Below are 230,686 nucleotides of genomic sequence, written 5' to 3'. Positions count from 1 at the left end.
GACAGGGGCGATTATGAATGGTTCCTTGACGAAATATTGAAAGATGCCATTCAGCAAAATCACAACTTAAGCATCAGCGGAGGAAAGGATAAATCTACCTACATGATCTCGGCTGGCTACATGGATCAGCAAAGCAATTTTGTTGGACCCAAAAAAGGATTGAGACGTTACAACTTTCGTATGAATCTTTCCAACGAAGTCGGCAAGTTGAAATTCACAACTATCCTTGCTTACACGCATACGGACATCAATGATCATTCATTCAACACGGGAACGTTGATTGTAGATGCAGAGAGAACACCAAAATATTATCAGCAAAAAGATAGCCTGGGTCGCTATCTGACCAACGATGTGTTGACAGAATTCAACCCGCTTGGCATTTTGGAAAAAGGTGGCTATCGCCAGTATGATAACGATAATATTTTCGGAAGCATCAATGCCGATCTCGAAATTTTTAAAGGCCTTCACCTGAAAGGAATATTTGGAGCAAATCTCACAATGAACCACCAGTATTACAAAACTGACTATGTGCCTTTCTATCCTAAAGGACAGTATGGTAACATCGCAGGTTCATCTACCGGAGATGCGAACGATAAAAATCTATACACGAACCCGCAATTGTTACTTGAGTATAGCAAATCACTTGGTCAGCATCGAATTACTGCGATGGCAGGTGTTACAAATGAATCCTATACCGGAAAGTCAAATAAAGTTGGTTATAAATATGCGTCGCCAGACCTGGGTTTGCAGATAGATACTACAAAAGCATCTCTTGATATGAACTCGTTGGCAACTACGCCGCAAACCACGACAGAGAATAGTTTGAACTCATTCATCGGAAGATTGTCTTATTCATTTGCTGACAAGTATTTTGCCGAATTCAACTTTAGAGAAGATGGTTCATCGAAGTTTGCAAAAGATCATCGTTGGGGATTTTTCCCATCGATCTCCGGAGCATGGCGCCTGGGAATGGAAGATTTTTATGCAGCGAGCGATATAAAGAACTACATCAACGATGTTAAAATCAGAGCTTCATACGGATCACTCGGAAACCAGAACGTTAGCAACTATCAGTGGCAAACAACCTACTTCACGTTTGCAAACGCTTATGGTTTCAACAACAACGTTGTTACCGGTGCTGGCTTTAATACTGCGAATCCTGATTTAAGATGGGAAGTGGCGCAAACTTTCAACATCGGTGCCGACCTTACTTTCTTCAAAGGAAAACTGACAGGTTCATTTGATTATTTCCACAAGCTTACAAAAGACATTTTGATGAGACCTCCACTGCCAGGCACTTTTGGTGGCGGACAAGTGGACTTCAACGTGGCTTCTGTGAAAAATCGTGGATGGGAAGTGTCGCTGAACTATAATACAAGCGGCAGGATTTTTCGCCACAGCATCAACTTTAACATCGGCGATACGCACAATGAAATCGTAAAAATGGCCGATGGCAAACCACAGATCAACGGGCTTGAAGAGTTGCAGGTGATTTATGCAGAAGGCTTGCCAATTGCATCTTACGTGGGTTATAAAAGAGATGGTTATTTCCAGAATCTTAATGATATAAAAAACAAACCAAAATTTTCGGGTCTTGATGTGGTGCCCGGAGATATCAGCTACAAAGACAAAAACGGTGATGGCGTAATTGATGATCAGGATCGTTTTGTTCTCGGAAACCCTTTCCCACGCTATACTTTTGGCTTTAACTATACACTTGGCTGGAAGGGATTTGACCTCGGTATTTTTATTCAAGGTGTCGGCAAACGTGACTTCGCCATTCGCGGAGAGTTGGTGGAACCCTTCCACGTGAACTACTCTTACGTAATGTTTGAGCACCAGTTAGACTACTGGAGACCAGACAATATCAACGCGAAATACCCACGGCTGGCGGTAGGTGGAAGTGCCTCAAACACCAACAACTACAGAAAAGGATCTGACCTGTATATTTTCGATGGTGCTTATGCACGCTTGAAAAATGTACAGTTGGGCTACAGTTTGCCATCCAATGTTGCACGTAAAATAGGCATGCAGAAATGCCGCGCATATCTCACCGGACAAAACCTACTTACTGTTACAAAGAATTCTTTCATAGATCCAGAATCAACAGAATTTGACAACAAACTAAATGCGGGGAATGGCGCCAATAGTGGCCGTTTGTATCCGACTTCAGTCTATTATGGTTTTGGTCTTGACTTAATTTTTTAAACGATCTCATTATGAAAAAAACATTGAAAATATGTATGGTGGCGCTGCTTGCTCTTTCTGCCTGCAAGAAGCTGGACCTCGCGCCCACCAACAACTATACAGATCTTAACTACTGGACATCTGCGGACAAAGCCAACCTGGTTTTGAATACGGACTACAATCAAATGACAGATGTAACCAACGTCTTCTACAACGAAGCGCTTTCCGATAACGCATACAATGGCCGCGGAGACGCACAAGGCGTTAACTCTATTTCGGCAGGCATTTATGACCCGGCTCTTGGGAGGTTAAAGAGTGAGTGGGGATATCACTATCAAGGCATCAAAACAACGAATGTATTGTTGGAAAATATTGATCTCGTGCCAAACATGGATGCAGCCCTGAAAGCAAGAATGATCGCTGAAGCACGCTTTCTTCGCGCCTTTCATTACTTTCAGCTGGCAACATGGTTTGGAGACGTTCCTTATTTCACGAAGAATATATCAATTGAAGAATCACGCACCATTGCCCGTACGCCGCGTGCAGAGGTGATTGCCAATGTATTGAAAGAGTTAGATGAAATTGAAACTGTGTTGCCGGTAAATAAGCAATACACATCAAAAGATGTTGGCCGTATTTCAAAAGGAGCGGTGATCGCGCTGAAGGCAAGAATACAATTGTATGAAAGCAATTGGGCTGCAGTGGTTACAGAGTGTGAGAAGTTGATCAGCAAAACAGATAACGGAACTTACGGTCTGTTCCCGTCTTATGAAGGATTATTTCTTCCGCAAAACAAGAACAGCGTTGAAACCATACTCGGTCGTGGCTTTGTGCCTTTAGACGTTACACACGGAGAGTTCATTGACTTTGTTCCATTGTCGATTGGTGGTCGCGTAAACGCAATGGCACCTACACAGGAACTGGTTGATGACTATTTGATGGCAAATGGCAAAACGATTCGCGAAGCCGGTTCAGGTTACGATGAAAGCAATCCCTACGTAAATCGTGATCCGCGTTTGGGTTTAACCATTGTGTATGATAACTACGCATGGAAGAAACCAGATGGTACCACCGCTACGATCAAAATCAAACCCGGTTCCAATACTTTGGATGAATACAAATCAGGAACATCATCTTCACCAACCGGTTATTACATCCGCAAATATTATGACCCAACAAGCGGAAGCACTTTCGCATCTGGTAATGACGTAATGCTTATCCGTTACGCTGATGTACTGTTGATGTATGCAGAAGCAAAAAACGAACTGGGCCAGATGACAGGTTCCATATGGGGCACCACAGTGGGAGCTGTTCGTCAAAGAGCGGGCTTCACGGGAGCTGCGCTGAACTTTAACGCTGCATGGTCGAAAACAGATATGCAAAACATCATCCGCCGCGAACGCCGCGCTGAGTTTGCCATGGAAGGTTTGCGCATATTTGATATTCGTCGCTGGAAGATTGCACAAACTGTTTTAAATGGTACGGTGCATGGCGCAAAATTCGGCGATTCCGGTGTTGACAACGGCTATATCATTGCAGGCAAAAGAAGCTTTGATCCTACAAAGCATTACCTGTGGCCGGTTCCAAGAGATGAAAGAGGTTTGAATCCAAATCTTTCACAAAATCCCGGCTGGAACTAATACGGTATAATTTGAAAAAACAAAAAAGTAAAACAATGAAATCTTTATTCAATACAACCATATTCTTAAGCACACTCATTATGTTGTTTGGCCTGCAGGCTTGCGACAAAAAAGATAATTTCAACACCAATGTAACTGCGGTAAAAATGTTCTTCTCTCCCGAAGATAATGCCACGGTTGATCTTACAAAGACCTCCTCTGCATTGTTTGAGTGGGGCCAGGCAAGCGCAGAAGATGGCGGCCCAGTACTCTATACCATTTCATTTGTAAAAGAAGGCGGTGATTTTGCGAAGCCTTTGTACACGATGACTTCAGATGGTAACGGTTTATACAACCGCGCAACGCTTAACAAAGAGACATTGAACAAAGTAGCAAAGTTGGCTGGCCTGCAACCATTGGAATCGGGAAAATTCTTGTGGACAATCTATTCCACAAAAGGAATAAACGCAGTGAAAGCAGCGGAAACAAGAACGGTAACAATTAAACGTCCTTTGGGTATCGACAATCCGCCTGCTGAAGTTTACATCACGGGTAGCGCAACTGAAGGTGGCACCGATGTTTCGAAAGCTATCAAATTAAAATTAACGGGTTCAGGCACGTACGAGATTTATACATCACTTAAACCAGGCACTTATCATTTTGTCGACAACATCACCAGTTCAGCTCCTAACAAATATTATATCGATGGCAACACGATCAGGGAAGGTGAAGGCGAAACAACGGTTTCTGGCGCCGATACAAAAGTGTATCGCATGAATCTTGACTTCAGTACCATAGCAGCAAAGTTCATGCAGATCAAAGGACTAGGATTATGGTTTGCACCAAACAACACCATTCAGTTTGATTTGCCTTACGATAAAAATGGTACATGGTCAGCGAAGAATAAACTGATCACTTTCAAACAGGAAAGCTGGGGTGGTGACGAACGGTACAAATTCAGAATGCAGGTGAATGATGGGACTGCAGACAGTTACGAATGGTGGGGCAGTAAAAATGCGGATAACAGCAGACCAAGTTCATCCACCGATCCATCCTTCTGGTATTTGTTTCCTGTAAATAGTTCACAATGGGATAACTGTTTCAAATTCACCGGTGCAGCTGATACTAAGAATTGTGATATCAACATGTATTTCTCACCGGATAAAGCGAATTATACGCACGAAGTAATTGTGAAATAGTTGTTGGTTATTAGTTGTTAGTTGTTAGACTTGAAATTCAGGTATCCTTAATTAAGGGCAGTATAGTTGAATGTAAAGTCTAACAACTGGCAACCAACGACTAACAACCTAAACTTAAGTCATGAAAAAAACACTCCTCATAGCAACAGCAGCATCACTCGGTTTTATCGGATGTACAAAAACGTACGACTACGATTTTACTGCAAATGACGGTATTGCGCGATACGATATAAACTGGAACGCCGCGGCAGATAGCAGCGACGCGTTCTTGATAAAAAATTACTGGAACGGCTCGGGATATTTTAATAAAGACAATGCCAATGATGTTACATTCAACTACTGGCCACAGGCACATGCATTGGATGTAATGGTAGATGCATACACACGCACGAACGACAGCAAGTATTCGGAATACTTTGCAAAATGGTACGATGGTGTAAAGCAAAAGAATGGCAATACCTTTCTGAATAATTACTACGATGATATGGAATGGAATGCCCTTGCCATGTTCCGTGCCTACAATGCAACCAATGACACGAAGTTCAAAGATGCGGTGACTCAATTGTGGACCGATATAAAAGGAGGCTGGAACGATGTGCAGGGTGGAGGCATTGCGTGGAAAAAAGATCAAACCTATTACAAGAACACACCGGCAAATGCGCCAGCCTGTATTCTGGCTGCACGTTTGTATCAGAAGAATAGCAATGCAGATGATCTTGCATGGGCCAAGAAAATATACAATTGGCTAAAAGCAAACCTTCGTGATCCCGCAACAGGTTTTGTAAATGATGGCATCAACAGGAATCACGATGGAGGTGTTGATAACTGGGCATTTACCTACAACCAGGGAACATTCATTGGTGCGGCACTTGAGTTATACAACATTACGAAAGATGCCTCTTATCTCAACGATGCGATGCGTACTGCAGACTACACATTGAACAACTCTTCCCTTACAACAGCTGATCGTTTGTTGCATGACGAGGGCCAGGGCGATGGTGGTTTATTCAAAGGGATTTTCGTGCGATATTTTTCTCAGCTGATCACCAACCCTGATCTGCCAAAGGATACAAGAGATCGTTACTTGAACTATCTGAAGTATAATGCGGAAACAATGTGGTTCGCAGGCACCAATAAAACGATCGGTATTTTTGGAACATACTGGAAAACTGCACCTGCATCAAACGCCGATTTAACAACAGAACTGAGCGGTTGCATGCTTGCAGAACAAGCGGCGTATCTGAAGAAGCAGGGAACGTTTTAGTGGAGAGTGGAGAATGGAGAGTTGAGAGTTAATTGAAAATTGAAAGTTGAAAATTGAAAATGCGTAGGGGCGAATCGCATTCGCCCTGCTGCACCTGAACGGGGCACGCGTTTTAAAAAAATGTAGCATAACAACGACAACCGGTCATGAACAAATGGTATAAAAAAATTGGGAGCATTGCGTTCACAAGTTTAATCGCGATAACTTCCAACTTGCACGCTCAAACAACTTACACAAAATACGTGAACACATTTGTCGGAACGGCACCAATGACCGATCCTAAAATTCTGGGGTATGCACTTCCGCAGGGATGGCGATCATGGGCAGGGCTTACATTTCCCGGTAGTTCAGTTCCTAATGCAATGGTGCAGTTGAGTCCCATCACAGCCTATGGTTCCGGAGCCGGATATCAATACGAGGATTCTGTTATCTATGGATTCACGCATACCAACAAAGGCCACTGGAACCTCTGTAACATTCCGCTGCTGCCGGTGTCAGGTGCGCATGAAAAGTTTGGTTCCCGGTTTACACATAAGCAGGAAAGTGCGTCGCCGGGTTTTTACCAGGTATATCTGCAAGATTACAATGTAAATGTAAGTTTGACGTCAACCCCAAGATGCGGCTTTCACAAATACGAATACAAAAGCAACGTTGACCGGCAAATACTGTTTGATCTTGCGAAGGCTAATAACCATGTTTCAAACTGGCACATTGAACAGGATGGAAAGTATGCTGTTAAAGGGTTTCAGCAACCGGGCGAAAAGATTTATTTCTATGCGGTGATCAACACGCCAATTGAAAAAATTGATACTGTTGCAGAAGGTAAACGCAATGGCTATGCACTCGTTCATTTGGCAGACGACACAAAAGGGCCGGTTGAAGTAAGAATTGGTTTGTCGTTTGTAAGCGCTGAAAACGCAAAACAAAATCTCGAAAAGGAGATAGCTAACAGGTCATTTGCTGTTGTAAGAAAAGAGGCGAATGATACCTGGGAAAAACTGTTGTCAACCATACAAATAACGGGAGGAACGGAAAAGCAAAGAGGAATGTTTTACTCATGCCTGTACAGATCGTTCCTGTGGCCCGCTTTGCGCAGTGATGTGAACGGCGAATATACTGACGCCAAACACAATGTTGTGAAAAGTGGTTTTGACTACTACACTGAACCTTCTTTGTGGGACACTTATAGAAACAAAGATGTGTTGCTCGGACTCATTTCTCCAAACGTAACACTGAACGTAATCAAATCATTGAAAGACGTTGGCGATAAAACGGGCTTTATTCCTACATTCTTTCACGGCGATCACGCGGCATCTTCTATTGCCGGCGCCTATTTGAGAGGTATCGATGATTTTGATATCAGAGGCACCTATCAATTGCTTTTAAGAAATGCAAATGTGGAAGGCGGGACTCGTTCTTACATAAGTGAGTACATTCACAAGGGCTATATTTCTGAACCCGACATCGCCAATCCGGTAGTGGAAACAAAAGCGAAAGCAGGTGTTTCCAAAACGCTTGAATATTCTTACGATGATTATTCTGTTGCACAACTTGCAAAAGCTTTGGGTGACACCGCGAATTACAGGATATTGATGGCCCGTTCAAAAAATTATAAAAACGTTTTTGATCCTTCTACGAGATTCATGCGTGGACGGTTGGAGAACGGCGACTGGGTTCAACATTTCAATCCGCAATATCCTTACTACGAATACATGTATCGCGAAGCAAATGCGTGGCAGGTTTCGTTCTTTGCACCGCACGATATGACCGGCCTCATTGAGTTATACGGCGGCCCCAAAGGTTTTGAATCAAAGCTGGATTCGCTTTTTTCATTGCCATGGAATCCGAATTATATAGCACGAAACGTGGAAACAATGGTCGGACAATACTGCCAGGGAAACCAGCCGGATCATGAAGCGCCATACTCTTACATCTTCATCAACAAGCCGGAGAAGTCGCAAAAAATAATCGACTACATTTTAAACAACCTTTACGGTATTGGCAAAGAAGGCATCGAACTAAGCGGAATGGATGATGCAGGTGAAATGTCAGCCTGGTATGTGCTTAGCTCACTTGGTTTGTACACATTCTCCGCCACCGACCCGAAATACATTGTTACTGTTTCGCTTTTTGATGAAGTGAAGTGGAAAACAAGCAGCGGTAAAATGGTAACCGTTATCAAAAAAGGAAAAAGCCGGAATTTGTCTTCCATCAATGTAAACGGCAAGAAACTGGAGGGATATTTCGTATCGCATGATATCTTCAAAAACGGCGGTACCGTTGAGGTGGTGACCAAATAACAGCTGATCATCATTTTGTTTAACGGGCTTCGACAAGCTCAGCCCCGCCGGAACCAGCGGGACTGGGCTTGTCGAAGCCCGTCCGATCCGGTTCATCCGGGCGGGCCTTTCTGTTAAAAGGACTGCAGTGAAGTAGAAGCACTCTCAGGAAAAGTTTCAGGGTCGCCAATATTCTTCCGTACTTTTGGGGCATGCAATCTACAAAATACGATCTCCCTCAAATATTGACGAACCTTAACATTGAAGCATTAAACGAAATGCAGCAGGCTTCAATTACGGGTAATGAGCAGCATAAGGATGTGATCCTGCTGTCTGCTACGGGCTCGGGAAAAACACTTGCATTTATATTGCCTGTGTTGGAAGTTCTAAAGCCCAAAACAAAAGGCACACAAGCATTGGTGATCGTGCCATCTCGGGAACTTGCCATGCAAATAGAAAAAGTGTTCAAGCAGTTAGGCACAGGCTACAAGATCACTTGTTGCTATGGTGGACACAAAAGAGAAATTGAAGAAAACAACCTGATAGAAGCGCCAACGGTAATTGTAGGCACCCCGGGACGCCTTGCAGATCACATTCGTCGTGAAAATATAAAGACTGATCACATCCACGCTTTAGTGCTGGATGAGTTTGATAAATCACTGGAACTGGGCTTCCAGGAAGAAATGTCAGAGATCATAAAACAACTCCCTGGATTGCACAAACGCATTCTTACGTCCGCAACAACTTCTGTCGAGATCCCGGATTTTGTTGGATTGAAAGATGCTGCTACACTCAATTTTCTTTCGGATCAGGATGGCGCTGACAAGGCACTTGAAGTTAAACAGGTGCTATCCCCTGTCAATGATAAGCTAGAAACGCTTTTTAATCTTATTTGCTTTCTCGGAAACCGTTCTACCATCGTTTTTTGCAATCACCGTGAAGCAGTTGAAAGAGTAAGTGAATACCTTTCTGATAAAGGTATCGTGAGTGTTTTTTATCATGGAGCACTTGACCAGCGTGAAAGAGACAGCGCTTTGGTGAAATTCAGAAATGGCACATCGAATGTGTTGGTTACAACGGACCTGGCTGCACGCGGTCTGGACATTCCAAATATCCGCTACATCATACATTATCATTTGTCGCTGACAGAAGATACTTACACACACCGCAATGGTCGTACGGCGAGAATGGATGCCAGTGGTACCGCTATATTGCTAATTGGTGCCGATGAAAAAATGCCAGCATATGTAACGGAACCTGTTGAAGAAATAAAGCTTGACGGCGAATATGAAGTGCCTGAAAAACCCAAATGGAGCACGCTTTATTTACCGCACGGCAAAAAAGATAAAGTAAACAAAATCGACATTGTCGGATTTCTTACACAAAAGGGAGAATTGAAAAAAGATGATATCGGATTGATTGAAGTAAAAGATTTCTTCTCCTTTGTAGCAGTGCGCAAATCAAAAGTTAGTCACACTTTGCAGCTTATAAAAGAACAGAAGATCAAGGGCAAGAAGTCGAAATTTGAAGTGGCGAAATAATTCTATACTCATTGTCCTGAAAATTGTTGAAACACGCAATCAGTGTAATGAGGCTTCGACAAGCTCAGCCTGACAGCATCCGTAGGGTGTCAGGCTGAGCTTGTCGAAGCCTTTTCGATTGTGACGAAACGCCGCTCTCCTCTAATGCATCAGGCTTTGGCTTGCATCACAGCTTCTTTAGCAGTAACTTTAAAAAAGATTTTTTGTTGCCATTTGCACAAAAACTGAAAACGATGAAAATCAGTGTAGCGCAGGCGAAACCAGAATCAGGCAATATCGAGAAGAATATTGTCAAACATTTGCAGCTGATCGGGCTTGCAAAAGGAGCTGATCTCATCGTATTCCCAGAGCTTTCACTTACCGGTTATGAACCTGCGCTTGCAGGTAATCTTGCAACAGACATCGATGATAAAAGGCTGGAAGCTTTTCAAACAATAAGCGACAAACAAAGGATAACTATCTGCGTTGGCCTGCCAATTAAACAAGAAGAAGGAGTAAGTATCTCCATGGTCATTATTCAGCCGCATGAGATGCCTCAATTGTATTCCAAAACATATTTGCATACAGATGAAGAGCCTTTCTTTGTAAGCCATCAAAATGATATAAACCTCACTTTAAGTTCACGCATCACATTTGCCATCTGCTACGAATTGTCAGTATCTGAACACACCGCCAATGCTTTTAAAAACGGCGAGAATATTTACATCGCCAGTGTTTCAAAAACAAAAAAGGGCATTGACAAAACGCTGCCAACTCTTGCAGGTATTGCCAGCACCCACAAAGCGACGGTTTTGTTATCCAACGCAATTGGCACAGAAGACGGTGGGCAAAGTGCGGGTCATTCATCTGCCTGGGATAACAAAGGTGTTTTGCTTGGGCAAATGAATGAAGTAGATGAAGGTGTGATTGTTATCGACACAGATACACATGAAACAGTGATTAGAAAGCTATGGCAATAGTGGCACACGGGGTGACACTGATTTGACCGATTTGCACTGATGTTTGCTGTATGCTATTTCTCAAATACCACCGTCTCTGTAGGTGCGCCTAATTCATTCAATGTATCAATAATGTCTTTTACCATCGCATCCGGTCCACAGATGTAAAAATGCTTTTTGAAGTCATCAACATGTTTTTGGAGAAAGTCTTTGTTGATATAATCCTTCAGATAGCCCGGTTTGTTTTCCTTCGTTAAAATAAACACAGCATTTTCGCCAAGCATATCACGAAATTCAGATTCGTAAATGATGTCGACCTGTTCGTTATTTGAAAAGAAAAGCGTATTGCCTTTTATCTTGTTGTCTTTGTGCAGTCTTCTTAAGATAGCGATAAACGGTGTAATGCCCGCGCCACCTGCTATAAAATAGCCAGGTCCGTTGTATTGGATCGTTCCCCAAACATCGCGCAGAATGACTTCATCGCCTACCTTTAACTGGTGTATTTGATCAGTAACGCCACGATGATCAGGATAACGTTTAATGGTAAATTCAAGATAGGGTTGCTCCTCCAGAGCAGTAAAAGTAAAAGGACGTTTTTCTTCTTTCCAGTCCTCTTTGTTAATGGAGAGTTCTGTCGCCTGGCCGGGAACAAAGTCGTAATCCTTTGGCTTTTCCAGGCGAAAGCTTTTCACGTTGCGGGCCACTTCAATAATGTCTATTATTTTGGTAACGATTTCCATGGTTGCATTTTGTAGAAATGATAAAATTGGCGTGCCAGTGTTGGGCACTTCAGGAAACTAATCTACAGATTATTTTCTTTGTTGTATAACCCTTTTAAAAGATGAAAGTTTAAAAGGGTATGAAGAAGCCTGCATCGTCATTGCGAGGCAAGCGGAGCAAGTTATCAGTTGTTGAGAATGCACAGTTCACTAGCGGGAATTGCCGAAGCAATCTCCGCCACACATGAGATTGCTTCGCCCGATGCGTTTGATGCAAGCATCTCGATTAAATGTAGGACTTATTATCCGCAGGGCTCGCAATGACGTACCGCCTCGCATCGTCATTGCGAGCCCTGCGGAGCATGTTGTCAGTTGTTGAGAATGCACAGTTCACTAGCGGGAATTGCCGAAGCAATCTCCGCCACACATGAGATTGCTTCGCCCGATGCGTTTGATGCAAGCATCTCGATTAAATGTAGGACTTATTATCCGCAGGGCTCGCAATGACGTACCGCCTCGCATCGTCATTGCGAGGCAAGCGGAGCATGTTATCAGTTGTTGAGAATGCATAATTCACTAGCGGGAATTGTCGAAGCAATCTCATCGGCGGGTTGCAGGGCGATTGCCTCGAACGCAGCCCGTTTGCTGGTCTTTTTCGTGGTAACGCTAATGTCTATCCTCCGCAGGTCTTGCAATGACGGTTCGACTTGTTGATTGGATATATTATCGCCAGGATTGTACTCAGTTTGATAATACTTTCAATTCAACTCTTATTTTCAACGATTTAAAGAAAGATTGATATTTTTATTCGATAATAACCTGATGACCTCATGAACAAAACTTCTCTTCTCATTTTATTTTTCACACTGGCCTTCGGCAAACTGCATGCTCAAAACAACAGCCCTAAAAGATTTCATGTGATTGCATTGTATGAAAACGGAGGGCACCATATTGCTTATTCTAAAGCTGCAAGAATTTGGCTCGACAAACTTGCTACTGACAGCAACTTTGCAATAGACTACATCAATAAGACAGATTCCATTGATGATGAATTCCTAAGTCGTTATCAACTCTTCATACAACTGGATTACCCACCTTACGCATGGACAAAAAATGCAGAGCAGGCTTTTATAAAATACATTGAGCAGGGAAAAGGCGGCTGGATAGGTTTTCATCATGCAACTTTGTTAGGTGAGTTTGATGGATATCCGATGTGGCAATGGTTTTCAGATTTTATGGGAGGTACTAAGTTTAAGAATTACATACCTGATTTTGCCGATGGAAAAGTAAAAGTGGAAGACGCCAGACATCCATGCATGAAAGGATTACCTAAGGAATTTGTGATCAATAAAGAGGAATGGTACACCTACGATAAAAGTCCTCGCAGTAACGTGAAAGTGCTGGCAAGTGTAGATGAATCGACATACACGCCTGAAACGGATACTAAAATGGGCGATCATCCTGTTGTTTGGACGAACCCGAAATATGCGGCGAAAAATATTTACATTTTTATGGGACATGCGCCGGAGTTATTTGATAATCCGGCTTACACAACGTTGTTTCGAAACGCGATCTTTTGGGCAAGTACGCATACACGTTGAGACGCTGAGTTTTGTTTTTACCGCAAAGGCGCAAAGAAGTTACAGCAAAATATATCGCAAGTTGCAAGAGCGCAAAGGAAACAAAGGATTTTAAAACACTCCTTCGTTTCCTTTGCGCTTTCTTTCCTCTGTGTACTTTGCGGTAAAAAAACTCTCAGTGCAGCTCAGTGCCCTTAGTGTCTTAGTGGTGAACTAGTTGCTGCTCTTTTTCGCAATTTTTTCACGATCCAAGGCAGCGTCAAACCTTGCCCAATCAAAGTAAACAACACTACTAAAACAGAAATGAATATAATAGCGCTCCGCTGTGGAAATGGTTCTCCGTTTTGCAGCGTTGTGGGCAAGCCAATAGCAATGGCCAGTGACACAATACCCCTCATGCCGGCCCAGCTGATAATAATGCTCGTTGGCACATCCAGCAATGCATCCTCAGAAATTCTTGCCCGCGGATTTCGAAAGGCGCGCTGCAGATTTACACGTTGCAGGTAAACCCTCGTCATGCGAATGCCAAGCGTAACAATGGTTATCACGATGGCATAGCATACATAAGGAAAGATCAGATGACGCTCGATGCCTCGCACAACATACGGAAACTCGAGGCCGATAAGAATGAAGATCAGTCCATTCAAAAGAAAGATGATAATGTCCCAGATGTTTTTAGATTGCTGCTTCAATTGATCGGGGAAAATTTTATTGCTGAATCTTGCAATGCTCAATCCCAAAATAACAACTGCCATAACGCCCGACACATGCAGCGTTTCAGCCAAAAGGTAGGTCACAAAGGGCATCAGCAACATGAAGGCGATTGTAACAAGCGCATCGTCTTTTACCCGTTGCAAAATAAAGGCCAGTAATTTGCCCATTGCAAATCCAATCAAAATACCGCCGCCCATCAGGATAACAAACTGTAATGATGCTTTCCATATTACAAACGCAGTTCCTGTGACCGCTGCCACCGCAAGTTGATAGGCCACCAATGCAGAAGCATCATTCACCAGGCTTTCGCCTTCCAGTATCGTAACCGTTTTGTGAGAGAGCCCCAAACCCTTGGTAATACTAATTGCGGCCACTGCATCTGTTGCAGAAAGGATGGCGCCAAGCACAAACGACAATGGCCAGCTCATCCCAGGAATCAGATAGTGCGTGATCACAGCAATACCTGTGGCTGTGATAAATACCAACCCTGTTGCAAGAGACCCAATGGTATTGATATGCGTTCTGAATTCTTTAAACGAAATATTAAATGCGGCATCGTATAAAAGCGGCGGAAGGAAAATCAAAAAAACAACTTCGGGATTGAGTTCAATATTGGGCAAGTCGGGAATAAAGCCAATTGCAATGCCGGCGCTGATCAAAAGAATAGGATAGGGCAGCTTGATCTTATCTGCAAAAGCAGAGAGTCCGATCATGATCGCCATTATAAAGATTACAATTGTATAATTCTCCATGGTGTTGAGCTAAGTAAAAAAACAAAAATAAAAAGTAAAAAGAGATGCTTGATTGTTTTACTTTTTGTAATGCAAGTATAGGTCTATTTTGAAAAAGGAACGAAGATTCTTATAAGTTAAGCCCGCTCATTTACCACTAAGATACTAAGGCCACTAAGTTGCACTAAGGGCTCTCTTAGTGAGGCTTAGTGGCCTTAGTGTCTTAGTGGTAAGTATTAGAGAGCATACACCACAGCAACTGCCCAAAAAACAAAATATTCAAACCGAGTGGACTGGTTTTTGTTATTTTTAGTCTATGCGAATTTTATGGAAATATCTTCAGCCACACCGAACGCTCATTTTTGTTTCATTGATATTGGCTGCAGTAGCGCAATTACTTAGCTTGATTGATCCGGTGATCTTTGGTAAGATCATCGACAATTACGCCAACAACAAAACTCAAAAGCCGGAAAATGAATTGGTACGAGGCGTGTTGTTCTGGCTGGTGCTCGCGGTTGCCATTGCCTTACTGGCAAGATTGGCAAAGGCTTTCCAGGAATACACTACGAGGCTAGCGGTGGCACGATTTGGCATGCAAATATTTAATGATGGCCTTCGGCAAACCTTACGATTATCTTTCCAGGAGTTCGAAGAAAGCAGAAGTGGTGAAACATTATCTGTTTTGCAGAAGGTAAAAACGGACACCGAGCGATTTGTTACTTCCTTTATCAATATATTGTTTTCTTCCATCGTAGGAATTGGATTTCTTATCTGGTACAGCGTTACCAAAAACTGGATGCTAATTCCTGTATTTGTTATCGGCATATTGGTGCTTGGCTCGCTAACGGGATTGCTTTCTAAAAAGATAAAAACCGTTCAACGTTCGATCAATCGTGAGACGAACAGCATGGCAGGAGTAATCACGGAAAGTCTGCGCAACATAGAACTGGTAAAAAGCCTTGGTCTTACTTTTCCTGAAATAAGAAGGTTACGTGTGCAGACACAAAAAATATTTGACCTCGAAATGGTGAAGGTGAAAAAAGTTCGTTCGCTTTCATTCATGCAGGGAACTACGCTTAATCTCTTGCGCCAATCTATATTGTTCATTTTGCTCTGGCTCATTTTTAGAAAAGTGCTAAGCACGGGTGAATTGATCGCGATGCAATTCATCTCTACCACTATATTCGGACCGTTGCAGGATTTGGGAAACATTATTCTCCAGTATCGTGAAGTAGAAGCTTCTATTAACAGCTTTGACTTGTTGATGCATAAAACAGTAGAACAACGTCCGGAGAATCCCGTGGAGATAGGAGACTTGCAGGATCTGCGATTTGAAGAAGTAGTGTTTCGTCACAAAACTGCAAACTACAACGCGATAGATGATATTTCATTCGATGTGCGAACAGGGCAAACTATTGCGTTTGTTGGGCCGTCGGGTTCGGGAAAGTCAACATTGGTGAAATTGCTCGTTGGGTTATACAGACCAATCAGCGGCAATATCTACTTCAACAACGAGTCGTCCAATGAAATCCGGTACAATGCTTTGCGCAGGCAGATCGGCTTTGTAACACAGGACACACAACTGTTTGCAGGTAGCATAAAAGACAATTTGAAAATGGTAAATCCAGATGCAACGGATGATGATATCCTGGAAGCTTTACATAAAGCATCGGCCACACAATTGCTCAAGCGATCTTCGCATGGCATAGATACGATTCTGGGTGAAGGCGGCATGAAACTGTCTGGCGGTGAAAAACAAAGAATTTCCATTGCGCGTGCATTGTTGCGCAATCCGCGGTTGCTGATCTTTGATGAAGCCACTTCTGCTCTTGATTCTTTAACGGAAGAAGATATTTCGAACACCATCCGGGAAATTTCCGCTACACGCGAGCAGATCACCATTTTGATTGCGCATCGTCTTTCCACCATCATGCATGCAGACGTTATTTATGTGCTTGAAAAAGGCAAAGTGGTGGAAGTGGGCACGCATGACGAATTGCTGTTGCAGAAAGGATTGTATTATGCAATGTGGAGGCAGCAGGTGGGAGAACGCAGGATAATTAGGAATTAGGAATTAGAAATTAGGAATTAGAAATTAGGAATTAGAAAATCGGCCGCCCCGTAGAGACGCCGGCACTCCCGCGTCTCCTGCAGCACCCGCGTGCCGCCAAATTAGATCAGCATTTCAGCTTATAGTTGCCAAAGGCAACAGAATGGTGCTGCGAGGCTGCAAGCCTCACAGAGCTTGCGTTAGGAATTAGAAAATCAGCCATCCCGTAGAGACGCATTGTATGCGTCTCTGTAACACCCGAAATATACTACAACAAATGTCGGGTCCTCGCATTTGTGCTACTGTGTTTTAGGCGCGCGAGATACGCGGTCAACGCGTCTCTACTGATGGCTGCATTGCTCAATATAGATATACTGTACAAGTGTGCGACGCAACGATGTCTGATTCTTATTCCCCTGCTCGGCTCCAAAGTTTGACAGGAACTACCGTAGTAATTCTATTCAACAATTGTTTTAAGTTTGACCTTCGAAACAGAACTCATTAGTAACAGATAAAACGATACACGATGGAACTGGGCCTTTGCACATTTGTAGAAAACACACCGGATCTGGCGACAGGAAAAGTGAGAGAACCATATCAGCGAATGAAGGACCTGATGGAAGAAGTAGAATTGACTGAGCAAGTGGGACTCGATGTATTCGCAATAGGAGAACATCATCGCCCGGATTTTTTGGTATCATCACCCGCAACTGTTTTAGCGGCCGCCGCCGCAAGAACAGAAAGGATAAAGCTTTCCAGCGCTGTGACAGTCCTCAGTTCAGACGATCCCGTTCGCGTGTTCCAGGAATTTGCGACGGTTGATCTGTTGTCAAAAGGCAGGGCCGAGATCATGGCCGGGCGCGGTTCGTTTATCGAATCGTTTCCTCTCTTCGGTTACGATCTTGAAGATTATGATGAATTGTTTACGGAAAAACTTGAATTGCTTTTGGCAATAAACAAAAGTGAAAAAGTATCATGGAAGGGCAAGCATCGCGCGGCGATCAATAATCTTGGAGTGTACCCCAGACCTTATCATGAGCAACTTCCCGTTTGGATAGCAGTGGGTGGAACACCTGCATCTGTGGTGCGGGCAGCTACGCTTGGATTGCCTTTGGCGGTTGCAATCATTGGCGGCGCACCACATCATTTTGGTCCGCTTGTTGACTTGTACAGAAAGACCGGTGCGAAAGCAAACCAGGATGCGGCGAAGCTGAAAGTTTGCATCAATCAGCATGGTTATGTTGCTGAAACCTCCCAGCAGGCAGCCGATGAATTTTATCCTTCCTACGCTTATTTGATGTCGAAGATTGGCCGTGAACGTGGCTGGCAGGGAATGACAAGGGAGCAATATGACTATATGCGTTCGCCGGAAGGAGCGCTGGTGTTGGGAAGCCCGCAACAAGTGATTGATAAAATTTTGTATGAACATGAAATTTTCAAAATGGATCGCTTCCTCATACAAATGACCGTTGGCACTATGCCACATGCCCAGGTAATGAAGTCGATCGAGTTGTTTGGAACGGTGGTTGCGCCGGCAGTAAAGAAGGCACTCGGAGAAAGTTAACCGCAAAGGGCGCAAAGGTTGCGCAAAGTAAACGAAGGAACTGTATAAATAGAAGAATAGAAGGCAGGATAACTAAAACAAGTTTTCTTCAGTAACTTTAAAGTGATGATTTTAAAACTCATTTTCTTTGCGCAACCTTTGTGCCCTTTGCGGTTTAAACGGTTGCCGAACAGAAACGGGTTTTGTTTGTAATATCATTAGCACAGTCCCTGGATGAAAAAGAATACTATAGAAGATTCAATTGAAAAAAGGTGTGAGAAGATCAACAGGCTGCAAGGTAAACTTGCGGACAAGTTTGACATGGAAGATATTCATGAGTTGAGATTGCAGGTAAAAAAGATAAGGGCTACATTCAGGCTGCTTAATGAAAATGATCACCAGGAAAAAATAAGATTGCCCCGCCGCCTGAAGGATCTTTACAATAGCGTGGGTATGATCCGCAATATTCAATTGTTGCGCGATAAAATATCTAAAGAAGCTTCCAACCCCAACGATGCCATTGTACTCGCTACGCTGACGCAATTAAATTTTGATGAGGATGGCTGGAAGGAGAAAGCGAACAAGTATGCGCAGGGCAGGAAGGTTATAAAAAGGAAGAAGATCCTGAAACATATCACCACAGCTGTTGACGAAAAAACGGTGAAGAAATTTGCCCGCAAAAAATTATCAGAAATGCAATCGCAGGGAAGCATCGACTTTTCTGACAATGCATTGCACAGTGTAAGAAAAATTTTGAAAGACTTTACCTATACATGGCCCCATATTGAGAAGAATGCCACCTCCGCCATGCCCATTGCACTGCGCACGCAGGACAAAATAAAATCACTCACAGAAATGCTTGGCGACTTCCAGGATACCAGGGTGTTCCTGGATATACTGCATGTAGGTACCCGCATAGAACAGCCAATACAGAATGGCTCTGCTGCAATGGAGAATTTCAAATACAATCTTTTTCAACAAAAACGGAAATTGAAGAAACAGATCCAGAATAGGTTGAATCATATTAATCTGCAAGCCGCCACGCAGAAGTAATTAAGAATTAGGAATTAAGAATTGTTTTGGTGAAGCAGTAGATTAGGTCTTGCAAACAGAAAAAAGTGTGCGATCTGAAAACCCGTTACACGCAAAGAATTCTTAATTCCTAATTCCTAATTCTTAATTGGGAACACCACGACTTTACAATTACTTAACATTGAACCCTTTTCTTTGCCGCTGCAACGGAAAACTGTATGAAGAGGGTTTATACCAAACGTTATTCAATTTTACTGCATTGTTGTTTCCTTATGCTGATGATCTTCAGCGTGGGCAGCGTGTTTGCGCAACTTGAGTATGACGGTGAATTAAACAAGGCTTACATACATGAAAGCGGCCGCCCGGATACAATGTTCCTTTTTCTTCGCAACTCTTATAACCAGGCGATGGAAAAGAAAGACAGAACAGCCGCGGCTATTGCACTACAGAGGATGGGGCAGATATGCTACCATCTCGGTCATTACTCGCAATCACTTGATCTTCACTTACAGGCAGCCGAGCTTTTCAAGAATGAAGGTGACAAAAAGCTATACGCTTCCAATCTAAATGATATAGGCACACTATATTATTATAACAAGCAAATGGATGATGCCCGCAAGCAATTTGATCTTGCTTTGGAAATACTGAAAAAATATCCTTCAGATCCGGGACTCGCCATTACATACGGCAACATTGGTCATCTCTATGAGAAGCGCCAGATGTATGACAGTGCTTTCTATTTCCAGCGTCTTGCACTGAATCACTACACCAATGCAATGGACAAAACGGGCATTGCCGGTATTTACGAAAACATGGGCAGCATCTTCGAAGATCTTGAGCAGTACGATTCTTCAGGTTACTATTACGCTAATGCATTGGAGCTTTATCAAAAGGTAAATGACCAGGTTAGCTCTATTGAAATATTCAACAACCTTGGAGATATTTTGCGCAAGACCGGAAGATACCAGGCTTCGCTTGTGCAAACGAGAAAGGCCATCGAGTATTCCGTTCGCCTGAAGGAAGGTTATCAGTTAAGTGCAGCGTATCGCGATATGGCGAAGGCTTGGCATTTGTTGGGCCGCGATGATAGTGCTTATATTTATCACGAGCTTAGTCGCAAGTCGTTGCTCGATATCTACTCAAAAGAAAACAACAAGCAGGTCGCGTTTCTGCAGGTGCTGAATGAGGTTGGTAAAAAAAATGCGGAAATAGAAAAGTTGCGTATTGAACACCGCAACACCATTATATTAACGATTTGTGCTGTTGTTGTAGTGGTGCTGCTTGTGTTGATGAGCATCCTGATCATCAGCCGGCAGCGATTGAAGATAAAGAATGAGATCTTGTTGCGTCACCAGCACCAGGAAATGTTCAAGACCCGCAGTGAACTAATGGAGATCGACCTGCAAAACAAGCAACTGCAGGGAGATGTGCTTCGACAAAGCCTTGAGATGAAAGCGAAAGAGTTGACTGCTCACACTTTGCATATTATTCAGAAAAATCAGTTGCTGGAAGAGTTACATGATTCACTGGAAAAAATGGTGAAAGATGATAAGCGCGACCAGAAAAAGCAGTTGCAGCAATTGATACAAAGAATTGATATGAGTTTTAACCAGGATCAGCACTGGGATGAATTCAGAAATATTTTCGAACAAGTACATGAAAGTTTCTTCGAAAGAGTAAGGCGCATTTGCCATGATCTTACTGCAAACGATTTGCGTCTGCTCGCTCTGCTTAAAATGAACATTGATTCTTCAGACATTGCCACACTTCTAGGCATTTCCTCCGACAGCTTACGGGTGACTCGCTATCGCCTCCGCAAAAAACTTAATTTGGAGAAGGGGGAGAATTTGAGTGCGTATATACAGGGACTTTAGTCAGGAATTAGGGGTTAGGAGTTAGGAATTAGAATTGGGAATTAGGAATTAGGAATTAGGTTTCGCGGAGGCCCGACAGTTTCTTTACCACTAAGGAACTCAGGGCACTGAGTTGCACTAAGCTTTTTTTTACCACAGAGATCACGAGGTTTTTTTCACAGAGGAAAGGAGGGCTTGATAGACAACACTTCAAGAATGTCGGTACAACAAAAAGCCTTCTTTGTTCCTTTGCGCCTTTGTGACCTGCCAATAAGTTTTGCTGTCAACATCTTTGCGCCTTTGCCGTTAAATTGACGTCAGCCTTCCTTAGTGCAGCTTAGTTTTTCTTAGTTCCTTAGTGGTAATTCTTTGTCTTTCTATATCTGGGAGTCTGCCGCTTAGTTTGCTGCCTACTATGCTTTAGCTAGCAACTTGCAACAATAGAAAACTTGTAGTAAATCCCTAACCTTTTACGGTTATAAAAATCAGTTCTGTAACGCTTCAAGTCGAGTTAATAATTACTTAATGGAGTTTTTGTTACGAGTAAAACAAGTGATTTTCAACTGATTAATATCCGGGTGTTCACATTTGTTGCCCGTCTGTTCACGCTGTTGTATACGTTGTTCACTATTTGTTAATGGCTATTTTTTCATTTCAGAAGGCGCTTTGTCCACTTTTGTGCAGCAAACAAAAAGCACTATGCGCAGAATTTTTTTCTTACTATTTCTAACTGCCTTTTCACTAACCTCTTTCGCCGGAGTCATCAAAGGTCGGATCGTTTCTCACGAAACCGGAGAAGTTTTAACCGGAGCAGTGATCCAAATTGAAGCGACTCACTATACCGCAGTAACAGGTTTAGATGGAAGTTTCACGATAAAAAATATACCTGCAGGAAATTATAACATAAAGTTCTCAATGGTAGGATACCTTGCTGCTTCGCAAAAAATGGAAGTGGCAAACGATGGCGTTCAATCCCTTAATATAGAACTAAGCACTTCACGCACCACATTGAGCAGTGTAATTGTAACCGCTGCAAAAGATAAAAACGGCGAAACTGGCGCAAGAAGCCTCGAGCGCAACGCAAACCAGGTAATGAACATCATGTCTGCCAGGGCGATTGAAGTTTCTCCTGACATGACCGTTGCAAATGTGGTACAACGTATTTCCGGTGTATCTATCGAAAGAAACAGCAATGGCGACGGGCAATATGCGATCCTTCGCGGAATGGACAAACGCTACAACTATACACTGGTAAACGGAATAAAAATCCCAAGCCCTGATGATAAGTACCGCTATGTGCCGCTCGATATTTTCCCTTCTGATTTATTGGACAGACTGGAAGTTTATAAATCATTAACTCCTTCAATGGAGGGAGATGCAGTAGGTGGCGTTGTAAACATGGTAATGAAAGATGCACCTGCGCATCGATTGTTTACTGTTAACCTTGCAGGCAGCTACAGCGAACTCTTTATGGATCGCGACTTTATGAGTTATGATGCAAAAGGCATTACCAGCAAATCTCCGTACGAATTACATGGCGAAGGCTACAATGCAACACCACAGGATTTTACAAAAGCTTCGAGCACTTACTCTTGGAAGAAGCCAATGCCGGGAATTATTGGCGGCCTTACTTATGGCGATCGTTTCATGAATAACAAGTTGGGAGTAATTGTATCGGGAAGTTTGCAAAACACATACAGAGGCAGCAATAGTTTGTTTTATGATGGAGAGATGAGAGACACGGTGAGCGGGCTGATGCTTACAAAAATGGAGGAGAGACAATATTCAGAACAACAACTAAGATATGGCGTTCACGCAAAAGTTGATTACCGTTTAAACGACCGTAACAGCCTGAGTTTGTATAGCGGATTTATGAACCTTACCAATACACAAACGCGTGACCAGGTTGAGAAAGAGCTGACCATCGGTGGGTATGATCCGGTAGCGGGAAATGCTACACTTTCTTATTCTACCCGAACAAGAAGAACCATACAACATATTTGGAGCAACACACTACACGGCGACCACAAACTGTCCGACAAATGGCAGGTTGACTGGACAGCCAATTATGCGAAAGCAAGTAGTACGCGCCCGGATAACACTACTATCTCCTTACACGGCGTAGAGGAAAACTTTGTGGATACACGTACTTATGTTGACAAGTCATCGCGCCGCTGGGAGCATAACAATGATCAGGATATTTCCGGCTACCTGAATTTTACTTTCCTCCAAAACATCGGAAACACTAGGGTTGACTGGAAGTTTGGAGGTTTATACAGAGACAAGGAAAGAGATAATTTTTACGACAATTATCAATTGTCTCCTGTAAATCAGTACGCATTATATGGAAAAGATTTTACCGACTATAATCAAATAGATTGGAAAGTAACAACGCCGCAAGGTGCGGTTGCATCAGGTCAGACATATACGGCAAGTGAAAAAATTGCAGCAGGTTATTTACAATTCAAAGCTTATTTAAAGAAGCTTGAAATATTAGGTGGTGTGCGTGTAGAAAATACCGATCAGGGTTATGTAATGAAATATCCAATTGGTGAAGATAATCCGGTGGGGAATCAAAAATACACCGATTTTTTGCCAAGCATTAACATCAAATACATGCCATGGGACAAAACGAATATCCGTTTATCATATTTTAAATCAGTGAACAGGCCCGGTTTTTCAGAGATCAATCCTGCACCGATCGTTCAGGAGGAATACACTGAAAAGGGCGACCCCAACCTTAAGCACGCCGTGGCAGACAATATAGATCTGCGCTACGAGTATTTCCCAAAGCCTGCTGAACAATTTATGGCAGGCATCTTTTACAAACGAATCCAGAACCCTATTGAATACACTTTGGAAGCAGAAATGCACGGTACCTACTATGTGCCTGGTAATTTTGGTAACGCAACAAATTATGGCGCAGAGCTTGACTGGATAAAGTATTTCAACAAATGGGGCGTTAAAGCAAATTACACATACACGCATTCATCCATTACAACTCCAAAATTGAAAAGAGTGCGTGATGATTCTCACAACCAGGATATCTATCCCATCAACGTTGATGTAACGCGTCCACTGTATGGACAATCAGAGCATATTGCCAATCTCTCATTATTATACAAAGATGTACATCATGGATGGGACGCGCAGTTGGCAGGAAGCTACACCGGGCCAAGAATTGTAACGGTTGGTCAGTTTGTAGGTACGGACCAATGGCAAAAAGGATTTGTACAAATGGATTTGTCTGCGGAAAAGTCATTTAAGCACCTCGTAGTTTTTGCCAAAGCAAATAACCTTCTTAATACTCCCACAGTAGTATTCATTAAAGGAACAAATGTATATAACGAAGGCGTTCCCAATCAAGATCTCAGCAGCGGTGAAACGCTTATACGTCGCGACTATTATCAACGCTCATATGTGTTGGGCATGCGATATAAATTTTAAAAAATAAATCAAAATTCTTTTACTTAAAAAAGCAAATCATGAAATCGAACAAGAGTACAATCTCTATTCAAAAAGATTTTTCAAAAATGTGGAAACCCGTTTCTGCAGCAGTTTTGGCAGGTGCAATGTTTTTCACAAGTTGCAGCAAGGATGACAATGGTGGTGGTACCAACAATCCTCCAAAAAAAGATAGTACTTCAGTTTCCGGAACCGTATCCGGTACATGGAAAAAGAACAGCGTGGTGATTGTAAAAGGACATCTTGAAATTCCAAGTGGCTCATCATTGACTATTGAAGAAGGCGTACAAGTGTTGATGAGCGACTCAACTATTAAACCAGAGTTTATCATCAAGGGTAATTTGTATAGCATTGGTACTGCTACCAATCCTGTTAAAATCTCTGTTCCTGATGCATGGAAAACTACTGCAAACGCATGGGGCGCATTGTGGGGTGGATTAACAGCGGGAGCTAGCTGTGCTGAAATCGTTTTGAACTATACTGATCTTTCTTACGGTGGTGCGGTTACTACAGAATCTTCTCCATCAGTAAAAGGGGGTTTGTATAAAGCAGCCGCAGGTGAGCACGTGCCGGCTTTGTATTTTCCAAATATTAACGGCAAGCTTGTTGTAACAAATTCAACTATTCACAACTTCAACGAAGATGCATTGTACATTGAAGGTGGTAGCGTGATCATAGACAACAACAAATTTTACACAACAGGTATTGAAAACGGCGAAGCTGTGAACTTGAAATCAGGTGTAATCGCAGACGTAGCTTATAACCTTATTTACAGCCCTAATACAAATGGCATGAAATTGTCAAACAGCGGCGACCGTACACCTCAATTGTACATAGTTGGTTATAACAATACTATAGTAAATGCAGGCTGGAGAAGACCAACAACAAAAGGTGGCTCGATATGGGTAGAGAAATCTGCACATGTAGATATTTACAATAACCTTTTGGTAAACGATCGCTATGGAGTAAAAAGAGACAAAGGAAATCCTGAAGACAGCCGTTCTAAATTCTTCAACACTTACTACTACAGCTATACACAAACCGGAGCTGATCAGTTTCAGCCAACAGCTGAAATCATCGCAGGTACAGGTGATGTTATCAGCGCAAAAGCAGGCGACAACGATCCTAAATTCGTGAACTATCCTTTAAGCAACGACAACGCAAATGGCATATTTGATACTAATTGGGATTTTCATCTTCAGTCGGGTTCAAATGCACTTGGAAAAGGTAAACAGATTTTACAAGAAATTTTGCAAATGGTATTACTGCCGGCGGCGTTACTTACAAATCAACAGATCCGGCAACATACGTAGGCGCAATGGGAACTAAATAAACTGATTGATCGAGATGAGTAAAATGAAGAGCATTATCACTGTAACCGCGCTGATAGCGGTTACAGGTTGCCAGGCACAACCTAAAGCGCCGGCACAAAAAACGGAAACGGAAGCGCAGGCAAAGCCACTGTTTGTAACCGAAGCAGTAACATATGATACAGATGATCCTGCAGTTTGGATCAATCCCACAGATCCTGCAAAGAGCCTGATCATTGGCACTGATAAAGACAAAGATGGCGCCTTGTATGTTTTCGATCTGCAGGGAAAAATTCAGCACGACAAAGTGGTGAAAAATTTGCAACGTCCAAACAATGTGGATGTTGAGTACGGATTAATATTAAATGGAAAGCCAGTTGATATAGCTGTTACAACAGAAAGAATGACACATAAGCTTCGCGTGTTTTCTTTGCCCGACATGAAACCTGTTGATAACGGCGGCCTCGAGATGTTTGTCGGCGATACCGAAGCTGAATACCGCGACCTCATGGGTATAGGAATGTATCGCGACAAGCAGGGGAAAATATATGCCTTTGTTGGCCGCAAGAACGGGCCGGTAGAAGGTTATATCGGCCAGTATTTATTGGAAGATGATGGAAAGGGAAATGTAAAATCAACACTTGTTCGCAAGTTTGGCAGCTTCAGTAAGAAAAAGGAAATTGAATCCATCATGGTAGATGATGCATTAGGTTATGTTTATTATTCCGATGAAGGTGTTGGTGTAAAGCAATATTATGCTGATGCAGAAAAAGGAAACAAACAACTTTCCATTTTCGGAACAGAAGGCTTCAAAGAAGATCATGAAGGTATTTCAATTTACCAGCTTACTGATTCAACTGGTTACATCTTAGTATCTGACCAAGGCGCAAACCGTTTCCAGATCTTTAGCAGGGAAGGAGACGCCAGCAATCCTTTCAATCACAAACTATTGAAAATTGTAAACGTCGCCGCTACACAAAGCGATGGATCAGAAACAATTTCCATTCCTCTTGGTCCCAACTTTCCAAAAGGTCTCTTCGTTGTAATGAGCAATGACAGAACGTTTCATTTGTACAAGTGGGAAGAGATTGCAGGTAACGACTTGAAGTCAATTAAGAATTAGGAATTAAGAATTAAGAATTCCTTCAGTGATACTACGGAACATTTGAAGTAAATGCTTTGTGTGTAAAGGGCTTCGACAAGCTCTCAGTCTGACAACTTCCACTAAGTGTCGGGCTGAGAGCTTGTCGAAGCCTTTTCGCAACCAGGAGAGGTTTACAGCCAATCAACCTGCTACACACAAAGCATTCTTAATTCTTAATTCCTAATTCTTAATTGAACACTTGAACGCTATCACCAATCCCCATAATCACCCTCGTAGCAAGGCCAATAAAAAGTCCATGCGCCACCAATCCTTCAATTTGATTAAGTTTTTCCGCTAGTGCAGGAGGGTTGTCTATTAAACCGAAATCTGCATCTACAATATAGTTTTGCTGATCGGTGAGGAAAGGTTTGCCGTCGAGCTGGCGCAATTTTCCTTTGCCTTGCAATGCTGTAAGCTGAAGCTGCACATAATTCAATGCAAAAGGAATCACTTCAATAGGCAAGGTGAATTTGCCGAGCTTGTCTACTTTTTTGCTGGCATCGGCAATAATGATTTCTTCCCTGCTTAGCGATGCGACGATCTTTTCTCTCAGCAATGCACCGCCACCACCTTTGATCAACATTTTCTCTTTTGTAAATTCATCGGCACCATCAATGGTTACATCAATGTGATCTACCATGTTTATATCAACCAATGGAATATTATACGACGTGGCAAGTTCAGCAGTTTTGTTCGATGTCGGGATGCATTGAATTTTCAAACCATCCTTTACCATTTTCCCCAATTCAATAATCACATACTTTGCCGTAGAGCCCGTGCCTAAGCCTACAATTTGATTTTGCTTAACGGCTTTCACTGCTTCTTTTGCAGCAAGCTCTTTTTCTAATTCTTTCTGATCCATAGTGAGAGATTGAAAAGGAAAGTTAGTTTATTTACTCGAGACGATTGCTTGAAGGGTTAATATGTTAGGGACCTGAACAGTTACCACTAAGACACTTAGGACACTAAGCAGCACTAAGGGTTTGTAAAAATTTGAACATTTCTTAATGAAACTAAGTGTTCTTAGTGTCTTAGTGGTAAAGATTCGAAAGTTCCATTTCAAGAAGTTCGTAATCCTTACACAGTCATCATTTCAGCGCATCATTCATCACCGGAAACAGCAGATCCGCCCACTTGCCGTATAGTGTTCCCGAAGGATGCAATCCATCATTGGCAATTAAAGAAGGATCGTTTAACGCAAGTCTTGTAGAAGGTGTAATGTCGATATAGTTCACATTGTTTGCAATTGCGATCTCCTTATTGATGCCATTAAATTGATCGATCTGCTTGCGTATGCGTGCAGTGTCACTTGTGTGCAATGCAAAAGGCGTTACGCTGTAATCAGGAATGGAGAGCACAAAAACATGTCGCGCATCACCGGTGAGTGAAATACTTTTTGACAATAGCTGTGCAAACCTGTTGCGATAACCATCGGCATCCAAACCCTGGTATTGATCATTCACGCCTATCAATAATGTGACCACAGAATATTTCGAAGCTAATTGTGCCCTGTCGATCGCAGCGGCTAAATCGATGGTTGTCCAGCCTGTGGTGGCGATGTATTGAATGGCATCAAAACGTTTGCCCGTTTGCTCAATTTGTTTCACCGTTTGAGCGGGGAATCTTTCCTGTTCGGTTACAGATTGTCCAATGGTATAAGAATCTCCCAGGGCCAGAAAACTATATCGGGAATGATTTGTTGTATCAATCGTGTTGTTTGGCGGATTGTAGGGCGGAACATGTACTCCATTGCTTTTCGTACAGGCAAACAATACCGGCACGAGCAACAAGGTTGCTAGTAATTTGATCGTCAATAGAAAATGAAGTTTTTTCATACAGCGATTTACGAAAATTACGCCCTGGCAGATTCCGCTGGCATCTTACAATTGTAATAATTAGATTTGTAATTATGAAATTATACCCCGCTTTGATCAGCCGGTTGGAGAATCAGCATGAAGCAATTGCTTCTATTATTGCTTCTGCAGATGAGGCAAGGCTTAAAAAAGAGATAAGGCCGGGCAAATGGTCCATTCACGAGAATATTGTGCACCTAGTAAAATATCAGCCTGTTTTCATAGATCGTCTTCACATCATACTTACACATCCGGAACCAATATTTGAAGCGTACGTGGCCGACAACGACCCTGAATTTGAGGAATGGAAAAAGTGGGATAACGAAAGACTGATGAATGCCTTGCAGAAAGACAGGCAGGCGATTCTCCATCTCGTTACAACGTTGCCTGAAGAGAAGCTTGCACGCATAGGCATTCACAAAAAATACGGCAGATTAAGCATTGTGCAGTGGACGGAGTTTTTCCTGTTACATGAGGCTCATCACATGTTCACGATTTTTCAGTTAGCCAATACGATCATCAACTAGGATCTCAGCAAAGAGCTTCATGCATGTTGATTTCAAACTCGGCAAACCGTCCGTTTTGTTCAAACTCAACTTTGGTATAAAAGAGATTCGAACGAACGTCCGTTGGGTACCATTTTCGATTGTTGCCCACCACAATCAACAATCCCTCATCATTGCCAAGCGGTGCAAAATCGTGCTGTGGCGTTTGCTTTGCAAAATACTCAAGACCAAAATCTTCGATAAGGACTTCGCAAAAAGCTTCTACATTTTCCACTACCAATCCAATTTCACTCACAGATAAAATGCTGCGACCACTAAACGGTTTGTCGCTTTTTGCCGGCAAATCATACCGCGCTATGAACTCTACAATGTTTTGATTGTTATCAAGAAAATAGAAGGCCCTGGCGTTCCAGCCGGTAAAATTTGCAACATTGGTTTGCGGAGTAATATTGAAAAGTGTAAATTTAGAAGACGCCCAAAGAAATGCCTCTTCGAATTTGTTGCCGGGAATGTTAAAGGCAAAATGATAAACCGGTTTATCCTCAGATGATTTGCGAAAAACGAGTTTGGTGCTTCCGGCCGCAAACACAACCTTTTCTTCATCACGATAGAGAACAGGAAGTCCGATAGTGTTTTTATAAAAATCCAATGTTGACGCAATGCTTTCGCAATGCAGTTCAAGTGCTGTTATTTTCATACCAAATAATATTACAGTACAAAGGTAAACAGGTTGTGAATGGATAGCTATCTCATTTGGCTTCAATTGCGGATTTTGGCTGATGGAATGATTCTTTATTTAAAAAAAGATAGATACTGTATGATTATCAGGCAATTTGATAAACACGATTTTGCTGCCGTAAAAGAAATTTATCAGCAAGGCATAGATACCCGGGAAGCAACATTTGAAACGATTGCTCCAAACTGGGAAAACTGGGATGTGAAGTTTTTAAAGGACTGCCGCATTGTAGCGTTGGATGATAATGCAATAGTTGGTTGGGCCGCCCTTTCCGCAGCATCTTCACGTGCTGTATATGTAGGCGTTTGTGAAGTGAGTGTATATGTGCGGCATGACAAATGGGGCAAAGGAGTTGGCAAAAAGCTATTGCAGGAACTGGTTAGTTTGAGCGAAGAAAATAATGTATGGACCTTGCAGGCCAGCATCTTTCCTGAAAATCTTGCCAGTCGCAAACTACATGCCTACGCAGGTTTCAGAGAAGTAGGGTACAGGGAAAAAATTGGCAAGATGGATGATCTGTGGAGGAATACGATTTTGGTGGAAAGGAGAAGCAGGATGATTATGTAGGGAGAAATTAGAAATTAGGAGTTAGGAGTTAGGAATGCTTTACACCTATAAAAACATAGCTCAATGAACGAAGAACTTAAAATGAGAAAACTGTATGAACAATTGATCGCGTTTTGGAATATGCGGTCCGGTGATAAAATATCTTCATTGTTTGCAGATGACGGTAGCATTGTTGGCTTTGATGGTACCCAGGAAAATGGCAGAGAAAATATTAATGCCCGGCTAAACGAAATATTCAAAAACTATAAGAGCAACCCGTTTGTGTATCTGATACGCGAGGTGAGATTTTTATCGGATAGTACAGCGCTGCTTCGAGCGGTTGCCGGTATCATGCCTGAATACGGCGCTGAGATGAATCCTGACCTAAACACTATTCAATCCATTGTTACGGTTAAAAAGGGTGATGAATGGAAAATAGCACTGCTACAAATCACGCCTGCTTCCTGGCTCGGCCGCCCCGAAGAAGTGAAGGCCCTTACGAAGGAATTGGAAGATGCTTTTAAGAGTGCGCACGGGCTTTAGAGGAATTAGGAATTAGGAATCAATGTCGTTTCCTTAAGCTCAAAATTTTACCATATTAATGTCCTACGGACAAAGGGTACTTATTGTAAATGTTCTATTGATATTAATGCCCTACGGGCAATGGTACTTTTCCCGTAGGGAAATAATATCAATAGAAGTTAGCTGAAATGAGATATTGCCCGTAGGGCATTGACACCTAAAGGAAACGACATTGAATTAGGAAATAGGAATGCTTACCTCACAACTCATAACTCCGCAATTAGTCTATAGAAAAAATGGACGAATTTAATGATAGTCGGTTTGTAAGTGATACTGAGCGGAACCGTCGTTAATGTACAAATCCCCAAATTCGCATAGAGAAAATCACCGGTTATGAAGAGTTATTTTTTTGTACGCCACAATTCAATGATGCATAAAGTAAACTTCAGTGAGATCGTATTTATTGAAGGTTGCAGAAACTATGTGAAGATCCACACACAGGTAAACATGTTCATGTCGCTTGCGAATATGAAGGACCTGGAAGATGTCTTGCCCGGTGACCAATTTATTCGCATCCACAAGTCTTTTATTGTGAACGTTGATAAAATTAACCTGCTCAGTAAAAACGAAGTTTGTATCAATAAGCAGCAATGTTTTCCCGTGGGAGAAACGTTCCGCGACAAAGTGGATTCTTTTATCAGCAGCAATTTGATTTAAAAAGTGAAATTTAGAAGTCAAAATTCAAAAGGATTGTCCCTCGTGCGGCAACCCTTTTGAATTTTGACTTTTTGTTTTTGACTTAATATTTAATGATTTCTTCTCATGGGCTTAATATTTCCGTCTCACAGACTCTATAAGTTTGTATTGCCTTAAAATTATGAAGCCCAGCGGAGAACAGGCAAATTCAGCTTGTTCTTTCGCCTGGCACAATTAGAATCTGTCTCACACTGCTCTTCTGCTCCTAGAAATCAATAGAAAATTGGTGTTGGTTGTTAACGTAATGGTAGCTTAAAGTGAACCCATTCAATTCAGTGATCTGCTTTGCAATACATAGCCCGAGGCCGTTATCACTTGTTGCCGAAGTTTTGTAAAATCTGGTGAAGAGCTGCTTTTCGTCAAGCGCAGGAGAGTCGCTGGTGTTGGCAATTACCAGTTGCTTAGCTGTTAAGGTAATAGAAATTTTCCCGTTAGGAATGTTGTGTTTTGTAGCATTGCTCAGCAAATTATTCAACATTATTTCTGCCAGCAAAGGATTGATCTTTATCTCGCAATCGCGAAGATTTTTTTTGATAGAAAGATGCTTGCTTTGCCACAACTCAAAAAAATCAACCAGCTTTGTTTCAATTTTTTCTTTCAGGTTTATGATGACAACATCTTCAAATTGCTTATTCTCTATTTTTGCCAGGAGCAACAATGACTGATTGAGCTTTGACATTTTTTGTATAGCGTCATAGGCGCTTTGTGCAGCGCGGCTCTGGGTTTCAGAAAGGTTTTCGTCCTGAATTAGAATATCCATTTTTGATCTTACAATTGCCAGCGGAGTTTGCAATTCGTGTGAAGCATTCGCCGTAAACTCCTTTAGTAACAAGTAGTCGCTCTCTGCTTTATTGAGCGATTGATCGAGTGTTTTATTCATCAGGTCAAATTCGTCAATGTTCGTTTGAGAAAGCTGTATTTTGCTTTTATTGCCCAATTGGAAGCTATTGATAGATGTCAACGTATCATAAAATGGTTTCCACAATCGCTTTAATACTACACGGTTGATAAGGGCTGTCGTCATTAGTATTAACAGTATAGTGGCTATGGTGATCACCAGAATAAGACGGATCATATCATCCATGTCTTCCATTGAAATAGCCACTTTCGCTTCGTACCATTGTCCTCCAGCCTGCACAGTAAATGTTATTTGCCTGAAAAGTTCCATGCTTTGCTCATCCTCTACGAAAAGTCTGACAGAACTGAATTTGTGCTTCGGTATTGGGCCGGTAACGGGGGTATAGCTAATCTCTTGTTCCTTAACGTGCATTATTTCAGGAAGCCTGTTGTATTTACTTACGTAGGTTTCAACTTCCCGTTGTTCGATTTTAAGATTGTCATTTACAAATTCGATCATTACATATCGCAGCAAAAACGCGTATGCAATACTTGCCAGCAGAAAAATAGCCACTGTTATCAGCAGATTGATGCGAGTGTATTTTGTAAACAGCTTCATGTTTTTTCCTATTTGGCAATGCCGAATTTATAACCCATTCCATAAACCGATTGAATGTAATCGGGACAATCGGCCTGCAGTAATTTTTTGCGCAGGTTTTTAATATGAGCATAGATGAAATCATAGTTGTCCGCAAGATCCATGTTGTCGCCCCACAAGTGCTCTGCAATAGCGCCCTTGCTGATTACTTTGTTTTTGTTGGCTATGAAATACATCAGCAGATCATATTCTTTGCGGGTAAGATCGATGTTTTTATTTTTTACAGAAACCTGTTTGGCATCCAGGTCCACAGCAATTTCGTCAAACTCGATGATACTTTGTCCTGAGAAGGATTTGCGGCGGATGATGGCCTCCACACGCGCTGCCAGTTCCGGTAAATGAAATGGCTTACTGAGGTAGTCATCTGCGCCCGTTTTTAAACCTTGTACTTTGTCATCAAGGGCGTTTTTTGCTGAAATGATCAGCACGCCATCACTCTTGTTTTGTTTTTTCAGGTGCTTAAGAATTTCAAGCCCATTACCATCAGGAAGAGTGATGTCGAGTATAATGCATGCATAATCATACAAAGACGTTTTTTCCAACGCTATATCAAACGTAGGGGCGAGTTCGCACACATAATTGTCATTGCTTAAATAGGTGGCAATGCTGTTTGCCAAAGCCTTTTCGTCTTCTATGATTAGAATCTTCATGCGACTAAGATGATTGGGAATTCTGTTGAAAATTTGAAAATTTGGGAATTTGAAAATTTGAAAATGCTGAAAGTCGATGAATCGTCATTTATGGCTGTTCGTCTATAGTACTCTCAATGAAAAATTGACAATGATGCGCTAAAAGCATTTTCAAATTCCCATATTTTCAAATTTTCAAATTAAAAAAGCCTACGGCTTTTTTCCCATCGCATAGTTAATGCCGCCGAGCAAGTGGTTCAGGAACAGCGGATCGACATAGGATTCATCTGTGTGGCCAAGCTCTGTGTAGAAGGCTCTGCCACCATCAAAATCATGGTACCACGCCATTGGGTGGAAAGTGCCATTTTCGCCTCCTGTGTAGCTGCTCTCGTCAATTGTGATCAACACGTGATAAGTGCTGTCTAGCTTAATATTTTTGAAATTGTACCACTCGTCCCATCTTTTCCATACGCTGGGTAAATGTTTGGTAGCGATAAAAGTGGTGTCTACCACATGTAAGACAGCCTCCTGTTGCTTTGGATGACTTTTAAACTGAACACCAACCAGTTTATTGTACCATGGCCAATCGTATTCCGTATCGCTCGCCGCATGTACACCAACATAGCCTCCACCGGATTGAATATATTTTTCAAAGGCAGCCTGACCATTATTGTCCAGCACATTCATTGTTGTGCTAAGGAAAATAACGGTGTTGTATTTTTTCAGATTTTGGGGTGTAAAGTAAGTGCTGTCTGTAGTGCTGTCAACTGCAAAATTGTTTTCTGCGCCCAGCTTTTGTATCGCCTTTATACCCGCAGCAATTGATGCGTGGTGATAACCTGCTGTTTTAGAATATATGAGTACCCGGTATTTCTTTTTCGCGGCAGCATGAGGTGCTGCACAACTTAGCGTGACTGCCAGAATGCAAATGGCAAACAAAACGTTTCTGATCATTATTGGTTGTTTTTGAGATAATAGAAAGAATGAATTTACAGAAATAATAAAATCAATCACTGCCGCTCGAAAAAAAGTGTTTTAGATGAAGTGATAAAGACGTAGCAGAGAGGTTATGAGTGTTAATTGAAAATTGAAAATGAAGGCCCGCGCCGCATTTTAATTTTTGTTCTTATTGGTAAGGAATGCCCAATCGCCCTAAGCCAACGTGAGCCCAAAGCATTTTCAATTTTCAACTTTCAATTTTCAATTCTTATATTTACCTATAAAGTCAAATAATTTTACCACAACCATTGATTCTAAAATTGCCAATATGAAAAGACGGACTTTTCTACACTCATCCTCGCTTTATTTAGCAGGTGCGGGGCTTGCAGCCGCTTTACCCTTAGACCTTCTTGCAAGAAAAAAAGCTATTTCTCCCAACGCGAAAATTAATGTAGGTGCCATCGGCATCAATGGAATGGGTTGGGCAGATCTTACGGCGCTGTTGAAAATTCCCGAAGTACAATGTGTTGCATTGTGTGATGTAGATAAAAGTGTGTTGGACAAACGTGCCGCTGAACTCGCACAAAAAGGCATGAAAGTAGCAACCTACAGTGATTATCGGAAATTGCTTGATAACAAAGATGTTGACGTGGTGGTGATAGGCACGCCTGATCACTGGCACTGCCTGATCATGCATGATGCATGTGCTGCAGGAAAAGACGTGTATTGTGAAAAACCGGCCGGCAATTCAATTATAGAATGCAGCACGATGGTGGCTGCTCAGCAAAAATACAATCGCGTGGTACAGGTAGGGCAGTGGCAGAGAAGCAACAAGCATTACCAGGATGCAATGAGTTTTGTACACTCCGGAAAGCTTGGCCAGGTGCGGCTTGTAAAGGCATGGGCCTACCAGGGATGGATGAAATCGATACCTGTGCAGCCTGACGGCCCTGTGCCCGCAGGCGTGGATTATGACATGTGGCTCGGGCCAGCAACAAAACGACCTTTCAATCCCAATCGTTTTCATTTTAACTTCCGCTGGTACTGGGATTATGCTGGAGGTTTGATGACAGACTGGGGCGTACACATGATCGATTACGCTTTGCTGGGCATGAAAGCAAATACACCAAAGAGCGTTGTTGCGAGCGGTGGTAAATTCGCTTATCCAGATGATGCGGAAGAAACGCCGGATACGTTAACAACTGTGTATGAATTTAATGGCTTCAACATGCTGTGGGAACACGCAACGGGTATAAACGATGGGCCTTATAGCCGCGATCACGGCGTGGCTTTTATTGGAAATAATGGCACGCTTGTGGTAGATAGAGGTGGATGGGAAGTGATTCCGGAAAAAATAAACGGTAAAGAAAAAATGGATGCGGTAGCAAGGCAAAAAAAAGAAGACGACGGGTTGACGTTGCATGCACAAAACTTTATCGACGTGGTGAAAAGCAGAAAAATGGAAGACCTGCATTGCCCGATACAAGACGGTGCACATGTCGCCACTGTTTGCCAGATGGGAAATATATCGTTTCGCACCGGAAAGAAAATTTACTGGAATGATGTGAGGCGCGATTTCAATGATGATAAAGCGGCGAATAAGTTGTTGTCGGCTGAATATCACAATGGATACAAGCTGCCTAAAGTTTAATTAATAATTAATAATTAATAATTAAGAATTAACAGGAAGGCATTTAATTAAGAATTAGGAATTAAGAATTAAGAATTAAGAATTAAGAATTAAGAATGCATTCTGTGTAGCATACAAGACTGATGGATATTAGTTTTTCTGTTCAACAAAAGATCAGTGAAAATCAGTTTAATCAGCGTCATCTGTGTGCTCTCTCTTTAAAATCACAAATTTCAAATCATACAATGAAAGCTTATCTTTTAACCGCAGGCCTATTCATAACTACAATGGCTATGGCACAAGAAAAACAAAAAACTGATGCTGAAAGAGCGGCGGAAACCGAGGTTTGGCAACCGGAACCAAAAGTAGTTACGCCAGGTAAAGCCTTTGCTGACGCGCCTTCTGACGCTATCGTTTTATTTGATGGGAAAAATCTTGACAGCTGGCAAAGTGTGAAAGATGGCAGCGCGGCACAATGGACGGTGGGTAATGGCGCTGTTACCGTAAAAAAAGGAACGGGCAACATACAAACAAAGCAAACTTTTACAGACTATCAATTACACATTGAATGGCGCATACCTGAAAATATCACCGGTAGCAACCAGGCTCGCGGTAATAGCGGTGTATTCCTTGCTTCAACGGGTAAGGGAGATGCAGGATATGAGTTACAAGTGCTGGATTGTTACATTAACAAAACGTATGTGAACGGACAAACAGGAAGCATTTACAAACAGGCAATTCCACTGGCAAATGCGTGTAAGAAACCGGGAGAGTGGCAAACCTATGATGTTATCTGGACCGCACCACGCTTTAATGATGACGGCTCTTTGAAGAGCGCTGCACGCGTTACCGTTTTCCAAAATGGCGTGTTGCTGCAAAATAATTTCGAATTAAAAGGTGAAACCGCGTGGATAGGACAACCGGCTTATCACAAGCATGGTCCGTGTCCTATCAAGCTACAGGATCACGGCGATCCAAGCGAACCGATCAGTTATAGAAATATTTGGGTGAGACCTTTATAAGTAAAAAGTAAAAATTAAAAAGTCAAAAGTAAGAAGGCATGATGCGCTCTCTGCTTTTGACTTTTTAATTTTTACTTTAGAATTGAAATTATAGTTTCCGAATTTTTATGTTCCTATACCACACATCATCACCGTGATCTTGCAGTGAGATTTTTCCTTTTTTGTAAGTGCCCCAGCCCGGCCATGTTTTAAACTTGCTATTGTCAATGAGTTGCTTCCAGTTATCGTCCCACATAGTGGTAGACACAACATTTACACCGTTGAGATAGAGGTCTAGTTTGCCATTCAAAGATTTAATTTCAACTGCGTTCCATTCTCCTACAGGCTTTTGCGCTTCTTTTGAAGATGCAATAAGATCGTAGAGATCACCGGCTTTGTGTTTCATGATATGTCCGTCCGGATGGCCTTCGTTATCTACTACCTGCATTTCTGCTCCTGTTGAATATGTTTGGTGGTAGTGAGCAGTGTCTTCGTGAATGAAGAAGATAATGCCGCTATTTCCTTTGGGAGAAATTTTCCACTCCAGTTTCAAATCAAAATTGTCGAATTCGTCATTTGTTACAAGGTCACCGCCTTCACCTTCTTTCTTGCTTTTTGCATCCAAATGAATGGCACCGTTTTCTATTTTCCATGCACCCGCAACATTCGATTTGCCGTAGCTGTGCCATTTGTTCAAATCTTTTCCGTTGAACAATGTGATCCAGCCATCATTAGAAGGGTTCTTTGAATATCTTTCGATGTTGTTTTTTGTTGCTGTTTTCCACGCAAAAAAGCCGGGAAGCAAAATTGCGGCAAGCCAGAGTTTTTTCATATTCTATGTTTTAAAATGGTTTGTTGTGTTTTGTTATTTCTTAAACGGCCGGTCTCGAATCTTTACCACTGAGTCACTAAGGGCACTAAGTTTCACTAAGCGTCGCTACACTTTAGAGAGTCCTTAGTGAGGCTTAGTGTCCTTAGTGTCTTAGTGGTTTATTTAGGTCTTTAAAAAAATGATAAGTTTGAAAATATACGCCTCATTGCACATTGCATTGTTTCACAGAAAGCATTCTCAAATTCCCAATATCGCCCTGTTCGTCTTTTCGTCAGCACCTGTTCCAGCAAAATCATCAAACGCTTTTTCTGTAACACGAATGATGTGATCTTTAATAAATACAGCACCTTCTTTCGCGCCATCTTCAGGGTGTTTAAGGCAGCATTCCCATTCCATTACCGCCCAGCCTTTAAAATCGTATTGCGCCATTTTGCTGAACACAGATTTGAAATCAACCTGGCCATCTCCCAAAGAACGGAAGCGTCCCGCGCGATCTATCCAGCTTTGGTAACCGCCATATACACCTTGTCTGCCGGTTGGATTGAACTCAGCATCCTTTACGTGAAACATCTTTATACGCTCATGATAAATGTCGATGTAAGAAAGATAATCGAGGCACTGCAACACAAAATGCGATGGATCATACAACAGACAAGCTCTTGCGTGATTGTTCACTTTTTCGAGGAACATTTCATAACTCACACCATCGTGTAAATCTTCACCCGGGTGAATTTCGTAGCAAACATCCACACCGTGTTCATCAAAAACGTTCAATATTGGCAGCCATCTTTTCGCTAATTCGATAAAGCCCGTTTCAACAAGGCCCGCCGGGCGCTGCGGCCACGGATACACCGTGTGCCATAGCAATGCACCACTAAATGTTGCATGAGCATTCAAGCCTAAATTTTGTGAAGCCTTGGCTGCATATTTTAATTGTTGCACCGCCCATTCTGTTCTTGCTTTAGGATTGCCATGCAGTTCAGCAGGAGCGAAGCCATCAAACATTGTATCATAAGCCGGATGTACTGCAACGAGTTGTCCTTGCAAATGCGTAGAAAGTTCTGTGATCTCCAGTCCGCATTCATTCACTATGCCTTTGATCTCATCAGCATATGTTTTGCTTTTCGCTGCTTTTTGCAAGTCGATGCAACGTGGGTCCCATGTAGGTATTTGCACGCCTTTAAAGCCAAGTGATTCGGCCCACAGGCAAATAGATTTCAGATTATTAAAAGGAGGCTGATCGCCCATGAATTGTGCGAGGAATATGCCGGGTCCTTTGAGAGTAGTCATGAGGAAAATGTTATTAAGTAAAAAGTAAAAAGTAAAAAGTAAAAAGTAAAAAGTAAAAAAGTCTCAATAATCGGCGATCATTTTTGAATTTTTACTTTTGAATTTTGATTTTAGATATCGAACGTCGTCCATTTCTGCTCGCTCTTGCCGCTCTTCACCACGTTCTCAATAAACGCCATTCCGCGCAGGCCGTCTTCGATGCCTGGGAAGTCGAGCCATTCAGGCTTTGGTGTTTCGCCGTTTTCTTTTGCACGAACGGTTAAAGCAAAGTTGCGATAAAGATTGGCAAATGCTTCCAGATATCCTTCCGGGTGTCCCGCAGGTGTGCGGCTGTTATGCGATGCATATGAACTTACATAACCGGTACCCGTGCGATAGATCTCAGCAGGCTTGTCCAGCCATTTTACCATTAAAGTATTTGCATCTTGCTGTTGCCATTCCACACCACCTTTTTCTCCGTATACTCTTACTTTCACATTGTTCTCTTCACCGGCCGCTATTTGGGAGGCAAATAAAACGCCTGTTGCGCCGTTGTCAAATTTCAGTAACACAGCGCCATCATCATCTAATTGTCTTCCTTCTACCACTATGTTTAGGTCGGCACAAATTTTTGTTGTTTTCAAGCCGCTCACATACTCTGCCATATTAAAAGCGTGCGTACCAATGTCACCCATACAACCTGCAATGCCGCTGCGTTTTGGGTCGGTGCGCCATGATGCCTGCTTAGAATCGCTGCCTTCTAAAAAAGTACTCAACCAACCCTGCGGGTATTCCACGTATATTTTTCTGATCTTACCGAGCACACCACTTTTCACCATTTGCTTCGCCTGCTTTACCATCGGGTAGCCCGTGTAAGTATGTGTAAGGCAAAATACTTTCCCTGTTTTTTCAACCACCTGTTGCAAAGCCTTTGCTTCATCAAGGGTGAAGGTCATTGGCTTATCCAAGATGACGTGAAAACCATTTTCCAGCGCCATTTTCGAAGGTTCGAAATGCACGTGGTTGGGTGTTACAATGCTCACGATCTGCATTCTCACATCTTCCGGAAGTTGCTTTTCTTTCTCGATCATTTCTTTGTAAGAACCATACACTCTTTCCGGCGCGAGAAACAATTCTTCACCCGCTTGTTTTGATTTTGCAGCATCACTGCTAAACACTCCGCAAACCAGTTCAATCTGTCCGTCCATATTTGCCGCAATGCGGTGAACCGCGCCAATAAAGGCTCCTGGTCCTCCGCCGATCATGCCCATTCTTAGTTTTTTCATATCTGTGTAGTTGTTAGTTGACAGTTGTTCGTTGTTAGGAGAACGCAGATTTTCATGATTTTCATGATTTGTTATGATTATTCTCCTTTGACTGATGCCAAAGGCAATGAATTAGGGGTAATGTGTTTAGTAAACTCTTTGCTGCTCTTGAATTTCGTGTTTGCTAAAGCAAATCACACTAAAGGAATTCTTAATTCTTAATTAAGAGAAACTCACACATTCCTTCAATTCCTTTTCACTATAAGCCAACCCATATTGCTTCAACACATCGTCTGGTACACCATTCCATTGATTGGGTTTGTTGCCCATATAGCCGATGTCTTTCACGCCTATTTCGGAGGTGAAAAAGCCGGTAGCAACAAGGTCGCGAAATTTATTGAAGAAGGCTACTCCCTGTTTCATTGTTGGTTTTGCTGTTTCCGGATAGGCGATTTGATCCACCATTTCAATACGTTGTTTTTCGTCGCAGTCTTTAAAGCCTTTGCCAAACTGTTTCATACACTGCACGTCGAGCCAGCGCAAGCCGCCACGAATTGGTATTTGATGTTCGGGCATGTCCTTTACAATAAACTCAATGAACTCAGGCACTTTCGCATCGGAAGCACTGCCACTGACCTCATCACGCGGAATGATGATATCACCAAGTATGGTGATCGTCGCCATTTCATCCGGTGTAAAAAAAGTTTGCGCAGCAATGGCGTTAAGCTTTTCCATCTCTTCCGGCTGCCTGTCGTAACCACCATCTGCTTTTTTATCTTCAGCTTTTACTTCAGTTGTTTTTTTGTCAGACAACTTGCATGCTTCCGCGAATACGCTTGCCGAAAGCGTTCCTAGAGCCATAGCCTTAATTGATTTCCGTCTATCCATAGAGAAAAGTTGAGAGTTGAGAGTTGAGAATGGAGAGAGGAGCGCATTATAACTCTCAACTCTCCATTCTCAATTCTCAACTAATTAAATGTTTTGTTTCTTCAATTGATCAACAATGTATTCCGACGTACGCATTGACAATGCTAAAATCGTCCATGTAATGTTTTTGTCTGCCTGCGAAACAAATTGTCCGCCGTCCACACAGAATACATTTTTGGAATCGTGCGCCTGGCTCCATTTGTTCAGTGCTGAGCGCTTAGGATCATTGCCCATGCGAACGGTCCCTGCCTCATGAATAATTTTTCCAGGCGTTTCCAATCCGTAATTATTATGCGCACCAAAGTCATCGCCATATGTAACAACGGCGCCCATTTGATGCAGAATTTCCTGGAAGGTTTCCTTCATATGCTTCGCCTGTTTTATTTCATGCTCGCTCCATTTTACATTAAAGCGCAATACAGGAATGCCCCATTTGTCCACCACACCCGGATCTATTTCACAATAATTACTTTCAAATGAAATGGCTTCTCCGCGGCCTGCCATATGTACCTGTGCGCCATAGAAATAACGGTAATCTTCCTTCAAAGATTTGCCATAACCACCCGCTTGTTTTTTCTGGCCATTCACGGCAAATTTTCCGTTAACGAACTGAATGCCATTGGTAAAACCATACCCCGGCATGTGCATGCCACCACCATATTCAATATGATAACCACGAGGGAAATCAAGCTTTTTGTTATCGAGCCACCAAGGCGAATAAATGTGCGCACCGCCCACACCATCTTCGTTGTATCGTTTGCGCCCGAGTAGCTGCGGAACCACGCCACCCATGGATGCGCCCGTAGAATCGTGCAAATATTTTCCAACCACATTGCTGGAATTGGCAAGACCATTTTCATGTCTCGCAGATTTTGAGTTGAGTAGCAATCTTGCAGATTCACACGCGCTCGCGGCAAGTATCACCACTTTTCCCTTTACCTCGTATTCCTGCAGGTCATCTTTGTTTACATAAGAAACACCTGTTGCGAGGCCTTCTTTATTAGTCAACACTTCACGGGCCATTGCGTTGGTAAGTACATCAACATTGCCCGTTGCCATGGCAGGTTTTATTAATACTGAAGACGAAGAGAAATCGCCATACACCTGGCAACCTCTTCCGCATTGGCTGCAGAAGAAACAAGAGCCGCGTTCGTCGTTTATTTTTTTTGTAAGAATAGAGAGGCGCGAAGGAATTACCGGAACACCTGCATTGGCTGCACCTTTCTTTAGCATCAGCTCATGCAATCTTGGTTTGGGCGGTGGAAGAAAAACACCATCGGGATGATTTTCGAGCCCTTCATTTGAACCAAAAATGCCGATTAATTTATCAACGCGATCGTAGTATGGTTTGATATCATCGTAGGAGATGGGCCAATCTTCACCAAGGCCGTCAATGCTTCTGCGCTTAAAATCTTTAGGACCAAAGCGTAATGAAATTCTTCCCCAGTGATTGGTACGACCGCCGATCATTCTCGCGCGGAACCAATCCCATTCAGTGTCCTTTGTAGTGGTGTAAGGTTCACCATCAATCTCCCATCCGTGATAGCATGCATCAAAATCGCCGAAGGGGCGAAACTTTGTGCCTGCGCCTCGTCTTGGCGACTCCCACGAATTTTTTAATTGAGTAACATTCTTTGCAGGATCGTACATCGGGCCCGCTTCAATCAGGCAAACTTTCAGGCCGGCTTTTGAAAGCATATAGGCCGCCATGCCGCCACCGGCCCCTGATCCGACAATTACCGCATCATAAAGTTTAGGATTCGTTTTGATCTGTAGATTTCCCATATAACAAGCAAAATATTGGAAAAGATAAAGGTTAAATTTATTACATCTCTCTTATTTCACTATTAAAATTTTTTTATTTGGTTGGATGGGTATAATCATAACAAAAACTGATTTTTATTAAAGTATTTTATAAAAAGTGTTCGTTCAACCAAATAAATCTCTAAATTTATTCGCGTTAATTTAACCCAACACAACAAACGATATGCAGGCCATAAACAGGAATAAACTGTTCATAGCAAGTTGTCTTGCTCTATTAGTAACATCGCTTTCTTTCGGTATCCGTGCTGGATTATTAAGCACGTGGAGCCATCAGTTTTCTTTAACACAAGAACAAATTGGTATAATTACAAGTACCGCATTCTGGGGGTTCCCATTAGCCATCGTTATAGGAGGTATGATAGTGGACATCATCGGCATGAAAAAGTTATTGATTGCCGCAGCGGTGTTTCATTTATTGGGCATTGTGTTAACGATTACAGCAACAGGTTTCTGGTCCCTGTTTATTTCAACATTATTAATTGGCATGGGAAATGGTACAGTGGAAGCCGCATGTAATCCATTGGTGGCCAGTTTATATACAGAAAAGAAAACCGCCAAGCTCAATCACTTTCACCTTTGGTTCCCTGGTGGTATTGTGATAGGCACATTGATCGTGCGATTCTTTGGCGTAAATATTCCTGACACAAGTTATTTAAGCAATTGGCAGTTGCTCGTTGGCATCATGTTGATACCAACGTTGATCTACGGATATCTTTTCAGCAAGCTTGAATTTCCGCCAACAGAAAGAGTTTCAAGTGGCGTCTCTACTTCAGAGATGTACAGGTCATTGCTTAATCCATTATTTATTGTAATGATCGTGTTAATGCTGGGAACAGCCATCACCGAATTGTTTACGGGACAATGGATCGATGTATTATTAAAGAACGTAACCGAGAATGCCATTTTATTATTAACCCTTGAAACGGGCGTAATGGTGCTGGGCCGTGCATTTGCGGAACCGGTGGTGCATAAATTTTCTTCAGCAGGAGTGTTGTTGATTTCAGCAATCTTTGCTGCATTGGGTTTATACATTCTTGGTCATACAACAGGAAACATGTTGTTTGCAGGAGCAATAATCTTCGGTATCGGTGTATGTTATTTCTGGCCAACCATGCTCGGATTTGTCTCTGAAAATTTACCTAAGACAGGCGCAGTAGGATTGAACTTTATGGGCGGAGCGGGCATGTTTGCCGTGTCTCTATACATGATCTTCATGGGTGGTTATTATGATAGATTAGTTGCCGGCCAACTACCTGCCAATGCTGATGTAAAAGCATATTCAGACGCTGCCGCAGGAACAGAAATGGCAAATGCATTTGCCGAAGCAAAAAAAGCTGCAGGTCCTCAAATCATTAATGTTACATTGATTATTCCAATCATTCTTATAGTGGCATTTACTGTACTCTATTTTTATATGAAAGGAAGAAAGAAACCGTCGTTGCAAACAACATTGGCGCATTAGAGATAAGTCAAAAGTCAAAAGTAAAAATTCAAAACCCGATGGTGCAGTTTTGCTAAATGATTTGAAAAAGAAAGAGGTGCATTCCCTGATCAAACTTGCCTTACAGCGTTTTTACTTTTGATTTTTTACTTTTTACTTTTTAGGTTTTGCTTGTTTATAATTTAAAAAAAGAAACGTTATCGTATGTCCACTCACAACAGGAGAAGTGCTATCAAAAATATGGTCGCCGGGTCGGCAGCTGTAGTAGTGGGAGGCAGTGTGCTTTCCTCTTTTACACAGCCTGGCGAAAACGAAACACCTATGATGAAATTCAAAGGAAATATTAATCACTCTGTATGTCGCTGGTGCTTCAATGACATCAGCGTTGAAGATCTCTGCAAAGCAGTAAAGAAAATCGGCTTCAGCGCAATTGATCTTGTGGGTCCTGCTGACTGGCACACTTTGCAACAGTATGGTGTGTACAGTTCGATGTGTTACACATCTGGTCAAAACAGTTTGACCAAAGGCTGGAACGACAAATCGCAACATGAAAGATTGATCAAAGATCATACTGACATTATTCCGCTAATGGTACAGGCTGGATATAAAGATGTGATTTGCTTTAGCGGCAACAGAAACGGAATGGATGATGAAACAGGTTTAAAAAACTGCGTGGAAGGCCTGAAACAGGTATTGCCTTTGGCAGAAAAAAACGGCATTACCATTCACATGGAATTGCTTAACAGTAAGGTTGACCACAAGGATTATATGTGTGACAAAACTGCTTGGGGCGTTGAGTTGTGTAAACGATTGAATTCTAACAATTTTAAATTGCTGTACGATATTTATCACATGCAGATCGATGAAGGCGATGTGATAAGAACCATTAAAGATTATAACCAATACATCGGCCACTATCATACAGCCGGTGTGCCTGGCAGACATGAAATTGATGAAACGCAGGAACTTTATTATCCTGCCATCATGAATGCTATCAAAGAAGTGAATTTTAAAGGATATGTGGCACAGGAGTTCATTCCAAAAGCAAAAGATAAACTGGCATCGCTGAAGAAGGCGGTGGAGATTTGCGATGTGTAACAAGAGGTTAAGCTCTCCAAAGCTTTTAGCTTCTGAGTACTATTCTATGGCCTCTGGCGATAAAGTTGCCTGAAGCAACAAAATAGAACTGCGAGGCTACAAGGCCCGCAGAGCAGAACAGAACAAATTTCGTACATCTTACACCGTACATTTTTAATTGTAAAAGACTTACCTAAAAAGAAAGAAAAAATATTATGGCAGATCAAACTTATGATGCGATTGTTGTAGGTTCCGGAATCAGTGGTGGCTGGGCAGCGAAGGAGCTTACAGAAAAAGGGCTGAAGGTTCTGATGCTGGAACGCGGCCGTAACATTGAACACGTAAAAGATTATGTAAGCGCAAATAAAGAGGCGTGGGATTTTCCACATAGGGGAAAGGCAACGCAACAAATGAAAGAGGACTATCCGGTGCTGAAACGTGACTATCCTTTAAATGAGATCAATCTTGATTATTGGGCGAGCGATAAAGAATCTCCTTACACCGAAGTAAAAAGATTCGATTGGTTCCGTGGTTACCATGTGGGCGGCCGCTCATTAATGTGGGGCAGACAAAGCTACCGCTGGAGCGATCTTGACTTTGAAGCCAACGCAAAAGATGGTCACGGTGTTGATTGGCCCGTACGCTACAATGAAATTGCACCATGGTATGATTACGTAGAAAAATTTGCTGGCATTAGTGGTAACAGGGACGGCATTCCACAATTGCCGGATGGCCAGTTTTTACCACCAATGGAAATGACGTGCGTGGAGAAAGATGTCTCTAAAAGAATAAAAGACTATTACAAAGGTCAGCGTCAAATGATCATTGGACGTGTGGCAAATCTTACTGTTCCTCATGAAGGCAGAACGAACTGCCAGTTTAGAAATAAGTGTTGGCTGGGATGCCCGTTTGGAGGCTATTTTAGCACGCAATCTTCTACGCTGCCTGCTGCCATGAAAACAGGCAATCTCACTTTAAGGCCGTGGAGCATTGTAACAAAAGTATTGTACGATAAAGATAAAAAACGTGCGACCGGTGTGGAAGTGCTGGACGCAGAAACAAACAAGACTTACGTGTACAACGCGAAAATAGTTTTCCTTAATGCTTCTACTTTAAACTCCACATGGCTGTTGATGAACTCAGCAACAGACATTTGGCCCGATGGTTTGGGAAGTAGCAGCGGCGCGTTGGGACATAACCTGATGGATCACCACTTAGGCGTAGGTGCCGGCGGTTGGGTAGAAGGCTACGAGGACAAATATTATTTCGGGCGCCGTGCAAATGGCGTGTATGTTCCGCGCTACAGAAACTACAATGGTGATGCGAGAGACTACGTTCGTGGTTTCGGTTACCAGGGTGGTGGAAGCCGCGAAGGATGGGGAAGAGGCGTTGCCGAAATGAACATCGGTGCAGATTTCAAAGAAGCGCTTTCAGAACCAGGTCGCTGGACAATGGGAATGGGTGGCTTCGGAGAAATTCTTCCTTACCACGAAAACAAAGTGACGCTTGATAAAAGCAAAAAAGATAAGTGGGGATTGAATGTGCTCGCGATCGATTGCGAGTTGAAGGATAACGAATTGAAGATGCGCAAAGACATGCAGCAAGATGCCATTGAAATGCTTACTGCTGCAGGCGTTAAAGACGTAAAAGGTTATGACGGTGATGGTACTCCCGGTCGTGGTATTCACGAAATGGGTACTGCAAGAATGGGTAAGGATGCCAAAACATCTGTGTTGAACAAATACAACCAGGTGTGGGACGCTCCAAACGTTTTTGTAACCGATGGTTCATTCATGACATCTGCATCTTGCGTAAACCCATCATTAACCTACATGGCATTTACTGCAAGAGCAGTGGACCATGCGGTTAGTGAACTTAAAAAAGGAAACCTTTAATTTAATTGAAAATTGAAAGTTGAAAGTTGAAAATGATAGGTTTTCAGCTCTGACTCTCAAATTTCAAGTCTTAATTTTCAATTTTCAACTTTCAATTTTCAATTAAAACAAAATGCCCGGCGATACTCTACATATCAACAACAAAGCGCAGGCTCAGAACACTTATGATGCCATTGTAATTGGCTCCGGAATAAGTGGTGGATGGGCGGCAAAGGAACTTTCAGAGAAAGGTCTTAAAGTTCTGATGCTGGAAAGAGGTCGCAACTACGAGCATATAAAAGATTATAACACCGCCAACAAAGATCCGTGGGAGTTTGAACATCGTGGAAGTGTTACGCAGGAGCAACGAAAAGAAAGACCCGTGATATCCCGCAACTGGGGCGCTAATGAGGCGGTGATGGAAAAATGGACGAATGAAAAAGATTGTCCTTATGTAGAAAAGAAACCTTTCAACTGGTGGCGTACTTATCAGTTGGGCGGACGATCAACATTGTGGGGCAGGCAAAGTTATCGCTGGAGCGATTTCGATTTTGAGGCCAACAAAAAAGATGGTTGGGCGATTGATTGGCCGATACGTTACAAGGACATGGCGCCATGGTACGATCACGTAGAAAAATTTGCAGGTATCAGTGGTTCCCTGGAAGGCTTGCAACATTTGCCTGACGGACAATTTATGCCACCCATGGAAATGAACTGCGTGGAAAAAGATGTTGCGGCAAGATTGAAAGATTATTACAAGGGCAATCGCCATATGATCATCGGACGCGTGGCGCATATCACTGCACCGCATCCGGGACGCACACAGTGCCAGTTTAGAAACAGGTGCTGGGAAGGTTGTCCGTTTGGTGGCTATTTCAGCACGCAATCTTCTACATTGCCCGCTGCGTTGGCAACAGGCAATTTAACAGTAAGACCATGGTCCATTGTTACAAAAATCATTTACGATAAAGACACGAAGAAAGCGAAAGGCGTAGAAGTAGTAGATGGTGAAACAAATAAGACCTATGAGTTCTATTCAAAAATAGTTTTCGTCAATGCTTCTGCGCTGAACAGTGCATGGGTATTGATGAACAGTGCTACGGATATTTGGCCCGAAGGTTTGGGAAGCAGCAGCGGAGAACTTGGTCATAACATTATGGATCATCATTACAACCTTGGTGCATCCGGAAGAATGGAAGGCTATGAAGACAAATATTATTATGGCCGTCGTGCCAATGGAATTTACTTAGTACGCTTCGCAAACCTGTTTGGCGATAAAAGAGATTTTTTAAGAGGCTTCGGTTACCAGGGCGGCGCGAGCCGTGAAGGCTGGAGCAGGAATGTTGCGGAGCTTAGTGTTGGCGCTAATTTCAAAGAAGCCCTTACTGAACCTGGTCAATGGACAATGGGCGTGGGTGGCTTTGGTGAAGTATTGCCATACCACGAAAATAGAATAACGCTGAGCAAAGACGTAAAAGATAAATGGGGATTGCCGGTGCTCGAGATGGATGCAGAGATCAAAGACAACGAAAAGAAAATGCGCAAGGCAATTGTTGAAGAAGCCGTTGCCATGCTGGAAGCAACAGGGGTAAAGGATGTTCATCATTGGGACAATGGCCACAACCTGGGCGATGGCATTCACGAAATGGGAACGGCACGCATGGGGCTTGATCCTAAAACATCTGTGTTGAACAAATACAACCAGGTGTGGGATGCGCAAAACGTTTTCGTAACAGACGGTGCGGCAATGACATCTTCGTCTTGCGTCAATCCATCATTGACTTACATGGCGTTGACAGCAAGAGCTGCGGATTACGCAGTGAGTGAATTGAAAAAAGGAAACATTTAATTAGTGGAGAGTTGAGAGTGGAGAGTTGAGAGTTATGCTGAATTTTCACTCTCCACTCTCAATTCTCCACTCTCAATTTAAAATTTAAAATATCATCATGATGACAAGAAGAGATGCTCTATCCCGTGTGGCGCTTATTTTGGGCGGCACGATCATTGGAGCAGATGTTTTTTTGAGCGGATGTACAAACGCCGACAAAAAAGTTTCAGGAGTGCTGGATTTTTCTCCGGACAACATCGCATTTCTTGATGAAGTAGGAGAAACGATCTTGCCTGCAACTGCCTCTTCGCCTGGAGCGAAAGAAGCTAAGATCGGTGAGTTTATGAAAACGATCGTAACAGATTGTTACACCGAAGCAGATCAGAAGATATTCATGGAAGGCTTCAATAAACTAAACGATGCAAGTAAAAAGAAATTCAACGATCCTTTCATGAAGCTGACTGCCGAGCAAAAAACACAATTGCTCACAGAGCTTGATAAGGAAGCAAAAGAATACAATAAGACAAAACAGAAGTCTGACCCTAACCACTACTTTGCGATGTTCAAACAGCTCACCGTGTGGGGCTATTTCTCATCTAAAGATGGTGCAACAAAAGCATTGCGCTACGTGGCAGTGCCAGGAAAATATGAAGGTTGCATAGACTATAAGAAAGGCGATAAGGCGTGGGCCACTTAGTTAATTAGAAATTAGGAAATAGGAGTTAGGAGTTAGAATATTGAATCACTCTAATTCCTAACTTCTAATTCCTGTTTCCTGCTGGCTTCCAGAGCCACCAGGTATTCGGCTATTAGTTTTTGTGTATGTTAACCTAAAGTAATAACGATTTACCCCATAACAACCCGGACGCGGGTTGTTACTTTTTTTATTGAAGGTAACGTGCTTGAAATTTTAAATTTTCAACTTTCAATTTTCAATTCAAATGTCATATAACAGAAGATCTTTTTTACAAACAACAGGACTGCTTGCAGCAGGAAGTTTTTTATCTATGGATAAATTAATGGCAGCGAAAGGCAACATAAAAAATATAGGCTTGCAGTTGTACTCACTTCGTGATGATATGCCCAAAGATCCCAAAGGAGTATTGAAACAAGTGGCTTCATTTGGTTACAACCAACTGGAAAGCTATGAAGGCAGTATGGGAATGTTTTGGGGAATGACACCGGCAGATTTTAAAAAATATGTAGGTGACCTCGGAATGAAGATCGTTTCATCACACTGCGACATTGATAAAGATTTTGAAAAGAAAGCCGCTGATGCTGCGTCAATCGGTATGAAGTATTTGATCTGTCCGTATAAAGGGGCGCAAAAATCAATTGATGATTTCAAGCGCATCGCAGATGAGTTCAATAACAGAGGCGAGATATGCAGAAAGCATGGTATTCGCTTCGCGTACCACAACCACGGTTATTCTTTCAAAGAAATTGACGGACAAATGCCGCAGGATGTAATGATGGCGAATACAAACCCAGCCACTGTCGATTTTGAGATGGATATGTATTGGGTGGTGACGGGCGGCGCGGATATTGAAAAATATTTGACGAAGTATAAAAACAGATTCCGTCTGTGTCACATTAAAGACAGAAAAAAGAATGCCGCTCCTTCAGATGAAGACGCATCATGCATTGTAGGCAACGGTTCTATCGATTATAAAAGCATTTTGAAACTCGCAAAGAAAACCGGTGTTGAATATTTTATCGTAGAACAAGAACGTTATGATGAGGCTTCACCGCTTGAATGCGCGAAGAAAGACGCGGCGTATTTGAAGACGCTAAGTATTTAAAGAGTTTAATTTACCACTAAGGCACTAAGTCCACTAAGTTCCACTAAGGGTTGTTTTAAATTTCGACCTCTCTTAGTGAAACTTAGTGGACTTAGTGCCTTAGTGGTAAGTATTCCGCAGACTAGTGCAAAAATAAATACGGTGTACAAAACTGAATTTCGTACACCGTACATTAACATCGCACAACTCTCCACTCTCAATTCTCCACTCTCCACTCTAGTAATGCCATCTCACGAAAGCCTCCATGCCCGCGTAATACGTAAGACCAAGCTTAGCGTATAGTTCAGCAGTCTGGCGGTTTCTTTCCTCGGCTCTTTGCCAGAACTCGCGGCTATCGCTACCTTGGAATGGAACCATGTCTTTTTGTGACTGATGTATAAATATGCCAAAACGTTTTTTCATTACCTGGTCTGGGCTCATTGGTACAGCCATTTCAATTTCTTCTGTGTACCATTCCTGCCATGCACCTTTGTACAACCAAACCCAGCAGTCTTTCACCCACTCATCGCCCGCAGCTTTAATTCTGCGCAAGCTTTCAAATACGATATCCAGACATACTTTGTGTGTACCATGCGGGTCAGCAAGGTCCCCCGCGCAATACACCTGCTGAGGTTTTATTTCACGAAGCAGTTTCATTGTTAGTGCCACATCTTCTTCACCCATTGGCTTTTTTTCAATGCGGCCCGTTTCGTAGAAAGGCAGGTTTTGGAAGTGAATATTTTCAGTTTTAATACCTACGTAATGACAAGTTGCTTTCGCTTCACCTCTTCTTATCAATCCTTTAATAGCGCGGATTTGAGCTGTATCCATATCGCTTTGTTTTTTTGCGGAAAGGAATCTTTTCGCATCGCTCAGGATATTTTTTGAAACAGTATTGTCAACGCCTGCGATCTCTTCAAAGCCTACTGCAAAATCAACAAAGCGTGTAACAAATTCGTCTGTCACTGCAATGTTTCCACTCGTTTGATAAGCTACGTGCACATCATGTCCCTGGTCGTGCAGGCGCATGAATGTACCACCCATGCTAATGATGTCATCATCCGGGTGTGGGGAGAAGATGAGGCAGGTTTTAGGATAAGGCGTAGAACGCTCAGGGTGCGCCGGAATTACAGCATTTGGTTTGCCACCAGGCCAGCCTGTGATGCTGTCACGCAGCATATAAAACACTTGCAGATTGATTTCGTATGCGTCGCCTTTTTCTACCAAAAGATCAGCAAGGCCGTTGTCTGTGTAGTCGCTGTTTGTAAGACTCAAAACCGGTTTCTCCAGTTTCAGCGCAAGGTTTACAACGGCTTTTTTCACCATTTTGGCTGTCCATTCAATTTCGCCACTCAACCATGGAGATCTGAAGCGGGTAAGATCTGTTGCTGCAGTTTCATCCAGCACAAAAGTTACATCGTTGTGCTCCTGCAAAAGAGAAGCAGGAATTTGCTCTGTAACATTTCCTTCCACTGCTTTTTGAATAACCGGTGCTTTAATTTGTCCCCATGCCATCAGGAACACTTTATGGGCCTTGAAAATGGTGTCTATACCCATTGTAATGGCAAGGCGCGGCACTTTGGAAATATTTTGAAACTCACCTGAGTTGGCTATACGGGTTGAATTTTCAAGGGGGATCAGGCGCGTTTTCGAAAAGCGGCTGCTACCAGGCTCGTTGAAGCCGATGTGACCGTTGTTACCAATACCCAGTATTTGAATATCGATACCGCCGGCAGCGTCAATTTTAGCTTCGTAATCGGCGCAATATTTTTTTATTTCTTCTTTGGAAACCTCACCATTTGGAACGTGTGTGTTAGCCGGATCAATGTCTACGTGGTCAAACAACTGCTCCTTCATATAACGGTTATAGCTTTGAAGGGCATCGTTATCCAGCGGGTAGTATTCGTCAAGATTGAACGTGATGACGTTTTTAAAACTCAGATTTTCTTCTTTGTGGAGGCGAACAAGTTCAGCATAAAGCGTTTTTGGTGAAGAGCCTGTTGCCAGCCCCAGTACACATTTTTCTCCTTTTGCCTGTTTGCTCTTAATTGTTGCGGCGATTTCTGCAGCAATGAATTTTGATCCATCTTTTAATGAACTAAAGATCTTTACCGGAATTTTCTCCAGTGAATCTACCATACTCATAATTGACGATAATTTACATTGTGAATAACGAAAAACAATCTAGGTGCGATTGAATAGTGTGCGTGAAGATAACGATGTAATCAAAAAGATTTACCTAAAAACTGACTAAGTTAACCTGAAGGAAGAAGTTTTGAAATCACTACATATTGATTATAAGTCGATTATACGTTTGCACAAACGGTTGCGGAAAATTTTTAAAAAAGCTTGTTAAATGGTTGATAGTGAGCGCTTGCAGAGCAAATGTCAAATGAAATTGGTATGTGCAGCAGACAACTTATAAGGCATTTGAAGCGAATGTTATCTCTTTAAAATGAAAAAGAAGTGTTTTAAAAGATCAATTGATTACAGTGGTTAGTTAAAATAATTGAATGTTCACAAGGAAGAACAACTGCCCTTATTTTTTATTTTATCAATTCGTATTTTGTACGTTATTTTGTACAAAATATATAACATGTTATTGGCTACAATTTCAGATTTCAGAAAAGATATGGCACGCTTTATCAGCGACGTCATTGACAACCATGAAACTTTGATAATTCATAAAGAAAAAGGGACTGGTGTAGTGGTAATGTCGCTAGAAGAGTATAATTCCCTGGAGGCAACGCTTCATGAAATGAATAATCCAGTAAATCGAAAAAGATTGAATGATTCAATTGAGAGCCTTAAGAAGGGAAAACTGGTAAAAAAGGAGCTGTTGTAAAATGAAATATACATTTACTGAAGAGGGTTGGGAGGATTATCAGTATTGGTTTGCCACAGACAAGAAAACATTTATTAAGATCAACGATCTTATAAAAGAAATTAAAAGAGATCCATTTAAAGGAATCGGAAAGCCAGAACCATTGAAATACGAATACAGAGGTTTTTGGTCTCGTAGAATTACAGAAGAACATCGGTTGATATATACCGTTGATAATAATGACATCATCATTGTTAAATGTCGTCATCATTATTAAACACGCCATACGGGAGTTAAACTCAAAAGTAAAAATTCAAAATCCTCGGAGGACTGTTATGACGTTTGAAAATCAGAGCATGCTGTAGTAATCCTGCGTCTACAGCCATTTTACTTTTTCTTTTTTACTTATCCCTGCCATCTCACAAGCCAAAGCACTATAAGCGCCGTCAAAATCTTCTTTAACGCCTTCACAGATTGGTAGAGAAGATTTCTCGCCACCTGGTAGTTAATGTTCATGATTTCGCTGACTTCTTCGTAGCTGAGGTTCTGGTAGAACTTGAGGTAGATGATTTCTTTTTGGCGATTGGAAAGCTGCTGGAAAGCATTCAGAACGATCTTTTTTCTTTCTTCAGTTTCCTGCTGCTCTACTAAAAAGGTTTCGTGGCTCAGTTCGAATAGCATGTCATCCTGCAGGTCACCGGTTGCATTTCCATTCTTTTTTTTCAGCCCCCGCATGAGCTTATACTTGAGCGACTTCAGAAGATAGGCCTTAACGGAGAGGACTTCAGTTTGCTTCTTGTTTTGCCAGAGTTCGATAAAAAGTTCCTGGATAGTGTCCTCCAATAATATGGAGTCGCTGGTAATTTTCATACCAAACTGGAACAGAGACGTATAGTGTCTCTGAAACAATTGTCCAAAAGCTTGCTGATCGCCGCTTTTATAGCGTTCCCATAAAGTTGTATCAGTTAGTGGATCACTCAAGTTAATCTAGGCGAATAAGTGTTTCTTAATCTTTGCAATAACGTTAGACAGCAAAAAAAGATTAAAAATGGTTTAAAGCAAAAATATTTTCAGAAAAATAGTTACAAAAAATTACAAACGAGTACTATAAGTGTAAGAACATGTTTTTTTCATAGGAATATTCACTTTAAAGATGGTTAACGTTAACGACATTTTACAGAACCAGCAATTTTTAGACTGGTATTTTAAGACTAGCCCTGAAACAGTCAGCGATTGGGAACAAATTCTCAATAATCACCCTGACTGGAAGCCTGCAGTAGAAGATGCGATTGAATGGTTGCAAAATCTGCAATTGAAAGAAAAATCGATTGCACAGGCGCAAGTAGAAGCTTCTTACAGCAGGTTGCAACAAAGCCTCGAGGGTCTTACGGAAAGCAAAGTGGTAAACATGAGATCGAGGGCCATTCGTTGGTGGATGGCTTCTGCAGCGGCCATAATATTGGCAGTTGCCGCCATCTGGATGTTTACAGGCACGAAATCAAATTCCATCCAAACCCAGTACGGCGAAGTAAGCGCGAAAGTACTACCGGATGGATCTGAAGTAACGCTGAACGCACACACCAGCATCTCTTACGGAAAGGGTTGGCAGGAAGGAAACGAGCGTGAGGTTTGGTTAAAAGGAGAGGCCTATTTCCACGTTAAAAAAACTCCTCAAAAAAGCAGATTCATTGTACATACTGACAGATTTGACATCATAGTAACCGGTACGCAATTCAACGTTATCAACCGCGACGGTAAAACAAGCGTGTTGCTTAATGAGGGAAGTGTGACCATTAAAGGAAAAGATGGCAAAGAAATAAAAATGGTGCCGGGTGATTATGTGGAGATGAAAGATAACGCACCGGAAAAAACACCACTGCCAAACGCCAATTCAGTAACAGCATGGAAAGACAAGAAAATGTTGTTTGAAAACACAAGTATCGAGAATGTTGCAAAAATGATTGAGGAAACTTACGGTATGAAAGTGCAGGTTGAACCAAGCGCTTCTACTAAAACACCAGACGGCGTAAGTGGTGTAATGTCAAACGAGAACCTTGATGTATTGTTACAAGCTTTACAACTACTATATGTTGATCTGTCTATAGAGAAGAAAGAAGACACCATTATTATAAAATAATAACTCAGCCGAAAGGTTGAGGAATTAAGAACTATGAATTAAGAATTATGAATTGTGCCTAACGCAATTTCGATTGTTATAACCATGACATTCAGATTTAGATTTAGAGTACATCACGCAAAGAACTCTTAACTCTTAATTCCTAATTCTTAATTGAAAACGCGGGGGACGCCCTGCTGCGCCATAGGAAAAAAGTAAACATACACAAAAACTAATAACTGCCTAAAACTTGCAAAAATGAGAAAGAAGTATTCTCTGCCCCATCTGTTTGGGTGTTTGCTCGCGACCCAAATGTTAGCTGTAACAGCAACAAATGCTCAGAACAGCTACTCGTACGTTCGCAGCAATACAGATGCATACAAGAAATCACATGGACTTACCATCCAGGACACTAATGTTGAAAAAGCAAAGCTCTTCACTGTTCTTAAAGAATTAAACAAACAAAAAGGTGTTTATTTTCTTTTCTCAGAACAATCTCTCGCAAACCAAATGGTAAACCCATTGGGCGACACAAAAGAAGCTACTGAAAAAATTCTTGATGAAGTATTGTCAAATACCGGCATCAAGTACAAGAAACTAAATGATAAGACCTATGTGATCTTATCTGACAAAGACAAAAAAAGAACCTCCCTCAATTATGTTCCGCTGGATGGCATGGACCTGGCCATACAAACTTCAAATGTTTCTATGGTGGTGGCCGATCCTATCACAGGTAAGGTAACAGGACCAGACGGAACGCCTGTAGCCAACGCAACTGTAACCATTAAAGGAACTACCAAAGGCACAACTACAGACGCCAATGGTGTATACAACATTCAGGCGAAGAAAGGCGACGTGCTGGTGATCTCTTACGTTGGTTATTCAGCAAAGGAAGTAACAGTAGGAAGCAACGGTACAATTGATGTTGCTCTTGTTGTAGGCAATCAGCAAATGACTGAAGTTGTAGTAACAGCTTTGGGTATTCAAAAGAAAGCCAAATCTTTAACATACGCTACCCAACAAGTACAAGGCGAGGAACTTACAAGAGCCAAGGATCCAAACATGATGAACGCCCTGGCAGGTAAAGCTGCAGGTGTCACCATTAATAAAAGTGCTTCTGGCCTGGGTGGATCTGTAAAAGTGTTGATCCGCGGTAGCCGCTCTATTACCGGTAATAACCAACCATTGTACGTTATAGACGGTATGCCTATTTCAAACTCCAACTCAGAGCAACCTTCTACAACAATTGGTGGTACAAATGATGCTGCAGGTCGCGATGCGGGTGACGGTATTTCTAACCTGAACCCAGACGATATAGAAAGCATGAACATGTTGAAAGGACCTGCTGCTGCTGCATTGTATGGTACCCAGGCTGCAAACGGCGTGGTAGTGATCACTACAAAACGAGGCAGAGCTGGCAGGGCTTCTATAACTGTTAACTCAAATACCACATTTGAAAAACCGGCCACATTGCCTAAGTTTCAAAGCAGCTATGGAGGTGTAGGGCAAGACGGTACTTTAGCTGCAACAAGCTGGGGTAAAGCGATTAGTGGAAGTGATGATTTTACAAAAGATTTTTTTCAAACAGGAATTACCGGCATTAACTCTATTGCATTGAGTTCTGGTAATGATAAAAATCAAACCTATGTTTCCTATGCCAACACTTCTGCAAAAGGCATTATCGACGGAAATAAGTATGGTAAAAACAACCTGACCTTCCACCAGACTTCATTGTTCTTTAATGACAAATTGAAAGTGGATGGTAATGTGAATTTGATTCAACAAAGTATAAAGAACAGACCTACTCCGGGCGGTTTCTATAACAATCCATTGGTTGGTTTGTATCACTTCACTCGTGGTCAAAACATTCAACCGTACAAAGATCACTACGAAGTATTTGATTCTACAAGAAACATGATGCTTCAAAACTGGTACGTTGGCTATAGCGATATGGACCAGAATCCATGGTGGCTAACAAACAAACTGCCAAGCGAAGACAACCGCGCACGTGCGATCACCAATCTTATCTTGAGTTACAAGTTGAATAACAACTTCACTTTGCAGGCAAGAGGTAACTACGACTTTATTTCTGACGACTACAATCAGAAAATGTACGCTGGCACACACCCTTCTTTAACCAGCCCTGCAAACAGAGGCCGTTATATCACCTTCACTAATCGCGAGAATAACCTGTACGGCGATTTGATCTTGTCTTACAATCAAAAATATAACAACAACCTTTCTTTAAGCGCTGTAGTTGGTACAAGTATTACAGACAGCAAAGCAAAACAACTTCGTCTTGACTCAAGACCTGGAGACATGTATGTTGCCAACATTTTCACTGTTGCTAACATGAACCTCAGCAATGGTTACATTGTAGAAGGTAATGTTCACACGCAAATGCAATCAGTTTTTGCAACTGCACAACTAGGATTTAAAGATTATTTGTTCCTCGATGTAACAGGAAGAAATGACTGGTCCTCCACACTGGCATTTACAAACAGTGAGAAAAAAGGTTTCTTCTATCCTTCAATCGGGTTATCTGCAGTGTTGACTGATATGATGCAAATGCCATCATGGATCAGCTTCGCCAAGGTAAGAGGGGCGTGGTCGGAAGTGGGTAATGCACTTGATCCTTACGTAAGTAATTATAACGCAAAAAAAATCACGGCAAGCGGTGTTCAACAGGATTTCTCAACAGCGCCTTTCGGAGAGTTAAAACCAGAACAAACCAAATCAATTGAGTTGGGTACTGAGTGGAGATTCTTCAATAATCGTTTTGGCATTGACGTTACTTACTACAAAACCAACACCCGCAATCAGTTGTTTAAAGTGGCTTCTGCGCCAACAGCTAAATTTCCTTTCTACTACGTAAATGGTGGAGATATTCAAAACCAGGGTGTGGAAGTAATATTGAGCGCAACACCTGTAGCCTCCAAAGATTTCCAGTGGAAGACAAACGTAAATTTCGCTACCAACAAGAACAAGGTTGTTGAAATGCCTGATGGACTGCCAGTGTTCTTCTTCGGAGAAAAGGGATCCAACAACTATCAAATGCGCCTGGAACAAGGTGGCTCAATTGGAGACATCTACGGCCAAACATTTGCGAGAGATTCACACGGTAACATTACATATGATGCAGGTGGCCTGCCACAAAAAAGCGATGGCGACTGGATGAAAATTGCGAACTCTGCTCCTAAGTTCAATTTAGGATGGGCAAACACGCTAACGTACAAACAGTTCTCTTTATACTTATTGTTTGACGGTCGTTTCGGAGGAAACGTACTTTCTTTAACACAAGCTGACCTGGACCTTCAGGGTGTGTCTAAAGTAACAGGCGATGCAAGGGCCGCAGGTTCTGTTACGCTGGAAGGCAAAAAAATAACAGATGTACAAGGATTCTACAGCAGAGTGGGTGGTCGCTCAGGTATTACTGAATATTATGTTTATGATGCAACAGTAGCTCGTTTGAGAGAATTATCATTGAGCTATTCAATTCCATCAAGAGTATTTGCAAATAAAGTTGTAAAAGGATTAGATTTCTCATTAACCGGAAGAAACTTGTTCTATCTGACTAAAAAAGCTCCATACGACACAGATGCATCTTTGTCAACAACAAACGATCTGCAAGGTGTGGATGTGTTCGGAATGCCAGCTACAAGAACATTCGGTTTCAATGTTAAATTACTTCTTTAATCTATTTTAAATCATAACTACTATGAATCGCAATAAATGGAGAATAGGTTGTATGTCGGCAGTGGCATCTATGATGTTATTCGGCACCTCCTGTACCAAAAATTTTGAAAAATATAATACTGATCCTGTTAGTGCCTATCCCGATCAGTTAGCGGCAGACTTCAACGATGTTGGAGGTTACTATCCGCAAATACAACAAGGCATTTTCTTTAACTACAACTTCGGTGCGGGTAAGGACTGGACCTACCAGCTTACGCAAAACCTGAATGCCGATATCTTTTCGGGCTACATGGCAACGCGCCACAACTTTGCGGGTGGTATCAACAACACCACTTTCTTCTTAATGGATGGTTGGAACTTTGCGGCATGGGATTATACTTACTCCTATACCATGCTTCCGATCAGGCATGCTGAAGAAAAAACAAAAGATGTGTATCCTGACTTCTACGCCATTGCAAAGATTCTTAAAGTAGAAGTAATGCACCGCATCACAGACCAGTATGGTCCTATTGTGTACACCCATTATGGCGAAGGCGAAACAGGCGGTACATACGATTCACAAGAGCAAGCTTACAACCAGTTCTTCCTTGATTTGAAAGAAGGTGTAAGCACACTGGAAGCGTTTGTTCAGGCGCATCCTACATTGAACAGGTTCTCCAACTTCGACCTTGCTTACGGTGGTGATTTAAAACAATGGATCAAGTTTGGCAACTCTTTGAGATTGCGTTTGGCAATTCGTATTTCAAAAGCAAATCCGGACAAAGCCAAAGCAGAAGCGGAAGCAGCGATAGCAGATCCAGGTGGCATGCTTGCCACAAACGCTGATAACTTTACCATTAGCGGCCAGGGTTATACAAACCCACTGGGTGCGATCAGCCCAAGCTGGCAAGACATTCAAATGAGTGCAAATATGGAATCTATCCTTGGTGGTTACAAAGATCCAAGAGAACCGAAATATTTTGTGGCCGCTACAGATCCTCTTGCAAAAGGCGCATTCAAAGGCATCCGATCAGGAATTCCTTATCCTGATGAGAAAACTTACATCAACCACTCTATTTTGAATATTACAACAGAAACACCGGCTGTTTTGATGACCGCTGCAGAGGTTTCGTTCCTTAAAGCAGAAGGTAAATTGAAAGGTTGGAACATGGGTGGTAATACAACTGTTAAACAGTTTTACGAAGATGGTGTAACCAAATCATTTGCACAGTGGGGCGCAGGCGGCATAGACGATTATCTTAAATCAACAGCTGTTCCTGCTAACTATGTGGACCTTTATCAACCGACAATTTTAAATACAAACGCGGCGTCTACAATTTCTCCAATGTGGGATGATAATGCATCTGACGCGACCAAACTGGAAAGGATCATTACACAAAAATGGATCGCAGGATTTCCTGAAGGTTGCGAAGCATGGGCAGAGCAACGCCGTACCGGTTATCCTAAAATTTTCAAAGTACAGAAAAATGATAGCCAGGGTGTAATAGACACCAACAAAGGCGTACGTCGTCTTGAATTTTCTTCTACTGAGAAGGCAACAAACCCAACAGGTTATGCGCAAGCGGTACAACTGCTTGGAGGTTCAGACAATGGTGCCACTGCTCTTTGGTGGGACAAAAACTAATGTAAACTTGGTAGTCAATAATCAATGGGGTTCATTCGGGCAGACAAAACGTCTGCCCTTTTTTTATTGAGATTGCATGTCTATATTGTGTCTGGAGCCATTATGCAAAATAATGACCGGTGTTGGAGTATTTTGGTTTAATTGAAAAACGAATGATTATAAATAAGCTAAAGAAACTATTAAACAATGCTTTAATCTCTTCAAGAGAAGAACGTATTTTAATTATAAAGGAATTTCAACATGCAGTGTGGGAGGATGATTCCATAGAAGATGAAAATATCAATGATATATTAACAGACGCGGCCTATATATTTGATTTTTATGAACCCAATGAAGAATGGAGAAAGGAAGATCCCTCATACTATGGCGATGAAAGATTGATTAAGGAAATAACACAAGCGCTTCAGAAATTAGAATGAACTAAGTTTGTTTTCCGCAACCTGTAGCTATTCAAACGAGAGAATATTAATGTTAACCCATTTGCAACCATGAACCTTCGAATTTTTTTAGCGGCAATGTTAACGCTGCTGCTTTTTACGCGTTGTAAAGTGAGCGAAAAAAGGCTTTATGGTCAATGGTGCAATGTGTTCGATACACTATCGCTGAAAAAAGATCACACCTTTTCTCTCGTTCGGCAACACTACGTTGATGGTAAACTGAAAGGGATAACCTATCCTGGGACATGGCGCTATTCAAAAGGGTTCATACTGGTTGCCTTTGACAGCCTCCCAAATCCCAACATATTTGGTGGATGCACATCAATACAAGCTTTCAATAGAAACAGACTGGCAAGAAGTTATTCCTGCACAAATAAGACTCCGGCAAAACCGATTTTTTACACCAGAGTAAAATAAATTGTTATTACAAACCACTAATGGCAAACGAACCTATCTTCCAAAAACTTACATCCAAATGGCTCGGCGCCGCTTTCTATTGGCTGTTGAAAGGATTTGCGGGCAAGTATTCTGAGCAGCTCAAACCTGAGTACAAGCATAGAAATATCTGGACCGGCTACATCATAAACCTCTTAGTCTTTGGCGCGCTTGTTTACTTCTGTGTGATAGAAAAATAATTTTTCATATGCCCGATGTTAACTTCCAAACGGTTATATTAACCTTCACTTTTTTGTTGATTGAAGGATAGTAATTTCAACTGGTTTCCTTTATTTTTGAGCGAACCCCTAATTAATAAACCGAAATACCGTAACTATGAATCAGTTTAAAGAGAAGCTGCGGCTCATCTATTTACCCTTTCTGCTTATTGCCACTAGCTTTATTCTCCTTTACACATTTCTCAACTGGGCAATTATCATCAAAGGAAATTTTGGCTCGTTAAAACAGATGGTCATAAACTTATGGCTCCCGTTTGCGCTGCCATGGATTCCTGTATTAATATGGTTAAGGCCAAGGATAAATTTGCTCAGACTTAAAAAAGAAAACGCTGCATTTGGTTTCCAATTTATTGCCGTTTTGGCCATAGCAGCTCCTACCATTATATCACAGGAATATCTCGAAAAAGCAACCGGCAAGCTCACCGCATTAAAAAGTATTGATCAGTACAATGACTCTACTGCAACAAAATATTATTCGTTGCAGAACCGCTACATCGATAAAGCACATGTAAGTGTATATCCCGTATCTAATGTGTCGGGAAAAAGTAATGGTACATTAACTTTCTCCATTTTTGTTGCAATGCCTTTGTATGAGAAAGTAGCCGACACTGCAAACAAGAAGTGTGAATGCTGGCTTGTCAAAAAATATTCCGAGAGCATTAACAACCATATAAGTGATGAACAGAAAGATGCCAAATACCATGCCTTTGCAGAAGAAACGCAGGTTACATTTGACAGCACAGATTTTACAAAGTTTGTGTATCTCGAAAGGTTAGGAAATACAGAAGAGCATGACGGCTTCAATGCCGCTATTGCTAAAAACACTTTTTTGACCAGTGAAAAACCGGTCGTGTTTGTTGCGTACAACGAGCCTTTTGAAAACCGTAATGGAGAAACGTTTCCATGGATATTTAAAGCGTTCGGCATTGGGGCAATGATCTTTCTTGTCTTTGTCGCAATACCACATTTTGATGACGACAAATTGAACCGGTTCCTGAAAGGAGTTGAAGAAAAAGAAGAGTCGACTTCTTTAAAGGATACGCTTGAGATGTTTATTCCCAGACACGGCTATTATGCGACTCCAATATTAATTGACCTGAATGTTCTTGTTTTTTTCATTATGGTTTTTGCAGGATTGGGCATTATATCATTTAAAGCTACAGACTTATTACACTGGGGCGCAAACTTCAGGCCTTTTGTTGCAGACGGGCAATGGTGGCGCTTACTGACCAGCACATTTTTACATGGCGGCCTTATGCACATTGTTGCCAATATGATTGGATTGGTGTTTGTAGGCTTATTTCTTGAACCTGCTATTGGCACACGAAGATTTGCGATCTTCTACATAGTAACAGGAATTTTTGCGAGCATAGCCAGTATTTGGTGGCATGCAGCGACGGTAAGTGTTGGTGCCTCAGGAGCCATATTCGGTATGTACGGCGTGTTCCTGGCACTACTGCTCAAAAAGGTCTTTCCCGCCGCGCTCAACAAAGCTTTTCTTACCAGTACGCTAATATTTGTTGGCTTCAACCTGGCGATGGGTTTCGCTGGTGGAATTGACAATGCTGCCCACATTGGCGGCCTTGTAAGTGGCTTTGTAATTGGACTGATAATCGCACCAACCATCAAAAGTGAAATAGAACAAAAATCGCAGGAAGAAGAACCAGAAGATATAGAAGCAGAAATGTATTCATAAAATAAAAAAGGCGAAGCGATCTAAACAGATCGCTTCGCCTTTTTTATAGCCAATGTCAAATTTTTAATCAAAAAATCTTAACTAATCATGACAATCATGAAAATCTGCGTTCCTTATTTTCAATCTTCAAATTTTAAAATTATCTCATTAACATAACGGTTCCCTTCTTGAAAAAATGTTTTTTGGAATCCCTGTCATCGTAAGAAAGCACCCAGACATACATTCCCGGTTGTTGCAGCTGTCCGCTGAAAGTGCCGTCCCATCCACGTTTCCAGTCGGATGTTGAGTAGAGTAATTGTCCCCAGCGATTGTAGACTTTAAAGTCAAGATTAGTGGCTTTCACTGCATTGAGCGGATAAAGCATGTCATTGTTGCCATCCCCATTAGGCGTAAATGCATTGGGCACATCTATAATGCAACTTGCATAAATGTTGATCGGTTTTTCAATCGTGCTTGTACAGCCATACTGATCGGTAACAGTATAGCGCACTGTGAAAATGGTCGTGCGCAGCACACGGCTGTACACATGGACCGGGCTGCTGTCGGCATCATCTGTATTGTCGCCAAACGCCCAGTTGCGGGTAATGTTTTTTCCCACCGCTTTGTCTGTAAATTGAATTGGTTCAAGTGGACAGTTATCAAGCGGTACTTCGAAATCTGCTTTCAGATAGTTATCCAGCAAAACAGTTTGAGTAGAAGTATCACTACAGAAGCCATTGTTTACAATGCACTGAATATTTTTTGAACTAAACACACTATACAAACCGCGTGGATTTTGAATAGTGCTCGATTGATTCTCATCCAGGTTCCATTTCCATTGATTAATGCCGTTTGCGCCGGCCTGGAAAAACTGAATAGAATCGCGCTGGCAGCCCCAGCCGACAACATACGTAAAAGCAGCATTCACTGTATCTTTCACTGAAAACGGCAGGGAAGAAGGTGGTACAACCTGACCGCACTCGTCAATGATTGTGTTGCCGTTAAGATCATTGTTCAACACGATTGTAAAATTTCCTGTTGTTTGTAAAGGCTGCGACAATGTAACGTCAATCTGCGGAGCGACGCCATTTGCATCGCAGTTAATAGCTTTCGCAGATAACACTGTAACTGGATACGTACCGGTGACTGTAAAGTCACTGCCATCGGCTTTAACGGTGTTGCAAATTATTTTGTGATCAAAGAAAACAGAAATGGTTTGCGGCGCGCAACTCAGTGTTCCAAGAGAATCCATTTGCGTAGGCAATTTCGGATATACAGTAAAGCTCAGATTGTCGCCCTCGGGAATGGGCGTTTCACAAATGTCCAGCAATGTATTGGCATCGGTGCCTTTTTGCATACTGATGGTATAATTGCCCGGTGGCAGTTCGTTGTCGAATGAAACAGTCAGCGAATCCATATCAAAGCCGCCATTGCAATTGGCACCTGTGGCGCCTTTTACTGCCGCCACTGATGAATTCAAAATAAAGTCGCTGCCATTTGCTGCAAGCGATGCGCAACTCATTCGCTTATTTAGCTTGATATTGACCTGGGTATGTGAGCAATCAATGTAAGCGGCTTTTAATCGGGGAGGAGTAGTGTCTGTGATAACAGCAGTACCACCGTAAAATGATAAACCATAACCACTTTGTGTATCCAAAAAATGACTTACCAGTAAAAGGTACGTATGCCCTACAATTAGCGTAGGCATTTTGGAAAAAGTGGGCACATTGTTTACGGGGTCAGAGGCGCATTGATAATTGCCAACACCATTAATAGACGCGCCGGTTTTCCCATATGTTCCGGCCCAATTGCTTGAAACCGTTATGGCTTTGGCAGTTGTAGCATCTGTTGTAAAAACATCATCCGGATTGCGCCCGGTTATATCAAATAATTGCCAGTCGTAGTCATCATTATCTGCATTGGGAGTGATGGTGAAAGCCAGCGTACCGGCCTCGAAGCAGGTGAATTTGTACCAGTATGGATTTTTGCCACTGTAGGAAGCACCCGTGCCCTCGCAACCCGGAACATAGATTGGTTTGGTATCACATAGTGGAACAGTATTCTGTTGGAAAACCGAGTTGCCACACACAGGAAATGCGGTTGCTGGAGTCTGCCCCGGATTGGTACAGTATTGAGCAAACACATTTGACAGCAAAAGACAACAAATTAGTAGTAAGAATACTCGTCTCATAAACACTAGGTACATAAAGATACCATTCACGACCAATCGGGTGATATAAAAAAGGCTTTTTTTGCAGCGATTAACCAAATAAAAAAGAAGTATCCGGAAAATACTTCTTTCATGCAACGATGCATTCGGAGCGGTTGTCAACGGCCGATTCAATTGGAATTATAAATTAGGAATTAAGAATTAAGAATTCTTGACCTGCAATCATGTCTTACTAATCTTGAGCATAAAAACTGTTCGAAAAAATGAGATACGCTGCGCACAAAGCATTCTTAATTCCTAATTCTTAATTCTTAATTAAACAGATACTTTAATCACCACTTTTTTAACAGCAGCAGCGCCATCAATTTTTATACACGGCATATGAAGGTCCCACGGAAAATAAATGGCAAACATGCCGGCCTGCATCACCGAAAAATAAGAAGGGAAATTGCCTACAAGTAAAAAGTCTTTTTCCGTATCATATTCCTGGAATAGCGGCTGGTTCTTCAAAATATCATGACCCACTTTTTCGGCACCGCTCACCCAGTATTGAATATCGATGTACTTTTTATGAGCCTCCATTTTTTCATTATCAGTATCGATCGTGTTATACTCACTGATAATGGCAAAAATTTTATCACCCTCTATTTCGTACTTGCCTGCAGCCAGGGAAGTGAAATCTGTTTTTTGCAAATAACTCAAACCTTTGGCTAGTCTATCTCCAAGGATTTTGTAGTTGTCCGCATTTTGTAAATCGTCGATTATCATATTTTTTAGTTGAGAATTGAGAGTGGAGAGTTGAGAATGTAGAGTCTACAGTTCTTGTGAACTCTCAACTCTGCATTCTCAACTCTCAATTACCTAAATTGTATCGCCTTCACCGGTTGTATCCTTTTCACAATGAACGTTGGAATGATGAGCACCAGAAAACAAACCAGCAGCGTTCCTGCATTTACCAGTACCACATGCCACCACTCAATATCAATTACCGCTTTGGAAATATAATAGGTTTCTTCCGGAAGTGAAATGAAGCCGTACTTATTTTGCAGCCAGCAAAACAAAAGCACGATCACATTGCCGATAAGAATCCCGCCGATTGTAATGAGCGTTGCGTTGTATAAGAAAATGTTTTGTATCATGCTGTCCGGCGCGCCGATCGCTTTCAAAACGCCTACCATTCTAGTTCTTTCCAACACGAGAATCAGAAGACATGTTATCAGGTTAAGCACCGCTACGATGATCATAATGATGATAACAATCTCAATTGTTTTATCCTGCAGATTGAGCCAGTCAAAGATATTCGGATAGATATCCCGCATCGTGCGGCTGTTCCACATTTGAGGCAGTTGATAAAAGATATCATTGTTCACCGAATCCATTTTTTTATAATCTTTCAAAAAGATTTCATAGCCACCTATTTCATCATTCTTCCAATCGTTAAGACGTTGAATAAGGCGCAGGTCGCCAATGGCAATTTTATTGTCATAATCCTCGATGCCGGTTTTATAAATGCCACAGACTTTTAGTTTCCGCGCACGTGGCTGCGAACCGTCTGACTGGATAAAAAATACAAGAATGGGATCGTTCAGTTTTAGATTTAGTTGCTTGGCTGTGTAGGTAGAAAGCACAATATCATTACTGTAACTGCTATCGGGAAATGAGGGCCATCTTCCTTCTACCAAAAACGACTGAACATTTTTGAATGCATAATCTTTTTCTATACCCTTAAATAAAACGCCTTCCATGCCTTCGCTGGTTTTGAGAATGGCGTTCTTCGTTGCAAAAGCCTGAACAGTTTCAACGTCAGGGTTTTTCTTTAAAGTAGAATAGACAGTATCGTTTTTCTGGATGGGAAGCTCCTCCGCAATAGAAACTTTGCTGGGCTCAAAATGCTGCACCCGGATATGTCCCCAGAAATCGAAGATTTTTTGGCTGATCGCATGTTGAAAGCCATTTGTAAAACCAATCGTCACAATCATTGCCGCTACGCTGATGGCAGTCGCCGCAATCGCCAGTCGTATAATAAATCGGGAAAACGACCGCTGCTTGTTAAACGCAATCCGCCCCGCTATGAAAGATGAAATGTTCAATTTGTTGGTTTTGTGATTTTCAAAAATAGGCAAATGGGAATTGAAAATTGAAAATTGAAAGTTGAAAATGGGGGGTAATTGAAAATTGAAAGTTGAAAATTGAAAATGGGACGCAGATTGTTATGATTTTGATGATTTATTATGATATTGTTCATGTCAAAACAAATGATAGAGATCTTTAGAATCTGCGTTCCTCCTCATTTTCAACTTTCAATTTTCCATTTTCAACTATTCTTTATCTTGCGTTTATGAAAAAACTCATCCTATTGTTTGCCATTGTTTGTGGTATTGTTGACTGTGGGCTTGCCCAACCCGAATACACTTATGTGGACAATATCAAAAACATAAAACTGTACCCATATGGAAATCAAATAGGCTATCCGATCCTGGGCCTGAACAGCGGGGATAAAATGGAGCTTCATTTCGATGACCTGGATGGGGGAGTGGCTGATTATTCCTACACTTATCAGCTTTGTAACGCAGACTGGACGCCGGCTATACTTGGTCAGCTCGACTATATAAGAGGGTTTGTATCAAACCGGTTGCTGACCTATCGCAATTCGTCAGTTTCACTAACAAAATACACCCATTACCAGGCCGTTCTTCCGGAGAATAACAGTTCCCTATCCCGTTCGGGAAATTACATACTGAAAGTATATGCAAACGGCGATACATCACAGCTGCTGTTTACGAGAAGATTTTTGGTAGTGGACCCAAAGGCAGCCGCGATAGCACAGATACAACAACCTTTCAACGGGCAGTATTTCACTACGCATCAAAAGATTCAAATGACGGTAAATACCAAAACGCTCGATCTTGTAAATCCGATGCAACAGATAAAAGTGTGCATTCTCCAAAACTACCGTTGGGACAATGCGATTTGCAACATCAAACCAACCTTTATCCGTAAAAATGAACTTGCTTACAATACAGAAGAAGACTGCATATTTCCCGGCGGCCGCGAGTGGCGTTGGCTCGACCTGCGCAGCTTCCGTCTTCAGAGCGATCGCGTTACCCACGCTGATTACCGCAAGGATGGAACCGACATTTATGTGAAAACAGACCTCGACAGGGAGAAGCAGCCATTCCTCTACTACCAGGATAACAACGGAAGATATTATAACGACGTAACCGAAAGCGTGAATTACTTATGGCAGGCAGACTACGCTAAGGTGAATTTTAGTTTCCGCACACCTGACGGGCATCCGTTTGACGGAAGGGATCTCTATCTTTTTGGAGAATTGACCAACTATGGATTGGATCCCGAAGCCAAAATGATTTACAATGCAGATAAGGGCTTGTATGAAACGTCACTGTTTTTAAAACAAGCCTATTACGACTACTCATACATAACAGTAGACAAAGCAAAACCCAGATCTGATTTCAGCCACACCGAAGGCAATTATTGGGAAACAGAAAATAGCTACACTATTTTGGTATACTATCGCTCGTTAAGCGACCGGGCAGACGAGCTGGTGGACGTAACGCAAGTGAACTCAATTACGGGAAGGCAGGGGTACAGCAATTAATAATTAATAATTAAGAATTAATAGGTGTAGCATCGACACCAATGGCTTGATTATTCTATGCTCAATCGTGTAATAGTGCTGCATTTAGCAACGAATTTGACCTCATTATTTATTAATTATTAATTATTAATTCAAAGTCTTCCCACGCATATCAGAAAAAAATATTTCAAAAACTTCACTAAAAAATAATTTCCATTCCCCTATCTTTGCGCCGGCAGGTCTTACACGACCAGCTCCTACTGAACTCCCCCAGGGCCGGAAGGCAGCAAGGGTAGGTGGTTGTAGCGGTGCGATGTGAGTAGCCTGCCATTTTTTATTTTACTCTGTGTTGACTTAACTGCTAATAATATTTTTCCATTTTTGCTTATCTTCATACCCCAATTTATTAGCACGTTGTATTAAGCTCTTGATTAAACAAACTATATACTACCATGAAATTTTTTATTGATACCGCTAACCTCGCGCAAATCAAAGAAGCTCACGATCTTGGTATCCTTGACGGTGTTACTACCAATCCATCTTTAATGGCAAAAGAAGGCATTAAAGGTGAAGAAGCAATTATGAACCACTACAAAACCATCTGCGAGATCGTAGACGGTGATATCAGTGCTGAAGTGCTTTCTACTGAATTCAATGCAATTATTGCAGAAGGACAAAAATTAGCCGCTATTCACCCAAATATCGTGGTGAAAGTGCCAATGATAAGAGACGGCGTTAAAGCAATCAAATGGTTCACTGACAACGGTATCCGTACAAACTGTACGCTGGTATTCTCTGCTGGTCAGGCTATTTTGGCTGCAAAAGCTGGTGCTGCGATGGTTTCTCCATTCATCGGCCGTATCGACGACAGCAACTGGGACGGGGTTGAGTTAATTGCTCAAATCGCAAACATCTTCTCTATCCAGGGCTTCAAAACTGAAATTTTGGCCGCATCTATCCGCAGCTCTTTGCACATCGTAAAATGTGCTGAAGCCGGTGCTGACATTTGCACTTGCCCGCTTGATCCAATCTTAGGCATGTTGAAACATCCTTTGACTGACATAGGTCTTGCAAAATTCCTAGAAGACGCAAAGAAAATGTAATCATAATATACATCTCAATTTCTGGAAAGGCGCTGCAACTGCAGCGTCTTTTTTATTTCCCCAGGTTTCACGCAGCGAACGCAACGGAGCGGCGACGCAGCGGATTTAAGAATGTTGGAATGATCATTTGAGCCTTGGGCATCATTACTTGCGACGCTCCGTTCGACAGGAGTAATGCTATTCATCAGCACGAAACGTTGCACCCAACCGTTCCGCTGCGTCGTTGCTCCGCTGCGTTCGCCGCGTGAAACCCTTTGCGGCCTTTGTTTTCCCTTTGCGCCTTTGCGTGAAATCCCCTGCGTGCAAAAAAAAGTTTTGAAATCCTTGCATAACTAGAAATATAGTTATACTATTGTATCACTATAAAAATAGTTATACATGAAATCGCTTACCAAGGCTGAAGAACAAATAATGCTGATCCTTTGGCAATTGGGGAAAGGTTTTTTAAAGGACATTTTGCAGAACCATCCCGAACCGCAACCGCATTCCAATACCGTGGCAACAGTGCTCAAGGTTTTGGGTGAAAAAGGATTCGTGACTACAGAAGTGCATGGAAGAAACAACTTATACATTCCCGCAGTAAGCAAAGAAGCGTATGGTAAGAAAACTGTAAACCAGGTAGTTAAAGGATACTTTGAAAACTCGCCTTCCAAATTGCTTTCTCACTTTGTAAATGAGAAAAAAATCAGTACCGAAGAGTTAGAGCAGTTGCTAAACCAAATTAAATCATCTAAAAAGAATTCAAAATGACAGCACTTCTGTTTTTAGTCAAGATGGTTATTTGCTCCGGCTTGTTGTTCGCATACTATCATTTCTTTCTCAAAAACCAAAGCCATCATAGGTTCAACAGGTTTTATCTGTTGTTTGCAGTTGTAATTTCTATGGTAATCCCGTTTGTAAAAATTCCTTTGACCTTTTCTTTTCAGGAGGCACAGCCTGTTTTATACAAAACTTTGCAAGTGGTGACGACAAACTATGGAGAAAGCGATGGCGTAATGATTGAAAGCAAAGCAGCGCATGGTTTGGTAAACCTTGAAACTGCAATGTATTTGCTGTATTGCCTGGTTTGTGTGGTGTTATTGTACCGGTTGGTAAAAGCAGTCATGCACGTTATAGTATTGTCAAAAAAGTACGATTACACGATAAAAGACGGGGTTCGATTGTACAGCACAAATGAAGAGGATGCTCCGTTCTCCTTTTTCAATGCTATTTACTGGAATGCGAAAATTGATCAAACAACTTCAAATGGAGCCCAGATTCTCAAACATGAAATGTGTCATGTAAAACAGCGCCACACATTGGACAATATTTTTCTTGAGGTGGCCTGTAGTCTGTGCTGGATCAACCCTTTCTTCTTTTTGATCAATAAAGAATTGAAGGCCATTCACGAATTTTTAGCGGATGACTATGCGATCGGGCAAAACGAAGCGATTCCCTACATGGAACTTATCGTGGAAATTGCTATTGAAAATAATCAAAGAACCATCAACCATTATTTTTTTCAATCACATTTAAAAAGGAGGATTAACATGCTTACCAAATTTTCAAAGAAGCCACTTAGCTATTGGAGTCGTACACTATCGCTGCCATTTGCGTTAATGCTCATTGCATTGATTTCAATAAACGCACGTCCGCTTCCGGTGTACAAATTGCGTGTAAATAAACCAATAAACGTTGTAATTGATGCCGGTCATGGAGGTGTCGACCCAGGTTCTTCGGGCGGCGGTTATCACGAGAAAGACATAGTGCTTGAGCTGGCCAAAAAAGTTAAAGAGATAGCGCCACAGTACAACATTAACGTGATTTTGACGCGTGACAAGGACGAACTTCCCGGCAATACGACAAAGATTAATGAAGGGCTAGTAAAAAGAACACAAATTGCTGAGGAGTCAAAAGCCGATGTGTTCGTTTCTCTTCACACGGATGTAAAGTCAGACAATTCTGGTTCTACAGATAGTAGTGGGTTTAAGATTTATGTTTCCAGAAAAAATGAAAGCAATGCCCAATCAAAAATATTAGGTAATTACATGGTGGCCTCCCTCAGGAATGTGGTTAGCATTAAGGAACAATTGCAGCAAAGAAGCCAAAGGGGCATATGGGTATTGGACGCAGTAAAATGCCCAACGATTCTTATTGAGTGCGGATATCTTTCCAACACAAACGATAGGAATTTCATAACCCAAACTCCAAATCAGGAAACAGTAGCAAAAGCCATTTTAAACGGCGTGATAGAATATGAAAATGCACGTTTGTCTTCCACGGATTTAGAAATAAATACACAACCATCTGAGCCGAAGTAATGGTATTCAACAGCACGAACCCTTTCACCAAAATCATCCGCCGCATCGCCGCTCCGTTGCGTTCGCTGCGTGAAATCCGTTGCGGCCTTTGTTTTCCCTTTGCGCCTTTGCGTGAAAATCTCTGTGTGAAATCTGTATGAAATTCAAAAAAAACTTTGGTTCTTTAAATGAATCAATTACATTTGCGTCACAATTATGAAAATAAACATACATATCCATCATCATCATTTTATCTCCAACGGGTAAGCCGATGATGTTGTTATGTATCTAAACGAATAAAACAAACAGAGAAGGGCTTACAAATGTGAGCCCTTTTTTTATTTTAAGCCTCTTTCAAAAAGTCATTATGAGCCAGACAAAACTTAGGATTGCCATTCAGAAATCGGGAAGATTGTATGAGGATTCGGTAAAACTTCTCGCCGAGTGTGGAATCGATCTTCGCAATGTAAAGGATCGCCTGAAAACAGAATCGGATAATTTTCCACTCGAGGTTTTCTTTTTACGCGACGATGATATTCCTCAATATGTAGAAGATGGCGTAGCAGATGTTGGCATTGTAGGTGAAAATGTACTGTATGAAAAAAACAAACAAACCACCATTGTAGAACAACTTGGTTTTGGTAAATGCCGCCTGGCAATTGCCGTTCCCCGCGGCCAGGAATATGAAAGCGTAAAAGCTTTGGAAGGCAAGCGCATCGCAACAAGCTATCCTTTCCTCACAAAACAATTTTTAAGCGACAATAATGTAAATGCAGAGATCCACGAAATCAGCGGATCTGTAGAAATCGCTCCCGGCATAGGTTTGGCCGATGTTGTTTGCGACCTCGTAAGCAGCGGCTCTACACTGTTCATGAATGGTTTGAAAGAAGTAGAAACCATTTTGCAATCACAATCAGTTTTAATCAAGAACAATAAACTCAACGAAGCGCAACAGCAATTATTGAAAAAACTGGTGTTTCGCATTCAGGCGGTTAAAAAAGCAAAGCGCACCAAATATGTGTTGCTGAATGCTCCGAATGACAGACTGAAAGAGATCATCGCATTGCTTCCCGGTATGAAAAGCCCAACTGTATTGCCTTTGGCACAAGAAGGCTGGAGCTCTGTACACAGCGTGCTGAGTGAAGACACATTCTGGGATATCATCGAACAACTGAAAGACAAAGGCGCACAAGGCATATTGGTGGTGCCAATTGAAAAAATGATCATTTAATTAATGGAGAATGGAGAGTTGAGAGTTGAGAGTTCGTCGGAACCCAACTCTCAACTCTCAATTCTCAACTCTCAACTAAAATGAAAAACATTCTTTTCCCCAATCGCGCCGAATGGCCCAGTCTCTTACAACGCCCTGTGCTGGATAATACAGCATTGGAAACTACGGTGAAGAAGGTGTTGGATGAAGTGAAACAGCGTGGAGATGAAGCGGTACAACAATACACAAAACAGTTTGATGGCGTTGAATTAAAGGCCATCAAAGCAGAAGCGGATGAATTTGCGGACGCGACAAATTTGTTGACGGCAGAATTGAAAGAAGCCATCCAACTTGCAGCAAAGAACATCGAAGCATTTCACAGCAAACAACTATCAGCGGTTGAAATAATTGAAACAATGCCCGGTGTACAATGCTGGCGCAAAAGTGTAGGAATTGAAAAAGTGGGACTTTACATTCCCGGCGGCACAGCGCCTTTGTTTTCAACTATCTTAATGCTTGGTATTCCCGCGAAGCTGGCCGGTTGCAGAGAAATTGTTTTATGCTCACCACCAAACAAAAAAGGGAAACTTCATCCGGCAATATTATATGCGGCACAATTGGCTGGCATTACCAATGTTTTTAAAGTTGGTGGTGTACAGGCTATTGGCGCCATGGCCTATGGAACTGCAACGATATCAAAAGTCTTTAAGATTTTTGGTCCCGGCAATCAATACGTAACCTGCGCAAAGCAACTGATACAAAAAGACGGTGTAGCCATCGACATGCCGGCTGGTCCCAGCGAAGTTTGTGTGTTGGCCGATGCTTCCGCAAATGCAGCGTTCGTAGCCGCCGATTTGCTTTCTCAAGCGGAACACGGTGTGGACAGCCAGGTGTTGCTCGTAACAACGGACAATTCATTTGTTGAAAAAGTACAACAGGAACTGGATAAACAGCTATCAGTATTGCCAAGAAAAGAGCTTGCCACAAAAGCGCTTGAAAACAGCAAAGCAATTGTTGTAAAAGACATTCAGGAAGCCATTGATCTCGTAAATGAATATGCGGCGGAACACCTGATCATTGCCTGCGAAAATGACGAAGCAATTGCTGCAAAAATTATCAATGCAGGTTCTATATTTCTTGGAAATTATTCTCCTGAAAGTGTGGGTGACTATGCCAGCGGAACCAACCACACGCTGCCTACAAACGGTTATGCACGTGCATATAGCGGAGTGAGTGTAGATAGTTTCGTTAAAAAAATTACGTATCAAAAATTAAGCAGAGACGGACTGCATCGAATCGGCAAAGCAGTAGAATTAATGGCAGCAGCAGAAGGGCTGGATGCGCACAGAAATGCAGTAAGCATTAGGCTAATTGAAAATTGAAAGTTGAAAATTGAAAATGCCTAAAGATGATCAGGCTTGTTTCACTTGAAGCATTTTCAATTTTCAACTTTCAATTTTGAGTCACTAACCAACAACAACTAAAATCATGTTTAATTTCAATAGTCTCCTTAGAGAAAACATAAAAAAATTAGTGCCTTATTCGTCTGCAAGAGATGAATTCAAAGGCGAAGCAAAAATATTTTTAGACGCCAACGAAAACAGTTACGGTTCTCCATTGATCAAATGGTACAACCGTTATCCGGATCCTTTGCAAATAAAGGTGAAAGAAAAACTTCAACAGATTAAAGGGCTTCCGGTTGAAAATATGTTCATCGGAAATGGCAGCGACGAGTGTATCGACATTTTATACAGGGCGCTATGCAATCCGGGAAAAGACAATGTGATCATTTGCCCACCAACGTATGGCATGTATGAAGTAAGCGCCAACATCAATGATGTGGAAGTGCGTAAGGCACGCTTGCTGGACAATTTCCAGCTGGACCTCGTTCACCTTGAAACGCTGGTTGATGCCAACACAAAAATCATCTGGCTTTGTTCTCCTAACAATCCTACCGGAAATTCTTTGGATAGGGAAGATGTGGAAATTGTACTTAACAACTTCCCCGGCCTTGTGGTAATAGACGAAGCTTACATCAATTTCTCCCGCTACCGTTCATTTACGCAGGAATTGAGTGAGTATCCAAATCTGCTGGTAATGCAGACGCTGAGCAAAGCTTGGGGACTCGCGGCGTTAAGAGTCGGTATGGCTTTTGCATCACAGGAAATAATTGAGGTGATGAATAAGATCAAGCCTCCCTACAACATTAACCAGGCTTCTCAGGAATTGGTTTTGAAGGCTTTGGATGAAGTGGAGCAGGTAAACGAAATGATCAGGACCATAGTGCAACAGCGCGAAGGGTTAGTTGCACAGCTTGGACAACTACCTATCGTTCAAAAAATTTATCCGAGTGATGCCAATTTCATTTTGGTAAAAGTGAATGACGCAAAAGGAACGTATAACTTCTTGCTTGAAAAAGGAATCGTAGTTCGCGACAGAAGCAAAGTTGAATTGTGTGAAGGATGCTTGCGTATAACGATTGGAACCGAGGAGGAGAATGCGGCGTTGTTGGAGAGACTGGGAGAAATTAGGAATTAGGAATTAGGAATTAGGAATTAAGAATTAAGAATTGTTGCGGATGCGAGTTGCTTTGTGAATTTAATCTTTCGTTCGTATCCCTCCGTAGCAAATCAATAGCAAAAGTCAGCCTTAAAGAATTCTTAATTCTTAATTCCTAATTCTTAATTGTTCTCCGCCGCTTATATAAACAATGTTTCACAATCAATATTTTACTTTTACCTTACCAAAAATTAACACCATGTCTATTTTTCGACAATCATTTTATTGTTTAATGGCGTGCCTGCTTACTTTGAGCGCTTGCGCCGGCGATACAACAAAGGTAGCAACAAATGGTCCTGTGCCTGATCCGGACAATGGCGGCATCAAATTGCCAGCCGGTTTTGGTGGTCAGATAGTAGCCGACAAAGTTGGTAGAGTTCGTCACATATTTGTGAACAGTAACGGTGACTTGTATGCTAAATTAGAAAAATTGAAAGATGGTAAAGGCATTGTGAGATTGCGCGATAAAAATGGTGATGGTAAATTCGACGAAACAGTTGGATTCGGCAACTTCATCGGAACTGGCATGGCGATTAAGAATGGTTATTTGTATGCTTCTTCCAACACAGAAGTTTTTCGATATAAACTAAATGAAAAAAATGAAGTGCCAGATGGCGCACAACCGGAGAAAATCATCACCGGTTTGTGGGATCATCACCAACATGAAGCAAAACCTTTTACATTAGATAACGATGGCAACATTTATGTAACAATTGGTGCTCCGTCAAACTGCTGCCAGGTGCAGGACAGAGTGAAAGGATCTCCCGGACAATCGCCTTGTCCTATACTGGATTCAGCAGGAGGCGTTTGGCAGTTCAAAGTTGACAAACCAAATCAAAGCTATGCGGAAGGTGTTCGTTATGCAACTGGCTTGCGCAACGTAATGGGACTTGATTGGAACACAGCCGTTAACAGCCTATATGTTACACAACATGGCCGCGATCAACTGTTTCAATTCTATCCTGAAATGTATAGTCAAAAAGAAGGTGCTGAAAATCCTTCAGAAGAGATGTTCAAAGTGAAATTGGGCTCAGACTGCGGATGGCCTTATTGCTACTATGATTATACAAAAAAACAAAAAGTGCTGAACCCTGAATATGGCGGCGATCGCACAAAAGCAGGCGACTGTGGAAGCAAAGAACAATCCATCGTTCAGTTCCCTGGTCACCTTGCTCCAAACGATCTGTTGTTTTACACTGGCGACATGTTCCCTGAAAAATACAAGAATGGTGCGTTTATCGCCTTCCACGGATCATGGAACCGCGCTCCGGAGCCTCAGGCTGGTTACTTTGTAGTGTTTGTTCCTTTTGGTAAGGATGGCATGCCAAGCGGCAACTGGGAAGTGTTTGCAGATGGTTTCGCCGGTGCGGATATAAACAAAGCAACATATCGTCCTTGCGGATTGGCGCAAGGCACTGACGGATCATTGTACATTTCAGATGACAACCAGGGAAGAATTTGGAGAATAACTTATAAAAAATAACCCGTAGGGGCGAATCGCATTCGCCCTGATGCAAATTAAATTTCCCAGCTATTATCCCGATTGGTAAAATAATTTCAAAAATAATTTGACAGGGCGAATGCGATTCGCCCCTACCGCAATCAACATGAAAATAATTTCAGCAATCATTTTTCCATTATTGTGTCTTTTTATTTGCGCGTTCACCTTGCCTCAACAGTCAGGTTTAAAAGCATCAAAAGATCGTGGCAAAATTGTGTATGACACATATTGCCTTGCATGTCACATGCAGGACGGAGGTGGGGCGCCGCGTATGAACCCACCTTTGATCAAAACGAAATTTGTATTGGGCGACAAGAAAAAACTCATTGGCATAGTAATGAATGGGCTTTCCGGCGTTGAAGTGGAAGGCGAAGACTACAGCAATGTAATGGCGCCACACAACTTTTTAACAGATCAGCAAATCGCTGACGTGCTCACCTACGTGCGAAATAGCTTTGGCAACAAAGCTTCTGCGGTAACGGTGGCTGAGGTTAAAGCCGCAAGACCGAAGAAATAATTGAATAACTGAATAACTGATTAACTGAGTAACTGAGTGGTTGAAGCTCTACGTGGCTAATCGAATGTAAACTTCAGTTATTCAATTATTCAGTCACTAAGCATTATCATAAACCTATTTTTTACTTTTTATTTTTAACTTTTTACTTCTCTCCATGAAGCCTATTCTCTTTATCGATCGTGATGGAACGCTTATAAACGAGGCACCGCCTACTTATCAGCTTGATTCGTTTGACAAACTCACTTTTTATCCGAAGATGTTTGAATTCATGGGACGCATTGCCCGTGAGTTGGACTACGAACTGGTAATGGTAACCAACCAGGATGGTTTGGGAACCCCGGCATTTCCCGAAGATACCTTCTGGCCGCTGCATAATTTAGTAATGAAAAGTTTAGAAGGAGAAGGCATTCATTTCTCGAAAGTGCACATCGACAAGACATTTCCTGCTGACAATGCGCCAACGCGCAAACCGGGCACAGGAATGCTGACAGAATATTTGAACAATCCTGCTTACGACATTGCCAATTCATTTGTAATAGGTGATAGAATAACTGATGTGCAACTGGCTAAAAACCTTGGCTGCAAAGCGATCTGGCTGAATGAAGATGCAACCTTGGGTGGAGCTGAAATAAATGATAAAGTGGAAGACCTTCGCAAAACAACTGTTGCGTTGGAATCTACCGACTGGAGCAAGATCTATGAGTTTTTAAAACTTGGTCAGCGTGTTGTTACACACGATCGCAATACCAGTGAGACAAAGATTCACGTGGAAGTAAACCTTGACGGAAGCGGTAAAGCAAATATTTCTACAGGTCTTGGTTTCTTTGATCACATGCTTGATCAAATCGCGAGACACGGGAAAATGGATCTCACTATTGCTACAAAAGGTGATCTGCATATTGATGAGCACCACACAATAGAAGATACCGGCATAGCGCTTGGAGAAGCATTTGCTCAAGCACTTACCGACAAACGTGGCATGGAAAGATATGGCTTTGCGTTACCAATGGATGAAGCTGAAGCCAAGGTTCTGATTGATTTTGGCGGAAGAAACTGGCTCGTTTGGAATGCAGAATTCAAGAGGGAAAAAATAGGTGAGATGCCAACGGAAATGTTCTTTCATTTCTTCAAATCATTCAGCGATGCTGCCAAATGCAACCTGAATATCGAATGCAAAGGAGATAACGAACACCATAAAATAGAAGCCATCTTTAAAGCCTTCGCAAAAGCAATAAAAATGGCCGTTAAACGCGATCCGCTGAGCAATTATTTGCCAAGCACGAAAGGAGTGCTTTAGGAGTTGAAAATTGAAAGTTGAAAATTGAAAATGCCAAAGGTTAATCAACCTGTTTGATTCCATCATTTTCAATTTTCAACTTTCAATTTTCAATTAATGCCCTACCAAATTTTCAGCCTCGCAGAATCTGCCACATACATTTTGTCTTCTGGTTGCACATTGAAAGCATCATAAAAATGTGTAGAGTTCATTAGTGGTCCGTTTACGCGCCACATGGGTGCTGAATGCGGGTTGTTGTTGATCCATAAACGGAGAAATTCATCTTTCATCTTCACCCGCCAGATGCGAGCAACAGACAGGAAAAATCGCTGGTCAGGAGTAAAGCCACCTATCCTTGCAGTATCTTGCCCTTCCTTCGTTAATTTAAATGCGTCGTATGCAATGGCTACACCGCCCACATCCGCAGTGTTTTCTCCAACCGTTAAAGCACCTTTTATATGCAGAGAGTCCAGTACGGTAAATGAACTGTAAAGGTCAATTACCTGCTGTGTTTTAGCCTTGAACTTTGTGTAGTCATCTTTCGTCCACCAGTTTGCTACGTTGCCGTTCTTATCGAATTGTGCACCCTGATCGTCAAAGGCATGCGTCATTTCATGACCAATTACCATACCAATGCCTCCATAATTGAGTGCATCATCCGCAGCCTCGTCAAAGTAAGGAGTTTGCAAAATGCCCGCGGGAAACACGATCTCGTTTGCGAACGGATTGTAGTAAGCTGTAACCGTTGGCGGAGTGGTGAACCATTCAGTTTTGTCAACAGGCTTATTCAATTTGGCCAATTCGTATTGATAATTGTGAGCGGCAGCTGAAACAACGTTTTCAAAATATTTATCGCGAACAATTTTTACGTCGCTGTAGTCTTTCCATTTGTCCGGGTAGCCAATTTTCTTTGTTATAGCATATAATTTTTCTCTCGCTTTTTGCTTTGTACTGTCACTCATCCAGTCAAGTTTACTTATCCTGGCTTCGAATGCTTTTTGAAGATTATTCACCAATTCAAGCATGTGTTTCTTTGCATTCTCCGTAAAATATTTTTTTACATACAACTGAGCCAGTGCTTCTCCAAGTGATTGATCTACTGCGCTGGCTATTATTTCACCACGTGATTTTTGCACAGCCTGCCCCGATAGCACTTTATTAAACTCAAAAGCAGCATCAACAAACGGTTTGCTTAATACGCCGGCAGAGCTGTTGATAGAATATGCTTTCAGGTAAACTTTCCAATCGTTAATCGAGATGGATTTTAGTAATGTATTGAGTTTGTTGTAGTACGGAGGTTGCGCCAGATCTAGCGAATCTGTTTTGGCTCCAACGTTGCTCAATAGACTAACCCAGCCAATATTAGGATGTTTTTTTGCCAGATCTGCAACGGACATTTTATTATAGTTGGCATTTATATCCCTAAGCTCAATATTCGTTCTGTGTGATGATGCTAATTGTTTTTCTATACCGTAGGCAAGCCCTGCATTTTTAGTAGCAGTTGCAGTATCGCTTCCGGTAAGTTCAAACAAAGTAGCCAGGTATTTTTTGTATGCTGCCTGTATGCCTGCACTTGATGCATCTGTTTTGAAATAATAGTCACGCTCAGGCAAGCCAATGCCAGCCTGCGAAACATGCGCAATATTCATACTGCTGTTTTTATTATCGGGCGCTACACTAAACGCGACAATAGAAACATTGTTAACTTGTATTTCGTCAGCAATAAACTTCATTAAAGCAGGTACATTGCTGATGCTGTCTATACGTGCGAGCACTGGCTTGATAGGATCAAAACCTCTTTTATTGATGGTGATTGTATCCATACCCGACGCATAAAAATCACCCACTTTTTGTTCAATACTTCCGGGTGTGTTTTTAGCTTTTGAGGCATCGTCCAATATTGCCTGCAGGCGTAATCGCTGTGGGTAATTCATAAACATGTACGCACCTACACCGGTTTGTGAACCTGGTATTTGTGCTGTGTCATACCACCTGCCATTTACATACCTGAAAAAATTGTCGCCGGGTTTTACTGTTGAATCGATTCCTTGTATATCAGTAAACGCTTTATTAGCGCCCTTTTCGGGAGCGTTGTTACATGCGCCCAGCAGAATCGCTGTTGCAAAGAATAGTGCCGATTTTTTCATTAATAGAGTTGTGTTATTTGGGTAAGAGGGTTAGTAAACGTTCTTCCTGAATTTTCAATTTTCAATTAAAAAGAATCGTTGATCAGTTTAGCCAATCTCAATCCCCCCTTTAATAGCTGGTCATCGAGATCTTTCTGGAAGATGTAATTGTATTTGTAGCTGAGTTTAGATTCTGCAGGAGATTGTGCATATACTTTGTCAGACAATATATGCGATTCGAAGAACCAGTCATCTAAAGAAGTGCTGGTATAAGCATTGATCGAATCTTTCGCCGTCACATCAAGTGCAGATGCATATTCGGTATAGCTGTATTGAGAAAAATCTACCAGTTTGGTATCCCAAACAGAATGCAGGTTTGTTTTTTCATTGAACCAGAAAACCGAGATCTTATTTCCACCCTGGTCCTCATCTCTTCCCACGTGCAAAGGCTGGTGAAGATCTCCAACCAAATGGACCAACATAATAAGCGCCATTCTTCTTTTTTCGATCGGCAAACCTTTGTCGCTTAATTCGTGTTGCATCGCCTGAATTTGTGTGTACAGGTTTTCTCCCGGCATGCGGTGAATAGTATTAACAAAAGAGTCTTTTTCGATATTTCCCGGCAAGTCTACATAGTGCCATTTGGAAATTTGATCATAGGCGTGCGTAGTGTCGGATTTTATAAAGTCCGCCCAGTTTGCCCAATAAGCAAGGCTTTGGTTGCCAATCAACTTCTTTATTTCATTTTTCGCTTTTTTGGATAAATGGCGCTGGGCAATTTCTGCCACCACTCGGTGACCTGTTACGCCCCAGGCAAAAGTGTATTGAAAGGCAAAAATTGCCACCATCAGCAAGCAGATTTTCAAACCGGGAAAGGAGAATTTCTTCATGTTGTATATTTTAAATAATAAGTGGCAAATTTCATGTAAAGAAATTAACTATAAAAGAAGTTTTTGTTAACTGGCGTTTGTGAACAAATTGGCTAGTTAAACCGTATTATTTTAGTGGAGAGTGGAGAAGGGAGAGTTGAGAGTTAATTTAAAAAATTTGATACGTCTTTGGGGAAGAAATATTCCTTAGAAGGCTCATCTCCAGAAGAAACGATAACTCTCAACTCTCCATTCTCAACTCTCAACTAGAATGTCATGAACCAACAGATAATCATTATTGGAGCAGGGGCTTCCGGTTTAATGGCCGCGTATGAGCTTGCAAAGGCCGGGCAAAAGGTAATTGTGCTGGAGGCATCTGAACGCATAGGAGGAAGGATGTATACGGCGGTTTGTGACGGCTTTGAGCAACCGCTTGAACTGGGGGCGGAGTTTGTACATGGAGAACTGCCTCTTACACTGTCGCTCTTAAAAGAAGCTGGCATCGCGTACAAGCCGGTGAAAGGGAAAATGCTTAATAACCGTAAAGGAAAATGGAACACCCAGGGTGAAATGATCCCTGACTGGGATGGCATTATACAGAAGATGGGTAGTCTAAAAGAGGATATGACGCTGGCTGCATTTCTTCAGGAACACTATAGCGACGACCAACACATGGAGTTGCGATTTATCATACAGGATTTTGCCGAAGGGTTTGATTTGGCAGACATAACCCAGGCCAGTGTTTTCGCCCTGAAAGAAGAGTGGGAAAATGAGCATGGCCAGCAATACAGAATAGTAGGGGGCTACCGAAAACTTGCAGAACATTTGCATCATTTAATTGAAAAATACAGAGGGGAAATACATCATAACGCAGCAGTAAATGAAGTGAAATGGATAGAGGATAAGGTAACTGTTTTTACGGCTGACGGGCAACAATTTGTGGGAAACAAACTTGTTGTTACGGTGTCACCTCGTGTGTTGCAAGATGTAAAAATAAAGTTCGACCCGGCATTGGACGGGTATTTGAGCGATTTGTCGAAAATTGGTTTTGGGTCAGTGATCAAAGTTTTCTTACAGTTTGAAGAGCCATTCTGGCATGAGCACGAAAAGAACACGGGCTTTGTGGTGAGCGATCAAAATATACCAACGTGGTGGACGCAGTCTGACAAAGAAAATTACCTGCTAACCGGCTGGCTCGGTGGTCCGGAAGTAATGCCACTTATTACAGTTTCGGAGGAAGAGATCATAGATATGGGACTTCAATCACTGTCTAACATTTATGGCATCGACAAGGAAAAATTGCGAACCATACTTGTTGCGTCAACAGCAATACACTGGGCAAAAGAAGAGTGGATTATGGGGGGCTACAGCTATGGCACATTGCAAAGCAAGACCGCGAGAAAATTATTAAAAATGCCTGTTGACAACACGATCTTTTTTGCAGGTGAAGCGTTATATGAAGGCAGCGCTCCCGGCACCGTAGAAGCGGCGTTGGCAAATGGTCAGGAAACCGCCCGGAAAATACTTCAATCGTAGTTATTAAAGGAAATTAAAATTCAAAAGTAAGAATTCAAAAAGGGGATACTCCGATGGGAGGACTTTTTGAATTTTGACTTTTCAACCAGCCCCAATAGTTAACCCAAATTTATTGGTGCTGAAATATTTAAATAACGTACCACAAATACTTTCAGTGCTTCAATTCCCCAGGGAACATTAATTGATGTAATACTGAAAGTATGTCTATAAAATTTCCGATACTATTTATTGCGATCTCATTTTTCGCTGTCAAAACCAATGCGCAGGAAGATGGCGGATTCATGACCGGAAAATACGTGAATACCGCATTAAGAGAGGTCTCGGGAATGGCCGCATCAAGAGTTCATTCAAATACGTTTTATGTTCACAATGACAGTGGCGACACAAGCCGCTTTTTTGCGGTGAATGAAAAAGGGGAATTGAAGGGGACCTATTATTTCAAGGGTGATGAAATTTCGTTTTCCGGTGTGAATGATTGCGAAGACATTTCGATTGGTTCGGGGCCAGATAAAGGCAAAGAATATATTTACCTCGCAGATATTGGCGACAATGCTGCAAGAAGATCAGAGGTCCGCATTTTCAGAATGGAAGAGCCAGATGCAGATTTGGGAGTTGAGAAAACAGTCGGTTCGCAAATGTTTACACTCACTTATCCAGATGGAGCACAGGATGCAGAGACCATTATGATTGATCCCACAGAAAGGTTGTTGTATATCGTTTCCAAGAGACAGGATTCAGTTATTGTGTACACTGCACCACTTAATCTAAACGATAAAAAAACATACATGCTGCGCGAAGTTTGCAAATTGTATTTTGATGGAAAGAAAAAAGAAAAATGGATCGTTTCCGGAAGCATTTCAAGAGATGGCAAACAAGTAATGCTTAAAAGCATGAAAAAGGTTTATTATTGGCAGAGGCAAGGCGAAGAATCCATTTACAAAACAATGCAACGCACACCGCTTGAATTATCATATACACAACACGGACAAGAAGAGGCTATTTGTTTTTCGCCTGATGGTAAAAGTTATTTTATAACAGGTGAAGGCGAACATGCAGGCATTTATCAATACGATATTTCCACACAAGAACTTGCTAAAAGAATAGCTTTATTGCAAAGAAAATAGTTGTTACACGAAACGTTAATTTAGATTCTCGTTTGTACATCATATCGGCCGTTCCCATATTTTTATTCCGGTTTTACAATGCCGATGAATTAAACAGGTAGAACAATGAGACGAAGTTGAAATTGATCTATATTGTTTGAGCCATCGGTAAATTCCTAACCTAAATTACGTTTATGCAAAAACCGTCTATGGCGTTTGTAGCAGCCTCATGGGTTGCTTTGTTTATTGGTGTGCTGGGTTTTAATATTGGCTTATGGAACTCCGGCATGCAGTTAAATGAAAAAGGCTATTACTTCACTGTTCTAATGTATGCATTGTTCTCCGCGGTGTCTGTCCAAAAATGTGTACGCGATAAATTAGAAAATATTCCTGTTACAGAAATTTATTACGGGTTAAGCTGGTTCTCGATTCTACTGACGATGGTCCTGTTGATCGTTGGTTTGTGGAATGCGACACTACTTCCAAGCGAGAAAGGTTTTTATGCGTTTGCATTCTTGCTTAGTGTATTTGGCGCCATTGCGGTGCAAAAGAATACAAGGGATGCAAAAGCAGCGGTGAAAGCGATGGTGAGTGAGGATGATAGGAAGAATTTTTAGAAGCTGCAACCCAGCGATCCTGTAATCAAGTCTATTAGGTGCTCTGCAAGGCTTTTAGCCTTGCAGCTTTATTTTGTCGCCTTTGGCGGCAAAATATTTTAACACCTTATACCTTATAAAAACATGTTTACGGAAGGATTTAGAATTCGGGATCAATTCGCAACTCACTTTCTCACATTTACAGTTGAAGGCTGGATAGATATTTTTTCGCGACAACGCTATCGTGATATTATTCTGGAAAGTTTTAAATTTTGCATCGCCAAAAAGGGGCTACGGCTACACGCTTACGTGATCATGTCAAATCATGTTCATGTCATTTGGACGGCTACAGAAAAATCGCTTAGCGATGTTATGCGTGATTTCAAAACATTTACCAGCAAAGAAATTTTGAGGTCAATCGCAGATAAAGGAGAGGTCGAAAGCAGGCGTGAGTGGTTGTTATACATGTTTGAGTTCTTTGGAAAAAGAACCAACGCGAACGATAAGTATAAATTGTGGTCGGGCAACAACCATCCTGAAATAATACACAGTGTCGATTTTATGAAGACCAAACTTAACTACATTCATAATAATCCGATAAGGGCTGGTATTGTGCAGAATGCTTCTGATTACTTGTATAGTAGTGCCTCCAACTATGAGGGAAAAGGAGGGTTAATAGAAGTGGATTTGCTGAATTGAAGTTGCCAAAGGCAACAGAATAAAGCTGCGAGGCTACTAGCCTCGCAGAGCGTTCGTTTTTAACATCGTTGATGATTTTTGTTTTTAGATCAAAAAATCTTGGCAAATCATGACAATCATGAAAATCTGCGTTCCATTTTTAACTCAGTCTTTCCAGCACAATGCGCATCGGGCTTAAATAGCTTATGCGCACTTTTATTTTGTCACCTTCGCTTGGCGTTTGGCTTTCATCGCCTTCAGCGACAGGCAGTTTGCCCTGGATATTTTCTCCAACGATATTTACATAAACACCATGTTGCGTTACCTTAAACACAGGTGCTTCAATAACCGCCTTGTTCTTGTAAAGTTGCTGAGCTATTTTAAACTCGGGAATGTAATGTGGTTTAAACAAGCGCGCAGTAACTTTTTCAGGATTGTCGATATTGTCCAAAGAAAATAATATGTGCTCGTTTACGAATTGCGAAGATGGTTCACGTTCCCATGGAGAAAGAACAAGCGGAAAGAAAAAATGGGTGCTCGTTTCTTTTATAAAGAGTTTGCCGTCTACTTCTTTCAAATACCCCACTAATTTATTGTCGAGTGATGCTTTGTAAAGGATATTGGCCAACTCGTTATTGGTGATGTACTGAATTTTTGTCGCGACCATTTTGTCGCCGCGCGGAGATTTATCAATTACAAAATTCACTTCGTCGCCCACATGAAAGTGATGGATTTTTTTAATAAGCTTTAGTTCTTTCAACTTTTTTTGCTCAAACTCCGATACAATGCCATTAATGGATTTCTTCTTTCCATTCACCATATATTCGATCGTAGCATATTGTTTGTCGTGCTGAATAAAACTGATTTTACCTCTTGTTGCTGTACTCATGATAACATTTGATAGCGTCAAAGATAGATTAATAAATTTAGTGGCGCTGCTTCCTTTTGGCACACAGATGACGCTGATTAGACTCATTTACGCTGATTTGTCTTATGGCAATATGCCGGCAATTAGTCGGACCCAATTATTCAATTATTCAGTTACTAAAAAGATCAATGCAAATCCGTCTAATCAGTGTCATCCGTGTGCTATAATAAAAAAGCCGCTCCAAAAAATGAAGCGGCTCATATTCATCAAAAAACAAAGCTCTCTTAGTAACGGTAGTGCTCTGGTTTGAACGGACCTTCTTTAGGAATACCCAGGTAAGAAGCCTGTGCATCAGAAAGCTCATCCAATTCAACCGCGATTTTTGGAAGGTGCAAACGAGCAACTTTCTCATCAAGGTGTTTCGGTAACACATATACTTTGTTCTCGTAGTTAGAGCTGTTTGTCCACAGTTCGATTTGAGCCAAAGTTTGGTTAGTGAATGAGTTACTCATTACAAATGATGGGTGACCTGTAGCGCAACCAAGGTTAACAAGGCGGCCTTCAGCCAAAAGAATGATGTCTTTACCATCAACGTTGTAAATATCAACCTGAGGTTTAACTGTATCTTTTGTATGACCGTAGTTTGTATTCAACCATGCAACGTCGATTTCGATATCGAAGTGACCGATGTTACAAACGATAGTTTTATCTTTCATCAGTTTGAAATGCTCGCCAGTGATGATGTCGCGGCAACCAGTGGTAGTAACAACGATATCAGCTTCTTTAATAGCAGTAGTCATTTTCTTAACTGCGAAACCGTCCATAGCAGCTTGTAAAGCACAGATAGGATCGATTTCAGTAACGATAACGCGGCAACCTGCACCCGCAAGTGAAGCAGCAGAACCTTTACCTACATCACCGTAACCTGCAACCACAGCCACTTTACCAGCCAACATAACGTCAGTAGCACGACGGATAGCGTCAACCAAAGATTCTTTACAACCGTATTTGTTGTCGAATTTAGATTTAGTTACAGAGTCGTTTACGTTGATAGCAGGAATAGGCAAAGTACCTTTCGCCATTCTCTCATACAAACGGTGAACACCAGTTGTAGTTTCTTCACTCAGACCTTTAATGTTCTGGATCAGTTCAGGGTATTTATCAAACACGATGTTTGTCAAATCACCACCATCATCAAGGATCATATTTAAAGGACGGTCAGCAGCGCCAAAGAACAAAGTTTGCTCAATGCACCAGTCAGCTTCTTCTAAAGACTGGCCTTTCCATGCAAATACGCCGATACCTGCAGCAGCGATAGCAGCAGCAGCGTGGTCCTGCGTAGAGAAAATGTTGCAAGAGCTCCATTTAACTTCTGCACCAAGAGCGATCAAAGTTTCGATTAACACAGCAGTTTGGATTGTCATGTGCAGACAACCTGCAATACGTGCACCTTTCAAAGGCTGAGAAGCACCGTATTCTGCTCTTAAAGACATCAAACCTGGCATTTCTGCTTCGGCAAGTCTGATTTCTTTGCGGCCCCATTCTGCAAGGCTCATGTCAGCAACCTTATTTTTAAGGCTGAAGTCGATGGTAGATGAAATTGTAGACATATCTTTTTTATTTGTTAGTGTTTTTTTAGAAAACGAACAACGTGCAAAGCTATACTTTACAGGATAAAATAATGTCTGATCTATCAAAAACAGAAAAAATACACTGAATTTGTTATTTTTGAAGGACAAATACGCAGTTTGACATGGAAGAAAAGAAAGAAAAAGAAGATTTAACTACCCCGAATCTTGTCCTTGATGAAAAGGACATGTCGATCCTCCGTTTGCTGCAGGAAAATGCAAAGATAACAGTGCGCGAAATATCCAATCTGATCCACTTAAGCCCAACGCCTGTCCATGACAGGATAAAGCGAATGGAGGATGCCGGAGTGATCAAACAATATGTAACATTGGTAGACCAGGCAAAGGTGAAAAGGGGGCTGATGGTTATCTGCTACGTATCACTAAAACAACACAGTAAAAAGGCCGGAACTATTTTTATCAGAGCTATACAGGAGCTCCATGAAGTGATAGAATGCTACAACATCTCCGGCGAGTTTGATTTCATGCTAAAAGTGGCTGTTGAAAACATGGATGCGTACTACAATTTCCATGTAAACAAATTAAGCAATATTGACAACGTAGGCCAAACGCAGAGTGTGTTTGTGATGGGAGTGATTAAGCAAACGCATAAGTTGGTGTATTAGCGCTCAACGCCCAGCGCTTAATGCTCAACGCAGCCGAGTTAGGCATTTAGCGTTAAGCACAGTTATTCAGTCATTAGCCTCGCAACATTTTCCCCCACCACTGGCGCCAGTGCAACACCCATGCCGCTTAATCGAACCGCACAAAAGATATTCGGCTTTATTTTTTTCACGATCGGCATTTTATCTTTTCCCATGCCCATGATGCCACTCCAGCGATAGTCAATCGAGAATTTTTTTCCGGGGATAATATTCTCCTTGATAAAGTTTTCCAGTATCTCCTGGATCGATTCTGTGGTATTGAACTCGTTAGTTGCCTCTGCAGCAAAATCGCTGTTGCGGGCTCCTCCGAGAAGAATTCTGTCGCCGATATTGCGGAAATAATAATAGCCCTCGTCGTAATGGAAAGTGCCGGTGAAATTTAGTTTTTTGATAGGAGAGGTAACAAGTACCTGTCCGCGAACGGGCTCCACATTAAGTTCTGGTAATAGTTCCTTCGCAAACGCATTTGTGCAGATCAGCAATTGATCAGAGGTTAAAGTAACCGGTAAATTGCTGTGCAGGAAAACTTTGCCGTTGCTTTTTTCATAACCATTTATTTCTATGTTCGGTAGAACCGAAACGCCAAGCGATTGCACTTTTTGCAATAATTGCTGCAACAATTTTCCGGAGTGTAATTGACCCTCCAATCTGTTTTCAACCAAATGGCTTACGTTGGCAAAACCGAAATTGGCAATTTTCTTATCCGCTATTTTGAAGACTTTTTCCTCCTTCAGCGATTTTCTTAACAAAATGTTCATCCAGCCAACGTCATTTTTCAGCTGTTTTTCTTTTTCATATTGTTTCGGCGTGATCAACTCATAGCCGCCAAGTTTTTCAAACTCAATGTCTTTTTTGTTGAAAGTTTTGCGAATGCGCTTCAGCCCCTCGTATCTCATTTCTACCAAATGCAACATTTTTTCCTCACCCATTTTTCGAGCATCGTTGAGTAGTTCTGTGATGCTGCCAAAACATGCAAAACCCGCGTTGCGACTGCTGGCGCCGTAAGGTACAATGCCTCTGTCCACGATAAGGATCTTCAGTTTAGGGTGGTATTTTTTCAAGTAAAATGCGCTCCACAATCCTGTAAAGCCACTGCCAACTATGATAACATCCTGGTGCGCAAAAAAGCTTTCTTTTTCCCAAATGGAAGCTTGTTGCATTTGATTGTTTTTGAATTGATAAAGAAATTTAAAACAAAGAATTCATTCGTTCAAATGCAAAAGGGTCGTTTATTAAAAACGACCCTTTACAAAAGTGATAAGGTTTGTAACTAAATATTCCGACATGCTTTCTATAGCTTAAAGGAAAGTCCTGCATTCATAATGTATTTGCCATATCCTCCCTCAATAAAAAGACCCGTGTGCTCGCTCAGATTAAACTTACAGCCAAAGCTGAATTGATAGGCAAAATCAGGTGGGTGTTGGACGTAGTTGACCTTTACGCCGGCATCATAATCCACATAGTCCTGGTTCCAGATGTTTACGCCCATGGCTACACGCAAATACGGTGTAACATGCGGCCCTGCTGGAATATAATTCATCATATTGGCCATAATGGTCCAGCTTTCCAACGTTCCCTTCATGGCCTGGCCATAGGTGTTGTAATCATAATACGGCATATTCACCTTACCATACATCCCCATAACACCAAGACTCATATAGCGGCTAAACTGGTAATCAAGCGAAGCGTTAATGGGCCCCACCTGGCTGGGATTTCCCTTGTACGCCCCGTAAAAGTCTGCCATGTAGTATTGGTCAAGATTAGGAAAGCCGTAGCCTAAATTCAAGTGTAAAGCAGGCTCAAAAGGAGGCAACTTAGGTTGTTGTGGCTTTCGCTGTCTGTAACGTGGTGGCGCCGGATGTACATAAACACCGCCACCCATGCCGGGGCCATAGTAATAATAACCGGGAGGTGGTGGGGGCGGAGGTGCCGGGTAATAACCATGCTGAGCTTCGGAGGCAAATGTGCAAAGTAGTGCGGTAAATATTAAAAGGAAACTGCGTTGTGGTTTCATAGTCACCAATAATTTTCTCTTGGATATATGATAACGCCCGAGGTTTAATGGATGTTGGAGGAATTTAAGCCATTAACAATTGGGAAATGTATGTAAATGCCATTAGCATAAAGAAGACACAGATTAGACTGATGTGCACTGAAGGTGATGGCACACGGATGACACGGATTGGACGGATTTACATCGATTCTACTTGAGGTTATTTGCCCTTTCTGTCTGGTAACTTTGCTGTTTTAAGATGCTCGTTTGCTTTTGCCAGTTTTTTAGGAAAAAGGGTTTCATTCCTATACTTTTCAAGAGAAGGATCAATTTGAACTATTGGTACTTTGCTATTTTTTAGTGGCTCTACACTTTTCATGATAATGCAATTTAATTAAATTTTCTTTGAGCTAGAAATCCTATATAGTCTTTGTTAAGTTCAAATTCTTGAAAGCCGTCATCGGTTCGCCCATATAGATAAAAATCTGCAACCATTTCACCATAATATTTGGTTATTCCCATTCGATAAAGTCTGGTTCTTGACTTAGTACTGCCCGTTGCGTAGACAAATGAATCAGGATGTTTTTCAAAGAAAGCGTAGACTGCAGAAACTACGGTGGCAAGCACTTTTTCGCCATCATTGTTGTTTGAAATAGCCAAATCGTCGATATCTCCTGTGTCCAAATTCTTATCGCCAAAAGCAAGATTAAAGACCCTTGGTTGATTGGTTTTTTGAAAATGAATCACTTTATGAATATTGCCTTTTGGGCCTTCGCTAATAAACTCAAATATAATAAAACTGCATTCCGACTTAAGCAGATACTTGTCTATTTTCATAAGGGTAAGGGGTGGACAAGTATTGGAAATAGGACTTTGGGTGTCAAAAATAGTATATAGGACTGAACAGCAACAATTTAAGTAAAGGTATTAATGTTTTTGTATTCAAAAAAAAGGACCGCCATTTCTGACAGTCCTTTGAGTATTTTGCTTTTTTCAAAACTACAAGTGAATTGCTTCACCATAAGCTACCTCGATCGCATCTTTAATGCTTTCGCTGATAGTTGGGTGCGGGTGAATGCTGTTCAGTACTTCGTGATAAGTAGTTTCCAGTTTGCGGGCAACTACAGTCTCAGCGATCAGTTCAGTTACGTTGTAACCGATCATGTGCGTACCCAACCATTCGCCGTATTTAGCATCGAAGATTACTTTTACAAAACCTTCAGTAGCACCGGCAGCAGAAGCTTTACCGCTTGCGCTCAATGGGAATTTACCTACTTTAATTTCGTAACCTGCTTCTTTAGCAGCTTTTTCAGTTAAACCAACAGAAGCGATTTCTGGTGTGCAATAAGTACAACCCGGTACATTGCCATAATCCAGAGCTTCTGGCTGGTGGTTGTATTTTTTCTCGTTGTAACCAATGTTTTCTACGCAAATGATACCTTCTTTGCTCGCAACGTGTGCCAATGCCTGACCAGGAACGCAGTCTCCGATCGCATAAACACCAGGAATATTTGTTTGGTAGAACTTATCAACAACGATTTTACCTTTATCAGTTTTAACACCTACCTGCTCAAGACCGATGCCTTCAATGTTTGAAGAAACACCTACAGCGCTCAATACGATGTCAGCTTCCAGCGTTACATTTCCGTCAGCTTTTTTCACGTTCGCTTTCACGCCGTTTCCGCTAACATCAACGCTTTCAACAGAAGCATTTACCAATATGTCGATACCGTTTTTCTTGTATTGTTTTTCCAGTTCTTTTGAGATGTCTTCATCTTCAACCGGCACTACACGAGGAAGGAACTCAACAATGGTAACCTTTGTTCCCATTGCATTGTAGAAATAAGCAAATTCAACACCTATCGCGCCAGAACCTACAACGATCATAGATTTTGGAAGCTCAGGCAAAACCATTGCTTCACGATAACCAATTACTTTTTTGCCATCTTGTTTCAGATTAGGCAACTCGCGGCTGCGGCCACCTGTTGCAAGAATGATATGTTTCGCTTCTACAACTTCTTTAGCACCATCAGCTTTGGTAACTTCTACCTGGCCTTTAGCTTTCAATACACCAAAGCCCATGATCACATCGATCTTGTTCTTTTTCATCAAAAACTGAACGCCTTTGCTCATTTTGTCAGCTACTCCGCGGCTGCGTTTGATAACAGCAGCAAAATCCGCTTCACCGCTAGCTTTCAGGCCGTAAGTTTCTGCATGTTTTATAGATTCAAGTACCGAAGCACTTTTCAATAACGCTTTTGTAGGAATACAACCCCAGTTCAAACAGATACCGCCAAGACTCTCCTTTTCTACAATTGCTGTCTTAAAGCCTAGTTGTGAGGCACGGATCGCAGCTACATAACCGCCGGGTCCACTACCTATCACCAGAACATCGTATGCCATATGTTTTGATTTTAAATCCCTTGCAATAAAATTAATACAAGGTTATTGGATGATTAATTTTTGAGATGTGCGAAGCTACTTTACAATGAGGAAATAGCCAAATGTGAGAAAAGGTAGCCGGAGGCCAGTTTCCAGTAACCGGTTAGCTGTTACTTTTCATAAAGACATTTCGAAATGCAGCCAACTGGCTGCTGGCAACCGGCGACTGGCCGCCATTTACAGCGCCGCGATCTTCCCTAAAATGCCCGTGGTGCTATATCCCCCCACAATTGGGTTTATCACAACCCTGCCACCATGGGCCATAACTTCTTTGGCGCCAACAATTTGCTCAAGGGTGTAATCGCCGCCCTTTACAATAACGTCCGGCATTACTTTCTTTATAAGTTCAAGAGGAGTGTCTTCGTCAAAAAGAATAACAGCATCCACCATCAGAAGCGATGCTAAAACAGTAGCCCTTGCTCGTTCATTATTAACCGGCCTGCCTTCGCCTTTCAATCTTTTGGTAGAAGCGTCTGAGTTCAGGCCCACAACAAGCACATCTGCTTCTTTAGCTGCCTGGCTGAGCGAGGCAATATGTCCTTTGTGAAGTATATCAAAACAGCCATTTGTAAAAGCTATTTTTTGTCCGAGAAATTTCCAACGGTAAACTTGTTCTTCCAGTGCTATTGGTTCATAAATTTTCTTTTCGATCACGTCTGAGTTACGCATGTTGTAAACTTTTTTTTCTGTTAACTATTGGTAATAATCCTATGCTTAAAAATCCAAATACAATAACCAGGAAAAATTGAACCAGCCACAAGAGCCAGCCAAAAGCCCTACCGATATTTTCTGTTATCCCATATAGCATCATCGTTTCCTGTACCAGCAATGGATAAGCACCGATTCCACCCTGTGTCACGATCATTCCTATACTACCCAAAGAGAGTACGGATAATGATGCTTTAATTCCTAGTCCGCTGGTGGCTTGCATTGCATAAAATCCCATTTGTATGCTTAGCAAATAACCCACCCAAATCATAATGGTATGAAAGAAAAACCAGCCTTTGTTTTTTACATATCGCACACTGATCAGGCCCTGCCAGATCCCTCTCATAAATTCTTTTATTTTTCCAATAACATGAATGTGCGCAAACCTGTGCATGATAAATCTTGCCAACACTAAAACAACAACCAGTCCACCTAAAACCACGGCGATCTTCATCCAGTCTATGCCACCTGTTTTGGAGCTGATTATCTTTTTGATCATATCCGTTGCAAACTTTCCAATAATGTCAATCTGGGAAAATATGGTAACGGCAAAAACGATCAGCAAACATATAAGGTCAAAAGCTCTTTCTGCTACGATGGTTCCTACGAGTTTATTTGCGGGCACTTTTTCATAACGGGCAAGAATAGTACATTTCAATACTTCTCCCAGCCTTGGTACAGCGAGATTTGCGAGGTATCCAATAAGTACGGAAAAATAGGTATTGAGAGTAGAAGGGGAGTATCCCAGGGGCTGCATTAAAATTTTCCATCTTAACGCACGGCTGTAGTGACTAGCCAATAAAATTAATACAACGGGCACAAGTAACCAATAGTCTGTAGTCCGAAGAGCTCCTTTCATCTCTTCCCAATCATGTCCTTTAATCTTACTGACCGACCACCAAACTAAAAATATTGCCAAAGCTAAAAAAAACGCATACTGAAGCCACTGAAAAACCTTTTTCTTCATACAGGTTGGTTTGGCCTTAAAGGTAATTGAATTTAGTTGAGAGAGGAGAGTTGAGAATTGAGAGTTGAAAAACAATTAACATAAACTCTCAATTCTCAATTCTCCATTCTCAACTAACTAAAGTCTATTTCCGTCTTTGGGGAAAACAATCCAGGGTTTGAATTGTTTAGCTTCGTCGAATGACATACGTGCGTAAGAAATTACGATTACGATATCGCCCGCAGCACCTTGTCTGGCAGCAGGTCCGTTGAGGCAACATACGCCCGAACCTCTTTTTCCTTTGATAAGGTACGTTTCAATGCGGGAACCATTATTAACATTCACAACCTGCACTTTCTCATTCTCGATCATATTCGCTGCATCCATCAGATCCTCATCAAGCGTAAGACTACCAACATAATGTAAGTTCGCCTCCGTGATTACGGCTCTGTGCACCTTTGATTTTAAAATTTCGATGTCCATCTTGTTTAATTAAAACCGCTTTTTAGCGGCGTGCAAGCTAAGAAGAATTTACGAAAAACGGACAGCTGTTAGTTGAGAATGGAGAGTTGAGAGTTGAGAGTTGGTTTGCTCCCATTTTTTGCTAATTACAAAAGCTGCTATCGTTTGCGATTGCGCGTTTAAAACAACTCTCAACTCTCCATTCTCAACTCTCAACTAATCCAGCACCATATTATCAATCAACCTCACCTCATTCTGGTAAGCAGCAATTAAAGCGACGATCTTTTGATGCCCATCCCAATTTTCAACAGGGGCGAGAGTTTCAGCATCTGCGATGGAAACATAATCCGGCCGGAAATTATTATCCGTAAGCATCAAATTGCTTCTGTCCAGTAAATAGGCAATGCTTTCCTTTTCAATGTGGTCTTTCAAATAATTCAGTACACGGTAAATGGTCAGTGCATTTTTCCTTTCCTCTTCGTTCAAACGCACATTACGACTGCTCATCGCCAGCCCGTCTTTTTCACGAAGCGTAGGTCTTGTGTGCAGCTTGGTATCGAGATTCTCAATCTGTATCAATTTGTTGATTACCATACATTGTTGATAATCTTTTTGCCCCATATATAGGTTATGTGGCTGTACCGCAAGCAAAAGCTTATGAACTATCTGGCAAACGCCCTGAAAGTGTCCCGGTCTGTATTTGCCTTCCAAAATAGTTTCGATAAAGCCAAGGTCATAGGGTTGTGCCTTGTCAAATCCATCCGGATACATCTCTTTAACCGAAGGTAAAAAGAGAATATTTGTGCCGGAAAGTTCCAGTTTTTCAATATCTGCCTCAATCGTTATTGGATATTTCTCGAAATCTTTCGGGTCGTTGAACTGGGTCGGATTCACAAAAATGCTGCAAACCGTTATGTTATTTTCAGATTTGGAGGCCGCAATAAGCGAGATGTGACCGTCGTGCAAAGCACCCATGGTTGGGACAAATCCGATGGTTTTACCGTTGTTTTTCAGGAAATTAACATTTTCCTGCAGTTCCGAAATTCCCTTGATTATAGTCATTTTTTGAGCTTTTATAAGCGGAAAATTAGGATAGTAGGCTATTTTAGGTAAAAAGCCTTACCTTTGCACACTATTTTCAGTTCCTTTTTTTATAACCGATACCGATAATGTCAACAAAGAAAAGAATTTTATTCATTGCCAACGAAATGTCTCCATACCTGGAAATGACAGAGTTCTCTGAAATTGTGAACAGGCTGGCAATTAAAGCAAATGACAACAATTTTGAAGTGCGTTGTATTATGCCGCGGTTTGGTACCATCAATGAAAGACGTCACAGACTTCATGAAGTTGTGCGCCTGTCTGGTATAAATGTATCGGTTGATAATGACGACTATCCGTTACAGATCAAAGTAGCTTCTCTGCCAAACGCACGTTTGCAGATATACTTCCTTGATAACGAAGACCTTTTTAAGAGAAAATTTGTTTTTGCCGACGAAAGCGAAAAATGGTTTGACGACAATGGTTTAAGAACTGTTTTCTTTTGTAAAGGCGCTTTAGAGACAGTAAAAAAATTCGGTTGGCCTCCAGACATCATCCATTGCAGCGGCTGGATGACCGGTTTGATCCCAATGTATCTGAAAACTGCTTATAAAAAAGAGCCCGTTTTCAGCCACAGTAAGGTTATCTATACCATCGGTCAAACCGCCTTTAAAGAGAAATTGGGTGCAGATTTTGCAAAATTCGCCAACATTCATGCTACTATAAAAGAGAAAGATCTTGAGCCATTCAAGAATCCCGGTAATGTCGATATGTTCAGAGGTGGTGCATTAAGCGCAGATGCTATCACATTCGGCTCCGAGAAAGTAGACAAGAAATTAGTGGAAGAGTTTGGTAAAGTACGCGGTAAAAAAGTTTTGCAGTACAATGCAGAATCAGATCTTACAGATTATTTGCAATTATATACAGATCTTACTAAATAGAACCTTCTATAGAATAAATTCGAAGCCTGTTTGCCAAAACAGGCTTTTTTATTGACTTTTTTGAAGGTATATTTAAATCTCTATAAATTTAATAGACTTTTGTTTTCGTGGTTTTTAGGTATGTTTGAAGCTCTAAAACTATTTAATAACCTATATTTTACTATTAAATTGATGTTTAATATTCTAAAATATCAAACTGGCGATTATCTTTGTCACGATTTTATTAAAATCCATTAATCGTTTGCTTACTTAATGATTAATGGATTTTGCATTAATAAATAAACCAACAAAATTAGAATCATGCCTTATTTGTTTACTTCTGAAAGCGTTTCAGAGGGCCATCCGGATAAAGTGGCCGATCAGATCTCTGATGCATTGATAGATAACTTTTTAGCCTTCGATCCAAACTCTAAAGTGGCTTGCGAAACGCTGGTTACAACCGGACAGGTGGTTTTGGCCGGGGAAGTAAAATCAAAAGCTTACCTCGATGTACAGGAAATCGCAAGAGGTGTAATCCGCAAAATCGGTTACACAAAAAGCGAATACATGTTTGAAGCTAATAGCTGCGGTGTGTTTTCTGCTATCCACGAGCAATCTTCTGACATTAACCAGGGGGTTGATAAAAAGAAAAAAGAAGAACAAGGTGCCGGTGACCAAGGAATGATGTTCGGTTACGCAACCAACGAAACTGAAGATTATATGCCTTTGGCGCTTGATCTTGCACACAAGATCTTGCTTGAATTGGCTGCATTGAGAAGAGAGAACAAGCAAATCAAATATTTGCGTCCTGATGCGAAAAGCCAGGTAACTCTTGAGTACGATGACAAAAACAGGCCAGTTCGCATCGACGCAATCGTTGTTTCTACTCAGCACGACGACTTCGATACAGAAGCTAAAATGCAGGACAAGATCCAGAAAGACATCATTTCAATCCTGATCCCTCGCGTAAAAGCTAAATATAAAAAATACGCTAAGTTGTTCAATGATGGTATCAAATACCACATCAACCCAACTGGTAAATTCGTAATCGGCGGACCACATGGCGATACAGGTTTGACTGGCCGTAAAATCATCGTTGATACTTACGGTGGTAAAGGTGCACACGGTGGTGGTGCGTTCAGCGGTAAAGATCCTTCCAAAGTTGACCGTTCCGCTGCATACGCAACTCGTCACATCGCTAAAAACCTTGTAGCTGCTGGTCTTTGCGACGAAGTACTGGTTCAGGTTTCTTACGCTATCGGTGTTGCTCAACCAACAAGCATCTACGTAAACACATACGGTACTGCTAAAGTAAAATTGTCTGACGGCGAAATCGCAAAACGCGTTTCTAAACTGTTCGACATGCGTCCTTACTTCATCGAGCAACGCTTGAAATTGCGTACGCCTATCTACAGCGAAACTGCTGCTTACGGACACATGGGCCGCAAACCTGAAATCGTTACAAAAACTTTCAAAACTCCGGATGGCAAAGAGAAAAATGTGAAAGTAGAACTGTTCACATGGGAGAAACTTGACCACGTAGCAAAAGTTAAAAAAGAGTTCGGTTTGAAATAATCGAATCAACTAATAAACTTAGAATCCCTTTGCGCAAGCAAGGGGATTTTTTTATAGGTCGGCTGATTGCCACTGTCGGGCATTGTTGCGACGCTCCGTTCAACATTTGTTCTTTATTGAGCACAATCAAAACTCCTTATAAATGTTCAATAGCATTCCTACCGATGAACGGAGCGTCGCAACTGCGGCCCATTTCTTGAAGACGCTGACAACCAAAAAATCATAAGGAATCATGAAAATCTGCGTTCTTCTTTATTTTCAATTTTCAACTCTCAACTAATCCCTACTTTTGCACCGTGAAAAATTTCAGACAGCAGCAACAAAGCAGACCCAAGAAGAGTTCTTTGGTTATAGGAAGAGAAGCCGTTATCAATGCATTGAAAACGGGCAAACAATTAGAGCGTATTTATTTGCAACAAACACTTGGAGCAGCAGCTGCAGGTGACATAGTCAAACTAGCTCAGCAATACAATGTTCCTATAAACAAAGTGCCTGTAGAAAAATTGAATGGGTTTAACATTCAGAACCACGAAGGTTGCGTAGCTGTAATTTCCAAAATACAATACCAGGATCTCCAGCAGGTAATTTCTTTCATTGTTGATAAAGGTCAAACGCCACTATTCGTAATATTAGATGGTGTTACGGACATCCGCAATATAGGTGCCATCGCCAGAACAGCCTACTGCTGTGGGGTACAGGCAATTATCATTCCCGACAAAGGGGTAGGAGCTTTAAACGAAGATGCGATCACAACTTCAGCCGGTGCACTTGAAAAAATTGCGGTATGCCGCGTAAATAGCCTGATGAAAACGGTTGATGAACTTCACCTGAATGGCATAAAAGTATTTGCCAGCGAAATGACAGCTTCAACAAAAGTTTTTGATCTTGATTTTACAGAACCTTGCGCAATCGTAATGGGCAGTGAAGAGAAAGGCGTGACACCAGCACTCATGAAAATCTGCGATCAGAACTTCAATATTCCAATGACTGGAAACTTTGAGTCCCTAAATGTATCAGTTGCAACTGGCATGATCCTTTATGAAGCCATGAAACAGCGCCTATAGCTATAGGTGTTCCTTATAATAATTAATTGGAATCGACCGGGCAATTTGTGAGTATTCATCTTCTGTAAGCATCGGTTTTTCCAGCGCACCTATTGCATCATTCAATTGGTCTTCGGTTCGAATGCCAACAACGGCGCTGGTGATGGCAGGGTGATGCAACGCAAATTGAATAGCTGTTTCCGCGGGAGTTCGCCAATTTGTTGAAAACTCTTTGATACTGCTTGAAGCCTTGCTGATTGACAACTGATTGTAATCCAAATAATTGTCGCTGGGCTTACCTGTCAAAATTCCTTTTGCCAGTGAACCTCTTGCCAAAACACCAATGTTATTTTCTTGGAGAAGAGCTAAACAGGTTTGTTCAGGCCTACGGTCCAGCAGACTGTATTGCATCATAACGCTAACAATATCAGAGCGCTTCACATATTCCGTGATCACATTGGGTCTTATAGAAGAGATTCCATAAAACCGAATCTTGCCTTGCTGTTTCAGTATTTCAAATGCCTCAATGGTCTCATCAATCGGGTCGCCAATGGTACCACCATGCAATTGATATAAATCGATATAGTCAGTTTGAAGACGTTTCATGCTTTGTTCTACCCCTGATAGAATGTAGTCTTTAGTTGGATTCCAATCCCAGCTCTTTCCATCTGGCCGCATTTGATTACCTACCTTGGTAGAAATAATTACCCTGTCCCGAATCGATTTTAAAGCTTTTCCGAGAGTTATTTCGTTTTCGCCACTATCGTACAGGTCTGCAGTGTCAAAAAAATTAATTCCTTTTTCGAAGGCTTTTAGCAATAATTTTTCATTCTCAATATAATTTTCTTTTTGTAGCGACATGCAGCCGAACGAAATTCTGCTGATTGACAAATCCGATTCTCCCAAAGTTTTGTATTTCACTTTTTAATTTGTTTATTTTCAATTAGTTATGATTTGTTCTCATGTGAAAATAACTCATTTCAAGTCATCTTATTTTCGTAACTTGCGTAACTTTTTTTAACCAAGGGGAAGGCAACGAGATGGATAAACTGAAGGCAAATTTTGTTAAAAGCCATCATTAATTGGCTGATTACTAAAAAATGTTTTCAAAATATTTTGATGTTATATGACATCCTCTTACCTTTGCACTCCCAATTAAAAGTTGGATTTTACGTATGTCACAGCGAATCAGAATTAAATTACAATCTTACGATCACAATCTAGTAGATAAATCTGCTGAGAAAATCGTGAAAACAGTTCGTAGTACAGGAGCAGTAGTTACAGGTCCAATTCCTTTACCTACTCATAAGAAGATCTTTACAGTTTTGCGTTCCCCGCACGTAAATAAAAAGGCACGTGAACAATTTCAATTGTGCACTCACAAACGTTTATTAGATATCTATACTTCTTCTTCTAGAACTGTAGATGCTCTTTCTAAACTTGATCTGCCTTCTGGTGTGGAAGTTGAAATCAAAGCGTAATCATCAGATTCGTTTGACAATCCCGGTTAGCGGGAAATAAAGTTCTTAAAATAAAATTATCTCTCAATCCTTACTACTTGGTCAGGAGAAAAGAGCTCTGATTGTAAAATATTGATCAAAGCATATTGCTTTGGTCAGCGAATAAAAAAATATAAACAAGCTGTTCAGGGTTTGTTTACTGCCGGTACTTCCAGCGACATTATACTCTAAGTTCAGTCGCAAAACGGAAAAGGTCGGTTGTTAAACGGGGATTGAAGTCCTAATATTAGATACCTCTCCGGTACTACTATAAAAGATTGTCCTTTCAACCTTACAGCGCAAACAAAGAACATGAAAGCGATTATTGGTAAAAAGATTGGCATGACCAGCATCTTCAGTCCCGATGGCAAGCAAACAGCTTGTACCATCATTGAAGCTGGTCCTTGCGTTGTTACGCAGGTTAAAACAAAAGAGACAGATGGCTACGATGCCCTGCAATTAGCGTTCGGCGACAAAAAAGAAAAACACGCTCCTAAAGCCGAAATCAATCACTTCGCAAAAGCTAACACAAGCGCTAAAAAATTCGTAAAAGAGTTTCGCGATTATTCAATAGAAAAAGTTCTGGGTGAAGCAGTTACCGTAGATATTTTCACTGAAGGTGAAAATGTTGAAGTAGTAGGTACTACAAAAGGTAAAGGTTTCCAGGGTGTTGTTAAACGTCACGGGTTCAGTGGTGTTGGCGGCGCTTCTCACGGTCAGCACGATCGTCAAAGAGCTCCAGGTTCTCTGGGTAACTCTTCTGATGCTTCCCGTGTAATGAAAGGTGTGCGCATGGCAGGCCGCATGGGTGGTGACAGAGTAAAAATGAAAGGCTTGAAAGTCCTTAAAATTTTTGCTGATAAAAATTACATCCTCGTTAGTGGATCTGTACCAGGTCATAACGGTTCTATTGTTTTAATCCAGAAGTAAACTTTTAATCTGAAAAAAGATGCAAGTAGATATTTTAAATATAAAAGGACAAAAGACCGGCAGAACGGTTGAATTGCCCGAAGAAATTTTCGGAATCGAGCCGAATGATCACGTTATTTATCTTGCTGTGAAACAATACCTTGCAGCTCAGCGTCAAGGTACACACAAAGTAAAAACTCGTGCAGAAGTAAAGGGTGCAAGCCGTAAACTTCATAAGCAAAAAGGTACTGGTGGTAGCCGTAAAGGTAACATCCGTAACCCTCTATACAAAGGTGGTGGTACTATCTTCGGACCTAAACCTCACGCTTACGATATCAAATTGAACCGTAAAGTGAAAGATCTTGCTAAAATGTCTGCTCTTGCATACAAAGCGAAAGCTAATGCTATCGTTGTTGTTGAAGACATTAAGCTTGACGCTCCAAAAACAAAGGACTTCGCTGGTGCATTAACAGCACTTAGCATCAATGGTAAAAAATCATTGTTTGTTCTTCCTGAATACACTGATAATGTTTACTTGTCTTTGAGAAACATCCCTGGTGTTGAAGGAGTTACTTTGAGCGACATCAACACTTACGACATCGTAAACGCAGATGTTCTTGTACTTAGTGAAACAACAGCGAAAATCTTCTCTGAAGACGAAGCTGAAGTAAATGCATAATTGAATTAAAATATAAATAAGAAAGAAATGAAACTTTCTGAAGTATTAGTAAAGCCTATTTTGACAGAAAAAGCAAACGCACAGCAAGAAAAGCTGAGAAGATATGCTTTTAAAGTTAACAGAAAGGCTAACAAATTGGAAATTAAGAAAGCAGTTGAAGAATTTTACGGTGTATCTGTAATTGATGTGAATACTGCGGTTGTTCCAAGCAAAGCTAAAAATCGTTTTACAAAAGCTGGTTATATCCAAGGTCGCAAACCTGCTTATAAAAAAGCTTTGATCACGATCGCTGAAGGTGAAGCAATTGACCTCTACGGCGCAATTTAATAGTTGAATCTAATTAAATTAAGAATGGCAGTTAACTGCCGCAAAAGTTAAAACAGACAATGGCACTTAAGAAATATAAACCTATGACAGCCGGCACACGCTGGAGAGTAGGAAATGCATACGCGGAAATCACAAGCGACACTCCGGAAAAAAGTTTGCTGGAGCCAATGAAACGTACTGGTGGTAGAAACTTCCAGGGCAGAAGAGCAATGCGTTACATTGGAGGCGGTCACAAAAAACAATATCGCCTGGTAGATTTCAAACGTAACAAGAAAGATATCGAAGCTTCAGTAGTTTCTATTGAATATGATCCAAACCGTACAGCATTCATCGCATTATTGAGCTATGCTGATGGTGAAAAACGTTACATCATTGCACCTCAGGGATTGCAGGTTGGAACGAAAGTGATCAGCGGAGATGCAGTAGCACCTGAAATCGGAAATGCGTTGATGATGAAGAACATGCCTTTGGGTACTAACGTTCACAACATCGAATTGCAACCAGGTCAGGGCGGTAAAATGGCAAAAAGTGCTGGTACTTCTGCTCAATTGAATGCGAAAGAAGAAAAATACGCAGTGTTAAAAATGCCTTCTGGCGAATTGAGAAAAGTATTGATCAATTGCTACGCAACTGTAGGTGTTGTTTCTAACAGCGACCACAACTTGCAGAGCATGGGTAAAGCAGGTAGAAATGTGTGGAAAGGTATTCGCCCTCGCGTTCGTGGTGTAGCTATGAACCCTGTAGATCACCCAATGGGTGGTGGTGAAGGTAGAGCTTCAGGTGGTCAGCCTCGTTCTAGAACTGGTCAAAAATCAAGAGGTCTGAAAACTCGTACGAAAGGAAAAGGTAGTGATAAACTGATTATCCAACGTAGCAACGGTAAAAAAATCTCTAAATAATTGTAATAGTTAAAATGGTTTCGGTTCTCGGACCGGAACAAATAAACGATAAATAAAATAGCATGGCTCGTTCAATTAAAAAAGGTCCTTACATCGCCACTAAACTTGAGGGCAAAGTGGTAGCAATAAACGAAGGCAAAGCAAAGAAAGGTGTTATCAAAACCTGGAGCCGTCGTTCTACAATCTCTCCAGATTTCGTAGGCCACACATTTGCGGTACACAACGGTAACAAGTTTATCCCGGTATACGTAACTGAATTTATGGTTGGTCACAAACTAGGTGAATTTGCACCAACTCGTAACTTCAAAGGACACTCAAGTAAAAAAATGTAATAATCAGTAAAGAGCCGAGGAGTAAAACCGAAGCTCGGAACTTGAAACTAAATAAAATGGAAGCAGTAGCTAAACTTAACAATTACCCTACATCGCCAAGAAAAATGCGCTTGCTGGCAGATATGATTCGCGGCATGGAAGTGGAAAAAGCATTGGCACAATTGGAACACAATCCAAAACACCCTGCAGTTCCTTTGCGTAAACTGGTAGTTAGCGCTATCAGCAACTGGAAACAAAAGAACGAAGGTGGCGATGAATCAACTCTGATTGTAAAAACCATTTTTGTTGATGGAGCAAGAACCATCAAGCGTATGCGTCCTGCACCACAAGGCCGTGGTTACCGCGTTCGCAAACGCAGCAATCATGTAACTGTAATTGTAGACACTAAATAATCAAACGTAAACTTAATATACCAAACATATGGGTCAGAAAGCAAATCCTATTGGTAACAGGTTAGGCATCATCCGCGGATGGGAGAGCAACTGGTATGGTAATAAAAAAGATTACTCTACTAAGTTAATCGAAGATCACAAAATCCGCACTTATCTGAATGCACGTATCAATAAAGGTGGTATCTCTAAAATCGTTATTGAGCGTACTTTGGGTAAATTGATCGTTACAATTCACACTTCTAAACCTGGTATCATTATAGGAAAGGGTGGTAACGAAGTTGACAGGATTAAAGAAGAGTTGAAAAAACTCACAGGTAAAGATGACGTTCAGATCAACATCCTGGAAATTCGTCGTCCTGAATTGGACGCCAACATAGTTGGAGACACCATTGCAAAACAAATCGAAAACCGTATCAACTATAAACGCGCAATTAAAATGGCGATCGCTTCAGCACTTCGTATGGGTGCAGAAGGTATCAAAGTAAAAGTTAGCGGTCGTTTGGGTGGTGCTGAAATCGCTCGTAGCGAAGAAATCAAACAAGGTCGCGTGCCTTTGCATACATACCGTATGGATATTGACTATGCAAGCGTATTCGCACTAACTGTTTACGGTAAAATCGGTATCAAAGTTTGGATCTCTAAAGGCGAAGTTTTGGCTAAGAGAGATTTGAATCCAAACCTGGTAAGCGGTAAAGAAGGCGGTGAAAGAAGAGAAAGAACTGACGACAGAAGAGATGACAGAAGAGGCGGTGGTGATAGAAGAGGTGGTGATAGAAGAGACAACCGCGGCGGTGGAGACAGAAGAGAAAGAAAAGCATAATTAATTGTTTTCGGTTACTGATAAGCAGTTGCCGGTTATAATAAAAAATAGTTGATAAGCTGCTACCAGGATACTGATAGCCGGCAACTCAAAAACTAAAAAAGATGTTACAACCTAAAAGAACGAAACATAGGAAGATGCAGAAGGGTCGCATGAAAGGCGACGCTAAAAGAGGTACTACACTTTCATTTGGTTCATTCGGTTTGAAAGCTTTAGAACAAGTTTGGATGACCGACAGACAAATTGAATCTGCTCGTCAGGCAATGACCCGTCACATGAAACGTGAAGGTAGCGTGTGGATCCGTATTTTCCCAGATAAACAAGTTACAAGGAAGCCGGCAGAGGTGAGGATGGGTAAAGGTAAAGGTAACCCTGATCATTGGGCAGCCGTTGTAAAACCAGGAAGAATTTTGTTTGAAGCAGATGGTATTCCTGTTCAATTGGCAAAAGAAGCTTTTGAATTGGCTGCGCAGAAATTGCCGATCAAAACAAAATTTGTGGTTCGCAGAGACCTGCAAGCCTAATCATTTGCAAACATTATAAATCGTAATAACGATGTCAAACAGAATAGACTTTGTAAAAGGACTTAAAGATCTTACTAAAGAAGATCTGAAAGCCAAGATACAGGAAGATGAGCTTCGCTTGAAAAAGCTTGAATTTGCTCATGCTATCACTCCATTGGAGAGCCCGGTAAGCATCCGCTCTTTGAGAAGAGATGTAGCACGTTTGAAAACCGAATTGAGAAAAAGAGAATTAGAAGCGTAAAAGCTGTGAGCCTTGGCTAAAAAGCAAAGGCATAAAAATAAAGTTGCTCGATGCATTCGCTGAGAGCTCAAAGCTAAAATTTGAATAACAATGGCTGAAAGAAATTTACGTAAAACAAGGATTGGGGTGGTAACCAGCAATAAAATGGAAAAAACCATCACTGTTGCGGTTGAAAGAAAAATTAAGCACCCTATCTACGGTAAGTTCCTGAAAAAAACTACCAGTTTTCATGCACACGACGAAAAAAACGAGTGCAGCATTGGTGACACTGTAAAAATCATGGAAACGCGTCCTCTTAGCAAAACAAAACGCTGGAGACTAGTTGAAGTGGTAGAAAAAGTGAAATAATCCCTCTGTTTTACATTATAAACACGATTTAAATTAATTAAAGATGATTCAGCAAGAAAGCCGACTGAATGTAGCTGATAACAGTGGTGCCAAAGAGGTACTATGTATTCGTGTATTAGGTAACAGTGGCCAGAACAACGCGCACATTGGCGACAAGATTGTGGTTACTGTGAAAGATGCAATTCCAGCTGGCGGTATTAAAAAAGGTACTGTTGCAAAAGCAGTTATCGTACGCACCAAAAGCAAGTTGCGTCGTAAAGATGGTTCTTATATCCGTTTCGATGACAACGCCGTAGTGTTGTTGAACAACTCGGACGAACCAAGAGGTACACGTATTTTCGGACCAGTTGCAAGAGAATTGCGCGACAAGGGATATATGAAAATAATTTCTCTTGCTCCGGAAGTATTATAATCGTACCTTTGCGCCCCGATTGGGACGCATATCAATAAAAAGTAGCTAATTAAGCATAAATAGAATCTCAATGAGTACAAGATTCAAACCGAAATACAACATAAAAAAGGGCGATACAGTAGTTGTGATCGCTGGTGACGATAAAGATCTGAAGAAACCTCGTAAGGTTTTGGAAGTGATTGTTGATAAAGGTAAAGTAATCGTAGAAGGTGTTAACATCGTTACCAAACACACTAAACCATCTGCCCAAAATACAAAAGGTGGCATCGTAAAAGTTGAAGCAGCTCTTAGCATTTCTAATGTAATGCTTTGGGACGCTAAAAAAAGCGAGCCAACTAAAGTAAAACGTACCAGGGACAATGGTAAACTAGTTCGTATTTCAAAAAAATCAGGGGAGGTAATTAAATAATGAGCACAGTAAAATACACTCCGCGTTTGGCAGACAAATACACTAAAGAAGTGGTTCCTGCCTTAATGAAGAAATTCGGTTACAGCACTGTAATGCAGGCTCCCAAATTGGAAAAAATTTGCGTGAACCGTGGTGTTAACGGAGCAGTAAACGACAAGAAATTAGTTGATATCGCTGTTGACGAGCTGACTAACATCACTGGTCAAAAAGCAGTAGCAACTACATCTAAAAAAGATATCTCAAACTTCAAGTTGCGTAAGAACATGCCAATTGGTGCAAGAGTTACTTTGCGTGGTGAAAGAATGTATGAGTTTCTTGATCGTTTAATTGCGGTTGCATTACCTCGTGTACGTGACTTTAAAGGTATCAACGAAAAATCTTTCGATGGTCGTGGTAACTACACTTTAGGCGTAACTGAGCAGATCATTTTCCCGGAAATAGATATCGATAAAGTAAACAAAATTACTGGTCTGGATATCACTTTCGTGACTACTGCCAATACAAACGAAGAAGCATACGAACTTTTGAAAGAATTGGGTATGCCTTTTAAAAATATTAAAAAAGACAACAACTAATCAAAAACCACTATGGCGAAAGAATCAGTAAAAGCCAGACAAAGGAAAAGAGAAGCAATGGTTGCTAAATTTGCTGAAAAAAGAGCAGCATTGAAAGCAGCTGGAGACTATCAGGCATTGGACTCATTGCCGAAGAATGCTTCTCCTGTGCGTTTGAAAAATCGTTGCCAGTTAACAGGCCGTCCTAAAGGGTACATTCGTTACTTCGGTTTGTCAAGGGTAACTTTCCGCGACATGGCTTTGGCAGGTAAAATACCAGGTGTTAAAAAAGCAAGCTGGTAAGAAAAAAATATTGAGTGATGCGGGTATGGATATCACGCATCCCCATTAAACAATTTGTGAACACAATTTTAATTGAATAAAAAATGGTAACTGATCCTATAGCAGATTTTCTGACAAGAATCCGTAATGCTCAGATGGCAGGTCATCGTTTAGTTGAGATCCCAGCATCTAACTTGAAAAAACGCATTACCGAAATTCTTTATGACAAAGGATACATTTTAAAATACAAATTCGAAGATGATAACAAACAAGGTGTTATCAAAATCGCTTTGAAATATGATCCTTCTACTAAACAGCCTGCTATCCAATCTTTGGAAAGAGTAAGCCGTCCTGGTTTGCGTCAATATGCTAAACCTAATGAATTTAACAGAGTTAAGAATGGTTTAGGTATTGCTATCATCAGTACTTCTAAAGGTGTAATGACTGATAAAGAGGCTAAATCACAGAATGTAGGTGGTGAAGTATTGTGCAACATATACTAATACATAATTATTGCAAACCTTAACAGGTTTGCAATTTTGACTATATATAACAACCAGCTGCTGATACATTAAGCTGAGCTATACTAAGCTGACCGATTAGCAGTATTTATAAACAAGCAGACAAATTATTTATCATGTCTCGTATAGGTAAACAACCGATTAAAGTTCCTGCAGGTGTTACAATCACTACTGGCGCTGATAACGTTATCACAGTTAAAGGGCCAAAAGGTGAGTTGAAACAACCAATTGACAGGGATATTAAAGTTGAGGTGAAAGATGGCGAAGTAATCATTACCCGTCCAACAGATCAGATCCGTCACCGCGCTATGCATGGTTTGTACCGTGCGTTAGTTGCTAATCTTGTAAAAGGTGTAACTGATGGATTTAAAAAAGAACTTGAGTTAGTGGGTGTGGGTTTTAAAGCCGCTAACCAAGGTAACATGCTTGATCTTGCATTAGGTTACTCTCACAACATTTTGATTGAAGTTCCAAGTGAATTGAAAGTTGTAACTATTACTGAAAAAGGTCAAAACCCTAAAATCACTTTGGAAGGAAGCGATAAACAATTGCTTGGTCAGGTTGCAGCTAAAATCCGCAGCCTACGTAAACCAGAACCATACAAAGGTAAAGGTGTTCGTTACAGCAATGAAGTTGTACGTAAGAAAGCTGGTAAATCAGCTGGTAAATAAGATTGATTTGGAAATTTGGAAATGTGGTAATTTGAAAATTTTGCTTCTAACCTTAAAAGAAAAATTACACATCGCATTTTCAAATTTTCAAATTCATAAATTTTCAAATTAGCCTCCGGCAGCATCGGAGGAACAAAATAAAAAACAATGGATACTAAAGTTATCAGGCGCCAGAAGATCAGATACCGCATCCGTAAGAAAGTTGCTGGTACTACTGCTAAACCTCGTTTGGCGATTTTCAGAAGCAACGCAGACATTTATGCTCAGCTTATCGACGATCAAACTGGCACTACAATAGCATCTGCTTCATCTAGAGATAAAGATATCGCAGCGCAAAAAGCTCCTAAAGTTGAAAAAAGTAAACTGGTTGGTGCTGCTATTGCACGTAAAGCAACTGAATTAGGTGTAAAAGAAGTTTTATTTGATCGTGGTGGTTATTTATACCATGGTCGTGTTAAAGCTGTAGCTGACGGAGCACGTGAGGGAGGCTTACAATTCTAATTTAATTTTTTACATTTCGAATTTCAAATTGAAATAATGTCTAAAGTAATCGCAAATAAAGTAAAAGCCGGCGACCTGGAATTAAAAGAAAAGGTAGTTGCAATCAACCGTGTTGTAAAAACTACAAAAGGTGGTCGTGCATTCAGCTTCTCCGCTTTGGTTGTTGTTGGCAACGAAGGTGGTGTTGTTGGTCATGGTCTTGGAAAAGCTAAAGAAGTACAAGAAGCTATCACTAAAGGAATTGAAGATGCAAAAAAGAACTTGATTAAAGTTCCTGTAATGCATGGCACTATTCCTCACGATCAGCTTGCAAAAGAAGGTGCTGCTAAAGTATTGATTAAACCAGCTGCTCATGGTACTGGTGTGATCGCAGGTGGTAGCATGCGTGCCGTATTGGAAAGCGCAGGCATCACTGACGTTCTGGCTAAATCTCTTGGTTCTGCTAACCCACACAACGTGGTTAAAGCAACAGTTAAAGCGTTGGCTTTATTGAGAGAACCAATCCAGGTTGCTAAAACTCGTACGGTAGGACTTAAGAAAGTATTTAATGGATAAATGTTGAGGAGTAGATTATAGAGAAGCTCTTCTTTAAAATTTACGCCTTACACCTTAACTGGTTTAACATGAAAAAGATTAAAATAACACAAATTAAAAGTGCAATTGACAGACCAGAGCGTCAAAAATTAACTTTGAAAGCTTTAGGGTTAAACAAATTGCATGTTACTAAAGAAGTAGAAGCTACTCCTCAAATCTTGGGTATGGTAAGAAAAGTTAGCCATATGTTGAGAGTGGAAGAAGCTTAGTTAATTTGAAAATTTGAAAATGTGGTAATTTGAAAATGAGCGATTCAAACTCAATAAAGAATTTTACACATAAATAATTTTCAAATTTTCAAATTCACAAATTGTCAAATTAATTCGCGAGGGGCGATTCCCCGTTAAGTTTAAAATCAAAAAAGATGAAATTACATACTCTCAGACCTGCAAAAGGTGCTACTCATAAAGAAAAACGTCTTGGACGTGGTGAAGCTTCCGGTAAAGGTGGAACTTCAACAAAAGGTAATAAAGGTGGTCAAAGCCGCGCTGGTTACAAAAGCAAAATGGCTCACGAAGGTGGTCAGATGCCTATTCAAAGACGTGTTCCAAAACGTGGTTTCAAAAATATCAGCCGCGTTGAATACAAAGTGTTCAACTTAGGTCAAATTGATCAATTGGTTGAGAAATATGGTATTACTGAATTCTCTTTGGAGAATTTGTACATGAATGGCTTGATTGCACAAACTGACAGAGTGAAAGTTCTTGGAAACGGGGAGTTGAAAGCTAAAGCAACTTTCAAAGTAAACGCTGTTAGTGAAAAAGCCAAAGCTGCTATTGAAGCCGCTGGTGGTTCCGTAGAAGTGGTAAAATAATTTCTGAATCTTGAGTTATTGCATATATTTACAAATATGCGACTGACTTAAGTGATATTAATAAATTGATTACTTAACTTTGAAACAGGTTTGCATGCGAAAGATTTTTAATCGTATGGGCAAACCTGTTTTTGGTTTTTGAAAAAAGAATTTTAATTTAAAAAACTTCTTGAATCCGTGAAGAAACTCATACAGACCCTGAAAAATATTTGGAGTATTGAAGAGTTGAGAAGCAAAATCATCACTACTTTACTTCTTATATTAATTTACAGACTGGGTGCGCACATTGTATTGCCAGGATTAGATCCTAACAAAATTAACTTAGCCGGCGCTAAATCCGGTGCATTGGGTTTAATCGATGCCTTTGCGGGTGGAGCGTTTTCTCAAGCGTCTATTTTCGCTCTTGGTATCATGCCTTATATCTCTGCCTCTATCTTTATGCAATTGATGACAATTCTTGTTCCTCAGATGCAGAAGATTCAAAAGGATGGAGATAGTGGCCGTAAGAAGATTAACCAGTGGACAAGATATCTTACTGTAGCAGTTACAATGGTACAAGCTGGTGCCTATGTAGCATACTTGCGTCAAACTAACTCTAGCGCTTTATTTGAATCTTATAAAGAATTCTTTTGGGTTTCAACAATGATCGTTCTAACTGCAGGTACATTGTTTGTAATGTGGTTGGGCGAAAAAATTACTGATAAAGGATTGGGTAACGGTACTTCCCTAATTATCATGGTGGGTATCCTTGCTCGTCTTCCACAAGCGTTGATGCAAGAATGGGATCACCAAAATGTGAGAGGTGGTGGTGGACTACTTATCTTTTTGCTTGAAGTTATGGTGCTTGTTGCAATCATAATGGGACTGATCGTTTTAGTTCAGGGTGTTAGAAAAGTTCCTGTTCAATACGCTAAACAAATTGTTGGAAACCGTCAATTTGGTGGAGCTCGTCAGTTCCTGCCATTGAAAGTGAATGGTGCAGGTGTAATGCCGATCATCTTCGCTCAGGCAATTATGTTCCTGCCTACTTTGATTTCTTATTCAAGCTTTGAATCAGGAAAAGGTATCGCAAAAATATTTGGCGATCCTAAGAATGGCTGGCACATGATCATTTATGCTGTAATTGTTATTGCATTTACTTTCCTTTACACAGCACTGATCTTTAATCCGAAACAAATCGCAGAAGATTTGAAACGTAACAACGGTTTTGTACCTGGTGTTAAACCTGGCCAACCTACCGCTGATTATATCGGAGCTATAATGGATAGAATTACTTTGCCAGGGGCAATTTTCCTTGCTGTTGCAGGTATTTTGCCAGGATTCGCCCAGTGGGCTGGTGTCACTCAGGGATTTGCTTCATTTTTCGGAGGCACATCACTATTGATCATGGTAGGAGTAATTTTGGATACATTACAGCAAATCGAAACTCAGTTGTTGATGAGGCAATACGATGGCTTGATGAATACAGGCCGCATACAAGGTCGCCAAACGACACAGACCTCAATAATTTAGTCTTTTGTTACTGAATGATATTTAACCTGGCAAGTGAAAAGACTTGTCAGGTTTTTTTTTAAGAGGAAAAATAGATAAAAGTATGATTTACTATAAGACTCAGGCCGAAGTGGAATTAATGAGAGAGAGTAGCTTGCTTGTAAGTGCAACGCTTGCTGAGGTCGCTAGAATTCTTAAGCCTGGAATGACTACTTTGGAAGTTGATGCTATCGCAGAAAAGTTTATACTTGATAATAAAGCCGTTCCGAATTTCAAGAATTATAAAGGATACCCTTTTGCTACATGTATATCGGTTAATGATGCTGTTGTGCATGGTTTTCCGAATGATGTTCCGTTAAAAGATGGCGATGTTGTATCTGTGGATGTTGGAGTTTACAAGAATGGATTTCACGGGGATAGCGCTTACACGTTTGCAATTGGTTCGATAAGCGACGAAATAAAGCAATTGCTTCGTGTTACAAAAGAGTCGTTGAATCTGGGAATTGAAAAAGCGGTGACAAATAATCGCGTTGGTGATATTTCGTTTGCTATTCAGGAGTATACAGAGAAGAAACATAAGTACGGAGTGGTTCGTGAATTGGTGGGACACGGACTCGGAAAAAGTTTGCATGAGGATCCGCAGGTCCCGAACTACGGTAAGAGAGGCAGCGGACAGAAACTTCGCGACGGTTTGGTAATCGCTATTGAGCCGATGATAAATCTTGGTAAAAAGGAAGTATTTTATGATGATGACGGCTGGACCGTTCGCACGAAAGATGGACTTCCTTCTGCGCACTATGAGCACAACGTTTGCGTAAGAAAGGGAACTGCTGATATTCTTTCTTCGTTTACCGAAATAGAGAAGAATGAAAAGGCAAATCCACATTTGGACTCGAGTTATTTGTAGTATTTCAAATAAAGGTTCAGGATATTAATTTTTTGAAGGCCGCAAAGACATTTGCGGCTTTTGTTTTTGAGTGAAATTGAAGAAGTATTATCTTGACCAAAATTTTTGAACAACACATATCTTATGAGCACCTTGACCCAATCCCAACAAGATACCTGTCTTTATTTTGGTATCGGTGGAGCAATGTTATCCGCCACCTGCTTAATTCAACTTTTGGTGTTAATGGCAGGATTTCAATTAATACACGCATTTGTAATGGCCGTTTATATTTTCGCCATAGTCGCCTATGTTCTTCTTGCGCGTTTGAGATCTACGGCTCCGCTGCTTTTGGCAATAGAATTAGGATTGTCGCTGGTAGCGCTGCTTTCATTATTGATTTCTGGATTGTTTTCTTTGGTCGCCTCAATTCTTTTTATGTACAATCTTGTTGTCATTGCCATTTTATACGGCGGCTACTATAACAGGAAACTACAGGCCGATGCGGTTGTGCGAAGAGCTGAGAGAGATGAGTGGCAGGGGAAAATCTGATTTTGAAATTAGCGTTTACGTTTAATATAAAGAGTGGGGGCACATTGTGTCTCCACTCTTTGTATTAAATAGTATGAGTCAGTAGGGCCCCAATCTTTTATTTTAATGAATTGTCGCATACATTTGACACGATGAAAAGAAAAAGACTTATTGTTATCGGCGGTGGGGCTGCAGGCTTTTTTTGTGCCATTAATGCTGCAATGGCAAACGCTTCGCTGGAAGTCATAATCGTTGAAAAAAGCAGCAAGCTTCTTAGTAAAGTAAAGATTAGCGGGGGAGGAAGATGTAATGTTACGCATGCATGTTTTTCAATTTCAGAAATGACAAAAAAGTATCCACGCGGAGGAAATTTTGTGAAAAAAACTTTTCATCATTTTTTCACAACAGACACGATCGAGTGGTTTAAACAAAGGGGTGTTGAACTTAAAACGGAAGAAGATGGCAGAATGTTTCCGGTGACAGATTCTTCTCAAACAATCATAGATTGTCTGCTTCGTGAAGCCAATAGAAATAAGATTCAAGTTCTTTTAAATGCTGATGTAAAAAAGATAGAAACAGCAGCTGATGAGTTTTGTTTACAGCTTGCTGACGGTAGAAATTTTGAATCTGATTTTATATGTATTGCATGCGGAGGCTATCCAAAACTTTCAATGTTTGATTGGCTCAAAGATACTGGGCACTCTATCATTTCTCCTTTACCTTCTTTATTTACATTCAACATGCCCGGCAATAAGATAACCAACCTTATGGGTATTAGTGTGGAGAATGCTGTCGTGAAAATTATTGGCTCCAAGCTTTCGCAACAAGGGCCTCTTTTAATAACGCATTGGGGGATGAGTGGCCCTGCGGTTTTGAAGCTTAGTGCATGGGGCGCAAGGGAGTTTGCAGAAAAAAAATATTCGTTTTCAATTGTTGTAAATTGGGTTCCGGAATACAACGAAAATTCGTTGAGAGAATTTATTCAACAATACAGATTTGAAAAAGCTACGCAAAAAATCATAAATAAAAATCCTTTCCAATTACCTCAGCGTTTATGGGAGTATTTGCTTGAACAATCAGAAGTAAATGTAAATATTAACTGGGCGGATCTTCCCGCAAAAGAGCAAAACAAATTGATCAAAAATATCTGTGCACAGGAGCATATTGTAAATGGCAAAACAACTTTTAAAGAGGAGTTTGTTACAGCAGGAGGTATTGATCTTAGTGAAGTAGATAGCAGTACGATGATGAGCAGAAAAGTGAAGAATCTGTTTTTTGCCGGCGAAATAATTGACGTTGATGGCATCACGGGCGGATTTAATTTTCAAAATGCATGGACAACCGGTTTTATTGCCGGAAATGCAATTGCTGATGTCCAGTAGATTCTTGTCTTTTTTCGATAGCTTTTTGACGAAATGTAAAAAGCGAGTTTATAAAACAAATAGAACTTTGTTTTCATGTTAGCCACGTTGCTAACGAACCAGAAACAGTTTTACGTTTTATAAACTAACATTACCATGATCACCAAAAAACTTCCACTAGACACCGCTGACAGAAGGATATTGTCGAAAAATATGACGATCGCCTTTTTGGTTACACTTCTCGTAACCCTGGCATTTTTATCAATGATTGTGTTCTTTTTTATTCAAAATAACCATTGGTCAATCGGTGAAGTATTAATTTGTATGATCGCAAGTATACTTCCGCTTGCCATGATCAACGCGTACGTTGATTATCATAGAAATATGATGAATAGCAACAAGTATGTGTACGCCGGCATCATTACCGACAAATTTTCAAGAAAAAATAAATTTCTGAACAATTCCTACTTTACTCTGGACGGTCAAAAAGTGTTCTTTGGCGGTGCTATCAGCGCTAAGCACAGCGATCAGATACAAATGTGGGATTGGATAGAAGTACATTGGCTGCCTCACACTAAAAAGGCGCTATACATTAAGAAGATCAAGCCGTTCAGGCAACACAACAACGTAATTTTTGCAGCTTAACGCTGAAATCCAATTTCGATATCTGAAACCACATGGGAATGTCTAACGACATTCCTTTTTTTGTACAAAACAATGATTATCAATTAAGCGTGTTTTTCTGATTTAGTTAATTAAAGGAAAAATTTGTGCCTGAAAAGGCCTGAAAACCTTGGCAGATCGTTATTTTAATCTATCTTTGCAATCCCAAATAAAAAACCATTGGGAATTATCATGTCTGAAAATCAAATTATTAACTCAAACGCTGAAGGACAGGAGTCTGCTGCTGCACAAACTGCAGAAGTAGCTACAGCGACAACAAATGTGCCTGTTCAAACTGCTCACGACGATTTCGACTGGAGCATTGACAAACGTAACGTTTCTACTTACAGCCAGGCTGAAAAAGAAAAGTACGACAAAGTTTACGACAATACTTTCGTAACAATCACTGACGGTGAATTGGTTAAAGGTGCTGTTGTAGCATTGACTAAAACTGATGTTGTTATCAACATTGGCTTTAAAAGCGATGGATTGGTTTCTTTCAACGAATTCCGTGATCTTCAAAACCTTTCTGTAGGTGATGAAGTTGAGGTTATGGTAGTTGAGAAAGAAGACAGAGAAGGTAACTTACACCTTAGCCGCAAACAAGCTCGTATCACTCGTGCTTGGGAAAGAATTGTGGAAGTTCACAAAACTGGCGAAATTGTTACCGGTACTGTTACCAGCAAAACCAAAGGCGGCTTGATCGTTGATGTGTTTGGCATGGAAACATTCTTACCAGGTTCTCAAATTGACGTTAAACCAGTTACGGACTACGATCAGTTTGTTAACAAAACAATGGAGTTCAAAGTAGTGAAAGTAAACGAAGCAATTAAAAATGCTGTAGTTTCTCACAAAGCTTTGATCGAAAGCGATATCGAAGCACAACGTGCAGAGATCATGAGCAAACTGGAGAAAGGTCAGGTATTGGAAGGTACAATCAAGAATATCACAGACTTTGGTGCATTTATGGACCTTGGCGGCTTAGATGGTTTGTTGTACATCACAGACATCAGCTGGGGACGTATCACTCACCCTTCAGAGGTGTTGAAACTAGATCAAAAACTGAACGTTGTTGTATTGGATTTCGACGACGACAAAAAACGTATCAGCCTTGGTTTGAAACAATTGACTCCTCATCCTTGGGATGTGTTGCCTGAAGCAATTAAAGAAGGTGAAGTTGTAAAAGGTAAAGTTGTAAACATCGAAGATTACGGTGCTTTCCTTGAAATTTTGCCAGGTGTTGAAGGTTTGGTTCACGTAAGTGAAATTACATGGGCTAACACTCCAATCAACGCTAAAGAATTCTTCAAATTAGGCGACGAGCATCAAGCTAAGATCGTAACTCTTGACAAGGATAGCAGAAAAATGAGCTTGTCTATCAAGCAAATGACTCCAGATCCTTGGAACGAGATCGAAACTAAATATCCGGTTGACAGCAAACACAAAGGTTTGGTGAAAAACATCACTCCGTACGGTGTATTTGTTGAACTTGAGCCAGGTATCGGTGGTATGATCCACATCAGCGATTTGAGCTGGTTGAAACGTTTCAATCACCCATCTGAGTACACTAAAGTTGGTGAGCACATCGACATCATCATCCTTGGTATCGACAAAGAAAACCGCAAATTGCAACTTGGTCATAAACAACTGGAAGAAGATCCTTGGAATGCATTGGAAGACACATTTGCTGTTGGTACACTGCACGAAGGAACTGTTATCCGTAAAGATGACAAAGGCGCTATCGTTCAATTACCTTACGGTTTAGAAGGTTTCGCTCCTGCTCGTCACCTTGGAAAAGAAGACGGCAAAACTGTGACTGCAGATGAAACTGCTCAATTCATGGTAATCGAGTTCGACCGCAACGAAAAACGTATCGTTCTTTCTCACGCTCGTATTTGGGAACAAGCTCAGGCTAGCGAAAAAGACGCTGCTAGAAAAGAAGCAAAAGCTGAAGCTGACAAAACGAAGAAAGCTGTTAAAAACATTCAAGGTAAGGTAGAGAAAGCTACTCTAGGTGACCTTGGTGTATTGGCAGAGTTGAAAAAGAAAATGGAAGGTGGCGACGAAGCTGCTCAGTAATTAAGATTATCATCTAATCTTTATATGGCCCTCCGCTTAGTGCGGAGGGCTTTTTTTGTGTTAGTGAACTTTTAAAATTTGGCAATGCCACGCTTTTGGCTATTTTGTTGTCAGCTGTAAAACCTTATTAAACAAATACCCATGAACCGTTTTATCCTGCTCTTTTACCTAATCTTATTTTTTTCAACAACTACTTACTCCCAATCAAAATGGTGGGTAGGCGGTGCTGGTAGCTACAGCTCTTATAAAAATACAGGGCCTAAAAATCCAGTCTACTTTCGCGGAGAAACAGATGCCATTCAATATCACGCGAATCAATGGAACATTGGACTCTCCGCAGAACGAGAAATTACCAAAAACTTGTTTGTGCAGTCTGGGGTGCAATGGACGCATTTCAACCTCGTTGCCCGTACCTGGAATCAGTCAAGTTCAGGATCTTCCCCAATCTTTTTTATAATGACTGTCAACAATGCACAGGAAGTAGCGTATGAGGCAACCAACCAGTTTTATGTTAGTAGAAACTATATTACAATACCCGCTTTGCTCAGATTCAGTATGTACCAGGCAAGACATTTTGGATTATATCTAAAGGGCGGTGTAAATACTTCATTTGCGGTATCTGATTCAAAGGCTTCTATTGAGGACAGCGATATTATAATACAGGACGATTTAAAAAGCGATTACTTCCGCAACAGCAACATCTATGTGGAAGGAAACTCATTGCTTGGCTTAAGCTTTGGAAACCCCAAAAAATCCATGTCGCATTTTGAAGGGGGCCTCACCATTCCGATTACTTCAAATGCCGGTACCAACAAACTGGGTGTTGGTTATAAACTAAGCTATATATTCCTCATCCATATTTAAAAAACAGCCATGTTAAGATTTACAATATTACTAACCACGTTATTTTTTTTCTGCGCATGCACACGTACGATAGGCACCAAAGATTTGGGAACTGTTTTAGTTCCTGATCCTGCCGATCCCCAGTTGCCGGTATATTCGGAAACTGGTTTGAATACTCTGGGTGCGTATTATAACAATGGGTTGTGGACCTCGAGCAGCAATGGATCTGGATATATTGTTGTTGGTTATAAGGCAGATTCTATTGTAATAGGGTTGAGAGCCGCGCCGGGATTATTTCAACTGAAATTTCTTATTCCAAAACATACCGTAGGCACACTGGAAGATCTCGTTTTTCTGAATGATTCGACATTTGATTTGTCCAATAATGATTACAAAGTAAAAATTGACACCGGGCTTATTAATGTACAATCTGGAAGTTTGAGTATCAAACGATGCAGAAAGCTTGTTATCAACAATGCTGTTAGCGGAGTAATCATTTCCGGAACCTTTGATCTATCGGGAACCCGTAGCAACGGGCCAGTAATCTTGCGAAAGGGAAGATTCGATCTTGTTGTGGGGAAAGATAGATTCGTATATAATTATTGGTTTTAGGAGTCACTACTTCGCTAATCTCTCCAATAGCAGATCATTGAAGTTTAATAGTGATGAAAGCTTCAGATCTGCTGCTTCCCATTTGTGCTCGTTTCTTTGTTGAGGCGCAGGAATGATCACACATTTCATTCGTCCAGCTTTTGCGGCGATCATGCCATTGAAAGAATCTTCAAAGCATATGCATTCCAGGGGAGATGAATTCAATGCCTCTGCGCAATTCAGGAATACCTGGGGATGTGGTTTGCCGTAAGGTAAATGCTCGGCAGACGTAATGGCTTGCAAGTAATGACCAATATTGAGTTTCGCCACTACAACGTCAACCAGGCTTTTAGGTGATGAAGTTGCCAAACCGATTTTGAAACCTCGCTCGCTAAAATAATTAAAGATGTATTCAACGCCAGGCATTGGTTTGCCAAACTCTCTTATAGAATCTATCGCTTTCTCAATAATAACGTCAACGGCAGGCTTTGTTGGTGCTGTAATACCAAAATGTCTGAACCAGTATTCGATCCACTCTTGCGTGCGCAAGCCTGTTGTTTTGTGATATTCGTCTTGCGTGATCGCAACATTATATTGTGCCAGCGTAGCAATACCGGCTTTTTCCCACAAAGGTTCAGAGTCGATCAGCAAGCCATCCATATCAAAAATAACAGTGTTCAGCATCTTGAGTATTTAAGTGCCGCAAAGATAGGGGGGAAGTTTTTAAGTTATGAGTTATGAGTTGTGAGTTATGAGTTTTAGGTAATTTGTGAAGATGGTTTTCATGGCTGCTTTATACTTTGAAGCCATACTCAAAACCCAGAACTTAATACTCAAAACTTCCTTAATAACTCACAACTTTTTTCCGTAAATTAATTGTTCAAAAGGCTTAAATTGCACGCCATTTCGAATAAAATTAACGCATGAGATGAGTTCACAACCAATAATTGCTCGCTTGAAAAATTTGAATATTGTACGTAAAGTGGTTTACACAATTGTTGGTATATTCTCATATCCAAGACTTGTATGGGTAAACAAGTTTAGAATTGAAGGGGTTGAAAATCTTAAAACTCTTCCCCGGAACAATGTGCTTTTTGTAAGTAATCACCAGACATATTTCGCAGACGTAATTGCGTTTCTTCATATTTTTTGTGCATCGAAATGGGGACGCTATAAAAACACTTTGGGGGTTCCATACTATTTGCTCAATCCCTTCACCAATGTGTACTTCGTATCGGCCGCGGAAACAATGCAAGCCAATTGGGTGAGCCGCTTTTTTGCTCTTGCAGGTGCCATAACTGTAAAACGCACATGGGTAGAAAAAGATAAAAAAGAAGTTCGTAAGGGGCTTGATCCTTCCGATACCAGGAAGATCTTGCGTGCATTGGACACCAGCTGGGTAATCACATTTCCGCAGGGAACCACCAAGGCTTATGCACCCGGACGAAAAGGAACTGCATTGGTGATTAAGCAAACAAAACCAATTGTAGTGCCTGTGGTCATTAGCGGCTTTTGGCGTGCTTTTGATAAAAAAGGATTACGCTTCAAAAAGAAAGGCTCGCTGCTAACTGTAAGGTTCAAAGAACCCATGGAGATTGACTATAACGATACTACCGAAAATATTCTCGAAAAGGTAATGGATGCTATTGAGCAGAGCAAGACGTATATGTTGAAGGGAGCGCATCATAGGGAGAGACTAGGAATTAAGAATTAGAAATTAGAAGTTAGAAATTAGGAGGTGATGCCCTCTGTATAAATTGTAAGCTTATTTATCTTCATAACAAAAGGATCGCATTCAGTACTGAATGCGATCCTTTTGTTATTCTGTTAATTGGTGATTACAACAATCGAGCTCTCTAATTTCTAATTCCTAACTCCTAATTTCTAATTCCTGACTACCCCGCGTGTTTTAACGTTCCGGGCAAAATGCCAAATTCCTTTTTAAAAGCTGTAGCAAAGTTGCTCAGGTTGGAGTAGCCGACGTGCATACCTACCTCCTTCACGGAATAATCACCTGTTAGTAGCATTTCCCTGGCTTTTACCATCCTTTGTTTCTGATAATAGGAATAGATGCCGCTATCATAGACCTCGCGAAAAATGCGCTTTAATTTAGCCGGACTCATGGCTACAGTTGTTGCCAGTTCCTCAATAGTTGGAGGAGAGACGGTCACATCTTTTGTAAGAATTTCTTCCACTTCCTGCAGGCTGGAAATATCGTGCCGGGATATGCGAACGTGTTTTGTGAGTGATTGATTTTTGTCGTACAAACGCGTAAAGAAACGTTCAATGATCAGCATTACGCGATTCTGTACAATGCCGAGCCAGAGTGGATTGTCGTGGCCGGTTTCCATGATTTCGTTGAAGAGCCTTTTGTATTCTGCATCCAGCGGTTCTATATTGCTGCTGGCTGTTTTTAAATTTATGTAGGTGCTTAACACGTCATCGGAGTCGGTTATGCCCAGATGTTTACCTAACCATTCTTTATTAAAAATAATGTTGAGACCTTTTAATGATCCTCCTTTGGTTACGAGGTACGATATATCGAAAATGGTGCTTGTGAGGTAAATGGCGGAATGCTTGTCGTTCGTTTCCTTGTGCTCGTCTGCGTCTATCAAAAACGTGAAGTTGTCGTTGATCGTTATCTCCTCGTATCGCAACGTGTAGTAGTCGTCATGTGTTTTCAGGCGCCTGATACAATAAGTTCCATGAATGCTGTAGTCGGAAATGATAGCTTGCAAATCGTTGGGCAACTCTATCAGTTGCATAAAACCGTGACCTATATGCTCTGGAAAAACAATACGGTCATTGATAACTGTTGTTCCCAAAGCAGCAGCAAAGTCTTGCAGAAAGGTTCGGTAGTCGGTGGTGGTATATTCAAACTTAAACAAAGCAAACAAGTTTTGTTGAATATAATAACAATTATGCGTTTAAACTAGTTCGTTCCCCAGCGAAAAGTTGTTAGAGATAGTCCGGCAAGGTCAATTATTCTGTCTACAACCGTTGCTGCGGCTTCGTCTATAGTTGTCGGTTTACTGTAAAACGATGGGGTGGCAGGACAAATAATTCCTCCGGCAAGTGTAATTGCTTCCATATTTCGAATATGGATAAGGTTGTAAGGCGTTTCTCTCGCGACGCAAATGAGCTTTCTTCTTTCCTTTAGAACCACGTCTGCTGCTCTTGTAATGAGGTCATTTGAAATTCCATGCGCAATACGGCCCAGAGTGCCCATAGAGCAGGGAACTATTATCATTACGTTGTATTGCCCCGACCCTGAGGCGAAGGGTGCGAAAAAGTCCTGTTGTGTGTAAAATTTATAGGGATACTTTTGGTAGTCTTCGTTTCCGAGCTCCGTGCTCCAAACTGTTTTGGCATTTTCCGTCATAACCACGCCTACTTCGTCCCATTGCTCCTTTAGAAGCATGAGCTTGTCCATCAATATTTTCGCATAAATAGAGCCACTTGCGCCTGTTACTGCTATAACTATTCTGTTTTTTGCCATTGTTCCTTTTTTCTGATATCAAAAGTATAGAGGAATGATTGTCTAATTGCATAAATAATTCGCAGAAAACCAGGGGATCCTGAAAAAGGAGCTTGCCGCCCTTACTAAATGTGAAATTTGCAACAATGTCTAAATAAAATATTAAAATTTATTTGAAGACATATGCAACATATCAATATGCGGTGTTGTCTTTAGAGTAGGTTTTTCATAGGATATTGGATTAAAATTTGGGCTGGATTTCTATCCTGGCCCTTTTTTTTTGCATTAAACCCTGTGGATCAAGTAGAAGTACGCGATTTATATATAATATTTTCTAGATGAATTTGATTTCGATCAATAAAGTACTAAAGTTTGCAAAAAAAATTACAAGTGCAACTAAAGTTATCATTTCAACATCTTATATTTGAATTTTCATAGGATAAGGTTTAATGGTTAATGGTATTTGATTAGTGCATCCCGCCCAACAGGCGGGATTTTTTTTGCATTAATTCACAAATAGTTATAAAAAAAGAGTAGTTCGTGGAACTACTCTTTTTATTTGAAATATATACTTAGTAAAATTACAGAGCCTCTGCCATGTCTGGAATTTCCGCAACACGGTACTGCCCTTCATCCAACTTCTTTTTCGTTTCAGTAAATGCAATCAATGTTAATTCAATGTCTTCATCTGTATGAGCTGCAGTTGGAATAAGTCGGTAGATAATGTGACCTTTTGGTATAACCGGATAAACTACGATGGAGCAGAAAATATTGTAGTTTTCTCTCAGATCCAGCACCATTGCAGTTGCTTCAGGAACGTCTCCTTTCATGTAAACCGGTGTAACCATTGTGTTGGTTTTACCAAGATCAAAACCTCTTTCGCGAAGGCCGTTTTGAAGTTTATTGGTAACATCCCACAATCTGTTTTTCAATTCAGGCATTGTTTGCAGCATTTCCATGCGTTTCAACATCCCTTCCACGATAATAAGCGGTAAGCTTTTAGCGAAGATCTGAGATCTTGTGTTGTAACGGAGGTAAGCCAAAACATCTTTACGACCGGCTATAAATGCGCCGATGCTACCCATAGACTTTACGAATGTAGAAAAGTAAAGATCAATTTCATCCTGAACGTCTTGTTCTTCATCTGTACCGGCACCTGTTTTACCCATTGCACCAAAACCATGCGCATCATCGATCAAGATGCGGAACTCATATTTCTTTTTAAGATCAACGATTTCCTTTAATTTACCCTGATCGCCGCTCATGCCGTACACACCTTCTGTGATCAACAAAATACCACCACCGGTTTTTTCAACCATTTTAGCAGCACGTTGCAATTGCTTTTCGCAATCTTCAATATCGTTATGTTTGAAAGTATAGCTATAACCCATATGCAAACGAACGCCGTCAACAATACAAGCGTGGCATTCTGCATCGTACACGATAACATCCCTTCTGTTTACCAGTGCATCAATACAGCTCATGATACCCTGATAGCCGAAGTTCAGCAACATTGCATCTTCCCTTTTTGTAAAACCGGACAAAACTTTTTCCAGTTGGTCATGATATTTAGTGTTACCACTCATCATGCGGGCACCCATAGGATAACCCATGCCCCATCTTGCAGCGGCTTCTGTATCTGCTTTTCTCACCTCAGGATGGTTTACAAGTCCGAGGTAGTTGTTTAAGCTCCAAACGATTCTTTCTTTTCCTCTGAACGTCATTCTGCTCCCCAGTTCACCTTCCAGTTTTGGAAACGCAAAATAGCCATGTGCTCTTTTCATGTGCTGACCTATCGGACCACCGTCCTTCACTAGTTTTTCAAAAACATCTGCCATATTATAAAATGTGGATTATGGGTTTTTTAAAAAAAATAATCGCAAAGTTAAGGTATTGGCCGGAAAGAGTATGATCAGAGGCCGCAGGATACGGCCTTTTAATCGGCACTTTCGCTTGAATAGCAGCGTAATTTCAGGTTTGTGGAAAACTACCCCAAAAACGGGCCAATGGAATTATGTTTTGACAGGCCAAACTTCTAGTTTTGTAAACATCTGATGATATGATGAATGAAACTAAAATAAGCAAATTGAGTCTTGCAGAAGAAGTCGCCGGACGATTGAAAGATCTGATTGGTTCCGACAGATACGAGGTTGGCGACAAGCTTCCTACAGAGCCTGAATTAATGGGACAGTTTGGTGTAGGCCGCTCGTCGATACGGGAAGCAATAAGAATTCTTACAAATGATGGGTTTATAAAAGTGAGACAAGGGACTGGGACCACCATTGTTTCCAAAACCGGCTTTGGTGAACCCTTATCGCAAAGGTTGATGAGGGCGAAATTCGATGAAGTGAATGAAGTACGCCTTGCCATAGAAGAAAAGATCGTGGAGATGGCTGTGGTGCGAAGATCTGAAGCGGATGTCGCGAAAATGAAACAAGCAATTTTGTTACGAAGAAAATATGCGCAGGCGCAGGATGTTGCTGCATGTATCCAGGCAGATATTGATTTTCATATTGCCATTGCAGAGGCCTCGGCCAACAGTGTTATGGTGGAGATATACCAGACTGTTGCCATGCATTTAAAGAATATGTTTTTAGAAAAATTTCAAAGCACTGACGTCTTCATGGAAACGCAGGGTATGCACGAGCAACTCCTGAAAGCCATTGCTGATAAGGATTTGCGGCGATCTTTGATTGTTTCGAAGAACATAGCAACTCATAGAAAATAACTTTACAAATTGACCAGATAATGAAAACAACAGCAGAACAACCATCGGTAACAGTCGCAAAGGAAGTAGCAGAAAAAACAGTCTATTCAGTACTGGTTGCTTTAAGTGTTTCGCATTTATTGAATGATACTTTGCAGTCTTTAATTCCAGCGATTTATCCGCTGGTGAAGGAATCTCTTAAACTGAACTTTACGCAAATAGGATTGATCACCTTAGTGTTTCAATTGTCGGCCTCTTTATTGCAACCTCTTGTTGGCTTGTATACCGACAAAAAACCGCAACCATTTTCGCTTGCAATAGGCATGAGTTTTACGTTAAGCGGCCTGGTTTGTTTGTCTTTTGCTTCCACCTTTCCAATGGTGCTTGTGTCTGTGGCATTGGTGGGAATTGGTTCTTCCATCTTTCATCCTGAAGCTTCAAGACTCGCGCACATGGCGGCGGGAAGCAAACACGGCATGGCTCAATCGCTGTTCCAGGTGGGCGGAAATGCGGGTAGTTCTTTAGGCCCATTGTTGGCGGCGGCAATCATTGTGCCGTTAGGACAAAGACATGTTATCTGGTTTTCTTTGGCCGCTTTGGTAGCGATAGTGATTATGATAAACATTGGGAAATGGTATAAGCAAAATACTGGTCGCATTAAGAGCAAGAAATCGAGAACGGTTAGCATGGACAATCATTTGCCAAAATCAAAAATTGTATTGTCCGTAGCCATTTTGCTGGTGCTTATTTTCTCCAAATATTTCTACATGGCGAGCATGACAAGCTACTACACTTTTTACCTGATCGACAAGTTTCATGTATCGGTTCAAAGCGCACAGATTTATCTTTTCGTATTCCTGTTTTCAGTAGCTGCCGGAACCTTTCTGGGCGGGCCTTTGGGCGATAGGATCGGTCGTAAATATGTAATCTGGATATCTATACTGGGGGTAGCACCGTTTTCACTTTTGTTGCCTCATGTAAACCTTTTTTGGACAGGCATTTTAAGTGTATTTATAGGTTTGATATTGTCCTCTGCATTCTCAGCCATCTTAGTGTATGCACAAGAGTTGATACCGGGCAAAGTAGGTACCATTGCAGGTTTATTTTTCGGCTTTGCGTTTGGTATGGGTGGTATCGGCTCTGCACTCTTAGGAAAACTGGCTGATCAAACGAGCATTCAGCATGTGTACCAGGTGTGTGCGTTTTTGCCGCTGATAGGGTTGTTGACGGGGTTTTTGCCCAATTTGAAGAAAATTAATAATTAATAATTAATAGGGGTAGCACTTAAATAAGAAGTTGCATTTTCTTTTTTTAAAACAAAAGAAAGGCCGCATTCATACACGAATGCGGCCTTATTAATTACTAATTTTAATTATTAATTGGCTCTCCGTTTTATTTCTTTCTCAATCAAACTCAACTCTCTTCCTGTTTGTCCGCTTAGAGAACTATTTTCTTCTGCACGGCGCATCAGGTAAGGAACCACATCTTTGATAGGACCGAATGGCAAATATTTGCTAACGCTGCAACCTGCTTTCGCAAGATTGAAAGTGATGTTATCACTCATGCCATACAATTGCGAAAAGTGCACGTGTGGATGATCTAATGGAAAGCCTTTTAACAGTAGTTCTTCTGTAACAAACAGGTTACTGTATTCATTGTGCGAAGCAACTATCAAAGCAACGTTGTTAATGTTGTCTACGCAAAGATCCACGGCTGCATTATAATCTCTGTCTGTTGCTTCTTTATTGGGCTGTATGGGGGAAGGGTAGCCCATTTCTTCGGCACGGTCCCTTTCTTTTTCCATGTAAGCACCACGAACGATTTTTGCCCCCAAAACATATTTTCTTTCAATGGCCATTTGCAACGCTTCTTCCAGGAACTGCAAACGATCATGTCTGTACATTTGAAGCGTATTGTAAATAACGATTGATTTGTGATTGAATTTCTCCATCATCTTTGTTGTCAATGCATCTACAGGCTCTTGTATCCATGTCTCCTCTGCATCTACTAAAACGCCAACATTTTTTTCGTAACCGGCCTTGCTGATTTTTTCAACACGGTCTACAACTCTTTGCCATTCTGCCTTTTCTTCAGCGCTTAATTGCTGCAGGGCTTTGTCATAGCATTGCAGCAGATCGCCTCTTTGTTTGTTCATCAAAGCATTGATATTTTCCAGTAACTCAAATCTTGCAAGACCTGTTACTTTAATGCTCATGAACGGAATATTTTTTTGCGTAGCAGCATAATTGATAACGCGTAAAAATTCCTCGGTAGAATGATCAAACCCTTGTTCTCCGTCGTTTCCGCCTTCTACACCATAATCAAGAATAACCTGAACATGATATTTGCCTAATGTTTCTGCAACAGATTTTGTTTGCTCAAGTGTTTCTCCGCCAACAAACTGTTGGAAAATAGTACTACGGATCAAGCCTTTCACCGGCAGTCTTAATTTGATTGCCAAAGGAGTAAGGGCCATACCAGCTTTTACAAGAAAATTATTTTTCATGCAAGAGAAAAGAAAACGTGCTTTCTTCAGGAGTTTGTCGGACTTGTACTCAAATGCGTTAGCTGTATTGTCAAAAGAAATTTTGGGGAGTGTATTCATAGTGACATTTTAAAAAAATGAATCAGCAAAATTACGGAAACCCTTTCCCGGTAGGTGTTTTTTAAATAAAAATGACACAATCGATTGATTAGTGAATCGAAGTGTAGAAAAATAGAATGGCAATAGTTATTTTTAAATAAATTACGTTGTTTGTTGAAATACATCAAATTGGCAAGAGTCTTGTAAAGAATATGTTAGTTCCTTTTTTATTAAGAATAATATATAAACACTTTTATAAATTGCTGATCGGGTTACTCTATGAACTTTTCCAGTTGAGGCATGATATTATAGTGAACAATTCACGCTGGCAGGTGATCTTTAAAAACAACAAAAAGTAGACAGATGAAAAATATTCTCGGAGTACTGTTTCTTGCATTAACGTTCTTGAGCGCATGTAACAATGCGTCACAATCGAAAAATGAGGGCAAAGACACGATAGCAGTGGTTAAGGAGAAAAAGGTAAATCTCAGTGCGGGCAAATATCTTGGCGCATGGATCTGTCAAAAGCCGGGAAAAGGAGGGCAGGTGGAAGGTTTCAAACTAAAGGAGGACAGTATTGCCGAATCCATTAATACACCCACGCTGGATTATAAAAAATGGTGGCTCACCGGCGACACACTTGTGTTCGTAATTGAAAGCAATATGGGCAATGCACCTGCAACAATGGTGCGTGATACAATGGTGGTGTTAAACGTAAACAATGATTCTCTTGTCACTGCAGCGATTCAAAAACGCAGCGCTCGGACGATTTACAGGAAACAAAACATGCCGAATGTTGCCTTAACTGATGCGAAATGGAAACTTACGAAAATGGATGGTGCATTAATCAGCGACAGTGCTTACATACAATTTGATACAATGGACCTAAAATTTACCGGCTATGGGGGGTGCAATTTTATTCGCGGTAATTATAGAACAGGCATTGCTTCGCTAAGAATGAATCACCTTGCAAGCACCAAAAAAATGTGTGCGCCCGAAATCAATGCAGTGGAGACAAAACTATTTGCCTACATACAATCTACCAATAATTATTTCATTGTGGGAGATGAGCTGCAACTACGCGAAGGCTCGAAAACACTGGCTGTTTTTAAGGCAATAGGAAATTAAGGGGGAAGTCAAAAATCAAAAGTCAAAATCGCGCGGTTGTTACGACTAGAGGGTGCGTTCACAAACTCAAAACTCAGAACTAAAAACTCAAAACTCATATCTTGATCTTTACAGCATTCGAAATATACAAATACAGCATTCCCATGCATCCTTTTACTATAGCAACGGGAACAATGAATTTTGCGCAAAACATTTTCATCAAAGCTTTTACAAATGAGAACATTGTTGGAGTGGGGGAGTGCTCTGCGTTTCCAATGATCGTGGGTGAAACACAGGAGACATGTTTTGTAATGGCAAAAGATTTTGCGCAGTTGTGGAAGAACAAAGATGCACTGGACATTGAAGCAAGAATGAGTGAATTACATGCATTTACAGCTTATAATGCAACCATTAAAAGTGCGTTTGACATGGTGCTGTACGACATTGCTGCAAAGCAGGCGGGCAAACCATTGTATTCATTTCTTAATGCAAATACGAAGCAAAAAGAAATGATCACCGACCTTACAATTGGCATAGACACCCCGGAAAATATGGCTGCAAAAGCGGCAGCGTTTATCGAACGTGGTGTGCAGATCATTAAAATAAAGTTGGGAAAACATCCTGCCGAGGATGTAGAAAGAGTAAAACAAATAAGGGAAGCTGTTCATCCATCTACCACGCTGCGTGTAGATGCAAATCAGGGCTGGAGCTATGCAGACGCTGAGTTTGCATTGAACGAGATTAGTCGCTTTGATGTCGAATTTTGCGAACAGCCGATGCGAAGACATCATGATCCCGTTTTACCTGAGCTCACATTGAACTCTCCTGTAAAAATAATGGCGGATGAAAGCGTATTTGATCATCATGATGCGAAGCGCCTAATCGCTACCAAAGCGTGTGATTATGTGAACATAAAATTCGCCAAAAGCGGTGGCATTCTTGAAGCGATAAAAATAAATGAAGTTTGCAAGCAGGGTAACATTCCGTGCATGATGGGTGGCATGCTGGAAAGCAGACTTGCCCTTACTGCCTTTGCTCATTTTGCAAAAGCGACTGACAATATCCGTTTTTATGATATGGACACCTGTATGCTTGGCCACAAACTTGATCCGGTAAAAGGAGGCATTTCCTTCAATAATTTTTCTGTTACCGTTCCCGAAGAACCGGGTATAGGCGCGGATGTAGACGCTGAATTCCTGAAGTCTCTGGAAAGCGCCTTAATTTGATAATTTGAAGATTTGAAAATTTGAAAATGCTTTCTGTGTTGCTTTCAAATTTGCATGTGATCTTTCAATATTTTAGAGCTGAAAAAAATAGAAAAGCTGCATTCGCAGCATTTTCAAATTTTCAAATCTTCAAATTCTCAAATTACACTAGATTTGCGCCACATTATAAAAATTAAATATGGACGCAAAAAGAGCAGCAGAAAGCGCAATCATAATGACGGAATTGGTGCTACCGAATGATACCAATCTCTTCAATAACCTTATGGGTGGTCGCTTAATGTATTGGATGGACATCGCAGCGGCACTGGCTGCACAAAAACATTGCAATATGCCTGTTGTAACGGCTTCCGTTGACAATATTTCTTTTGAATCACCTATTAAACTGGGCAACGTGGTGCATATTGAAGCAAAGGTGAGTCGCGCTTTTACCACTTCTATGGAGGTGCATTTGAGAATCTGGGGAGAAGACCTGGCAAAAAGGGTAAAATATAAAAGCAACGAGGCATACTATACATTCGTAGCACTTGATGAAAACAACAAACCTACAGCTGTACCGGGTTTTGTTGCGGAAACAGACGAGGAAAAGGCGCTTTTTGAAGGAGCATTGCGCCGACGCCAGCTTCGCCTGATCCTGGGTGGTAAAATGAAGCCAGACGACGCGAAAGAACTAAAGGCATTGTTTATTAAAGACTAAGTAAATATTCAAAATTCAAAAGTCAAAAGTCAAAAAGGGGTGTTCGATTTTCGGAGAGTCTTTTTTGAATTTTGACTTTTTATTTTTGTCTTTTTTTATACGTCTTTCCTGATAAAAAATCAAAGTTTTTTCTTTCAATTCATACCTTACATTTGCTCCCCGCTTTTCCAAAAAAGCGAAAATCGTTTCTTTAAAAATATTTACTCATGGAACCGAAGTACGTACAAAAAGCTGCGGAAAAATTAAGCCTATCTATTAAGCAGATTACAAATATTCACGACATGAATGCTGAAGGGGCAACCATTCCGTTTATGGCGCGATACAGGAAGGAAGCTACAGGAAACCTCGACGAGGTGGTGATCAACAATGTAGTGGAGGAAATCAAGTATTTCAACGAGCTTGAGAAACGAAAAGAAACAGTTATCAAAACAATTGAAGGCCTGGGTAAATTAACGCCGGAGCTTAAACAACGTATTGACGATTGTTATGACGCTACTGAACTGGAAGATATTTACCTGCCTTACAAGCCAAAACGTAAAACAAGGGCCACGCAAGCCATTGAAAAAGGTTTGGAGCCGTTGGCAAAATTACTTTTCGAACAAGGCAACGAAGTTCCGGATGAAGAAGCGGCAAAATACCTGAACGATCTTGTAAAAGACAATAAAGAAGCATTGCAGGGTGCAAGAGATATTATTGCAGAATGGGTGAGTGAAAATGAGCAGGCAAGAAATAAGGTGCGCCAGATATTTAAAGAAACATCTGTATTGCAGGCAAAAGTTTTGTCGAGCAAAAAAGATGACCCTGAGGCGCAGAAATACCGTGACTATTTTGAGTTCAACGAACCGCTTTCCCAAAGTCCTTCCCACAGAATTTTAGCGATCCGCCGTGGCGAAAAGGAAGGCTACCTGATCATGGATCTTAACGTCGACAAAACAACAGGCGTAGAAGATCTTGAAAGAATATTTGTAAAAGCGAGCAACCCTGCTGCAGGTGAAGTGAAGAAAGCAATTGATGATTCATTCGATCGTTTGCTGAAGCCTTCTATCGAAAATGAATACCGTCTGCTTAGTAAAACAGATGCTGATGAAGAAGCGATAAAAGTATTCGCGGAAAATCTTCGTCAGTTGTTGCTGGCTTCTCCGCTGGGTTCAAAACGTGTATTGGCAATCGATCCGGGTTTCCGTACCGGTTGCAAAGTGGTTTGTCTTGATGAGCAGGGGAATTTCCTTCACAACACAACTATCTACACCTTATCCCAGCATCAAACGGATGAAGCGATTCACGAGTTAAAATATCTCGTAAACAAATACGACATCGAAGCTATTGGTGTTGGTAATGGTACTGCAGGTCGTGAAACAGAGCAACTCGTTCGTAACATAGACTTTGGTAAGCACGTAAGTATATTCATGGTGAATGAAAGCGGCGCGTCTATTTACTCCGCATCAGAAGTGGCACGTGAAGAGTTTCCTGATCAGGATGTAACCGTTCGTGGTTCTATCAGCATTGGCCGTCGCTTGCTTGATCCACTGAGTGAGTTGGTAAAAATCGATCCGAAGTCAATTGGCGTGGGTCAGTACCAGCACGACGTAAACCAAACACGTTTGAAAGAAAGCCTTGACAAAGTAGTAGAAAGTGCGGTGAACCACGTAGGCGTTGACTTGAATACAGCGAGTAAGCATTTGCTGAACTACGTTTCCGGTTTGAGCGCAACACTCGCAAAAAACATTGTTGAATACAGAGCAAAAAATGGTGCTTTCAAAACTCGTGATGAGCTGAAGAAAGTGAGTTTGATGGGGCCAAAAACATTCGAACAGTGTGCGGGCTTCTTACGCATTCGCAATGCAGACAATCCGCTTGACAACAGCGCTGTACACCCTGAAAGTTATTCAGTTGTGCAAGCAATGGCTAAAGATTTGAATTGTTCAGTAGAAGATCTGATCAAGCAAAATGATTTGCGCAAACAGATCAACCGCAAACAATATGTATCTGAAAAAGTAGGTGAGTTCACCATCGATGATATCCTGAAAGAACTTGAAAAACCAGGCCGGGACCCGCGTGAACAGATTGAAGAGTTCCGTTACGATGAAACCATCAAAACCATTGAAGATGTAAAAGTAGGAATGACTGTGCCCGGCATCGTTACAAACATTACCAACTTTGGTGCGTTTGTTGACATCGGCGTAAAACAGGATGGTTTGGTTCACATTTCTCAGCTAAGCAATTCTTACATCAGCGATCCAAACGAAGCCGTTAAACTGCAACAAAAAGTAATGGTAACGGTAACCGAAGTGGATGTTGCGAGAAAGCGTATTGGCCTGAGCATGAAGGACGGCAGCAAACCTGCAAGAGACAACAAAGAGCAGGGCCAAAGAAGTGGTGGCAACCAAAACCTCAAAAAACCACAACAGGGCGGCGGTAAACCACAGCCATTAAATCCGTTCCAGGCAAAACTGATGGACATTAAGAAGAAGTTCAACGACTAATAAAATTGAAATAATTCCCGTAAAGACGCGACACTGTCGCGTCTTTTTTGTTTACGCTGATTGCAAGATGTGTACACCACCTCATTACTAAATCGTAAAAATACCTTCCTTCTCTAGTATTTGCCCTAAAAATGGAGTAATTTAAAAGAGTCGTGCATTGCAATGACCCCTAAAAACCTTAGCTATGCCAGCGAAACATTTTTTGAAAGGAAGTTTGCTTTTTCTTTTAGTTGTAATACAAATTTCTCTCTTCGCGCAAAACAAGCAACCTTCCCGTTTATATCAAATGGTGCAATCCAGGCAACAGAAATTATCTCAAAAAGGAAGTCTGCCGAAAATGTCGCTGTTTCAAAAAGCTTTGCCAATTCAGCAACTCAACAGAATTATTCCGGATAGTATCATATCAAAGAGAACCATATTATCGCTTAATGGGAATTTGCAATCAACACTGCTTCGCAGTAATTCGGAACTGGTTAAACTCGAAATCCCCACAGTGGAAAGGAGCTTCGATCTTGTGTTGATGAAGCAGGAAATAAGTCCTGTAAATAAAAGTGTTTTGCCCGCATTGAAAAGAACGGGCAAGAGTGTACATTATCGTGGCTATGTTGACGGCGATCCCAATTCGCTAGCGGCTTTCAGCGTTTTTGAAGATGGTAGTGTGGTAGGATTGTTTCTCAATAAAACAGGTAATTATGTTCTAACAAAATTAAAGAACAGCGATCAGTATATTGTTTACAATGATGCGGATCTGAAAATAAAGGAGCCGTTTACTTGCCTTACAAAAGATGATGAAGTTACACCAACTGCAGGAGGAAAGATAAGCGGAGCGGGCGTGCCGTCAGTTACGAGTCTTGGAGAAACACAATGCCGTAAAGTGAAATGTTATTGGGAAACAGACGATCATACCTACCAGAATTTTGATAACGATTACACCGCAACAGAAAATTTTGTACTGGCGTTATTCAACGAAGTAGCGGCGCTATATCAAAATGAAGGGATTGTTATGGAATTGTCGGCCTATAAAATATGGACCACACAGGATCCGTATGGAAGTGATGACACTTACATTGCATTGACTGATTTTAAAACAAACTGGAACAATCAGAACAATAGTTTTGATGGCGACCTGGCGTTTCTGATATGTGGTAGAAACGGCGATGGGCTGGGCTATGTAGGCGGTCTGTGTAACCGGCAGTATGCTTATGGTGCTTTTGGAATGAATCCCAAAAACGTAGTTCCCTGGCAAACATATTCCTGGAACGTAATGGCAACATCGCATGAACTTGGTCATTTGCTTGGTTCAAACCATACACAATGGTGTGGCTGGAAAACAGGTCCGGGCAATACTTGCGGAGCCATTGACAATTGCGCGGCAACAGAGGGCGCCACTGATTGTCCTACATGTTCCTACACAATTTTTAACAATGCAGACCCGGTTGATGCATGGCATGGCACCATCATGAGTTATTGCCATTTGCAGCCCCGGGGAATTCTGATGATCAATGGATTTGGCCAAATACCGGGCGATTTTATCAGGGGCAATGTATCGAGAGCGGCCTGCCTTGAACAAATAGGTGTATGTCCGTGTGAACCGCCTGTTGGTTTAACTGCGTTCGGGACAAGTGATCCGGATCTATCGCAAATAACATGCAGATGGACGCCGAATGCTAATGCTGACTATTATTTTCTGGAATATAAAAAAGTTAGTGACCCCGACTGGATGGTGATGCAGCCTATTCTTACTAACGAGTACACTTTTTTTATTGAAGCCGGCACCAATTATGTGTATCGTGTGGAATCGCACTGCCCTACAGGTATAAGTACAAAAAGCGAAGAATATCAATTCTCTTTGCCTTGCTCAACCCCTTATCTCATAAGCGTTTTAAACATTTCATCAACTTCTGTACTTGTTACATGGAAGGGTTTTAGTGGCGCAAAAACATTTACGCTGGAATACAAAAAAGCGTCTGACAATGTATGGATCTCAATAGACGGTATTGCGGAAGGGTCGCAATTATTGTCGAACCTGGAAGCCAACACTCAATACAACTATCGAATGAAAAAACAGTGTAACGATTATGAGAGTACGTACACTGATGTGGGGACATTTACAACCACCTGCCAACCTCCTACATTACCAGGCGAATTTATTTCCGGCAATACTGTATTACTGTTCTGGACGGCAGCTCCGCAAAATCCTTCTTATGTTATTGAGTATCGAAAAACAAATGAGACAGACTGGACAACTGTTAATACGGCGGAGAAAGCCACCTCACAGGTAATTGCCAATTTCCAGGCGGGTGAGGAATATGTGTACAGAATCAAAGCGAAATGTGCGGAAGGATTTTACAGCGATTATACTGCTGAAAGAACCTTTTCCATAGCGTGTGCTGCACCAACTTCCGTGACGTCCGATCCTAAAGAAGATAATGCTTCGGTTATATGGAATTCAATGGGCGCGCAGTCTTACGATTTTCAATACCGGAAAACTGGCGACAATAGCTGGATAAGTAGCAATGTAACTGATGCCCGCATTAATTTAACCAATCTGCGAAAAGGAACCGTTTATGAGTTTGGTATTTTCAGTCAATGCCGCTTGGTTAAAAGCACCACGAGTTTGCAAGGTACTTTTAGAACTTTGGGAGAGCCGTTGCCGTTAAGTTTAACTGACTTCGAAGGCTCTCATGTTGGCAACGATAATGTTTTACGCTGGAGCACCCATGACGAAGTAAATACGAGCAAATTTGAAATAGAATACAGTGCAGATAATACAAGCTATCAATTGGCTGGAACCGTTGCTGCGGCCGGCACCAGCAACTCATCTTTACAATACCATTTCACACACAGCAATGTCAGCATAGACGCATACTACCGTTTGAAGATGATCGATATTGACGGATCATTTACTTATAGCAACACGATTTTGATTAAAGGAAATAATGATCAGAGAGCGTGTGTATTGCTGAATGACGCAGTGTATCCGATTCCGTTTGAAGATAAGTTTACCATGAACATTTACTCCTGCACATTACAAACTGCGAAAATTATTTTGCGAAGCATTGATGGAAAATTGTTGAGAAATGAAACGGTCACACTTAAAAAAGGAACAGCTTCTTATGAACTAAATCAACTCGGTTCATTAAGCTCCGGTTCATATTCACTGCAAATCATTCCGCAAAAAGGAGAGGTGATCGTGAGGAAAGTGGTGAAGAGATGAGGACTAAAAGATTTCTCCCAAATTAACAAACAACCCTTTTGATCCATTGAGTCCGAAGCCGTAGTCAATAGCAATATTTGCTTTGGAAATTTTGTTCACTTTAATACGGAGGCCAAGTCCTGCGGCGGGTGCAGCGTTGTCGAAATGAAGACCCGGACCGTTGGAGAAGCTTTGCGCATTGGCAAATACCACGCCGCCGAAAAGTCCATTACGCGAAATCTGGAAACGGTATTCGCTTTCGAGATATAGCATGTTATAGCTTCTGTAGCGCCCCTGAATATAACCCCGGCCGGTATTGTTGAACGAATCCCAGCCCGTACTTGGTAAATCAAGGTAAGGTGGCTTGCCTGATGGAGTGAGCCAGTCAAGGTTCCAAAACGCCAGTACGTTTTTGCTACCTTTTGGAAAATTGATATATTTTCTTACGTCAATTGTCAACGACTGCCAGTTGTTGTCACTTCCAAATATGGTGAGGTTGGGCCTGTACACAACATTTGCGAAAAAGCCCTGTGAAGGATTGATCGAGTTTTTCCTGCTGTCAAATAAAACGGTTGCGACAGGTCCAGAAGCAAGCGTTTTTGGCGGTAGACCATATTCCGCTACGTCCTTGTTGTATCCCTTTTCATCTATATCCCAATGGTAGTCCAGAAAGTAACCCAGCCCAAGATATAGTGAACTTGTTATGCGTTTTTGTACCGACTGGTGCAGTCGCAAATGGTAGTAATCGATATTGTCTGCGTTTTCAATCTGGCTGTGTCCGCCCAGACCGTAGGTATCCTGCGGGTACTTGTAAAATCGCCAATCCGCTGAAATATTCCATTCGTTGTTTTTCGTCCAGACCGTTAAAAAAACAGGAAGCGTTAACTGACTGTATTGGGTATAATTGGCGCTGACCGTAAGACTGGAGATATTGGTTGTTTTAGGATCACTTAAATATGTCGCAACATTCGCGCTGAGAATGGCCGTCCAACCGCTGGAAAGGGTATACCCAACAGCCGGTACAACAGAGTAAAGAAACTTGTGTGGCTGTATGGTGGTATCTACAACTTTAACCGGTTTATTTTTTCGCAAAGAATGCATGACATCTATCAAATCCTTTTCAGGCACCTCCTTGCGGCTGGTATCGAATGTTGGTGTAAACTGTCTGACGATGGATGTATCCTGTGCAAAAACATTTGCGGAGAAAACTCCGCAAATTATAAAAGTGACTATTATTAGAAGATTCTTTGCCAATAGGTCAATATCCTTTGTTCAAAATGTTGAACAGTGCTGATTTACAACTAAACAACAAAAATAGCGGATTCGACCTTATTAAATTGAGTAAGTTTAATTGATTAAACGGTTAAATGGCTGTGTTTGTCGAGTCTTGCGCCAACAGCTTCTTCTTCTTAACCGAAAGGTACTTATCAAATAACACCAGGCCGATCATCACGTTCAGCATCAGGAATATGTTCACGTATGTGCTGCTGAATATTTTGCCGTAATTAATCTTAGAGATATCAAATGGCATACCACCACCAGCTCCGGCAGAGGCCCAGTTTACGTTTGCAAAAACATACACAAACATTGCCACAATAATGGTTATAAACACGGTGGCAATGCCGTAGATGATCTTCTTGTTGATGTAGGTAGAGGCCGCCGGCGCAATTTTGTATTTGGCAATATCTTCCATCACATTTTGCGTGAAGCGCATAGAAGGCTCGTCGAGTTCAATGCTTTCCTGCAAAAGAATATTGGCCTTCAAAATCTCTTTATACCTATGGCGCCACGCGCTGTCGGTTTCCAGCAATTTGTCAATCACACTTCTTTCATGGGCACTGGAAATACCATCAACGTAGTCCCATAATCTTTCTTCCATATTGCTATTTGTGTCCATAATAATGTGTTTTATAAAAGTATGAGATCAAAATTTAAATAAAAAGTAAAAAATGAATAGTCAAAATCCTTGCTTGACAAAACGGGTAGTTAATTAGAAATTACCTGAGATCACTGAGTTCTGCCACGAAATGCTTTTCCATTTTTTCTCTTAATCGTTGCCTTGCCCGGTGCAACCGCACCTTTACAGTGTTTGTTTCCAAACCCATAATTGTAGCTATTTCATCCAGGCTTTGTTCTGCCTTGTAAAATAAGGTGATCACCTGGGCATCATCAGGCGAGAGCAGCGCAATGGCACTGTTCACCATATTGATTTTGGACTTTTGTTCCACTTCATTTGCAGTAAAACCGGAATTCAGGTTCTCGGCTCTTGCAAATACATTTTCCTGGTCAAGAGAAAATACATCCTGTTTTTTGCGTCTTAAATGAGTTATGCAGGTAGTAGAAGTAATTGTATAAAGCCATGTGCTGAACTTACTATCGCCGCGAAAATCTGCCAGGCTGCGATAAGCTTTAACGAAAACATCCTGCGAAATCTCTTCCGCATCCTCGCGACTCTCAACATATCGCAGAATAATGGTAAAAACGAAATTCTGGTATCGTTTTACCAATTCCGCAAACACCTGCTGATTGCCCCGAAGCACCTGCACAATTAAATCATTGTCTGAAGGTTGTGTTGTCATTGGTATTGTTTGACGACTTTGGAAAGGTGGAGGTTACAGGAAAACAATTAATAATTAATAATTAAGAATTAATAGGTGCCACACCAAAATTAGTAATCGGGCAACTCTTATCGTTGCAGAGAGTTTGCGCGCTGTTTTTCTGCGACACTGGAACAATTATTAATTATTAATTACTAATTCTTAATTAATCCGTAACCTTTTCCGCTCATCCCTAGTCTGATACTTTGAAACCGGTTGAAAAAATATTTCCTGAAAGATGTAACCTCAAAAACAAAAGGGTAGTCTGACAAGAAAGAAACTCTTAAAAAAACTAATTATAAATTCATTAAAATCATTAAAATGGAAACAGGTCAATTAGCAATACTCTGGTTAATCATATCGTTTGTAAGCGGCTTTGCAATGATATTTGGATGGCGCTACCTCGTAAACAAAGAAAACATGGCATTGATTGACAGAGGCATAAACCCTAAGGAATTCGCCAATATTCCCGCTCCTTACCGTAGCCTGAAATGGGGCCTGTTGCTCATCGGTTCCGGTATCGGATTAGCGCTCGCTTACGTAGTAACTCAACACATCTTAAATACTGAAAACCCAGCGCTCTGGTTCGCTTTCATCGCTATCGGCGGCGGTATCGGACTAGTCTACTCTTACAAAATAGAGAAGAAAGAAGTGTTGGATCAGCAGCGTGAGATAAAGAATGCCGCTTAAGGACGAATTAATAATTAATAATTAAGAATTAATAGGGCAGCAGTATTAGTGAGGTACCATCTCGCTCAATGATTAGCAGAAAAGATCACATTTATTTTTTCTGCAGCGCAGAAGCGTTATTAATTTTTAATTATTAATTATTAATTGAACTACTCTGTTCTCAAGCTCTCCACCGGATTCACCATCGCTGATCTCACTGCCTGAATACTTACCGTTATTAGTGCAAATGCAATGGCTACAAACGCTGCCAACATAAACACCCACACATTGATATTGGTACGGTAAGCAAAATCATTCAGCCATTCATGCATAAAGTAATAAGCCAGCGGACTTGCAATAACAATTGCAACCAATACAAGCTTTACAAAATCTTTCGACAACATTGTGGTGATATTTATAACGGAAGCGCCAAGCACTTTGCGAATGCCTATTTCCTTTGTTCTTTGTTGCGCTGTAAACACTGCAAGGCCAAACAAACCGAGGCATGAAATAAAAATAGAAATGCCCGTGAAAATGCTTACAATGCTCATCGTTTTTACTTCTGCATTATAGTTGCGTTGAAAATCCTGATCAAGAAAACTGTAATCAAAAGGCTCATCTGCACAATACTTTTTCCATTTGTCAGAAAGCATATTTAGCAGCTTGTCCATGTTCGCTGTTTTGGCATGAACAATCAGGTAATTAAAGTTTGTGTTGCTTGCCAAAAAGAAAGCATAAGGCGAAATGCTATGATGCAGATCTTCAAAATGAAAATCTTTTACAACGCCAACAATTTCAAGGGTTGTAAACTCCGGAGAACCGGGCGCGCCCCATAAAAGTTTTTGGCCAATTGCCTTATCTGCCGGAATGGAAAATTTGTTTAAAGTTGCTTCATTCACCACCATTTTGTTATTAGTATCGCTCATGATGTCGCGTGAAAAAAGACGCCCCTGTTTTAGTTCGAAGCCCATCATTTGTAAGTAGTCCGGCGCAACAGCATTTGTTTTCATCAGTTGCACTTCATTCATGTTTTGTTCAGGTTTGCGAACGCTGAAATCCGATGCATTAAAAATACCGGGATAGTAGTCAGCACCGGAAACACCGAGAACGAGATTGCTTTGCATAATATCGTTCTTTAAACCTGTATATGCAGCACGTGTCTGGGCACTGCGCAAGGGAATGATCACTTGTTGATCCTGAGTAAAACCCAATGGCTGATCATGCATGAACTTCATTTGTTTTTGGATGATCAATGTTGCTAAAACAAGCACTATGGAAATGACAAACTGAAATACAACAAGACCTTTGCGGAGAGAGGTGGCAGAAATAGAATTTGCAAAACGTCCTTTCAAAACCTGTGCGGGCTTGAAAACAGAAAGATAAAATGCGGGATAACTTCCTGCAATAAATCCTGTAGCAATGGCCAGTAAAACAAAGCAACTAAGTATAGAAGGCTTCAATACATCACTTATTGTAAAGCTTTTTCCGGTAAGTAAATTGAATGATGGAAGCACCAGCGCTACAACAAACAAAGCAATGATGAGTGATAACAGGCACAGCACCATAGACTCACCAAGGAATTGTTTTACCAGTTCACTTTTTTCTGCACCCAAAACTTTTCTAACACCTACTTCCACAGCGCGTTTTGCTGATCTTGCAGTGGAAAGATTCATGAAGTTGATGCAGGCAATGATCAATGTGAAAGCTGCAATACAACCAAGTATGTACAAGTAAGTTTTGCTATTGGTAGAAGTAACCACGCTGTTAATTGCACTGTATAAATGAATATCTGCAACAGGCAACAAATGCATGTACTTTTTAAATCCTGCAACTTTCAAATCGTTATTGGCAAAGCGTTCCATGTATGCAGGCAACTTGCGTTCCAATTGCTTCGCATTTGTGCCTGGACGCAAGCGCAGGTAGGTATAGAACATGTTGTTGTAAGAAAAATTCAGCGTATTGCCACGCAGAAATTGACCCACCCAACCAGATGAGATCGGTACAAAAAAGTTTGCATTGATATGCGAACGACTGTTTTCACTTTTGAAAACACCTGTTACTTTAAATGGTTCTCCATTGCCCGTGGTGCCGCCAACAGTAACCGTTTTATTGATAGCGGATTCGCTTCCAAAAAGTTTCTGGGCCGTGTTTTCTGATAAAACAATTGTATTCGGTTCTTGCAATGCAGTCGCAGGATTGCCTGCTGCAAAGCGATACGTGAAAACATCAAAGAAAGTAGAATCGACTGCATAGCCATTGTCTTCATAAATGGATTGAGCGATTTTGCCATCCTCATGTGTTTGTAATAAAGTTTTTGCTGCTACCATGTTTACAAACAAACGAGTTGACTGTTCCACTTCGGGGAAATATTGCTTGAGCGTAAATGCATATGGAGCGGCTATTGCAGCACCTTCTTTTCTGCTGCCTCCAAAATAACTTTCCGAACGGATAATGTATATGTCCTTTGCATGACGATGATGTTTGTCAAAAGACAGCTCACTCAAAATGTAAAGCAGCAACAACATGCAACAAGCCATTCCGATAGCAAGACCGAAAAGGTTGATGCTCGAAAAGAGTTTGCTTCTCGATAAGTTTCGCAGTGCTATTTTAAAGTAATTGATAAGCATAGTGCTTATCTCAGGGCGAAGCTAATGCCAAAACTATAGCGTGCTGATTATTATGTAATTATGTTTTGCGGAGCTAAAATAAAGTGTACGAATTCGAACAAAAAGTGTACGGTGAGAGAATGTACGAAGTGTTGAGAAAGGATGTATGAAGTACGATGTACGGTGTACGAAATTCATTGGGATGTAATACTCTAAAGAATATCGTACATCGAACATCGTACACCGTACACATGATTTTATTTTTTCACTGCTTCCAGTGCTTTCTTAATCATTTCATCATCGGCATTAAGGATCTCATAAAGTCCTTCATTGCGCCAGATCTGTCGTCCCAGCAAAGCTTTCAAATGATCTTTCAAAAAGTCTTTGTCCTTTGCGGAGATGCTGTTTACAGACAAAGAATCTTTTGAAGCAAAGTTTGCAAACGCGTTCCACATGTCTTCTTCCTTATCGAATTTTTGCGCAAACTCAACACCGGAGTGATAAGCAGTCAGCTCGTTTTTATTTTGTACATAGTATTGGTAAACAAAATTGCTCACCGTGGTACGGTTCAGTACTTTGTTCACACTTGCTGAAATCATGCTGGTATCAAACGGAACGAAAACATCCGGCATAATGCCGCCACCGCCGTAAACGGTTCGCCCGCCCTTGGTTTGATACGCTTTGCCATTTTGAACTTTGTTGCTATCCGCATTTACAAGTTCGCCATGTTGATAGCGCTTCAAAAGATCGTTACCGTAGTCGCCATTACCATCATGCGTGTAAGGTTTTTGAATGCTGCGGCCGCTTGGTGTGTAATATCTCGCTACCGTAAGTCTTAATGCAGCGCCATCGCTAAGATCGTATTGCTCCTGCACCAGGCCCTTGCCGAAAGTTCTTCTGCCTATGATTGTTGCCCTGTCCCAATCCTGTAAAGCACCGGTAAGCACCTCGCTTGCGCTCGCAGAGTTTTCATCCACCAACACCACCAGTTTGCCTTTCTCAAAAATACCATCACGTTTGCAGCGGTATTCCTGGCGAGGCATTTTATCGCCTTGGGTATAGACAATCAATTTATTTCCATCCAAAAATTCATCTGCAATATCAACAGCTTCGGTAAGGATGCCGCCGCCATTGCCGCGCAGGTCCAGTACCAGCTGGGAAATTTTTTGTTTTTGCAACTTTTCCAGGGAAGCCATGAACTCCTCGTAAGTTGTTTCCGAAAATTTATTAATGCGGATATAGCCGGTTGAAGAATCGAGCTTGTAGGAAGCGTCAATAGACGGAATGGGAATCAATCCGCGGTTAATAGTGAATTGTTGTAGTTTGCCATTTCTCATCATCGTCACCAAAACTTTGCTGGCACCGGGACCGCGCAACAGATTGCGGATACGTGCATTGGTGATCTTGTTACCTGCAACAACACTGTCGCCCACTTTCACAAATTTATCACCCACCTGTAATCCTGCTTTTTCACTCGGGCCGCCCTGCAATACATTGATAACGTTTACTGTATCATTAAAAATCTGGAACTCAACACCAATGCCCTGGAAATTTCCCTGCAGGTCCTCATTTATTTCACTTAAGTCTACTGCAGGAATATATACCGAGTGGGGATCAAGTTTAGCCAGCATCGCCTGCGCCATGTCACCATTCAAAGTGTCTGTAATAGGATCAACATATTTTGCATTCACCAGGTCCACCACTTCCTGTAGCGGGCTTCTTTTTCCCGGCAACATCAAGATTCCACGAGTTTGTGAACCGTTTCCTCTAAGCAAATATCCAAGCGTCATACCGAGTACCATTACCAAAGCGAAAAGCAAAGGCAACCATACCTGTATTTTTTTGTTATTAGAATTTCTGTGCATTTCCATAAATAAGGTTGCAAATTACCGGAAATATCCAAACTTGTTTTGCCGATTGTAATTAATTTGTAACTAGTTAAGCAAAAAATAAAAAGTAAAAATTTAAAAGTAAAAAGCGGTTACGATTAAATGCTTTGTTTAATGTTTGGTAAAAGTGTGTTGTTGTTGCATTCTCGTTTTTTTACTTTTACTTTTTTATTTTTTACTTAACAATCAATAAGTTAGTTGAGAAAATTTTGGAAGGAATATCACTTTGCTTGTTTTTTTAAGGTAGTATTGTGATAACGATGCAAGATATTTGCCTGCTGAATTTTCCCGGCCCCAAGCCTGACAACATTTTTACTTAATATTAATTTCCAAATCATCCATTATGGCCCTATTAATAGCAGACAGCGGCTCTACAAAATGCGAATGGTGTGTAGTTGACGGAAAGAAGACGAAAAGGGTTTTCACAACAGGCATCAGTCCGTACTTTTTGAATGGCGACGAAATAAAAGCCCTCATAGAAAAAGAACTGGTAGGCAAGCTGAAAAACGTAAGCATCGAGGAGATCTTTTATTACGGAACCGGATGCAAAAACCCGGATAACCGGAAAATGGTTAAAAAGGCGCTGCAAAAAGTGTTTACAGAGGCAGAAATAAATGTCGACCATGATCTTAATGGCGCGGCCAAAGGCTTATGCGGAGATAAAAAAGGCGTGGCCTGTATTTTGGGCACCGGCAGCAGTTCTTCATTCTACAACGGAAGTAAAATCATAAAAGAAAGAACCGGGCTTGGCTACATTTTGGGAGATGAAGGAAGCGGCGCTTACCTGGGTAAAAATGTCGTGCAATATTACTTGTATGGCACGTTTGACGAGGAATTAAAATATCGTTTCGAGGAAAAATTTGGCGTGTCCGAAGCAGATATGTTAACCAATGTTTACAAAGGCGAATTTCCCAATCGCTACCTCGCCTCGTTTGCGGTATTTCTTGCTGAAAACCGCGGCCACTTTATGATTGAGAACATTATTGAAGACGGCCTGAACGACTTCTTCTTCCACCATATTTGCAAGTTTACCGAAAGCTGGAACAATCCTATCAATTTTGTAGGAAGCATTGCTTATGGTTTTAAGGATGTAATTACAGAACTTTGTCACAGCTATGAGTTTGAAATGGGCAATATTTTAAAGAATCCGATGGATGGGCTCATTAAATATCATAGCAAGTAACGTGAATTAGAAATTAATAATTAATAATTAAGAATTAATAGGGCTGCATTCGCTATTGAAGGCAATCATTATTTGTCAGGTGTTTTCCGGTTTAATTATTAATTATTAATTATTAATTCGCTCCGCGTCAACTAACAACTTGATCCAATGTTTATTCAAACCACAGAACAGTCCAGTCGCTACAGGCATTTGGAAAAGATGACCGTACATGATCTACTCGCAAACATGAATACGGAAGACAAAACTGTGCCTATAGCAGTTGAAAAAGCAATCCCCCAAATAGAAAAGTTGGTCAATGCGATCGCCGATAAGATGTTGGCGGGCGGTCGTCTGTTTTACATGGGAGCCGGAACCAGTGGCAGATTGGGCATTTTAGATGCGAGTGAAATTCCACCTACATATGGCATGCCGCAGGGATTAATTATTGGTATCATTGCCGGTGGCGAAAAAGCCATTCAGATACCTGTGGAAAATGCGGAAGACAGCACCACGCAAGGTTGGAAAGATCTGCAAAGCCATTTTATAAGCGAAAAGGATGTAGTCATAGGCATTGCCGCCAGCGGCACAACGCCTTACGTGATAAGCGCGCTGGATGAATGCAGAAAGCACAACATTATAACCGGATCAATTAGTTGTAATGAAAATGCGCCTATTAGTGCCAGTGCAGATTTTCCGGTTGAAGTCATCGTAGGTCCCGAGTTCATCACCGGTAGCACCCGCATGAAAAGCGGCACCGCACAAAAGCTGGTGTTGAATATGATCTCCACCACGCTCATGATACAGCTGGGAAGGGTAGAAGATAACAAGATGGTGAACATGCAGCTTACCAACGCCAAACTGATAGAGCGTGGCACAAAAATGTTAATGGAAAAAGCAGGCATTACCGATGCCCATAAGGCAAAAGAATTGCTGCTGAAATATGGTAGCGTGAAGCGAGCGATGGATAATTTGTAAATTTGAAAATTTGAAAGTTTGGAAATGGGGGAACGCAGGAACGCAGATTTTCATGATTGTCATGATTTGCAATGATTTTTCGATTTAAGATTTTATGCACAGTGGATCGATGGCTAACGGGTTTTCAAGCTTTACAGAAGGCATTCTTAATTCTTAATTCCTAATTCTTAATTGAATAGCGCTCTATTAATTATTCATTATTAATTATTAATTATTCAAAATGCACGAAATAGAACCTTTTTATAACTGGCGGCACATATATACCAGCGAGGAAGACGAGCGGTCGCCTTTTTATGGAAGGGTGTACTCTGAATTCGAGTTTACACACACGGTGTATAACTACTACATACACCCGCAGTGGGATGAATTTGGCTCACGCACCCTGTACATGAAGGAAATAATGGCCGACTACGAAGAGAAATACGTGATCCTGGAAATGATCGGCGAATGGAACGACGCCATTGAAAACGACATCATGACCCTGAAACGGGATGTGATTGACAAAATGGAATACGAAGGCATCACGAAATTTATTCTGATAACGGAAAATGTGCTTAATTTCCATAGCGGCGACAAGGATTATTACCAGGAATGGTTTGAAGAAGTGACCGATAACGAGGGCTGGATCGTGTGCCTTAACATGCCGGAACAAACGCAGTATGACTTCAAAAAGGCAAAACTGAATTACTATGTCGAGCTGATGGAAATTGATAACTGGCGGATTTACAAGCCATACCATCTTTTCAAGAAAATTGACCAACAGATTTTAAATCGCCTGCAATAGCTATAAATACTGCATTTAACAAAGAATGGCTTTATTTGAATAACGTAACACATTTTCAAAATAAATTTTGATAGTTTCAAATAGTTTATATTTTTGACAAATAATGATCAACTCGAAAAAGCATAACCGATTTTATTTTTACTTCTTCTTTAGCCAGAAGCCGGGATTGCTTTTGTTGAATCGTCGTTAAATAAAAACAACTAACAACATAAATGAATCCCGGCAGAAACGCCGGGATTTTTTGTTTTAAACCGTAACAAAAATGAAAGTTTCGATTCAGGGATACGAAGGTAGTTTTCACCAGGTGGCCGCAAGGCAGTTTTTCGGGAAAGACGTAGAGGTCATTACCTGTCCGAATTTTCGTGACGTGGTAAAAGTGGCATCTAACAAAAAGGAAAGTGATGGCGGCGTGATGGCCATCGAAAATTCTATTGCCGGAAGCATCTTGCCCAACTACAATTTGCTTCAGAAAAGCAAATTGAAGGTTGTGGGAGAAGTTTACCTTCATATCGCGCAAAACCTGATGGTAAACCGCGGCGTAAAACTGGAAGATATACGAGAAGTTCACTCACACCCCATGGCGATTTTGCAGTGTATAGATTTCCTCGAAAAGCATAACTGGAAATTGGTAGAAACGGAAGATACCGCACTCAGTGCAAAACATGTTCACCAGCACAAAAGCAAGCACATCGCCGCCATCGCCAGCAAACTCGCCGCAGAACTCTTCGATCTCGACATGATCGCCCCAAACATCCACACGCTAAAGAACAACTACACAAGGTTCCTGATATTGCAGCCAGAAAATATAGCACAGGAAATATCCAACGCAGACAAAGCTTCTATCAACTTCCACACAGATCATTCAAGAGGCAGTCTCGCAAAAGTGCTCACCAATATCGCCGACGGCGGCATCAACCTTAGCAAATTACAGAGCTTCCCCATTCCGGGCAGCGACTTTAAATACTCTTTTCACGCAGATATGGAATTCGATTCATTGGATCAATTCAACACAGTAGTGGAAAAAATAACACCGATGACTGAAGAATTGAAGGTGTACGGAGTGTACAAGAAAGGCGTGTTAAAACCGTAGGGGCGAATCGAATTCGCCCTGTAGCACCGAAACGATGTTTCAATTGAAAATTGAAAGTTGAAAATGAGGTGCGAAACAATCGGAACTTGAGTAAACGTTTTTTGAATTTTGAATTTTAATTTTTGAATTATAAACATGCAGACAGCAAACAGGTTAAACGGAATAGGCGAATACTACTTTTCACAAAAGTTGCGTGAAATAGGCGAGCTGAACAAGGCTGGAAAAAACATCATCAATTTAGGAATTGGAAGTCCTGATTTGCCGCCACACCCCGATGTGATCAAAACACTACAGGAAGAAAGCGCAAAGCCAAACGTGCACGCATACCAGAGCTATCAAGGTTCTCCTGTTTTGCGCAAAGCTGTCAGCGATTGGTACAAAAAATGGTACAATGTAGACCTGAATCCTGATACGGAAATTTTGCCATTGATCGGCAGTAAAGAAGGCATCATGCACATTTGCATGACTTACCTGAATGAAGGCGATAAAGTATTGGTGCCAAATCCCGGTTATCCAACCTACACAAGTGCTGCAAAACTTGCCGGAGGATCACCTTTGTACTACGATCTTACGGAAGCAAACAACTGGTTCCCTGATTTTGAAGCACTTGAAAAAGTGGTAAAAGAACAAGGCAATGTTAAGCTGATGTTCGTTAACTACCCGCATATGCCAACCGGTCAACTGCCTACCAAGAAAGCGTTTGAGGCCGTTGTAGCATTTGCCAGAAAAAATAATTTGTTACTTGTTCACGATAATCCGTACAGCTTCATTTTAAATGAACAACCGGAAAGTTTACTATCTGTAGAAGGTGCAAAAGATGTTGTGATAGAATTGAACTCACTGAGTAAAAGCCAGAACATGGCCGGTTGGAGAGTAGGTGTTTTAGTTGCAGCAAAAGAAAGAATAGAAGAAGTGCTGCGCTTCAAAAGCAACATGGACAGCGGGATGTTCCTGCCCGTACAACTGGCAGCAGCAACGGCTTTGAACCTCGGTAAAGAATGGTACGACAGCGTGAATAATGTTTACCGTGAAAGAAGAAAAAAAGTATTTCAATTGCTCGATATGTTGCAATGCGAGTACGACACCACACAGGCCGGAATGTTTGTTTGGGCAAAAATACCGGAAACTTACGCTGATGGGTATGCGCTAAGCGATAAAGTGTTGTATGAGTCAAATGTATTCATTACGCCGGGCGGCATATTTGGCAGCAATGGCAATGGTTACATCCGTGTGAGCCTTTGTGCGCCGGTAGAAAAGTTTGAAGAAGCGATTAAGAGAATTGAAAGTTGAAAATTGAAAATTGAAAATGAGGACGCTGTAGGGGCGAATCGCATTCGCCCTGCTGCACCCAAACGATGCTACAGTTGAAAAACAGAAAATTGAAAAATTTCAAAGCATAAACCAATGGAACGAAAAAGAATTGCAATCGTCGGTATAGGTCTCATAGGAGGATCAATGGCTTTGCAGTTAAATGCAAACGGTATCGCATCCAACATCATTGGTGTTGATGCAAGTCCCGCGCATTTGCAGAAAGCACTTGCTCTTGGCCTGATCGACGAAGCAATGGACCTGGACAAAGCCATCGCAAACTGCGATGTAATTGCTTTAGCCATTCCGGTAGATAAAATGATTGAAATACTGCCGTCGATACTTGATAAAGTGAACGACAAGCAGGTGGTATTCGACATGGGATCAACAAAACATCTTTTGATAGAAGCAGTTCGTAACCATCCAAAACGTAAAAGATTCGTTGCCTCGCATCCTATGTGGGGCACGGAGTATAGCGGGCCCGAAGCAGCAGTAAAAGGAGCGTTTGAGAACAAAGCCGTTGTAATCTGCAACGCATCAGATAGTGATGAAGATGCAGTGGCGATGGTGAGATTTATCTACAAAAAAATAGGCATGCACCAGATAGAAATGGATGCTTATGCCCACGACCTGCACGCGGCGTACATCAGTCACATTTCACATATCACCTCGTTTGCATTGGCAAATACGGTGTTGGAGAAAGAAAAAGAAGACAATGCAATTTTTGAATTGGCAAGTGGCGGTTTTGAAAGCACGGTGCGCCTCGCGAAAAGCAATCCCAACATGTGGGTGCCAATATTCAGGCAAAACCGTGACAATGTGCTCGATGTATTGAACGAACACATTACACAGTTGAAAAAGTTCAAGGCATGTTTGGAAAAAGAGAATTACGATTACTTACTTGAACTCATTGAAAACGCAAACAAAATCAGAAGGATTATAAAATAGCTAAATGCTGAACGCTGAACGCCTAAAGCAAAACGCAGAGCTACAAAGTCGACGAATCTGAAGAATAGCCAACACTCAGGTACAGCGTTAAGCGTTAAGCATTTAGCGTTCCGCTCAAATTCAATAACTTTACAATCTCATACAATGCAAGCAACAGATCAAACCATGAAAGAACAAGTACAATCACTGTGGACAAGCAAAAGACCGTTGATCATTTCCGGTCCATGCAGCGCAGAAACCGAAAGCCAGATGCTGGAAACAGCACAGCGCCTTGCCGCAACAGGCAAAGTAGACATGCTTCGTGCAGGTATATGGAAACCGCGTACAAGACCGGGCATGTTTGAAGGAATTGGTGTGAAAGGATTACCCTGGTTGTTACAGGCAAAAAAAATTACCGGTTTGCCAACAACAGTAGAAGTAGCTACCGCAAAGCAAGTGGAAGATGCACTGAGCTTTGATGTAGACGTTCTTTGGATTGGTGCCAGAACAACTGTAAACCCGTTCAGCGTTCAGGAAGTAGCAGATGCACTTCGCGGTGTTGATATTCCTGTATTGATCAAAAACCCGATCAACCCTGATCTTGAACTATGGACAGGTGCCGTTGAGCGTGTACAAAAAGCAGGCATTAAACAAGTTGGTTTGATTCACCGTGGATTCAGTTCTTACGGTAATAGCGAATACCGCAATGCGCCTATGTGGCACCTTGCCATTGAAATGAAACGCCGCAATCCAGAATTGCCAATCATTTGCGACCCTTCTCACATCAGCGGCCGCAGAGATATTTTGCAAGCCGTTTCACAAAAAAGCGTTGACCTTGATTACGATGGCTTGATGATCGAGAGCCACATCGATCCGGACAATGCATGGAGCGATGCAAAACAGCAAATCACTCCTGAGCGTTTGGCAGAATTGCTTAACGACATCGTTTGGAGAAAAGAAGATGTTAACTCAGAAGAATATCATGCCGCATTGGAAAAATTGCGTCAACAAATCAATCACCTTGATGATGAGTTAATGCAAATCCTTGCACAGCGTATGAAAGTGGCTGACAAGATCGGTCAGTACAAAAAAGAAAACAGCATCACGATCTTACAAACAAACCGCTGGAATGAAATTCTTGAGCGTGCATTCAAAAAAGGTGAAGCAATGGGCCTTAGCAAAGAGTTCATCACCAAATACTACGATGCACTGCACATGGAAAGCATCAACCACCAGAATAAGATCATGAATGATTAAAATACTGGAACGCAGATTATCATGATTTTCATGATTGGTTATGATTAGAAATTTGGTGTTTGATATTTGAGATGCAACGCAATCAAAAGAAAGCACTGGTTAATATCAGATTTTGGATATCAAATCTCAAATCAAAAAAATCATCTCAAATCATGACAATCATGGTAATCTGCGTTCCTTCTCTCTACCATGAAAAAACTAACTTACAAGTTCTCTACTGCTTCAACCTCTTTTTATTTCGATACAGCATTCGCTGATCTAAAAACAATTGTAGACAAACAAAATGCAGTTGTTATCACGGATGAAAATGTTTTCGCCAACCACGAAAAGAAACTCAAAGGCTGGAACGTAATTGTTCTGAAAGCCGGAGAAGCGTATAAGATCCAACCGACTGTTGATACTGTAATTGAACAGCTGATAGCATTTGGTGCCGACAGAAAAACTTTCCTGGTAGGCATCGGCGGTGGTGTTATCACTGACATCACAGGATACGTTGCCGCAATTTACATGCGTGGATTGCGATTTGGGTTCATACCCACTACAATTCTTGCAATGGTAGACGCAGCAATTGGTGGAAAGAATGGAATTGATGTAGGCGTGTATAAAAACATGGTGGGCACTATTCGTCAGCCGGAGTTTTTGTTGTACGATTACAGTTTATTGAAATCATTGCCTGAAAGTCAGTGGATAAACGGCTTCGCAGAAATTATTAAACATGCATGCATTAAGGATGCGCGAATGTTTAAACTGCTGGAAGAAAAAACACTTGCAAATTTTCAAAAGAATAAAACATTGTTGTCTGCATTGATCCAGGCCAATGTTAAAATAAAAGCGGGTGTTGTTCAACGTGATGAATTCGAACAGGGTGAAAGACGTTTGCTCAACTACGGACATACTTTGGGACATGCGGTAGAAAATATGTACGAGCTTGGTCATGGTGAAGCTATATCAATTGGTATGACTACAGCAGCCATGATCTCAAAGCAATTGCTTGGTTTCAAACAATCAGAAAAAGTAATTGCTTTATTGAGCAAGTATGGTTTACCAACTGTTGCCGAGTACGATAAAGAGAAAGCGTTTGATATTCTTACACACGATAAGAAAAAAGTGCGCAACGAAATGAACTACATTCTGCTTGAAAAAATTGGAAAGGGCGTTGTAAAACCCATTCCATTGAACGAACTGAAATCGTTGATTTAGAAAGAGCACGCTGATTTTCATGATCGTCATGATTTATTATGATAGAAAAATTAGATCTTGACAAATCATGACAATCATGAAAATCAGCGTTCCAATTAAAACAAAATTATGAACGTAACCATACAACCATCTTCTATCACAGGATCCATTGTGGCGGCGGCTTCTAAGAGCTCCATGCAGCGTGCATGTGCGGCGGCGCTGTTGCATCACGGAACAACGATCATACACAATCCGGGGCATAGCAATGATGATAATGCAGCCATTGATGTAATCCAGCAAATGGGCGCAAAGACTTCTTTAGTGGGCGAAGAATTGCATGTAACAAGCAATGGTGTAAATGCAGAAAACGAAAGAATAAACTGCGGCGAAAGTGGTTTGGGAATTCGCATGTTTGCTCCGATCATTTCTATGAACAAAGTACCTATCACTATCAATGGAGAGGGTAGTTTGCTCAAAAGGCCAATGGATTTTTTCGATGAAGTATTACCTGATCTCGGAATACAGGTAAAATCAAACGATGGTAAATTACCGTTGGTAGTAAAAGGTCCTTTGCAAACAAAAGAGATCACCATCGATGGATCATTAAGTTCCCAGTTTCTTACAGGTTTGTTGTTTGCTTACTCTGCATCTGTTACAGAACCAACAACGATAAACGTAACCAATTTAAAAAGCAAGCCTTACATCGATCTTACGTTGAAAGTACTGGCTCACTTCGGTTATAAAATTGAGAATAGAAACTACGAGCAATTCATAATAAGTCCTTCTAACAACTCAGAACCAACAACTATCAACTACACTGTTGAAGGAGATTGGAGCGGTGCTGCATTCTTGTTGGTAGCAGGTGCCATTGCCGGAAAAATTACGGTGAAAGGATTGGACGTATTTTCAACGCAGGCAGATAAAGCGATCTTGCAGGCTCTCGCTGATAGCAAGGCAAGCTTGTCAATACAGGAGTCACAAATAGAGATCGGTCCTGGTGCATTACAGGCCTTTCATTTCGATGCAACAGAATGTCCGGACTTGTTCCCTCCTTTGGTTGCTTTGGCCTCGTATTGCGCCGGAAAAACGGTAATAGAAGGTGCCAACCGTTTAACGCATAAAGAAAGTAACCGTGCCCTCACATTGCAGGAAGAATTCGGCAAAATGGGCATTCAAATAGATTTACAGGACGACCTGATGATCGTACATGGAGGAACCGGTGTGAAAGGTGCAATAGTGCATTCTCACCACGACCACAGAATTGCGATGGCATGTGCCGTTGCCGGATTAAAAGCAAACGGCGAAACTACCATCGAAGTCGCCGAAGCGATCAATAAATCGTATCCTGATTTTTATGAGCATATAAAAAAATTAGGCACTATGGTGTTAGAGGCTGAGGTAAGTAAAAAGTAAAAAGGCAAAAGTCAAAAAACGAGGACTCAGATTTTTGACTTTTGATTTTTGAATTTTGACTTCAATAAAATTGTTAAGATTAAAACTTAAAGCTTTGAACTCATTCGGACGTATTTTTCGAGTAAACATATTTGGTGAATCGCATGGCGAAGGCGTTGGTGTTTTGATCGATGGTGTACCTGCGGGATTGCCTTTGAAAACAGACGATTTTTTGCCTGATCTGGAGCGTCGTAAAGGCGGTCAGCAGAAAGGTACAACACCGCGCAAGGAGGACGATTTTCCGTTCTTTAAAAGTGGTTTGTTTAACGACAAGGCAACAGGCGCACCTATTACTATTTTGTTTGAGAACAACAATACGCGTTCCGGCGATTATGCCAAACAACGAGCAGTGCCAAGGCCAGGCCACGCGGATTTTGTTGCCAGTAAAAAATTTGGTGGTAACGAAGATTATCGGGGCGGTGGTCACTTCAGTGGCAGGCTTACGGTTGGCTTAGTGGCTGCAGGTGTTGTGGCGAAGAAAATATTAGGCGACATTAAAGTGGAAGCGACCATAACAGAGGTAGGAGGAGAGAAAGATGTAGAGAAGGGTTTGCAAAAAGCCATTGAAGCGAAAGACTCTGTTGGCGGCATTGTTGAATGTCGCGTAAGCGGATTGCCGATTGGCTTGGGTGAGCCATTTTTCGATTCTGTAGAATCATTGTTGGGCCACGCTGTGTTTGCCATTCCAGCCGTTCGTGGCGTGGAGTTTGGAACGGGTTTTGCCGCGGCTAAGATGTTTGGTGTTGAACACAACGATGCCATTGAAAATGCAGAAGGAAAAACAGTTACCAATCATGCAGGTGGCGTTGTAGGGGGAATTACAAATGGTAATGAATTGGTTTTTCGCATTGCGATAAAACCAACGTCTTCCACACCAAAAGATCAGTTTACATTGAACTGGGAAACCAATGAAATGGAGACATTTTCTGTAAAAGGACGTCACGATCTGTGCATTGCATTGCGTGTACCGCCAGTATTGGAAGCGGTTACAGCAATTGTGCTTGCAGATTTGATGTTGCTTGAGCAACAAGTAAAACGAATAATTTGAGAGATGGAACACAGATTGTCAAGATTGTCAAGATTGTCAAGATTTTTTCTAATCATAATAAATCATGACAATCATGAAAATCTGCCTGCCCGACTAAAGTCATTCAGGCGGGCGTTCCTCTCTCGTTAAACATCATACGATGGCTATCATTTATCATGTTACTACCGTGGCGGCATGGAACGCGGCAAAAGAAAAAGGCAGTTACGAAGATCCTTCTCTTGCAAAGGAAGGCTTTATTCATGCCAGTGAAGCACAACAGGTAGACGGTGTGCTGAAAAGATATTTTGCAGGCAAAACAGACCTTGTAAAACTCACCATCGACACTGATAAATTGAAGAGCCAACTCGTTTACGAATGGTCGCCCTCCGTGCAGGAACAATTTCCTCACATCTACGGACCTATCAACCTCGACGCAGTTATAAGTGAAGATCCGCTATAGGACTATTTTCAATTTTCAATTGTCTCCATGCATTCTTACATCATCAACGCCTCTATCCAAATTCTTCCTGTGGTACAAGACAAACATCCATATGAATGGGTAGATGAAGCAATCGCTGTTATTCAAAAGTCAAACGTGAAATACGAAGTAGGTGCATTTTCAACAGTGGTAGAAGGGAAATACAGTGATGTAATGCAACTCATCAACGATATTAACGAGTATCTCTATCAACGTGAATGTAATGAATGGATCACCAGTGTGCAAATTCAAATTCGCAGCAAAGGCGATATAACAGGAGATGAAAAAACCGAAAAATTCAAGTAGGAATGGGCACACAGATGACACGGATTGGACTGATTTACACGGATCAATGATTGAATAACTGAATGACTGAATAACTGAAACGCAAGGTTGAAGTTGTACTCAGTCATTCAGTTACTCAGTTATTCAGTCATTCAAAAATCAGTGCAAATCAGCCCAATCAGTGTCATCTGTGTGCCGCTCTTTTCAAATCCCGAAAGCTCAAATCCATCACATCGTAATCCTTTGAGTTTCCAAAGCTATAGTGCCACCATTCTGTTTCCAGTGCTTTGAAGCCGTTTTTTTCCATCACTTCGCGCAAGAATTTTCTGTTTTTTAACACATTTTCGGGCAGATTCTTAAAGTCATGATGGGCCGAATCTGTAAAGTTGTCAAAATCAGTTCCCATATCTACATTTTTTCCTGTGGCAACATCAACCAAAGTGAGGTCCACTGTAGTACCGCGATTATGCCCACTTCCATTTACGGGATTTGCCACATAACGTTCATCCTTAATGAGTATCCACATTTTTTGAGAAACACTATAAGGTCGATAGGCATCAAAAATTTTTAGGGAATAACCTTTTGCCGTACATTCGCCCTGTACTTTATCAAGAGCTTTTGCGGCAGCAAGTCGCAAATATGAATAACCGATTCGAGGGTACAGTTGTTGATGTGTGAAGTTGTTAGTTGTTGCGTAACGTAGGTCAAATTGTATTCCGGTAATACTTCCAATACTCACCATTCGCTGGTTACTATCAAGAGCCACTATTTTTTCATACTGTTTTACATCTTTGACCACATATAAACCTTGCCCAGTCGTGCATTGGGCGAGCAAAATGAAAAACATTGTTAATCGGAAAAAAAGAAATTGATTCATTGGGTTGAGAGTATGTGTTTTATGTTGTATTATTCGCCCTGAATTTAAGAATCTGTATTTATTTTATGAAGCTGTATCAATTGTGTTTTGTAAAAAGATTGATTTTCCCCCTATTCTTTATCGTAGTTTCACTGGTTGCCTGTAACAATAACAGCTCCAAAAAACCGGCAGAAAAAGTAATTGTTGACAAGCCGGAACAAATGGAAACCGTGGTAAGCGAAAATATAGATGAACTGTTGACTTATCTAAAAGGAAATGACGGGAAATTAAACGACTCTGTTAAAGTAGCTTTACTTCAGCAGGTTGATAAAGTATATCAAAATACCAGTTTTCGTACCATCTGGAGCAAAGACCAAAAATGGCAACCTATTGCAGATTCTATGTTTTACATGGTGATGCATGCCAAAGAATACGGGCTGTTTCCAACTGATTATCACGCCGAGATCTTAAATGATTTTCACAATAAAATTATCGCAGATCCTTCCTCAAAAAAGAACGCCATACTCTGGACAAGGGCCGATGTGTTGCTAACTGACGCATGGTTTGGAATGGCTAAAGATTTGAAGTTGGGCAGATTGGAGAAAGACAGCGTGACATTAAGAATTGATTCGCTGGTAAATGACGAATATTTCTTTAACAAATTTCAAGGTGCCATTGCAAGCGGGAATGTATTGGGTGTATTAAGAGAACAGGAACCAACCAACAGGTTTTATGTGGCACTAAAAGAAGCATTGCCGTCGTTCCTTGACACCGCAAAGTTTAAGCGGGTTGTTTACATCACTTACCCCGGCAAAGATTCAATGTCGTTGAATACGCAGGTGCAGCAAAGACTAGTGGAAGAGGGGTATATCGCGGCGCCACTTGCCGCAGGCGATTCGGCAGGATTGAAAAAGGTGTTGACCGCGTTTCAACACGTTAAAAAAATCAAAGAAACAGGAAAAATCAATGAGTCTGTCGTAAGAAATTTAAATTATACCGATTGGGAAAAGTTCAAACGGATTGCCCTTAATCTTGACCGTTATAAGCAACTTCCTGATTCATTACCGGAAGCCTATGCCTGGGTAAATTTGCCAGCATTCTCTCTTCGTGTGTTTGACACAGATACCATCGCGTTGCAATCGAAAGTTATTTGCGGAAGCCCTATTACACGTACTCCTTTGCTTACAAGTGCCATTTCAAATTTTATCACCTATCCGCAATGGACAGTACCTTATAGCATCATCTTCAAAGAAATGCTTCCACGCATTCAAAAAAATACCGACTATCTTGATAAGCAGAATTTGATGGTGATAGATGCCAACGATAGCGTGATCGATCCTAAAACAATTGACTGGGCAAAGCTCAATAAAACGCATTTTCCTTATTTGCTGAAACAACGCCAGGGTGATGATAATTCGTTAGGTGTGATCAAATTTAATTTTCCAAATAAGTATAGTGTATACATGCATGATACCAATGCGCGAAAATTATTTAGTAACTCGTACAGAGCGTTAAGTCATGGATGTGTACGTGTACAGGACTGGCGAATATTTTCTGATTATTTGATAAGAAATGATACAACGAAGTTTCCTGCAGATACCATTAATGCGTGGATGGCAAGGCAGGAAAAGCATGTTGTTTCAGGGTTTAAGAGATTGCCTTTGTACATAAGATACAATACTTGCGAAGGCAACGATGGTAAAGTGAAATTTTATGATGATATTTATGGAGTAGACCGAATGTTGAGCGAGAAATATTTTGCCAATAAAAACGTTTATTAATTTCCATAAATAAATCCTATGATTCGACTATTGATTGTTTGTTCACTGTTTTTTGGACAGTGCGTGATGGCTGCGCCAACCGTGCGAACGGTACGAACGCATGATCCCGTGCCTGCAAAACGGGTTGTAAATCTGCAGAAAATCCAGTACGGAACTGCCAGTTATTACTCGGATAAATTCGAGGGTAAAAAAACGGCAAACGGTGAAATTTTTCATCAAAAAAACATGACCTGTGCCCACAACGGATTACCATTTGGTACTTGGTTAAAAGTAACCAATAGAAAAAATGGCAAATGGGTGTATGTAAGAGTAACTGACCGCTTGCATGCAAAAAACAAGAGGGTAGTGGATCTTACAACAACTGCCGCAAAAAAACTGGGTTATTATAAGAAGGGCCTTACCAATGTAAAGGTTGAAGTATTGGGCAAGAAGAAGCCGGAATAATAGTAACCGAATAACTGATTAACTGAATAACTGAGTGGTTGTCAGTTAAGCAATCTGGCTGAACATAAACATTCAGTTACTCAGTTAATCAGTTATTCGGTTATTAAACCAAATCAATGTCAATATTTAGAAAGATCGATTATAATTCGCCGGTAGTATTATCTTACTTTTTTCTATCCGCAGCAACACTGGTGCTTGGATATGTAACGCAAGGATATACTACCGGCGTTTTTTTTAGCATATACCGCACGTCGTTTCTCGATCCGCTTTTGTATTTGCGCTTGTTTACCCACGTACTTGGACATGCGAATTTTACACACTTCATAAATAACTTTTTATTGCTGCTGATCGTTGGACCTATTTTGGAGGAGAAGTATGGATCAAAAAGATTGCTTACCATGATGCTCTTTACAGCTGTAATTACGGGTTTGGTTAATATTTTTTTGTTTCCTCAAACCGCTTTGCTTGGCGCAAGTGGCATCGTTTTCATGTGCATCCTGCTCGCGTCCATTACCAACTTTAAGAGCAACACTTTACCGCTTACATTTTTATTAGTTCTCGTAATTTATTTGGGGCAGGAATTGTACAGTGCCTTGCATGCGAAGGACAATATTTCGCATCTCACACATATAATCGGAGGGATTTGTGGAGCGGCTTTTGGGTTTAGAGGGAACAACAGAAATTAATAATTAATAATTAGCAATTAATACGCTGACGTTCTTTACTGAAGCCAGCCCTTCGTACGTTGAAACAGCAAGAAAATAACTTAATTAGCATTCTGCTACACCTATTAATTTTTAATTATTAATTATTAATTGAATCGTGCAACTAAATCGTCATCGAAAACAACCTCGTATCCGGCAACTTCCTATTCATTCTAAGATCAAATGCCATGCAGACGTTGCGGATAAATGGAATGCCGCTTTCATTTATTTGCAGGCCACTTTCATTCACTGTAAGAATATCGTCTTTTACAAACTCAGCCAGCTTCGTGATGACTTCATCCAGCCCTTCAAACTTTTCATTTGGTTGAGCCCAGGAGGTCCGTAATTGGCACATAATGTTCAATACGTGTTTGCGTATAACAAGATCTTCTCCGTCCAATAAATGGCCTCTAAATACCGGTAATTCGTCTTTTGCGAGCGCATCATAATATTCTTCCAGCGTTTTTACATTTTGTGCGAATGCATACCATGAATCGCTGATGGCAGAAACTCCAAGGCCAATCATCAATTGGGTTTTGGAAGAAGTGTAGCCCATAAAATTTCTGTGCAGTTTTTTATCGACTGCTGACGAATATAAACTGTCAGATTTTAGGGCAAAGTGATCCATGCCTATTTCCACATAGCCGTTCTCAAGAAAAAGTTTTTTTCCTAAGTTATACAAGGCGCGTTTCTCTTCATCTTTAGGAAGGTCATTTTCGTCAAATCCTCTTTGCCCGTTTCCTTTTAACCAGGGCACGTGCGCATAGCTGTAAAATGCAAGCCTGTCGGGCTTTAGCAGAATTGTTTTTTGTATAGTGTCGGCGATTGTCTCTAAAGTTTGTTTAGGCAAACCAAAAACAAGATCATGGCTGACTGAAGTGTAGCCAATTTCTTTCGCAAGCGTTGTTGCACGTTCAACATTTTCGAAAGGCTGAATGCGGTGTATCGCTTTTTGAATAACAGGATCATAATCCTGCACACCAAAGCTTACTCTTTTAAAACCGAAATCGTATAGTGTCTGTAAATGTTCTCTTGTAGTATTGTTTGGATGTCCTTCAAAACTAAACTCCCAATCATCGCATTGATCGGCGTGATTAAAAACGCCGTCGAGTAATTGACGCAAATTATTTGGAGAGAAAAAAGTAGGGGTGCCGCCACCAAAATGGATCTCTTTGATCAGTGGTCTTTCCTGAAGCAGATCGGTATACATTTGCCATTCTTTCAACACCGCCTTAATGTAAGGGTCCTCAACATCGTGATTTTTCGTGATTCTTTTATTGCATCCGCAGAATGTACAAAGGCTCTCGCAAAAGGGGAGATGGATATATAAACTAATGCCTTCTTTTTCATTGCTTTCAGCAAATGATTTGACTGCTGAAAATTTCCAGTCGTTTACATTGAAATTGCTTTCATCCCAATAAGGAACGGTAGGATAGCTCGTATATCTTGGTCCCGGAACATTGTACTTATGAATCAAACCTGTGTTCATCACATGAATTATGTCACAAATGTTACGAGAAGCTGCGGTAGAAATTATGATGAAAGTCAGGTTGGGGGAATGTGACAGGAGTATGACAATGGAATTAAGAATTAGGAATTAAGAATTAAGAATTCAATGTGTACGAGATGCAGAATAGATAAATGTCATTGATTCTGCGCCGTGGTCACGAACCACCTGCACTCAAAATGGTGAGTCCTGGTGGTGCATGCATAAAAAAAATGTAGCGTCCAATAATGAACGCTACACCTGAAATAATTCTTAATTCCTAATTCTTAATTCTTAATTTCTTCAATCACATTGCCCACACAACCGTTAGGCATCTGAATTTGCAGTAATGCCGCAATGGTCGGGGCAATATCCGTCATGTTAGCGTGTTTATTGCTTTTGCCGGATTTGATGTGCCATCCGTACCAAACCAATGGAATATGCGTATCGTAAGGGTTCCAGGTACCGTGCGTGGTGCCTGTGCGGCCAGAGCCTTCGTAGTAACCCGGGTTTAAAATGATTTGTATCGCGCCGCATCTTTTGAAATAATATCCATTTGCCACCATAGATTTTAGAGGTTCAATTGTCGAAGAACTTCCTACAGCAGCGATATCGATAGCTTGTGTAATGTTTGGCTGGCGGAGCAAATATGCAATGGTTTCTTTTTTGATCTTTTCAAAATCCAATTGTTGCGTATCAATTTTATCAAGATCAAAATTCACCTGGTAGTTCTTAATAGATCTGATCAAATTTGGCGTACCGAATTTAGTCGCCAGCATTTTATTCAAAGAATCTTTCAACGGATTTGAATTCCAGGTGTCCGCAGGTAGATTGTGTTTTGCCATGAAATCAACGTTGTGTGCAGCGCCGTGATCAGCAGAAAGGAATACAAGATATTGACCCTTACCAAGCTTCTGATCGAGCATGTTAAAGAAATCGGAAAGGTCCTTGTCTAGACGCAGATAAGTATCTTCTACCTCGATCGAGTTGGGGCCGTACATATGTCCTACGTAGTCCGTAGACGCGCAGTTAATGGTCAAAAAGTCTGTAACATCCCCTTGTCCGAGTTTATAGTTTTCAACTGCCTGTTGTGCAAACTCCAGTGTAAGTGTATTGCCAAAAGGTGTTGAGCGGAAAATGCCTTTCTTTTGTTTATAAAAATCATCTATCGCGTGAGGGAAAGTTGATGTTTTTTCACCCGGAAATTTTCCTTCATAAGATTGATCATCACTATCGCTCTGAACGTATGTTTTGATTGGATACATTGTGCTCCAACCTTTTTTGATCAACGCCTGAATGCGATTTTTGTCATTGTATTTGCTCACCCATGAAGGCAATTCCTTCATGTAGTAAGAGCTTGAAATAAAGTGGCCGCTTGCGTCATCCAGCCAGAAAGCAGCATTCGCTAAATGACCAGCAGGTAAAATAGAAGCTCTGTCTTTCAAAGACACACCCACTACTTTTGATCTGAAGTTTGTCGCCAAACGTAGCTCATCTGTAATGGTGGAAACAAGTAAATTTCTTGGAGACATCTTGCCATCTTCAGAATCATTTCCTACGCTTGTAACTGTACTATCATCTGTGCAGTAAACGTTTTTCCCGGTAAGTTGCTCGGTCCAGTCGTTGCCGGTAATGCCACTGATGGCAGGTACTGCACCGGTATATATCGTTGTGTGACCGACAGCAGTATAAGAAGGTAAATAGTTGATGAAAGTATTTTCGCAGGAAAATCCATCGTTCAATAATCTTTTAAAACCGCCGGCTTCGTAGCGGTCATAATAACGGTACAAATAATCCCAACGCATTTGGTCCACTACGATTCCCACTACAAGTTTGGGTCTTGGAACTGAATTTGCTGCCTGTTGTGCAAAAGATGCCGAGACAACGGTCAATAGTACTACTGAGAAGATTAAACGACGCATATTTTTTGAAAAAATTTTGGCAAAGATATAGTTGTGACAACTTCAAAGATAAACACAACAAAATGATAACACAGGTTGTATTAGTTTATCGTAAAAATACACCCGAAAAAATTTAATTGCTGTTATGGCTGACAATTACGACTGGAGCACTTTTACCAAACGAATTGACATTAAATGTTCTGAAAAGGCCGCATATGATGCATGGACAACGCAAAAGGGCCTTCAGAAATGGTTTCTTCGTTCGGCAACCTTTTCTTCGCCTACGGGCGCCACTCTTGCTGCAAATGAAAATATCAGCGCCGGAGATGCCTACAAATGGCACTGGTACGGCTATGACGACACCACGGTTGAATACGGCGAAATTGTGGAAGCAAATGGGGCAAATTTTCTATGTTTTACATTCTGTAGTGAAGCCGCCAAAACCGATATGCAGGTAAGTGTTTCCATTAAACAGGAATTAGGTGAAATTATCATAGAACTGAAACAGTTCAACATACCAACTGACGATAGAGGCAAGGCACTGTTTCATGTAGGCTGTATGGAGGGTTGGGTGTTCTATCTCGCCAATTTGAAATCTGTGCTGGAAGGAGGTGTTGATTTAAGAAATAAGAATGAACTGTTGAAGAAGATGGTGAACTCGTAGGAAGTGAGCACGCAGATGACGCTGATTTAGCAGATTAACACAGATTTTTGTTTGATGATGACCTTCTCGACAAATAGTTTGCACGTTTTATGTGCAAAAAAATTAGCGCAAATTAGTTCCATCAGTGTCGTCTGTGTGCTAACTTTTATCCCCAAGTCTAATTTCGACATACGTGTTGTTGATTGGTTTCTCCTCCGTCTCAAGACTAAGGAAGGTGGTGTTTCTCTGCCACGTTCTTCCTATTTGGTGCGTTCCTTTGATATTAATCTTTTTATCACCCTTTGTATTTAATGTATTTGTGATATAGCTGGTGAGAATTTTGTATTCCTTATTTGAATCTTTTGTGGAATTGGAAGACTTATGATAGAACTTCATGAATGAAACCATCTTAAGTTTGTTTGTACTGTCAAAACTCAATAACACGGTGATAAATTCTAGTCCTGCGATTTTTATTGGATTTTTTAACGCAGGTTGATATTGATAACCTTTGTGGCCCTTGTCCAGCGATTGTATCGGGCGCAAACCATTCTCAAACTTAGCAATAGTATCTCCCAGGTTAAATTGGTCAATGCCTGTGATTGCATTGTTCGTTACAGAAATTTGTGCGTGTAGAATACCTAAACTTAGCGAAAGCAAAATGGTAGCAATAATCGTTTTCATGAACAATGTGGGTAGGGTTAAAGTTTGTTTCTTATCTGAGGGTCCTTGACGGATCACTTGCTGATTATACGCAGAAAAAATCAGTGCGAATCAGTTTAATCAGCGTAATCTGTGTGCTAATTTAGTATTCCATCAATGCTGGTCTTTGCGTTATTTCATGGTAACAGATACGGTCAACTGCAAAGTAATGAAAAACCATGCTCTTCCTGGTTTTAGCCTTGTTTGTATGAGGCTCTCCTCCATGTAAAAGATTGGCGTGCCAGATCAGGAGATCTCCTTTTTTTGCGGTGAAAACGCTTTTCTTAATATGTAGTTCTTCAATCTTTTTCTCAAGCATTTTTTCATATTCTGTGTAACCTTTTTTACCGATCAGCAGAAAGTTTCCATTGTTGTCATAGTCATCATTCAAATAGTAAGGTAAACTATGACTGCCGGGATAATAATGCAAAGGTCCATTGTCCAGCTCTATATCTTCCAAAGCTATCCATACGCCCAGCAATCCACCCAACGGAAAGGTCGTCATGTGAATGCTGTCTGAATGGGTTTTTTGCTCGCTGCCGGTAAGAAAATTAATGCTTTGAAATAATTTGATTTTATCCTGAATCAGCGCAGACAGTAATTCGATCAACCTTGGGTCTTCACCTATACTTCGCAAAAGCGCTGACTTGTGTATGGCAAACATGATCTTATTTCTATACTTGAAATCAATAGCCTGTTGTTTCAGCATCTCTTCGATTTCATTATTAATGGCGTCAACAGTTTCGCTGGTAAGATAGGAGTTGATAATAGCATAGCCTTGTGTTTCGAATTGCTCAATGCTTTTCTGAGAATCTGCTTCCAGTTTATTAAATAACTGTGTGTTTTCAACAGTCGTTATGTTGTCACTTTTGGGTATTGAATTTCTGTCGACCTTTTCAAAATCTTTATTGCAAACCGGAGAAAAATACCATTTCCGCAATCCTAGTTTTTTATAAATACGTGCGTTGTGCTGTAGTTTTTTCCTGTGAAAAAAATTGTACAACATGTACGAGGCTTTGAGTCGTTTAATCATATCGCTTAAGGGTTATAGAATAGCAGGAAGTAAATTAGACAGAAAAACATTTAATAACAAATATGAAAAAATGGCTCATAATAGCAGATCTTTATTTTGATTCATCTTCTCGTACCACAGCTGCACTAATCCAGAGGGGAAAGACATGCTGCGCTTAAGCTCCAGCCTTTGTATGTGCCTGCCTGGTTTAAAAAGAGAAACGCCATCACCAAGAAAAACAGGAATGACAGAAATGATGAAGCGATCTATCAAATCGTGTTTCATCAGCTCGAAAATAATCTCCGAGCCGCCGTCGCAAAAGATATTTTTGCCTTCTTGTTTTTGAAGATCTGCAATGAGTTCGGTTATCGGCCCGTTGAAGAAAGTAACGTTTTCATCGCTGCCTGTTTTTGAGTTGGAGAGTACAATCGTTTTTCTATCCTTGTGCCAAAAAGTGTCGGACAACGTTAAGACTTTGTCATAAGTTTTTCTTCCGAGAAGCACGGTGTCAACATTTTTGATGAAATCGAAATAGCCATAGTCTTCGCCTTCTCTATCCACCATGTCCAGCCAGCTGATATCATTGTCTTTGGTGGCTATATAACCATCAACGCTGCATGCAATAAAAATCATCACCTGCCTTTTGCTCATAATTTTACCAGTTTAATACTTGTAAAATTAGTTTCCATTCTTTGCCTTTTCGTATCCAGACGCGTAAATAATTTTCAACATTGTCGTGCACCGTTACGCTGCCATATACATAGGCGAAATCACCATTTTGTGTGAGTTCTCCTGCTATGGGAGTGAATTGCAATGTATCGGGAATTGAAATGATGGCAGATTTTACATTTTGCAAACCATAGTAAGGATGATCATTTTTTCTGTTGAACCAGGATTCACGGGTAACACGTTTATGGAACGCGAGGACGCCGATTTTTTTGTATTCATTTATGAAATCATTTTCTATCGACAATGCGCTTTGCGATTTAGCAACTTTTGTTGAACTAAAATCAGAGGTAAATATTTTCACCGCAGTTACCCTTTCTCCATTTGTACCATAAGACGCACCCATGTCAAGAATGGCTTTCCAATCGCCGTCCTTGTTGAGTTTCCAGATAGTGGTAAATTGTCCTCGGCCAGCATTGGTGTCATTTGCAGTTTGTTTGTAAGTGTAGGGCCCTGTAGAAAAACCGATGTCTTTTGTAGACGAAATGCCTACATATTCCGGCTCCCAATTTAAAACGCCGCCTTTATCGGCGTTAGTGCTGTACAATTGATAACCGTTCACTGCTTTACCTTTTACAAACACAACACAGCTCGTATCGAAGTTTGCTGTAAAGGCCTTGTTGATGCCTTGTTTTACTGACATGGCAGCAAATGCCCTTTCTGCACGTATGATTGATTCTCCGCTTTCTTGTGCATGCAACGACATGCTTAGCACTAACGGGATCATGATGATATGATACTTCATGAGAGGGTTATTTTGTTGGCACACTGATGACACTGATTGGACGGATTTTCACGGATTGGATGCGTCTAAATTAATATTTGCAATTGTTGGCTGGAACTGAAATGTGCTAAGCGGTGTCTAAAAAGTTTATGTGCGAAAAAGGCTTCGACAAACGCATCTCTCATGCTAAGTATGCAAAGAGATGCGCCTGTCAAAGCCTCGGTAAGAAAGCTTAATTTATGAAATCTTCTGAAATTAATCAGTGAAAATCCGTCCAATCAGTGTCATCAGTGTGCCATTTGTTTAGCCCTTTGGCTTGAACTTTATAACATCGTGCTTAATAGGAGTCACCGTTTGTATATACGAATAGATGCTTGACAAATCGCTTTCCGTCATGCCGCCATACATCGTCCAGGGCATGATCGTTTGCATATCTGTTGGCTTAAGCACAATGTTTTGGTTTGCGCTGTCTGCATAAAATTTGAACTTGGCAATGAACTGTTCTCTGGTCCAGTTACCAATACCGGTTTCCTTGTCGGGAGTAATGTTTGCTGAAGTAATTGTTCCCGATGGCATTGGAAATGATCTTCCACCAGCAAATGCAAAAGTCTCATCGTATTTTCCTTTATCAAACGGTGTATGACATTCGTGGCAGGCACTTCCGGTAAACAGATATTTACCATATGCAACACTGTCAGACGGAGAAGGCTTGGTTGTCAGCTCCGCTTTGGCAGGCATTGTGTTGATTAAAAAGTTCATTGGAAAATCGGAAGCACTGGTAGGCGGCTTGTTCTCAATTGCCGGAAGCGTACGTAAATAAGCGATCACCGCCTTGATGTCCTCCGCATCCATTTTGCCGTAGGAGTGATAAGGCATTACCGGAAAAATAGCCTGGCCATTTCTATCAACGCCCGTGGTGATGGTTCTGAAAATTTCGCCGTCGGTCCAGTTGCCGATGCCTGCCGGAGTGATATTTCTTGCAAAATATTTTCCGGGAAATCCCATTGTCTGATCAAATTGTTCGCCGCCTTTTCCTTGCGTGCCGGCGATGATAGGAGCGGAGAGTTTGCTCCAGTCGCGGGTACTGTGGCAATCGATACAAACAAAAACGTGATTGGCAAGGTACTCCCCACGTTGTACGAGCTCAGGAGTGGAGTTTACTTTAATATCGGAAGCAGGGCCAACGTTAGGCAGTCCGATCTTTACATAAGAGGCAATACCTACAACGCCAAGGATGATAATGAGCACCAGGATGCCCAGCACTTTAAGAACTTTTTTCATAATCAGGAAAGCATTTGGGTTTGTTTAAAAATGGGGTTTTTCACTTTGCCCTGTTGATTTTATGGGCAAAGGATTTACTGGATTGCTTTTTCAGTCAATCTTTTTTTCGTGGATAAAGTATAAAAGTTTTGTGGCTAAAAGAAGTGCGATGAAAACAAGATAGTTATATTTTTTTGTTTTTCCACCTGCCGCTGCGCATATATAAAAACGAGCAGGTAAACATGATGGACCAGTAGATCCACTCAGACATCCAGCCGTAAGTAATTGGAAGTTTTAATTTCTCTAAAACTATCCATGCATACAGCGAATACAGTGTAATTGCCAGCACTTCGATCATAAGGTTGATCTTCGTATTTCCGGTGCCTGTAACGGAATTGAGCCAAACCGTACCAAACGACATCAGTACCAGTGCCAGCGAAACGATGCGTACAACAGGAATGGCTTCCCGCACGAAATCTTCTCCCTGTCCAAACACTGATAAAAAGATCTGCGGAAAAATATTCAGCAGAATGCAAATGATCGTCGCAATGCCCGCACTCAGCTTTACGATCTTGCGAATAAGCTCCATCACACGATCCTGCATATTCTGTCCGATCACGTTGCTCACCATTGTATTTGCCGTGGCTGCAAATGCCCATGTAAACACACCAAACATGCCAAAGATGTTGCGCATCGTGTTTGAAATAGCAAGGTCCCTCGCCCCATGATGCTCAATCAAAATATAGAAAAATTCCCAGCTGATAATGCTGATGGCATATTGAAAAATCAATGGAGATGATTGTACAAGCAGCAGCCTGGTGTTTGTTTTGTCAAACTTCATTCCTTTGTACAAATGCAATTGATGGCTGATGCCTTTGTAGTGGATTACAGCAAACACCACAAACATGCCCATGAACTCTGCAATGATGGAAGCAATGGCAGCACCGTTAAAGCCGATTTCCGGCAGGCCCATTTTACCATAGATAAGTCCGTAGTCAAAGAAGATGTTGAAAAGGCTTTCTGCCAATGTGCCCGCAATAAGATATCTACTTTGATTGGTACCGACCAGCAATGCATTCCGCATTTGATATATGTACAAAAACGGAAGCCCCCAAATGCGTATGCGCAAAAACGAAATTGCTTTTTCATGTAACACCGCATCGTGAATGACTGCACGTAATATAGACGGTGCCACAAACCAGGTGAATAAAATGCCGAAGGCTGCAATGCCCAATGAAACAATAACGCCTTGTGTAAAAAGCTTGCCTATTTCCTCCACACGGTTCTCACCGGCACGCCGCGCAATAAGCGCCTGCAAGCCATTGTTAAGACCAGCGCCCAACACCGCAAAGATGAGATAGTACACGCCGGTAACACCTGCAGTTGCCAGCGACTCTTCACCTAAACCTCCCAGGAAAATATTGTTCGTTACAAAATTTATCTGGGGAATAAGTATGGAAAAGCTGATTGGCAGTGCAATTGCCAGTATTTGGCGGTTGGTGATTGCGATGCGAAGATCTGACATGAAACCAGGAATTAGAAATTAGAAATTAGGAATTAGAAATTAAGAGTGCTGTTTTCGTGAGTGAAGGTAACTTGTTAGAAATTCAAAAATAGGAGAGTATGCATTTTCTTCACAATGCTACACCTTCTAATTCCTAATTTCTAACTCCTAATTCCTAATACTCAAACTCCATCACCGTATTATCCTGTATAAGGCATTTGATAAACTTTCTGTGGGCGTCTTTAGAGCCTTGCACTTTCCAGAAGCCGCTGATCTGGTTACCACTCTTAGCTACCTTTTTATTGTGCGCCTCCAGTTTGTACTCTTTAAACAATCCATCAAATCGATTGAAGGTTTCGGGATCGTAGTTATAGACGATCTTGTAGTCGCGGATGAGATTATTGTGGTCGATCCATTTATCAATGAATTTGAAAGCGAGTAACACAAGAATAGTAACACCACAGCCGATGCACGCTATCCAGTAATGTCCTGCACCAATGGCCATGCCAAGGCTTGCTGTCACCCAAATAGAAGCCGCGGTAGTAATGCCACTCAGTCGATTTTCCATTTTGTAAATCACACCTGCACCCACAAAACCGATGCCTGTTACAATGTTGGAAGCGATCCTGTCTGGTGAGTTAGGACTTCCCACCAGTATGGACATCATCGTGAAAACAGTGGCGCCTACGCAAATCAGCACCATTGTACGCAGTCCGGCAGATTTACTACGGTACTCTCTTTCCGCACCAATGACGCCACCAATAATAATAGCGAAAACTACTTTTTCTAAAATTTCTTGCCAGGGCATAACAGTCGTTTTTTAGAAGTGATGTTCACTTTGTTTGAGGTTATGGCATAAGAGCGTTCACAAAATGTGTAAAGGTCCGCCAGTATTTATCTTTGTAAATGTCGAAAGATAAATCCATTTTGCCGGCATTCTTTAAGCTCATGTAATGAAGAATTTTAGAAGGCTTCCTAAAATCTTTACAAACAAAGTAAACCTCGCGTTTGTTGCCTCCCGTTTGATTTCCAAAGTTTAAAAAGCCCTCAGAATCCGGCAGCTCTTTAATAAGTTCTGCCTCCAGTTCTTCAATCATCGCTGTGGTCTTTTTATCAGGCATACCGTTGTGTCGCCTGCCATCATATTCAATTTTTACCGTTAGTATCCATGGGTGCGAAGGCTTGCTGTCCCAGTTCATTAACGAGGTGTTTATCACAGCCACCATTTCATGGCCATTGGGAAGCTTGGCAGACAAACCGGAATATTCATCTTTTTCTGTATCCCGCCATGTTTCCTCATATCTTTCAATAAACTCCTTTTCCCTCCAAATAAGATAATCTTTTAGTTTTTCGATGGGTATCAGGTCCGTCTGTGACGATTCCCTTCCCGCAATCGTTAAAAAGTCTATTGTGGTGGTGGCGTTTAACTCACCCAAAAAATTGTCCATGAAAATATATACCCCTGTTGAAATGGCCGTTTTGTCCTCCTCGTTAAAGTCATCAAACACAATGGTGACGTCAATTTCATCTGGAAAATCAGGATCTTGATTTGGAAAAAAATGCAGTTTTTCCTTTGAAAACTTATAGCCACTTATTTCCAGATTTATTTCATCTATGTGCACAGCCGGTTTTAACGCAGCAAACTTCCAGTTGGGCAGGGTAGGCGCAGCCGCCACTAATTCTTCAATAAAAACAATGTTTTCAATTTCGCCATCTGCCGCAAATGCCAGTTCGGCTATGCCTGACGTATGCATGCCCGCCACGTAATAAATCGTTTCCTTGATCTCATCCAATTGAGGAGATAGCTGGTCAAAAAAATCAGTCTGAATATTATCGCCTGTCTCAACGATTTTAAAGAACATTTGCTCATTCATACAGAACCAGTTCCAGAAATTTTCATAAGATGCCGTTACCTTCTTTTTGAAGTTCTTCTTCAATAAACTCATTACAATCCCAGGTTAATAATTTGAAAATTTTTCTACAAAGTATGCCGGCACAAAAGTTATGTGGATAAAATATATATAAATATTACTCAAAAAGTGACTTTTTAACCATGCAAAGCACAATATTATTCTAGTTTTGCAGTTCTTTAAAAAAAATTAAAAGAATCAGTGTCCTATGCAGCGTAAGTATACCCTTGAGGCATTACAAAATATTGGCGTATCCATGAAAAACAAAGTGTTTGGATTGGCGTTAATTGCCACCGTACCAGTATTGGCAACATCTTGTGGCCAATTATATTCGGAGAGTAAAGCGGCTAAAGTAGAAGCAGGAAAAGAGACAAGTAAGAACATCGACAGTGTGGTGGCGCCTGTAAAAAAGGACTCCGTTGCCATTGTTGACACTGCTGCATACGAGGCTAAATGGAAGCACCTGCTCAATGGTGACTCCTCCAAAAGATGGCAGTTCAATGCTCCTTTCGCAAACGCAGGAGCAATTTTACCTTATAAAAGAGTGATCGCTTATTACGGAAACCTGTATTCGAAAAATATGGGCATCCTCGGCGAATATCCGGAGCAGGAAATGCTGGATAAGCTGAACAAAGAAAAAGCAAAATGGGAAGCAGCAGACCCGGCAATGCCCGTTCAACCTGCTTTGCACTATATAGCTGTAACGGCCCAGGGAAGCGCCGGAAAAGACGGAAAGTACCGTTTGCGCATGCCTTTTGCCCAAATCGATAAGGTGCTGGCAATGGCTGCAAAAGCAGATGCCATCGTATTCCTGGACGTTCAGGTAGCATTCAGCGACTTGAAAACTGAAATTCCTTTATTGGAAAAATACCTAGCAATGCCAAACGTACACCTCGGTATCGATCCTGAATTCTCTATGAAAACAGGCAAGAAACCAGGCTCTGTGATTGGTACATTCGACGCGGCAGACATCAACTTCGCAGCAGATTACCTGCAAAGTCTTGTGAAGAAAAACAACCTGCCTCCAAAAATATTGGTAGTGCACAGATTTACACAGGCAATGGTGACCAACTACAAACAAATCAAAGTAAGTCCTGAAGTTCAGGTGGTAATGCACATGGACGGATGGGGTGAGCCAGCGCGTAAGATTGGTACTTACCAACACTTTATCCATGCGGAACCAGTTCAGTTCACCGGTTTCAAGATCTTCTACAAAAACGATACGAAGAGAGTGAACAGAGCGCAGGAAATGCAACCGGCAGATGTGCTGAAACTGAAGCCACAACCGGCGTATATACAGTATCAGTAATTCAATTAGGAATTAATAATTAATAATTAAGAATTAATAGTGCGGTTTTCGAAAGACCTGACAGGCTTCAAAAGTTTGTCAGGTCTTTTTATTTAATAACTGAATGACTGAATAATTGAATAACTGAAGGCTGAAGGTCTGAGAGGTTGAGAGACTATAAGCGGGTTTATCGTCGTAGAGGGCTTCGACAAGCTCAGCCTGACACCTTGGTTACGCTGTCACGCTGAGCTTGTCGAAGCGTTGCCGCACAGAAGCGTAACTGCATTCAATCATTCTGATCAACCTTAAACCATTCAGTTATTCAGTTATTCAGTTATTCAGTCATTCAGTTATTAAAGGGCATGGGATAGGGGCAGTTTTTTACAGCGGCTTTCGCTTCTGCAAGGCGAATTGTAAAAAACTCACTGGACATTGGATTGCTTTTCAATTTTGGACATTGGATTTTGGACTTAACATTGGATTTTAAACAGAGGAGTTTTTATACAACTCGTAATCGGTTGCAACGTCATCTCCTTTTGACAATACAAAGCTGCATCCTTTTTTATAACAAAAAAAGGATATTTGTCAAAATGATAATGTGACATTCATCACACTACCTCCCGGAAGGAGTTATGCGGCTTAAAGTTTCCCTTGTTACGCCAAGATATGAAGCGATATCCTGCTTCGGAACTCTTTGAAATAAAACGGGGTAGGTTCTGATGAGTTGGTCGTAACGTTGTTGGGTGGAGCTTATCAGGGAGTTAAGGATGCGCTGCTGCAAGGCAACGAAAGAGGCGGTTAATTTCATACGGAAGAAGTGCTCCATCTTATGCATTTCTCTGCATAATTTTTCGCGATTGGAAAGAGACAGACTAAGTAAAAGGCAGTCTTCAATGCAATCGACATACAACGTCGCAGGCGCCCTGTTGAAATAGGCATGGAAATCGCTTATCCACCAATCTTCCATGGCAAACTGTATCACGTGCTCCCGGTCATTTATATCCAGTTTATAGGCTTTTAAGCAGCCCTTAAGCACATAATACTCATGCTGCACATGCTCGCCCTCCTGAACGAGGAATTGATGTTTACGCAATTTCTTTGGCTTGAAAAAAGATGAGACGTACTCAAATTCTTCATCCGTGAGAGGAATAATCTTCTCAAAGTGTTTTCGAAGAGGTATGTAAATAGGCATAAGGTTATTTTAATCCTACTTTAAAGTTAAAAAGACCAGTTAAAAATGTCCACCCTATTTGTGTGATGTTTCTCAAGAAAAAATGGTAGAAACCAGCGAAATTCATCGTAAACCGCCAGTTTCCGGAAGCTCATTTTACAACATTATTAAACTCGTTTATCGTGAAGCTTCTGAACTCTCCTGGAGTAATAACACTGAAGGTATCTATAAGTTTATTCAATCTGTGAGAATCGGTAGGGATGGTCGTAGATAGTTTAAGATGCCTGTCTTTTGCAGAAGTTCTTTTGCAGAAGGGAAAACAACATTTTCGTAGTCGTCTCTTGTTAAATCACCAGTCGTTCTGAAGGCTGCAAGATTTTGTGGGACATTTGTTAGTTGCATGGTCATACAATTAAGCTTTTGGTTTTTTGCGCAAAACAGCATGCACATAAAAAATTGTGCCTGTGGTCTGATACAAAAAAACAAAAGGCGGTGTAGACACACCACCTCGCTCTTAACGATTGCTTGCCATAGAAAAACCGCAGTTACGGGCAGGTTCGAACTGCCGTGAAAGGTCTTGCAAACCTTTGCCTTACCACTCGGCCACGTAACTCATGTATTGTTCCGCGTTGGGTACACCCATTGTAAATACTTGTTTTCAATACTGTAGAAATAGCCTATTACAAGCGTTGCAATTGTTACTACAGTCACTAGTAGCCACGGATTAGGGTAAATAATGCTACAACCCAGTGCCACTAATAATAACCGACCAAACTCAAGATAGAATATCCATTTCTTTTGCTCCATAATGGCCCCACAGTTCACCAGTGTGATGATAATAACACCTGTAATAATTACCTGGTAAAATGCACTTACATAATGATCGAAGCCCATGAATAAGAACAGTAGCACCGTTATGGAAATCATTTGCCAAACCACATATTTATTCAAAGGCTTGTCTACTGTTGCTTCGGAATGTTTTATGTAAAAAATTTCCTCTGCTATTTCTCTGTTCCCTGGATCAATCACATCTGGTTTTTTGAACAACAGCCTGATCTTATTGAAAAATCCTTTTTCTTTTTTTACAGCAATCCATAGTTCAATGAAGAAATGAAAATGCTGCCACAAGAAACTAAAACTCTTCAAAGGCTTAGTGAGTCCGTATTGCGGCTCTTCTTCTTCGACTTGAAATGTGCCAAACAATTTATCCCAGATGATCAAAACATCGCCGTAGTTTTTATCAAGATACTTTTCATTACTCGCATGATGCACCCTGTGATGCGATGGAGTAACCAATATGTACTCAAGAAACCCGAGTTTGCCAATTACTCTTGTATGTATAAAGAAGGGGTACAGACCATGCACAATCAGTATGCTGGTGATCATTCCTGCAGGAAATCCTATTATGGGCAATATGCACCAGAAACCCGTACGCACAAAAGCCTGCAACACCGTAATACGTGCCGATACCGTATAGTTGAAATCTTCACTCTGGTGATGTACCACATGCACCGCCCAGAAAATGTTCCACTCGTGAGCAAGGCGATGGTACCAGTACCACACAAAATCCGTACACACCAACAACAAAATCCATGTCAACACATTTGCCCGTATGGTAAACAACGCAAAACGCTGTTGTAAGTATTCATACACATAGTAGAAGAGGCCTGCTACAAAAACATCCATCAGCCTTTCTGCAATGCCAATGCTGATATTCGCAATTGAATTATGCAGGTTGAAATAATCCAGTTTCTTTTTTCTTGCAATAAGAAATTCAAGCAGAATAAAGAATATAAATAGTGGAACCGCTAAAGCGATTATGTTAAACTTCATTGGATACTTATATAAATTAACGCTTCAGGCAATACTCATCCGGTGGACGTAATAACGACCAATAAAGGTTTTTAGAGAATTGACAGTGAAAAAAATAAACTGAATTTTTTGCGGGACTGTAAGCTGAATAGATTGGCAGCCATCCTTACTTTATATACATCGTGCTTTAGAAGAGTGTAACATCATTTGCTATTTATATTGCAAGATTATTTAAAAAATATTAGTCCACAAAATTTGTGGACTAATATTTTTTAAAAATTTGAAAATTTGAGGATTTGAAAATTTGAAAATGGCTCTGGTGTACCATTGGTTATTTATCACTGGCAGCTTTAAGCGCTGGTAGTTTTAAATGGCAACTGATACACAAAAAGAATTTTCAAATTTTCAAATCCTCAAATTTTCAAATTGGCTGTGACGGAGTCACAGCTGGTGCCGCTTCACATATCTATCCATTGAAAACGCACCACCACCGTGAATAAGAAACAGGATAAGCAGGATAAGAATGACAGATGATAATACAAATTCTGGCTCAACCGATAGAATGCCGGGACGGTTAACAAATATAACGGCGCCCAAAAGAATAGGAATTTGCAATGCTGCTGCTACACGGGTGTACAAACCGGCAATTAACAATACCCCGCCAAGCAAGTGTGCAACTGTTATGTAGAAAGATAAAAATGCCGCAAACTGATCTATTTTTCTCAGGTTCGTATTAACGATCATGTTTTCAAGCTCGCGAGCGTGACTTATGAAAGATATGCCTTTAAAAACAAGGAGCAATCCCAGCGCTACTCTTAAAAAAACAAGCCATTCCCACTTGCGGGATTGGCTTGCACTATCTATATTTTTAGTAATGCCCATAACCCACTTATTAAACTTTTAAAGAATAACGCATCACTGCTTTTGCGCAGGTGCGAATTGGCTCTACTAAGTTACTAATAAGTCAAGGCCCCCCATAACCTATTTAAAAAAGGGCCCTGTTTTTGGACAAACCGAAAAAAAATCTTATATTCTTCTAAACCAACCGGACAGATGTATCTGATACTGGTTAAGGTTTTTCAGTGATTTGTTATAATGTAGCTCTTCTAATTCATTAATAATCTCTCTGTTATTGTACAGGTAGACCATGCTGGTGTAGATATCTTTGGTAACGATCAATTTATCACCTTTTGTATCCACTAGTTTATATGAATCGCGGGAATGATCCAGCGTGAGGTTATATTTTTCTGAGAATATTTTTTGCAGGATTTTATGCTCTGCATCGTTCAAAGTATAAAAGTGGTTCTCTACAATAAACAATTTGTTATTGTAGAAATGGAACTGCGTAAATACTTTGGTTTTTAAAAATTTGCTTTTGTAAATGAGGATCTTTCTTTCCTGGATGATTTCGCATTTGTATTCAAGTATGGGCGAACCCATTTGCCTGCGTACATACGACAGCGAGCTTCCCAAAGGAATGTCAAAAGCCTGTATGTTGTTTTGAACTTGAATGACGCCGTCAACATCATTATAAAGCGAGAGGATCTCCTGTACGTCTGCCGACTTGGTGATCTTTTGTTCGTAATAGTTCTTTTTGGAATAATAAGAACTAATGCCAGTTTTAGGCAGGATATTGGATAGTATGCTCATGGCTACTACAGTTTTTAAATAGGTTATTGTTTAACTTGTTTTTACACGGGACTTGAATCTGCGCCAAAGTAATAACTTTTTGTTTCATATTTTATTGTGTGGAAGGTTATTTTAAATTTATAAGTGAAAGCACTTATCCGAGAGGGTAGAATCCCAACAATCAAAGGTGATGATAACCGTTAGTGCTCACTGGGGAAAATTACTCTCGTAGAAATACGGTAAAATTTGACGGCGTTTAAATGAATTATCTTTATAAAAAAGAAACATGGAAGAGAAAGATTTTATGGAGATGGCGATCAGGCTTTCGGAAAAAAGCATTTCAACCAACGAGGGCGGTCCTTTCGGTTGTGTGATTGTAAAAGACGGGAAGGTAATAGGAGAGGGATGGAATAGGGTTACGTCTACCAACGATCCTACGGCACATGCAGAAGTGGTGGCAATAAGAGACGCCTGCAAGAATCTTAATTCATTTCAACTCGAGGGTTGTGAAATATATACTTCATGCGAGCCTTGCCCTATGTGTCTTGGCGCCATCTACTGGGCGAGACCAAAGAAAGTCTACTTTGCCAGTACCCATGAAGATGCCGCCGATGCAGGCTTTGATGATTCCTTCATTTACACCGAGATCAATAAGGAAGTTCAGCATCGTCGCATTCCCATGGTGCAACTTGGCAGAGAAAAAGCAAAGCTTGTTTTTGAAGCATGGAAAGGAAAGGAAGGGAAGGTGGAGTATTGAGGAAAATTAATAATTAATAATTAAGAATTAAGAGGTGTCACATCATAAGGTTCATTCAACCTTGTTCTGTGTCCAAATTAACAGGGGCAACATTCAATAGTGAATGTTGCCCCTGTTAATTATTAATTATTAATTCGCCTTCGGCAAATTGTGTATCACCACGTACGCCAATACAATCAGCACCAAAACGATCACCACAGCCATATAGATCCACGGTTCTTCCTTCAGCCGGCGCTTGTTTTTTCTTGCCTTTTTTTCGCCCAGCCTTTTGTGCAGGTCATTGTTTATCTGATCAACAAAAAAGTTTATTTTTTTATTGTCCTTAAACGATTGCAGCCCCTCCATTGCATCATTCATAAAGTCATTGTCAACCGTATCTTCTTCTATCGCATGCTTTTCAGCCTCGGATAGCTTGCCGCTGATATAATCCATCAGTTGCTGGTTATCAATGTCTTTATTGCTATTGCTCAATATGTTAATTAAATCAGGTTTCATTTCACTTCATAATACAAACGTTCAACTAATCATTTTCTTGTGTTATTGCTCTCCAGCATGAGTTTCAGATTGCGTTTGCCATTCTGGATAAAGCTCTTTACCTGCATCAGGGAAAAGCCCGTATCATCGGCAATTTGCTGGTACGATTTCTTTTCAAGATAGAACAAAGTTACGCATTGCTGTTGTTCTTTGCTTAAATGAGTAAGCGCTTCCTGCAGGCGGTTGTAGGTTTTCTCTTTTTCTATCATTTGCTCCACGGCCGGTTCATCGCTCGGCAGTGGCATATTCTCGTTAATGCTAACAGGTATTTTTCCTGCGTTGCGCAGTTGCATAAGGCAATGGTTTTTGGCCACCATATACAGCCATGATTTGAAATAGTCAACCTTGTATTTCTGCAGTTCTGTAATGGCTTTCAGAAAAACCTGTTGTGTTGCATCTTTCGCCTCATCCTCATCTTTCAAATATTTCATGCATACACCAAACAGCAGCATTGTATAACGCTCCAGCAAAATACCAAGCCATTTGTTATTCCTGTCTTTGTAGAAATTCTCTAATAACGAACTGTCTGCGATATGTTGAAATCTGTTATCGTTCACCGGCTGAAATTATGTTTTTTCATCTGTTTATTTGTTATCCTATTTTGACCAGATGCCCACCTGATCGAACGGGCAGGGAATTCGCATGAAAATGAATTTCTTTTGCATGGCAACATTGTTGTCATGCTCATTTCATCTATCTTTAAGATGCATAGAACGTGCAAATTCCATAAAAAAGTATAAAAGAAGAATTCGAATATGCCTTACGCAGTATGTTGTGTGCCTGTTAGCCCCTTACGTGCAGAACCTTCACACCGAAGTGAAATGGTTACCCAGCAATTGTTTGGAGAGCCTTGTCAAATTTTGGAGCGTGAAAAGGACCACTGGATAAAAATTCGTTGTCAGTACGACAATTATGAAGGCTGGTGCCAGGACAGCCACGTAACATCCATAGATGAAGATCAATTTAGAAAAGGAGAAAGACATCTTACACCTGAATGGGTGAATGAATTGGAATATAACGGCCATCAAATGATGGTGCCATTTGGCAGCAGTCTTACCGCTATGAAAAACGGGAATGCGCTTTGGCGTCGGAATAGTGTTCACTATAAAGGAAAGACCTGGGACCCTTATGAGATAAAGCCTTCAGGCAAAATCATCAAGCAGCTCGCCTTCAAATTTTATAACACGCCATATTTGTGGGGTGGTAAAAGCATATTTGGAATTGATTGCAGTGGCTTTGCGCAAACGGTTTATAAGTTCATCGGTATTCCGTTGTTGCGCGACACCTATCAGCAAGCAACACAGGGCGAAATAGTGGGCTTTTTGCAGGAAGCAAAATGCGGTGATCTCGCTTTCTTTGACAACGAGGACAGAAGAATCACGCATGTTGGCATCTTATTGAATGCTCACGAAATCATCCATGCCTCTGGCAAAGTGCGCGTTGATAAAATAGACAGTCAGGGAATCGTAAACAGCGAAACAGCCCAGAGAACGCATCAGTTGAGGATTATAAAGCGGTATTTTGAGGAATAATCAATCGCAAAATAAATTAATAATTAATAATTAAGAATTAATAGGGTGCCCGAGAAAAGGATAGCTAGTAGTCTAAATATTCAGGAATAAAAATGGGCACCACTCAGTAATGAATGATGCCCTATTAATTATTCTTTATTAATTATTAATTACTTCTTAAAAAGCTTCTTATAGTTCTCAATTCCTTCTTCCACAATAGCAAGCGCTCTTGTTTTATCCTGGAACTCTTCTACGCTTACAGTTTTGTTTTCAAGCGTTTTATATTCTTCGAAGAAGTGACGCAGTTCGCTAAAGAAGTGTTTAGGCAATTCTTCAATATTGTTGTAGTGGTTAACACCGGGATCGTTTGCCGCAACAGCAATGATTTTATCATCCGCATCGCCGCCATCGATCATTTGCATAACACCGATAACTTTTGCTTCCATCAAGCACATAGGCACAACTGGAAGTGAAGTGATCACCAGTATATCCAGTGGATCTTTATCGTCGCCAAATGTTTGAGGAATAAATCCATAATTACATGGATAGTAGAAAGAAGAATAAATAACACGGTCAAGTTTCAATAAGCCACTCTCTTTGTCAATTTCATACTTCGCCCTTGAACCTTGTGGAATTTCAATAACAGCCGTTACAACTCTGGGCGCATTTTCACCATAGGATACGCCGTGCCATGGATGTGATACAGTTAGCATATTCATTTTTTAATTACGAGGTGCAAACCTACGTCAAAAATGAACAAGTAACAATGGAATATTAATAATGTATCATTAAGTATTAATTATGTATAAACGGCATGAAAATCAGTAAAACAGACAGCTTTAGCGGTTTTTTTGAAAAAAATCTAACCGTTTTGCACTTTTATTTAATCGCCATTATCAGCATTCCTGCGGCTATCAAGGTAATGGCAATGGCCGTTTTAAGTGTAATCGGCTCCTTTAAAAAGACAAAAGCAAGCAGCACCGTCAACACAATACTGCCCTTATCAATAGCACTTACGGCTGCTACTTTACCGACCTGCAGGGCTCTGAAATAGAATATCCACGACAGTCCAGTAGCAACTGCGGAAAGAATAAGAAATATCCAGTTATTCTTCGTGAGCGAACTGATCTGACTGGTATAACCGCGAAAGAATACGATTCCCCAGGCAATGAAAAGAATGATCACCGTGCGAATGGCCATAGCCAGGTCGCTGTTGATGTCTTTTAATCCCGCTTTCGCGAAAATGGCTGTTAGCGCTGCAAATACGGCAGAAAGAATGGCGAATATTAACCAGGAAGGCATGGTTTTTTTTCTAAAAGTAGGCAAGAAAGTGGAAGAGAAATTGAAAATTAGTTGAGAGTTGAGAGTTCTTTGATTGCAGAAATTTTCACTGCAGCAACTCTCAATTCTCCACTCTCCACTCTCAACTCGGTTTATTTTTCTGTTTTTGCTTTCTCAACTTGTCTAATATGGCAGCCACAACCTTCCTTCTTCTTGAGAATGATTCTGAAAGATTTTTTTCTCCGGCGTACGGGCTACCGAGTTTGGCAACACCAATTTTTTGGGAAGAATAAATGCCTGAATGCCCGCTGAAAAAGTAAGAGATGAAACATGCGAGTGCAAAGAATAAAATATGCTCGCCCCCGAAAAGCTCTACACCCATAATGGTACAGGCAATAGGAGTGTTGGTGGCTGCTGCAAATACGGCAATAAAACCGAGCGCCGCAAAAAGATCTACGGGCGCATGAAAGAGAATTGCAAGCGTATTTCCAAGAGCTGCACCAATGAAAAACAGAGGTGTCACTTCACCGCCTTTAAAGCCGCTGCTTAATGTAATGGCTGTGAACAATAGTTTCCAAAACCAACTGAAATATGTTGCGCCACCTTCATTGAATGCATTTACAATGCTTACACCATTGGGGTTTGGACTTGTAACACCAAGACCCAAATAATCATCGGTGCCTAAAATATATGTCAATACGATAATGATGATCGCACCTACCACCGGTATGAACCAATCGATCTTTATGAATCGTTGAAACGTTTTCTTTAGGAACGAGGTAAGATCGGCAAACAGAAATGCCGCCAGTCCGAATGCGATGGCGCTTACAACAATTTTCCAAAGCAATTGGAATGAATCAGCAGAAAAATATTGCAGCGTATTTTTAAACAGGATGTGATATTGCGTGTGATGAATGCCCCATACGCTACATGTGTAGTTCGCAATGATGGCAGCGAAAATACAGGGTAGTAAAGCATTGTAGCGAATGCGGCCAATGGTGAGCACTTCCATGGCGAAAATAGCGCCGGTTACTGGGGTGCCAAATACCGCTCCGAAACCCGCTGCAATGCCAGCCGTCAGCAGTATTTGAAGTGAATCTTTATCAGTTGTTCTGAACCAGCCTGCAATGGCTGCAGAAATACTGCCGCCCATTTGCACAGCGGTTCCTTCGCGACCCGCGGAGCCTCCAAATAAATGTGTAACGATTGTGCTGAAAAGTACCAGTGGAGCCATTCTTTTAGGAATTCCGGCAGACGGTTCGTGAATTTCTTCTATCAATAAATTATTTCCTTTCTCTGCATTTTTTCCAATGCTTTTGTACAGGAAATGAATAAGCAATCCACCCAAAGGAAGTAAAAACAATAACCACGGAAATTGTTGCCTGGTTGTGGTGGCTTTGTCCAGCAGCCAAAGGAAAAGTGCGACCGCCGAACCAATGCAGATTGAAATGGGAACGACCTGCAATAAGAGAATGACTAAACGTAAAGAACCGGGAAATCTTTCTTTTAAGTTGGAGTAAAACGACATACCTACAAATGTTTTATTTGTTTAACTATTGTAGGCGCCATCAGCTTTGCAGCGGTTGGGTAGGGAAGACACCATTTCCCTTTTTTAATGGAGAGTTGATAGTTGAAAGTTGAGAGTGATTTGTTTTCTGATGCAAGTTGCTTTATAAACCATAACTCTCAACTCTCCCTTCTCCACTCTCAATTAGTACCTGTGTATTTTCTTCAAATCTACTTTCCAATCTCCGTTTGAACGAATGATGAACAATACAGTTGTATCGTTTCTTTTAAAAGTATTGGTATAAGCGTAGCTCACAATAGAATCGCTAACGTTTTCGATCTTAATGGGAAGGATGTTTGCGTTCTTGTAATTGATTTTGTTCTCGTTGCTTAATTTATCGTAATTCTCATCTTTCCATTTTCTCAGGATCATTACGTTCATAGAATCCTTCAGCATGTAATTCATTGCTCTGTCGTAATCGCCATCTAGCGACGCACGGATAAAAAGTCTGCCGGCATCCTGGGCATCTTCTGCTTTTTCAAGACCTGCGTTCGAATTGCTGCCACAGGCAAAAAGTGCGGAAGAAATGGCAAAAAATAGAAGTAATTTTTTCATAACCCGGTTGTTATATGTGCAAACATAGGTTTTTTTAGTGGAGAGTTGAAAGTTGAGAGTGGAGAGTTTAGTTTAAGTTAGGAATTGAAAGTTGAAGCTGAAAGTGGCTGGCATTAAAGGTGAGTCGCACTCGACTAGTTACGTTATTTGCGATAAAAATCGAAAGTTTGAATAGTAGCCATAAAAAAAGCAGCAGACCAAACGGCCCGCTGCTTAATGTTATTTTTAGAAATTCATAAAATCAGTTGAGCAAAATGGAAACCAGAACTGAACAGTAAGCTAACTCTCAACTCTCCATTCTCCATTCTCAACTTGTCTGATTGTCCCTTTCATACGCCCTGATGATCGCTTTAACCAATCTGTGACGAACAACGTCTTCTTCGTCAAGCTCGATGTGGGCGATGCCGTCAACATTGTTAAGAATGCGCACGGCCTTTTCTAATCCGCTCCTTTGGTTTTTAGGAAGATCGACCTGCGTCATATCGCCGGTAATGATCGCCTTTGCATTGGCTCCGATACGGGTAAGGAACATTTTCAATTGCAGGTCGGTAGCGTTCTGTGCCTCATCAAGAATGATGAAAGCGTTATCCAGCGTACGACCGCGCATGTAAGCAAGCGGTGCAATTTCAATGGTTCTTGTAGTCATATAGTAGCCAAGTTTGTCGGCTGGTATCATATCGTCCAAAGCATCATACAATGGACGCAGATATGGATCGATCTTTTCTTTTAAATCGCCAGGTAAGAAACCAAGGCTTTCTCCCGCTTCTACTGCGGGACGCGTAAGAATGATCTTTTTCACCTGCTTGTTCTTCAGGGCACGTACCGCCAATGCTACTGCGGTATATGTTTTACCTGTACCGGCAGGTCCGATTGCAAATAAAATGTCATTCTTGTCTGTTGCAGAAACCATTCTTTTCTGATTCGCTGTACGGGCTCTGACCGTTTTGCCGTTTGGTCCGAAAACCAACACGTCGTTAGGATTGCGATCAACAAAATGATCGATTGTTTCCTGATCGTCGCCACCCAGGATCTGTTCGAAATAGTTTTCGCTCATGTGCCCGTTTCGCTGCAGATATTGCACCAGCAATTCAATTTTTTCTTTAGCTGATTCAATTTGTTCCGGAGCGCCACTTAGTTTGATCTGTGTTCCTCTTGAAAGGATTTTTAGTAATGGAAATTTTTTCTTTAGAATGTCTAGTTTTCCGTTGTTAACACCAAAAAACTCAATGGGGTTAACGGTTTCCAGGTTAATAATTGTTTCAGTCAAAGTGGTTCAGTTTAAGTTCTAAAATAGTTATTTGAACTGAGGCGGGAGGCCGATGAACTTTGTAGTATTTATCGTTACTAACGATGTTCCAGCCTTTATCCAAATTTAATTGTTGGTTTTATTCATTCCAATTTTCATTTATCCCCAGTTGTGGATATTCTTTTGAAGAAGTTGTTGGTTATTAGCAGTTATAAGTTGATAGACTGTGCATGCTTGTGGACATTCCAAAATGAATTCACTTTCCATTTTCAACTTTCAACTCTCAACTCTCAACTTTTCAAAGAACATCTCTCTCGTTACTTCAAAACATTGTACATCCTTGTTTTCCTCCTTTATAATTTTTGTTCTTTGTAAGAACTTGTCTAATATTTTAATCGAATTTTTATTTTCTACCATCGCGTGTGCAACTACCTTGTCGACATTTAGTTTGTTGAAACCATATTCCAGTACAGCAATTGCGGCTTCGGTCGCGTAACCTTTTCCCCAATATTTACGAAAAAAGCGATAGCCCAGATCAATGTTATGGTCATCGATCTTTTTGAGTCCGCACCAACCAAGAAATGCATCATCTTCCTTGCGGTAAACGGCCCATCTGCCAAAGCCCATTAAATATTGTGGTAAAATGATGTTCACTAGCACATCATGTGCTTCTGCGAGATCTTTCATTGAAGCGTTTCCTGTAAATTTCACAACTTCTTCATCCGAATTAAGATCAAAAAGGATTTGCTCGTCGCCCTCACGAAACAGCCTGAAATACAAGCGGGCAGTAGAAAAAAGAACATCCATCATATATGCAATTTAAGATAAAATGGTTAAAAAACGAGTTAAGAAATTGTAAGGCTGAATGCCTAATGCATAACGCTAAACGCATGTGAACGTCGACTTTCGGCAGCGTTAAGCGTTAGGCGTTTAGCATTCAGTATTTTCCAAAAAAATCCCCTTGCAATTGAACTCTTTTTTCTGTAATTTGTTAATAGAGAATTAACGTTACTTTTTTGGCTGATCGACTCTTTCAACTTCCGTTTTTGCGCGAGCAAAAAAGACTCTCTCATTCTACCAACTTGAAGATTTTCCTCGTCTACAATCTTTACGGACATCCAATTCCATTTTGGGAAACTATGCAAATATCCATGGGCTAACAGATTGATTAAAGATTAAACCTCAGTGTATGAAAGCCTGTCCCTTTTTATTGCTGTGCGCAATAATAACTTTTGAAGCCTGCTCAAAATCAGACTCCACTAATAACGCTACATCCAATGCACTCAACTCTGGCATCAGCCAACAGGTTCCTAATCTCAAAGTAGATAGTGCCATTAGCAGCTTTATGAGAAAATACAATATTCCCGGCGCTGCACTCGCCATTTCCAGGAACGGAAAAATGGTTTACCTCAAAGGCTATGGTTTTGCGGATGCAACTTCCAAAACCTCCGTAACAGGGTCCAGCCTATTTAGAATTACAGGCTTAAGCAAAACGTTTACAGCTGTTGCCATTATGAAATTGGTGGAAGATAAAAGGCTTACCCTCGATACAAAAGTATTTGGCGCAGATGGCGTTCTCGGAACCACTTACGGAACGCAACCGTACAACACCAATCTGCAAGGCATAACTGTTCGCGATCTTATGCAGGAAACAACAGGCTGGCCGGCTGATGGCGAAGATCCTATGTATGTTCATTCAGACTATAATGCTTCGCAGCTTGTTTCATGGACATTGGATAACAGGCCTCTGACAGTTGCTCCCGGAACAACATATTTGTCATCGAACTTTACCTATTTTTTATTGGGAAGAATAATAGAAAAAATTACTAACGTTTCTTACAAAGACTATGTAAAAGTGAAAGTGCTGGAACCTTGCGGTATCGGCGACATGCAAATCGCGGGAAACACAAAGAAAGACCGCAAACAAAATGAAGTAACTTACTACGGCTACAGCGATGAAGACCCATATGGCTTTAACATTGCGCGCATGGATGCAGATGCGGGATGGCTCGCAAACGCGCAGGATATTTTGAAATTTTTAGTAAGTACAGATGGCTTTACCTCAAAAGCGGATTTGTTAACCAGTGCTTCTTTGCAAGCCATAACAATGCCTCCCGCCGGTTCAAACTATGCAAGCGGCTGGTTTGTGAACGGCGACAACTGGACAAACATCGGCAATCTTCCCGGCTCAAGCAGTGAAATTGTAAGAACGGGTGGTGGCTTCTGCTGGACAATCCTTTGCAACTCCCGCAGCACTGATGCAAATTATCTAACCGATCTCGATAATATTATTTGGTCCGTTGTAAACAATAAAGACACGCAATGGCCAGCAGCGAACATTGATCTGTTCTAATGACTGAGTAACTGAATAATTGAATAACTGAATGGTTGTAAAATTAAGAGTTTGTGCAAACCGGAACTTTCAGTTATTCAATTATTCAGTTGTTCAGTCATTCTTTAAAATGCAGGTATTCAGGCAACAAGGAGTTTTAACATTCTTTGACCACTCTCGCCCAATTTTCCGGCGTAAATTTGCACCATCAAATAATTGCAATTCTCACTTAGCTATTTAAGAAATCTGCACAGATAAAGATAATACTACAGCAATTGTAGTAAACATTATATCGACCTCATTTGATAATGGTAAATAGACTTGTCTTCATTTTTTGAAGCAAGTCAATTATAAGACCTTATAAAGAAAAGGAGAATTTATGAAACAGTTAGAAGGTAAAATAGCACTCGTAACAGGAGCAGGATCCGGTATCGGACGTGAAGTGGCATACTTGTATGCAGCAGAAGGAGCGAAGGTGGTAGTATCTGATATCAATGAAAAAGGCGGTAATGAAACCGTAGACGAGATCAAGAAAAAGGGTGGTGAAGCGTTCTTTGTGAAAGCCGATACTTCAAAAGCAGCCGACAATGAAGCGCTGGTCAATAAAACCGTAGAGAAGTATGGAGCATTGCACATTGCGTGCAACAATGCAGGTATTGGTGGCCCATCTGCACCGGTAGGAGAATACCCGGTAGATGGCTGGGAAAAGGTGATAGGCATTAACCTGTCAGGTGTTTTCTATGGCATGCGCTACCAAATACCAGCCATGCTAAAAGCAGGAGAAGGCGCCATTGTAAACATGGCATCAATTTTAGGTCAGGCAGGGTTTAGAGGCTCTGTAGCTTATGTTGCCGCGAAACATGGAGTGGTAGGTGCAACAAAAACTGCGGCAATTGAATACGGCAGTAAGAACATTCGTGTGAATGCAGTAGGCCCCGGTTTTATTGAAACACCTTTGCTGCAGGGAATGGATAAACAGGCGCACGACGGATTGGTGAGTTTGCATCCAATCGGCAGATTGGGTAAGCCTGAGGAAGTAGCTGAGCTTGTACTGTTCTTAAGCTCGCCAAAAGCATCATTCATCACAGGTGCGTATTATCCTGTTGATGGTGCATACCTGGCGCAGTAGGCATTTGATGGCACACAGATGACACGGATTAGACGGATTTACACAGATTTTTTTCGTGCTTGCTGTTAGCTTGATAAATAGTGAAATACTAAAATAAAAAGGATTCGAAAATTTGTTGACTAGTCAAGATTTCAAATCCTTTTCTATTTCTAAATTTTATCAAACAGAGGCTAATAAATCATTCAACAAAAGATCCGTGTAAATCCGTCTAATCCGCGTCATCTGTGTGCTCTCTCTGCTTACTTCATGTTGTTATACGTTTCCACCTTCAATTGCGCAGCATCTTTTCCGATGGCGCTTTCATCGAATGCAATTTGTATATCCTTTGACTCTCCGGGCATTAGCGAGAAATAATTGTCGTTCATGATAGACGGCAAAATTTGATTGCCAGTTGAGCTATTTACAGCTTGTACACGAATGCCAAAAGCAATGCACGGTGATGAAATCGGATTGCTTATTTGAGCTGAGATAGTGTATTGGCCATTCTCTTTTTTTGTTTTTGAAGTAACCTTCAAATTTACTTTTGAAAGTTTGTTCAATGCTGTGAAATCCTTTCTGCTATTGCCTCTCCAATAAAAATTGTCCGACACTACTTTCCCTTTATCGTCCGTCAATTTTAGTTTTATGAAATGTACGTCGCTCAAGCCTTCACTTTTTGTGTTGCCTTCATACACTTTCATATCCCAAAGTGAATACCCCCAGTAAGTGCCGCGTTCAAGCCCTTGCACCTTTACATAACGGGCTTTTTCTTCCGCAAAGAAAATGTCTTTTTCTCCCGCTTCACCTTCGCTTGTTGCATACACTTCTTTCCATTTTATTGCATCTGTGGATACAAATATTTTGAAAGACTGAGCATAGGCATCCTGCCAGTTCAAACCGACCCCGGCAACATCTTTCACGTCTCCAAGATCAACATACAACCATTCTTCATCCGTTGAATTACTTGACCATCTTGTGTTCGGGTCATTGTCGGTTAACATCGACGGATCGCCATAGTTGGTAGAAGAAGCGTAAACTTTTTTGTGCAGTGCCAAATCATTTTTCGCATGACCAAAAGGAATGGAAAAACAATTGACGGCACTATTCGATGGTGATTCAATTTTCTTTGTTGCGCCGTAGTGTTGCACAGACTTGCCATCCATATTGTACAGACTTGCTTCCGCAGTTAAACCTGTAAAATTTTGCGCCGTTGTATTCACTACTTTAATCGTATCCGTCGCCGGGTTCCATTGAATATGCAAAGGCTCGCAGGCCTTCTTTACGCCCCAGTAAGCGCCGGTAAGATCGTAGTAGTAATCATAGGTTTGCCAAACCATAGAGGGATAAGATGATTGACTCATCCAGATCATGATACCTGAAGCATCTTCCCACATATGATCAAGCCAACCCTCGTACATCGCCTTGTTTGTTTCAATGTTTAAGAATTGCGCCTTGCGGCAAAAATCTTCAATGCCAGTTGCTTTGCCATATTTTTCGTTCAGGCATTCTTCATAATAATCAGGTGTTGCATTGAACGCTGATTGACCGAAGTAGTGCGTGTTCCACATATCATTGCGCGGCCACCATTTGTCCTCCGGCATAAACTTCTTAAAGCTTTCAAAGTTTGTAAACACAGCCGTTCCTGTTTCTGTGCGCAGTCCCCAACCTTTGTTGCCGCCGATTGCTTTTGGATAAGCAGTGAAATAGTATCGCGGATCCTGGTTGCCCCAAAAGCCGCTGCCCGTGAGGTTGTCGGCGTGGGAGTTTGGTTGCCAGTATCTTTCGTTGTTATCAAAAACGCGAATGTCTTCTTTGATCCAATTGCTCAACGGCGGCTCGGGCCAGCCTTCATTATCACCACACCAAACCGCAACGGCAGGATGGTTTCTGCGACGCTTTATTTTTTCAATAACATTCGCATTAAACACATTGATGTCACGTGGAAGATTTGGATTTGCATTCAGCCAGAAATCATCCCATATCATGATGCCGTATTTGTCACAGGCTTCGTAAAACTCTTCATCCGTAGTAGATCCGATCCAGTTGCGAATGATGTTATAGTTCATCTCTTTGTGCAGCCTTACTTTCAAATCATATTCGCGGCCTTTGCAACGTTGCATATATTCCGACATTCCCCAGTTGCCACCTTTCAAAAATAATTTGGTGCCATTGATGAACACGTGTAGTACACCGCCCAATGTGTCGTAACTATATTTTTTTATACCGAAAGAAAAATCTTTAGCATCCGAAACGACCCCGTTTATTTCAACATTCAATTTGCAGGTATATAAATTAGGATCGCCGTAACCGTTGGGCCACCAAAGCTTTGGGTTATTGATGATCAACTGGGGAAACTTCCTGTAATCGATTTTTACTTCATCAGTATTGTTGGCATCAATGGAAAATTTTTGTAAAAATGAAATGTTACCCGGCTGTATCGTTCCTTTGATAATGCCCTGCTGTTGTTTGTCACTGTCGTTTTTTACTTCAACAGACAATGAAAGATCAGCTCTGCCATTCGAAGGCAGGTTGGTTTTCATCCACGGGTCTTTAAGGGTAATGGTTCCCGCGTTTTGCAGAAAAACTTTGTCCGTAATACCCATATTCAATCCCGGTACATAGGGCATCCAATCCCATCCGCCGCTGGAAATATAAGTGGGGCTTGCATAGTTGCCCAAAGGTGGCTGTGGCCAGTACACCAACACTGCAACAATATTTTTCTCATTCTTTCTTATCAGATCGGTAATGTCAAAATTGCCGCGCTGCATAAAGCCATCAAGGGCACCGATTCTCGTACCGTTAAAGTAAACATCCGCTTTTCGATTGATGCCATCAAAGTTGACGTAGGTTTTTACATTCCTGAAATTATCCGGAACATTGATCTCTGCACGGTACCAAAAGTTTCGGTCATATTTTGCTTTATCAACTTTTTGAATGTTGTCACCAAAGTTTGGGTCTTTCTCCAAACCTGCCGCCACATATGATGCGAATACCGTTCCGGGAACAATGGCTTTCACCCAATCGGTCTGCGGATAATTTTGTGAACAGATTTTTTCGACCTCGTCCTTTACATCCTGTTGTGCTTTCACTTTCCAGGCGATTTGTGCATTATCGCTGTTCAATGACAATACTGTTGATTGTGCATTGATACGACCAAATACAAGGGCCTGGGCGAGTAATAATAATCCGAGCTGTTTGCGTAGAACTTTTCTGTACATATGGAATGCTGTTGGTTTTCGTTGTGTTAAAATGGTTTGAGTGAAACGAATGCGAAGGTGTAATCAAGGCATATGGCTGACATTAAAATGAATAACAATGGTTCGCAAGTTATTTTTTACATGCTGGAGAAGGCTTCAAAATATTATCGAAATGATGGACTATATTATGCTGAGTAACCGAATAATTGAATAACTGAAGGGCTCATTGTTGAAAGGCGTTTTGCATTGGGAACACTCAGTTTATTCAGTTACTCAGTTATTCAGTTATTGCTTAACTTCGCCCGCTATGACAATAGAACAAATTAAGGTTATGAGGGAGCGCGTTAGCGTCCTGAGGAGGTTTCTTTGACGTCGCTAACCGACAAGACAAGATCCAGCAAGACAAGCAAATGACATTGAGTCCCGGTTTTTGGGACGATAATGAACGTGCAACAGCCATTTTAAAGGAAATTAAGGTACATGAATATTGGGTGGGTTTGTTTGAAAAAGTGCAAACCACGGTAGAAGATTTTGCGGTACTTTTTGATTTCTGGAAAGAAGGCGAGGCATCCGAAGAAGAAGTAAAATCAGCGTATGAAAATGCATTGAAAGAAATTGAAGATGCAGAGTTCAAGAGCACACTTAACCAACCGGAAGACGAACTGCCTGCCGTTTTGCAAATCAATAGCGGCGCAGGTGGTACAGAGAGCCAGGATTGGGCGGAAATGCTTGCCCGCATGTATCGCATGTATGGCGAAAAGCAGGGTTGGAGCGTTACCCAGCTCGACTGGCAGGATGGCGATGGTGCCGGTATTAAAAGTGCGACACTACAATTCGACGGTCCTTTTGCTTACGGCTTTTTAAAAGCAGAGAGCGGCGTTCACAGGTTGGTACGTATTTCACCGTTTGACAGCAATGCCAGAAGGCACACATCTTTCGCCAGTGTATATGTGTATCCGTTGATTGATGATACCATTGAAATTGAAGTCAATCCGGGTGATATTGAATGGGCCTTCTTCCGTAGTGGCGGAGCAGGCGGGCAGAACGTAAACAAGGTGGAAACTGCGGTGCGTTTAACACACAAACCAACCGGAATCATCGTGGAGTGTCAACAGGCTCGTACGCAGGGTGAAAACCGTGAGAAGGCAATGACGATGTTGAAGAGCCGCTTGTATGAAGAAGAAATGCGGAAACGTGAAGCCATAAAAAATGCGGCCAACTCATCCAAGAAAAAGATCGAGTGGGGCAGCCAGATCAGGAGCTATGTTTTCCATCCTTACAAAATGATCAAAGATCACCGCACCGATTATGAAGTAGGCAACGTACAACCGGTGATGGATGGCGAACTGGATGGATTTATTAAGGCGTATTTGATGAGCGAGAAGGAAGAGAGCAATTAATAATTAATAATTAAGAATTAATAGTGCGGTCAGTCTTTATTATTGATAATTATTAAGAGGCGTTGACGAAGGTTTTTGCTCAATAGAATTACTAATGTACAAGTGTGCGACGCAACTAAAGTTCGATAGTAGCAATACCCCCGATATCAAATATTAAGCATTCTATATTAACAAGAATTGCTGCGTTGTACCGGAGAGTTATTAATTGTTAATTATTAATTATTAATTATCCATGGCTTGGATTTTCTTAATTCTCGCAAGTGCCTGCGAAATTGCATTTGCGAGTTGTTTAAAATTGACGGAAGGATTTTCGAATGTTAAGTGGACAATCGCATTTGTGTTCTTTTACGTGATGAGTGCGATATTGCTGAGCCAGGCGGTAAAGACATTGCCAATTGGAACAGCTTACGCAGTATGGACAGGAATTGGTGCGGCAGGAACTGTGCTGATCGGCATTCTTTATTTTAAAGAACCATATAGTTTCTGGCGCATATTCTTTTTGTGCACGCTGATTATGTCAATCATCGGGTTAAAAGTGGTCTCAAAACATTGATGGACGACGTACGACGTACGATGTTCGAGATTCGTTCGGGAGCAACATCATAAACAAATTCGTACACCATACATCGTACTTCGTACACGCACCAAACAAACATTGCTTATTTTTGCAGAATTATTGGATTTCAGCTATACATAACTAAAAACAGAATTAAACATGAGTTACGGCTATTTCAATTATCCTTTGCCGGTAAACGAGCCGGTGTTAAACTACGCACCGGGTTCACCGGAAAAAGAAACACTGAAAAAAACATTGGCGGAACTGAAGAAGAAAGAGATCGACATTCCAATGTACATTGGCGGCAAAGCAGTTAGAACAGGTAACAAAGTTGCCATTCATCCCCCTCACGAAATCGCGTTCACACTTGGTCACTACCACGCAGGTGAAGAAAAACATATCAGACAAGCCATCGATTCTGCCTTGAAAGCAAAAGAAGAATGGTCAAATATCAGCTGGGAAAACAGAGCTGCCATCTTTTTAAAAGCAGCAGATCTTATCGCAACAAAATACCGTTCTTACATGAACGGAACAACGATGCTTGGACAAAGCAAAAATGCTTACCAGGCTGAGATCGACAGCGCTTGCGAAATCATCGACTTCCTTCGTTTTAACGTTCACTACTTGAGTGAAATTTATCGCCAGCAGCCGATCAGTTCTCCCGGCATTCACAACCGCCTTGAATACAGACCGCTTGAAGGTTTTGTATTGGCAGTAACTCCGTTCAACTTTACTGCAATTGGTGGTAACCTGCCAACATCTGCAGCAATGTGCGGCAACGTAGTGGTTTGGAAATGTGCTGAAACGCAAATTTACTCTGCCCAAATGTTCATGCGCATTTTGAAAGAGGCTGGTTTGCCAGATGGCGTTATCAACCTGATTTACGTTCCAGGCCCAACCCTTGGTGAAATTTGTTTCAACCACCCAGAATTTGCGGGCGTTCACTTCACCGGTTCTACAGGTGTTTTCAATACTATGTGGAAGACAATAGGAGAGAACATGAGCAGATACAAAAGCTATCCGCGCATTGTAGGGGAAACAGGTGGTAAAGACTTCGTAGTGGCGCACAAAAGCGCAAATCCGGATGCGGTAGCAACTGCGTTGGCAAGAGGTGCTTTTGAATTCCAGGGGCAAAAATGTTCTGCGGCTTCAAGAGCGTACATCCCTTCTAACATTGCCGCCGAAGTAAAAAACAAACTTGTAGCGCAGGTTAAAAGCATGAAGATGGGAACAGTCGAAGATTTCACCAACTTCATCAATGCGGTGATCGACCAGAGAAGCTACGAAAAGATTAAAAAATATATCGACAACGCGAAAAAAGACAAGAAAGCAAAAATTCTTGTGGGTGGTAATTGCGACAGAAGAAAAGGATATTTCATCGAGCCAACAGTGATCGAAACAACTGATCCAAAATATGTAACAATGTGTGAAGAGATCTTCGGGCCAGTGCTTACGATCTACACTTACGATGCGGATCAGTATGAAAAAACATTGGCACTGGTTGATGCTACTTCTCCATATGCATTAACAGGTTCAATATTTGCGCAGGATAAAGCTGCGATCGACCTGGCAACAAACAAATTGCGCAATGCTGCCGGTAACTTCTATGTGAATGATAAGCCGACTGGCGCCGTAGTGGGCCAGCAACCATTTGGCGGTGCAAGAGCAAGCGGAACCAACGATAAAGCCGGTTCTCAACTGAACCTTTACCGCTGGTTAAGTGCAAGAACAATCAAGGAAACCTTTAATCCGCCTGTGGATTACCGTTATCCATTCCTGAACGAGCAATAAGTTAGCACGCAGATGGCGCTGATTGGACTGATTTACACAGATAAGTTAGTTCAGTCAGCGTTTTTATTATATGTACTTACCAATGATAAAATTGATCAATAAGGCACGTTGATTAAATAAAAAAAATCTGTGTAAATCAGTCCAATCAGCGTCATCTGTGTGCTAACTTCCTCAACAAATCCGTGTAAATCCGTCTAATCCGTGTCATCCGTGTGCCATAAACTTCCTATTTTTATGAAAATTATTTTCCTTGAAAACGGTTTTAAACAAAGAGCAACTGGCAATAACTATCAAAAGGTTAAGTCATCAAATACTTGAGAATCACTACAATCTTGAAAATACCGTCCTGATCGGCATTCAGCCGCGCGGCATTTATTTCAGCGACAGACTGGTTGAAAATCTTAGGCAGGAACTTCCTGCAACTGCCATTAAATATGGCAAACTCGACATCACTTTTTATCGCGATGATGTAAGAAAAGAATTGCACCTCGCCAATCATACCGACATTCCTTTTTCCATCGAAAACAAACAAGTTGTACTTGTCGACGACGTGTTATACACGGGCAGAACCATTCGTGCAGCTTTAGATGCATTGCTCGCATTTGGCCGTCCTGAAAAAGTGGAGCTATGTATTTTGATCGATAGAAGATTCAGCCGCCAACTGCCTATTCAGCCAGATTATGCGGGCAAAGCCATCGACTCTTTGATCACAGAAAAAGTGAAAGTTAGCTGGCAGGAAGTGCATGGCGCTGATGAAGTTATTCTTTTGTGAGTGATGCGGAATGACGTAGATTTCTATTTTGACGCCTTAAACTATTTGTAACCTGATGAAATTCCTTAACCTTATGCTATGCGGCGTGCTTGCGTGCGCCGTAGCAAACGCACAAACAGACTCTACCTACCTTGATCTTGGCAGAATGCGCGCCAGGAAAGAATTTACCCAAACAACAGTTATAAAAGCAAGTGATCTTGCACAAATGCCCTTCACCAATCTTAGTGATGCGATTCGCTTGTGGGTAAACGGTAGTTACACCGACAAATCAACCATGGTGTATGTTGTTGACGGGGTAATGATCAACGATGCCGATGCTTACAGCATTTACGATATTGAGGAAATCACGATCGTTCAGGATGGGCTCTCACAACCCAATGGCGCAGGTAACTTGCAAACGCTTGCGTTGATCACCACTAAAAAAAGCCGGTCAGCAAAACCGCATTTTTCATTTGCAGGACAGGCATATGTGGTAGACCGTAAAATGGATACTGAAAAAAATTATTTCAACTTTTTCAATCAATACAACCTAACGGGTTCGGGCAATATTGGCAAAGTTGCGGTAGGTGGTTCCATAAATTTTTTACATGATGAAATGCCTGTCCCCAAGGTTGATGGCGAAACGGTTGCAACTGCACCGGACCTGAACAGAATCAGGCTGCATCTTTGGACGCAAACGGATTTGGGGAAGAAGAGCAAACTCTCCTTGCATGTAAACTACACGCCGCAGTTTGGCGGTGGAAAATACACGGAAGGGGCCACCAGCAACGAAAATGCCCATTCAACAGATTTCAATGAAACGCTGATCAATGCTACACTACAGTTACAGACAGCATTTACAAGTGCATTGTACAATAAATTCTCAGTCGGCTATACCACGAATAAGCAAAAAGGAGCGGACGATGTTATGTACAATTACTTTGTAAATGGCGACAGTACAAGTTTTAGTCGTCTCGGCAAATTTAATGCGAACCTTAAAGGGCACACTTTTTTCATCAACGATAACATCGGTTATAACTGGAGGTTGAAAAACTGGTCCGTAGAACCGGCAGTGAATGTAAACTTTCAGTCAATAAAATTTGATACTTACAGCGGTTATTTCATAGACGCAGGCGGCCTGGCCGGACCTTCTGCCGGTGGTTCGTCCAGAAATGGCAAGGGCAACTTTTTTACCGTAACGCCTTCCCTGGCGATCACATACAAAAATATACTCAACGTTCAGGGCGGTTTTGTGCAAGACTTTTCGAAGCTCGTAGAGAAGGATTATGAGCAATCAAATGCTTACCCGTTTGTTACAGTTGCTGCAAATGTGTTACCTGCAAATACTCAACTGATATGGAAAGTCTATGGCTCGTACGCAAAGACTTTTGCCTTGAATAACTTTTCAATGTTCCAATTAGATGATTTGGTTTCTTACAATGATTTGTTTTCTTCACCGGCCACCGGTTTTTTAAGCGGTCCTGGTACATATATTCCGCAACCTGCAAAAAATTACAACGAAAGATACCAGGCGGGTAGTGACTTTTCTTTTTTCAAAAAGAGGATTACGTTAGGATATAATTATCTGAATGCTTCGGATGTGCAATATGTTCAACTTACGTTTCCTGGCACAGGGATAATGTACTTTCCGGGAAAGTATACAACAGAGAGACACCAGGTAAGCGTTGTAGGAGAGGTGTTACAAAATAGCCCAGTCAAATGGCGTACAGGAGTTTTTGTAAACTTCTTTAAAAACAATTTAAATTTTGACGGTCTTGATTTGGCTTTCGATGAGAAGCCCTATTCAGGTGGATGGACAAACAGGTTTAGTTACAAGCGTCTTTCGTTCGGAGCAGATCTTCTGTATCTGCTGAACAAGGATGTAGCTCTAAGTCCTAACAAAACAGAAAAGCACAATTCTATTCTTTTGCAGAACATTTATCTGGCATATGCGCTCCATAGCAAAGCATTGCCAAACATGAGTGTGTACATCAGTAGTCGCAATCTCGCTGATTCCAACATAATGCCGTTAGCCAGTGACAATCGCAGGTTCTACGGTGGTGGGGTGAAGTTTGATTTTTAGAATAACTGAATAACTGAATAACTGAATGGTTGAATAATTGAATTATTGAGGACAATCAGTTATTGCAAGTTCAGTTATTCAGTTACTCAGTTATTCAGTCTGTCCTCTGTGCCTCAGTGGCAAAAGTCCAAAAAAAGTCCTCTTCGTATTTATTTTTCCTATAGCTTTGCCCCTTAAGATGCAACTATCTACCAAACATCTTTTAGGGATTAGGGACCTTGTTCCCAACGATATTCAAATCATTTTAGATACCGCAGCTCAGTTCAAAGAAGTTTTACAGCGACCTATTAAAAAAGTTCCGTCATTGCGGGATGTAACGATCGTGAACCTGTTTTACGAAAACTCTACCCGCACAAGAATTTCCTTCGAGCTCGCTGAAAAACGCCTTAGCGCAGATACCATCAACTTTACAGCCAGTGGCTCTTCCGTAAAAAAAGGAGAAACCTTACTGGACACGGTAAACAACATCCTTTCCATGAAAGTGGACCTGGTGGTGATGCGTCACAGCGCAAGCGGAGCGCCGCATTTCCTGGCGAAGCATATTCCTGCCGCCATTGTAAACGCCGGGGACGGTATCAATGAACACCCGACTCAGGCATTGCTGGATGCATTTTCCATTCGTGAGAAACTGGGCACTTTGCAGGGCAAAAAAATTGCGCTTCTTGGTGATATTATGCATTCACGCGTGGCACTGAGCAACATTTACCTGCTGAAAAAAATGGGTGCAGAAGTAATGGTAGCAGGTCCGCCTACGCTGATTCCAAAATACATGCAACAGGCATTTGACGTGCATGTGGAATACGATTTGAAGACGGCCCTCGAATGGTGCGATGTAGCAAACGTATTACGAATTCAATTGGAGCGCCAGAACCAGGTGTTGTTCTCCTCATTGCGTGAATACAATTTGCAATACGGGGTAAAAAGAAGTTTGCTCGATAACCTGAACAAAGAGATCGTGATCATGCACCCCGGTCCTATCAACCGCGGCGTGGAACTCGATAGTGATGTGGCCGACAGCAAACAATCCATTATCTTGCAACAGGTAGAAAACGGTGTGGCGGTGAGAATGGCAGTGTTGTATCTACTGGCTGGGGGTAAGACGATACAGAATTAATCGGGGTTTTGAGTTATGAGTTTTGAGTTGTTTAATGCAGGCACTAAGCATTGGATGTGCCTGAAATACTAACAACCAACAACTATAAACTAACAACTCAAGACTCATAACTTATAACTCACAACTTCCTATGCAACGCATTTGCTTGTTTCCCGGAACCTTTGATCCCATTACCTTGGGACACGTGGACATTATCAACCGCGCCTTGAATTTATTTGACAAAATAGTAATTGGCGTGGGGTTGAATTCTGCAAAAACGCCCATGTTTTCACCCGAGCAAAGACTAATGTGGATCGAAGAAATATTTAAGGACGAGCCCAAAGTAGAAGGCGCCACATATGAAGGCCTCACTGTAAATTACTGCCAGTCCATCGGCGCAAAATACATACTTCGTGGCATCCGTTACGTTAGCGATTTTGAGTACGAAAAAACCATCGCTGACGCCAACCGCACTTTAGACAAAAACATAGAAACTATCTTCCTTACGGGAGAACCGAAATACACATCCGTAGCCTCCACCATCGTTCGCGACATCCTGCGCAATAACGGTGATGCAAGACCATTTCTTCCCGAGGCGGTAGCAAATAGCATATGCAAGACGCAGAGCGCTCAGAAATAGAGAGCACGCAGATGACGCTGATTACACTGATTTACACTGATTCTTTTGGATTGTATTTACAGGTGAAACTGTTTTGCAATTAAAAGATGGTGTTTAGGAAGATCAACCTGATAGCACATTTAACAACCAATCCGCGTAAATCAGTTTAATCCGTGTCATCTGTGTGCTCACCCTGTGGTACTCGTATTGCAGCTTCACATTAAAACCATTCAAAATGGGGAACAAGCTTCAAAACCAGGTGGCCATTGTGACCGGTGCCAGCAGCGGCATTGGAACAGGCGTTGCAAAAGCATTGGCCGCAGAAGGCGCTATTGTCGTGGTTAATAACTCCTCCGAACATTCACACGATGCAGCCATTCAAATACTCAACGAAATAAAATCAGCCGGAGGCCAAGGCATCGTTTATCAATGCGATGTAAGCAAGGAAGACCAGGTGCAGGCCATGTTTGCCGAAACAATCAAGCAGTTTGGCACGGTTGATATTTTAGTCAACAACGCGGGTTTGCAGGATGATGCGCCTTTTACCGAAATGACATTGGCGCAATGGAACCATGTGATCAGTATAAATCTTACAGGACAGTTTTTGTGCGCGAGAGAAGCGATCCGCGAGTTTTTGCGTCGTGGCATGCAGCCGGAAAAATCTCTTGCCCTGGGAAAAATAATTTGTATGAGCAGCGTGCATGAGGTAATTCCCTGGGCCGGTCATGCGAATTATGCAGCCAGTAAAGGTGGTATTAAATTGCTGATGCAAACACTGGCACAGGAATTTGCACCAAAAAAGATTCGCATCAACAGCATAGGACCCGGAGCCATCAAAACACCCATTAATAAAGAAGCCTGGGATACTCCCGAAGCCGAAGCAAAACTGCTGACGTTAATCCCTTATGGAAGAGTAGGAATCACCGACGACATCGGCAAAGCAGCGGTGTGGCTGGCCAGCGACGACAGCGATTATGTAAACGGCGTTACACTGTTTGTGGATGGAGGAATGACGCTGTTTCCGGGCTTTTCTACGAACGGATAGGCGAGTTAATAATTAATAATTAAGTTCGTTGCCGGAAGTGATACATGCTGAATAGAATTACGTCAGTACAAGTTCCGATTATATTTCTCATCGGAATCCCGATGAGGAATATAATCGGGAAGTGACAAAACAGGAGTTCAATAAATGAGCTGCCATTAATATACCATTCAAATTATTACCCTAAGTAGCCCACCTTGTAATTACTGTAACTAACATCGCGAAGACTAGTTCATTTTGCTTGTTATACGCAAGCCGAATGTCACGTTTTAATTATTAATTATTAATTATTAATTTTTCCTCATCATGAATGCAGAAAGAACAAGACTCAAAGATTTAGCATGGAAAAAATGGGGGCCATATGTTTCTGACAGGCAATGGGGAACAGTACGTGAAGACTATAGTGCGAATGGAGATGTGTGGAACTATACAACGTTCAATATGGCTCGCAGCAAGGCTTACAGATGGGGGGAAGAGGGAATTGGTGGCATTTGCGACGATGAACAACTGATCTGTTTTGCAATGGCATTCTGGAATAAGAACGATCCCTTCATCAAGGAAATATATTACGGAATGTCGGGGCCCGAGGGCAACCACGGAGAAGATGTAAAAGAGTTGTACTACTACCTCGATTCCACGCCCACACACTCTTACATGAAGATGCTATACAAGTATCCACAGGCAGCCTTCCCTTACGATGAAATACTTGAGGAAACAAAAAAGCGAACAAGGAACGATCCGGAATACGAATTGATCGATACGGGCATTTTCGATCAAAATAAGTATTTCGACATTTATATTGAATACGCGAAAGCCGCACCGGAAGACATTTTAATCAAGATCACCATTCATAACCGCGCAGACGCAGATGCCGCGTTGAATGTTCTTCCTACATTATGGATGCGCAACACCTGGAGCTATACAGATGCAAAAATAAAACCCTTGTTGTTCGAAAAAGAGCCAGCGGCTATCGCTGTTAAATGCGAAAATGCAGGCCAATACAGTTTGCATTGCGAAGGAGGTCCTGAAATTATTTTCTGCGACAACAATACCAACAATGAGTTGCTGTACAGTGCACGCAACGAAACTGGTTATTGCAAAGACGGCATCAACAATCACATCATCCACAAAGCAACGACGGTAAACCCTTATAAAGAAGGAACAAAAGGTGCGGCCAACTATGACATCGTTGTAAAAGGTGGAGACTGCCACATTATTCGCTTAAGACTTACAAAGGGCGAACACAATGAGCCTTTTAAAGACTTTGAAAATATTTTGGCTGCACGTTTGCAAGAGGCAAATGATTTTTATGCAGAGATACAACGTGATGTAAAAAATGAAGATGCCAAACTGATACAGCGGCAGGCACTCGGCAGCATCTTATGGAACAAACAATTTTACAACTACAATGTACAGCAATGGCTTAGCGGCGATCCGGGTCAGCCAAGACCACCGGTGGAAAGACTTGCGGGGCGCAACCACACATGGAAGCACATGAATTGCATGGATATCATTTCCATGCCCGATAAATGGGAATATCCGTGGTTTGCCGCATGGGACCTGGCTTTCCACTGCATTACATTGTCAATGGTCGATATTGATTTTGCAAAGCAGCAACTTGAATTGTTGACCAAGGAACAATACATGCATCCCAATGGTCAAATACCTGCATACGAGTGGGCATTTGAAGATGCGAATCCTCCTGTGCATGCGTGGGCCGCATGGCGCGTATATCGCGAAGAAGCGCACCAAAACGGAGGTAAAACGGACGTTGCATTTCTAGAATCAATCTTTCATAAATTGTTGCTCACGTTTACATGGTGGGTAAACAGAAAAGATGAATCCGGCAACAACATCTTCGAAGGCGGTTTCCTCGGGCTTGATAATATTGAAGTTTTTGATCGCAGCAAACAACTGCCAATGGGCGGTTATATCGAACAAGCCGATGGAACAAGCTGGATGGCCATGTTTGCATTGAATATGCTGCACATAGCGCTTGAACTTTCACGCTACAACAAGGTGTACATTGACCTTGCGAATAAATTTTTCGAACACTTTTTATACATCGCCGGAGCACTGGAATATTTAGGAGAAAATGGCGAAGGGTTGTGGGATGATGAAGATGGCTTCTTTTATGATCAGGTGCAATTACCAACAGGCAAAACCTTCAGGTTAAAAGTAAGAAGCATGGTTGGATTGATTCCATTGTTTGCCGTGGAAATTATTGACAGCAAAGTGCTAAAAGAATTGCCTGAATTTGAAAAGCGCATGCAATGGTTCCTGGAACACAGGCCGGATCTGGCTTCACTGGTTTCAAGATTTAAAGAAAAGAACGAAAACGAAAAAATATTGCTCAGCCTTGTTCGCGCAGACCGCATGAAACATGTACTGTACAGAATGCTCGATGAACAAGAATTTCTAAGCGATCATGGCGTGCGTGCATTGTCAAAATATCATTTGGAGCATCCGTATGAATTGACAATTGAAAAAGAAACTTTTTGTTCAAAATACACACCAGGAGAAAGTGACAATGCTATGTTTGGCGGCAACTCAAATTGGCGGGGCCCGGTGTGGATGCCGGTTAACGCGTTGATCATTGAAAGCCTGCTGCGTTTTCATACTTACTATGGCGAAGAGTTTAAAGTTGAATGTCCCACCGGCTCAGGCAGATATCTATCGCTGAGACAAATTGCAAACGAGTTGATTATCCGATTGGAAAGAATTTATTTGAAAGATCATACAGAAAGAAGAGTATTTTTCGGACAACAGGAAAAAATGCAAACAGATGCGTACTTCAAAGACAATATTTTGTTCTTTGAGTACTTTCATGGCGACACAGGAAAAGGCCTCGGTGCCTCGCATCAAACGGGTTGGACAGGTATTATGGCGAAGTTCCTGGGCTATAGGTTTTGAACAGTTGTTGATTGTTAGTTGTTAGGAGAGGTTGAAGATGTAAAAACGCTACAACAACAACAACTATTAACTAACAACAAACAACTATACCATGATATGGAATCCCAACAAAGGCCTCACGCTTGAATACTTGCACACACTCTCCAAAGGCACGATGGCGGAGCATTTGGGAATAGAGTGGGTGAAAATTGGAGACGATCATTTGATTGCCCGTATGCCTGTAGATCACCGGACCAAACAGCCATTTGGGTTGTTGCATGGCGGGGCATCTGTGGCGCTTGCAGAAACGCTGGGCAGTGTTGCCGCGGCACTTGTAATTGATCACAACATAAGTTTTCCTGTGGGCCTGGAGATCAATGCCAATCATATTCGCAGTGCGACCGGTGGTTACGTGTACGGCACCGCAAGACCTTTTCACACAGGCAATACAACACAGGTGTGGGAAATAAAAATTACTGATGAAGAAGATCGTCTTGTTTGTGTAAGCAGAATTACCGTTGCAATTTTGAAACGCAAAGAGAGTGACAAATAGAAATGTTAATCACAAAGTCAATTCATCTATATGAAAAATATTCTTCTTGCGATCCTTCTCTGTATTGCTTGTCCTGCTTTGCTTTTGGCGCAATCGAGTGTCGACGTAAGTATTGCATCGAAACTTGAAACAAGCATTCCTGTGCTCATGCAAAGAGACTATATTCCCGGATTGACCGCTGCATACATACAAGATGGGAAATTGGTTTGGCAAAAGAATTACGGTGTTGCCAATGCAACAACAAAAGTGCCTGTAACTGATTCCACACTTTTTGAAGCAGCGTCTCTTACAAAAGTCGTAACTGCCTACGCTGCGTTAAAACTTGTAGATGCCCACCAGCTCGATCTTGACAAACCATTGAATTCATACCTGGGCAATAATTATCAGGTAGGCGATGATCAACGCATCAACATGATCACTGCACGCCGCGTGCTATCTCACAGTGCAGGGTTTCCAAACTGGCGCAATGAAGGCGATTCTTTATTGCCCATCAACTTCACGCCGGGAGAGCGTTTCAGCTATTCAGGCGAAGGTTTCGTTTATCTCGCATATGTAATGGAGAAATTAACCGGCAAGAGTTATGAAACACTTATCGAGCAAACTGTTTTCAAACCGCTTGGAATGTCAAGAAGCAGCATAACATGGAAGCCTTCATTTCAAAACGTTGCAGCCTATCGCCATACATGGACAGGCGAAGTTTCGTGGCTGGCAGACTACCCGAATGCCAATGCAGCAGCGAGTTTACGAACAACAGCCAAAGATTATGCGACTTTCCTGGCCGCAGTATTAAATGGCACCGGCCTTACAAAAGCATCACATGAGGCAATGCTTACAGCGCAAATAAAAGTTGATCCTGCAAACTACACACAACTCTACTGGGGCCTTGGCATCGGTTTAGAAAGAACCGAAAATGCCCGTTATTGCTGGCATTGGGGCGATCAGGGAGACAGTAAGGCATTATTCGTTGGCAACATAAATACTAAGGACGCGATCGTTTATTTCACAAACAGCGCCAACGGATTGTCCATTGCGCCGGACATTATAAGCATTGTGTACGGGGATAAAAATCACGATATCCTTAAGTATATCTCCTACGGCAAATTTGATACAACAGCATTGGTTCTGGTAAAATCGATAAAACAGAACGGGGCAGATGCAGCGTTGCAAAATTATCAGCAAACAAGAAAGAAGATCATTGATGAAAATGCCATGAACAGCATTGGTTATAGCTTTCTAAACGCCAATGATATACCAAATGCACTAGCTGTTTTTACGCAAAATACAAAAGATTTTCCAAATTCATGGAACGTGTGGGACAGCCTCGCAGAAGCTTACATGAAGCAGGGAAATAAAAAGCTGGCGATAGAATATTATGAAAAGTCTTTAGTATTGAACCCCAAAAATGACAACGGAGCAGAGCAATTGAAGAAATTGAAAGCGCAATAGAAGTAAAAAGTCAAAATTCAAAAGGGTCTCCGAAACTTGGCGACCCTTTTGAATTTTGACTTTTTACTTTCCGTTCACCCCAGCTTTTTCACCACATCTTTAATAGAAGGAAAAGTATTCGACAGCACATCTGCCAGTTGCTTTTTGGGTACCCATTTCAACTCAGTAATGTCCTCCTCTGTTTGCGGTTTCATGTCCTGCACCTTACTGTCCACAGACATTTTATACCAGTAGGATTCTTTCAAAATATGGTGACCGCTTTCGTTATACGTGTGATAGGTTGTAAGCAAATGTTCCTTTAACTTGATTTGCTGCAGGCCCGTTTCCTCCTCAACCTCTCTAACGGCGCACTCTTCAATGGTTTCACCATCATCCAGTTTACCTTTTGGCAGGTCCCATTTTCCTCTGCGAAGCATAAACAACAACGCATGTTTTTCGTTTTCCACCACGCCACCACCGGCTTTTATGATCCTGAATTTTTTCCAGATAGCATGCCTTAATTCTTCCAGGTTTGAGTGAAGGAAAATGCCAGCGTGAATTTTATTTGAATGCATTTCGTGCAGCATGGCATTCACGGCATGTGTAGAAAATTCATCAATAAAAACCGTATCGTCATGGTGACGAAACTCCTCCATTTCCTGATCTATGGCATCACACAAAAAAAGCGGCTTATCGTTGAAGTAAATTGGGATATGCATGAGGGTGGTCTTTTTGCGAAGATAAAAAGATAATAACTGAATAACCGAATGACTGAATAACTGAGTATTTCAATTTCGACGGGAATGATTGATTCTGAAGATTCAGTTATTCAGTCATTCAGTTATTCAGTTATTCATAACTATCTTCGCACCATGACAAATGAAAAAGTTGTAGCTGAAAAGCTTTTACAGATCAATGCCATAAAGTTGAGCCCAACGGCACCGTTTACCTGGGCAAGTGGTTGGAAAAGTCCCATTTATTGCGATAATCGTAAAACATTGTCTTTTCCTTTTATCAGGGATTACGTTAAATCCGAGCTGTGCAACGTGATTTTTGAGCAGTTCCAGGATGCAGACCTGCTTGCCGGAGTGGCAACTGCCGGTATTCCATGGGGCGCAATGGCTGCAGATCAGTTGAAATTACCATATATATATGTACGTCCGAAACCAAAAGAACACGGCCTGGGCAACCAGATCGAGGGGCATTTTGAGAAAGGACAGAAAACTGTTGTCATCGAGGACCTGGTTTCTACCGGAAAAAGCAGTCTGCAAGCGGTTGACGCTTTAAGAGCTGCCGGACTTGAAGTGATCGGCATGGTTTCGATATTCACTTACGGATTTGTGGTGGCAGAAAAAGCGTTCGCGGATGCCGGAGTACCATACAAGTCTTTGACTAACTACAATTCATTGATCGAAATCGCGATTGAAAAGAATATCGTTACAGCAGACCAACAATCCATTTTGCTGAATTGGAGAGAAGATCCCGCGAATTGGACTGGTGCTTAAAATTGTTTTTTAGCTAAAGATTTATGAAAAAACAAACATTCTATCATTTAACTTTAGCGAGTTGAATTTTAAAAATCCTACCAAAATTCGAAAAATGAAAAAATTACAATTAGTGCTGATCCTCCTGATGGGCGCCGTAACCTTTTCTTTCGCCCAGGCAAAAACTCAAAAATCGGTTGTCATCAACACGCCAACTTTGCAATGTGAACAATGCAAACTCATTGTAGAAAATTACCTGGCTAAGGAAGAAGGCGTAATAAAATATGCGGCAGATTACAAACGCAAACAGGTGAAAGTAACCTACTGGACAGATCGTACAACGGTAGAAAATGTGAGAACGGCGATTGCGAATGCCGGTTTTGATGCCGACAACGAAACCGCGAATCCCGAATCTTACAAAAAACTTCCAAAATGTTGCATGAAAACTGCTGATGCCGGACCGATTCCAATGGATCAGAAAAAGCAATAACGAAGTAAAAAATCAAAAATAAAAAGTAAAAAGAGCCCGCCGGTTTTAGAAACTGGCGGGCTTTTTCGTGCGAGAAATTGGCACACGGATGACACGGATTGGACTGATTTTCACAGATTTTTTAACGCAAAGGGCGCGAAGGTCTTTGCCCAACCTTTGTGCCCTTTGCGGTTAATAATGCGCTGACGAGCTTGAAAAGAACTCCTAAAAAAGTTAGTATAAAGCTGATTTATTTTCATGCTTCAATGGCCTCAAAGCGTATGATAGCCTCATCAAAATCCGTGAAAATCCGTGAAAATCCGTCCAATCCGTGTCATCCGTGTGCCCAGAAAAAACCTTAAAGTGGTGTCTTACTTATAAAAAGGGTCCGGTAAATATGTGTCATCTGCGTTCCAATTTTCCATGAAAAACTCGGAAAAATCTGCTCCAAAAATCCGTGAAAATCCGTCCAATCCGTGTCATCTGTGTGCCATTGAAAAACAGAAATCCAGCCTAAAAACATCAGCGAACATCTGCCAAATCAGCGTCATCTGCGTACTATTTTTCACGGGTAAAAAATAAAGATTCATGAAAATGAAGGGACAAACAAGAATGATTGTTCACCCATGAAAAAAATTAGAAATCTACTTTCTCAAATCAATTTCTAACTTTCATAAAAAATCAAAACGATGGAATTCGATTTTTCTAAAGACTATATTTTGGAAGACGACAGGGTTCTTTTGCGACCTCTGAAAAAAGAAGATGCCGAATTTTTAGTGCCATTTGCAGAGCAAGAACCCGACATATGGAAATTTTCGACAATGCCGGTTGCAGGAAGTGAGAATATGAAAAAGTACATCGACTTAACCCTCCGGGCACGTATTGATAAAAAAGAATATCCATTCATTGTGTTCGACAAAAAAGAAAATGCATATGCTGGTTCGACCAGGTTTTACGACATACAAACAGCCAACCAGACCCTCCAACTTGGATATACCTGGTACGGAAAAAAATTCCAAAGGAGCGGTTTGAACCGTCATTGCAAATTGCTGCTTTTGACTTTTGCCTTCGAAAAAATAAATATGGAAAGGGTAGAATTCAGAGCTGATGTTCTCAACGAAAAAAGTGTAAACGCCATGAAAAATATCGGATGCACTGTCGAAGGCGTCTTGAGAAACAGTATGCCAAAAATGCCGGAAGGAAGAAGAGATACTATTGTTTTGAGTATTTTAAAAAATGAATGGTTCGATCATGTGAAAGAAACACTCCGAAAAAAAATTGACTATATGTCGTAAAATTGACTTTTTAGCCTCGCATTAAAAAAGCCTCCTGAAAAATATCAGGAGGCTTTTTATGTCGAAAAATAAAATTTAAGATATTTTATAATGTATAAGTGAGAAATTTTAGAAGCTCACTTTTTGATTTCCCTCATACAAAACAGGCAAATTCATCATAACCCCTGATCTCCCAACTTTTGCCGTTCCTTGGATTTTGATCTTTACCTGGTTAAAAAGAAGGGCCGAAATCGCATTGCTTACCAAGCTTTTTACATCGACTGTAATTTTTACCGGTACGTTAAAAGTGTCCAATTTGGGAATTTCTATCAAAGTATCGAGAACTGTTTTACCCACATATTTATCCGCCAGGTAAATGTCAAGATCTGCTTTTCTCAATTTCAGGTCAAACTTATTCTGATTGTAATAGGTCACATCTGCCGAAACGACAGATTGATTTCCTCCTAAACTTTCAATATTAAAATTGCCGATGCCGACAAATTGAGGCATTTCCGGCTTACAGCAAGCTCCAAATAGTAGGATGGGGATTAGCAAAATCCAACTCAGTCTTTTAAACATTTTAATCGATTATTTATTCAGCAAAATAGGGAAGTTCTTGCACATCGCTGAAAAAATAAAAATCGGTCGGCAAAATTGACTACTAAATAACTTAGAGTTGAAGTTATCTGTTGCATTTTATTGTAAACAGATCATTGATAATTTTATTAGTATTATAAATTATAAATTAAACAGCTAGAATTCAATTGATAATTTTAGTAAACGAAAATTTAATTAGATAAAATATTGAGGTGTAAAAGTGAATTCACAGTGGCATTTTTCAGCAGAAAATTAATGCATATTAACTATTTAAATTTGCATTATTATTTATCTCATTTATAATTAATTATATTGTTTTAATAAAAAATAATTCTATTAAATACATAGATGTGAAATAATTTTAATTTAAAAAAAGTGAATTTTTGAAATTTTGGCGAATTAGAAAATTGATGGAGAAAATCATCAGAAAAATGGAGAGCGTCTTTAAACGCCTGTAAGGTGGATTTTTGAAAAATCAGTCTTTACTAAAATTAAATTTTAGTAAAAAATGTTGGAGAAAATTTTGCCTCGAATTCGCGATCTTAATTTGTGATGTTTTTTGCGGTGGCAATAATGTCAGAAATGTCGATTCATACTAGGCTCAGAGTTATCAAAAAATTAGTCTTGGTTTATGTCGGAACTGGCTGCGAAAAAGTGGCTGGTTGGATGGAATCAGGATATGAGGAAATAGAGGCTTGTTTGAGGATGGTTAAATAAAAAATACCCATCGGAGATGATGGGTATTTTACTTTATTTTTATGCTTAATTACTTTCTTTGTTTTAGGCACGGCTTCACTGAGCTATCAGAAAGAATCCGTAAATGAAGTTTCAAATTGCCTGGTAGATGTCTTGAATTTCTATTTTATATATTTGTAAATATATAATGTTTGGTTCCAAACATTTTTTTGCAACCACGAGCCTACATTTCAAGAATGGATTTTCATCAGCTCAATTGCACCTCGCCAACTATAAAAACGCTTCCACATACCAAAACCAGATCGTCTTTTTCTGAACTGGCTATTGCATCCTTAACTGCCTCGTTGACAGTAGGGAATGATTTTCCAAACAAGTCAAATTTGGCGGCTTCTTCTTTTAGCGTCCCGGCATCGAGGGCGCGGGGTATTGGGGCCTGGGTAAAATAGTAAATTGCGTGTTTGGGAAGAAGCTTTAAAACCGTGGTAATATCCTTGTCTTTTACCATTCCAAATACAATGTGCAGACGGTGGTAAGTAGTTACCTCAAGTTGAGAAACAATCGCTTTGATGCCATCTTCGTTGTGACCGACATCCAAAATCACGGACGGATTTTGGTGAATGATTTGCCAACGACCAAACAATCCGGTTAGCTTTTTCACATTTTTTAACCCATGTAAAATATTTTCATGTGAAATTTTCCAACCCTTTTGCTGGAGCTGATGAACTGCTTCAAGAACTGTTACCAGGTTTTTCGTTTGATAAATTCCGGGAAGATCCAGCTCATAAAAATTCATTTCGTCGGTATGCAAAGTTGAAACTTCCACTGTTAAAAGATGGTGATTGTATTTCCAATCGATCGATCTTCTTTTCTCGGGTGCGATGATCATAGGTGTTTTCCGGGCCGAAGAAACCTCCTCAAAAACGGGTTTTGTCTCGGGTAGAATTTCACCCACCACCACCGGAATTTCTGGCTTCATAATACCCGCTTTCTCGAACGCGATCTTCTCCAAACTGTCCCCGAGAATGTTCATGTGGTCCATGCCAATATTGGTAATAACCGACACTTCCGGCGTAATGACGTTGGTGCTATCGAGTCTGCCCCCGAGACCGACTTCCACGATCGCGATGTCGACCTCTTCCTTCGCAAAATAGTCGAAGGCCATGGCCACGGTAATCTCAAAAAAAGAGGGTTCGATCTCGTCGATATGGGGCTGGATCTTTTTGGTAAAATCCACCACAAATTGCTCCGAAATCATATTGCCATTTATTTTAATTCTTTCTCTGAAATCTTTGAGGTGTGGAGAGGTGTACAAACCAGTTTTATACCCCGCAGTTTGAAAAATGGCGGCAAGCATATGACTGGTTGAACCCTTGCCGTTTGTGCCGGCAATATGTACCGTCTTGAACTTTTTATGGGGGTTGTCAAGTATTTCGCAAAGTTGTAATGTGTTGTCGAGGTCCTTCTTATAAGCAGCTGCACCAATGCGGCTAAAAATAGGCAACCTGTGAAACAGGTAATCGATCGTTTGTTGATAGTCCATAGTGCTGTAAAGATAAATCATTACTTAACTATCAAGTAGTTGAGCAAACGTAAAATGAAACGGAACAGGATGATTGGATTGAAGAAGAGGATTATCGTTTTACCGGAAGGATATTGGAGGCAACCAAAGGAAAGCTGAACTTATAAAGTGGTCGGATGTTTTTTCAAACTTTTGAGTAAGATAAACGAGGACCAGGCGAGAGAAGTTGAAATAAGAAACATGGCTAAGAGCAGGGCGAGATCGGAATAAGGGTTGTGAAATAGCCGTAAAAAGACGCCGGCAATAAAGGCGACAATGCTAAAGGTCACAATGATCAGTGGCCATTTATATCGTGAAACGTTCTTCATCCGCAATGAGTTTTTAAGGTGAACCGGATGTATTTTTTCTAAAATACCTTTCAATATACGATAATATATAAAAAAAGGAAATGTCTGATATTAATTCTTGAGCTTGAAATTGAAAATGATGGTGCCGATCTGTTCGTCATCACCGGAGCTCAATTTCATTTGCAAAGCTTTCCTTATGGCGATGGCCTTCAAAGTTGCATTGGCGGTCGTTGACCCTTTGGGTTCATAAACTGCAGAGGTAATAGCCCCGCTGGCATCAACACGAATGTTAACAGCAACTTTCGCATTTTCGTTAAAGTCATCTTCAAAAGACGGCCATTTGGTAATGCGTCTGCCTTCAAGGCCTTTCGTGATGCTAACTCCTGACGTGCCGTGACCACCATTGCCGGTATAGCTGTCGGAATTTGGGTTTCCGCCGGGCTTGCCCTGGTCGCCGGTTCCACCTGCAATACCTTGATTTCCGCCTTTTTTATAGTCGTCCGCCTCATTCCCACCTTTGCCGGTACCGGTTGCGCCATGCATCACTGCTTTTGGTTTTGGAGGTGCAGGAGTGGGATTTGGAACAGGAGTGGTCGGTTTAGCTATTGCTTTAGGAGCAGCTTCTTTTTCGGGGATTTTTTTAGCTTCCGGTTTTGCAACAACCGGTTTTTTTATAACCGGTGCGTCCTCGTCCGCCTTGTCATCTGTTTCCACCTCTTTCACGGCCTCTTCAGCTACGCTTGCCTTCGGTGGTGTATAACTGGTTTTTTCAGCAGGTGCGGGAGATTCCGGTGACATCGGCTGATCGTCTCCGAAACCGGTATCGCTATTACCGAGGTTCACCTCGATACCGTCCTCGCTAACAGGCGGGGCCGTTACAGGCAATGTCCATTTTATCGTAATAAATGCGATTAATAGTAATGCTATCACCAGCGCGGTATAGCTTCCGGCTTTAATATTCTTCTGCTGTTCAAAATTTTCAGTCATCATAGTAAGCAAATGCTTTCGTAAATGTACGATTGTTGTAGAAAACGATGCAAGTATCTTGCTAATTGCATAAATTCCAAAAAATAATCATGTTAAAATTTAGTTTACCCCAAAAAATAGGGCAAGCCGTTCTGAAATGAACGGCTTGGGGGAATCGCATTTAACTGTTTATTTTTTTCGATCTTTTAAAAGGATTGAATTTTCCGCCAGTACCTTGGGGGCTTCTTTTGCGCTATCAGGGATGGAGGAGGTAAGGGTTTTTAAAAATGCCTCCACATTCTTAATATCGTCATCGGTAAGAGAAGTGTTTGTTTGCAGAGTAGCCATAATTTTGATGGCGTCTTTTAAATCACTAACACTTCCATCGTGAAAGTAAGGGGCTGTCTTCTCAATGTTTCTTAAGGAAGGGACCTTAAATATAAATTTATCTGACTCTTTCTTAGTAATGCTATAAAGGCCACTATCAACTTTTTTGCTTTTGGTTTGGGTCCAATAATCTGCGTTTAAACCAAATTTTTGCAACATTTCTCCACCAAGATTTTGGCCAGAGTGACAAGCTGTGCAACCTGCCTTTATAAAAACGCCAAGCCCTTTCTTTTCATTTTCATCCAGCGCTTTTGAATCTCCAACAAGGTATGCATCAAATTTTGAAGGTGTAATAAGCGTGCGCTCAAAACTTCCTATTGCGTTTTGGATGTTGTCGTATGTCAACGGAGATTTGTCGTTTGGAAACGCTTTGGCGAATTCCTTTTGGTAATACTCAATTTTATTGAGACGGTCGATGAGGAACTTTTGGTTAGGAATGTTCATTTCAGCCGGGTTTAAAATAGGCATGCCAGCCTGTTGTTCGATGGTTTTTGCACGGCCATCCCAAAACTGCATAGCATGCAGGGCGGCATTAAATACGGTAGGAGAGTTCCGTACCCCATTTTCTCCTTTATCTCCCGGTGAAACGGGTAAATTGTCTACACCATAGGTTGAAATGTTGTGGCAGGAGTTGCAGCTATTGTTTCCCGTAAATGAAAGGCGCGTGTCATAGTACAGGGTTTTTCCCAATTCTATTTTCTCTGGCGAGAGAGCCGCAGAATCTACATTAGGTAATAGCTTGAAAAGCCCCTGTGCTTTTGACTGAAGGCTGTCTGTAACTTGAGCACTGGCACTTTGCGGGCTTTGTGGAGAATTGTTGTTGCATCCCACAATCAATAAAGGTAGCGGGAGAAGCAAGGTTAATAAACTTTTCATAGATAAAATTTAGGGTGCAATGGTAAGGCCGGTAAAAAATAAGGATCTTGATTTGGCTCAAGTGTGTCAATGACAATTTTCAGTTCGCATAACTGTTTCCGTGATATTTCTCAGATTTTCTTTTTCTAAATCTCAAACAATTCGTTATATTGTTATGCTTAAAATTTATGAGCCACGCGGTGCCTCAAATATTTGCACTCGGCGACAATGCGATTGTAATAGAATTGTCGAACACCATTGAAATAGCAATAAGCGAAAAACTTATTGCCATGCATAAATGGTTTTTGCAAAAACAATTTGCATTTGTAAAGGATGTAGTGATTGGTTACAACAGCCTGGTGGTGTACTTTAATATTTCGAAGCTAAGGGAAGAAGAAGAAAATGAAGTGGCCTTTAAAAAAATGGAACTCTTGCTGCTGGATGCTTTCAGGGAATCTGTAGCCGGCAATGGCGTTGAGCAAAAAGTAATTATTATTCCTGTTTGCTACGCAAAACAATATGCTTACGACATCGAAGAGTTAGCTTCCGCAAAAGGAATTTCAGAAGAAAAAATTATAGCACTGCATACATCGCAGATATATCGTGTGTACATGATCGGGTTCATGGCGGGCTTTCCGTATATGGCACATATTGATGAGAAGCTTGTGTATCCACGGAAGCAAAGACCGAGACAGTTTGTGAGTGCAGGAAGTGTAGGTATTGCAGGGGCGCAAACGGGCATCTATCCTTTTGCGTCACCCGCAGGCTGGAACATTATCGGACGTACTCCGTTGAAAATATTTGATCGGACCAAACAGAATCCTTCCTTGCTGAAACCGGGCGACTATGTGCAGTTCATTTCAATTAAAGAGGAAGAATTCGAGAAACTTACCCATTGAACTTTTAACATTTTCGTTAAAGATTTTTTAATCCCATCCCTTCCGAACGGATTCATCCGGACGGCCTTTGAAATACACGACTGGTGTAGAAAATTTTACCTTATCCATGGCATAGGAATTTTATTTTTTTAAACAATCAATAGTTGATCTTATTCAATTAAGGTAAAAAACAATTAATGTCAATCAACATTATTAAAGCCGGTATTCTCGATACGATTCAGGACATGGGAAGGATTGGATATGGAAGTATAGGAATCAGCACCGGCGGCGCAATGGACACTTACGCAGCCCGGCTTGCAAATTATCTTACAGGCAATAACGGATGCGAACCCTTACTGGAAATGCATTTTCCCGGCCCCCAGTTACTGTTTGAGGAAAACGCTTTGATCGCATTGGCAGGCGGTGATTTTTCGGCCACCGTAGACAATGAAAATATTCCCGCATGGCAACCCCTCATTGTTAGAAAAAATACCTTAATGCAATTCCCTCACTGGCAAAAAGGCGCAAGAGTTTATCTCGCAGTGAAAGGTGGTTTTCAATCGGAAAAATGGCTGGGAAGCAACAGCACGCATCTTAAAGTAGGTGCCGGTGGATTTGGCGGCAGGAAGCTGCAAAAAGGTGATATCGTGCCTTTCAAAGCAAGTGAATGTAATGCGAAATCTTTTTTAAACGAGAAAGATAACCTGCACGTATTTCCATGGAGAGCCAATATTACCAACACTTACAGGAATCCCGATGTGATCTTTGTGGTGAAGGGAAGAGAGTGGAATTGGCTTCCGGAAGAAGCAAGGACGAAATTTCTGAATACTGAATTTCATATAAGGCAATCATCGGACAGAATGGGCTATCAGTTGGATGGAGAGAGTTTATTCATTCCCAACAACACGGAACTTATTTCTTCTCCCGTTAACTTCGGTACGATCCAACTACTACCCGAAGGACAAATGATCATCTTAATGGCCGATCATCAAACTACCGGTGGTTATCCGCGCATTGCCAATGTAATAAGTGCGCATCTTCCAAAACTAGCGCAGAGAAGGGAAGGCGAAAGGATCGTTTTCCGTTTGGTTGATAATGACATCGCGGAGAAACTATTCATAGCACAGGAAAAAGAATTGCAAATACAAAAGCAATCCAGCCTTGATCATATAAACGAATATGTGAAATGCACAGTGTAGATATCAATTGTGACATGGGAGAAGGGTTTGAAAATGATGAAGCGTTGATGCCCTACATAACTTCTGCAAATATTGCCTGCGGCTTTCATGCGGGCGATACGGATACAATGAAAAGCACCATTGCACTTGCGTTGAAACACGAGGTTGCTATTGGCGCCCATCCCGGCTTTCCTGATCGTGAAAATTTTGGCAGAAAGAACATGGATATGACACCTGATGAAGTGTATGATATGGTTTTATACCAGGTGCGCTTGCTTTCAAAGATCGCGCTGGAAGAAGGGGCAAAAGTTACCCATGTAAAACCCCATGGTGCTTTGTACAACATGGCAGCGGAAGACGCCTTGCTTGCGAAAGCCATTGCCAGAGCGGTTAGAGCGGTTGATAATAAACTGGCACTCTTTGGGTTAAGCGGCAGTTATCTTATTCAGGAAGGGATAAATGTGAGCTTGCAAACGGTAAACGAAGCGTTTGCTGACAGAACTTATCTTGCTGACGGCACATTAACGCCACGCCGCGAAAAAAATGCTTTGATAGAGGATAAAGATGCTTCGTTACAGCAGGCGCTCCAGCTGGTGATGAAGCAAACTGTCAGATCAATATCTGGAGAAACAATTTCACTTATCGCTGATACTATTTGTATACACGGCGACGGAGAAAATGCGCTGGTGTTCGCGAAAAATATTTACAAAGGTTTAAAGGTGCACAAGATCGTTCTGAAAAATACAATTCGTTAAAAAATCCTTAGAAAACCCATAAATCGCTGCAAGTTTATACTATTCGTAAGGGTTTCCACGTTACTTTTACGGCTCCAACTTCAACTTTATTTCAACCTGTCTCATTTATTAAAAGACAAGCATGTCTACGACACAAAACGGTCATCAATCTGTTTACGGTTACGATGATTTTCAAAAGAAAACAGACAAACCGGAAAGCAATTTTTTGTGGTGGTGCTCGGGCGCATACACCGATCTTCTTAGAAAATATCCAAGTGAACACACGAAGTATGCCGGCATTGGAGGTGTGATCCTCGCAACATTTGTACTGGCCGCCATTTCATCTGGTTATGCTGTATACAGTGTTTTCGGCAACTGGTACTGGACCGTTGCATTTGCCATCATTTGGGGGTTGATCATTTTTAATTTCGACAGGTTTCTTGTGTCTACCATGCGTAAGTATGGCGTGTCGGCACGTAAGCAATTGTTGCTGGCAGTGCCTCGATTTGCTTTGGCGCTCCTTATTGGTATTACCATTGCACGCCCCCTGGAACTTAAAATTTTTGAAAAAGAAATTGATGTAAAAGTTGCGCAAAACAGACACGACAAAATTTTACTGAACGATAGCCTTTTACAAAAAGAATTGCAAACTGCACAAACAGAGGCGCAGCAGGAGCGTAGCCGCCTGATGGCACGCAAAGGCATGCTGGAAGATACGTTGCACACGCTTCAGCAGGCATACATACAAGAGGCTGACGGAACAGGTGGATCTGGCAAACGTGGGATTGATAAGCTCACGAAATTAAAGATGGAAGCATATAACAACGCTTCAAAACAATTTGCTCCCGAACTAAAACAGCTTGATAGCAGCATTCATTACCAGGATAGCATTATCAATTCACAGCTGGCAGGTTTGGATGTGAAGAAGAAAAACTACGAAGCAGAGCTGCAAACTAAAGTCGGCTTCCTCGAACGTAACAAAGCGCTGGCCGATCTTTCACGGGAAGAAAGCAGTGTGTGGTGGTCAAGTTTGTGCATTTCCTTGTTGATCATTTTGATTGAAATAGGTCCGATACTTTCAAAGCTTATTATGAATGTTGGTCCGTATGATATTGCGCTGTCACAAATGGAACTTATTCAAATGGCACGCTCTGAAAATGAAATGCGTCGCGACAAAGAATTGCTGCACGAAAAAATGCAATTGATCTTTCGTCATAAAAAAGACATCACAGAAGATACTTTAAACAAGGCAAAAGCACTGCAGCAAAAGTACATCCAGAGCGATCTTGACAAATGGGAAAAAGGTGATTCCCCTAATAAACATGCACCTTTGAATAATGCGATGAAGGATATTAAGAGCAAGTATGATTTTGAAGAAGAAAGCGTTATTTAGGAATTAAGAATTGTTTTGGCGCGAGACTCGAGTTCACCACTAAGACACTAAGGGCACTAAGGTTCACTAAGGCTTCCGTTCTAAAAGCAAACAGAGGAAAGGAGGAATACTTAAAATCCTCCTTTCCTCTGTGAAAAAACTCTTTAACTCTGTGGTTAAAAAAGCGTTACGGAAATCTTAGTGAACCTTAGTGCACTTAGTGTCTTAGTGGCAAATTAAAAATCTTCTTCTGGTTCGTTCTTCGCAGTAGACTTAAGTGTTTCTGCCTTCTTCACCAGCTCAAGAAATTCTTTTTTATACATATCGCTGTTGTTATCGATGCTGCCTTGTGCGAGTGATTTTACAAGTTTGTAATTACTCGTTCCTTTGAACTCAGAGTTTCGCAGTATCATTCCAAACGCAGCAACAGCAGAAGCAAAACGTATGTTGCTACTCGCAAGCTGAGAGTTAGCATTCACAGGTACTTCAAACAACTTGCTATTGTCCTCATCAGGTTTTTTGTAGCGAAGTTTTACAAACATCAATTCATTTGAAAAAGATGTGGAAGTTTTTTTCGCTTTTTGTTTTTGGTAACGCAAAGGATCAACTGTTCCAAGTTCATCATCATCCTCTGTACCAAAAGGTATGATTTCGTACAAAGCAGTAACAGTGTGATTGCTGCCCATATCACCCGCATCTTTTTTGTCATTGTTAAAATCCTCCTTGGCCAGTATCCTGTTTTCGTAGCCTATGAGTCTGTAGCCTTTTACCTTTTCCGGATTGAATTCCACTTGTAGTTTCACATCTTTTGCAATGGTGAAAAGTGTTCCGCCAAATTCACTGATCAATACTTTCTTCGCTTCGCTGATGTTATCGATGTAGGCATGATTACCATTGCCTTTGTCGGCCAACTTTTGCATTTTACCATCCTGGTAGTTACCGGTTCCAAATCCAAGCACAGTAAGGTATACACCGGTTGCGCGTTTTTGCTCGATCAAATTTTCCAATGCATCATCACTGCTGGCACCTACATTGAAATCGCCGTCGGTGCAAAGTATTACGCGGTTGTTGCCTTCCTTCATGAAATTTTGTTGCGCTGTTTTGTAGGCAAGTTCAATACCCGCGCCACCTGCAGTAGATCCTCCTGCTTCGAGCGCATTGATAGCTTCTTTGATTTTTTGTTTATCATTTGTAGATGGCAAAACAAGGCCCGCATTGCCCGCATACACTACAATGGCAATTTTATCTTGCGGACGTAATTGCTCTGATAACAATTGCAATGAAGATTTTACAAGCGGTAATTTATCTGGACTTTCCATACTTCCGCTAACATCAATCAGGAAAACGAGATTGGATGGAGGTAGTTTATCATAATCAATTTTCTTTCCCTGCAAGCCGATCATTACCAACTGATGCTCGTTGTTCCAAGGACATTTTGTTGACTCAGTCGTTACGCTGAAAGGCTTGTCATCCTTAGGTTGTGGGTAGTTGTAAGAAAAGTAATTGATCATTTCTTCAACACGCACTGCACCGGGAGTCGGTAGTGTACCATCATTGATCAGCCTGCGAACATTGCTGTAAGAAGCGGCATCAACATCAATTGAGAAAGTTGAAAGCGGGTGATCCGTTACTTTTTGAAAAATGTTTTCCTGGATGTTGTCATAACCTTCTCTGTTGTACTCTTCATCTTTTGACTTAATTGAACTATTGCCTCTGACTTTCACTGATTTTGATCCGCTATAACCCTGTACTACCACACCTGCAACACGACCGCTGAGAGCTGTGGATACCTGTGCGGAGCTTGTCATGTCCATTTTGCGTTGGGCCCCATATCCAACCACCACGACCTCGTTCAGCGCTTGGGTGACCGGCTGCATTTTTACATCGATCACCGTTTTGCCTTTAACTTTAATGTACTGGGACTGATAGCCCACATAAGAGAAAGAGAGTGTTGCGTTTTCGTCCGCTACCTTGATTGAATAGGAGCCGGTCGCATCGCTGGAAACACTGGTCTTTGTGCTTTTAACTATTACACTGACACCTTGTAGCGGATTACCTTTCTCATCGGTAATTTTTCCCGTAATAGTGATTGATTGTGCAGTAAACAAGAATGTGCCTGCATACACTAACAGAACTGATAGTAAGGTTTTCATATGCTGTTTTAGTGTCAGATGCAGGGAAGTGGATGATTACATAAATGGTTTTAAAATTAAATTAAGAATTAGGAATTAAGAATTAAGAATGCTTTGTGGGCTGCTGATCTTATTCTCTTTGCACAGGGTTCATGCTCAAGATTAATAAGATATAACTGCTGATCAAGAATTCTTAATTCTTAATTCCTAATTCTTAATTGATAGCTTGTCTCGCAAACCGCCCCATCAATTATTAATTGCCTCACTCCGCATTTGCTTCGCCGTTTTCGTACTTCCATCATGGCTCCAACCGGGCGGTTGGATAAAGTAGTTGATCGCATTTTTGAATGAGCCTGCATGTGCGGCTTTTGTAAACAGGCTTCCCCATGTTTTAAGGGCAACAACAAGGGGATTAAAGGATTTAATATTGTTCGTTAGTCCGTAAGTAGGACGTTCTTCTTCGGCTTTAAAAGTGCCAAACATGCGATCCCAAATGATGAGGATGCCAGCATGATTTCTATCCAGGTATTTTACATCGCTGCCATGATGAACGCGATGATGTGAAGGTGTATTGAAAATGAACTCAAACCATTTTGGCATTTTGTGGATCGTTTCGGTATGTATCCAAAACTGGTAGATCAGGCTGATTTGTTGCATGAACAACACATATAGCGGATCGAAACCAACCAATGGCATCCAGGCCCAAAACAAAAAACTTCCTGTGAGATTACCTGTCCATGTTTGTCTTAAAGCCGCAGCCAGGTTATACTTTTCCGAAGAATGATGAACCACATGTGAGGCCCAAAGCCAGCCCATAGCGTGGCTGCAACGATGGAACCAGTAGTAAGAAAAATCGTCTGCAAAAAACAACAGCACCCAGAACCACCATGTATCTGCGGGCAATGTAAAAAAGCGGTATTGATAAATGAAAGAAAATACGAACCAGATCATTGCTTTGGTAACAAAGCCCATGAGCACATTGCCAATGCCTAAAGCCAGGCTTGTGAACGTGTCTTTTGTTTCATAGAAATGCTTGTTTTCCCTGTACGATAACCATGCTTCAATGGACAAGAGAAGTACAAAAAAAGGAATGGCATAGTATAATATTGCAGGAGGCATGGCAGGTGATTTGGTCTAATTTACAAGCAATGTTCTAATATGTTTCGGGAGGTAGAAAATATTGATTTGGATTAACTTTTGGGTACTATCCAGGTCACAACATTGTTTTTATCAGTGATTTCAAAATTGTGCTTTATTTGAACATTTGAAAATATGGGAATTTGAAAATTCTTTCTGTGCGACTTTTTATTTTTCAAATTAACGCTCCAAATATCCGGGAGCAATTGATAATTCACGAGGATGCACCATCAGCATTTTCAAATTTTCAAATCCTCAAATTTTCAAATTGGCTCCCATTTGCAAAGTTATTTGATTAAGTTTATGTAGCCATCAATCCAAATACGATCCCAAAATCTCCTCATTGCTTGTTATAAATTCAAAAAAATTAAACCCACCTTATTATGAAAGTTAAAGACAAATTGCTTGAGTATTTAGATGAATGCAGAGTGAAACCGGGGAAAGAAGTAAATCTGAAAAAATACAAAACGGATTTTGAGCACGAAGATCTTTCAAAAGAAGAAGGAGCTGAACTGCTTCAGTTTGGTATACAAAAACTGGCGGAGATGCAGGATAAATTGTATGCCCATAACAAATATAGTGTGCTGATTATTTTCCAGGCAATGGATGCCGCGGGAAAGGATGGCGCTATTAAACATGTGATGAGTGGCCTTAATCCTCAGGGCGTTCGGGTGACAAGCTTTAAAGCGCCAACCAGTCATGAGCTTGAACATGATTATTTATGGCGCCATTATATTGCATTGCCGGCGAGAGGGGAGATTGGTATTTTCAATCGTTCACATTATGAGAATGTGCTGGTTACAAGAGTGCATCCGGAATATATCCTGGGAGAAAATTTGCCCGATATCAATAGCGTAAAGGATATTGATCAATCATTTTGGGACAAACGTTTTGAACAGATCAATTGTTTTGAAAAAACGCTCGCTGATAATGGTACGGTGATTCTAAAATTCTTTTTACATCTATCCAAAAAAGAACAAAAGAAACGTTTCCTTGAACGCATCGACAATCCTTCCAAAAACTGGAAATTTTCCAGTGCAGATTTGAAGGAACGCGGATTCTGGAAAGATTATCGCAAGGCATATGAGGATGCGATTGCCAATACATCAAAAGATCATGCTCCATGGTTTGTTGTTCCTGCAGATGACAAATGGTTTGCCCGCTTAGTAATTGCCGCGGCAATTTATTATGAATTCCAAAAACTGGACATTGAGTATCCGACGGTAAGCGAAACACAAAAAGCGGATTTGATGAAGGCGAAAGATATGTTGATGAAGGAAGGAGAGGAGAATGGAGATGGGAGCAATTAATAATTAATAATGCTTTGTGTGTGGCATCGGACCTTATTCCAAACAGCGTTATGTTTAGGATTTAGAAGTATAACTGCCGTGAAGGCATTATTAATTGTTAATTATTAATTATTAATTCGACAAAAAAAAACTCCGCTATATCAGCGGAGTTTTTCTTTTTATCGAGAAATATCTTTCTACTACCAGAAAATAGTGTACAATGCAGCAAGGATACCGCAAATGATCAAAGAACCAATTGCAAAACCCGGAGTTGTTTTGAACATAGACTTGTCTACTTCCAAACCGTGAGGTTTAGCGCCTTTACGACTTTCAATCATGCTTATAACATACATTACCACTATACAGATTACGAATACAAGACCCATTCTGTCAAGGAAAGGTATTTCGTAAACGCCCTTGTCGTTTGCTTTTGCAAAACCAATAGGAGCAAGGAATGAAAGATCCATAATGCCTGGAAGGAATTTGAAGATCAATGACATTACGAAACCACCAACCGTTGCGAACAACGCAGCGTTAGAAGTAGTTTTCTTCCAGAAGAAACCAAGGATGAACATGGCAAAGATACCCGGAGATACGAAGCCTGTATATTCCTGGATGTATTGGAAACCGCCTTTTTTATCGATGCCCATCATTGGCGCAATGATCAACGCAAGGATCATCGCAACAACAACCGTGATTCTACCAACAACAACCATTTTCTTTTCGTCTGCTTCAGGGGCGATTTTCTTTTTATAGATATCCAAGGTAAAAATGGTAGCGATACTGTTTGCTTTACCTGCAAGAGAAGCTACAACCGCAGCAGCAAGCGCCGCGAATGCCAAACCTTTCAAACCAGCAGGCAATAGATCCAGCAATACCGGATATGCTCTGTCCGGATTCAATTCGCCGTTTTGCAACATTTCTGTTTGGAAGTTACCTTCTCTGTGCAAGATGAAAGCCGCGATACCTGGCAATACAACGATGATAGGCATCAACAGTTTCAGGAACGCTGCGAACAAGATACCACCACGTGCAGTTTTCAGATCAGCTCCCAAAGCACGTTGAGTGATGTACTGGTTACAACCCCAGTAGTTCAGGTTAACGATCCACATACCACCCAACAATACAGTTAAACCAGGAAGATCCATATAGTTAGGATCGTCACGTTTAACGATCATGTGGAAGTGCTCGTCTGCTTTTTGTGTTAATATTTTAAAACCATTTATAACACCGCTTGAACCAAAGTGCTCAGCAACAAGACCCAATGCCAGATAAGTTGTTACTAAACCACCAAGGATCAGGAAGAATACCTGTATAACGTCTGTATAACCGATTACTTTCATACCGCCAAGTGTAATGAACACTGAGAATACCGCCAGCACAAGCATACAAACTGTAAGGTTGATACCAGAGATACTGTTGAGCGCCAAGGCACCAAGGAAAAGGATAGAAGTAAGGTTTACAAGCACGTACAGCAATAACCAGAACACGGCCATGATCATACTTACGGTGCTGTTATACCGCTCGTTCAGGAACTGCGGCATTGTAAAAATTTTGTTCTTCAAATACACCGGAATAAAAAACACCGCTACGATTACAAGTGTAAGTGCAGCCATCCATTCGTACGTAGAGATCGCAAGCCCTATTTTAAAGCCCGATCCACTCATACCAATAAATTGTTCAGCAGAGATATTTGAAGCGATCAAAGAAGCGCCAATTGCCCACCAGGTCAAAGAACCTTCTGCAAGGAAGAAGTCCTTTGTGTTCATGGTTGCTTTTTTCTTTCTGCGGTAGATCCAGTATCCATAGGAGGCTACTATTACAAAGTAGATTGCGAATACTGCATAATCAATTAGGTGGAGATTGTTCTTCATGAGCGAGTAAACGTTAGTTGTATTAGTTAAAGTAAATGTTTATAGGATTTAAAAAAATTTAGTGAAAGTAAAGTATTTATCGATTGCATTGAGTGCGATCAATGCATTTTTTTGACAATATTGAACTTTCCCTCTATTCTGTTGTTTGTCGTGCAAATATTCAAAAAAAAGCATTCAGTTGAGCAAACGTTTACGCAATTTTACTATTATACCGGATTTTTGTGGAAAATGCCAAGCGGAGCAAGTGTTTCAAGCGTTTTTTCATGACTGCAATTCTTTTAAGAGTTGTGCAACAAGATGCAACATTGTGCAACAAAAAAAAGCTATTTTGTTTGATCACCATATCTCAAAACAAAATAGCTGCATCTATATGGCACATCGCGACACTAAAATAAGGAATTAGTGTTAATATGACATTTATTTTTTAAAAATATGCTAATTTGAAAATTTGAGAATTTGAAAATGCATTGTGTGTTACTTACGAAGTTGTTAATATACTCCCGATATTCGGAGAATAACCATTTCAAAATGAAAATGGCGCACACGTCATTGCGAGGTCAGCAGAGAGTAAATGACGGCGTTACAAAAGCAACTTCAAAAAGCGGAGACGGCCGAAGCAATCTCGATCTTGGTGCTTGAGATTGCTTCGGCTGTCTCCGAACGTGCGCTATGCATTCGTAATATTTGGCAGTATGCTCCGTTTGCCTCGCAATGACGAGTCGCACCTAATCATCTTCAAATTTCAAATTGTTCAGGATTACTTCAGCTTATGCGGATTTGGAATGAAGTTGAGGAAAGCATCGAACTTCGTTTTGTATTTTCTTTTATCCAGTTTAAAATAAAAGGCGCCACGCTTGGAGCTTTCTTTCTCTTTTTCTTTTTGTTTTACAAGTAAACCTGTAGATAATACTTTTCTGCTGAAGTTTCTTTTGTCGAAAGTTGAGTCATAAACGCCCTCATATAGCACCTGCAATTGCGGCAGTGTGAATTTTTCAGGCAACAGTTCGAACAAGATAGGATGGAGGGCGGCTTTGTAACGAAGCTTTTCCTTTGCCATCTCTACCATTTCGGTGTGGTCAAAAATGAGTTTCGGAATTTTATTCAGGGGGAACCATTCAGCGTGATAGTCCTTACTGATCTGGTGTTTATATTGATTGATGTCGATCAATGCAAAATAAGTGATGGAAGCGGTTCTCTCAATGGGATCGCGGGCAGGGTCACTGAACGCGTAAAGCTGTTCCATATACACGTTTTCAAGACCTGTAAGTTTATGTAAAACACGGCCCGCAGCTAATTCGAAGCTTTCTTCTTTTTCAACAAAACCGCCCATAAGGCTCCATTTGCCTTTTTCCGGCTCGAACCCTCTTTGAATTAACAGTAATTTCAATTGCTGGCCGTCAAATCCGAAAATGATACAATCTACGGCAACCAAAAATCTTTTTTGGTGTGAATAACCTGTCATAAATGTTGTGTTATATGGCGTCGCTAAAACAATGGAAATGTGAAAGTAACAAAATTTTTTCCGGTGCAACAAGAATGTTTCAAATTAGTGTAAGATTGACGGTTATTAAATTTGGGAATTTGAGGATTTGAAAATTTGAAAATGGAACGCAGAGTCTCATGATTGGTTGTGATCTTTTGATTTGAGATTTGAAATTAATCAGTGTCGGGTGGGATCAATTTCTAATCGTGACCAATCATGATAATCATGAAAATCTGCGTTCTCCCTCATTTTCAAATCTTCAAATTTTCAAATTATTCCTCCGTACCTTGCGCCCCAGTTAAAAAAGAACAAACATGAGCAATGATTTTTCGGTGCTGGAAACGCTGGTAAAGGATAGAAGAACAGTGAAGGCACAACAGATGAACGGAAAGAAGATTCCTGATGCACAAATAGTACAGTTGTTGGAATTGGCAGATTGGGCGCCCACTCACGCAAATACAGAGCCATGGCGCTTTTTTGTATAT

209 protein-coding genes, 1 tRNA gene, 1 other RNA gene and 1 riboswitch (2 of these 212 cut by a window edge) are annotated in these 230,686 nt (G+C 41.2%); of the genes, 134 read left to right on the top strand and 77 right to left on the bottom strand.

What is annotated here, in order from left to right:
• The 7 genes from KTO63_RS15980 to KTO63_RS15950 form a co-directional block, all read left to right on the top strand.
• A protein-coding gene (locus tag KTO63_RS15980) for a TonB-dependent receptor (protein ID WP_217792374.1) crosses the window boundary here: on the top strand, positions 1-2,208 show its 3' portion. Its footprint begins 1,266 nt before the window's first position; the window shows 2,208 of its 3,474 coding nt (coding positions 1,267-3,474); the start codon falls outside the window, past its left edge; it ends in the stop codon at positions 2,206-2,208.
• A gap of 11 nt (positions 2,209-2,219) precedes the next feature.
• Positions 2,220-3,827 carry a RagB/SusD family nutrient uptake outer membrane protein gene (locus tag KTO63_RS15975; protein ID WP_217792373.1) on the top strand — a complete coding sequence of 536 codons (1,608 nt, stop codon included), beginning with the start codon at positions 2,220-2,222 and terminating at the stop codon, positions 3,825-3,827.
• A 35-nt stretch (positions 3,828-3,862) separates the two neighbouring features.
• Positions 3,863-5,005: a SusE domain-containing protein gene (locus KTO63_RS15970; protein ID WP_217792372.1), complete on the top strand. Its 1,143-nt coding sequence runs from the start codon at positions 3,863-3,865 to the stop codon at positions 5,003-5,005.
• A 121-nt stretch (positions 5,006-5,126) separates the two neighbouring features.
• On the top strand, positions 5,127-6,269 hold the full coding sequence (locus KTO63_RS15965; RefSeq protein WP_217792371.1) for a glycoside hydrolase family 76 protein: 1,143 nt from the start codon (positions 5,127-5,129) through the stop codon (positions 6,267-6,269).
• Positions 6,270-6,415: 146 nt separating this feature from the next.
• On the top strand, positions 6,416-8,569 hold the full coding sequence (locus tag KTO63_RS15960) for a GH92 family glycosyl hydrolase (protein WP_217792370.1): 2,154 nt from the start codon (positions 6,416-6,418) through the stop codon (positions 8,567-8,569).
• 191 nt (positions 8,570-8,760) lie between these two features.
• Positions 8,761-10,089, top strand: a complete 1,329-nt coding sequence (locus KTO63_RS15955) for a DEAD/DEAH box helicase (RefSeq protein ID WP_217792369.1) — start codon at positions 8,761-8,763, stop codon at positions 10,087-10,089.
• Positions 10,090-10,322: 233 nt separating this feature from the next.
• Positions 10,323-11,048, top strand: a complete 726-nt coding sequence (locus KTO63_RS15950) for a carbon-nitrogen hydrolase family protein (protein WP_217792368.1) — start codon at positions 10,323-10,325, stop codon at positions 11,046-11,048.
• Between the two features lie 53 nt (positions 11,049-11,101).
• On the opposite strand, the gene KTO63_RS15945 is transcribed toward KTO63_RS15950, so the two are convergent.
• Positions 11,102-11,767 (bottom strand): FAD-binding oxidoreductase, encoded by a 666-nt coding sequence (locus KTO63_RS15945; RefSeq protein WP_217792367.1) that lies wholly within the window; start codon positions 11,765-11,767, stop codon positions 11,102-11,104.
• An 809-nt stretch (positions 11,768-12,576) separates the two neighbouring features.
• Between KTO63_RS15945 and KTO63_RS15940 the strand changes: the two genes are divergently transcribed.
• Positions 12,577-13,347: a ThuA domain-containing protein gene (locus KTO63_RS15940; RefSeq protein ID WP_217792366.1), complete on the top strand. Its 771-nt coding sequence runs from the start codon at positions 12,577-12,579 to the stop codon at positions 13,345-13,347.
• Between the two features lie 173 nt (positions 13,348-13,520).
• Here the strand turns inward: KTO63_RS15940 and KTO63_RS15935 are convergent, their stop codons facing one another.
• The gene (locus KTO63_RS15935; protein ID WP_217792365.1) at positions 13,521-14,792 is read right to left on the bottom strand and encodes a Na+/H+ antiporter; all 1,272 of its coding nucleotides are present in this window, start codon (positions 14,790-14,792) and stop codon (positions 13,521-13,523) included.
• Between the two features lie 295 nt (positions 14,793-15,087).
• Here KTO63_RS15935 and KTO63_RS15930 point away from each other — a divergent pair, with 295 nt between their 5' ends.
• From KTO63_RS15930 to KTO63_RS15900, 7 genes are all read left to right on the top strand, one after another.
• Positions 15,088-16,842, top strand: coding sequence for an ABC transporter ATP-binding protein (locus KTO63_RS15930; RefSeq protein ID WP_217792364.1), 1,755 nt, complete (start codon positions 15,088-15,090; stop codon positions 16,840-16,842).
• A 505-nt stretch (positions 16,843-17,347) separates the two neighbouring features.
• Positions 17,348-18,385, top strand: a complete 1,038-nt coding sequence (locus KTO63_RS15925) for an LLM class flavin-dependent oxidoreductase (protein WP_217792363.1) — start codon at positions 17,348-17,350, stop codon at positions 18,383-18,385.
• 213 nt (positions 18,386-18,598) lie between these two features.
• Entirely contained in the window at positions 18,599-19,417 is an 819-nt protein-coding gene (locus KTO63_RS15920) for a CHAD domain-containing protein (protein ID WP_217792362.1), read from the top strand.
• 197 nt (positions 19,418-19,614) lie between these two features.
• Complete coding sequence (locus tag KTO63_RS15915; RefSeq protein ID WP_217792361.1) at positions 19,615-21,270, top strand: tetratricopeptide repeat protein; 1,656 nt, start codon at positions 19,615-19,617, stop codon at positions 21,268-21,270.
• 678 nt (positions 21,271-21,948) lie between these two features.
• The gene (locus KTO63_RS15910; protein ID WP_217792360.1) at positions 21,949-24,696 is read left to right on the top strand and encodes a TonB-dependent receptor; all 2,748 of its coding nucleotides are present in this window, start codon (positions 21,949-21,951) and stop codon (positions 24,694-24,696) included.
• A 38-nt stretch (positions 24,697-24,734) separates the two neighbouring features.
• The gene (locus KTO63_RS15905; RefSeq protein ID WP_217792359.1) at positions 24,735-26,027 is read left to right on the top strand and encodes a right-handed parallel beta-helix repeat-containing protein; all 1,293 of its coding nucleotides are present in this window, start codon (positions 24,735-24,737) and stop codon (positions 26,025-26,027) included.
• Between the two features lie 34 nt (positions 26,028-26,061).
• On the top strand, positions 26,062-27,147 hold the full coding sequence (locus tag KTO63_RS15900) for a phytase (protein WP_217792358.1): 1,086 nt from the start codon (positions 26,062-26,064) through the stop codon (positions 27,145-27,147).
• A gap of 208 nt (positions 27,148-27,355) precedes the next feature.
• On the opposite strand, the gene rpiA is transcribed toward KTO63_RS15900, so the two are convergent.
• Positions 27,356-28,030: a ribose-5-phosphate isomerase RpiA gene (gene rpiA / locus KTO63_RS15895; RefSeq protein WP_217792357.1), complete on the bottom strand. Its 675-nt coding sequence runs from the start codon at positions 28,028-28,030 to the stop codon at positions 27,356-27,358.
• Between the two features lie 226 nt (positions 28,031-28,256).
• On the bottom strand, positions 28,257-29,003 hold the full coding sequence (locus KTO63_RS15890; RefSeq protein WP_217792356.1) for an SGNH/GDSL hydrolase family protein: 747 nt from the start codon (positions 29,001-29,003) through the stop codon (positions 28,257-28,259).
• 74 nt (positions 29,004-29,077) lie between these two features.
• On the opposite strand from KTO63_RS15890, the gene KTO63_RS15885 reads away from it, so the two are divergent.
• Entirely contained in the window at positions 29,078-29,548 is a 471-nt protein-coding gene (locus tag KTO63_RS15885) for a DinB family protein (protein ID WP_217792355.1), read from the top strand.
• Between the two features lie 4 nt (positions 29,549-29,552).
• Here KTO63_RS15885 and KTO63_RS15880 read toward each other — a convergent pair whose 3' ends face one another.
• Positions 29,553-30,224 carry a VOC family protein gene (locus tag KTO63_RS15880; protein ID WP_217792354.1) on the bottom strand — a complete coding sequence of 224 codons (672 nt, stop codon included), beginning with the start codon at positions 30,222-30,224 and terminating at the stop codon, positions 29,553-29,555.
• 120 nt (positions 30,225-30,344) lie between these two features.
• Here KTO63_RS15880 and KTO63_RS15875 point away from each other — a divergent pair, with 120 nt between their 5' ends.
• From KTO63_RS15875 to KTO63_RS15865, 3 genes are all read left to right on the top strand, one after another.
• Positions 30,345-30,830 (top strand): GNAT family N-acetyltransferase, encoded by a 486-nt coding sequence (locus KTO63_RS15875; protein WP_217792353.1) that lies wholly within the window; start codon positions 30,345-30,347, stop codon positions 30,828-30,830.
• A 63-nt stretch (positions 30,831-30,893) separates the two neighbouring features.
• A complete protein-coding gene (locus tag KTO63_RS15870; protein ID WP_217792352.1) occupies positions 30,894-31,352 on the top strand; it encodes an SgcJ/EcaC family oxidoreductase in 459 nt (152 codons plus the stop codon).
• Positions 31,353-31,724: 372 nt separating this feature from the next.
• Positions 31,725-32,048 carry a LytR/AlgR family response regulator transcription factor gene (locus KTO63_RS15865; RefSeq protein WP_217792351.1) on the top strand — a complete coding sequence of 108 codons (324 nt, stop codon included), beginning with the start codon at positions 31,725-31,727 and terminating at the stop codon, positions 32,046-32,048.
• A gap of 244 nt (positions 32,049-32,292) precedes the next feature.
• Here the strand turns inward: KTO63_RS15865 and KTO63_RS15860 are convergent, their stop codons facing one another.
• From KTO63_RS15860 to KTO63_RS15850, 3 genes are all read right to left on the bottom strand, one after another.
• Entirely contained in the window at positions 32,293-33,543 is a 1,251-nt protein-coding gene (locus tag KTO63_RS15860) for a sensor histidine kinase (RefSeq protein WP_217792350.1), read from the bottom strand.
• 8 nt (positions 33,544-33,551) lie between these two features.
• Positions 33,552-34,232: a response regulator transcription factor gene (locus KTO63_RS15855; RefSeq protein ID WP_217792349.1), complete on the bottom strand. Its 681-nt coding sequence runs from the start codon at positions 34,230-34,232 to the stop codon at positions 33,552-33,554.
• Between the two features lie 189 nt (positions 34,233-34,421).
• A complete protein-coding gene (locus KTO63_RS15850; RefSeq protein ID WP_217792348.1) occupies positions 34,422-35,165 on the bottom strand; it encodes a ThuA domain-containing protein in 744 nt (247 codons plus the stop codon).
• Positions 35,166-35,478: 313 nt separating this feature from the next.
• On the opposite strand from KTO63_RS15850, the gene KTO63_RS15845 reads away from it, so the two are divergent.
• Together KTO63_RS15845 and KTO63_RS15840 are read left to right on the top strand one after the other, a co-directional pair.
• A complete protein-coding gene (locus tag KTO63_RS15845; protein WP_217792347.1) occupies positions 35,479-36,801 on the top strand; it encodes a Gfo/Idh/MocA family protein in 1,323 nt (440 codons plus the stop codon).
• A 272-nt stretch (positions 36,802-37,073) separates the two neighbouring features.
• Positions 37,074-37,802 (top strand): 3-keto-disaccharide hydrolase, encoded by a 729-nt coding sequence (locus tag KTO63_RS15840; protein WP_232373201.1) that lies wholly within the window; start codon positions 37,074-37,076, stop codon positions 37,800-37,802.
• 88 nt (positions 37,803-37,890) lie between these two features.
• Here KTO63_RS15840 and KTO63_RS15835 read toward each other — a convergent pair whose 3' ends face one another.
• The 5 genes from KTO63_RS15835 to KTO63_RS15815 all read right to left on the bottom strand — a co-directional run bounded on the left by KTO63_RS15835 (position 37,891) and on the right by KTO63_RS15815 (position 43,859).
• Complete coding sequence (locus KTO63_RS15835) at positions 37,891-38,613, bottom strand: 3-keto-disaccharide hydrolase (protein WP_217792346.1); 723 nt, start codon at positions 38,611-38,613, stop codon at positions 37,891-37,893.
• Positions 38,614-38,850: 237 nt separating this feature from the next.
• Complete coding sequence (locus KTO63_RS15830) at positions 38,851-39,903, bottom strand: sugar phosphate isomerase/epimerase family protein (RefSeq protein ID WP_217792345.1); 1,053 nt, start codon at positions 39,901-39,903, stop codon at positions 38,851-38,853.
• A gap of 110 nt (positions 39,904-40,013) precedes the next feature.
• Positions 40,014-41,168: a Gfo/Idh/MocA family protein gene (locus KTO63_RS15825; RefSeq protein ID WP_232373200.1), complete on the bottom strand. Its 1,155-nt coding sequence runs from the start codon at positions 41,166-41,168 to the stop codon at positions 40,014-40,016.
• A 201-nt stretch (positions 41,169-41,369) separates the two neighbouring features.
• Positions 41,370-42,035: a gluconate 2-dehydrogenase subunit 3 family protein gene (locus tag KTO63_RS15820; protein ID WP_217792344.1), complete on the bottom strand. Its 666-nt coding sequence runs from the start codon at positions 42,033-42,035 to the stop codon at positions 41,370-41,372.
• 84 nt (positions 42,036-42,119) lie between these two features.
• Positions 42,120-43,859 carry a GMC family oxidoreductase gene (locus tag KTO63_RS15815; protein ID WP_217792343.1) on the bottom strand — a complete coding sequence of 580 codons (1,740 nt, stop codon included), beginning with the start codon at positions 43,857-43,859 and terminating at the stop codon, positions 42,120-42,122.
• A 202-nt stretch (positions 43,860-44,061) separates the two neighbouring features.
• Here KTO63_RS15815 and KTO63_RS15810 point away from each other — a divergent pair, with 202 nt between their 5' ends.
• The 6 genes from KTO63_RS15810 to KTO63_RS15785 all read left to right on the top strand — a co-directional run bounded on the left by KTO63_RS15810 (position 44,062) and on the right by KTO63_RS15785 (position 51,920).
• Complete coding sequence (locus KTO63_RS15810) at positions 44,062-45,360, top strand: MFS transporter (protein WP_217792342.1); 1,299 nt, start codon at positions 44,062-44,064, stop codon at positions 45,358-45,360.
• A 183-nt stretch (positions 45,361-45,543) separates the two neighbouring features.
• On the top strand, positions 45,544-46,437 hold the full coding sequence (locus tag KTO63_RS15805) for a hydroxypyruvate isomerase family protein (RefSeq protein WP_217792341.1): 894 nt from the start codon (positions 45,544-45,546) through the stop codon (positions 46,435-46,437).
• Positions 46,438-46,631: 194 nt separating this feature from the next.
• Entirely contained in the window at positions 46,632-48,311 is a 1,680-nt protein-coding gene (locus tag KTO63_RS15800; RefSeq protein ID WP_217792340.1) for a GMC oxidoreductase, read from the top strand.
• A 112-nt stretch (positions 48,312-48,423) separates the two neighbouring features.
• Positions 48,424-50,139 carry a GMC oxidoreductase gene (locus KTO63_RS15795; RefSeq protein WP_217792339.1) on the top strand — a complete coding sequence of 572 codons (1,716 nt, stop codon included), beginning with the start codon at positions 48,424-48,426 and terminating at the stop codon, positions 50,137-50,139.
• Positions 50,140-50,236: 97 nt separating this feature from the next.
• Entirely contained in the window at positions 50,237-50,815 is a 579-nt protein-coding gene (locus KTO63_RS15790) for a gluconate 2-dehydrogenase subunit 3 family protein (protein ID WP_317195774.1), read from the top strand.
• Between the two features lie 244 nt (positions 50,816-51,059).
• Positions 51,060-51,920: a sugar phosphate isomerase/epimerase family protein gene (locus tag KTO63_RS15785; RefSeq protein WP_217792338.1), complete on the top strand. Its 861-nt coding sequence runs from the start codon at positions 51,060-51,062 to the stop codon at positions 51,918-51,920.
• Positions 51,921-52,136: 216 nt separating this feature from the next.
• Here the strand turns inward: KTO63_RS15785 and nagB are convergent, their stop codons facing one another.
• On the bottom strand, positions 52,137-54,044 hold the full coding sequence (gene nagB / locus KTO63_RS15780) for a glucosamine-6-phosphate deaminase (RefSeq protein WP_217792337.1): 1,908 nt from the start codon (positions 54,042-54,044) through the stop codon (positions 52,137-52,139).
• Positions 54,045-54,495: 451 nt separating this feature from the next.
• Between nagB and KTO63_RS15775 the strand changes: the two genes are divergently transcribed.
• Positions 54,496-54,744: a type II toxin-antitoxin system Phd/YefM family antitoxin gene (locus KTO63_RS15775; protein WP_217792336.1), complete on the top strand. Its 249-nt coding sequence runs from the start codon at positions 54,496-54,498 to the stop codon at positions 54,742-54,744.
• Between the two features lies 1 nt (position 54,745).
• Positions 54,746-55,000 (top strand): Txe/YoeB family addiction module toxin, encoded by a 255-nt coding sequence (locus KTO63_RS15770; protein ID WP_217792335.1) that lies wholly within the window; start codon positions 54,746-54,748, stop codon positions 54,998-55,000.
• A 128-nt stretch (positions 55,001-55,128) separates the two neighbouring features.
• Here the strand turns inward: KTO63_RS15770 and KTO63_RS15765 are convergent, their stop codons facing one another.
• Complete coding sequence (locus KTO63_RS15765) at positions 55,129-55,704, bottom strand: RNA polymerase sigma factor (protein ID WP_217792334.1); 576 nt, start codon at positions 55,702-55,704, stop codon at positions 55,129-55,131.
• Between the two features lie 172 nt (positions 55,705-55,876).
• Here KTO63_RS15765 and KTO63_RS15760 point away from each other — a divergent pair, with 172 nt between their 5' ends.
• The 7 genes from KTO63_RS15760 to KTO63_RS15730 all read left to right on the top strand — a co-directional run bounded on the left by KTO63_RS15760 (position 55,877) and on the right by KTO63_RS15730 (position 64,966).
• Positions 55,877-56,860, top strand: coding sequence for a FecR family protein (locus KTO63_RS15760; RefSeq protein WP_217792333.1), 984 nt, complete (start codon positions 55,877-55,879; stop codon positions 56,858-56,860).
• Positions 56,861-57,097: 237 nt separating this feature from the next.
• A complete protein-coding gene (locus KTO63_RS15755) occupies positions 57,098-60,535 on the top strand; it encodes a SusC/RagA family TonB-linked outer membrane protein (RefSeq protein ID WP_217792332.1) in 3,438 nt (1,145 codons plus the stop codon).
• Between the two features lie 22 nt (positions 60,536-60,557).
• Entirely contained in the window at positions 60,558-62,159 is a 1,602-nt protein-coding gene (locus tag KTO63_RS15750; protein ID WP_217792331.1) for a RagB/SusD family nutrient uptake outer membrane protein, read from the top strand.
• Between the two features lie 119 nt (positions 62,160-62,278).
• A complete protein-coding gene (locus tag KTO63_RS15745) occupies positions 62,279-62,578 on the top strand; it encodes a hypothetical protein (protein WP_217792330.1) in 300 nt (99 codons plus the stop codon).
• A 69-nt stretch (positions 62,579-62,647) separates the two neighbouring features.
• Positions 62,648-63,013 (top strand): hypothetical protein, encoded by a 366-nt coding sequence (locus tag KTO63_RS15740; RefSeq protein WP_217792329.1) that lies wholly within the window; start codon positions 62,648-62,650, stop codon positions 63,011-63,013.
• A 20-nt stretch (positions 63,014-63,033) separates the two neighbouring features.
• Positions 63,034-63,231 (top strand): hypothetical protein, encoded by a 198-nt coding sequence (locus tag KTO63_RS15735; RefSeq protein WP_217792328.1) that lies wholly within the window; start codon positions 63,034-63,036, stop codon positions 63,229-63,231.
• Between the two features lie 136 nt (positions 63,232-63,367).
• Positions 63,368-64,966 (top strand): rhomboid family intramembrane serine protease, encoded by a 1,599-nt coding sequence (locus KTO63_RS15730; protein WP_217792327.1) that lies wholly within the window; start codon positions 63,368-63,370, stop codon positions 64,964-64,966.
• Between the two features lie 139 nt (positions 64,967-65,105).
• Here KTO63_RS15730 and KTO63_RS15725 read toward each other — a convergent pair whose 3' ends face one another.
• The 3 genes from KTO63_RS15725 to KTO63_RS15715 form a co-directional block, all read right to left on the bottom strand.
• Positions 65,106-67,136 (bottom strand): T9SS type B sorting domain-containing protein, encoded by a 2,031-nt coding sequence (locus tag KTO63_RS15725; protein ID WP_217792326.1) that lies wholly within the window; start codon positions 67,134-67,136, stop codon positions 65,106-65,108.
• Positions 67,137-67,430: 294 nt separating this feature from the next.
• Positions 67,431-67,883, bottom strand: coding sequence for a YhcH/YjgK/YiaL family protein (locus tag KTO63_RS15720; RefSeq protein ID WP_217792325.1), 453 nt, complete (start codon positions 67,881-67,883; stop codon positions 67,431-67,433).
• An 89-nt stretch (positions 67,884-67,972) separates the two neighbouring features.
• Positions 67,973-69,205 (bottom strand): ABC transporter permease, encoded by a 1,233-nt coding sequence (locus tag KTO63_RS15715; protein WP_217792324.1) that lies wholly within the window; start codon positions 69,203-69,205, stop codon positions 67,973-67,975.
• A 248-nt stretch (positions 69,206-69,453) separates the two neighbouring features.
• Here KTO63_RS15715 and KTO63_RS15710 point away from each other — a divergent pair, with 248 nt between their 5' ends.
• From KTO63_RS15710 to hisB, 11 genes are all read left to right on the top strand, one after another.
• Positions 69,454-70,734, top strand: a complete 1,281-nt coding sequence (locus KTO63_RS15710) for a type IX secretion system plug protein (RefSeq protein ID WP_217792323.1) — start codon at positions 69,454-69,456, stop codon at positions 70,732-70,734.
• Between the two features lie 212 nt (positions 70,735-70,946).
• An RNA gene (ffs, locus tag KTO63_RS15705) (signal recognition particle sRNA small type) lies at positions 70,947-71,046 on the top strand.
• A gap of 119 nt (positions 71,047-71,165) precedes the next feature.
• A complete protein-coding gene (gene fsa, locus KTO63_RS15700) occupies positions 71,166-71,816 on the top strand; it encodes a fructose-6-phosphate aldolase (RefSeq protein ID WP_217792322.1) in 651 nt (216 codons plus the stop codon).
• A 378-nt stretch (positions 71,817-72,194) separates the two neighbouring features.
• Positions 72,195-72,566: a BlaI/MecI/CopY family transcriptional regulator gene (locus tag KTO63_RS15695; RefSeq protein WP_217792321.1), complete on the top strand. Its 372-nt coding sequence runs from the start codon at positions 72,195-72,197 to the stop codon at positions 72,564-72,566.
• The gene (locus KTO63_RS15690; RefSeq protein ID WP_217792320.1) at positions 72,563-74,116 is read left to right on the top strand and encodes a M56/M15 family metallopeptidase; all 1,554 of its coding nucleotides are present in this window, start codon (positions 72,563-72,565) and stop codon (positions 74,114-74,116) included. The genes KTO63_RS15695 and KTO63_RS15690 overlap by 4 nt, the downstream gene beginning before the upstream one ends.
• Before the next feature lie 346 nt (positions 74,117-74,462).
• Positions 74,463-75,326 carry an ATP phosphoribosyltransferase gene (gene hisG, locus KTO63_RS15685; protein WP_217792319.1) on the top strand — a complete coding sequence of 288 codons (864 nt, stop codon included), beginning with the start codon at positions 74,463-74,465 and terminating at the stop codon, positions 75,324-75,326.
• Between the two features lie 80 nt (positions 75,327-75,406).
• Entirely contained in the window at positions 75,407-76,687 is a 1,281-nt protein-coding gene (gene hisD / locus KTO63_RS15680) for a histidinol dehydrogenase (protein ID WP_217792318.1), read from the top strand.
• A 106-nt stretch (positions 76,688-76,793) separates the two neighbouring features.
• Positions 76,794-77,843 (top strand): histidinol-phosphate transaminase, encoded by a 1,050-nt coding sequence (gene hisC, locus KTO63_RS15675; RefSeq protein ID WP_217792317.1) that lies wholly within the window; start codon positions 76,794-76,796, stop codon positions 77,841-77,843.
• 220 nt (positions 77,844-78,063) lie between these two features.
• Positions 78,064-79,347 (top strand): PQQ-dependent sugar dehydrogenase, encoded by a 1,284-nt coding sequence (locus KTO63_RS15670; protein ID WP_217792316.1) that lies wholly within the window; start codon positions 78,064-78,066, stop codon positions 79,345-79,347.
• Positions 79,348-79,471: 124 nt separating this feature from the next.
• On the top strand, positions 79,472-79,882 hold the full coding sequence (locus KTO63_RS15665; RefSeq protein WP_217792315.1) for a c-type cytochrome: 411 nt from the start codon (positions 79,472-79,474) through the stop codon (positions 79,880-79,882).
• Positions 79,883-80,036: 154 nt separating this feature from the next.
• On the top strand, positions 80,037-81,179 hold the full coding sequence (gene hisB, locus KTO63_RS15660) for a bifunctional histidinol-phosphatase/imidazoleglycerol-phosphate dehydratase HisB (RefSeq protein ID WP_217792314.1): 1,143 nt from the start codon (positions 80,037-80,039) through the stop codon (positions 81,177-81,179).
• Between the two features lie 101 nt (positions 81,180-81,280).
• Here the strand turns inward: hisB and KTO63_RS15655 are convergent, their stop codons facing one another.
• Together KTO63_RS15655 and KTO63_RS15650 are read right to left on the bottom strand one after the other, a co-directional pair.
• Positions 81,281-83,305, bottom strand: coding sequence for a M13 family metallopeptidase (locus KTO63_RS15655; RefSeq protein WP_217792313.1), 2,025 nt, complete (start codon positions 83,303-83,305; stop codon positions 81,281-81,283).
• Positions 83,306-83,370: 65 nt separating this feature from the next.
• Positions 83,371-84,174 carry a S1/P1 nuclease gene (locus KTO63_RS15650; RefSeq protein WP_217792312.1) on the bottom strand — a complete coding sequence of 268 codons (804 nt, stop codon included), beginning with the start codon at positions 84,172-84,174 and terminating at the stop codon, positions 83,371-83,373.
• 255 nt (positions 84,175-84,429) lie between these two features.
• Between KTO63_RS15650 and KTO63_RS15645 the strand changes: the two genes are divergently transcribed.
• The 4 genes from KTO63_RS15645 (at position 84,430) to KTO63_RS15630 (ending at position 88,087) form a co-directional block, all read left to right on the top strand.
• Positions 84,430-85,689 carry a flavin monoamine oxidase family protein gene (locus KTO63_RS15645; RefSeq protein WP_217792311.1) on the top strand — a complete coding sequence of 420 codons (1,260 nt, stop codon included), beginning with the start codon at positions 84,430-84,432 and terminating at the stop codon, positions 85,687-85,689.
• Between the two features lie 200 nt (positions 85,690-85,889).
• Positions 85,890-86,813 carry a hypothetical protein gene (locus KTO63_RS15640; RefSeq protein ID WP_217792310.1) on the top strand — a complete coding sequence of 308 codons (924 nt, stop codon included), beginning with the start codon at positions 85,890-85,892 and terminating at the stop codon, positions 86,811-86,813.
• Between the two features lie 173 nt (positions 86,814-86,986).
• A complete protein-coding gene (yiaA, locus tag KTO63_RS15635; RefSeq protein ID WP_217792309.1) occupies positions 86,987-87,409 on the top strand; it encodes an inner membrane protein YiaA in 423 nt (140 codons plus the stop codon).
• Between the two features lie 123 nt (positions 87,410-87,532).
• Positions 87,533-88,087: an REP-associated tyrosine transposase gene (locus tag KTO63_RS15630; protein WP_232373199.1), complete on the top strand. Its 555-nt coding sequence runs from the start codon at positions 87,533-87,535 to the stop codon at positions 88,085-88,087.
• Between the two features lie 139 nt (positions 88,088-88,226).
• Here KTO63_RS15630 and KTO63_RS15625 read toward each other — a convergent pair whose 3' ends face one another.
• Positions 88,227-88,955, bottom strand: a complete 729-nt coding sequence (locus KTO63_RS15625) for a S1 RNA-binding domain-containing protein (RefSeq protein ID WP_217792308.1) — start codon at positions 88,953-88,955, stop codon at positions 88,227-88,229.
• Positions 88,956-89,218: 263 nt separating this feature from the next.
• On the bottom strand, positions 89,219-90,544 hold the full coding sequence (gene ahcY / locus KTO63_RS15620; protein WP_217792307.1) for an adenosylhomocysteinase: 1,326 nt from the start codon (positions 90,542-90,544) through the stop codon (positions 89,219-89,221).
• 143 nt (positions 90,545-90,687) lie between these two features.
• Between ahcY and KTO63_RS15615 the strand changes: the two genes are divergently transcribed.
• Positions 90,688-91,188: an Lrp/AsnC family transcriptional regulator gene (locus KTO63_RS15615; RefSeq protein ID WP_217792306.1), complete on the top strand. Its 501-nt coding sequence runs from the start codon at positions 90,688-90,690 to the stop codon at positions 91,186-91,188.
• Positions 91,189-91,250: 62 nt separating this feature from the next.
• Here KTO63_RS15615 and KTO63_RS15610 read toward each other — a convergent pair whose 3' ends face one another.
• The 9 genes from KTO63_RS15610 to panC all read right to left on the bottom strand — a co-directional run bounded on the left by KTO63_RS15610 (position 91,251) and on the right by panC (position 98,840).
• Positions 91,251-92,387 carry an NAD(P)/FAD-dependent oxidoreductase gene (locus KTO63_RS15610; protein WP_217792305.1) on the bottom strand — a complete coding sequence of 379 codons (1,137 nt, stop codon included), beginning with the start codon at positions 92,385-92,387 and terminating at the stop codon, positions 91,251-91,253.
• A gap of 131 nt (positions 92,388-92,518) precedes the next feature.
• Positions 92,519-93,241, bottom strand: coding sequence for a hypothetical protein (locus KTO63_RS15605; RefSeq protein WP_217792304.1), 723 nt, complete (start codon positions 93,239-93,241; stop codon positions 92,519-92,521).
• Positions 93,242-93,440: 199 nt separating this feature from the next.
• Positions 93,441-93,599, bottom strand: coding sequence for a hypothetical protein (locus KTO63_RS15600; RefSeq protein WP_217792303.1), 159 nt, complete (start codon positions 93,597-93,599; stop codon positions 93,441-93,443).
• An 11-nt stretch (positions 93,600-93,610) separates the two neighbouring features.
• Positions 93,611-94,057, bottom strand: a complete 447-nt coding sequence (locus KTO63_RS15595; RefSeq protein ID WP_217792302.1) for a DUF6934 family protein — start codon at positions 94,055-94,057, stop codon at positions 93,611-93,613.
• 162 nt (positions 94,058-94,219) lie between these two features.
• Positions 94,220-95,623: a dihydrolipoyl dehydrogenase gene (gene lpdA, locus KTO63_RS15590; protein ID WP_217792301.1), complete on the bottom strand. Its 1,404-nt coding sequence runs from the start codon at positions 95,621-95,623 to the stop codon at positions 94,220-94,222.
• Positions 95,624-95,839: 216 nt separating this feature from the next.
• Positions 95,840-96,331, bottom strand: coding sequence for a D-glycero-beta-D-manno-heptose 1-phosphate adenylyltransferase (gene rfaE2 / locus KTO63_RS15585; RefSeq protein WP_217792300.1), 492 nt, complete (start codon positions 96,329-96,331; stop codon positions 95,840-95,842).
• Complete coding sequence (locus tag KTO63_RS15580; RefSeq protein WP_217792299.1) at positions 96,324-97,337, bottom strand: lysylphosphatidylglycerol synthase transmembrane domain-containing protein; 1,014 nt, start codon at positions 97,335-97,337, stop codon at positions 96,324-96,326. Before KTO63_RS15580 ends, rfaE2 begins: the two co-directional genes overlap by 8 nt.
• A gap of 117 nt (positions 97,338-97,454) precedes the next feature.
• A complete protein-coding gene (gene panD / locus KTO63_RS15575; protein ID WP_217792298.1) occupies positions 97,455-97,799 on the bottom strand; it encodes an aspartate 1-decarboxylase in 345 nt (114 codons plus the stop codon).
• Positions 97,800-97,994: 195 nt separating this feature from the next.
• Positions 97,995-98,840: a pantoate--beta-alanine ligase gene (panC, locus tag KTO63_RS15570; RefSeq protein ID WP_217792297.1), complete on the bottom strand. Its 846-nt coding sequence runs from the start codon at positions 98,838-98,840 to the stop codon at positions 97,995-97,997.
• A 107-nt stretch (positions 98,841-98,947) separates the two neighbouring features.
• Here panC and KTO63_RS15565 point away from each other — a divergent pair, with 107 nt between their 5' ends.
• The 3 genes from KTO63_RS15565 (at position 98,948) to rlmB (ending at position 102,378) form a co-directional block, all read left to right on the top strand.
• Positions 98,948-99,760, top strand: coding sequence for a glycogen/starch synthase (locus KTO63_RS15565; RefSeq protein ID WP_217792296.1), 813 nt, complete (start codon positions 98,948-98,950; stop codon positions 99,758-99,760).
• Positions 99,761-100,060: 300 nt separating this feature from the next.
• A complete protein-coding gene (gene metK, locus KTO63_RS15560) occupies positions 100,061-101,314 on the top strand; it encodes a methionine adenosyltransferase (protein ID WP_217792295.1) in 1,254 nt (417 codons plus the stop codon).
• A gap of 296 nt (positions 101,315-101,610) precedes the next feature.
• Positions 101,611-102,378, top strand: a complete 768-nt coding sequence (gene rlmB / locus KTO63_RS15555; protein WP_217792294.1) for a 23S rRNA (guanosine(2251)-2'-O)-methyltransferase RlmB — start codon at positions 101,611-101,613, stop codon at positions 102,376-102,378.
• Here the strand turns inward: rlmB and KTO63_RS15550 are convergent, their stop codons facing one another.
• Positions 102,379-103,278: an aldo/keto reductase gene (locus KTO63_RS15550; RefSeq protein WP_217792293.1), complete on the bottom strand. Its 900-nt coding sequence runs from the start codon at positions 103,276-103,278 to the stop codon at positions 102,379-102,381.
• A 254-nt stretch (positions 103,279-103,532) separates the two neighbouring features.
• Between KTO63_RS15550 and rpsJ the strand changes: the two genes are divergently transcribed.
• From rpsJ to KTO63_RS15405, 29 genes are all read left to right on the top strand, one after another.
• Positions 103,533-103,838, top strand: coding sequence for a 30S ribosomal protein S10 (gene rpsJ, locus KTO63_RS15545; RefSeq protein ID WP_217792292.1), 306 nt, complete (start codon positions 103,533-103,535; stop codon positions 103,836-103,838).
• 330 nt (positions 103,839-104,168) lie between these two features.
• Positions 104,169-104,786, top strand: coding sequence for a 50S ribosomal protein L3 (rplC, locus tag KTO63_RS15540; protein ID WP_217792291.1), 618 nt, complete (start codon positions 104,169-104,171; stop codon positions 104,784-104,786).
• A gap of 19 nt (positions 104,787-104,805) precedes the next feature.
• Entirely contained in the window at positions 104,806-105,444 is a 639-nt protein-coding gene (gene rplD / locus KTO63_RS15535; RefSeq protein WP_217792290.1) for a 50S ribosomal protein L4, read from the top strand.
• A gap of 27 nt (positions 105,445-105,471) precedes the next feature.
• Entirely contained in the window at positions 105,472-105,771 is a 300-nt protein-coding gene (gene rplW, locus KTO63_RS15530) for a 50S ribosomal protein L23 (RefSeq protein WP_217792289.1), read from the top strand.
• A 59-nt stretch (positions 105,772-105,830) separates the two neighbouring features.
• A complete protein-coding gene (rplB, locus tag KTO63_RS15525) occupies positions 105,831-106,670 on the top strand; it encodes a 50S ribosomal protein L2 (protein WP_217792288.1) in 840 nt (279 codons plus the stop codon).
• Positions 106,671-106,732: 62 nt separating this feature from the next.
• Positions 106,733-107,002 (top strand): 30S ribosomal protein S19, encoded by a 270-nt coding sequence (gene rpsS, locus KTO63_RS15520; protein WP_217792287.1) that lies wholly within the window; start codon positions 106,733-106,735, stop codon positions 107,000-107,002.
• 56 nt (positions 107,003-107,058) lie between these two features.
• Positions 107,059-107,394, top strand: coding sequence for a 50S ribosomal protein L22 (gene rplV / locus KTO63_RS15515; RefSeq protein ID WP_217792286.1), 336 nt, complete (start codon positions 107,059-107,061; stop codon positions 107,392-107,394).
• 28 nt (positions 107,395-107,422) lie between these two features.
• Complete coding sequence (rpsC, locus tag KTO63_RS15510) at positions 107,423-108,214, top strand: 30S ribosomal protein S3 (RefSeq protein ID WP_217792285.1); 792 nt, start codon at positions 107,423-107,425, stop codon at positions 108,212-108,214.
• A 104-nt stretch (positions 108,215-108,318) separates the two neighbouring features.
• Positions 108,319-108,738 carry a 50S ribosomal protein L16 gene (rplP, locus tag KTO63_RS15505; RefSeq protein ID WP_217792284.1) on the top strand — a complete coding sequence of 140 codons (420 nt, stop codon included), beginning with the start codon at positions 108,319-108,321 and terminating at the stop codon, positions 108,736-108,738.
• A 31-nt stretch (positions 108,739-108,769) separates the two neighbouring features.
• A complete protein-coding gene (gene rpmC / locus KTO63_RS15500) occupies positions 108,770-108,979 on the top strand; it encodes a 50S ribosomal protein L29 (protein ID WP_217792283.1) in 210 nt (69 codons plus the stop codon).
• Positions 108,980-109,069: 90 nt separating this feature from the next.
• Positions 109,070-109,327, top strand: coding sequence for a 30S ribosomal protein S17 (gene rpsQ, locus KTO63_RS15495; protein WP_217792282.1), 258 nt, complete (start codon positions 109,070-109,072; stop codon positions 109,325-109,327).
• 43 nt (positions 109,328-109,370) lie between these two features.
• On the top strand, positions 109,371-109,739 hold the full coding sequence (gene rplN, locus KTO63_RS15490) for a 50S ribosomal protein L14 (protein ID WP_217792281.1): 369 nt from the start codon (positions 109,371-109,373) through the stop codon (positions 109,737-109,739).
• 70 nt (positions 109,740-109,809) lie between these two features.
• The gene (gene rplX, locus KTO63_RS15485) at positions 109,810-110,148 is read left to right on the top strand and encodes a 50S ribosomal protein L24 (protein ID WP_217792280.1); all 339 of its coding nucleotides are present in this window, start codon (positions 109,810-109,812) and stop codon (positions 110,146-110,148) included.
• A complete protein-coding gene (gene rplE / locus KTO63_RS15480; RefSeq protein ID WP_217792279.1) occupies positions 110,148-110,723 on the top strand; it encodes a 50S ribosomal protein L5 in 576 nt (191 codons plus the stop codon). Before rplX ends, rplE begins: the two co-directional genes overlap by 1 nt.
• 12 nt (positions 110,724-110,735) lie before the next feature.
• Positions 110,736-111,005: a 30S ribosomal protein S14 gene (rpsN, locus tag KTO63_RS15475; RefSeq protein WP_217792278.1), complete on the top strand. Its 270-nt coding sequence runs from the start codon at positions 110,736-110,738 to the stop codon at positions 111,003-111,005.
• A gap of 83 nt (positions 111,006-111,088) precedes the next feature.
• Positions 111,089-111,487 (top strand): 30S ribosomal protein S8, encoded by a 399-nt coding sequence (rpsH, locus tag KTO63_RS15470; RefSeq protein WP_217792277.1) that lies wholly within the window; start codon positions 111,089-111,091, stop codon positions 111,485-111,487.
• A gap of 134 nt (positions 111,488-111,621) precedes the next feature.
• Entirely contained in the window at positions 111,622-112,176 is a 555-nt protein-coding gene (gene rplF, locus KTO63_RS15465) for a 50S ribosomal protein L6 (RefSeq protein WP_217792276.1), read from the top strand.
• Positions 112,177-112,323: 147 nt separating this feature from the next.
• Positions 112,324-112,677 carry a 50S ribosomal protein L18 gene (rplR, locus tag KTO63_RS15460; protein ID WP_217792275.1) on the top strand — a complete coding sequence of 118 codons (354 nt, stop codon included), beginning with the start codon at positions 112,324-112,326 and terminating at the stop codon, positions 112,675-112,677.
• A 36-nt stretch (positions 112,678-112,713) separates the two neighbouring features.
• Positions 112,714-113,232 (top strand): 30S ribosomal protein S5, encoded by a 519-nt coding sequence (gene rpsE, locus KTO63_RS15455; RefSeq protein WP_217792274.1) that lies wholly within the window; start codon positions 112,714-112,716, stop codon positions 113,230-113,232.
• A 68-nt stretch (positions 113,233-113,300) separates the two neighbouring features.
• Positions 113,301-113,480 carry a 50S ribosomal protein L30 gene (gene rpmD / locus KTO63_RS15450; protein ID WP_217792273.1) on the top strand — a complete coding sequence of 60 codons (180 nt, stop codon included), beginning with the start codon at positions 113,301-113,303 and terminating at the stop codon, positions 113,478-113,480.
• Positions 113,481-113,635: 155 nt separating this feature from the next.
• Positions 113,636-114,085: a 50S ribosomal protein L15 gene (gene rplO / locus KTO63_RS15445; protein WP_217792272.1), complete on the top strand. Its 450-nt coding sequence runs from the start codon at positions 113,636-113,638 to the stop codon at positions 114,083-114,085.
• Positions 114,086-114,262: 177 nt separating this feature from the next.
• Entirely contained in the window at positions 114,263-115,597 is a 1,335-nt protein-coding gene (secY, locus tag KTO63_RS15440) for a preprotein translocase subunit SecY (protein WP_217792271.1), read from the top strand.
• An 82-nt stretch (positions 115,598-115,679) separates the two neighbouring features.
• Complete coding sequence (map, locus tag KTO63_RS15435) at positions 115,680-116,483, top strand: type I methionyl aminopeptidase (RefSeq protein ID WP_217792270.1); 804 nt, start codon at positions 115,680-115,682, stop codon at positions 116,481-116,483.
• Between the two features lie 123 nt (positions 116,484-116,606).
• Complete coding sequence (locus KTO63_RS15430; RefSeq protein ID WP_217792269.1) at positions 116,607-117,011, top strand: hypothetical protein; 405 nt, start codon at positions 116,607-116,609, stop codon at positions 117,009-117,011.
• A gap of 131 nt (positions 117,012-117,142) precedes the next feature.
• A complete protein-coding gene (locus KTO63_RS15425) occupies positions 117,143-118,372 on the top strand; it encodes a BaiN/RdsA family NAD(P)/FAD-dependent oxidoreductase (protein ID WP_217792268.1) in 1,230 nt (409 codons plus the stop codon).
• Positions 118,373-118,507: 135 nt separating this feature from the next.
• Positions 118,508-118,996, top strand: coding sequence for a hypothetical protein (locus KTO63_RS15420; RefSeq protein ID WP_217792267.1), 489 nt, complete (start codon positions 118,508-118,510; stop codon positions 118,994-118,996).
• Positions 118,997-119,206: 210 nt separating this feature from the next.
• Entirely contained in the window at positions 119,207-121,093 is a 1,887-nt protein-coding gene (gene rpsA / locus KTO63_RS15415) for a 30S ribosomal protein S1 (RefSeq protein ID WP_217792266.1), read from the top strand.
• Between the two features lie 141 nt (positions 121,094-121,234).
• Positions 121,235-121,957, top strand: a complete 723-nt coding sequence (locus KTO63_RS15410; RefSeq protein WP_217792265.1) for an outer membrane beta-barrel protein — start codon at positions 121,235-121,237, stop codon at positions 121,955-121,957.
• Positions 121,958-121,966: 9 nt separating this feature from the next.
• Complete coding sequence (locus KTO63_RS15405; RefSeq protein WP_217792264.1) at positions 121,967-122,548, top strand: hypothetical protein; 582 nt, start codon at positions 121,967-121,969, stop codon at positions 122,546-122,548.
• Between the two features lie 6 nt (positions 122,549-122,554).
• Here the strand turns inward: KTO63_RS15405 and hxpB are convergent, their stop codons facing one another.
• Positions 122,555-123,211, bottom strand: a complete 657-nt coding sequence (hxpB, locus tag KTO63_RS15400) for a hexitol phosphatase HxpB (protein ID WP_217792263.1) — start codon at positions 123,209-123,211, stop codon at positions 122,555-122,557.
• A 244-nt stretch (positions 123,212-123,455) separates the two neighbouring features.
• Here hxpB and KTO63_RS15395 point away from each other — a divergent pair, with 244 nt between their 5' ends.
• Positions 123,456-124,241 carry a lysophospholipid acyltransferase family protein gene (locus KTO63_RS15395; protein ID WP_217792262.1) on the top strand — a complete coding sequence of 262 codons (786 nt, stop codon included), beginning with the start codon at positions 123,456-123,458 and terminating at the stop codon, positions 124,239-124,241.
• A 181-nt stretch (positions 124,242-124,422) separates the two neighbouring features.
• Here KTO63_RS15395 and KTO63_RS15390 read toward each other — a convergent pair whose 3' ends face one another.
• From KTO63_RS15390 to KTO63_RS15380, 3 genes are all read right to left on the bottom strand, one after another.
• On the bottom strand, positions 124,423-125,415 hold the full coding sequence (locus KTO63_RS15390; RefSeq protein ID WP_217792261.1) for a helix-turn-helix transcriptional regulator: 993 nt from the start codon (positions 125,413-125,415) through the stop codon (positions 124,423-124,425).
• A gap of 44 nt (positions 125,416-125,459) precedes the next feature.
• Complete coding sequence (locus tag KTO63_RS15385; protein ID WP_217792260.1) at positions 125,460-126,026, bottom strand: UbiX family flavin prenyltransferase; 567 nt, start codon at positions 126,024-126,026, stop codon at positions 125,460-125,462.
• Positions 126,027-126,586: 560 nt separating this feature from the next.
• Positions 126,587-127,843, bottom strand: coding sequence for an aminotransferase class I/II-fold pyridoxal phosphate-dependent enzyme (locus KTO63_RS15380; RefSeq protein WP_217792259.1), 1,257 nt, complete (start codon positions 127,841-127,843; stop codon positions 126,587-126,589).
• A 221-nt stretch (positions 127,844-128,064) separates the two neighbouring features.
• On the opposite strand from KTO63_RS15380, the gene KTO63_RS15375 reads away from it, so the two are divergent.
• Together KTO63_RS15375 and KTO63_RS15370 are read left to right on the top strand one after the other, a co-directional pair.
• Positions 128,065-128,733 (top strand): FadR/GntR family transcriptional regulator, encoded by a 669-nt coding sequence (locus tag KTO63_RS15375; RefSeq protein ID WP_232373198.1) that lies wholly within the window; start codon positions 128,065-128,067, stop codon positions 128,731-128,733.
• Between the two features lie 20 nt (positions 128,734-128,753).
• Positions 128,754-129,977 carry an MFS transporter gene (locus KTO63_RS15370; protein ID WP_217792258.1) on the top strand — a complete coding sequence of 408 codons (1,224 nt, stop codon included), beginning with the start codon at positions 128,754-128,756 and terminating at the stop codon, positions 129,975-129,977.
• A gap of 110 nt (positions 129,978-130,087) precedes the next feature.
• On the opposite strand, the gene KTO63_RS15365 is transcribed toward KTO63_RS15370, so the two are convergent.
• The gene (locus KTO63_RS15365; RefSeq protein ID WP_217792257.1) at positions 130,088-131,317 is read right to left on the bottom strand and encodes a proline dehydrogenase family protein; all 1,230 of its coding nucleotides are present in this window, start codon (positions 131,315-131,317) and stop codon (positions 130,088-130,090) included.
• Positions 131,318-131,659: 342 nt separating this feature from the next.
• Here KTO63_RS15365 and KTO63_RS15360 point away from each other — a divergent pair, with 342 nt between their 5' ends.
• The 5 genes from KTO63_RS15360 (at position 131,660) to KTO63_RS15340 (ending at position 140,023) form a co-directional block, all read left to right on the top strand.
• The gene (locus tag KTO63_RS15360) at positions 131,660-132,424 is read left to right on the top strand and encodes a lipocalin family protein (RefSeq protein WP_217792256.1); all 765 of its coding nucleotides are present in this window, start codon (positions 131,660-131,662) and stop codon (positions 132,422-132,424) included.
• 101 nt (positions 132,425-132,525) lie between these two features.
• Positions 132,526-133,629, top strand: a complete 1,104-nt coding sequence (locus KTO63_RS15355; protein WP_232373197.1) for a mandelate racemase/muconate lactonizing enzyme family protein — start codon at positions 132,526-132,528, stop codon at positions 133,627-133,629.
• 178 nt (positions 133,630-133,807) lie between these two features.
• Positions 133,808-134,323 (top strand): acyl-CoA thioesterase, encoded by a 516-nt coding sequence (locus KTO63_RS15350; RefSeq protein WP_217792255.1) that lies wholly within the window; start codon positions 133,808-133,810, stop codon positions 134,321-134,323.
• A gap of 206 nt (positions 134,324-134,529) precedes the next feature.
• Positions 134,530-136,806, top strand: a complete 2,277-nt coding sequence (locus KTO63_RS15345; protein WP_217792254.1) for a Tex family protein — start codon at positions 134,530-134,532, stop codon at positions 136,804-136,806.
• A gap of 184 nt (positions 136,807-136,990) precedes the next feature.
• Complete coding sequence (locus KTO63_RS15340) at positions 136,991-140,023, top strand: M12 family metallo-peptidase (RefSeq protein WP_217792253.1); 3,033 nt, start codon at positions 136,991-136,993, stop codon at positions 140,021-140,023.
• 3 nt (positions 140,024-140,026) lie between these two features.
• On the opposite strand, the gene KTO63_RS15335 is transcribed toward KTO63_RS15340, so the two are convergent.
• The 3 genes from KTO63_RS15335 to KTO63_RS15325 form a co-directional block, all read right to left on the bottom strand.
• Complete coding sequence (locus KTO63_RS15335; RefSeq protein WP_217792252.1) at positions 140,027-141,256, bottom strand: BamA/TamA family outer membrane protein; 1,230 nt, start codon at positions 141,254-141,256, stop codon at positions 140,027-140,029.
• A gap of 109 nt (positions 141,257-141,365) precedes the next feature.
• Complete coding sequence (locus KTO63_RS15330) at positions 141,366-141,899, bottom strand: hypothetical protein (protein ID WP_217792251.1); 534 nt, start codon at positions 141,897-141,899, stop codon at positions 141,366-141,368.
• Positions 141,900-141,999: 100 nt separating this feature from the next.
• Positions 142,000-142,581, bottom strand: a complete 582-nt coding sequence (locus KTO63_RS15325) for an RNA polymerase sigma factor (RefSeq protein ID WP_217792250.1) — start codon at positions 142,579-142,581, stop codon at positions 142,000-142,002.
• Positions 142,582-142,920: 339 nt separating this feature from the next.
• Between KTO63_RS15325 and KTO63_RS15320 the strand changes: the two genes are divergently transcribed.
• Positions 142,921-143,289: a DUF6249 domain-containing protein gene (locus KTO63_RS15320; RefSeq protein WP_217792249.1), complete on the top strand. Its 369-nt coding sequence runs from the start codon at positions 142,921-142,923 to the stop codon at positions 143,287-143,289.
• Positions 143,290-143,438: 149 nt separating this feature from the next.
• On the opposite strand, the gene KTO63_RS15315 is transcribed toward KTO63_RS15320, so the two are convergent.
• The gene (locus KTO63_RS15315; RefSeq protein ID WP_217792248.1) at positions 143,439-145,895 is read right to left on the bottom strand and encodes an ABC transporter permease; all 2,457 of its coding nucleotides are present in this window, start codon (positions 145,893-145,895) and stop codon (positions 143,439-143,441) included.
• 236 nt (positions 145,896-146,131) lie between these two features.
• Positions 146,132-147,745, bottom strand: a complete 1,614-nt coding sequence (locus KTO63_RS15310; protein ID WP_232373196.1) for a S41 family peptidase — start codon at positions 147,743-147,745, stop codon at positions 146,132-146,134.
• Positions 147,746-148,106: 361 nt separating this feature from the next.
• Here KTO63_RS15310 and KTO63_RS15305 point away from each other — a divergent pair, with 361 nt between their 5' ends.
• From KTO63_RS15305 to KTO63_RS15250, 12 genes are all read left to right on the top strand, one after another.
• On the top strand, positions 148,107-148,946 hold the full coding sequence (locus KTO63_RS15305; protein WP_217792247.1) for an N-acetylglucosamine kinase: 840 nt from the start codon (positions 148,107-148,109) through the stop codon (positions 148,944-148,946).
• Positions 148,947-149,093: 147 nt separating this feature from the next.
• The gene (gene murQ, locus KTO63_RS15300) at positions 149,094-149,900 is read left to right on the top strand and encodes an N-acetylmuramic acid 6-phosphate etherase (RefSeq protein WP_217792246.1); all 807 of its coding nucleotides are present in this window, start codon (positions 149,094-149,096) and stop codon (positions 149,898-149,900) included.
• 220 nt (positions 149,901-150,120) lie between these two features.
• The gene (locus tag KTO63_RS15295; protein WP_217792245.1) at positions 150,121-150,684 is read left to right on the top strand and encodes a hypothetical protein; all 564 of its coding nucleotides are present in this window, start codon (positions 150,121-150,123) and stop codon (positions 150,682-150,684) included.
• Positions 150,685-150,946: 262 nt separating this feature from the next.
• Entirely contained in the window at positions 150,947-151,774 is an 828-nt protein-coding gene (locus KTO63_RS15290; protein WP_217792244.1) for a prephenate dehydratase, read from the top strand.
• A 135-nt stretch (positions 151,775-151,909) separates the two neighbouring features.
• The gene (locus KTO63_RS15285) at positions 151,910-153,064 is read left to right on the top strand and encodes a pyridoxal phosphate-dependent aminotransferase (RefSeq protein ID WP_217792243.1); all 1,155 of its coding nucleotides are present in this window, start codon (positions 151,910-151,912) and stop codon (positions 153,062-153,064) included.
• A gap of 114 nt (positions 153,065-153,178) precedes the next feature.
• The gene (locus KTO63_RS15280) at positions 153,179-154,030 is read left to right on the top strand and encodes a prephenate dehydrogenase (protein ID WP_217792242.1); all 852 of its coding nucleotides are present in this window, start codon (positions 153,179-153,181) and stop codon (positions 154,028-154,030) included.
• A gap of 144 nt (positions 154,031-154,174) precedes the next feature.
• A complete protein-coding gene (locus KTO63_RS15275) occupies positions 154,175-155,266 on the top strand; it encodes a chorismate mutase (protein ID WP_217792241.1) in 1,092 nt (363 codons plus the stop codon).
• A 189-nt stretch (positions 155,267-155,455) separates the two neighbouring features.
• Entirely contained in the window at positions 155,456-156,466 is a 1,011-nt protein-coding gene (gene aroB / locus KTO63_RS15270; protein ID WP_217792240.1) for a 3-dehydroquinate synthase, read from the top strand.
• A gap of 108 nt (positions 156,467-156,574) precedes the next feature.
• The gene (aroA, locus tag KTO63_RS15265; RefSeq protein ID WP_217792239.1) at positions 156,575-157,858 is read left to right on the top strand and encodes a 3-phosphoshikimate 1-carboxyvinyltransferase; all 1,284 of its coding nucleotides are present in this window, start codon (positions 156,575-156,577) and stop codon (positions 157,856-157,858) included.
• A 94-nt stretch (positions 157,859-157,952) separates the two neighbouring features.
• Entirely contained in the window at positions 157,953-158,945 is a 993-nt protein-coding gene (locus tag KTO63_RS15260; protein ID WP_217792238.1) for a chorismate synthase, read from the top strand.
• Positions 158,946-159,084: 139 nt separating this feature from the next.
• A complete protein-coding gene (locus KTO63_RS15255) occupies positions 159,085-159,384 on the top strand; it encodes a DUF952 domain-containing protein (protein ID WP_217792237.1) in 300 nt (99 codons plus the stop codon).
• Between the two features lie 27 nt (positions 159,385-159,411).
• On the top strand, positions 159,412-159,708 hold the full coding sequence (locus tag KTO63_RS15250; RefSeq protein WP_217792236.1) for a thiamine-binding protein: 297 nt from the start codon (positions 159,412-159,414) through the stop codon (positions 159,706-159,708).
• Between the two features lie 163 nt (positions 159,709-159,871).
• On the opposite strand, the gene KTO63_RS15245 is transcribed toward KTO63_RS15250, so the two are convergent.
• Positions 159,872-160,534, bottom strand: coding sequence for a M15 family metallopeptidase (locus KTO63_RS15245; protein ID WP_217792235.1), 663 nt, complete (start codon positions 160,532-160,534; stop codon positions 159,872-159,874).
• 95 nt (positions 160,535-160,629) lie between these two features.
• Between KTO63_RS15245 and KTO63_RS15240 the strand changes: the two genes are divergently transcribed.
• From KTO63_RS15240 to KTO63_RS15230, 3 genes are all read left to right on the top strand, one after another.
• Positions 160,630-162,324, top strand: coding sequence for a L,D-transpeptidase family protein (locus tag KTO63_RS15240; RefSeq protein WP_217792234.1), 1,695 nt, complete (start codon positions 160,630-160,632; stop codon positions 162,322-162,324).
• Positions 162,325-162,342: 18 nt separating this feature from the next.
• Positions 162,343-162,768: a septal ring lytic transglycosylase RlpA family protein gene (locus tag KTO63_RS15235; protein ID WP_217792232.1), complete on the top strand. Its 426-nt coding sequence runs from the start codon at positions 162,343-162,345 to the stop codon at positions 162,766-162,768.
• A 116-nt stretch (positions 162,769-162,884) separates the two neighbouring features.
• On the top strand, positions 162,885-163,454 hold the full coding sequence (locus KTO63_RS15230; RefSeq protein ID WP_217792231.1) for a rhomboid family intramembrane serine protease: 570 nt from the start codon (positions 162,885-162,887) through the stop codon (positions 163,452-163,454).
• Positions 163,455-163,596: 142 nt separating this feature from the next.
• On the opposite strand, the gene hemN is transcribed toward KTO63_RS15230, so the two are convergent.
• Together hemN and pafA are read right to left on the bottom strand one after the other, a co-directional pair.
• The gene (gene hemN, locus KTO63_RS15225; RefSeq protein ID WP_217792230.1) at positions 163,597-164,961 is read right to left on the bottom strand and encodes an oxygen-independent coproporphyrinogen III oxidase; all 1,365 of its coding nucleotides are present in this window, start codon (positions 164,959-164,961) and stop codon (positions 163,597-163,599) included.
• 284 nt (positions 164,962-165,245) lie between these two features.
• Positions 165,246-166,880 carry an alkaline phosphatase PafA gene (gene pafA, locus KTO63_RS15220; RefSeq protein WP_217792228.1) on the bottom strand — a complete coding sequence of 545 codons (1,635 nt, stop codon included), beginning with the start codon at positions 166,878-166,880 and terminating at the stop codon, positions 165,246-165,248.
• A gap of 124 nt (positions 166,881-167,004) precedes the next feature.
• On the opposite strand from pafA, the gene KTO63_RS15215 reads away from it, so the two are divergent.
• Complete coding sequence (locus KTO63_RS15215) at positions 167,005-167,523, top strand: SRPBCC family protein (protein ID WP_217792227.1); 519 nt, start codon at positions 167,005-167,007, stop codon at positions 167,521-167,523.
• A gap of 138 nt (positions 167,524-167,661) precedes the next feature.
• Here the strand turns inward: KTO63_RS15215 and KTO63_RS15210 are convergent, their stop codons facing one another.
• The 8 genes from KTO63_RS15210 to KTO63_RS15175 form a co-directional block, all read right to left on the bottom strand.
• Positions 167,662-168,183 carry a hypothetical protein gene (locus KTO63_RS15210; RefSeq protein ID WP_217792226.1) on the bottom strand — a complete coding sequence of 174 codons (522 nt, stop codon included), beginning with the start codon at positions 168,181-168,183 and terminating at the stop codon, positions 167,662-167,664.
• 121 nt (positions 168,184-168,304) lie between these two features.
• On the bottom strand, positions 168,305-169,234 hold the full coding sequence (locus KTO63_RS15205) for a phytanoyl-CoA dioxygenase family protein (protein WP_217792224.1): 930 nt from the start codon (positions 169,232-169,234) through the stop codon (positions 168,305-168,307).
• Between the two features lie 75 nt (positions 169,235-169,309).
• Positions 169,310-169,864 carry a dihydrofolate reductase family protein gene (locus tag KTO63_RS15200; protein WP_232373195.1) on the bottom strand — a complete coding sequence of 185 codons (555 nt, stop codon included), beginning with the start codon at positions 169,862-169,864 and terminating at the stop codon, positions 169,310-169,312.
• 4 nt (positions 169,865-169,868) lie between these two features.
• On the bottom strand, positions 169,869-170,684 hold the full coding sequence (locus tag KTO63_RS15195; protein WP_217792223.1) for a Cif family virulence factor: 816 nt from the start codon (positions 170,682-170,684) through the stop codon (positions 169,869-169,871).
• A gap of 282 nt (positions 170,685-170,966) precedes the next feature.
• The gene (locus KTO63_RS15190; RefSeq protein ID WP_217792222.1) at positions 170,967-171,944 is read right to left on the bottom strand and encodes a c-type cytochrome; all 978 of its coding nucleotides are present in this window, start codon (positions 171,942-171,944) and stop codon (positions 170,967-170,969) included.
• A 163-nt stretch (positions 171,945-172,107) separates the two neighbouring features.
• Positions 172,108-173,448 (bottom strand): MATE family efflux transporter, encoded by a 1,341-nt coding sequence (locus KTO63_RS15185; protein ID WP_217792221.1) that lies wholly within the window; start codon positions 173,446-173,448, stop codon positions 172,108-172,110.
• A gap of 154 nt (positions 173,449-173,602) precedes the next feature.
• Positions 173,603-174,235, bottom strand: coding sequence for an MgtC/SapB family protein (locus KTO63_RS15180; RefSeq protein ID WP_217792220.1), 633 nt, complete (start codon positions 174,233-174,235; stop codon positions 173,603-173,605).
• A 40-nt stretch (positions 174,236-174,275) separates the two neighbouring features.
• Positions 174,276-175,373 (bottom strand): DUF695 domain-containing protein, encoded by a 1,098-nt coding sequence (locus KTO63_RS15175; protein WP_217792219.1) that lies wholly within the window; start codon positions 175,371-175,373, stop codon positions 174,276-174,278.
• Positions 175,374-175,545: 172 nt separating this feature from the next.
• Here KTO63_RS15175 and KTO63_RS15170 point away from each other — a divergent pair, with 172 nt between their 5' ends.
• The gene (locus tag KTO63_RS15170) at positions 175,546-176,646 is read left to right on the top strand and encodes a hypothetical protein (protein ID WP_217792218.1); all 1,101 of its coding nucleotides are present in this window, start codon (positions 175,546-175,548) and stop codon (positions 176,644-176,646) included.
• 592 nt (positions 176,647-177,238) lie between these two features.
• Here the strand turns inward: KTO63_RS15170 and KTO63_RS15165 are convergent.
• From KTO63_RS15165 to KTO63_RS15140, 6 genes are all read right to left on the bottom strand, one after another.
• Positions 177,239-177,817 (bottom strand): Crp/Fnr family transcriptional regulator, encoded by a 579-nt coding sequence (locus KTO63_RS15165; protein ID WP_232373194.1) that lies wholly within the window; start codon positions 177,815-177,817, stop codon positions 177,239-177,241.
• 216 nt (positions 177,818-178,033) lie between these two features.
• Complete coding sequence (locus KTO63_RS15160; protein WP_217792217.1) at positions 178,034-178,204, bottom strand: hypothetical protein; 171 nt, start codon at positions 178,202-178,204, stop codon at positions 178,034-178,036.
• Between the two features lie 134 nt (positions 178,205-178,338).
• A tRNA-Cys gene (locus tag KTO63_RS15155) sits at positions 178,339-178,409 on the bottom strand.
• Positions 178,409-179,629: a sterol desaturase family protein gene (locus KTO63_RS15150; protein ID WP_217792216.1), complete on the bottom strand. Its 1,221-nt coding sequence runs from the start codon at positions 179,627-179,629 to the stop codon at positions 178,409-178,411. Before KTO63_RS15150 ends, KTO63_RS15155 begins: the two co-directional genes overlap by 1 nt.
• A gap of 420 nt (positions 179,630-180,049) precedes the next feature.
• The gene (locus tag KTO63_RS15145; RefSeq protein WP_217792215.1) at positions 180,050-180,490 is read right to left on the bottom strand and encodes a DoxX family protein; all 441 of its coding nucleotides are present in this window, start codon (positions 180,488-180,490) and stop codon (positions 180,050-180,052) included.
• A gap of 144 nt (positions 180,491-180,634) precedes the next feature.
• Complete coding sequence (locus tag KTO63_RS15140; RefSeq protein WP_217792213.1) at positions 180,635-181,258, bottom strand: hypothetical protein; 624 nt, start codon at positions 181,256-181,258, stop codon at positions 180,635-180,637.
• A gap of 265 nt (positions 181,259-181,523) precedes the next feature.
• On the opposite strand from KTO63_RS15140, the gene KTO63_RS15135 reads away from it, so the two are divergent.
• Positions 181,524-181,994 carry a nucleoside deaminase gene (locus tag KTO63_RS15135; protein WP_217792212.1) on the top strand — a complete coding sequence of 157 codons (471 nt, stop codon included), beginning with the start codon at positions 181,524-181,526 and terminating at the stop codon, positions 181,992-181,994.
• A gap of 129 nt (positions 181,995-182,123) precedes the next feature.
• Here KTO63_RS15135 and KTO63_RS15130 read toward each other — a convergent pair whose 3' ends face one another.
• Positions 182,124-182,489 (bottom strand): hypothetical protein, encoded by a 366-nt coding sequence (locus tag KTO63_RS15130; protein ID WP_217792211.1) that lies wholly within the window; start codon positions 182,487-182,489, stop codon positions 182,124-182,126.
• Between the two features lie 29 nt (positions 182,490-182,518).
• Positions 182,519-183,085 (bottom strand): RNA polymerase sigma factor, encoded by a 567-nt coding sequence (locus tag KTO63_RS15125; RefSeq protein WP_217792209.1) that lies wholly within the window; start codon positions 183,083-183,085, stop codon positions 182,519-182,521.
• Between the two features lie 198 nt (positions 183,086-183,283).
• Between KTO63_RS15125 and KTO63_RS15120 the strand changes: the two genes are divergently transcribed.
• Positions 183,284-184,060, top strand: coding sequence for a C40 family peptidase (locus KTO63_RS15120; RefSeq protein WP_217792208.1), 777 nt, complete (start codon positions 183,284-183,286; stop codon positions 184,058-184,060).
• 149 nt (positions 184,061-184,209) lie between these two features.
• Here KTO63_RS15120 and KTO63_RS15115 read toward each other — a convergent pair whose 3' ends face one another.
• The 6 genes from KTO63_RS15115 to KTO63_RS15090 form a co-directional block, all read right to left on the bottom strand.
• Positions 184,210-184,752, bottom strand: a complete 543-nt coding sequence (locus tag KTO63_RS15115) for an inorganic diphosphatase (protein ID WP_217792207.1) — start codon at positions 184,750-184,752, stop codon at positions 184,210-184,212.
• 166 nt (positions 184,753-184,918) lie between these two features.
• Positions 184,919-185,341: an EamA family transporter gene (locus tag KTO63_RS15110; protein ID WP_217792206.1), complete on the bottom strand. Its 423-nt coding sequence runs from the start codon at positions 185,339-185,341 to the stop codon at positions 184,919-184,921.
• Positions 185,342-185,462: 121 nt separating this feature from the next.
• Positions 185,463-186,848: a voltage-gated chloride channel family protein gene (locus tag KTO63_RS15105; RefSeq protein ID WP_217792204.1), complete on the bottom strand. Its 1,386-nt coding sequence runs from the start codon at positions 186,846-186,848 to the stop codon at positions 185,463-185,465.
• A 24-nt stretch (positions 186,849-186,872) separates the two neighbouring features.
• A riboswitch (Fluoride riboswitch) is annotated at positions 186,873-186,936 on the bottom strand.
• Positions 186,937-187,031: 95 nt separating this feature from the next.
• A complete protein-coding gene (locus tag KTO63_RS15100) occupies positions 187,032-187,442 on the bottom strand; it encodes a hypothetical protein (RefSeq protein WP_217792198.1) in 411 nt (136 codons plus the stop codon).
• 307 nt (positions 187,443-187,749) lie between these two features.
• Positions 187,750-188,709: a PhoH family protein gene (locus KTO63_RS15095; protein ID WP_217792196.1), complete on the bottom strand. Its 960-nt coding sequence runs from the start codon at positions 188,707-188,709 to the stop codon at positions 187,750-187,752.
• Positions 188,710-188,964: 255 nt separating this feature from the next.
• Positions 188,965-189,498 carry a GNAT family N-acetyltransferase gene (locus tag KTO63_RS15090; protein ID WP_217792194.1) on the bottom strand — a complete coding sequence of 178 codons (534 nt, stop codon included), beginning with the start codon at positions 189,496-189,498 and terminating at the stop codon, positions 188,965-188,967.
• Between the two features lie 379 nt (positions 189,499-189,877).
• Between KTO63_RS15090 and KTO63_RS15085 the strand changes: the two genes are divergently transcribed.
• Entirely contained in the window at positions 189,878-191,041 is a 1,164-nt protein-coding gene (locus KTO63_RS15085) for a serine hydrolase domain-containing protein (RefSeq protein ID WP_217792191.1), read from the top strand.
• A gap of 358 nt (positions 191,042-191,399) precedes the next feature.
• Positions 191,400-192,149, top strand: coding sequence for an SDR family NAD(P)-dependent oxidoreductase (locus tag KTO63_RS15080; protein WP_217792189.1), 750 nt, complete (start codon positions 191,400-191,402; stop codon positions 192,147-192,149).
• A 239-nt stretch (positions 192,150-192,388) separates the two neighbouring features.
• Here the strand turns inward: KTO63_RS15080 and KTO63_RS15075 are convergent, their stop codons facing one another.
• Complete coding sequence (locus KTO63_RS15075; protein ID WP_217792187.1) at positions 192,389-195,346, bottom strand: discoidin domain-containing protein; 2,958 nt, start codon at positions 195,344-195,346, stop codon at positions 192,389-192,391.
• A 286-nt stretch (positions 195,347-195,632) separates the two neighbouring features.
• On the opposite strand from KTO63_RS15075, the gene prfB reads away from it, so the two are divergent.
• The 11 genes from prfB (at position 195,633) to KTO63_RS15020 (ending at position 209,551) form a co-directional block, all read left to right on the top strand.
• A protein-coding gene (prfB, locus tag KTO63_RS15070; RefSeq protein WP_394371628.1) for a peptide chain release factor 2 occupies positions 195,633-196,725 on the top strand; the annotation gives its coding sequence in 2 pieces (ribosomal slippage) (positions 195,633-195,680 and positions 195,682-196,725; 1,092 coding nt in all).
• Positions 196,726-196,957: 232 nt separating this feature from the next.
• Positions 196,958-197,278, top strand: a complete 321-nt coding sequence (locus KTO63_RS15065) for a DMT family transporter (RefSeq protein WP_217792183.1) — start codon at positions 196,958-196,960, stop codon at positions 197,276-197,278.
• A gap of 162 nt (positions 197,279-197,440) precedes the next feature.
• On the top strand, positions 197,441-199,072 hold the full coding sequence (gene pruA / locus KTO63_RS15060) for an L-glutamate gamma-semialdehyde dehydrogenase (RefSeq protein WP_217792181.1): 1,632 nt from the start codon (positions 197,441-197,443) through the stop codon (positions 199,070-199,072).
• Positions 199,073-199,322: 250 nt separating this feature from the next.
• On the top strand, positions 199,323-199,844 hold the full coding sequence (gene pyrR, locus KTO63_RS15055; protein ID WP_217792180.1) for a bifunctional pyr operon transcriptional regulator/uracil phosphoribosyltransferase PyrR: 522 nt from the start codon (positions 199,323-199,325) through the stop codon (positions 199,842-199,844).
• 55 nt (positions 199,845-199,899) lie between these two features.
• Positions 199,900-201,906, top strand: a complete 2,007-nt coding sequence (locus KTO63_RS15050; RefSeq protein WP_217792179.1) for a TonB-dependent receptor — start codon at positions 199,900-199,902, stop codon at positions 201,904-201,906.
• Positions 201,907-202,084: 178 nt separating this feature from the next.
• Positions 202,085-203,020, top strand: a complete 936-nt coding sequence (locus KTO63_RS15045; protein WP_217792176.1) for an aspartate carbamoyltransferase catalytic subunit — start codon at positions 202,085-202,087, stop codon at positions 203,018-203,020.
• A gap of 130 nt (positions 203,021-203,150) precedes the next feature.
• On the top strand, positions 203,151-203,639 hold the full coding sequence (coaD, locus tag KTO63_RS15040) for a pantetheine-phosphate adenylyltransferase (protein WP_217792174.1): 489 nt from the start codon (positions 203,151-203,153) through the stop codon (positions 203,637-203,639).
• Between the two features lie 214 nt (positions 203,640-203,853).
• A complete protein-coding gene (locus KTO63_RS15035; protein WP_217792172.1) occupies positions 203,854-204,663 on the top strand; it encodes an SDR family oxidoreductase in 810 nt (269 codons plus the stop codon).
• A 303-nt stretch (positions 204,664-204,966) separates the two neighbouring features.
• Positions 204,967-207,573 (top strand): MGH1-like glycoside hydrolase domain-containing protein, encoded by a 2,607-nt coding sequence (locus tag KTO63_RS15030; RefSeq protein WP_217792170.1) that lies wholly within the window; start codon positions 204,967-204,969, stop codon positions 207,571-207,573.
• 91 nt (positions 207,574-207,664) lie between these two features.
• A complete protein-coding gene (locus KTO63_RS15025) occupies positions 207,665-208,105 on the top strand; it encodes a hotdog fold thioesterase (RefSeq protein ID WP_217792168.1) in 441 nt (146 codons plus the stop codon).
• Between the two features lie 30 nt (positions 208,106-208,135).
• Positions 208,136-209,551, top strand: coding sequence for a serine hydrolase (locus tag KTO63_RS15020; protein ID WP_217792166.1), 1,416 nt, complete (start codon positions 208,136-208,138; stop codon positions 209,549-209,551).
• 74 nt (positions 209,552-209,625) lie between these two features.
• Here the strand turns inward: KTO63_RS15020 and KTO63_RS15015 are convergent, their stop codons facing one another.
• Positions 209,626-210,249: an NUDIX hydrolase gene (locus tag KTO63_RS15015; RefSeq protein WP_217792164.1), complete on the bottom strand. Its 624-nt coding sequence runs from the start codon at positions 210,247-210,249 to the stop codon at positions 209,626-209,628.
• An 84-nt stretch (positions 210,250-210,333) separates the two neighbouring features.
• Here KTO63_RS15015 and pyrE point away from each other — a divergent pair, with 84 nt between their 5' ends.
• The 3 genes from pyrE to KTO63_RS15000 all read left to right on the top strand — a co-directional run bounded on the left by pyrE (position 210,334) and on the right by KTO63_RS15000 (position 212,778).
• Entirely contained in the window at positions 210,334-211,035 is a 702-nt protein-coding gene (gene pyrE / locus KTO63_RS15010) for an orotate phosphoribosyltransferase (RefSeq protein ID WP_232373193.1), read from the top strand.
• A 94-nt stretch (positions 211,036-211,129) separates the two neighbouring features.
• Positions 211,130-211,504, top strand: a complete 375-nt coding sequence (locus KTO63_RS15005; RefSeq protein WP_217792162.1) for a heavy-metal-associated domain-containing protein — start codon at positions 211,130-211,132, stop codon at positions 211,502-211,504.
• 668 nt (positions 211,505-212,172) lie between these two features.
• Positions 212,173-212,778 (top strand): GNAT family N-acetyltransferase, encoded by a 606-nt coding sequence (locus tag KTO63_RS15000; RefSeq protein ID WP_217792160.1) that lies wholly within the window; start codon positions 212,173-212,175, stop codon positions 212,776-212,778.
• A 108-nt stretch (positions 212,779-212,886) separates the two neighbouring features.
• Here the strand turns inward: KTO63_RS15000 and KTO63_RS14995 are convergent, their stop codons facing one another.
• From KTO63_RS14995 to KTO63_RS14980, 4 genes are all read right to left on the bottom strand, one after another.
• The gene (locus KTO63_RS14995) at positions 212,887-213,336 is read right to left on the bottom strand and encodes an LEA type 2 family protein (RefSeq protein WP_217792159.1); all 450 of its coding nucleotides are present in this window, start codon (positions 213,334-213,336) and stop codon (positions 212,887-212,889) included.
• Positions 213,337-214,297: 961 nt separating this feature from the next.
• On the bottom strand, positions 214,298-215,590 hold the full coding sequence (locus KTO63_RS14990) for a bifunctional folylpolyglutamate synthase/dihydrofolate synthase (protein ID WP_217792158.1): 1,293 nt from the start codon (positions 215,588-215,590) through the stop codon (positions 214,298-214,300).
• 437 nt (positions 215,591-216,027) lie between these two features.
• The gene (locus tag KTO63_RS14985; protein WP_217792157.1) at positions 216,028-216,906 is read right to left on the bottom strand and encodes a hypothetical protein; all 879 of its coding nucleotides are present in this window, start codon (positions 216,904-216,906) and stop codon (positions 216,028-216,030) included.
• Between the two features lie 165 nt (positions 216,907-217,071).
• Complete coding sequence (locus tag KTO63_RS14980; RefSeq protein WP_217792156.1) at positions 217,072-218,145, bottom strand: cytochrome-c peroxidase; 1,074 nt, start codon at positions 218,143-218,145, stop codon at positions 217,072-217,074.
• Positions 218,146-218,312: 167 nt separating this feature from the next.
• Here KTO63_RS14980 and pxpB point away from each other — a divergent pair, with 167 nt between their 5' ends.
• The 4 genes from pxpB (at position 218,313) to KTO63_RS14960 (ending at position 222,307) form a co-directional block, all read left to right on the top strand.
• Positions 218,313-219,023: a 5-oxoprolinase subunit PxpB gene (pxpB, locus tag KTO63_RS14975; protein ID WP_217792154.1), complete on the top strand. Its 711-nt coding sequence runs from the start codon at positions 218,313-218,315 to the stop codon at positions 219,021-219,023.
• A gap of 176 nt (positions 219,024-219,199) precedes the next feature.
• A complete protein-coding gene (locus tag KTO63_RS14970) occupies positions 219,200-220,201 on the top strand; it encodes a 5-oxoprolinase subunit C family protein (protein ID WP_217792149.1) in 1,002 nt (333 codons plus the stop codon).
• Positions 220,189-220,935 (top strand): 5-oxoprolinase subunit PxpA, encoded by a 747-nt coding sequence (locus KTO63_RS14965; protein ID WP_217792147.1) that lies wholly within the window; start codon positions 220,189-220,191, stop codon positions 220,933-220,935. Before KTO63_RS14970 ends, KTO63_RS14965 begins: the two co-directional genes overlap by 13 nt.
• 121 nt (positions 220,936-221,056) lie before the next feature.
• Positions 221,057-222,307, top strand: coding sequence for a DUF4407 domain-containing protein (locus tag KTO63_RS14960; protein ID WP_217792145.1), 1,251 nt, complete (start codon positions 221,057-221,059; stop codon positions 222,305-222,307).
• Positions 222,308-222,522: 215 nt separating this feature from the next.
• On the opposite strand, the gene KTO63_RS14955 is transcribed toward KTO63_RS14960, so the two are convergent.
• Together KTO63_RS14955 and KTO63_RS14950 are read right to left on the bottom strand one after the other, a co-directional pair.
• On the bottom strand, positions 222,523-224,439 hold the full coding sequence (locus KTO63_RS14955; protein ID WP_217792143.1) for a vWA domain-containing protein: 1,917 nt from the start codon (positions 224,437-224,439) through the stop codon (positions 222,523-222,525).
• A gap of 225 nt (positions 224,440-224,664) precedes the next feature.
• Positions 224,665-225,537, bottom strand: coding sequence for a sterol desaturase family protein (locus KTO63_RS14950; protein WP_217792141.1), 873 nt, complete (start codon positions 225,535-225,537; stop codon positions 224,665-224,667).
• Between the two features lie 401 nt (positions 225,538-225,938).
• Between KTO63_RS14950 and KTO63_RS14945 the strand changes: the two genes are divergently transcribed.
• Positions 225,939-226,865: a polyphosphate kinase 2 family protein gene (locus KTO63_RS14945; protein WP_217792140.1), complete on the top strand. Its 927-nt coding sequence runs from the start codon at positions 225,939-225,941 to the stop codon at positions 226,863-226,865.
• A gap of 179 nt (positions 226,866-227,044) precedes the next feature.
• Here KTO63_RS14945 and KTO63_RS14940 read toward each other — a convergent pair whose 3' ends face one another.
• The gene (locus tag KTO63_RS14940) at positions 227,045-228,718 is read right to left on the bottom strand and encodes a sodium:solute symporter family transporter (protein WP_217792139.1); all 1,674 of its coding nucleotides are present in this window, start codon (positions 228,716-228,718) and stop codon (positions 227,045-227,047) included.
• 757 nt (positions 228,719-229,475) lie between these two features.
• Positions 229,476-230,180: an NUDIX hydrolase gene (locus KTO63_RS14935; RefSeq protein ID WP_217792138.1), complete on the bottom strand. Its 705-nt coding sequence runs from the start codon at positions 230,178-230,180 to the stop codon at positions 229,476-229,478.
• Between the two features lie 335 nt (positions 230,181-230,515).
• Between KTO63_RS14935 and KTO63_RS14930 the strand changes: the two genes are divergently transcribed.
• Positions 230,516-230,686, top strand: partial view of a nitroreductase family protein gene (locus KTO63_RS14930; RefSeq protein WP_217792137.1) — the 5' portion only. It continues 432 nt past the right edge of the window; 171 of the gene's 603 nt are visible here — the first part of the coding sequence; the start codon lies at positions 230,516-230,518; its stop codon lies off the right edge, out of view.

Source organism: Pinibacter aurantiacus (assembly GCF_019130065.1).
Taxonomy (GTDB): Bacteria; Bacteroidota; Bacteroidia; order Chitinophagales; family Chitinophagaceae; genus Pinibacter; species Pinibacter aurantiacus.
This window is presented reverse-complemented; position numbering and strand designations above follow the sequence as displayed.

Coding starts and splice junctions, on each gene's coding strand:
- KTO63_RS15195 (WP_217792223.1), bottom strand. CDS start 170,684: ATGAAGTATCATATCATCATGATCCCGTTAGTGCTAAGCATGTCGTTG.
- KTO63_RS15200 (WP_232373195.1), bottom strand. CDS start 169,864: ATGAGCAAAAGGCAGGTGATGATTTTTATTGCATGCAGCGTTGATGGT.
- KTO63_RS15820 (WP_217792344.1), bottom strand. CDS start 42,035: ATGGATAGACGGAAATCAATTAAGGCTATGGCTCTAGGAACGCTTTCG.
- KTO63_RS15800 (WP_217792340.1), top strand. CDS start 46,632: ATGGCAGATCAAACTTATGATGCGATTGTTGTAGGTTCCGGAATCAGT.
- KTO63_RS15090 (WP_217792194.1), bottom strand. CDS start 189,498: ATGATGGATGTTCTTTTTTCTACTGCCCGCTTGTATTTCAGGCTGTTT.
- KTO63_RS15915 (WP_217792361.1), top strand. CDS start 19,615: ATGAAGAGGGTTTATACCAAACGTTATTCAATTTTACTGCATTGTTGT.
- KTO63_RS15885 (WP_217792355.1), top strand. CDS start 29,078: ATGAAATTATACCCCGCTTTGATCAGCCGGTTGGAGAATCAGCATGAA.
- KTO63_RS15930 (WP_217792364.1), top strand. CDS start 15,088: ATGCGAATTTTATGGAAATATCTTCAGCCACACCGAACGCTCATTTTT.
- rpsQ (WP_217792282.1), top strand. CDS start 109,070: ATGGCTGAAAGAAATTTACGTAAAACAAGGATTGGGGTGGTAACCAGC.
- KTO63_RS15645 (WP_217792311.1), top strand. CDS start 84,430: ATGAACCAACAGATAATCATTATTGGAGCAGGGGCTTCCGGTTTAATG.
- KTO63_RS15605 (WP_217792304.1), bottom strand. CDS start 93,241: ATGAAACCACAACGCAGTTTCCTTTTAATATTTACCGCACTACTTTGC.
- KTO63_RS15365 (WP_217792257.1), bottom strand. CDS start 131,317: ATGAATACACTCCCCAAAATTTCTTTTGACAATACAGCTAACGCATTT.
- nagB (WP_217792337.1), bottom strand. CDS start 54,044: ATGAGTATGGTAGATTCACTGGAGAAAATTCCGGTAAAGATCTTTAGT.
- KTO63_RS15320 (WP_217792249.1), top strand. CDS start 142,921: ATGGAAACAGGTCAATTAGCAATACTCTGGTTAATCATATCGTTTGTA.
- KTO63_RS15180 (WP_217792220.1), bottom strand. CDS start 174,235: ATGCCCTGGCAAGAAATTTTAGAAAAAGTAGTTTTCGCTATTATTATT.
- yiaA (WP_217792309.1), top strand. CDS start 86,987: ATGCAAAAACCGTCTATGGCGTTTGTAGCAGCCTCATGGGTTGCTTTG.
- KTO63_RS15815 (WP_217792343.1), bottom strand. CDS start 43,859: ATGGGAAATCTACAGATCAAAACGAATCCTAAACTTTATGATGCGGTA.
- KTO63_RS15830 (WP_217792345.1), bottom strand. CDS start 39,903: ATGACTACTCTCAAAGGACCCGGCATATTCCTCGCACAATTCATGGGC.
- KTO63_RS15665 (WP_217792315.1), top strand. CDS start 79,472: ATGAAAATAATTTCAGCAATCATTTTTCCATTATTGTGTCTTTTTATT.
- KTO63_RS15840 (WP_232373201.1), top strand. CDS start 37,074: ATGGCACAAGAAAAACAAAAAACTGATGCTGAAAGAGCGGCGGAAACC.
- KTO63_RS15380 (WP_217792259.1), bottom strand. CDS start 127,843: ATGGCAGATGTTTTTGAAAAACTAGTGAAGGACGGTGGTCCGATAGGT.
- hisG (WP_217792319.1), top strand. CDS start 74,463: ATGAGCCAGACAAAACTTAGGATTGCCATTCAGAAATCGGGAAGATTG.
- KTO63_RS15315 (WP_217792248.1), bottom strand. CDS start 145,895: ATGCTTATCAATTACTTTAAAATAGCACTGCGAAACTTATCGAGAAGC.
- hisB (WP_217792314.1), top strand. CDS start 80,037: ATGAAGCCTATTCTCTTTATCGATCGTGATGGAACGCTTATAAACGAG.
- KTO63_RS15345 (WP_217792254.1), top strand. CDS start 134,530: ATGGAACCGAAGTACGTACAAAAAGCTGCGGAAAAATTAAGCCTATCT.
- KTO63_RS15410 (WP_217792265.1), top strand. CDS start 121,235: ATGAACCGTTTTATCCTGCTCTTTTACCTAATCTTATTTTTTTCAACA.
- KTO63_RS15020 (WP_217792166.1), top strand. CDS start 208,136: ATGAAAAATATTCTTCTTGCGATCCTTCTCTGTATTGCTTGTCCTGCT.
- KTO63_RS15045 (WP_217792176.1), top strand. CDS start 202,085: ATGCAACTATCTACCAAACATCTTTTAGGGATTAGGGACCTTGTTCCC.
- KTO63_RS15360 (WP_217792256.1), top strand. CDS start 131,660: ATGAAAAATATTCTCGGAGTACTGTTTCTTGCATTAACGTTCTTGAGC.
- rplP (WP_217792284.1), top strand. CDS start 108,319: ATGTTACAACCTAAAAGAACGAAACATAGGAAGATGCAGAAGGGTCGC.
- murQ (WP_217792246.1), top strand. CDS start 149,094: ATGTTTATTCAAACCACAGAACAGTCCAGTCGCTACAGGCATTTGGAA.
- rpsA (WP_217792266.1), top strand. CDS start 119,207: ATGTCTGAAAATCAAATTATTAACTCAAACGCTGAAGGACAGGAGTCT.
- KTO63_RS15845 (WP_217792347.1), top strand. CDS start 35,479: ATGAAAAGACGGACTTTTCTACACTCATCCTCGCTTTATTTAGCAGGT.
- lpdA (WP_217792301.1), bottom strand. CDS start 95,623: ATGGCATACGATGTTCTGGTGATAGGTAGTGGACCCGGCGGTTATGTA.
- KTO63_RS15205 (WP_217792224.1), bottom strand. CDS start 169,234: ATGATTAAACGACTCAAAGCCTCGTACATGTTGTACAATTTTTTTCAC.
- KTO63_RS15250 (WP_217792236.1), top strand. CDS start 159,412: ATGCATTCTTACATCATCAACGCCTCTATCCAAATTCTTCCTGTGGTA.
- KTO63_RS15370 (WP_217792258.1), top strand. CDS start 128,754: ATGAAAACAACAGCAGAACAACCATCGGTAACAGTCGCAAAGGAAGTA.
- KTO63_RS15600 (WP_217792303.1), bottom strand. CDS start 93,599: ATGAAAAGTGTAGAGCCACTAAAAAATAGCAAAGTACCAATAGTTCAA.
- KTO63_RS15640 (WP_217792310.1), top strand. CDS start 85,890: ATGTCTATAAAATTTCCGATACTATTTATTGCGATCTCATTTTTCGCT.
- rpsE (WP_217792274.1), top strand. CDS start 112,714: ATGTCTAAAGTAATCGCAAATAAAGTAAAAGCCGGCGACCTGGAATTA.
- KTO63_RS15115 (WP_217792207.1), bottom strand. CDS start 184,752: ATGCTAACTGTATCACATCCATGGCACGGCGTATCCTATGGTGAAAAT.
- KTO63_RS15580 (WP_217792299.1), bottom strand. CDS start 97,337: ATGAAGAAAAAGGTTTTTCAGTGGCTTCAGTATGCGTTTTTTTTAGCT.
- rpsJ (WP_217792292.1), top strand. CDS start 103,533: ATGTCACAGCGAATCAGAATTAAATTACAATCTTACGATCACAATCTA.
- KTO63_RS15290 (WP_217792244.1), top strand. CDS start 150,947: ATGAAAGTTTCGATTCAGGGATACGAAGGTAGTTTTCACCAGGTGGCC.
- KTO63_RS15210 (WP_217792226.1), bottom strand. CDS start 168,183: ATGAAAACGATTATTGCTACCATTTTGCTTTCGCTAAGTTTAGGTATT.
- rpmC (WP_217792283.1), top strand. CDS start 108,770: ATGTCAAACAGAATAGACTTTGTAAAAGGACTTAAAGATCTTACTAAA.
- KTO63_RS15110 (WP_217792206.1), bottom strand. CDS start 185,341: ATGCCTTCCTGGTTAATATTCGCCATTCTTTCTGCCGTATTTGCAGCG.
- KTO63_RS15860 (WP_217792350.1), bottom strand. CDS start 33,543: ATGAAGCTGTTTACAAAATACACTCGCATCAATCTGCTGATAACAGTG.
- KTO63_RS15375 (WP_232373198.1), top strand. CDS start 128,065: ATGATGAATGAAACTAAAATAAGCAAATTGAGTCTTGCAGAAGAAGTC.
- pyrE (WP_232373193.1), top strand. CDS start 210,334: ATGATTGATTCTGAAGATTCAGTTATTCAGTCATTCAGTTATTCAGTT.
- KTO63_RS15190 (WP_217792222.1), bottom strand. CDS start 171,944: ATGAAAAAAGTTCTTAAAGTGCTGGGCATCCTGGTGCTCATTATCATC.
- KTO63_RS15430 (WP_217792269.1), top strand. CDS start 116,607: ATGAGCACCTTGACCCAATCCCAACAAGATACCTGTCTTTATTTTGGT.
- KTO63_RS15785 (WP_217792338.1), top strand. CDS start 51,060: ATGTCATATAACAGAAGATCTTTTTTACAAACAACAGGACTGCTTGCA.
- KTO63_RS15790 (WP_317195774.1), top strand. CDS start 50,237: ATGATGACAAGAAGAGATGCTCTATCCCGTGTGGCGCTTATTTTGGGC.
- KTO63_RS15855 (WP_217792349.1), bottom strand. CDS start 34,232: ATGAAGATTCTAATCATAGAAGACGAAAAGGCTTTGGCAAACAGCATT.
- KTO63_RS15880 (WP_217792354.1), bottom strand. CDS start 30,224: ATGAAAATAACAGCACTTGAACTGCATTGCGAAAGCATTGCGTCAACA.
- hisD (WP_217792318.1), top strand. CDS start 75,407: ATGAAAAACATTCTTTTCCCCAATCGCGCCGAATGGCCCAGTCTCTTA.
- rpsC (WP_217792285.1), top strand. CDS start 107,423: ATGGGTCAGAAAGCAAATCCTATTGGTAACAGGTTAGGCATCATCCGC.
- KTO63_RS15160 (WP_217792217.1), bottom strand. CDS start 178,204: ATGACCATGCAACTAACAAATGTCCCACAAAATCTTGCAGCCTTCAGA.
- KTO63_RS15940 (WP_217792366.1), top strand. CDS start 12,577: ATGAACAAAACTTCTCTTCTCATTTTATTTTTCACACTGGCCTTCGGC.
- KTO63_RS15150 (WP_217792216.1), bottom strand. CDS start 179,629: ATGAAGTTTAACATAATCGCTTTAGCGGTTCCACTATTTATATTCTTT.
- rplX (WP_217792280.1), top strand. CDS start 109,810: ATGAGTACAAGATTCAAACCGAAATACAACATAAAAAAGGGCGATACA.
- KTO63_RS15670 (WP_217792316.1), top strand. CDS start 78,064: ATGTCTATTTTTCGACAATCATTTTATTGTTTAATGGCGTGCCTGCTT.
- KTO63_RS15245 (WP_217792235.1), bottom strand. CDS start 160,534: ATGTTTTTCATTTTGCTCGCCCAATGCACGACTGGGCAAGGTTTATAT.
- KTO63_RS15565 (WP_217792296.1), top strand. CDS start 98,948: ATGTCAACAAAGAAAAGAATTTTATTCATTGCCAACGAAATGTCTCCA.
- KTO63_RS15905 (WP_217792359.1), top strand. CDS start 24,735: ATGAAATCGAACAAGAGTACAATCTCTATTCAAAAAGATTTTTCAAAA.
- KTO63_RS15330 (WP_217792251.1), bottom strand. CDS start 141,899: ATGGACACAAATAGCAATATGGAAGAAAGATTATGGGACTACGTTGAT.
- rplB (WP_217792288.1), top strand. CDS start 105,831: ATGGCACTTAAGAAATATAAACCTATGACAGCCGGCACACGCTGGAGA.
- KTO63_RS15650 (WP_217792312.1), bottom strand. CDS start 84,174: ATGAAGAAATTCTCCTTTCCCGGTTTGAAAATCTGCTTGCTGATGGTG.
- KTO63_RS15080 (WP_217792189.1), top strand. CDS start 191,400: ATGAAACAGTTAGAAGGTAAAATAGCACTCGTAACAGGAGCAGGATCC.
- rplV (WP_217792286.1), top strand. CDS start 107,059: ATGGAAGCAGTAGCTAAACTTAACAATTACCCTACATCGCCAAGAAAA.
- KTO63_RS15140 (WP_217792213.1), bottom strand. CDS start 181,258: ATGAGCATACTATCCAATATCCTGCCTAAAACTGGCATTAGTTCTTAT.
- KTO63_RS14990 (WP_217792158.1), bottom strand. CDS start 215,590: ATGGACTATCAACAAACGATCGATTACCTGTTTCACAGGTTGCCTATT.
- KTO63_RS14945 (WP_217792140.1), top strand. CDS start 225,939: ATGAAAGTTAAAGACAAATTGCTTGAGTATTTAGATGAATGCAGAGTG.
- KTO63_RS15725 (WP_217792326.1), bottom strand. CDS start 67,136: ATGAGACGAGTATTCTTACTACTAATTTGTTGTCTTTTGCTGTCAAAT.
- KTO63_RS14970 (WP_217792149.1), top strand. CDS start 219,200: ATGTCAATCAACATTATTAAAGCCGGTATTCTCGATACGATTCAGGAC.
- KTO63_RS15280 (WP_217792242.1), top strand. CDS start 153,179: ATGGAACGAAAAAGAATTGCAATCGTCGGTATAGGTCTCATAGGAGGA.
- rpsH (WP_217792277.1), top strand. CDS start 111,089: ATGGTAACTGATCCTATAGCAGATTTTCTGACAAGAATCCGTAATGCT.
- KTO63_RS15750 (WP_217792331.1), top strand. CDS start 60,558: ATGAATCGCAATAAATGGAGAATAGGTTGTATGTCGGCAGTGGCATCT.
- KTO63_RS15655 (WP_217792313.1), bottom strand. CDS start 83,305: ATGAAAAAATCGGCACTATTCTTTGCAACAGCGATTCTGCTGGGCGCA.
- KTO63_RS15615 (WP_217792306.1), top strand. CDS start 90,688: ATGGAAGAAAAGAAAGAAAAAGAAGATTTAACTACCCCGAATCTTGTC.
- KTO63_RS15925 (WP_217792363.1), top strand. CDS start 17,348: ATGGAACTGGGCCTTTGCACATTTGTAGAAAACACACCGGATCTGGCG.
- KTO63_RS15710 (WP_217792323.1), top strand. CDS start 69,454: ATGAAAAAACTCATCCTATTGTTTGCCATTGTTTGTGGTATTGTTGAC.
- KTO63_RS14980 (WP_217792156.1), bottom strand. CDS start 218,145: ATGAAAAGTTTATTAACCTTGCTTCTCCCGCTACCTTTATTGATTGTG.
- KTO63_RS15165 (WP_232373194.1), bottom strand. CDS start 177,817: ATGCCTATTTACATACCTCTTCGAAAACACTTTGAGAAGATTATTCCT.
- rplF (WP_217792276.1), top strand. CDS start 111,622: ATGTCTCGTATAGGTAAACAACCGATTAAAGTTCCTGCAGGTGTTACA.
- KTO63_RS15960 (WP_217792370.1), top strand. CDS start 6,416: ATGAACAAATGGTATAAAAAAATTGGGAGCATTGCGTTCACAAGTTTA.
- KTO63_RS15215 (WP_217792227.1), top strand. CDS start 167,005: ATGGCTGACAATTACGACTGGAGCACTTTTACCAAACGAATTGACATT.
- KTO63_RS15305 (WP_217792247.1), top strand. CDS start 148,107: ATGGCCCTATTAATAGCAGACAGCGGCTCTACAAAATGCGAATGGTGT.
- KTO63_RS15030 (WP_217792170.1), top strand. CDS start 204,967: ATGAATGCAGAAAGAACAAGACTCAAAGATTTAGCATGGAAAAAATGG.
- rplD (WP_217792290.1), top strand. CDS start 104,806: ATGCAAGTAGATATTTTAAATATAAAAGGACAAAAGACCGGCAGAACG.
- rplE (WP_217792279.1), top strand. CDS start 110,148: ATGAGCACAGTAAAATACACTCCGCGTTTGGCAGACAAATACACTAAA.
- KTO63_RS15000 (WP_217792160.1), top strand. CDS start 212,173: ATGGAATTCGATTTTTCTAAAGACTATATTTTGGAAGACGACAGGGTT.
- KTO63_RS15075 (WP_217792187.1), bottom strand. CDS start 195,346: ATGTACAGAAAAGTTCTACGCAAACAGCTCGGATTATTATTACTCGCC.
- KTO63_RS14960 (WP_217792145.1), top strand. CDS start 221,057: ATGTCTACGACACAAAACGGTCATCAATCTGTTTACGGTTACGATGAT.
- KTO63_RS15630 (WP_232373199.1), top strand. CDS start 87,533: ATGTTTACGGAAGGATTTAGAATTCGGGATCAATTCGCAACTCACTTT.
- hemN (WP_217792230.1), bottom strand. CDS start 164,961: ATGAACACAGGTTTGATTCATAAGTACAATGTTCCGGGACCAAGATAT.
- rpsN (WP_217792278.1), top strand. CDS start 110,736: ATGGCGAAAGAATCAGTAAAAGCCAGACAAAGGAAAAGAGAAGCAATG.
- KTO63_RS15610 (WP_217792305.1), bottom strand. CDS start 92,387: ATGCAACAAGCTTCCATTTGGGAAAAAGAAAGCTTTTTTGCGCACCAG.
- coaD (WP_217792174.1), top strand. CDS start 203,151: ATGCAACGCATTTGCTTGTTTCCCGGAACCTTTGATCCCATTACCTTG.
- hxpB (WP_217792263.1), bottom strand. CDS start 123,211: ATGCTGAACACTGTTATTTTTGATATGGATGGCTTGCTGATCGACTCT.
- KTO63_RS15325 (WP_217792250.1), bottom strand. CDS start 142,581: ATGACAACACAACCTTCAGACAATGATTTAATTGTGCAGGTGCTTCGG.
- KTO63_RS15120 (WP_217792208.1), top strand. CDS start 183,284: ATGCCTTACGCAGTATGTTGTGTGCCTGTTAGCCCCTTACGTGCAGAA.
- KTO63_RS15760 (WP_217792333.1), top strand. CDS start 55,877: ATGGTTAACGTTAACGACATTTTACAGAACCAGCAATTTTTAGACTGG.
- KTO63_RS14955 (WP_217792143.1), bottom strand. CDS start 224,439: ATGAAAACCTTACTATCAGTTCTGTTAGTGTATGCAGGCACATTCTTG.
- KTO63_RS14935 (WP_217792138.1), bottom strand. CDS start 230,180: ATGACAGGTTATTCACACCAAAAAAGATTTTTGGTTGCCGTAGATTGT.
- KTO63_RS15100 (WP_217792198.1), bottom strand. CDS start 187,442: ATGAAAAAATTACTTCTATTTTTTGCCATTTCTTCCGCACTTTTTGCC.
- KTO63_RS15950 (WP_217792368.1), top strand. CDS start 10,323: ATGAAAATCAGTGTAGCGCAGGCGAAACCAGAATCAGGCAATATCGAG.
- KTO63_RS15805 (WP_217792341.1), top strand. CDS start 45,544: ATGTCCACTCACAACAGGAGAAGTGCTATCAAAAATATGGTCGCCGGG.
- KTO63_RS15230 (WP_217792231.1), top strand. CDS start 162,885: ATGTCAATATTTAGAAAGATCGATTATAATTCGCCGGTAGTATTATCT.
- KTO63_RS15255 (WP_217792237.1), top strand. CDS start 159,085: ATGGCTATCATTTATCATGTTACTACCGTGGCGGCATGGAACGCGGCA.
- rfaE2 (WP_217792300.1), bottom strand. CDS start 96,331: ATGCGTAACTCAGACGTGATCGAAAAGAAAATTTATGAACCAATAGCA.
- KTO63_RS15595 (WP_217792302.1), bottom strand. CDS start 94,057: ATGAAAATAGACAAGTATCTGCTTAAGTCGGAATGCAGTTTTATTATA.
- KTO63_RS14985 (WP_217792157.1), bottom strand. CDS start 216,906: ATGATGACTGAAAATTTTGAACAGCAGAAGAATATTAAAGCCGGAAGC.
- KTO63_RS15185 (WP_217792221.1), bottom strand. CDS start 173,448: ATGTCAGATCTTCGCATCGCAATCACCAACCGCCAAATACTGGCAATT.
- KTO63_RS15025 (WP_217792168.1), top strand. CDS start 207,665: ATGATATGGAATCCCAACAAAGGCCTCACGCTTGAATACTTGCACACA.
- KTO63_RS15850 (WP_217792348.1), bottom strand. CDS start 35,165: ATGATCAGAAACGTTTTGTTTGCCATTTGCATTCTGGCAGTCACGCTA.
- KTO63_RS15145 (WP_217792215.1), bottom strand. CDS start 180,490: ATGGGCATTACTAAAAATATAGATAGTGCAAGCCAATCCCGCAAGTGG.
- KTO63_RS15825 (WP_232373200.1), bottom strand. CDS start 41,168: ATGAAAAAACTAAGAATGGGCATGATCGGCGGAGGACCAGGAGCCTTT.
- KTO63_RS15170 (WP_217792218.1), top strand. CDS start 175,546: ATGCAGCGTAAGTATACCCTTGAGGCATTACAAAATATTGGCGTATCC.
- KTO63_RS15770 (WP_217792335.1), top strand. CDS start 54,746: ATGAAATATACATTTACTGAAGAGGGTTGGGAGGATTATCAGTATTGG.
- KTO63_RS15240 (WP_217792234.1), top strand. CDS start 160,630: ATGAAGCTGTATCAATTGTGTTTTGTAAAAAGATTGATTTTCCCCCTA.
- KTO63_RS15625 (WP_217792308.1), bottom strand. CDS start 88,955: ATGAGTACAGCAACAAGAGGTAAAATCAGTTTTATTCAGCACGACAAA.
- KTO63_RS15310 (WP_232373196.1), bottom strand. CDS start 147,745: ATGGAAATGCACAGAAATTCTAATAACAAAAAAATACAGGTATGGTTG.
- KTO63_RS15350 (WP_217792255.1), top strand. CDS start 133,808: ATGGACGCAAAAAGAGCAGCAGAAAGCGCAATCATAATGACGGAATTG.
- rpmD (WP_217792273.1), top strand. CDS start 113,301: ATGAAAAAGATTAAAATAACACAAATTAAAAGTGCAATTGACAGACCA.
- KTO63_RS15015 (WP_217792164.1), bottom strand. CDS start 210,249: ATGCATATCCCAATTTACTTCAACGATAAGCCGCTTTTTTTGTGTGAT.
- KTO63_RS15065 (WP_217792183.1), top strand. CDS start 196,958: ATGGCTTGGATTTTCTTAATTCTCGCAAGTGCCTGCGAAATTGCATTT.
- KTO63_RS15405 (WP_217792264.1), top strand. CDS start 121,967: ATGTTAAGATTTACAATATTACTAACCACGTTATTTTTTTTCTGCGCA.
- KTO63_RS15945 (WP_217792367.1), bottom strand. CDS start 11,767: ATGGAAATCGTTACCAAAATAATAGACATTATTGAAGTGGCCCGCAAC.
- KTO63_RS15175 (WP_217792219.1), bottom strand. CDS start 175,373: ATGAGTTTATTGAAGAAGAACTTCAAAAAGAAGGTAACGGCATCTTAT.
- metK (WP_217792295.1), top strand. CDS start 100,061: ATGCCTTATTTGTTTACTTCTGAAAGCGTTTCAGAGGGCCATCCGGAT.
- KTO63_RS15735 (WP_217792328.1), top strand. CDS start 63,034: ATGGCAAACGAACCTATCTTCCAAAAACTTACATCCAAATGGCTCGGC.
- KTO63_RS15890 (WP_217792356.1), bottom strand. CDS start 29,003: ATGAAAAAACTTCATTTTCTATTGACGATCAAATTACTAGCAACCTTG.
- KTO63_RS15965 (WP_217792371.1), top strand. CDS start 5,127: ATGAAAAAAACACTCCTCATAGCAACAGCAGCATCACTCGGTTTTATC.
- KTO63_RS15105 (WP_217792204.1), bottom strand. CDS start 186,848: ATGTCGTTTTACTCCAACTTAAAAGAAAGATTTCCCGGTTCTTTACGT.
- rpiA (WP_217792357.1), bottom strand. CDS start 28,030: ATGGATCAGAAAGAATTAGAAAAAGAGCTTGCTGCAAAAGAAGCAGTG.
- KTO63_RS15385 (WP_217792260.1), bottom strand. CDS start 126,026: ATGGCAAAAAACAGAATAGTTATAGCAGTAACAGGCGCAAGTGGCTCT.
- KTO63_RS15420 (WP_217792267.1), top strand. CDS start 118,508: ATGATCACCAAAAAACTTCCACTAGACACCGCTGACAGAAGGATATTG.
- KTO63_RS15050 (WP_217792179.1), top strand. CDS start 199,900: ATGAAATTCCTTAACCTTATGCTATGCGGCGTGCTTGCGTGCGCCGTA.
- aroB (WP_217792240.1), top strand. CDS start 155,456: ATGAAAAAACTAACTTACAAGTTCTCTACTGCTTCAACCTCTTTTTAT.
- pxpB (WP_217792154.1), top strand. CDS start 218,313: ATGAGCCACGCGGTGCCTCAAATATTTGCACTCGGCGACAATGCGATT.
- panD (WP_217792298.1), bottom strand. CDS start 97,799: ATGGACATCGAAATTTTAAAATCAAAGGTGCACAGAGCCGTAATCACG.
- KTO63_RS15920 (WP_217792362.1), top strand. CDS start 18,599: ATGAAAAAGAATACTATAGAAGATTCAATTGAAAAAAGGTGTGAGAAG.
- KTO63_RS15730 (WP_217792327.1), top strand. CDS start 63,368: ATGAATCAGTTTAAAGAGAAGCTGCGGCTCATCTATTTACCCTTTCTG.
- KTO63_RS15425 (WP_217792268.1), top strand. CDS start 117,143: ATGAAAAGAAAAAGACTTATTGTTATCGGCGGTGGGGCTGCAGGCTTT.
- KTO63_RS14995 (WP_217792159.1), bottom strand. CDS start 213,336: ATGTTTAAAAGACTGAGTTGGATTTTGCTAATCCCCATCCTACTATTT.
- KTO63_RS15740 (WP_217792329.1), top strand. CDS start 62,648: ATGAACCTTCGAATTTTTTTAGCGGCAATGTTAACGCTGCTGCTTTTT.
- hisC (WP_217792317.1), top strand. CDS start 76,794: ATGTTTAATTTCAATAGTCTCCTTAGAGAAAACATAAAAAAATTAGTG.
- fsa (WP_217792322.1), top strand. CDS start 71,166: ATGAAATTTTTTATTGATACCGCTAACCTCGCGCAAATCAAAGAAGCT.
- panC (WP_217792297.1), bottom strand. CDS start 98,840: ATGACTATAATCAAGGGAATTTCGGAACTGCAGGAAAATGTTAATTTC.
- KTO63_RS15865 (WP_217792351.1), top strand. CDS start 31,725: ATGAAGAGTTATTTTTTTGTACGCCACAATTCAATGATGCATAAAGTA.
- KTO63_RS15395 (WP_217792262.1), top strand. CDS start 123,456: ATGAGTTCACAACCAATAATTGCTCGCTTGAAAAATTTGAATATTGTA.
- KTO63_RS15755 (WP_217792332.1), top strand. CDS start 57,098: ATGAGAAAGAAGTATTCTCTGCCCCATCTGTTTGGGTGTTTGCTCGCG.
- KTO63_RS15695 (WP_217792321.1), top strand. CDS start 72,195: ATGAAATCGCTTACCAAGGCTGAAGAACAAATAATGCTGATCCTTTGG.
- KTO63_RS15900 (WP_217792358.1), top strand. CDS start 26,062: ATGAGTAAAATGAAGAGCATTATCACTGTAACCGCGCTGATAGCGGTT.
- KTO63_RS15295 (WP_217792245.1), top strand. CDS start 150,121: ATGCACGAAATAGAACCTTTTTATAACTGGCGGCACATATATACCAGC.
- rplC (WP_217792291.1), top strand. CDS start 104,169: ATGAAAGCGATTATTGGTAAAAAGATTGGCATGACCAGCATCTTCAGT.
- KTO63_RS15720 (WP_217792325.1), bottom strand. CDS start 67,883: ATGATAATCGACGATTTACAAAATGCGGACAACTACAAAATCCTTGGA.
- KTO63_RS15085 (WP_217792191.1), top strand. CDS start 189,878: ATGAAAGCCTGTCCCTTTTTATTGCTGTGCGCAATAATAACTTTTGAA.
- KTO63_RS14950 (WP_217792141.1), bottom strand. CDS start 225,537: ATGCCTCCTGCAATATTATACTATGCCATTCCTTTTTTTGTACTTCTC.
- KTO63_RS15340 (WP_217792253.1), top strand. CDS start 136,991: ATGCCAGCGAAACATTTTTTGAAAGGAAGTTTGCTTTTTCTTTTAGTT.
- KTO63_RS15275 (WP_217792241.1), top strand. CDS start 154,175: ATGCAAGCAACAGATCAAACCATGAAAGAACAAGTACAATCACTGTGG.
- KTO63_RS15795 (WP_217792339.1), top strand. CDS start 48,424: ATGCCCGGCGATACTCTACATATCAACAACAAAGCGCAGGCTCAGAAC.
- rplW (WP_217792289.1), top strand. CDS start 105,472: ATGAAACTTTCTGAAGTATTAGTAAAGCCTATTTTGACAGAAAAAGCA.
- pafA (WP_217792228.1), bottom strand. CDS start 166,880: ATGCGTCGTTTAATCTTCTCAGTAGTACTATTGACCGTTGTCTCGGCA.
- rplN (WP_217792281.1), top strand. CDS start 109,371: ATGATTCAGCAAGAAAGCCGACTGAATGTAGCTGATAACAGTGGTGCC.
- KTO63_RS15910 (WP_217792360.1), top strand. CDS start 21,949: ATGCGCAGAATTTTTTTCTTACTATTTCTAACTGCCTTTTCACTAACC.
- KTO63_RS15970 (WP_217792372.1), top strand. CDS start 3,863: ATGAAATCTTTATTCAATACAACCATATTCTTAAGCACACTCATTATG.
- KTO63_RS15935 (WP_217792365.1), bottom strand. CDS start 14,792: ATGGAGAATTATACAATTGTAATCTTTATAATGGCGATCATGATCGGA.
- rplO (WP_217792272.1), top strand. CDS start 113,636: ATGAAATTACATACTCTCAGACCTGCAAAAGGTGCTACTCATAAAGAA.
- KTO63_RS15975 (WP_217792373.1), top strand. CDS start 2,220: ATGAAAAAAACATTGAAAATATGTATGGTGGCGCTGCTTGCTCTTTCT.
- KTO63_RS15005 (WP_217792162.1), top strand. CDS start 211,130: ATGAAAAAATTACAATTAGTGCTGATCCTCCTGATGGGCGCCGTAACC.
- KTO63_RS15285 (WP_217792243.1), top strand. CDS start 151,910: ATGCAGACAGCAAACAGGTTAAACGGAATAGGCGAATACTACTTTTCA.
- KTO63_RS15955 (WP_217792369.1), top strand. CDS start 8,761: ATGCAATCTACAAAATACGATCTCCCTCAAATATTGACGAACCTTAAC.
- map (WP_217792270.1), top strand. CDS start 115,680: ATGATTTACTATAAGACTCAGGCCGAAGTGGAATTAATGAGAGAGAGT.
- KTO63_RS15870 (WP_217792352.1), top strand. CDS start 30,894: ATGAACGAAGAACTTAAAATGAGAAAACTGTATGAACAATTGATCGCG.
- ahcY (WP_217792307.1), bottom strand. CDS start 90,544: ATGTCTACAATTTCATCTACCATCGACTTCAGCCTTAAAAATAAGGTT.
- KTO63_RS15775 (WP_217792336.1), top strand. CDS start 54,496: ATGTTATTGGCTACAATTTCAGATTTCAGAAAAGATATGGCACGCTTT.
- KTO63_RS15810 (WP_217792342.1), top strand. CDS start 44,062: ATGCAGGCCATAAACAGGAATAAACTGTTCATAGCAAGTTGTCTTGCT.
- KTO63_RS15690 (WP_217792320.1), top strand. CDS start 72,563: ATGACAGCACTTCTGTTTTTAGTCAAGATGGTTATTTGCTCCGGCTTG.
- KTO63_RS14940 (WP_217792139.1), bottom strand. CDS start 228,718: ATGAAGAACAATCTCCACCTAATTGATTATGCAGTATTCGCAATCTAC.
- KTO63_RS15130 (WP_217792211.1), bottom strand. CDS start 182,489: ATGAAACCTGATTTAATTAACATATTGAGCAATAGCAATAAAGACATT.
- rpsS (WP_217792287.1), top strand. CDS start 106,733: ATGGCTCGTTCAATTAAAAAAGGTCCTTACATCGCCACTAAACTTGAG.
- pruA (WP_217792181.1), top strand. CDS start 197,441: ATGAGTTACGGCTATTTCAATTATCCTTTGCCGGTAAACGAGCCGGTG.
- KTO63_RS15035 (WP_217792172.1), top strand. CDS start 203,854: ATGGGGAACAAGCTTCAAAACCAGGTGGCCATTGTGACCGGTGCCAGC.
- KTO63_RS15875 (WP_217792353.1), top strand. CDS start 30,345: ATGATTATCAGGCAATTTGATAAACACGATTTTGCTGCCGTAAAAGAA.
- aroA (WP_217792239.1), top strand. CDS start 156,575: ATGAACGTAACCATACAACCATCTTCTATCACAGGATCCATTGTGGCG.
- KTO63_RS15235 (WP_217792232.1), top strand. CDS start 162,343: ATGATTCGACTATTGATTGTTTGTTCACTGTTTTTTGGACAGTGCGTG.
- KTO63_RS15835 (WP_217792346.1), bottom strand. CDS start 38,613: ATGAAAAAACTCTGGCTTGCCGCAATTTTGCTTCCCGGCTTTTTTGCG.
- rplR (WP_217792275.1), top strand. CDS start 112,324: ATGGATACTAAAGTTATCAGGCGCCAGAAGATCAGATACCGCATCCGT.
- KTO63_RS14965 (WP_217792147.1), top strand. CDS start 220,189: ATGCACAGTGTAGATATCAATTGTGACATGGGAGAAGGGTTTGAAAAT.
- KTO63_RS15135 (WP_217792212.1), top strand. CDS start 181,524: ATGGAAGAGAAAGATTTTATGGAGATGGCGATCAGGCTTTCGGAAAAA.